We start from the raw sequence: 230,686 nt of genomic DNA, 5'->3' as shown, positions 1-230,686 counted from the left end.
CGGCAAGCACGCCGGAAAGTGGGTGGTCCACAGCGATGGGCGGGACCGCCGGCAGGTTTTCTTCCAGGACCCTGACGATCACGGCACCTGGCACACCCTGCGCTGGACAGGGCTGCCGCCCGAGGGCGAGGTCCCCGCGTTCTCCGACACGAGCGTGACGGACCTGCTCGAAAACGTCCGCCAACACGGTCTCGCGCCGCGTTCGGAGGAAGAGCTGCTGCCGGTCCTGGTCGAACTGCTCACCGCGACCACCCCGGTGAATCAGTGGCCGACCCAGAAGACCAGGAGGGGCAAGGCCCCTGGCGGCAAGCGGGGACGGTCCGCCCGGGCCCGCGAGGACTCGCGCGGCCGCACCGCGGCAGCCGACCGGGCCTCGGGCGGGCCTCCCGCCGCCGAGGAAGCCGCTCCCGCCCCGCTTCCGGGGATCGACCGGACCGTCGACGACTCACGGCGCCGACGCCGGGAAGCGGCCCAGCGTCGTGAACCGGTCGCACCACCGCTCCTGGACGACGTCCTGCGACGGCGGAGCCTGTTCCTGCTGCCAGATGGGCTCGGCGAAGACGCCCCGACAACAGCAGAGGAGGGTGCGTGAGCCAGGACGTTCTGGCAGGGCTGCCCACGCGGGCCCAGATCGCCGAACTGATCATCCGTCCCCGCCACCATCGGGACACCTTCGAGGGCTGGCAGCACTTCCGCACCACCCGGGGCATGCCGACTCCACCGCCCATGCTCACTGCGGCCCAGCGGGGATTGCTCCCGCCGGACCGCCGGGCGGACTACGACCTGTTGCGCCGGCTGACGAACGTGAACCTGCCGATCCAGCAGACCCCGATGTCCGTGAAGGTCGCCCGCCTGATCAACCGACGGCTGAACGGCAACGTCCTCAAACAGGACGACCCGACACTCTCGGGAATCATGGTCAGCGGCTCCGGCAACCATGGCAAGACCGCCACGGTCTGCGCCGTCACAGCGGCGTTCGAGGACACCTGGCTCGACCTGCACCACTCCCTCAATCCGAACGCGATCGAGGGCACCTTGGACCTCCACGCGCCGGTCGTCTATGTCCAGACCCCGGTGACGGCCAGCCCGAAGAGCCTGTGCCAGGCGGTCTTGAACTTCTTCGGCCCGCAGCCCCGGCAGCTCACGCTCCCCCAGCTGATCCGACAGGTCGCCGCCTCTCTGCGCGACCATGGCGTCCGCGCGCTGATCCTGGACGACATCAACCGGCTGCGCATGCACCGCGCCGACGACCAGGACGTCCTGGACCTGATCCGAACGCTGATGAGCTTCCAGGTCACACTGATCCTGACCGGCGTCAATATCCCCGGCATGGGCCTGCTGCGCGAGGCGAAGTGGGACGCCGGGAAACGCCACTGGATCCTGCCCCCGCTGGAAACCACACGCGTCCACGGCCTGGAGGTCACCCAGACCGAGCGCCGCTTCGAGATGGTCGAGCTGGACCGCTTCCGCTACGGCACCAGCAGGGAAATCGAGGCGTTCACCGACCACTTGCACGGGATCGAAGTCCACCTGCGGCTCCTGAACGCCAACCCGGGCATGCTCACCACAGGGACCATGCCCGAGTACCTGTTCCGGCGATGCGAGGGCGTCGTCGGCATCCTCGGCCGGCTCATCGCCGACGGCGCGCAGGAGGCCATGGACAGTGGGCGGGAAATCCTCGACGAGACCTTGCTCGACGACATCGTGATCGGCAGGGAGGACCGTACCGACGGCCATGCCGAGGACCAGTCCGAAGCCGTCGTCTCGCAGCCTCGCTCCCGGCGGCGCCCTCGCCGCAACACTGTTTTCGACGACCGCGGTCCCAGGCCGGAGACAGCAACCGCGTGAACACCCTGCCCGACGACCGGCCGCTGCCCCGCAGTCTGGTCCCGCTACCCGGAGAGAGCCTGTTTGGCTTCATTCTCCGTCTCAGCCACCGCCTCGACGAAAGCCCACTTCAACTGGGAAAACGTACAGGCGTGAGCCGCATGGTCAGCCGGCAAGGCGCTCACTCCATCCCGAGCCGACTCCTGCTACGGCTGGAGACCTCCCAGCTGGGATCTTTCGCGAAGGCGACCAGGCTCGACGAGGAGGCCGTCGACGAACTCACCCTGCGGCCGCTCAGCAACCGCTACCCGCCGCTCGCCGAAGCACTGCCCCTGCTCAGCAAAAAGACGGCCCTCCCGCCTTGGCTCCGCTTCGAAACCACCCGCTACTGCCCCAGCTGCCTGGCCGGCGACGGGTCGACGATCCAAAACCGCCACGGCGGCCCGTGGAAGAGACAGTGGCACCTACCGATCCTCTTCGCCTGTCTTGATCACAACGTCTTCCTCCGAGACATCTGTCCCGCCTGCCAACAGCAGCCCCTGCAAAGGACGCCGGGCACCAACTCGGCAATCCCCACCCACGGACTCGGCAGCCTCCACCCAGCGCAATGCCGCCGGACCGTCGCCCTCGCAACAAAGCAGCCCTGCGGAGCCCGCCTCGATCGACCCGCCCATCACTCCGGTCAGGACCTGCCCCTGCTGACCCCCGACATCGCCACCATCCAGCAAGAACTGCTCGACCTACTGAAAGGCACCGCCCCGGCCGATGCTCAGACGTTCTTTGCCGACCTGAACCTCGTGGCCACCGTCATCTCGGCAGCATGGCCGCACCACCCCGAAGCGTCCGCGCCTACCGAACTGCTCGACGCCTTCAGCAGCCACCACGACGCGCAACAAGATCTCATCGAGAGCCGAGAGCCCCAGATCAAGGGCCCGCCTCGGCTCGACACGTCCTGGAGGATCACCCCGCAGTCTGCGCCGGCCACGGCCGCCCTGCTGACCATGGCCAGACACTCCATGTACCTGCCTGCCGGTCACCTCAGAGAACAACTCACCGAACTGCTGGCGCACGCCCCAGGCCGGAACCACCCACGCTGGGGCGGCACCTGGAAAGCGACCGCAGTCCAACGCTGCTCGATACAACTTCGCCTGGCTTTACACGACCCTCTGGCCGAACGCCCCACCGAGCCACCCAGCGCTCTGTCCGCAGAGGTTCGCTGGGTTGGCCGTCGGGGGAGGGCTGGGGCCTCGGGCGGGGTGCCCCAGCCGCCGCCCCCATCGCCGCCTATACCCACGTCGGGCGTATCAGGGCGCGAGTGAGCGTCCTCACGACGATGCTTCGTCTTCGACGCCTTCTGCTTCCTCGACAATGTCCGCCGTCGGCGTACCCATCCGTGCGCGCACCAGGTCTGCACGAGCCCGCAGCATCAGCGCATAGGACCGTACCACGCCGGCGATCGCCGCACCGGTCACGCCCGCCAACACACCCACTGCGGCGAGAAACTGAGCTCCCTCAGAGAAGGGCTCTCCTGCCTCTGCTGCGGCCTGGATCAACAATCCGATCATTCCTGGCTCCTGATGCCGTTTGGACTGATACCAGGAAGCGTCCGCCTAAATCTGTGCAGTGCTGTGCAAAGTGCACACCCATATGTCAAGCTGCTGATGTCAATCGTGGAAGTACAGGGGGAACACGAATGACGGAAGCTCAACGTGCACTGATCGCTTTGATCGAGACGCACATCAAGAACCAAAAGAAGCCCAAGACGCAGATCGCGAGCCAAGTCGGTATCTCGCGGAGCGCGCTGTACAACCTGCTCAGGGGCGACAGCCTGCCGCAGGAGGAGATCATCAATGGGCTGATCAGGGTCCTAAACATTGGCTCGGATGACAAGCAACGAATACGGCGGCTCCTCGACGAGATACAGGACGGCGCAGTCAGCACGCGAGACCGTGACGTCCGGAAGTTCCTGACCCAGCAGGCCAGCGCCCTATTGGCGGGCGCATACAGCCTTCCCATGGGCCGCACAGGTCACCGGGAGCCGTATGTAGAGGCCCAGTTGGAGAAAGTGGCGACCGAGCAAGGCCCCGTCTCCTCCTCCGTCGAAGGCTTGTTCCCCGTTCTTTCCCGTCAGCGTCACGCGATCATTGAGGGTGTCGCCGGCTCTGGGAAGACGTCTGCCCTGCGGCACATCATGATCGCGTACACCGAGGTTCTGACTGGAGCGAGCACCCAATCAGCTACTGAAGCCAAGCGGCTTGCGGACTCAGGTCAAGCACGTATCCCCCTATGGCTGTCGGCTCGTGACATCGCAGGCCGCGGCCTGCTGACCGAACGCATCCTGGCCGGGCTCCAGGCCAACCTCAAAACACAGTCGCCACCACTCAAGCAGGGCTTTTGGAAGTCACCCGCCCTCGATGCCCGATGGCTGCTCCTGGTCGACGGCCTGGATGAGATCGTCGACTCCCAGGACCGAACGGATCTCATCAAAGACCTGGCGGTGCTGGCCGACGGTCAGACAGTCGACCTGGACATCGTCATCACCACGCGACCCGCCGCCGGATCGGACCTGCAGGATTTATGCAAGGCCGGCTTCGCGCACTACCGGATCAGCCGCTTCGCCCCCGATGACACCCGCAAACTGGCCAAAGCCTTCCTTGCCGATACTCCGCTTCTGGACGGCTTTCTCGCGGACATCCTGCAGCCCGCGAACGCGTGGATCGCTCAATCACCCCTCTACTTGCGCTGCACGCTCGGCATGATCGTGGCTGAGGACGAATCCGCTGTCTTTCCGACAAGCAAAGTGCACCTGTTGGCCCGGTTTTTGGGCCTGTGTATCGGTGAACGGCACGATAACCATGAGGTGGAGGAGAAGCTCACCACAACAATCACCAACGCCGGAGTCACCTTCAATGTGGCCCGCACCCTGGTCGAGCTGCGTCAGACGCTGCTGCTGGAAACCGCCCGCGCACTGGTGTTGTTCGGCCAGGACCCCCTGCAGGCCGCAGTCGACCAGGCCAAGGCACTTCTGTCCGCCGATGCGCTGACCTTCGTACGCGACCCGGACAGCCTGATCATCACCGTCCTCAAGAGCACCGGCCTGGTCACCGAGCACGCCGGAACCCTGCAATGGGCGCACCGCGTCCTGGCCGAGTTCATGGTCGGTCAGGCCTACGCCAACGATCTCGACAAGGCCCTTCGGATCGAGGGAACCCACCGCCAGAGGCCGTGGCCGCCAAGCGATCTAGAGTCAGACCGCCTCATCGGCTGGGCCCTGCGCTATCTGCACACCGATGTCTTTGTCATGGCGATCGTCACCTTTATCGAGCGTCACGGCGGGGACTTCGAGCCGCTGTTGCACGTTCTGTTGGCGCGCAGCGACAGCAACGACATGGCGCCCCACCACTACGGTCACAGCCTCGTCACCGTCAATGGAGACAGCAGCCAACCCGACTACCCCGCGGTCCTGGCCGGCCGACTCGTCGCCTTCGGGGCTCGGGCCTCGGCCCCCACCTACAACGCCCTCGTGGAGCGTCTGTGCCAGCGCTCGGGGACGATCCACAACGCCGACCTGTACACCGACGTCATTCTTGCCCTGCCCGACCGCACCACCGTTCCCGGACATCTGGCCAGCCTGCTTGCAGACCCCAAAACCGCCTACGGGGTCGCCTTGCGTGTGGCCGTGCGTACGATGGCCTCCATCGACACCGTCGAGGCCACCGTGCAACTGGCCCTCGACGCTCTCGACGCAGCATCGCCCCGAGAACGCACCGTGACGACGTGGCCCGGCAGATCGAGCACGTGCGACCAGAACAGTGCGGTGATCACGGCGCAGGCTCTGACCTTCCTCGGCCCTGACGCTCACGAGCACGTCAACCGGCTCCTCGCCCCGTTCGACCAGGACCAGCTCGAAGACCCGGACCGACTCGACGACTTGGACCGTGTCATCATCGCCGACGCCTGCCGAGCTATGGGCGACCCGGAGGGCAGTATCCGGCACCTTCGACTGTGCGAGAACCCCTACGCCGGCGTGGTAGTCGACCGATTCCTTCTGGCGGAGCGTACGGATCTGGCACTGGCCAGCGCGCAGGCAGTGGTCCAATACATGTGGCTGGAGGGAGCAGTGCGAGAGATCACCGCCCTCTGCGGCCGCCTGCCATCCGCCGACTTCGCCGGCCTGACACGCCATCTGCTCGGTCGTGTCATCGCCGAACAGGATGAACTCGACGCCGATTCACCGCATGTCATTCGCGTCGGCAGCGGTCCGTCCACCGAGGCAGCGCATGTCACGGCACAGATCCTCGCTCTCATAGTCCAGGGCGCCGGTCCCGGTGCAGCGGCTTTCGTCAGCAGCACGATCCTGGAGCCACGGCCCCCCGGAGCTGCCGGTGCCACGTGGGACATCCTCCACCGGGATGAAGAGACCCTGGGCCGCGCCCTTGACCCGGTGCGACACCTCGCCGCGGCAGACGACCCAGAGGCCGCGGTGGCATGCCTGTGGTACCTCGTGGAAAACGTCCCGCTCGAGGACTACGCACACATCGAGTCACTCAACATCCTGGTCCGGCTTGGGGAACGCCGAGCCGAAGAGCGCGTGACCACCTTGATGAGGAGTTCCCGTGTGGATACCGGATCGCGGCTGCACCTCATCAAGTGCCACCTCAACGGCAAGCTCGACCACGTCGCTTACGAGGCCCTCACGGACCTGACAACCAGCGCCGACGGCAAGGACATCGTTGAGGTGGCCCGCCTCGTGCGACACGACAGCAATCTGATCAACCTCGCTGCACAGCGCATGGCCCATGAACTCCGCGCAGGCCACATCTTCTGGCCGCCCGACTTCCACGACGCCCTGCGCATGCTCACCGACCTCGCCCCGCCGGACGAAAGCCTGGGCTTCTTCGACGAGTGCTTGTCAGATCGTGACCTGTCCGTGGCGGCACGCTGGGGCATACTCCAATACCTTCGCCACGAGGACATGCTCCAGGCGACGATGAAGCCGGCCGTACGCCAGATCCTGGCCGACCTCAACAACGGAACCACCTTCCGCGAAGGGCTCGAGCAGTTCGGCGACTTCCTCGAGCACGGCGAAACCAACATGCTGGTCCTGCAGCGCATCCTGCGTGGTGCGGACTCACTCACGGAACTCTTGGCCGACGCCGACATCCTGCCCGCATTGCTTGACCGGACTGAGGGCCACTGGCCCTCAGACCCACGCGTCCTTAGCCTCCTGCGGAGGCTGTGCTCTTACGACCCCGTCATCGAGGAAGACGAGTTCGAGCAGTACCGCGACCCGAGCCGCCTGACGGACGACGCGCTGGCCTACGGTATCCGCATGGCGGACGGCTGGCCCGATGGAGCCGCCGACGCTGGCGAGTCAAGATCCCTTGTACACCACCTCAACGGGCACTACGAACTAGACCTGACAGCCTTCGCCATGGCGCTGCCAGAAGCTGGCGATGCTACTTACGCTCGAAACTGCCTCCTGCGATGGTCGGCCGACGACCGCCTCAGCCAGGCACTCCGTGACAAAGCTCAGGAATTGCACGCCAGGCTGGAAAGGTGAGTGGCCGCCGGATCCCCAGCGGCCCCAACCCGTTGAAGGCGCATCCCCGGTCAGGGAGGCACTGAAGAACCTCCTCGATCCCGGTCCGCTTCTCCTGGTGGTCCGGGTTCAGTGGTTTCCTTGCATGGCTTGGTGTGCTGAAAGGTGACACCGCTGCGGGCAACCTATGCGGTCAGAGCACTCGCCGTCACGGCGGGTGACCAACACGACCGCAGACTCGCGAACTTCGGCCCGCCAAACTCGCAGACAATCGCACGCCACCGGGCCCGCCGAGCAGGTCTTCCCTCCCCTTCCACTCGCAAGCAACGATGCTCCGTCACAGGAAGGTGATGGACGAGCAGAAGATGAACAAGGAACTCGGCCAGGGCAAGCTGTTCGGCGCGCTGGTCGTTCCCGGCGACTTCTCCTCCTCCACCACCACGCTGATCAGCACCGCGGCCGACAAGAAGCCGGTTCGCCCGACGCTGACGGTGGTGACCAACCAGTCCGCCGGAAGTCTTGGCTCCAGCCTGGCGCGGTCGGCCACGACGGAAGCGGCCAAGAACGCCTCAAGTCAGGTGGGCAGGGAGCTGAGTGCGCAGGCCGGAGCCGAGCAGACGAAGCTGCCTCCGGCGGAGCGCCTCCTACTGGCCGACCCGGCAGTCGTCACCGTGAAGGACGGGCACCCGCTTCACTCGCACAGTGGTCTCGGCATGACCGCCTTTTACTACGCGTTGGTCCTCGTGGTCTGCGGCATGCTTGCCGCCAATGTCATCAGCGGCCAGGTGGACCACGTCCTCGGCTACACCCACAACGACATGGGGCCGCTTCGCAAGCACCGCCCGCTGATCCGTGCGAGCCGGGTACAGACCCTCGCCATCAGCAGCACCCTCATGGCCGGCCTCTCTGTGCTCATGGGCAGCCTGGTGCTGGCGGGAGCGGTCGGCATGGGGATGGATGTCTCCCACCTGCCCCTGCTGTGGCTGTACTCGGTGTGCGCGATCGCGGTCGCCGGGATCGGCGGGCTGGCCCTGCTCGCTGTCTTCGGCACGCCCGGCATGCTGCTCGTTGCGCTGATCTTCGTCGCGATGGCCGTGCCGACGGCCGGTGCCACCATGCCCATAGAGGCGCTGCCCGGATTCTACCGCTTCCTCGCGGAGTTCGAGCCGCTGCGGCAGATCACCGACGGTGTCCGTTCGATCCTCTACTACGACGCCCAGGGCGACGCGGGCCTGACCCGGGGCTGGGCCATGCTGGCGATCGGCCTCGTTGCAGCTTCCCTCTTCGGCTTCGGCGTGACCCGGCTGTACGACCGGAAGGGGCTGCACCGCATTCCCTCCGAGGTGGAGAAGCCGACGCCGGCGGGGGTTCCGGCGTAGCCGAACGGGTCGGACGCGGCTGCGGACAGCCGGCACCGTCTGCACCCCGCCGAGCCTGGACATGGACCGGATCAGCTTCCGCAGTCGGCGCCGTCGAGGGAGACCGCTCAGGTCGCCTGGATGAGCTGTTCGGCCCAGATGGTCTTTCCCGTAGGCCGAACGATGGAATACCGTCGGCTCGGCAACACCGGCACGGTCGTGTCGAACCTCGCGCTCGGCACGATGACCTTCGGCGACGAGACTCCCCAGGAGGAGGCATCCGCCCAGATGGACGCCTTCCTGGAGGCGGGCGGGAACCTTCTGGACACCGCCGATCTCTACAACCGCGGTGTGACGGAGGAGATCATCGGCCGGTGGCTTGCGAGCCGCCCGAGCGACGTCACCGACCGGGTCGTCCTGGCCACCAAGGGCCGCTTCCCCTTCACCGACGACGTCAACGACATCGGCCTGTCCCGGCGCCATCTCTCCCGGGCGCTGGAAGGATCGCTTCGTCGACTGGGCGTGGACTGCGTCGATCTGTACCAGGTGCACGCCTGGGACCCGCTGACCCCGATCGAGGAGACCTTGTCGTTCTTCGACTCGGCCGTCACGGCGGGCAAGATCCGCTACGCGGGCCTGTCGAACTTCACCGGCTGGCAGCTTCAGCTCGCCGTCTCCACCGCCCGTGCAAACGGATGGCCGGTCCCGGTCACCCTCCAGGAGCAGTACAACCTCGCCGTCCGCGAGGTGGAGTGGGAGGTGCTGCCGGCGGCGGCGCACAACGGACTCGGTGTGCTGCCCTGGTCGCCCCTGGCGAGCGGCTTCCTCACGGGGAAGTACACGCGCGGGGCCCAGCCCGCACCCGACACCCGGGCCGGGGGAGGCAATCCGCTGTACGAGTACACGTCGGCCAACTACGCCAATGCCGACCAAACCTGGGCCGCGGCCGACGCCGTCGTCCAGGTCGCCGAGAACACCGGGGTCTCGCCCGCCCAGGTGGCGCTCGCTTGGGTCGCCGCACGTGAGGGCGTCACCTCGGTCATCATCGGTGCCCGTGACATGAAGCAGCTGACCGACAACCTCGGCGCTGCCGACCTGCATCTCGACGCGGACGCCATGGACCTGCTCGACAAGGCCAGCGATCCGAACCCGCCGCCTTACCCGTACGGCCCGTTCGGGCTCGCCCAGAGCGCCCGGACCGTCAGCGGTGGGCCTCAGCTGGGCTGACGCCGACCAGGTCTGGAGCGAATCGCCGACCAACCGTACGGAGCGGCAACCGTGCACCACATCCCGCGGCACCTGGGCGAGGTCTCCAGGCCAACAGCCCATGGTGGACCGCCAGCCGAAGGCAGCCGGTTCACCTTCGACGCCATCGGCACCGGATGGCAGATCGACACCGACGATCCACTGAGCGGAAGCCTGCGCCACCGGATCCTTGACCGCATCCGACGGTTCGACGCCACCTACTCCCGCTTCCGTCCCGACTCACTCGTGTCCCGGATCGCGGCCGCGCGCGTCGGCGGCCGGTTCGAGTTCCCGGAGGACTCACTCGCCCTGTTCGACCTCTACGACCGCCTCGTCACCGTGACGGGCGGTGCGGTCGACCCGCTCGTCGGCCGTGATCTCGAACTCCTCGGGTACGACGCCTCGTACTCCCTCACACCGGTCCCGGAGACGGTCCGGGCCGAGGAGGTTGCCCGGGGCCGGGCGACCTGGGCGGCGGACATCGTGCGGAACGGCAGAGAGCTCCTCACCCGGCGGCCGGTCGTGATCGACGTGGGCGGCGGTCGGCAAGGGATACCTGGTGGACATCGTCTCGGCGATCCTCCGGGAGGCCGGGCTCGCCCGCTTCGTCATCGACGCGAGCGGGGATCTGCGTCATGCGGGCGAACGCGCCATCCAAGTCGGCCTGGAGCATCCGTTCGACCCACAGCTCGTCATCGGTGTGGCCAGCTTGCGGGAACGTGCGCTGTGCGCGTCCGGGATCGGCGCACGCGCCTGGGGCGACGGGCTGCACCATCTGCTCGACGGGCGCACCGGTCGCCCGGCCCGCAAGGTGGTCGCCACCTGGGTCGTGGCCGACAGTGCCGCTCTCGCCGACGGGCTGGCGACGGCGCTGTTCTTCACCGACGCGCGCCGACTCTCACAGACCTTCGACTTCGACTACGTGCGCATGTACGCCAGCGGTCACGCGGAGATCTCGCGGGACTTCGACGGCGAGCTGTTCAGGTGAGCGATGCCACCAGACGTCGTGCCGAAGACCACGACAAGGAGGAACATGACGGCTCTGAGTAAGAAGATCACGACCGCGATAGGGGTATCTCTCTCCGCGGCCATCACGACGGGATGCGCCTCCACGGACGCGGACGGCGCGAGTGCACCGTCCGCTTCGGACAACGGCGCCGGGCAAGGTTCTCCAACTTACGCGGACGGCCAGTTCGAGGCCGAGGGCTGGTACGGGAACCTTCCCTCGAGCATCGGGGTGACCGTAACCCTCGCAGACGGCACGATCACCGCCGTCAAGGTGACGCCCCACGCGACGGACGAGACTTCGCTCGCCCTGCAGAAGCGCTTCGCCGCCGCGGTGCCACGACTCGTCGTCGGCAAGGACATCGACAGCGTGCGCCTGGACCGGGTGGCCGGGAACAGCGGTACCCCGAAGGGTTTCAACGACGCTCTGGCACGGATCAAGGTTGAAGCGTCCAGGTGACTGTCGGCCGCAGCCCACACTTGCACACGCTGCTGGCTCCGCCGGCCGCGGGCACGAAGGTGCTCAGGCCACGTCCCCGACCACCCTCGGCAGAGCCTGCCCGCCTCCTCGTCCAGTCCTAGAGCGTCGCGCGGGCGTCGCCGGCGGAGCGTCGGACGGCCGTGTCGGTCAGTTCCCGCACCTTGTCGGCAGGTACCGGGATGCTGGGGGCCTCGGAGAACCAGCGCCACTTCTCCTCGTCGGTCAGCCCCTCGGGCTGCGCCGGCAAGTACGGCTGGACGTAGACGGGAGTGCCCGGCTCGCTGCGCCAGCTGTCGGCCAGCGTGCCGATGTCGACTGCGTCGTAGCCCAGCGCGTCCAGCAGTTCCGTCACCTGGGCCTTGGCGGCCGTGTCGTCACCGGCGATGGGCAGGGCGCTGCGGTCGTCGGCGCCGGCGGTCCGGGCGGCGGTGAAGAGGCGCACGAAGTCGATGTTGTTGAAGGCCTTCACCACCTGGGCGTCGGCAAGGTGCCGCTGCACCAGGGAGCTGGAGGTCTGCGCACCCGCGTCCAGCTCGGCAATCCGGTTGTCGCGCTCGGGGTAGTAGTTCATGGTGTCGATGACGGTCTTGCCCGCCAGCGCGGCGGCGGGGAGCTGCTGAAAGCTGCTCAGCGGGACCGTCGCCACCACCAGATCACCGGCCTGCGCGGCCTCGGAGGGTGTGGCCGCACGCGCGCGCTCACCAAGTTCGGTGACGAGGTCGGTGAGGGTCTCGGGGCCGCGCGAGTTGCTCAGTACGACGTCCAGTCCGGCGGCGACGGCGAGACGGGCAAGCGCGCTGCCGATGTTGCCGGCGCCGATGAGTCCGAGGGTTTTGGTCATGTCGTCATGTCTCCATTGCAAAAGGTGAATTGGTGGGAAAACGGTGGGGTCGGTCTCAGCCGCGCAGGCTCATGCCGCCGTCGATCGACCAGGCCTGGCCGCTGATCCAGGCCGCGTCATCGGAGAAGAGGAAGGCGACGGCGGCGGCCAAGTCGGCGGGCTCGCCGAGGCGCGGGCTGCGGGCGTACTGCAACGCCATGGCCTGCAGCTGCTGGTCGTCCTGTCCCTTCTGGGTCTCGCCCATGACCAGGCCGGGGGCGACCGCGTTGCAGCGAATGCCCTCCTTGCCCCAGCGGGAGGCGATGTGGCGGGTCAGTGCGTTGATCCCCGCCTTGGACGCGGCGTACGCGGGTCGAGTGGGTTCGCCGCCCCATGCGGCTCCGGAGGAGGTGTTGACGATGACGCCGCCCCCTTGGGCGAGCAGGTACGGCAGGACCGCCCGGCAGGTGAGGGCGTAGCCGAGCAGGTTCACGTCGTGGGTGCGCCGCCACACCGCCGGGTCCATCTCCAGCAGGTCGCCGTCACGACCCAGAGTGTCGCTGGACAGGTCGGCGCCGACGTTGAAGAGGCCGTCGACCCCGCCGAAATCGGTGACTGTCCGATCGACCAGCGCCTGTACGGAGGCCTCGTTGGCGAGGTCGAACTCGACGGCGATCGCTGTGCCGCCCGCCTCGGTTATGCCCTTGGCGGTCGCCTCCGCTCCCGACAGGTTGATGTCGCCCACGACGACCGAGGCACCCTCCTCGGCGAGCCGCTCAGCGGTGGCGGCGCCGATCCCGGTCGCGCCGCCGGCGACCACGATTCTCCTGCCTTGTAGACCTCTCATGGTTCTCTCCTTCAACTTGTAATTCATGGTCCAGTCGCGAGCGCGCGACTCTAATCTGAAACTCAGTGTCACACTAGCGCCTGTAATCTGGAAGTGCGAGTCGTGACCGAGCGGAAGGTAGGATCGCGGAGTGAACGGAGCGACACGTACGAACACGAGAGACATCGCGCGGGCGGCCATCCAGTCCGAGCTCGCCAAGGTGGCCTTCGACCTGTTTCGCCGCGAAGGCTTCGGGAACGTCACCGTCAACGACCTGGCCGCGGCTGCCGGCGTGTCCCGCAGCACCTTCCTGCGCTATTTCGACACCAAGGAGGACGCCGTCCTGGGCGCCGTCGACGGGCAGGGCCAGCAGGTCGCCGACGCGGTACGCGCCCGGCCCGCCGACGAGGACGACTGGACGGCGCTGCGGCGGGCACTGGGCACCGTCATCGAGGAGCACCGCAAGGACCCGGACGGCGCCCTCGCGATGTCCCAGCTGATCATGCGGACACCCGCGCTGTGCGCGCGCAGTCAGGAGAAGCAGAACGGCTGGCGTCCGGCCATCGCCCAGGCACTTGCCGAACGCGGCGATTCCTCGGGGCCGACGGGCTTGGGTCCGCTGGTACGTGCTGCCGCCGCAGTGGACTGTCTGAACATCGCCGTCAACGAGTGGACCGCTTCCGACGGTCGCCTGGACCTCGATGACCTCCTCGATGAGGCCTTCGCAGCAGTCGCACCGCGATAGGTGCGACACCGGCGAGCCCGCCCTGGACCCGGCGATCTGCCTCGGTCCCGCAAGGTTGTGTGACAGAGGTCCGCAGCAGGTTCTGCTGCGGACCCCTGCTTGCGGCAGGTTCAGGAGGTCGGGCCGCAGTTCAGTGCGGCGGGGTCGATCGTTCCGCGCTGCACCTTCGCGTCGTGGGGCTCGTTGAGACCGGCGTCGGTGATGTAGAGCCGGTTTCCGCGTATCGCGGTGGAGGTGGGGGAAGCGAGGCCGTCCTTGGACGTCAGGACGGTCTCGGTGGTCCCGTCGGGGTGGACGACCGCGACCTGGCTGGGGCCGTTCTGCGCGGCGAACACCACGTCGGAGCGGTCGTTGAGGAAGTTGAAGTCGTCGACGCCGGTGAGGCTGCTGGTCACCGTGTGGATCCGGCCGGGTGCGCCGGCGGCGGTCACCGGGATCCGTAGAAGCGTTCCCTTCGCGAGGTTGGAGACCCAGACGGCGCCCTTGTGGAAGCGGAGCCCGTTCGCACCGAGGGGTACGGACGGGTCGCCTTCGAGGGCGGGGTCGGTCAGCCAGGCGGTTGCCCTTCCGCCAGCGACCGGGACGGTCCAGACGGTGGCCTTGTTGCTGTCGGCCGCGTACAGGGTGCGTCCGGACGGGTCGAGGGCCAGGCCGTTGGGGAGGCCGTCGGTGGGCAGGGCGGCGATGCGGCGCGGGGTGCCGTCGAGGGGCAGCTTCCATACGCCGGCCCGGGCGGCGTCGCCAGAGGCCACGTTGTAGTAGATGGTGCCATCGCGGTCGCGCGTGTTACCGGTGAACGTGTCGCCCGGCTGCCCGGCGACGATCACCTGGCTGCGCCCGGAGGGGCCGATCCGTACCAGCGCCGGACGCTTGCCCGCCACGCTGCCCAGCAGGGAGACGGTCAGCGAGTTGTCGGGGTTGACGGTGATGTTCTCCGGGGCGTCGCCGGCGGCGAAGTCGAAGGAGGCGAGGGTCTTCACGTCGGTGACGACCGGCCTAGGGGACGCCTGTTGGGACGTCTGTTCCGTCGCCGCCGACGCGTAGGGCGCCGAGACAAGGACGGTCGCCGTGGCCCCGATCGCCGCCGCGAGCCTGAACCGCTTCTTCAGGGGGGTTGCGGTGGGGACTGCTGTGGAGGTTTCCATGGGGTGCATCGCACTTTTCTTGAAGGGCGCAACCGTGGTCGCGCGTGGGGTGGGACAGGAAAGGTCAGGGGCGCGTCAGTCGCTCAACTTGGCCCCGGACAGGCGTACGTCCTCGATGTCGAGGTAGGCCTGCACCTGGCGCAGCACGGTGTCGTCGATGTGGTTCTCGTCGCGGAGTCTGACGACGGTGGCGCGTTTGCGGGCGAGGAGGGCGAGGCGCAGCGCGGTGTAGTCCTCCTTGTTGCGGAGGACCACGTCGTCGGTCTCGTCGTCGGCGGCGCGTACGACGCGCAGGTGGGTCTCGTATTCATGGCGCGTCCATTCGGCGACCTCCGGAGCGGTGCCGAGGTCGGCGGCCACTTCCGGCAGTGCCTTGAGGGCTTCCTCGGCGGCGGTGGTCTCGGCGAGGGAGCGTTCCTCCTCGGCAGAGGCGTCGTGGGGAAGTTGAGCCCAGCGGACGACGCGCGGCAGGAGCAGGCCCTGCACCACCAGGGTCAGCATGATGACCCCTGAGGTGACGAAGACGATCACGTCGCGGTCGGGGAAGGGCGCGCCCGAGTCGAGCGTCTCCGGTACCGACAGCGCCACGGCCAGCGACACCGCGCCCCGGAATCCGGTGACGCCGCCGACCACCCGGGCCCGGTGGCTCATCCGGCGCAGCCGTTGCTGCGGACGGCGGTCCAGCAGCCGGATCAGATACACGGCGCCGAACTGGAAGGCGAAGCGCACGGCGACGAGCACGACGGACACGAGCCCGACGGTGATCAGGGCATGGGTGAGGTCGTCGCTGGTCAGGTCGCGGGCGGCGGACTGAGCCTCCAGCCCGACGAGGACGAACAGGGAGGCGTTGAGCAGGAACGTGGACAGCGACCAGAACGCCTGCGCCTGCCGCCGCGCCGCCGCCCCGATCAGACGCGGGCCGACCTGGCTCATGATCAGTCCGGCCACCACGACGGCCAGGACACCGGAGGCCTCGATATCCTCGGCGAGGAGGAACGCGGTGAAGGGCGTACCGATCGTGACCACGTTCCCCAGCAGGGGGTCGTCCAGGCGGCGGCGCAGCTGAATGCCGAGCCAGGCGGTCACGGCTCCGGCCACGGCCCCGCCCGCGTAGGCCAGGAGGAAGAGCCAGCCGACGTGCGGCACGCTGAAATGCTCCTCGCCGACGGTGATGCCGACGGCGAGCCCGTAGACGACCAGGGCCGTGCCGTCGTTGATCAGGCTTTCGGCGCGCAGCAGGGTGATGCTGCGGCGGGGCAGCATGCGGGCGAAGACTCCGACCGTCGTCGCGTCAGTGGGCGCGACGGCGGCGCCGAGTACCCACGCCGGTCCCCAGGGCAGCCCCAGCGCGTGCGCGACGGCTGCCACGGCCCAGGCGGTGAGGATGACCAGGGCCGTGCTCATCAGCATGATGCCGCGCAGGTCCTGCCGGATCCCGCGCAGGGAGGTCGTCAGGCTCTCCCAGTAGAGCAGTGCCGGGAGGAACAGCAGCAGCATCGCCTCCGGGGGCAGATGCACCTCACGCAGTGCCGGGACGAACCCCAGGAGTGCTCCCGCCGCCAGCAGCAGGATGGGCGGGGCGATACGGAGCCGGTCTCCCGCGACCTGGCACACGAGCACGGTCGCGCACAGGACCACGACGAGTTCGAGACCGAGCACGTTTCATCTCCTGGACAGTGGTGCGAGTGCGGCGGGAGGCCGCAGAAGGCCCAGTGCGGTGCGCGGGACGGTTCTCAGGTCGGGGGTCGGGGTGCGGGACGGTTTTTGGGTCGGGGCTCGGGGTGCGGCTCTTTTCGGAAGCCGGGCTCAGCGCGGGACCAGCTGCATCGTCGTGGTGGACGCCTTCCGGCTCGTGATGGCCTCGATGATCTCCGCGGCGTAGTGCCCGTACTTGCTGCGGTAGGCGGCGTCCACCTGACCATTGATGTCGCGGTCGGCGTCGAGGAAAGAGACGTCCTTGTCCACGCCGCCTGCCCGGATGTGGCCCTCCTGACGCGAACGCGTGGCGCGGAACCAGCCGGAGGTGGGGCCGTACACCGAACGGACGTAGATTCCGTCACCCACGCGCACGACCCAGATCGTCCGCGGCTTGCTCAGCGCACCGTCTTGGCGCACGGACGCGATCGCCAGTTCCTCCGCCGACCCGACCCTGTCGAGCTCGTCGTTCGTCCATGCCGATGCCATCAGGGTCTCCTTCGTACGTACGGATGTGGTCCCCGCCGCAGGTGGGCGGCTGCCGAGGTCACGATGGGCAGCGACGTCACGATCGGCAAGCGGACGCGCAGGCCCTCGGGGATCGTCACCCCGTTCGCCACCGGCCACGCCCACACGCCGCGGACCTGGGAACATCCGCGTGCCCTCAGCTTGCCGCCCGCAGGCGCCGGATGGCAGGCCGGGTTGTGCCAGGCAGCCGTGTTCAGTGCTGTGACAGGGCACCCCTCGACGTCGTGTGCATCGCCACTGGGGTCACGGGACTGCCACACTGGAAGACATGGCACGTGAGCAGCAGAGTGGCGGTAGTGGCGGCACCGAGCTGGGACGGTTCCTGCGAGCCCGCCGCAGCCGGGTGGCGCCCGGCGATGTCGGCCTGCCGACTTCCTCCGGATTGCGCCGCACCCCAGGGCTGCGCCGCGAGGAGCTTGCCACCCTCGCCGGCATCAGCATCGACTACTACGCACGCCTGGAGCGTGGGACCGAGACACGTCCCAGCCCGTCCGTGATCGATGCCATCGCCCGAGCCCTGCGCCTGGGGGAGGCCGAGCACAAGCACCTGCGAGAGCTTGCCGCGGGCGCCGACGGGAACGCGGCCGCGCCGACGACGTTGCCCAGCCGGTCTGTACCTCCGGGCACCGAGCTGATCCTGGAGAGCCTGCGGCCCAATCCCGCGTACGTCGTCGGCCGCACCTTCGAACTGCTCGCCGCCAACCCCGGCGGACTGCACCTGTTCACCGGGATCGAGGACTGGCAGGGGGAGCAGCGCAACATCGCGCGCTACGTCTTCCTCCACCCCGCCGCCCGCGACCTGTTCGACGACTGGGACGACGCGGTCCGCAGCGCCGTCGCATGGCTGCGCGGCCTGGCCGGCATCGAGCCGGACGCCCCCGACCTCGCAGTCATCGTCGACGAACTCCTGAGCAAGAGCCCCGAGTTCGCACGCATGTGGGACCGGTACGACGTGCAGGGAAACACCAGCGGACGCCACACGTACCACCACCCCGACGTCGGTGAACTCGCTCTGGGCTACCAGGGAATGACGCTGAACGGCACCAACAGTCAGCATCTGGTGGTCTTCTACGCCGAGCCGGACACCCCCGCGTACGACGCGATGGTCCTCCTTGACAAGGCCGCGCAGGTGCGGGCCTCGAAATCGTCGACGACGCCCGCGCCTTAGCGAACCGGTGAACCCTTCAAATACGCCATTGCCTCACGTTGGCTTGAACTGGCTGCTACTGCCGGGCGTCGGCACGGAAGTCGTACGCGAAGTACTCCCTGGCGGCCATCCGTCATCCGGCACAGGCCGGACGCGCCGATTTCACAGCTGTCACCGCGGCCCCGTCCCGCATCCCGGCTTGGGCCTTCCTCGGCTACCGGGTCACCGTATGTGAGGCCCGGCCCGCCTTAGCCACCGCCTTCCCTTACGCCGACCAGGTGGCCGTCGACTGGCTCCACCGCTACCTGGCAGGCACTGACGTGGACGCCCGTACCGCCGTATGCGTGCTCACCCACGACGTCAAGTTCGGCATCCCGCTTCTGCGTCTGGCACTGAGCCTGCCCGCGGGTTACGTGGGCTCTCTCCCAGGCACGGGGCCGGTCCATGAGCCATTGCCGCGAGGGGTGCCCTGGCAGGTCAATGAACACCGCTCCAGGGCACAGCCCGGTCTGCCACATCGCGGCGCCGCGAAGCATTCTGAATGCTCGTAGGAGCTCTCTTCCTCGGCAAAGCACCCTCTTTTGGATCACAGGAGACATGACGATGGACAAGGACGTAGCGGTCATCATCGGCGCGGGCGGCATCGGCCTGGCGATCGCCCGGCGTGTGGGCATCGGCCGCATCGTGCTGCTCGCCGACTACAGCGAGAAGGCTCTGGGCGTTGCCGCCGAGCAGTTCCGCGGCGCGGGCTACGACGTGACCACGCACATCGTTGACGTGTCCGACCCCGACGCGGTGGCCCGGCTCGCCGACGCCGCCGCAGAACTGGGCCCCGTCACGCAGGTCGTGCACAGCGCCGGAGTCTCGCCTGTACAGGGCACGACGGAGCAGGTCCTGCACGTCGACCTGCTCGGCACCGCGCTGGTCCTCGACGAGTTCGCCCGCGTTATCGCGCCCGGCGGCGCCGGTGTCGTCATCTCCAGCATGGCCGGCCACATGGCGGGCGCCTACCCGTACGACACCGAGCACGCGCTGGCGAGCACCCCCGTCTCCGAACTGCTCGCCCTGCCGTTCCTGGCCCCCGAGGAGGTGGGCAACTCCGGCGCCGCCTACGCCCTGTCCAAGCGGGGCAACGCGCTGCGCGTGCAGGCCGCCGCCGTCGAGTGGGGCAGGCATGGCGCCCGCATCAACTGCATCAGCCCCGGCATCATCTCCACGCCGCTGGCTCAGGACGAGATGTCCGGCCCCGGCGCCGAGGGGTACCGCCAGATGATCGAGACGTCGGCCGCCGGACGCATCGGCACCCCCGACGACGTCGCCGAGGCAGCGGCCTTCCTGCTCGGACACCAGGCCGGCTTCATCACCGGGTCTGACCTGCTGGCCGACGGCGGCGTGATCGCCGCGCTGCGGGCCGCGCAGGCGTGGCCCGTGGGCCGGGCGCAGGGCTGACTCCAAGCGCTCCGCCGGAACTGCGTGGCGTGAGGGGGCCGTCGATCGTCTGCGGCGCCGTCGTGGCTGGTCGCTCCCCCACTTCCGGCTTCGCTCGAGCGGGGGACCCCCATCGCAGCGGAGCCGCATGTTGATACAGCCCCGAGCCCCTGAGCCCTGCCACCTTCCGCGCCATCGAGAGGAACCGCGCCGTGTCCCGTCCCACCCCGAAGACGCCCTGGGTCGCGGCCTGCGCCGCCACCGTACTGATGCTCGCGGGCTGCACGTCGGGCGGCGAGGAGGACTCCGCGTCGTCCGCCCGGACGGACAACGCGGGTGCGGGTTCCTCGCGCGTGCGAGTCCTGCGGACCGTGACGCAGGGACTGAACACCCCGTGGGGTATGGCCGCGCTGCCGGACGGCGACCTGCTGGTCTCCTCCCGAGACGACGGCACGATCACCCGTGTCGACGCGGACAACGACCGGAAGACCGAGGCCGGCACCGTGCAGGGAGCGCAGGACCTGCCGGGCGAGGGCGGCCTGCTCGGGCTTGCCGTCTCCCCGGACTTCGCCTCCGACCGCCTGGTGTACGCCTACTTCACGACCGCCTCGGACAACCGCATCGTCCGCATGCGGTACGACACCTCGCGCCCACAAGGCAAGCAACTGGGCCGTCCGGAGACGGTGTTGGAGGGTATCCCCACCGGGACGTACCACAACGGCGGTCGGATCGCCTTCGGCCCGGATGGCATGCTCTACGCAGGCACCGGCGAGACCTGGGACAAGCCGATCGCCCAGGACAGGGACTCGCTCGGGGGCAAGATCCTGCGCATGACCCCCGAGGGCCGGCCTGCCCCCGGCAACCCCGAGCCCGACTCGCCGGTGTACTCCTCCGGCCACCGCAACCCGCAGGGCCTGGCCTTCGATGACGACGGGCGGCTGTGGGCCTCGGAGTTCGGCCAGGACACCTGGGACGAACTGAACCTGATCCGGCCCGGCCGCAACTACGGCTGGCCAGAGGCCGAGGGCAGGAGCGACCGGGCGGGCTTCACCGACCCGGTGGCGCAGTGGCGTCCCGCCGACGCCTCACCCAGCGGCATCTCCTACGCCGAGGGCGCGATCTGGATGGCGAGTCTGCGGGGCGAACGCCTGTGGCGCATCCCGCTGGACGGCTCAAGGGTCGTGGGCGAGCCGTCAGCCTCACTTGAGGGCTCGTACGGCAGGCTGCGGACGGTGGTCGCGGCGGGCGGCGACAGGCTGTGGCTGGTCACCAGCAACACGGACGGCAAGGGCTCGCCGGAGGACGGTGATGACCGGATCCTGCTTCTGCGGGTGTCCTGAAGGCACACCAGGACGGCACATCGGGCTTGCGCGGTCCGGTCCACCACTGCGCGTTGCGGCCCGCGAGCGGCTGTCGAGGCCGTCGGTGTCGGCAGCGGACTCGGCATCTTTCCGAAGTCTGGCAGGCGCCACCCGTCCCCGGCCGAACATCCCGTGGCTGTAGGGGGGTTCGTCCGGGGACGAGAGGACGCTGTACTGCGCTGTTCGGGTTGTGTGGCGCCGGTCAGCGGTTCGGTGCTTCGACACCCGTCAGCGCGAGGGATGCGGCCGGAAGCCTGGCACCATGGATGGTGATCTGCGCGACGGCGGCGTTGAGCTCCTGGAGTTCGTCGGGGCTGAACCTGACCTCTTCCGCGCCGATGTTCTCCAGGAGGTGGGACAGCCTGGTGGCGCTGGGAATCGGCACGATCCACGGCTTCTGGGCCTGCAGCCAGGCGAGGTCGATCTGAGCGGGCGTGGCGCCCTTACGTACGGCCCAGTCCTGGAGCAGCTGTACCAGTGGCATGTTGGCGGCCATGTTGTCCCGGCTGTTGCGGGGTGCCGCGGTCCGGCGGTCTCCCTCCGCGAACCGGGTGTACGGATTGATCGTGCCGGTCGTGAAGCCCGTGCCCAGAGGCGAAAAGCACACGAATCCGATGCCGAGTTCCTCGCAGAGTGGCAGGACCTGCTCCTCCGGTCCACGCCACAGCGTGGAGTACTCGTTCTGGATCGCGGTGAGCGGCAGGACCGCGTGGGCCCGGCGGATGGTCTGCAGACCGGGCTCGGAAAGGCCCCAGTGCAGCACCTTGCCCTGGCCCATGAGGTCCTTCACCGTGTCCGCGACGTCCTCGATCGGGACGGTGGGATCGACCCGGTGCTGGTAGAGCAGGTCGATGTGGTCCGTCCGCAGGCGCTTCAACATGCCGTCGACCACTTGACGGATATGGTCCGGACGGCTGTTCAGACCGGTGTTTGCTCCGGTGTCCGGGTCGATGTTCCAGCCGAACTTGGACGCGATCACCACGTCGTCGCGGACGGCCCGGAGGGCTTCGCCGAGGATCCGTTCCGACTCGAACGGCCCGTACGCCTCGGCCGTGTCGAAGAGCGTCACCCCCTGATCGACGGCTGTCCGGACGAGGGCGACCATGTCCTTGCGGCTGGTGACCGGACCGTAAAGGTTGCCCGGCATGGTCTGGGTGCCGAGGCCGATGCTGGAGACCTTCAGGGACCCGAGCCGGCGGTGACCGGTCTGCGTGATGGCTGCGGTCACCTGGTCGCGACGGCCGGCGGTGCCCCTGGCACCCGAGGCAGGCGATGCCGCGTGCGCCTGCGTGGTCGGCGCGGCCACCACGGAGGTGGCCGCCAGACCGGCCGCGCCCATCAGGAAGCCGCGACGGCCGCGGTCGGTCGAGGTCGGAGTGCTGTCCTGTTCGTGCATGAGTTACATCCCTCATGGTCGTCGGTTGAGAGCACCCTCGGTGCGTCACCGCATCACAGTCGGCGGCGAAGAAGCAGAGCGCGCCAGAGGTGAGCACCTGGGCACGTCGGCCGGCGGCATCGGCACATGTCCGTGACTTCGCATGATGGTGAAGCCCGTCCGTTGACGGGCGTCCCATGGCGCTGATGGTGCCGGGCGGTAAGGCTGATTCAATCAGCGTGCCCGCCGGGGTGGGAGGCCGTGCTGTTCCACGTCCTGGCAGTGCCCCCCAACACCCGGGTATGACTGCCTCGTTGAGGCAGTCAGTGCGGTACGCCGATCGATCAGGAGAAGAAGATGGGCAGGCGCGGAACATAGGGCGCTTCGAGGGCGTCGACCTCGTCGTCGGTGAGCTTGATGTCGAGCGCCGCGACGGCGTCGGCCAGGTGGTGCGGCTTGGTGGCGCCCACGATCGGGGAAGAGACCACCGGGTTGTTGAGCACCCAGGCCAGCGCGATCTGTGCCATGGACACACCGCGTCCCTCGGCGATCTTCTGCACGGCGTCGACGATGGCCTTGTCGCTGTCGAGGAAGAGCGGCCGGCCGTTCATGTCGACCTGGCGGTCCTCCTCCGACCTGCGTGTCGTGCCCTGCTCGCCCCAGGGGCGGGTCACCCTTCCCCCGCCGAGCGGGCTCCACGGGATGCTGCCCACGCCTTGGTCCGCGAGCAGGCCGAACATCTCCCGCTCCTCCTCGCGGTGGATCACGCTGTAGTGGTCCTGCATGGACACGAACTTCGTCCAGCCGTTCGCCTCCGCGGCGTGCTGCATCTTGGCGAACTGCCACGCCCACATCGACGAGGCACCGATGTAGCGGGCCTTGCCCGCCTTGACCACGTCGTGCAGTGCCTCCGTCGTCTCCTCGACCGGTGTCTCGGGGTCGAAGCGATGGATCTGGTACAGGTCGACATAGTCGGTATTCAGGCGCCGCAGCGAGGCGTCGATCTGTTCCATGACGGCCTTGCGTGAGAGCCCCGCGCCGCCCGGGCCCTGATGCATGGGCTGGAACAGTTTCGTCGCGAGGACGATGTCGTCGCGCTGGGTGTACTTGCGTAGCGCGCGCCCGACGATCTCCTCCGAGGTGCCCAGGCCGTAAATGTTGGCGGTGTCCCAGAAGGTGATGCCGAGTTCGACGGTCTGCCGGAAGATCGGCTCGGCCGCCGTGTCGTCGAGCACCCATGGCATGCGCTTCGCGGGGTCGCCGAAGCTCATGCAGCCGAGGGCGATGCGGCTGACCTTCAGGCCCGAGGTTCCCAGGCGCGTGTACTCCATGAACAACTACCTCTGTCTGATCTGTTGGGCTGATGTGTTTGTGTGCGTGGCGCGGCGAACGTTCAGTAGTAGCGGCCGCCTTGTGGGGTGGGCAGGGCGTCGAGTTCGGCGAGGTCCTCGGCGCTGAGCTGAGCATCGGCAGCGCCGGCGTTGTCCAGCAGGTACTTCGGGGTTTTGGTGCCGGGGATCGGGACGACGTACTCACCCTGGGCCAGCACCCACGCCAGCGCCACCTGAGCGGGAGTGGCCCCGAGGCGGTCGGCGATCTCGCGAACCTTGTCGGTGATGGCGCGGTTGATCGCCAGCGCGTCGTCCTGGAAGCGGGCCAGACCGCGCCGGAAATCCTCCTGCGGCAGATCGTCGTTCGAGGAGAAGCGGCCGGTGAGGAAGCCCTTGCCCAGCGGTGAGTACGGCACGAAGGCGATGCCCTGCTCCGCGCAGTACGGCAACACCTCCGTCATCCAGTCCCGCGTCCACAGCGACAGTTCGGACTGCACCGCCGCGATCGGGTGGACGGACTGCGCCCGCTTGATCTGCTCGACGCTCACCTCGGACAGACCGATCGCGCGGGCCTTGCCCGTCTCCACCGCCTCGGCCAGCGCGCCCACGCTCTCCTCGATCGGCACACTCGGATCGACACGGTGCAGGTAGTACAGGTCGACATGGTCGGTGCCCAGACGTGCGAGGCTCTCGTCGATCGAGCGACGGATGTGCTCCGGCCGGCCGTCGAGACCGGTGACCGCACCGTCCCGGGCCCGCACACCGACTTTGGTGGCCAGTACGGCGCGTTCGCGGTGGCCGTCCGCCAGGGCTCGCCCGACCAACTGCTCGTTCGTGTAGGGGCCGTACACGTCGGAGGTGTCCAGCAGGGTCATCCCTAGGTCCAGGGCCTGGCGTATCACCGAGACCATCTCGCCCTCGTCGCGCGGGGTGGCCTGGTCGTAGCTGAAGCTCATGCCCATGCAGCCCAGGCCGACGACGCCGACCTCGGGTCCCTTGCTGCCGAGCGTGGTGATGCGCATGCCGTTCGTCCTTTCGATCTTCGGTGGTTCGGACAGGCGTCCGGTGTGGCGGTCGACGGCCGGCCCGAAGAATTGCTGCGTCAGTCTGCGAACCTGGCCCGCGAAGCTCCGATCCTCGATGCGTGCGCCGAGTCGGACGCCGCCAGGTCGAGCAGGACCATCGCGTCGTACTCGGTGCTGCCGGGCTCGGCGTGGTACGCGACCAGCCGGTGGCCGGGGGTGCCCTCCAGCTGCATGGACTGGTAGCCGAGGGTGAGGTCGCCGACGTCCGGGTGGTGGAACGTCTTGCGGCCATAGGAGTGGCCGCGGACGTCGTAGCGTTCCCACAGTCGAGCGAACTCCGGGCTCTTGAGCAGGAGTTCACCGGCGAGCTGGGTGAGGTCAGGGGCGTCCGGGTCGGTGCCGGCCAGAGCCCGCAGGCGTGCTACGCAGCCGCGGACCTGGTTGCCCCAGTCGTCGAAGAGGTCGCGGGCGGCAGGGTGGAGAAAGACGTAGCGCGCGATGTTGCGCTGTCTCGCGGGCCAGTCCTCCATCCCGGTGAGCAGTCGTAGTCCGCCCGGGTTCCAGGCCAGCAGATCGCCAGAGCGGCTGACCACGTGCGCGGGATGGGGCCGCATGACCTCCAGCAGCAGCTTGACGCCGGGCCGCACGGAGCGGCTGGGCGCGGTGGGAGGTTCCGGAGCGGTACGAGAGGCATGCGCGACCAGACTGCGCAGGTGGTCGTGCTCGGCGTCCTCCAGCCTGAGGGCGCGGGCGAGGGAGTCGACGACGGACGGGCTGGGGTGGGTCTCCTTGCCGCGCTCCAGCCGGGTGAAGTAGTCGATGCTGATCCCGGCCAGGGTGGCCAGTTCCTCACGACGCAGTCCAGGTGTACGACGGGCCCCGGTACCGGGTGGTAGGCCGGCCTCCTCGGGGGTCACCTGGGCCCGACGGGCGCGCAGGTAGCGCCCCAGCTCGGTGCCGCTGCTGTGCTGCTCACGATCCATGTCTTCCGAGTGTGGGGGCGCCACGACCGGGGCGGAAGGCGGATGGGGTGCCCTGTCACGGCACTGAACAGCACTCCGGGCTGCAACGCGGTCTGCCACATGGCGAGCCGGAGGCGCAGGCTTGATGCTCGTAGAACATCTCCGTTCCCGGCAGCCGCGCACCGCGACGATCCAGTTCGTGGCCGTACTCGGAAGGCCACGGGGGACGGACTCGGCGGCCACCCGGTTGCCCGGCACCTCCCCGCCCCTTTGGAGAAACCGTGCTCACCGTCAATGCCTATGCCGCGACCTCCGCGACCGAACCGCTCGCCCCGACCACCATCGAGCGCCGCGACGTCGGCCCGCACGACGTCCTCATCGAGATCAAGTACTGCGGCATCTGTCACTCCGACATCCACTTCGTCCGCGGCGAGTGGGGCCCGCAGACCTACCCGGTCGTCCCGGGCCACGAGTTCGCCGGCATCGTCACCGAGGTCGGCTCCGAGGTCACCAAGCACGCGGTCGGTGACCGGGTCGGCGTCGGTTGCATGGTCAACTCCTGCTGTGAGTGCGCGAATTGCCTCAAAGGCGAGGAGCAGTACTGCCTCAAGGGCAACACCCTCACCTACGGCGCCGTCGACAAGGACGGCACGCGCACCCAGGGCGGCTACTCCACCCACGTCGTGGTGACCGAGGACTTCGTCGTCCGGATTCCCGACGGGCTGGAGCTGGACGAAGCGGCCCCGCTGCTGTGCGCGGGCGCCACGACGTACTCCCCGCTGCGGCACTGGGGCGCGGACCCCGGCAAGAAGGTCGCCGTCATCGGCCTGGGCGGCCTCGGCCACCTGGGCGTCAAGCTCGCGCACGCGATGGGCGCCGAGGTCACCGTCCTGTCGCAGTCGCTGAAGAAGATGGACGACGGCCTGCGTCTGGGCGCGGACCACTACTACGCCACCAGCGACCCGGCCACCTTCGACGTCATCCTGAACACCGTGAGCGGGAACCTCGACCGGGGCGCCTACATGAACCTGCTCGCCCTGGACGGTGCTTTCGTCACCCTGGGCGCCTCCTCGGAACCGGAGATCTCGTTCCCCACGTTCGCCGTGGCGGCCAACCGCCGTGTGTTCACGTACTCGCTGATCGCTGGCATCCGCGAGACCCAGGAGATGCTCGACTTCTGTGCCGAGCACGGCATTGGTGCGGAGATCGAGGTCATCCCGGCCGAGAAGATCAACGAGGCGTACGAGCGTGTTCTCGCTTCTGACGTGCGCTACCGCTTTGTGATCGACATCGCGTCGCTGGCCTGATCAGCACGCTCTCACCGCCCGCCCGCTCTCCCTCCGGTATCGGTGCCGGAGGGCGGGCGGGCTTCGGCATGCCGGGTGTCAGGGGACGGTGAGAGTGATTTTTCCCTGGGCCTGGTGGGAGCGGAGCCGTTCGGCGGCCTGGGCGGCGGTGTCGAAGGACAGGGTGGTGTCGATCAGGGGCCGTACCCGTCCGTCGGCGACCGCGGGCAGCAGTTTCTGGCCGGCCGTAGCGATGACGGTGCCTAGTTCGGCGGGCAGGGTGAAGCCGAAGGAGACTCCCTGGACGTGCAGGTGGCGGTAGGAGAGGGCGTCCAGGTCGATGGTGGAGGCAGTGTGGTCCAGGCGGCCGATGTTGATCACGGCGCCGTCGGTGCAGGTGGCGGGCAGGCAGGCGGCGAAGGTCTGGCCGCCGACGTGGTCCAGGGCCACGTCCACGCCCTCTCCGCCGGTGGCGTCCAGCACCGCGTGGGCCAGATCCTGCTCACCGGTGATGACGACGGTGTCGGCTCCGGCCCTCTCCAGCAGCTCCCGCTTGGCGGACGACCAGGTGGTGGCGATGATCCGGCTCGCGTTCAGGGCGCGGGAGATCTGCACGCCGATCAGGCCGATGCTGGAGGTGGCGCCGGTGATGCACGGAAGAGCAAGCAGCGCCGAGTGTCCGGAACGACGTCACGACATAACTGCCTACTGTCTGCACAGTTGTTGAAGTTCCCGGCCGAGTACCGATGCCCAGCAGCAGAAACGGCCAGGGGCATCCTTGACCTGAAGTGTGATTGAGCTTCTACCGTTTCCTCTAGTTGATCATCTGACGACGGGAGAGCCCTCTCTGTCAGCCTTGGGTGAGACATCCCGTTCTGCGGGGTTAGCCTGAGAGGGCACGACAGGAGAACCGTCCCTTATGCCCAGCACAGAGCCCGTCGGGTCCGACCCGGCGCCGAGGCCGAAGCGCCGCACTTTCACCTCGGAGTACAAACTGCGGATCGTCGCCGAGTACGACGCCGCGCCCAGGAACGAGAAGGGTGCGGTCCTGCGCCGGGAACGGCTCTACCACTCGCATGTCAAGGAGTGGCGGACCGCCCGGGATGCCGGGGCCATGGAAAACCTGGTCGACCGCCGGACCAGCCCGGCCCGCGCGAAGAAGTCTGCCGCGGAGGTGGAGAACGAGAAGCTGCGGCAGCAGGTGGAGCGGTTGCAGAAGGACCTGGCCCGGAACAAGGCCGCGCTCGAGGTGATGGGAAAAGCTTCCGCGCTCTTGGACATGATCTCCGAGAGCGCGGACTGAAGCCTGCCGCCGCCCCTGTCGTGGACGAAGCGTTCACCAGCGTCGAGGCTCAGCTGGGCGTCACAGCCGCCTGCCGGCTGACCGGCCGCTCCCGCGCCACGCACTACCGCCGGCTCCGGCCCCCGCCGCCACGCAGAGCACGTGCCCCGCAGGTGCAGCCGTCGGCCCTGACGGCCGAAGAGCGGGCTGCGGTCCTGGAGTTGATGAACGGCGACGAGTACGCCGAGCTGGCGCCCGCACAGATCTGGGCCCGCGAGCTGGATGCCGGGCGCTATCACTGCTCCGTCTCGACGATGTACCGGATCCTGCGCGAGCAGGATCAGTCCGGGGAGCGCCGACGGCAGGCCACCCATCCCGCCAAGGCGGTGCCCGAGCTGGTCGCCACAGGGCCCTCGCAGGTGTTCACCTGGGACATCACCAAGGCAGCCGGACCGGTCAAGGGCGTCTGGTATCACGCCTACGTGATCATCGACATCTTCAGTCGATACATCGTCGGGCACACCGTCGAGCGGGCCGAATCGGCGGTGCGGGCCGAGGAGTTGATCCGCGAGACCATCGCCCGCAACGGCATCGTGCCTCAGACCGTGCACGCCGACCGCGGCACCTCGATGACGTCGAAGAAGGTCTCCCAGCTGCTGATCGATCTGGGCGTGACGCGGTCGCACTCGCGGCCGAAGGTCTCCAACGACAACCCCTACAGCGAGGCCCAGTTCAAGACCACGAAGTACATGTCGGACTACCCCGAACGGTTCGATTCGCTGGCCCACGCCCGCGAGTGGTTCGACGCGTTCATCGCGTATTACAACCACGAGCACCGGCACTCGGGCATCGGCTGGCACACCCCCGCCTCCGTCCACTTCGGAACCGCCGAGGAGGTCCGCGACCAGCGCGCGGTCACCCTCGCCGAGGCATACACCCACCACCCCGAACGCTTCGGCCGCCGCCCCCGACCACCCGAGATACCCCAGACGGCCTGGATCAACGACCCGGCCAAGCGCAGGAAACCCGCACCACAAACCTCATAGCGTCACGACCGTCTCACTGGACTTGAAATCTTCCGGAGCGCGCTCATGATCCTCGTGACCGGAGCCACCGGAAACATAGGCCGTGCACTGCTGAAGGAACTGCACGCATGCGGTGCCGGGCCGTTGAGAGGGCTCACTCGTGATGCCGCACAGGCCACCTTCCCCGAAGGGGTCGAGGCCGTGGAGGGCGACTTTGCGGAGCCTGCGTCGTTGAAGCCCGCACTGGAGGGGGTGCGTTCGCTGTTCCTTGTGTGGCGTCTGGGTTCGGACGCCGACATCCTCGAAGCCGCCCGGCAGGCGGGTGTGGAACACGTGGTGCTGGTGTCGTCGATTACCGCCCAGACCCATCCGCGCCTGGGCCCCGCCGCCGAGAACCTGGCGGTGGAACAGCTGCTCAAGGAAAGCGGTATGGCATGGACGATCTTGCGGCCAACGCAGTTCGCCTCGAACGCCCTGATGTGGGCGGCTTCCGTCCGTGAGCACGAGGCCGTCCGCGCGCCGTATGCGGACACAGCACTGCCAACCATCCATCCCGCGGACATCGCGTCGGTGGCACGGGTGGCGTTGACCGAGCCCGGCCACCAGGGGCGCACGTATGCCTTGACCGGTCCAGAGCCGGTGACAGCCCGCCAGCAGGTCGAGGCCATCGCGGCAGCACTGGGTCGGGAGGTGCCCTTCGCCGAGGTCAGCCGGCAGCAGGCCCACGCACAGATGGCCGCGGTCTTCGGAGCCGAGGCCGCAGACGCGGTGCTCGACGTCATGGGCGGAGACGTCAACGACGAACTGCTGGCGGTGCGCGACACGGTTTCACAGGTCACCGGAACCCCGGCCCGGCCGTTCCAGCAGTGGGCTACAGAGAACGCCGTCGCCTTCCGCTGAATCGCCTGGGCCTGAGCACGTTCATCCGTACGTGGTGGGCACTTACTTTCAGAAGTACACCGACACCTCCTGTTGAGTGGGACGAGAGCGGCCCTCTCGTCGCACTCAACAGGAGGCACCGCAGGTCAGATCCTCGTCCTGCCCACAGTTGTCTGGGACAGGACAGCTGTGGGCATCTGCATTGGGGTATATGCGTCATCTGCGGCGGCGGAACCAGCGACGGCGGTTTGTCGATGTGTCCGTCAGTCCGAGCGCAGCGCCGTAGAACGCGATGCTGTCCTCGGGACCATTGCGGAACCGTTTGATCACGCGCTGGACGGGCCGGATGATCGAACCGTCCGGCAGGTGGAGGGCGATGTTCATCTCGGCAGTCGGGCCGTCGCCGTCCGCGGCCCATGCACCGCCGAGGGCTTGCCGGACGGTCTCGCCGACGTGGGTGCCCAGGGCGAACAGTCTTGGCCCCAGACTTGTTGCGAGGAGTCCGCTGGCCACGGCAACTCCGTGGTCGCTGTGCTCGTTCATGAACCGCTCGACGTCTCGGAGACTTCCGGGGTGAAGTCGGCTTTGTAGCCGGAGGTGTCGAGGGCGCGGGCGATCCACTGGGCGCTCGTGTGGAAGTCGTCGAGGAGGGAGGTCATCACACGCTCACCTGATCTCCGCGCTTCCGCAGACGAAGTTGGTGTCCTGCAGGAGTTCCGGCGTGATGCGCCCGCCCGTCAGGTGCTCGGCGAGGGCGAATGCTGCTTCCGTGGCCAGGGGTTCTGCGGTGTCGGAGGTCTCGTCGCAGAACTGGAAGCCGCTGTGGTGCATGGCGTCCAGGAGTTCGTCAGGGGTTGTTCGCCACCGATGGTCGGGGAGCCCGGGCTCGAACGTCAGGCGCTTCGCTGTGTCCTCGGCCCAGAGGAAGGAATCCAGGCTGTTGATGTTGACGAAGTGCGAGACCCAGCGTGTTCCCGCCGATGTCGAGAGGGCTTTCTCCTCGGTGACGCCGAGATAGCCGTTGGGCTCGATCAGCAGGGTCCGGTCGCCGACGGTGGTCATGGCGATGAACTGCCGAGCGTTGTCCGAACGACCGAGGACGGTCGAAGGCCACGTCTACTATCGCCGCCGTGCCGGTCTGGGAGGGCTCGGTCTGACCTCCGCGGCGGGCAAGTAGGTCTGAAGGTGGCAGGTTGTGCACCAGCGTGAAGCAATACGCTTCCGCGAGGGCAGGGTAGCGCTCATCGAGCCACACGTAGTTGGCAGCAGTCGCAGTCATGGCCGAGATCCTCGCTCACGCCTCTGACATCGGCCGGAGCCAAGCCGCCAAAGCTGTCCGCGGAGCGGCGCTCGGCGCTGGCAGCAGGACCGGGCGCCTGCATGACCAAGGCGGTGAGGGACTGGAAGACCCCGGAACTTGCCCACAGAACAGCGGGACTGCCTACACATCGCTGGGACCGGACAGCGTCGAACTCGACGCTGGCGGATTCTCCCCACGGGAGCCTGTCCGATTGGCAGGATCGGCGCGATAGCGTGCGTGAACGGCACCTCAGCAGCGGCACGCACTTCCTGACCGTGCGCATCGCGGCGCCGTCGGTGGCCGACGAGAACGAGACGTCGCTCACCTCGGACCTCGTCATCCCGGCGCACGCGTACACAACCGGCCGTGCCCCGTTCGTACTTATGGACCCTCTGGCCGAAAACGCTTTGTCGAAGGCGGTATTTGAAACGGCGCTCGGCCGTGGCTGCGCGCAAGCCGGGCAACCAGCCCTGCGTACAAGGGATTTGCAGCCCCGCATTTCTCATCTGTCCTTTCCCGCCCCATTGTGTTGAGCCTTGTGCGGCCCTACTGTTCGACTTTGCCTGAGTCTGTTTGGTGCTGATCGTTCGGGCCGTATGGAGGGCCGCAGTGCGGGGTAATCGGATCAGTTCAGAAGTTATGAGGCCCGGTCGGGGGAGACGGTGGAGGGCGGTCCTCGCAACCGCCGCGACCATCGCCCTGGCCGCGGGCATGAGCGCGCCTGCCGCGGCGGCGCGGGACGTCGGCGCACAGGCGCCCGCCGCCGCGCCCGCCGTCAGTCCGCGGGCGCACACGGTGAGTATCGACGGCTACTCGTTCCTCGTCGACGGCAAGCGGACCTACCTGTGGTCCGGCGAGTTCCACTACTTCCGGCTCCCGAGCCCGGACCTGTGGCGCGACATCTTCCAGAAGATGAAGGCCGCAGGCTTCAACTCCACGTCGCTGTACTTCGACTGGGGATACCACTCGCCGAAGCCGGGTGTGTACGACTTCAGCGGGGTGCGTGACGTCGACAAGCTGCTCGACATGGCCGAGGAGGCCGGGCTCTACGTCATCGCCCGCCCGGCGCCGTACATCAACGCGGAGGTCGACAGCGGGGGCCTGCCCGGCTGGCTGACCACCAAGGCGGGGAACAACCGCAGTGACGATCCGCGGTTCCTGAAGTACGCGGACGAATGGCTGACCCAGATCGACCGGATCATCGCCCGACACCAACTGACCAACGGGACCGGCTCCGTCATCGCCTACCAGGTCGAGAACGAGTACTACAACGGCTCGGCCGCCGGCCACTCCTACATGAAGCACCTGGAGGACAAGGCCCGCGCCGACGGTATCACCGTGCCGCTGACCGGCAACAACAACGGCACCTTCAACTCCGGTACCGGCGCCCTGGACGTCGACGGCCCCGACTCCTACCCGCAGGGCTTCGACTGCTCGAACCCCTCGAAGTGGAACGGCGTTCCAGACATCAGCTACGACCACCCCGCCGGCAGGCCGCTGTACTCGCCGGAGTTCCAGGGCGGCGCCTTCGACCCCTGGGGCGGGCCGGGCTACGACAAGTGCGCCCAGCTGATCAACGACCAGTTCGCCAACGTGTTCTACAAGCAGAACATAGCCGTCGGCGCCACCGCGCAGAGCTTCTACATGACCTACGGCGGCACCAACTGGGGCTGGCTGGGCATGCCGCAGAATTACACGTCCTACGACTACGGCGCCGCGATCCGCGAGAACCGCCAGTTCGACCCGAAGTACGACGAGGACAAGCTGATCGGGTACTTCACACAGTCGGTCGCACCGCTGACCAAGACCGAGACGATCAGGGCCACACCGCCCGACGACTCCGTGGTCGTCGACACCGCCCGGATGAACCCCGACACAAAGACGCAGTTCCACGTCTTGCGGCACGGCAACTCCACGTCCACCGCGGTCGACAAGACCCACATCGCGGTGGACTTCAACGCCCAGCCCTCCGCCGACACCACCTACACCTGGGACGACCCCGACTCCGCGCTGCAGTACACCGGTTCGTGGTCGCACGTGGCCGACCAGAGCTACACCGGCGGCGACTACAAGCACACCGAGTCCTTCTCCAACAAGGCCGGTGACTCGGTCACCGTACCCTTCGACGGCACCGCGATCCGCTGGATCGGCTCGAAGACCAACAACCACGGCAATGCCGACGTCTACCTCGACGGCACCAAGGTCGCGACGGTCGACGACTCCGGCAGCGAGAACCAGGCAGTGGTCTTCCAGAAGACCGGCCTGCCGGACGGAGCGCACACCCTGAAGATTGTCGTCGACGGCAGTCACAGCTCGGGCTCCACCGATGACTACGTGGCCATCGACGCCATCGACGTGCCGACGGGTACCGCCGCCGCGGAGCCGACCTACCCGGTCGTGCCCCAGCAGCCGGGCACCGCGATCACGCTCGACGGACGCGACTCACACGTGATCGTGGCCAACTACCGGCTCGGCGACTCGCAGTTGCAGTACTCGACCTCGGAGATCATGACCAGCGCGACCATCGGTGACCGGGACGTCGCCGTGCTCTACGGCGATGCGGGCAGCGACGGCGAGACCGTGCTGCGCTACGCCTCCAAGCCGACGGTGACCTCCAGCGGCGGCCCGGTCACGACAACCTGGGACGCGACCACCGGCGACCTTCGGCTGAACTACACGCACAAGGACCTGATCCGCGTCAGCATCACGGGCGGCGGACAGCGCCTGCTCGAACTGCTCGTCGGCGACAAGGCCACGGCCAAGACCTTCTGGCGTCAGGACACAGCGGCCGGCCCTGTCCTCGTGCGCGGCAGCCACCTGCTGCGGACGGCGACCAGCCTGCATGGCGGCCGCACCCTGGCACTCACCGGCGACAACGCCGACGACAAGAACATCGAGGTGTTCACCTCCGCCGACCGCATCACCTGGAACGGCCGGATCGTCGACACCGGGGCCGGCGGCACGGGGAGCCTCACCGGGAAGATCCCGACGGCAGCCCCGGTACACCTGCCGGCACTCACCAACTGGAAGCACAGCGAGGAGTCGCCCGAAGCGGCCCCCGGTTTCGACGACACCAGCTGGCAGGTGGCCGACAAGACGACCACCAACAGCGTCTCCGGCGTCAACGCGCCGCCGGTGCTCTACGCGGACGACTACGGCTTCCACACCGGCAACACGTGGTATCGCGGCCGCTTCCACGCCACCGGCAAGGAGACCGGCGTCCGCCTGGTCTCGGACTCCGGCGGAGGGGCGCAGGCGTTCTCCGCCTGGCTCAACGGCACCTTCCTGGGCAGCTCGACAACCGGCAGCGCCGACTTCACTTTCCCGGCCGGTGTGCTCAAGTCCAAGGGTGACAACGTCATTTCCGTGCTCACCGTGAACATGGGTCACGAGGAGGACTACAACTCGACCAACAGCAACAAGACAGCCCGAGGACTGACGAGCGCCTCCGTCATTGGGGCACCGCTGACCGCCGTCACCTGGCGGCTGCAGGGCGTACGCGGCGGCGAGGACCTGCAGGACACGGTGCGCGGGCCGCTCTCGACGGGCGGTCTGTACGGCGAGCGGGCCGGCTGGTCCCTGCCCGGTTACCCGGACGGCAAGTGGAAGAAGACGTCCCTTCCGACGACCGACACCCGTCCCGGGGTCTCCTGGTACCGCTCCGACGTCGCCCTGGACCTGCCGCACGGCCAGGACACGTCGCTCGGGCTGACGTTCACCGACGACCCGTCACGCAAGTACCGGGCCACGATCTTCGTGAACGGCTGGCAGGTTGGCAACTACGTCAACTACCTCGGGCCGCAGCACACGTTCCCGGTGCCGAACGGGATCCTGAACCCGAACGGCCGCAACAGCATCGCCATTGCCGTATGGAACCTGGACGGCAGCACCGGCGGCCTCGGCAAGGTGTCGCTCACCAACTACGGCAGCTACGCCTCGTCCCTGCACGTCGCGCAGAACGACAGCCCCCGCTACGACGCCCACACGTACGCGATGCCGAAGCGGCCGGGGGCGGACGTCACCCTGGACGTGCCCGACACCGCCCAGTCGGGACGGACTTTCGCGGCCTCGGCGACGGTGCGGGTGCCGAAGGACAAACCGTCCGCTGCCCGGCTGACGGCCTCGCTCTCCGCGCCCGACGGCTGGGACGTGAGCGCCGCGAGCCCCGCGTCGGTCGAGCGCCTGCAACCCGGCCAGTCGGCCACCTTCACCTGGAAGGTCCAACCGCAGACGGGGAAGCTGCCGTCCGCCTCGGCACTCACCGCGACAGTCCACTACCTGCAGAACGGACGGCAGGCCACTGGCACGGACGAGCGCATCGTCGGCGCGATACCGCCTGCTCCACCGGCCGGGAAGAACGCAGTGAGCGACCTGCCGTTCTTCTCGTCCACCAACGGGTGGGGTCCGGTCGAGCGTGACACCAGCGTCGGCGAGCAGGCAGCCGACGACGGCCGTCCGATCAGCATCGCCGGTGCGAGCTACGCCAAGGGCCTGGGCACCAACGCGGACAGCGACATCGAGCTCTATCTCGCAGGGAACTGCTCGCGGTTGACGGCCGAGGTCGGTGTGGACGACGAGACCAGCGGCGCGGGAACAGTGACGTTCTCCGTGACGGCCGACGGCAAGACATTGGTGACCACGCCGACGATCCACGGCAAACAAGTTGTCGTGCCGATCGACGTGGACGTCAGTGGCGCCCAGGTGATCGACCTCAAGGTCGGCGACGGCGGCGACGGCAACGGCAGCGATCATGGTGACTGGGGGCTGCCCACGCTGACGTGTGGGTAGTGCCTGTCGCGCAAGACCGGCTTCGACGGCGAGGAACCAACCACGATGACCGCTCCGTGGGAGCGGTCATCGTGGTTCCTCGCCGTCGCTGTCAGCCGGCGCAACAGAATCAAGCAGATCCTGAGCGCCGATCGCGGGAGGTGAGTGATCCGGGCGGGCGTGCTCAGGGCGCGGAAAGCCGCTCCTGCGATCTGTTCGTGCGTGAGCACCTCGGGCCGCCGAGTTCAATGACCCGGTCGTCGGTGTTGACGGCATCAGCGAGGATGGCCGCGACGTCTTCACCCGCGATGGGATTGATGCGGAAGCCGCCCTTACGTCGCCGTCCAGCTTGTCCGGGACGTCCGTCCGGATCTCCCGGACGGTACCCGAACCGCCCGTCAGCTGCTGCTCAAGGACCCCGGCCGGATCAACGAGACCGACCGGGACGCCCTGCACGCCTTCTTCCGCGCCCGTATCGAGGAGGCCAAGGGCAGCGACACGGCCGCGAGCTGGGAGGAGCAGCTTGGCGAGGTGCTCGACTACACGGTCCGGCACCGCTTCACCGTGCGCCTCGACCGGGCGAACGGAACCGGTTGGCAGCCGCTGAGCAAGAAGTTGCGTGGCGCCCTCCCCGGCGGGGAGAAGGCCATCGCACTGTACCTGCCGCTGTTCGCCGCCGTCGCCGCCCACTACGAGGCCGTGCCCCTGGCACCCCGAGGACTCATAATCCGGCGGCCGTGGGTTCGAGTCCCACCCGCCTCACCTGTGCAGGTCTCTGACCTGCGGAAACGTTCTTTTTTGGGTGTTGGGGCGTCAACTTTGCCTGAACGGACTGAATCCGCTGCTCGTGAGTTCAACGGCACCTGCAACGGCCGCAGCTCATGCAGCCCTGACCTGCACGAATGGGTCGAATCTTGGTGCGCGTGAGCCACAATAGCGGTCCGGACAAGGGGCCGGCGGCGAAATTGAGGCCGCTTGAGGCCGGAGGTATCGGGAAGGACTGCCTATGAGGCCACGTCCTGTGAGCAGTGGGACGACGCTGATGCCACCTTGCACGGGGATGGCGGGGAGGCCACGAGCCCGAACCAGGCTCTACGAGGAAGGTAGTGGGCGGCTCCGAGGCCCGTTCGCAGTGTGGGGAAACGGTCCGCACTGGAAACGGCCCAGAGCGGACCGCCTGCACCCTCTACCAGTCGGCCTGCGCGACGCTTGACCGCGCCCGTCCAAGCGGCCCTCCTGATGTAGCACCCGCCGCAGCTCACGGCCCCTTCCTCCCCCGGCAGCCAGGGGAGGAACTATCTGTGCGAGACTCGCCCGTCTCACCAGAGTCGTGCCTTGACCTCTGCGAACGTCTTGGATTCAGTGCTGGGGGCCGAACATGTAGGCGTCGCCGTCGTCTCCGAGCAGTTCGCGGCCGGCGTTGACGTAGTCGGTGAGCTCGGCCCAGATGGCAGGGGTGGTCGGTTCGCCGTGGCCGGGGAGGATGGTGTCGCACTCGGTCTCGGCTGCGAAGCGGTCGATGTTGGTCTGCCAGCCGTCGAAGTCCTTGTCCAGGAACCACAGGTGGGTGCGGTGGTAGACGACGTCCTGGGCGACCAGGACGCCCTGCTCGGGCAGCTTGATCACGAGGGTGGTGTGGATCTCGCCGCCGGTGACCTTCTCGAACTCGAAGGGGATTCCGTCGATGACTTCGGTGCCGGGGGTGATCTCCACGGTCGGGGTCATGTGGGCGAGCGGGATCGGGGCGCCGGTGGGCAGGTCGGTCTTGTCGCCCATGGCGACGATCTCCGCGGTGGTCTCTGGCAGGGCGTGCACGGGGGCGCCGAAGCGGGCCGCGCCCTGGTAGTGGTCGGGGTGCGCGTGGCTGATGGCGAGGCGGTCGATCGGCTTGCCGAGCTGCTTGGCGTAGGCGACGACCTCGTCGGCGTAAGCGAGGGCGAACTGGGCGTCGACGGCGATGATCCGCGACGGCGTCTCGATCAGCTGGGTGTTGACGTTCAGGCCGTCCTCGGGCGCGGTGTAGCTGTGAATGCGGACCGGGCCCTTGTCGATGACCGTGATGGTGCCGTGCATGGCTGCTCCTGACGAAGGTCGGGGAAGGGGACTGCGGAGAAGGGGCGGAGCGGTGTTCACCTGGGCTCGGACAGCGGGTCACGCTGCGGTTCGAGCTGCCTTTGAAGGCGCTGGGCTCGCAGGGCCGGAGCGGTGGATGGGGCCGGTGCCGTGGGACAGGGGCAGGCCGGGGGCCCGGTGGCTGTGGGCGATGATCTCCGCGGTGATGGAGACGGCTGTTTCCTCGGGGGTGTGGGCGCCGAGGTCGAGGCCGATCGGGGAGTTGAGGTGGTGAGTTGCGCCGTTGTGGAGGGGGCGGTGGTCTCACTCATCGACGTGCCGGACGACTGTCGGTCAGGGCAGCTGCGGGTACAGCGCGGCGACGCCTCCGGACAGACCGGACAGCGCCTGACGGCTGACGTCGTCCACGACGATCTCGTAGGCGCCCTCGGCAAGGCCGTCGGCGGCGAGCCGGGCGACGTCGGCGGGGGCGGTCTTGGGCCCGTCGAGATCCCGGGACATGTCGGTGTCCATGCCGCCGACGTGCAGTCCGGCCACCCGGATGCCCTGGTCGGCGAGCTGGACGCGCAGGGAGTTGGTGAGCGACCACTGGGCGGACTTGGCGGCGCAGTAGGCGCCGACGTCCGGGAAGCTGAACCAGGACAGGGCGGACAGGATGTTCAGGATGGCACCGCCGCCGCCCGCCGCGATCTGGGGTGCGAAGGCCCGGACCACCGAGAGGGTGCCGTAGAAGTTGGTGTCCATGTCCCGGCGGATGTTGTCCGGGTCGCCGGTGAGCAGGTTGCCGCCGGTGGATATGCCGGCGTTGTTGATCAGGACCGTCACGTCACCCGTGGCCTTGGCGGCGGCGGCGACCGAGTCGGGATCGGTGATGTCGAGCGCGATCGGCTTCACGCCCGGCAGGTCCACCTGGTCGGGGTTGCGGGCGCCTGCGTAGACGGTGGCGCCGCGGCTGAGCAGTTCGGCGGCGAGTGCGCGGCCGAGGCCGCGGTTGGCTCCGGTGACGAGGACGGTGCTGGTGGAGAGGTCCATGAGAATGCTCCTGGCGCTTCGGTGCAGGTGATGAATGGGGGAGGAAGGACTGCCGGTCGAATCGGGGGCCGGTGTCCCCGGCCTGATTGCTGATCGGTTGCAGGTCAGTCGGTCGGGCCGGTGACCTGGGCAGCGTGGTGATCCGTGCGCAGGGGCTGCCGGCCGCCTGCGGGAAAGATCAGACAGGTGGTCGTGGCGTGGGCGAGCAGCCGACCGGTCAGGTCGGTGATGCCGCCGGTGGCGTAGGCAGTGCGCCGGCCGACGTGCACAGCGGTGCCTTCGCAGCGGATGCGGCCGGTGTCGATGGTGACCGGCCGCAGGAAAGTGATGGTGAGGCCCTGCGTGGTGTAGCCGGTTTGGGCGGGGAGGCGGCTGTAGACGGCGGCGCCCAGTGCGTTGTCGGCGAGGGTGGCGAGGACGCCGCCGTGGACGGTGCCGAGCGCGTTGTAGTGCCATCCCGCGGGGATCAGCTCGAACACGGTGCGGCCCGGTTCGACTTCGATGGGTTCGATGGGTTCGATGGCGAGAGTGTCCATGGCCGGAGGCGCCGGCAGCGTTCCCTTGCCGATTCCCTGCAGCACCTCCAGGCCGCTCAGCTGCCCGATGGCCTCGGCGGTCGGGCGGGGATCCTGCCAGGTGTAGGCGCGGTGCTGGGGGGTGGATTGCGTGCTCATGAGGCCGTGGGGGCGGGCATGCGCGTTCCGTTCTGGTGGGGGCGGTTGTGTACGGCGGTCAGAGCGAGCACAGCGGTGGCGAAGAAGACCGCGGCGACGACGACCAGACCCGCGATCACGGCGGAGGTGAAGGCGTCCTCGATCGCCGCGCGCACAGCGTCGGGCGGCGCAGTGGTGCTGGTCGTCCGGGAGGCGACGGCCTGTTCGACGGATGCGCGGGCGGTGGCGGGGATGCCGTGCGCGGCGAGCTGGTGGGGCAGGTCCGCGGTGACGCGGCCGGTGAACAGCGAGCCGAGCAGCGCGGTGCCCATGACCGCGCCGACCTGCCGGGCGGTGTTGACGGCGCCGGAGGCCATGCCCGCGCGTTCGGGGGCGACGCTGACCAGCGCGGCGGCCGTGCTGGGCGCGATGACCAGGCCGCAGGCGCCGCCGAACAGGACGAACAGTGGCCAGACCCGGCTGTAGGGGGTGGCCGGGCCGACCGTGGTCAGGCCGAGGACGGCGAGCGCGCCGAGCAGCAGGCCGACCGTCAGGGGCGCCTTGAAGCCGGTACGCCGGATCACCCTGCCGGTGAGGAACGCCGTGACGACGTAGACGCCGAACAGGGGCAGCATGCGCCAGCTGGTGTCCAGCGCGTTCAGGTGCTGGACGTTGTTGTAGAACATCACGACGAGCACGGCCATACCGGTGAAGCCGAACAGCGCCACCGTGGCGATGACCATCACGGCGCTGAACGAGCGTGAGGCGAACAGTCGTACGTCGAGCATCGGCGCCGCGACACGTAGTTCGACGACGAAGAACGCCACCGCGCCGACCACCGCCACGATCCACGAGGCGAGGACGGGGGCCGCCGTGTATCCGTCCCGGCCGCCCTGGATGAGCGCGTAGACCAGACTCGCGATCGTCACCGTGCCCAGCAACGCACCAGGCACGTCCAGACGTTCGCCGCGGGCCAGGGACTCCGCGGCGAACGGGACCGCGACCAGCAGCGTGATCACCCCCAGGACGGCGGTCGACACGAACACCGCGTGCCAGCTGGAGTGGTCGAGCAGGACACCGGCGAGCAGTGGGCCGATGCCCGACGACGCCGCCCAGGCGGTGATCACCTCGGTACGCCGGTGCGGGTCGGTGAAGGTCGCACCGAGGATGGCCAGGCTGTTGGGCAGGATCAGCGCGCCGCCGAGGCCGGCGACCAGCTGTGCGGCGATCACCATGGCGGTGGTGCCGGCGGTCGCGGCCAGCAGCCCGCCTGCGATCATGATCACTACGCCGACGCAGAACATCCGCTTGCGGCCGAGGAGATTGCCCAGCGTGCCGACCGACAGCACCAGACTGGCCACGACCAGCGTGTACGCGCTGGGGATCCAGATCAGCGCGCTCGGACTGACGTGCAGGTCGGCCTGGATCGCCGACAGCGCCGAGATGGTGGCGGTGATGAGGAGGAACGTCATCATCACGCCCAGGCACATCGCCACCAGCGTCAGAAGTTCCCTGCGCTGTGCGGCGGTTCGTCCGCCGTTTCCTGCCTGAGGACTGCCTCTGCCACCGCCCGGCAGGCGGTCGGCTGCCGACCCGGTGACGCCGGTCGAGGGGACACGGTCCCTGGTCATGGAGGTCCTTCCTCGTTCCCCGAGGATGTGGTGAGAGTCAGTTGCGGGACACGCGGCCGCAGGTCCGCAGTGGCGAACGCCGGCGCTTGCCGTGCGGCACCACCTGGCGCAGCCAGGCATGGGCTGTGGGTCAGCCGGCGGCCACGCGCTCGGCAGCTTCCCCGGTGCTTATCCCTGCTGGTTGATGAGGGCTGCGTAGTGGCCGAGATTGCGCTCGATCTCGTCGAGACCGATCTCGGCGATGGCCTTCCCGAGCTGCGGCACGCGCGCCTGGAATCCTGGCCAGTTGACGGACTCCGCGAACTCCGCCCAGGACGCGCGCAGGTCAGCCACCGGCGGCAGGGTCGACCGGTTGATCTGTGCCCTGGCGCCCAGCACGGACGTCTTGTCGAAGGACGCGATGCGCGCTGCGACGGCGCCCACGAAGTCGTCGAGTTCGGCGTCGGGCACGGCCCGGGTCACCCAGCCGTACTGTTCGGCGCGCTCGGCGTCGTAGTCCTCGCTGGTGAGGATCGCTTCGAGCGCGTGGTCCCGTCCCAGCAGCCGGGCCAGACGGTCGCTGCCGCCACCGCCCGGGACGATGCCGATCGCGACCTCGGGCTGACAGAAGAAGGCTTCCTCGCGGCTGGCGTAGCGCAGGTCGAAGGCCAGGGTGATCTCGTCGCCTCCGCCTCGCGTGCGTCCACGGATGGAGGCGATGCTGATGAACGGGGCACTGGTCAGGTGGGTGACGAGTTCGACCCACGTCGGAGTCCCGTCCGCGCTGTTCAGCGCCAGGAGTTCGGGCACCTGGCCGAGATCGGCGTGGTTGAAGAAGTATCCGGGCGTACCGCTGTCGAAGACGACGACCTGGACCTCCTCGTCCCGGCTCAACTCGTCCACGACATCGAGTAGTTGGACGACGGTGTCCGCGCCGACGACGTTCACCGGCGGATTCGAGAAGGTGACCCTGCGGATCTTCGGCGCCACGGTCTCGATCTTGAACATGCTGTGCTGGGTCATGCTGTGCTCCAGTGCTGAGGGGATGCGTGCGGGGTCTGGTTCCGGTCGACGTTCGTCAGCCGGTGAGGATGTTGGTCCCCTGGATGGGTGCAGTCCTTGGCGTTTGGGAAGAGCCAGGTGAGCGGTCACGAGCGTCGCTGTGGGTCATGCCGCCGACGTAGAGAACGGGCTGCTCATCGGCCGTCAGGCGCTACCTTCCGCGTGCCGGCTCCGCTGACTTCCTGTGCACCGGCGAGAGCGCGCGGTGCACGTACGCCGGCGGCTGCGCCGAGGATCCGGCGCTGCCGCTCGTGCGTCATGACGGTCCACGGCAGTCCGGAGACGATGACGTCGTGGGTACGGCCGCCGGTCACCGTGCTCTCAGTGCCGGCGACCGTCTCGCGGCGGAGGTGCTGTCAGCGGTCGAGGAAGGTGTTCACCTCGGTGCCGAACTTGACGGCGTACCGGTAGAGGAAGCCGTGGCCGGCGTCCGGGTAGATGTGCAGCTGGGCGTCGGGGAGGTACTTGGCCAACAGGCGGGAGTTCTCGGCGGGCATGAGGATGTCGCTCTCGCCGTCAGCCACCAGGGTTGGCTGGAAGAGGGCGTTCAGGCGCACCAGCTTGGACTTGTCGGGGATACCCCACTCGGACCAAGCGGTGAGCTGGCGGTCGCGGGTGGCGAGGCTGGAGGGGGCGTCGTGGTCGGTCGTGCGCTGCCCGAGGCGCTGCAGGAACTCGCCTCCCGCGGCCTGGCTGGAGGCGGTGTTCTTGAAGAACAGGAAGAGGTAGTCCTCGGGGCCGGGGTTGTCCTTCAGGGTTCGCTGCAGGATGTTGGGGTCGGATGCGCGCTGGTCCACTCCGCCCTGGGGGCCGGTGGCGGCCAGGACGACGCGGCGGACCTGCCAGGGGCGGCGCAGGGCGACCTCCTGGGCGACCTCGCCGCCCAGGGAGAAGCCGAGCACGTCGTAGCGGGGCAGCTTGAGGGCGTCGATGAAGTCGATGGCGTCCAGGGCCATCTGCTGGACGGTGCTGGCGGTGGTGCCGGTGGAGCCGCCGACGCCGACATTGTCCACGAGGATGACCTCGCGCTCGGCGGCGATGGTATCGATGAGCTTGGGGTCCCAGCTGTCGAGGGTGCCGCGGAAGTGCTGCAGGAAGACCAGGGGCACACTGCCGGCGCTGGGGTGGCCGAAGCGGCGGTACTGGTAGGTGACGCCGTTGGCGGCCTTGACCCGCAGGTTGGGGGCAGTGCTCGCGCTCTCCGCGCTCTGCGTCTGGGCGACCGAGTGCTGCGTGCCACTGGAGCTGGAGTTCACGGCATTGGCCATGCTCGGTGCCGTGGCCACGACAGCCGCGACGACCGACACGCTGGCCAGCGCCATCGCAGTCCGCCGGGAGATACGGGTACGTCGATTGATTGAAGACATGCCAATTCCTTGAGTCGGGCCGGAGGTTTCCCCGGCGCGTTGAACCTGCCGTGCGCTCCGCGTACGGATGTTCTGCGGGGCGCGCGGGAGTGGAGCTATTCCTGACCCGGCGACGTCGTCGAGCCGGGCCGGCCGCCGTACGGATCTGAAGGCCCAGATGGGTCCGGTGACCTTCCGATCGGATCCGGACCGGAGGTCATGGCCTGCGCGAGTGTGGGGGAGCTGGGAGCGACGACGCCGGTGAGCCGGGGGCGGCGAAGGAACTCCCGCATGATCGACATGTCCAGAACCTAGGTATCGGTTGTGTCGTCGGAAACCATCCCGAGCGCCCGACGGGGTCATCCGCCAGGACGAACCAGTCCGCTCTCGTAGGCCACGACGACGGCCTCTATCCGGTCGCGGACGCGGAGTTTGGCGAGGATGCGGGCCACGTGGGTCTTGACCGTGGTCTCGCCGAGGAACAGCTTCCCGGCGATCTCCGCGTTGTTCAGCCCGCGGGCGACCAGGCCCAGCACCTCACGCTCCCGGTCGGAGAGCACGTCGAGGCGTTTGCCGGCGAGGGGAGCGGCGGCGCCCGTGACATACCGGTCGATCAGCCGCCGTGTCACCGAGGGGGCGATCACCGCGTCGCCGCGCAGCACACCGCGGACGGCGACGAGCAGCTCGGCGGTCGGTGTGTCCTTGACGAGGAAGCCGCTCGCTCCCGCACACAGCGCCGCGTAGGCGTACTCGTCCCGGTCGCAGGTGGTGAGGACAAGCACTCGCGTGTCGGGCAGGGCGGCGCGCAATTGTGCGGTGGCCGAGATGCCGTCCAGGCGCGGCAGCCGCACGTCCATGAGGACGAGGTCCGGGCGCAGCGTGAGTGCCTGCGCCACAGCAGTCTCGCCGTCCCCGGCTTCGCCGACGACCGTGAGATCCGACTGGCTGTCCACCACCATGCGCAGTCCGGCCCGCATCAACTGCTGGGCGTCACAGACCAATACGCCGACCTCCGTCATGGCGTCCCGCCCCCGGACCGGGCCACCCGTTCCCGCACGCCGGTCGACCCGTGCCCGAACACTGCCCGGTCGACGTTGCGGGCACCTGCGTGGACGGAGGCGCCACGGCTTGACGGCTCAGCGGTGAGCGCCAGGCGAAGGCCCCGGTCGGCTCCGCTGACGATGACGGTACTGACGTACATGCCCATGAAATCCTCCCGGCGAATGGGGTGAACAGGGTGGATGAGGAAGGCGCGCTGGTCTCACCGAACGGCCTGCCACTGCCGACGGGCAGGCCCGCCGCGGGCGCCGTAGGTCAGGTGTTCCCGTCAGCGACCTGGGGGCCTGATGGGATCGGCCTCGCACGCGCGTCACCCGCTGGACGGCGCTCTTCGAACATGGCCAGGGAGACGACGATCGCGGCGGCGATGACGGCCGCCAGGTATGCCGGGGCTGTCGTCGTGACGGCGCAGCCGATGACCAGAGCGGACAGCGCGAGCAGCCGTGACCAGAGCAGGTCGTCGAACAGGGTTGCCCCGTGCCAGGTCTGCGCGCCGATGTAGAGGGCCGGCCCGCCGAACAACAGCAGGTTCGTGGTGATGCCGGCGTGCTCCGTCGGATGTGCGATGACGCGTTCATCGGCCACGGCGACGGCGATCAACCCGGCGACAGAGGCCATGAGGCTGATGACGCCGCTGCGTCCGGCCCGCATCGGGTCCTCGGTCCTCTGGTAGTGCCGTACGACGCGCTCGGAGTGGCTGAAGAAGAGCCAGAACAGCGCGACCGTGCCGGTGAGCGCGACACTGCTGGTCAGCAGGGTCATCGGTTGGTACGGCGCGGTGGTGAGTGCGGTGCCGGTGGTCATGACCGTCTCGCCGAACGCGATGATCACGAACAGGCGTCCGCGCTCCAGCAGGTGGCCCCCGGCGAAGGTGACCTCGCGGGAGTCCAGTCTGCGGCCGGGCAGTGGATGCGCCGCCCAGGTGCCCACCAGCTCGACCAGGATCGCGGCCGCCCACCACGCCGGCCGCGCGCCGCCGTCGACCGCAGCCCCGGTCACCCACAAGGGGGCGGGGGCGACGAACCAGACCAGGACGCGGCGGAAATGCTCCTGGTTGACAGGGTCGAGGCCGACCGTGAGCAGCCATACCGTCCGGCCGATGTGAATCAGCAGGAAGGTGGCGACGAAGAGCCACCCGGCGTCGCCGAAGGCCCGCGGGATCGCGGCGTTCATGAACAGCCCCGCGAACATGACCGCCAGCAGCATCCGCCGGGTCCGTGGATCCTCGGCCGGGACGAGGGTGACCGCCCAGGTGGTGTACGCCCACGCCGCGTAGACGGCGAGGTAGAGGACGAGCGTCTGAGCGGCGCCGGTCCACGTCGGGTGGGCCAGCAGCTGATGCGACAGCTGACCGATGGCGAAGACGTAGACCAGGTCGAAGAACAACTCCAGCGGGGTGACCTCCCGGCGCGCCGGAACGCTGGTCAACTCCACGACGAATCTCCTAGTTGGACGGTTTCACGGCGTTGCTCAGTCGGCGAGGAAGGCCGTCACCTGGGCGGCGAAGTCCTTGGCGTGCTGGAAGAGGAAGGCGTGGCCGGCGTCGCTGTAGGCGACGAGGGTGGCGTCGGTGACGTGCTGGACGGCGGTGTACGAGGCCAGGGCGGGGATCATCGCGTCCCGCATGCCGGTGGCGTACAGGACGGGTTGCCGGATGCTCGCCAGGTCCGCTCGCACCTGCTCGAAGGGGATCGACGCGTCCTTCGCGATCGCGGCGATCTGCCCCATGGCCGCCGCCTCGGACACGTCGGCGAGCCCGGTGGCCAGCCGTGTGGCCACCCTGGCGAGGTGGGCGTACCCGGCGGCGCGCCCGGTGTCCGTCTCGGGAAAGAACAGGTACACCAGGTCGTCCCCGGTGATCTCGGGCTTGGTCATGGTGGCCCGCACCTTGTCGTTCGGTGCGGGAGCGCCGGGCACCGTGCCGCCGGGGTTGGCGGCCGCCACGACCAGCTTGCGCACCAGGTCGGGCCGCCGGCGGGTGATGTCCTGGGCGACGGTGCCGCCCAGCGTCCAGCCGAGCAGGTCGACCTGCGTGAGGCCGAGAGCCTCGATGAACTCGACGGTGCCGTCGGCGAGTCCCTCGACGGAGTCGCGCGGGGTGCCGTTGGTGTAGCCGGTGCCGACGTTGTCGAACACGATCACGTCGTGCTCGGCGGCCAGGTGGTCCAGGAGCTCCGGGTCCCACCAGTCGAGGGTTCCCCGGACCCGGTTCAGCAGGACCAGCGGGGTGCCGCCGGTCGGGCCGAGGCGCCGGTAGGTGAACGTCGCGGAGGGACCGTCGAGGGTGAGGTCCTCGGCCGCGTCTGCCAGATATGTGCTCATGGCGAGCTTCGCTTTCCTGTCGCTGTTGTCTGGTGGCGGGGGTCTGGGTGTCAGGCGGCGGGCAGGCGATTGAGCTTGCGCAGCTGCTGGTCGAACATGCGGGAGGGGACCATGCGGCGCATCGTGCGAACGCGTCCGGTGATGGCGCCGGCGGTGTAGCGCAGCCTGGGCTTGGCGTCGGTCGCGGCGGCGACGATCTCCTTGGCGACGACGGCGGGGTCGTCGCCGTCCTTGACCGCGCCGGCCATGTACTCCTCGAAGACGTGGCGCTGCCTGGCATAGACGTCCAGGGGCCGGTCGGGACGCACGCTGGCCGCGTCGAACGCGGTACTGGTCCAGGCGGGTTCGACGAGCAGGACCCGCACGCCGTACTCGCGGACCTCATGGTCGACAGACTCCGAGTAGCCCTCGACGGCGTGCTTGGAGGCCGCGTAGACCGCCATGTAGGGCTGCGGCATGAACCCGACGATGGACGAGATGTTGACGATGCGTCCGCTGCGCTGGGCGCGCATGTACGGCAGCACGACGTTCGTCATGCGGATGACACCGAAGACGTTGATGTCGAAGAGGCCCTGCGCCTGCGCAGCGGAACTTTCCTCGGCGGCGCCCGCCGAGCCGATGCCTGCGTTGTTGACCAGGACGTCGATCCGTCCGAACCGGTCGATCACCTCTCCCACCGCGGCCGCCACCGACGCGTCGCTCGTCACGTCGAGGTCGAGAAAGGTCACGCCCTTGAGCGGGGTGACGTGCGCGGTGCTGCGGCTGGTGCCGACCACCTCGTAGCCCGCCGCGGCCAGCGCGAGGGCGGCCGCCTTTCCGATGCCGGAGGACGCACCCGTCACGAGGGCTACCGGCCGTGTTGTCGTCATCTTGGACTCCTGGTTCCGGGACCGGGGCGACCCCCAATCGGTTTCACCAATGTATCAGTTCCCGCGATAGAGGCAACACTGGCGAATCATTTGATGGGGGACCTGTAGCGTTCACGTATCCTCTACAGAGGGTCAAGACGTGAGCCGACGAGACAGGAGACAGACATGGGCCGAGCACTGCGGGCAGATGCCGAGCGCAGTGTGCGCGCGATTCTGGAGGCGGCCGAGCGGGTCCTCGCCCAGGATGCGGGTGCTTCGATGGAGCAGATCGCCGAGGCCGCGGGGCTGACCAGGATCACGGTGCACCGGCGATTCGCGAACAGGCAGGCACTCCTGGAGGCGCTCGCCGTATCCGCGAAGCAGCAGCTCATCGACGCCATCGAAGAGGCCCGCCCCGACGCCGCTCCCGCGCTCGTCGCCCTGTATCGGGTGACCGCGAACGTGCTACGGGTCAAGAGCGCCTGGCGCTTCACCCTCAGCCACGCCAACGCACACACCGAAGCCGCCGCCGCCCTCTGGGACGAGATCGACGCCCACACCCTCAAACTCCTGACCCGCGCCAAACGCGAGGGACTCCTCGCCCCAGACGCGGACCTGGAATGGACGCGGCAGGTGTACTACGCCCTCCTCGGCGAAGCTCTCAACAGGCCCGGCGCCGAAGAGGATCCGGCCGCACAGGATCCGGACGCGCTGGCCAGACTCGTCATCGACACGCTGCTGCACGGCGCAGGGGCGCACGACTGAGCCACGGCTCCCGACCGGGCGGCCGCACGATGCCACAGCGCGCCGCGCCCGTCGGCTATCGCAGTCGGCCTCGACGGAACGCCGTGCAGTGAACCGGAAAGCGGCTGTCGATCGCTGGATCCGAACGCGCTGGTGCTTGGCTGGCCGCCCCGCGTGCCTCGTGTCCTACGGTCGGCCGTGTCCTGGGCATCTCGGAGCGCACCGGTCGTGCGCGGTGCGGCACCGCTGTTCGGCGACGGCACGCTGCGTGCCACGGTCGTGCGCAAGCCCGTGCACTTCCCCGATCTGATTCCGCTGGCCCTGCGCATCCGCTGTCGACCTGACCGGATCAGTGCCATCACCGCCACCCTGGTCCGGCCGCCCCGATGTCATCTGGGTCGACGTCCTCGGCGGCGGCGAGATCTGCACCATCCTGCACCTGGACGGACCGGACGCCCGTAACAAACTGCTGGTAGTGACCTGATTCTGAGAGTCCTTGCCTGTTTCGGTGAACATAGGCCCCATGGACCGTCTGCTGTACCTCGACCGCACGCTCGATGAGCTGGACCCACCCCGGTGGGCGCCTCCTGCCGCTGACGCGACCCTGTTGGTGCGCACAGTGCATGAGTGCGCGTGCCCCTGGGCGAACTCAGTGCGGCGGATCTGCGCACTCTCCTTTCACGGCAGGTGGCCCTGCCCTACGTCCTTCCACTCGCCGTGCGCTTGCTGATCGAGGAGCCGCTGCTCGACGCCTGCTTCTACGAGGGCGACCTGCTGCTCGCTGCCGTCAATGCCCCTGCTTCGGCCTGGGCCTTGCTGCCAGAGCCCGGCGCGCGGCTGCGGGCCGTGATCACGACTTTGCCGGAGGCGATGGTCGCCGGCCTGACCCGCGGTGCTGCCGAGGATCTTGCCCGCTTCGTCGCGCGGCCCGAGATGCTTCGCTGACCTGATAGCTGACCGTGGCGCTACACGTCGCCCGGTGCCGAGCGCTGTGCTCAGCCGGGTCGTGACCTGTGCCGTTTCGGCCCTCGTGGCACGATGTGGTCCGCCTTCATGCAGGCCCCCGCTATAGAGAGACCGTGAGAGACCCGTGAGAGACCGTGAGAGACGCGGAAGCCCCGCCGTCTCACGCCGGCCTCGGAGCAAGCCACGGCCGCCACTCGTGTCCTGGTGTATCGGTTGTCCTGCTTTGCAGTGCCAGGCGGTGTGCCCCTCTCCCTGCCTCCACCTGCCCCCACGCCCAACTCCCACACCTCCCGGTACAGCTTTCTGGCATGCCTGGACGACAGAACACCGCCATTGCAGCATGCAGAAAATCTGTCATGGCGAGAGTAGACATTCAGGATCACGGGGGTTAATGTCTTGCCCGTAGCCAGGAAGTCAGGAAGGCGCGGCAGACACGAAACTGCCGCGCACCAGCAGGTAGTGGCACGGCAGTAGAGCGGCGGGGCCGGCGGAATCTTTGGGTCCTCTCGCTGACTGCCGGGCTGGGCGGCTCACAGGGGCCGCCAGCAGTACGCAGGTGCAAGGAGATGGATCAGGAAGAGGAGAAGGAGGCAGACGCCATCAGGATCGCCCGGGCAAGGACGTAGTCGGCCCGGGTACGGCAGGCCCCGGAACGGAAGGTGGTCCCACGGTCACGCATACGCGATCCCCGCACGTATTTCCCTCTCCCGGGAGAGCGGGCGGAAACAGAAGGCCGGCACCGCAGTAGGCCGGCAGATGGTGTTCAAATCCCTCGGGGCCCTGGTGCCGTACGGCACCAGGGCCCCCCGATGCGTTCCCACGACAGAGGTGCGAATGACCGCAGAAAACTCTCTGAGTCGTCTCGATGACGACGACTACCCCGCCTACACCATGGGTCGGGCCGCCGAAATGCTCGGCACCACACCCGCCTTCCTGCGGGCGATCGGTGAAGCCCGCCTGATCACGCCCCTGCGCTCGGAGGGCGGCCACCGCCGTTACTCCCGCTACCAGTTGAAGATCGCCGCTCGCGCTCGCGAACTCGTCGACCAGGGCACGCCGGTCGAGGCTGCCTGCCGCATTGTCATCCTCGAAGACCAGCTCGAAGAGGCCCGGCGCATCAACGAGGAACACCGGGCCGGTGTCGAACCGCGCCGCACGGCGGATGCCTGACCCGCAGGCCATGGCAGCTGGCGACAGGATTCCCAGTTCGCTTCACACGGCTGTTGGCGCCCGCACAGGGCTCCGGCGGCGACATCGCCGGAGCCCCTTCACCGTAAGCCGCGTCCTCAGCCACGGCTGCTGTCCCCGCCTGTTCCCACCCGGAACGGTCAGGCGGCCTGGGTGAGTTCGGCGCGGCCGAACAGCAGCGCGTATCCGGACGGGAGCTGGGTGAGGATGCGGTCCAGGAGACCGGGCCCCGCCATGCGGCCGACGATGGCGAGGACAGCTCCGGTGTCCCAGCGCGCGACCGCGGGGGTGGTACCCGTGCGGGTGGCCAGGTCCTTGACGAAGCCCCAGCCGGTGAGCGGTTGGAGGTCGGGGATCTGGCTGGTGAACACGAGGGCGGCCTCGGAGGGGAGACAAGCGGCGAGTTCGACGCGTTCGTCGCCGGTGAGCTGACGGCCCAGGGCCCCCAGCACGGCACGCGTGACGTCCTCGGCCCGCTCCCGGGTCGGATACGCGCCTTCGTACCGGATTCTTTCCAGCATCTGGTGAAACGTCATGCCGGGTCGGGCAGTAGCCGGTTCACGCAGCGGAAGCATCGGGGAGTGGTTGCCTTTCTCGTGCAAGGGCGTTTTCGCCTGTGGGAAGGGCCGGCGGGGGTGAGCGTCGGCCGGCTCTGCTGAATTGATGAGGGGGTCACGCGTTCCTGGGCTCAGGCGCGCTCGGGACGGCCGAAGAGGAGGTCGTAGCCCGGGGGGAGCTGGAGCAGGATGCGGCGGGTGAGTTCCTCGCCCGCCGCATCGGCGGTCACGCTCAGTACGGCGCTGGCGTCCCAGGCCGCGGTCTGTTCGGTGGCTCCCTCGATCCACGCCGCGGTGGCCCGCAGGAACCGCTCCGGCGGGAGCGGCTCGGTGGCCTGCTGCGGGTTGAGAAGAACCAGGGAGAAGGTCTCCGGGAGCCGGGCGGCCAGCTCTGCCCGGACCTCACCCACCAGATGCGCGCCCAGCAGGGCCAGAACGGTGCGCGCGGCCCGCTCGGCTTCCTGGGGTGTGGTGTACTCGCCGCGTTCCTGAACGTGGTCGAGGAATGCTTCCCATCGCATGGCCACCACTGCCCCTTTACGTCGTTGTGTGATGGACGTAGGGCGGAGGACGGGACCAGAGGGGGAGATCGATGCCCGTCCTCCGCCGTCGGCGCGGTCGGGGAGCTGGCTCCTCAGCCGCTGATCTGCTTGTGCTCGGACTGCCCGCCGATCGCGATCTTGCGGGGCCTGGCGCGCTCGGCGATCGGGATCCGCAGGGTCAGCACCCCTGCTTCGTAGTCGGCCGTGATGCGTTCGGTGTCCAGGGTGTCGGCCAGCACCAGTTGGCGGGAGAAGACACCCAGGGGCCGCTCGGAGAGCTCCATCTGTACGTCGTCGGTCTTCACGACCGGGCGGCGCTCGGCCTTGACGGTGAGCATGTTGCGCTCGACGTCGATGTCGATCGCGTCCTTCGCGACACCGGGCAGGTCGAGGGCGATCACGTACTCCTCGCCCTCTCGGTAGGCGTCCATCGGCATCGCCGAGGGCCTGGACCAGGTACCGGTCACACCCGTCAGCTGCTGGGCGAGCCGGTCGAGTTCGCGGAACGGGTCGGTGCGCATCAACATCGCGAATACACCTCCACAGGTCTGGCAGGAACTGCCAATGCGCTTCGTCTGACACCGTTGTAACATGTCATCCAAACGATGACAAGTGAAGTGTCGTCCAAAGGATGACAATCCGAGAGGATCTCCGTGAACGCCTCCCCCGAGCCCCGTGACCCCACCTCGTTCTACGCCGCCGCGGCAGTGCTGAACACGATCAACGAAGCCGTCCGCACCGCCCAGACCCCCCAGACCGGAGCGCACCCGCAGGACGGACAAGCCAGTGCGGACCAGGCCCTGGCCGCACTCCTCCTGCTGCGTGAACTGCGCGACCAACTCGCCGGATGGGAACCTGGACTGATCGAGGCAGCCCGGGCAGCAGGCTCCAGCTGGGCGGACCTCGCCCACCCCCTGGGCGTCGCCAGCCGCCAGGCCGCCGAACGCCGCTACCTGCGCGTACGCCCCGGCACACCCGGCACCACCGGCGAACAGCGCGTACAAGCCACCCGCAACCGCCGCGCCGCCGACCGCACCATCACCGCCTGGGCCCGGACCAACGCCGCCGAACTACGCCAACTCGCCGGCCAGATCACCGCCCTCACCGACCTCCCCACTCGTGCCCGCACGCCCCTGGCCCGGCTCGCCGAAGCCCTCGCCGACAACGACGCCGCCAACCTCATCGCCCCACTTGTTGACACCCACACACACCTCAAGGCCAACTACCCCGACCTTGCAACCCGCATCGACACCATCAGCCGCCACGCCGACCGACTCCGCCAAGCCGGCAGCGATCACCGCTGAAGCACCGCCTGACGTCCCGGAGTCGAGACGCGAGGCAGCCGCAATCGCCCGACAGACCTCTCAGCCGGACCTCTCACAGCCCGTGTATCCAAGCCTTGCTGCGCCAGGCCGCAGACGGCGACGTGGACACATTCAACGAACTCACGAAGATCGCCCACTCAGGAGAACCCGATAGGTGAGGGCGGCTACGCCGAGCTCACGGATCCGGACGGCGGCAACGCCGACACGGTGCGCCACCCCCTGCTGTGTGTCCTCGCTGCCGGGGCGGCCCTGTTGCCCGCCGCCCCCGCGCAGGCCACCGCCCCCGAACCGCAGGCCCTCCACTTCGACGCCTGGCCCGACGCCATGCCGAGGCCCGCGGCCCCGGACCGCGTCGAGTGCGGGCGGATCAGCATCCCTTTCGACTGGAACCGCCCTCGGCGCGCATCGAGGTGGCGGTCTCGCGTGTACCCGCCTCCGGCACGCCTGCAGAGCGCCGCGGCATCCTGCTGGTCAACCCCGGCGGCCCTGGCGGATCCGGTCTACCTCACGCGGTCACCAAACGCGCCAACTCCCCGAGGGCGTGCGGCGTTCGTACGACGTGATCGGCTTTGACCCGCGTGGAGTCGGCCAAAGCGCACCGGCCGACTGCGGCGCGATGGGCGGTGTCTTTCGGCAGCCCGGGCGCCGACCCCATACCCGCCGGACCGGCGGGCGGAACGCGCCTACCTGGCGTCACTGCGGACACATGTTGGTCCGGCCTTCCAGGTCACGGGCGACTGCGCCACTGTCGCGGCGGGCCCTTGCTTGGCCACCGCGGCACTGTGGCGCCACACGTGGGAGGTGAGGAGGTAGTTGAGGGACGGGACGGGGGCCCGCCAGGGCAGCTGGCGGGACGTCTTGAGCCATTTGATGTGCTGGTTGGCCATGGAGTCGATGATGTGGACGAACGCCTCGTAGGAGGAGAACAGGCCGTGGCGGCCGGTGAGGGTGTAGCCCTCCAGCCAGCCCTGGCAGAGGTGTTCGGAGAGGATCTCTATCACCCGTCCGTCGCGGGCGAGGTGTTCGTCGGTGGGCAGGGTCTGGGCCTGCCATGCTTTGCCTGTGGCCTCGTAGAGGGCGTCGAGCCGGTTGGAGGCGGTCTCGTCCGGGCCCATGACCCGGAAGTCCCGGCGATCGGCGGTGTCCTTCATGATCTGGGCGAGCAGGCCGCCCAGGAGGCGGGTGGGCTCGTGGAGCGTCGTGCCGGGTTTGTCGACGGGGACGGCGAAGTGCTCCAGGGGAGGGATGGGCAGGTCGCGGGTGAGCAGGCCGCCGTTGGCGTGTGGGCTGGCGCCGAGGCGGCGGGTGCCAACGGGGATGCAGGCCAGGACCTGCTCGGTGGGGTGGCCGTCGGTGTCGAAGAGTTCCTCGGGACGGTAGGAGCGCAGCCATGCCTCCAACTGGGCCAGGTGATCAGGGTTTTCGCGTACGGCGGCGAGGGGGACCTGGTGGGATCGCCACGTTCCCTCGACCGGTTGGCCATCCACGCTCGCGGGGCCGGTCCAGCCCTTGGGCGTACGGAGCACGATCATCGGCCAGCGGGCGCGGGCGCGGGCGCGGGTGCCGGAGCCACCGGCGCGGGCGGTGTCCTGGATGGCCGCGATGCGTTCCAGGGCCTGGTCCATGGCGGCGGCCATCGCCTCGTGGACGGAGTGCGGGTCGTCGCCGGTGACGTGCAGCGGTTCGTGGCCGTATCCGGTGAGAAGGGCGTCGAGTTCGGCCTCGGGGATGCGGGAGAGCACCGTGGGGTTGGCGATCTTGTAGCCGTTGAGGTGGAGGATCGGCAGGGCGGCGCCGTCGTGGACGGGGTCGAGGAACTTGTTGGAGTGCCAGGAGGCGGCGAGCGGCCCTGTCTCGGCCTCGCCGTCGCCGATCACGCAGGCGACCAGCAGGTCCGGGTTGTCGAGCGCGGCGCCGTAGGCGTGGGCGAGGGAGTAGCCGAGTTCGCCGCCCTCGTGGATCGAGTCGGGCGTCTCGGGGGCGACGTGGCTGGGGACGCCGCCGGGGAAGGAGAACTGGCGGAACAGCTTCTCCATGCCTGCCGCATCCCGGCCGATGTCCGGATAGGTCTCGCTGTAGGTGCCCTCCAGCCAGGAGTTGGCCAGGACAGCTGGGCCGCCGTGGCCGGGGCACCACACGCAGAGCGCGTCCATGCCGCGCTCCTGGATGACGCGGTTGAGGTGGGTGTGGACGAGGTTCAGGCCGGGTGAGGTGCCCCAGTGGCCCAGCAGGCGCGGCTTGATGTGTTCGGGCCGCAGCGGCTCGGCCAGCAAGGGGTTGCTCATCAGGTAGATCTGGCCGACGGCCGGGTAGTTCGCGGCGCGCCAGTGAGTGTCCACGGCTGCCAGCCGGTCCTTGTCCACGGTGCCTCCTCGATCCGAAGCGCCCTGCGCGGGACGCTACTTTGGACCGTTTCACCTCCAGGACGTTCGAGCCAGGTGCGTACTGGCCTCGGTCGGGTCCGTCCTGCCCACAGCGCTCCCGTAGGGGTCGGGCCCTGGCAGGAAGCAGCCGGTGAACGAGGCCGATGCGATGCCCCTTCTGGGGCCGGGCCCACGGGCTGGCGCCCACTGGGCCGCGAGGAGGCCGAGACGAGGCACAGCAAGACCGGTCCGGTGATGACGGCGGACGCCGTACGGGCGGGCCCGACAACCAGGACGTGGCCCAGCTCCTCGCTACGCACCAGATCAGTGGACGGCCGTGGTCGACGGCGACGAGAAGGTGACCGGGGTGATCTCCGAAACCGGCCTTCTGGCCCGCCAGGCCGAGGCTCCCGATCCGTACGAACCCGGCGCCCGCGTCTTTCCCGGCTCACGTCAGGGGCCTGCAGGCAGGGGCCAAGGCCACAGCCCCGCTACCCCTCCGACATGACCGACGCCGAATGGCACCTGATCGAGCCGCTGTTCACCCGCCGCACGGCCCATCCGCCGTACGGCGCGACATCATCCCGTGCTACCTGACACCTGCCGCCTGAGTCGCCGCAGGAACATGGCCGGCGGTTCACGGAGCGGATGGTCGTGACACGGACGCACAACGTGTCCATCAGCTTCACCCTCCACACCCGGTCCCGCCTGTTTATCCGCCCCGCGCCCGCCCCCTTGACTCGCCAGGGCTCGATTACCTCTCCGCCGCACACACGGAAATCTGTGTCGGCTGGAGTAGACATTGAGTGGTGGTGTGGTTATGGTTTCTCTCGTAGCCGAGATCGAGCAGGGCCCGGCAGGCACGAACTGGCGGGCAGCAGTAACCGCAGTGCACAGGACGGTGCGGTGGTGGAGTTCCGAAGCCAGGGCTGTTGCAGGACGGCGGCGGGGCTGACGACCGGACCGGGCGGCCCGCAGTGATCAGGGGCCGCCGAGAGCAGTACCGGAGTACCCGCAAGTGCAGTACCCAGCAGTGAAGTTGAGTGAGCAGCACCTCGGTGAAGGCATCGGCTGCGGGCGCGCGCACCGGGAAGTTCGGCAGTGGGGTTCCAAGCCAGAGCAGATGAAGGACGGGCGACGGGGCTGACTGTCGAAGAGTGGCGCTACCGCAGGCCACTGAGCAGTACGCAGTCCCCTGCGGTAAGTAGTTGATCAAGAGGGAAGAACGGAGGAGCCGAGCGCCATCAGGATCGCCCGGGCGGAATCGCTGAGCCCGGGTACCGCAGGACATCGATAGTGAGGTGGTCTCCGGTCAAGCAATCGCGATCCCCGCGGCCCCGACATCTTCCAGGTCGGGTCAGCGGAAACAGAAGGCCGGCGCAGTACCAGGGTCGGCAGATGGTGTAGCAGTTCCTTCGGGGCCCTGGTGCCATATGGCACCAGGGCCCCTCAAGCGCGTTCCACAGAGAGGTGCAATGACAGCAGACGACTCGTTCAACCGGCTCGATGACGACGACTATCCCGCCTACACCATGGGCCGGGCCGCCGAGATGCTCGGCACCACCCAGGGCTTCCTCCGCGCGATCGGCGAGGCCCGCCTGATCACTCCGTTGCGCTCCGAGGGCGGGCATCGCCGCTACTCCCGCTACCAGTTGCGCATCGCGGCCCGCGCGCGGGAGCTCGTCGATCAGGGCACTCCCATCGAGGCCGCCTGCCGCATCGTCATCCTCGAAGACCAGCTAGAGGAAGCGCAGCGCATCAACGCCGAATACCGCCGCGCCGCCGAATCGGCCAATCCGACGGCTGCGACCTGAGGCGGCTGGGCAGCGTCCGCCTCCCCGGCAGCCTCTTCACTGATCACATAGTGGTTGACTCCCGCTTCGGCGGGATCAGTCAGTGAAACGAGGTCTGCTGAACCATGGATCGCCCAGGCACCGCTGCTGCGAGGTGCGCATGGACGGGAACGGCCCTTCTGTGGGAACGGGCCGAGGCTGCTCAGGACTGCGCTCGGCAGTTGGTCGCGGAGAGCCTCCCGCTCCGGGAAGAGAATCAAAGACTCCGGCAGCGGTTTGAACAGGTGTGCGGCGAGCTTGGTGCTATCCGGTCCCTGTCAGATGATCACCGCATCTGAGTCGGCGGAGTCCGGGCTTTCGGGAGAGCCGTCGCTGCCGGCGGTGATGCTCCGCTGGATGGGCACCGCGCATGCCACTGTGGTGCGATCAGGGATTAGCCGGTCCCAGCCCAGGCGGTGAACTCGGGCGCGATACGCCAAGGCCCACGGCAGCGGCGAGTGAGCCCACGGTCGGGGCCCAGGCCGCCAGAAGCCTCTTGGGAACCTCTGCTGGTAGTCGGCTGCAGATGCGGGAGCCCCGAGTGCGCCGGTCGTGTGCCCTTCACAGCTCACGGCTCCCGCCCTACGCTGCCCGAGGGGCAGATGGGCCGGACGGTGATGTATGCATCACCGCCATCCACCGGTCCCCAGGCTCCCAGCCCATGAGCCGGCGCACACCGTCGAAGCCCGGCCGGAGCCGTATCGCCGACGACACGGCTCCAGCCTCCGTCCTCCCCGCAGGGACCGCGGCGGGATCTTCCCGGGTCCCCGCTGCCGTGGAGGACCGCGTGAGGACGCGGCGAGGGGGCCTCGCATCCTCGCGCCCACGGCCGTCGCCCAGGGGGAGCGGCGGCCGTCCGGCCCGATCGTCCCGGGCCGGAACTCCCGTGCGGCCAGCCTCCCACCAAAGGAGCGCGATGCCCCCGTGCTTCCGGTCATGTGACGCCAGGGACGAGTCGTGACACGCACCCCAGGAGCGGAGGCATGCGAACTCGGCTGCTTCGCACGGTCCGTTGCGCCTGACCGGGGAGTAACCTGGAGATACCGAGAGCATGTCGCACACCGGCCATCGCGCCCTAGTCGTTCTCGGTGAGCAAATACACCAGCCAACTGCCCTCGGACAGCTGCCTGGAGACGGGTTCGCGCCATGTCCGCGACCATCAGCCTGCTCCCACGGACCCCGCCGTACCGGCCGCCCGCCTCTCGCTGAAAGCCCCGGGCACCCCCCGTGGCCTGCTGGACGGCGCGTGGTGGCCCCGCTCCCGCGACCTGCTGCGTGAACTGCCCGATCTGACCGACGTGCTGGACCCGCACTGGGGGCGCATCACCCGCATCGCCGTCAATCCCGCCCACTGGCCCGTGATCCCGCGCAAGGTGCCCGTCCACGGGCACGTGGTGAAGGTCGGCTGGTTCACCCCGGAGCTCGACCCGCACAAGGTCCTGCTGCTCTCCTACAGCGTCGGACGCTGGGACCTCCTGGTGATCCCACCTGAGACCCGCCCTGCCGCCGCCGCCCGGCTGATGGCCGCCGCCAGCGACCCCACGGGGGCGCCGCTGACCGCGAGCGCGCTGATGGCCGTGGAAGAAGCCCGCCACGGCGACTCGTCCGCCGGCCGGGTACAGAACCCCGAGGAGGCGTGGGAGTACGAGGGCGGCGCGTCCTCGACCCACGCGGCCGCCGTGGCCCTGGCCGGCCGTCCGAAAGCAGGGGTGTGATCGTCATGGACACGTCCCTGACCGTCGGCGGCCTGCTGATCCTGATCGTTGGAGCGGCGTACGTGATCCAGCGGCTCAACGCCCAGCGTGCCGACAGGATCGCACTGCACCACTACAGCCACTCTCAGCCCGGCGGCCGAGGCGCTCGCGGCAGCACCGCACGACCGCTCCCGGCCCCGCCCCGGCCGTCCTCCGCTCCCGAGCGCCGCGATCACCGGGACGGGGGCCGAGGGCGCCTGCGCCCACGGCGCCGCATCCGCCGGGCACACGGACAGCGCTGACCCGAGGCACTTCCCTCCTGGGGCGTGCAGTTGACCGCACGGCCTCCGCCGAATAGAGGCGCACATGCAGCTCCTGATCATCCTCATCGTCGTCATCGGCCTGCTCGCCCTACTGGGGCTCGCGATGGCCCTCAAGATCGTCAAGCAGTACGAGGAAGGGGTCCTCTTCCGGCTCGGACGCCTGGCCGGAACGCGAACTCCCGGGCTGCGCACCATCGTTCCGATCGTCGACGTCCTGCACCGGGTGTCGCTGCGCATCGTCACGATGCCGATCCAGTCGCAGGGCATCATCACCCGCGACAACGTCAGCGTCGACGTCTCGGCCGTCGCGTACTTCCGCGTCGTGGACGCCGTGAAGTCGGTCGTCGCCATCGAGAACGTCCACGCCGCGACCAACCAGATCGCCCAGACCACCCTGCGCAAGGTCGTCGGCCGCCACACGCTGGACGAGACCCTGTCGGAGACCGACCGCATCAACCTCGACATCCGCGCGATCCTCGACGTCGCCACCGCCGAGTGGGGCGTGGAGGTCACCCTGGTCGAACTCAAGGACATCCAGCTGCCCGACAGCATGAAGCGCGCGATGGCCCGGCAGGCCGAGGCGGAGCGGGAGAAGAGGGCGAAGATCATCAACGCGGAAGGCGAATCGCTCGCTGCCGCGGCACTCGGAGACGCCTCGGACACGATGATGGCGCACCCCCTGGCACTCCAACTCCGCAACCTGCAAAGCCTCGTGGAGATCGGCGTCGACAAGAACACCACCGTCGTCTTCCCCGCCCCGCTGATGAGCACCATCGGCGAACTGGGTGCCTTCCTCAGCAGGGAATCCGCAGCCGCCACGGCGGTGCCGGCACCGTTCCTACCCACGCCTCCGGACCCGGCGGGCCTCACCAAGCCGGGTCACGATCCCGGACCGAACCACAGGCCCGGCCCGGTCCCACAACAGGTCTGACCCCGCACCCTCGGCCCTGGCCGCACCTCGACCAGGGCCACCTCTCGCCTGCTGCAAGGGCATCGGCGTACCGGTCGGCTTCCACCCCGACCGGTACGCCGCTCCATCCGGCTCCCAGGGCACTCGCCCCCTTACAGACCAGACACCGCTTTCCCGTACTGGAGGACCTGCACCCATGGCCACGACACCTCGGCCCTTGAGATCTCTTCGCCCGCTCCGTCTGCGCCTGGCACCGTCAGGAAACGGTCCACGGCACATCGACGGCGCCTGGTGGCCCCGATCCGACGACCTGACCGCTGAACTGCCGCGCTTGATCCGCGCGTTGCCGCACAGCTGGCCACAGATCGCCCACGTGACCGTGAACGCCGCCATGTGGTCCGCCTTCCCCGGCCGGATCCTCATCGCCAATCACGTGATCCAGCTGCACCGGGCCGCCGGTCTGCACACCCCGGACACCCTCTGCCTGCTCGCACCCGGCAGGGGCAGATGGGACCTCCTGGTCATCCCGCCCCACACAGCCAAAGCCGAGGCCACGCGCCTGATGGCCACCGCCGAGAGCCCCGAAGGCCCCTCCTGGCCGGACCTCTTCCCGCGACACTCCCTCCCTGCCTGATCAAGCTGCTGCAGGGAGGCCCTCGAGGACATCGAAGCCGAATCCCAGCCCAGGATGAAGCAAGATCCACAGCGTGATGGGGTGCGTACAGATCAAACGAAGGCGCCCGTCGTGCGCGGTAGCGGCATCGCGAGCAACCGCGAGGACCGCGATGCCCGTTCCGTCGATGAAGGCGACCTGCCGGAGGTCGACCAGCACATCCGGCCGAGCGCACACGGTCAGTGGCGCCAACAGGGCACTGAGCACCGGCGCCGTCAGCAGATCAATCTCGCCGTGCAGTGTGGCAAGGACGCTGAGTCCATGACTTTGGGTATCGAGCAGTGATGTTGGCGGAGGGTTGGGCATGACGCCCTCGATCCCTGGTGAGGTGCACGAATGGATGGGCTGCGAAAGCCCTCACCAGGGACCGGGGCCCGAGCCAACCATCCGAAGCTACGCCGCCGGGCACTGAGACGAAGTGGCTTGTGGGATCTCAGACTCGAACGAGTGATGAGCCACGCGTATCCCCGCTCGGGAGCCATGCGGGAGCCGACTTGCTCCCGAAGCCCCTCCCACACCACCCAAGACCACGCCTGTGACCGGCACGAATGCCGAAGCTGAGCAGGGCGGAGGTGGCTGTGGCACTCCCGCCACCCTCCAGGTCGGCTGACAGAGGCATGGGAGCGTGACAGCGGCGTGGGGCACGGTTTTGAGACGGTCCGAGCCGGGATCGTTGAGGCCGTCGCGATCACCTCCAATCACGGCAGGTGGGGTGAGGGGCGAGGCAGGGTGCGGACCTTGGTCGCTTCCGCGTCTTGTCCGCAGAGCGCGGCATTCTCCAGGGAGAGCAGGTTGAGGGCCGTCGCGTAGGTGTGGAGCCGGGCTTCGAGGAATCTGCAGTGTGCCTGGAGCTCGGCGTGTTTCTGCTGGAGCTCGGTGAGGGCGTCCGCGTCCTGAAGGTGTGTCGCCTTCTGCGATTCTGTCTGGGCGACGTGGGCCTGGAAGCGCTCTTTGAGATCGAGGTGTTGATGGGTCAGGTGCCATCGCTTGACGTCGGCTTCGATGGCGAGTTGGCAGACGTTGAGCCGCCCGCTGGATCGTTGGACCTTCCCGGTGAACAGCCGGTTCATGGCGGCAACGATCGCTCTCCGGACCGGATCGGTCTCGTCGTCGATCGAGAACGTGGTCATTGCTGCCCTCGTCCCTTCTCGTGCGCCTCGATGATCTGCTTGAGGCGGGTCAGTTCATGCTGTTCACGGGCGTGACGAATCGGCGGGGCGAGGGGATCGGCCACGATCTCGGCGAGGTGACGCGCTTGCTGTTCGACGTGTGCGATGTCGCGGTCGGTCCGGGCCAGGTTGACGCACTGGGGGCGGCAGTCGTCCGTGTCCGGGGTGACCGTTGGGTCGTCGACCGCTCCACGGAGTTGGCAGGCCGCGGTCTGCGGGTTGAGGACACACGTCATCCCCATGCCGTGATGGATCTGCAGGAGTTGGTTGCCCAGCAGGTCGCGGGCCTGACGATCGCTGGTCAGGACGCGGCCGGCGAACTCCCGGCCGGCTGCGGTGACCCGGTAGCGGTAGGCGTCGGCGGCGGGACCGCTGACATGCTCTCCCTGGGAGAGTGCCTGTTCGTCTTCCGCCAGGTTCTCCAGGCGGTAGAGCCAGTCCTCGAAGGCGTATTCGTCGGGGAAACCCGACTCGTAGGTGCCTGCGTAGCCTTGCAGCATGCGGGTGTGGAGATGGGCGTACTGAATCGAGGCCGCGATCAGGCCCCGCGGTCGGCGCCGGATGAACCAGGCGAGGGTGCGCCGGAAGCGGCTTGTCGTGAGGTGGCCGCGCCCGTCGTCGGGGATGAGGTCGGTGCGTCCGCGGTGTTGGCACTCGGTGTTGACCCACTCCACGAACGCCGCCAGATCCTTGGCGACGGAGCTGGTCGTGCGGGCCTGCCCGCGGCGCTGACTACGTTGGCTGCGGTTTGCCGAGAACTTCGCCGAGGACATCCTGGCGGCCCACGCCGAGCGAGGCACCGCAGCTGGCACGCCTGCTGAGTACCCAGGGCGGTGCCTCAGGAAGGCGCATACTCGCCCCGCGCCGCGCATCGCGGGCGGCTTGGTGTGGTTGAGCAGCTGCCAGATGTTGTGCTTCGCCGCCAGCCTCAACGGGGCTGGGACCACGGCGAAGTTGAGGGCGCGTAGGAGCTGGAGTGGTCCGCAAAGACCGCAGGGTTGAGGTCCCACCGGTCGTGACGGAACTTCGACAGCTGGGAGAGGTCGGTCTCCGGTCGCAGGTCACGGTTCAGCAGCACCGGGGTGTCCGGGTCGGGCCACTGCGTCCCGGGCGGGATCTCGTCCACTGTCGGTTGCCGCGCGAGTTTGGTCATCGCAGGTCGAGCTCCCGGTTCAAAAACCGTTCGGCCAGGGAACGCTCCGCATCCGTAGCGCCCCGCCGGGCGTCCGCGACGGCTGCCTCGTCCTGCTGATCGAGCAGGTCGGCGAGCTGCGCGTGGGGAGCGGCGAACCGCTCGGCCCACTGCAGCGGATCCATCTGCCCGCGCCGCTCGGCCAGCCGGTTGTGAACCAGTACCTGGACGGGGAGGTGGTGCGGCAAGGCGCGGGCGCACTCACAGCCCAGGCACAGCATGAACGAGGCCGGGCACGGCGCTCCCGGCGGGCCATGCGGACCGTGGCGGTTGTCGGTGCAGGCCGCCAGGACCGTGTCCAGTTCCTTCGCAAGCACCTGCTGGAGGACGGTGACGTCAAGCTGCTGCTCGGCGGCCACCGCCTCCGGATCCGTACGGGCCCGCTGAACGTCCCTGGCGGACATCACCGCCAGTGCGCCGCGGGTACGGGCCTTGGTTACCTCGTCGGCCAAGGTGGCAGCGACGACCTTCCGGTACTCGGTGATGTTGCCCCGATTACGGGCCAGGTAGGACGTCACAGCGGTCTGCTCCGTGTGCGCGACGGGCATCTGGTGCAGCTCGACGAACGTCAACCGCAGCAAGTCCAACCGCAGGGGGAGAGGGACCCGGGCCCTGAACCAGAAAGGAGCCACGGACCGATAGGTGAGGCTGCTGGGGCGGCAGTCGAGGGATGCGTGCGGCTGTGGCGCGCTCCGTCAGCGTGTGGCAGGCCCAACTGTGACCGGCTCGGGGCCGGGACGGCCGCCGGGGTGTCCCGGCTGCCCAGCCGCAGGTTGGGAGAACGACTTCGACATCGAACAGGCCCGCAAGGTCCTGCACTCCCGCACCACCACGCCGCCGCAGGACGAGTTGGACACCGCCAAGGTCGGCGCCGGCAAGTAGCCGTGCCCGTCGAGTGCAGTCACCCCTCGACGGCATGTACGTCACCCACCGGCGGCATCCTCCAGGCCGCCGTGCACCGGGACAGATGAGGACCCTTCCCGTAAGCACGCCCAGCGTCTCCTACTCGGTGACCATCCGGCTCGAAGTCTCGCGGCAGGCAACGCGGTCTCCCAGCTGACAGCCACCATGGAGGCGCTGGGCGGTTCAGTCACCGCCCTCGCCGTCGTCAGCCGACGCCGACCGCCTCGGCATCGACGTCACCACCGCCGCCACCTCCACCGCCCACGACACCGGATCCGCTGCGCGGGGCCGCTTCACGAGGCAGAGACCGCCGATCCATGGATAAACCCTCCTCTCCCGGCCCTGCGCGGGCGCCCCTACGGTCGAGGCTGCGGGCGCTCACCGCCCCACCGCTACGAAGGAGCGAGACCCCCATGAAGATGACCGGCAACACGATCCTGATCACCGGCGGCACCTCGGGCATCGGCCTCGGCCTGGCCCTGCGCCTGCACGAGGCCGGCAACAAAGTGATCGTCGCCGGCCGGCGCAAGGAACTCCTCGACGAGATCACGGCCGAGCACCCGGGCATCGACGCGCTCGTCCTCGATGTCGCGGACCCCGACTCGATTGCCCGGGCCCGTGAGACCGTGGCGGCGAGCCACCCGGGGCTGAACGTCCTGGTCAATAACGCCGGCATCATGCTGCTGGAGAACCTCCTCGACCCGGCCGGACTCCAGGTCGCTGAGGATCACGTCGCGACCAATCTGCTCGGCACGATCCGGATGACGTATGCCTTCCTGCCGCTGCTGGTGGGCAAGGACGACGCGGTCATCATGAATGTCACCTCCGCGCTGGCGTTCGTACCGTTCCCGATCACCCCGACCTACAGCGCGACCAAGGCCGCGCTGCACTCCTTCTCCGAGAGCCTGCGCCTCCAGCTCGCCGGTGCTGACGCCGGCGTCCAGGTGATCGAGGTGGTCCCGCCGGGCGTGCGCACGACGCTGCTGGGCCAGCAGGACAGCGACCAGTCCATGCCGTTGGACGACTTCCTCACCGAGACCCTCGACCTGCTGCGTGAGAAGCCCGACGTGAAGGAGATCGTCGTCGAGCGCGCCAGGTTCATCCGCGACGCGGTGGCCACCGGCTCCTACGACGACGTCCTCGCCATGATGACCGGCAGCTGACCGACCTGTAGCGACCGACGCGGAACAACAGCACGCGGGCAGGTCCTGGTGGGCCACATCATGGACGAACGCGAGCTGGACCCGCCTTGGGGAGGTCCTCACTGAAGACGAGGAACGGTAAGGAAGCGCCTTCGGCTTCGCCCCGGTCGTCGCACTGGAGGCGACCGGCTCCGTCCTGAGCGCCGAGGGGCATGCGGGCGCCCGTCTGACACGGCGGACATCGTCGTGTCGGCCGGGCCGGGCGACGAGGCCCGGGGCCCGGGGCCGGTCAAAGTGTTGGGTCCAAAGCGTTGGGTGTCCTCGACGGGGGCCGTCGCGGCGGGCCGTCTTCCAGGCCGACGGCCTGCGCCGCACCGCCGACAGCCGGCGAATTTCCCAGCGGGTCAGACAGGCCAGGTGATCATCGGGTCGTCTCGCCGCGAGCGCCCTCGGCGTCGGCCGTACGCGCCGCTTCGCGCGGGCAGAAGAGGAGAGCTCAGCCATGGATCGGCGGTCTCTGGATAGCCGGGCGGGATGCGGCGAGGATGGACGGCATGGACAAGAAGGAACTGGCGGAATTCCTGCGTTACCGGCGTGAGATGTTGCGCCCCCGCGACGTCGGGCTGGTCGAGGGGCCGCGCAGGCGTACGCAGGGGCTGCGCCGCGAGGAGGTCGCGCAGCTCGCCGGCATGTCCACCGACTACTACGCCCGGCTGGAACAGCAGCGTGCTCCGCAGCCCTCCGTCCAGATCACCGCGGCTCTCGCCCGGGCGCTGCGGCTGTCCCTGGACGAGCGCGACCATCTCTTCGTGCTCATCGGCCACAACGCCCCGGCCCGCTTCCACCGCTCCGAACATGTCAGCCCGACCCTGATGCGAGTCCTGGACCGTCTGGACGACTCCCCGGCCATGGTGCAGACCGACCTGTTCGACACCCTCGCCATGAACCCCGTGGCCGTCGCGCTGCTCGGCGACCAGACCCGCCACACCGGTCTGGCCCGCAGCGGCTACTACCGCTGGTTCATGGACCCGGCCGAGCGTCTGATGGTTCCCGAGGAGACCCACGAACGCCACGGCCGTGCCCAGGCAGCGCGCCTGCGGGCCGCGCTGACGGCCGGCAGCGACACCCCCCGAGCCGCCCGGATCCTCGCCGAACTCCAGGAACACAGCCCCGAGTTCGTCCGCATGTGGGAACTTCAGGAGGTCGCGCAACGCTACGACGACTGCAAGACCATCCTCCACGCCGAACTCGGCCGCATCGACGTCGACGCCCAGCTCCTGTACACCGAGAACCGCGCCCAGACCCTGGTGGTGCTGACCACTCGCCCCGGCACGGAGAGCCACAGCAAACTCGAACTGCTCTCCGTCATCGGACACCAACAGCTCACCCCCTGACGTCCTGGACCGGGGGAGAGGGCCGGGCTCGGCCCGGGAGGGGTTGGGCAAGGGAACCCTGGAATGGTGCAGCCCGCATTTGCCCTGCGCTCTGCGGCCAGACATGTCGGCTCCCTGCGCTGTCCGGGCTCCTGATCGGGCCGCCGGTTTGACCGGATGCTGCCTCCGTTTTACTCTCGAATATGTACGGAGGCGGCATCCGTTTTGATGCGGCCGCAGGATCACGGCAGGGCAGGAGGGCGCATGAGCGCCGGTGAACAGCGAGGACGCAGGCCCCGCGCGGACGTCCAGCGCAACCGCGCTGCCCTCCTGGAGACCGCGCAGCGTCACTTCCTGCAGCACGGGGTCGGCACCTCTCTTGAGGCGGTGGCCAAGGAGGCGGGAGTCGGGCCCGCCACCCTGTACCGGCACTTCCCCACCCGTGAAGCGCTGCTGGCGGCGGTGCTGCAGACGCGCTCCCAAGAACTGGTGGCCCGCCAGGCGGACATCGATCAGCTCGGCGACCCCGCCGAGGCGCTGGAGCAGTGGCTGCGGGCGATGGAGGAGTACTTCAGCGCCTTCAGCGGGCTGCCGGACCCGCTCATGGCCGCGGCCCGGGCGCAGGAGCCGGACAACCCGCTCACGATTCCCTGCGACATCCTCATCTCCGCCACCGATCAGTACGTGCGAGCCGCGCAGCTCGCGGGTCGCGTGCGCGCGTCGGTGCGGGGGCACGACCTGTTCCTCGCAGCCTGTTCCGTTGCCTGGATCAAGGGCACTGGCACCGAGGAGGAGCCGCTCGACCGGCTCCGCACGCTCATCGCAAGCGGCTACCGCCAGAGGGACACCCAGGCGTAAACCGCCAGGCACCCCGCCCCAACTCGCGCAACGCCAGGCGGCACCACCACCCGGCCATCACATCGCGCTGCCCTCAGGAGCGGCACAACCTCCGAAGGAACAAATCATGAAAATTACTGTCATAGGAGCCGGTGTCATCGGCGGGAACCTTGCCGCCAAGCTCAGCACGGCGGGTCACGACGTCCAGGTGGCCGACGCCCGCGGCCCCGAGGCCGTCCGGGCGGAGGTGCTGGAGTCCGGGGCCCGCGCGGCGGACCTCGCCGACGCCGTCCAGGGCCGGGACGTCATCGTCCTGGCCATCCCCTTCGGGGTGGCGGGCCAGCTGGCGGACCTGTTCGCGTCGGTGCCCGACGAGACGGTGGTCATCGACACCTCGAACTACTACCCCGGCATGCTTAGCGAACCGATCGAGGCGGTGGACAACGGCCAGGTGGAGAGCGTGTACACCGCCGAACTACTCGGCCGCCCCGTGGTCAAGGCGTGGAACGCCGCGCTGGCCGAATCCCAGCGGACCAAGAGCGTCCCGGCCGGAACACCCGGCCGCCTCGCCATCCCCGTCGCCGGCGACGCCGAGGAGGCGCGGAAGGTCGCCATGAGCCTGGTGAACGACACCGGCTTCGACCCCTACGACGCCGGCACACTGGCCGACTCCTGGCGCCAGCAGCCGAACAGCCCTGCCTACTGCACCGAACTGACCCTCGACGAGCTGCCGGCGGCTCTGGCCGCGGCCGACCGCGTGAAGGACGCGCGCGTCCGCGACAGCCTCCCGGAACGCTTCGCCGCCCTCGGTGCCAATCCCACCGTCGACGACGTCGTCGAGATGAACCGCGCCGCCCACCGCTGAGACGCCCGACGCGGCTCTCGCGCACGCAACGGGCACGAGAGCGGCAGCGCTGGCACGCCACGAACGAAGACGAACACGAAGAGCGCACAGTCCCCCGCGCTGCGACCCGCAGTCTCGGCACGCCGCTGCCTGCGAGCATCCGCATGCCTGCCGGCACCCGCAGGGTGCGTCCGCAGCCGCGGCGGCCTCCGCGCAGCGCAGCATGGCAGATGACTGCGCGCCACGGAGAGGAACCGCCTTGCCCGGCACCGCATCACCCTTCACCGACATCGCACCCTCCCGACGCTCCCCCCGGCAGTTCCTGCCCACCCACCTGTCCCCTGCGGACATCCGCGGCGTGCTGGAAGACGCACAGACTGCCCCCTCGAACAGCAACACCCAGCCGTGGACGGTGCACGTCGTCTCGGGTGCGGCGCGGGACGCCCTGACAAAAGAGCTGCTCCTGGCCGAGGAGGAGGGACGGACCTCCCCGGATTTCACCGATGGCTACGGCGAGGGCCTCTACCTCGAGCGGTCGCAGGCCCTGGGCGCGAGTGACTACCAGGCCCGGGGCGTCGAGCGCTCGGACCGGGCAGGAGGGCGGCGGTCCGCGAGAACCTGGAGTTCTACGGCGCTCCCCATGCCGCGTTCCTGTTCATGCCGGCGCTCGGCGACGGGGTACGGACGGCCGGCGACATCGGCATGTATGCGCAGAACTTCCTGCTCTCGCTGGCGGCCCGGGGGCTGGCCGGCATCCCGCAGACCGTACTCGGCGTCTACGCCGACACCGTCCGAGAGTTCCTGGATGTCTCCGCGGAGCTCAAGCTGCTGTTCGGCATCTCCTTCGGCATGGCTGACCCGGCGGCACCGGTGAACACGCTCCGCACGGAGCGGGTTCCGCTGCAGCGGAGCGTGGTCCTGCATGACACCCCGGGAGTCCTCGACAGGCCGTAGTGACGCGGCGGTACGCCTCGTCGTCGGTTCCGGTGGCCTTGCAGGATGGTGCCGTCCAGGGTTGTCAGGGCGACGTAGAGCTGGTCGTCGTTGCGGCCGCCGGAAACCAGAACGCTGACCATTCCCGTGCCGGTCAGGGTGAACGGCTCGGAGGTGACGGTACCCGTGGGGGCGTCGCCGCCGCCCGCGAATCCCCACAGGTGGTAGGTGCCCTGCTGGTTGAAGCAGCAGCCCCACCCCCAGCCCGGCGGGTCGGTGACGGATCCGTTGAAGGCCGTGCCTGTGGCGGTCCAACGGCTCAGGTCGCCTGTCTCGAAGCCGGGGTTGGACAGGGTGCTCTCACTCGCGCTGGCCGGCTGCGACATGAGGGGCGTTGTCAGGCCGAGACAGGCCACGAGCGCGAGCAGTATGCGTAGCAGGCTGCCCGGGGATCCTGTCCCGGGTATCGCTTGAGCGCGTTCGCATGCAGACCTCCGATGGGCGTTGAGGTTTGTTGAGCAGGCTGGTTCGCGTGGTTGAGTGCGGGCCCACGACACGGCCTCGAGAGCGTGGAACAGGGTGTGCCGGTGGTCAGGGGCGTTGGACGGGCACGTTGACGTCGTCGACGTTGATGTGGCCCCAGCCGCCCGTCGCCTTGTCGACGACCTCGACGTAGATCCGCTCACCGATGTGGGCGGACAGGTCGAAGGCGACTCGGCGGTACTGCTCGCCACCACGACCGGTGGCCTTGGCCAGCACCTTGCCGTCGTCGGCTCGGACGACGGCCGCGTAGAGCCGGTCGAGGTCGTTGCCGCCGGATACGAGCAGATCGACGACGCCGTCTCCGCCGAGGGTGACGGTGGCGGAGCGGAGGACGCCGACCGCGTCGTCGCCGCCCGCGTCCGGGTTGTAGCCCCACAGGTGGTGGCCGGTCGCGTCGTCTTCGGTCTCGGCCTGGTAGAAGGGTCCGCCCCAGCCCCAGTCAGTGCGGGTGGTCACGCTGGCGTCGCTGAAGGTGGTGCCCGAGACGACGGTCCATCCGGTGAGGTCCCCGGTGGCGAAGTCGTGGTTGGGGAGGGCGTCGACGTCCGTCGGACGCGGCGGGTCGTAGGCAGCGGGAGCGACAGACGTGTCGTAGGCGCCGTTCATGCGCCAGACGTCCAGGGAGACGACCCGGGCGGCGCTGCCCTCACTGGTCAGCCGCAAGCCGGTGGCGTCCTTTTGCGTCGGGTAGACGCGGCTGGTGAGGCTGTTGGTGCCGTTGATGTACGCCTCCAGCATGGAGCGGTCGAGCAGGACCCTCAGCGTCAGTCGGCTGCCGTCGAGTTCCACGGTCCCTCCGTGGGCACTCTTGCGTACGTCCGGGTCGAGGCTGGAGCGGCTGCGGTCGATGGAGAAGCGCCACTTGGTTGTGTCGTAGGAGAGCAGTGTCTGCTCGCTGCCGTCGTCGCTGGCCCGAACGGTCAGGGTGATGGTTGTGGCGTCGCGCGGCTCGATGACGGCTTCGATGTTCAGCAGGTCGCCGGAGACGTCGGCGAGTTGGCGGTTCGCGTCCGACACCGAGGTCTGGCGAATCTTGGCGAGTCGTCGGCCCCGCAGGGTGGCCGCTTCGCTGATCGGTTCGACGCCGAGGGTGCCGTCCTGGCGGAGCGAGACGCTGACGGGCATTCCGGCGTTGTGCGCCCAGCCGGCCTGGGCGTGCTGCTGTTCGCTGCCGCGGTCCTGGGTGATGCTGAAGAGCACGGACCGGCCGTCGGGGGTGACGAAGCCGGACGGGCCGGTGAAGTGCTCGCCGAAATCGAACTCGCGGGGCTTTTCGTGGTCGGGCACGAAGCGGCACGCGTCCTTGTCGAAGGTGCCGATCCAGTAGTACGTGTGCTTGACGGCGTTGGAGTTGAACGTCTCCCACCAGGGGCTGACCAGTAGGATGTGCTTGCTGGTGCGCTTGCCCGTGGGTCCGGGTAGCGGGAGGAGGACCGGCAGTTCCCACACCTCGCCGGGCTCGGGCACCTTGGTGAGATCGTTCCAGTGCAGGGGGCCTTGGTACGTCCAGGGGCCCTCGGGTCGGCGGGCGGTGTGGACGAGCGCGGTGCCGCCGTACTTCTTGGTGACCTGTGTGCCGTCGTAGTCGACGATTCCGCTGCCCGTCAGCTGGTACCAGACGCCGTCCTCCTCCCAGACGAACGGGTCGCGGAAGTTCTCCGCCCACGCGGTGCCGGGGCCGGCCGGGAGGGCGGCCGGGGCTTCGGTGACCGGCTCGGACTTCATGGTCCAGGTGGGCAGGTCCGTGTCGCCGTCGGTCGGGTAGGAGGACACGGCGAGCCCGGTGCGCTGGCGGTAGGGCAGCCGGTCGTCGCCGCCGGTGAAGAAGAGCACGGGGCCGCGGTCACCGTCGACGTGGGCCGAGCCCGACCAGCAGCCGTCCGGTGCGACCGAGTCCGCGGCGGGGGCGAGGGCTATGGGCTGGTCTCGCCAGTGCACCATGTCGGTGCTGACCGCGTGCCCCCAGTGGATCTGGCCCCAGTACGGGCCGAACGGATCGTGCTGGTAGAAGATGTGGTACTTGCCCTTGAAGTACACGGGCGCGTGCGGCTCGTTCATCCAGTGCCAGGGCGGCAGCATGTGGAACTGGGGGCGGTGGCGGTCGCCGTCGTAGCAGGCCCGCTGCTGGGCCAGGTCCGGCCGGGGCACGCGATGGTCGGGGAGAGCCGCGATGGTGTCGGCGTGCTCATTGTGCGCCGCCGTATCGTCCAGGGTGCCCGGGCGGATTGCGAGGCTGTCCATCAGGCCGATGTACATGTTGGCGTGGAACTCGCCGTTGAGCAGCGTGGGTGTGTTGTGCCGCCCGATGAGCAGCGGCTCGCCCGAGGCCAGTACGGGGGCCTTGTCCGGGGTGGTGGCGGTGCCGATCAGCCGGCCGTCGCGGTAGAGGCGCAGTTGCCTGGCGGCCGGGTCGTAGGTGGCCGCCACGTGTGTCCACCGGCCCTTGACGGCAGGCTGGTCCGAGGCTCCCTTGACCTCGATCAGGTCGGTTCCGAAGCCGAGTTGGAAGACGATCTGACCGAAGCGGCGCAGGCCGAGCAGGAATCCGGTCTTCGCGTCCGGGTTGTGCTGGTTGACCAGGGCCTGGGGTTTGCCGTCGATGCCTTGCTCGTAGGCGTAGGGGGCGATCCACGCTTCGAGCGTGAAGCCCCCGGCGGGGTCGAGCTTGCCGGGGCCGTCGGCGGTGACGACGGTCGAGTAGCCGTCGAAGTACAGTGCCCGGCCGCGCACTCCGCGGCGCCGTACGGGATCGCTGTCGGGCTTGTAGCGGGCGTCGTTGAAGACGTAGCCGATGGGGTCGGCGGTGCCGGAGACCGCCTCGTGGGTGACCGTGCCGGTGCGCTCGTCGAAGTCCCAGCGAGCGGAGGGGCTTTGAGGGCTGCGCCGCTCCTGGGCGGCTGCCGGTGCGGGAGCGAACGCGAGGGGAACGATGGCGCCGCCGACGGCAGCCGATACGACACTGAGGGCTGTTCTTCTCCTCATGGCTGACTCCTGAGGGTGCGCGACAGGTCTGACGCCCTGCCAAATCGGTTTAACCGGTGGCTCGGCATCGTTCGCGCGCTGCTCCTGCTAAAGCAAGAGCTAACGCATGCCGATTTACCTGGGCGTTACCTGAAGGCCGCGCAAAACGTCACATAAGGTCGGCATATCTCTACTTGATATGTCCGAGGTGTTGACACCGGGCGAAGAGCGCATCAGTCTCGTCGCAACTTGCTAATCCGATTTATCAACGGAGCTGAGCCGCTGATGCCTGAACGTCGTGTGACCATGGCCGACGTCGCCCGCAAGGCAGGCGTCTCGCCGACGACCGCGTCGTTCGCCCTGTCCGGCCGCACCGACATGCGCATCTCCGACGCCTCCCGCGCACGTGTCCTGGAGGCCGCCCGGGAGCTGGACTATCGCCCCAACGTCACCGCGCGCAGCCTGCGGACGAAGTCGACCCAGACCGTCGGGTTCGTGTCGGACCAGATCACCACGACACCGTTCGCGGGCGATGTGATCCGCGGGGCGCTGGAGGCTGCCCGGGAGCGAGACCACCTGCTGTTCATCACGGAGGCGGGCGGCGACCGCGCCGCCGAGTCGTCACTGGTCCACGCGCTGCTGGACCGCCAGGTCGACGCGGTGATCTACGCGTCCATGTTCACTCGGTATGTGACTCCGCCCAAGGAGTTGTTCGGTCGCCGGGTGGTCCTGTTGAACTGCCTGGCGCCCGGCTTCGACGCGCCGTCCGTCGTCCCGGACGAGCTCGAGGCCGGCCGGGACGCGGCCCGTGCCCTGCTCGCGGCTGGTCATACCGAGGGCATCTGGGCGATCGGCGGCCACCAGGCCATCCCGGCCACGCCCGAGGGGATCATCGCCGGCAACGAGCGCATGCGCGGCCTGGAGGAGGTCCTGCGGGCGGGCGGCGCCCGCCTGGACGGTGTCGTCGAGTGCGACTGGGACACGCGGGACGGGCACCGGGAGGTCTCCGCCCTGCTCGCGGCAGGCCACCGCCCCCGGGCGCTGGTGTGCCTGACCGACCGCGTCTCCTTCGGCGCCTACCAGGCGCTCGGCGAGGCGGGCCTGTCGGTGCCCGGCGACGCATCGGTGGTCTCCTTCGACGATCAGGACATCGCGTCCGTACTGCGCCCGGCGCTCACCACGCTGAAACTGCCGCACTACCAACTCGGCCGCCTTGCCGTGGAGTTGATCCTCGGCGAGGGACCGCTCGAAGCAGTCGTACACCGTGTGCCCATGCCGCTGCAGGAACGTGCCTCCATCGGCACCCCCGCAGCGGGCTGACATCGGGCACCCGAAAAACGGCTGTCCCGCCGCCCGGAGCGAAGATCCCCGGGTGGCGGGACAACCACCAAGAACAGCGACCGTCGCAACCGGTCGCATGGGCGGGTCCGGCAAGACCCGTCTCAGTGAGATGGAGGAACCTCGTGGTGTTCAGAACCAGGCGCCTCGCAGTGGCGAGTGTAGCCCTCGCGGCGGCGACCGCGCTGGTCGCCGGATGCGCGACCGGCAGCGGCGGCAGCGCGTCCGGAGCCAGCGGCAACACGCTGACGCTGTGGACGCACAACGCCGGCAACTCGGCGGAGCTCGACGTCGTCAAGAAGATCATCAAGGAGTTCAACGGCTCCCAGAGCAAATACAAGGTCAAGCTCCAGGCGTTCCCGCAGAGCGACTACAACAACTCCGTCGTGGCGGCCGCCTCGGCCCATAAGCTGCCCTGCCTGCTGGATGTGGACGGCCCCAACGTGCCGAACTGGGCCTGGGGCGGCTATCTGTCCCCGATCGACGTCTCCGGCAGCCAGGTGCCTCTGTCCGACCAGCTGCCCAGCACCGTCGGCCGCTACAAGAACAAGGTCTACGGGTTCGGCTTCTACGACGTCGCCCTGACCAACTTCGCCCGCAAGTCGGTACTGAACAAGTACGACATCCGCATCCCGACCACCGACAAGCCCTGGACGAAGGACGAGTTCAACTCCGCGCTGACCAAGCTGAAGAAGAGCGGAAAGTTCGCGTACCCGCTGGAGATGGGCACCGGCGGCAGCGGCGAGTGGTGGCCCTACGCATACTCCCCGCAGCTGGAGAGCTTCGGCGGCGACCTGATCGACCGCGACGGCTACAAGACCGCCTCGGGCACCCTCGACAGCAAGAACTCCCAGGAATGGGCGAGCTGGTTCCGCTCGCTTGTGACCAAGGGCTACATCGCGAAGAAGTCCGGAGCCGACCCGAACAAGGACTTCCTGGCCGGCAAGAGCGCCATCCAGTGGGACGGCAGCTGGAACGCGGCCAAGAACGCCGACAAGCTCGGCGACGACCTGGCGATCATCCCGCCGGTCGACTTCGGCAACGGACCCAAGATCGGCGGCGCCTCCTGGCAGTGGGCGATGAGTGCCAGCTGCTCCAACAAGGCCGGCGCGCAGGCGTGGCTGAAGTTCTCCCGCCAGACCAAGTACTTCGTCGACTACGCCAAGGCCACCGGCACCCTCCCCGGCACCGACGCCGCCGCGAAGCAGGTCGAGGGCTACCAGCCGGGCGGGAAGTTCAATGTGCTCGTCCAGTACGCGCGCAAGTACGCGGTGGTGCGCCCGGTCACCCCGGCCTACCCGTACATCTCCACCGAGTTCCAGAAGGCGGCCCAGGACATCCTGGCCGGCGCCGATCCCAAGAACGCTCTCGGCCAGGCCGCGAAGGACATCGACAACAACCTGAAGACGAACAACAACTACGCCGGCTGACCCGCCCGCCCCGGTCCGGTTCGGGCCCCGACCTCGCCTCGCTGCGCCGCCTGAACCGGACCGGCTCCCTCTGGAGCTACCGTGACCACCATGATCGCAGCCCTTGAACGGCTGCGTCCGGTCCGGCGAACCCGAACGACCAACGCCCGTCGCCGTGAGAGCCTCACCGCCCTCGGCATGGCCACACCGGCCGTCGTGCTGCTGATCGTCTTCCTCGTCGTACCGGTCGCCCTCGCCTTCGCCCTGGCGTTCACCGACGCGAGGCTCATCTCGCCCACCCCCGCCCGCTTCGTGGGCCTGAGGAACTTCACCCTGCTCTTCCAGGACCCGGTTTTCTACAAGTCCCTGCGCAACACGGCGTACTTCGCCGCCGTCGTCGTCCCGCTCCAGGCCGGGCTCGCCCTGGTGCTGGCGCTGCTGGTCAACGCGAAGGTGCGCGGCGTCAACTTCTTCCGCACCGTCTACTTCCTGCCGGTCGTCACCTCGATGGTCGTCGTGTCCCTCCTGTGGACCTTCCTCTACCGGCAGGACGGCCTGGTCAACCACGTGATCTCGGCGCTCACCCTGGGGCACGTGCACGGCCCGGACTGGCTGGGCGACCCGGCCACCGCCATGCCCGCCATCATCCTGATGTCGGTGTGGCAGGGCGTCGGATTCCACATGATCATCTGGCTGGCCGGCCTGCAGACCATCCCCGCCGAGCTGTACGAGGCCGCCGACCTGGACGGGGCCACCCGCTGGGACCGCTTCCGCCACGTCACATGGCCCGGGCTGCGTGCCACCCGCACCTTCGTGCTGGTCACCATCACCATCGCGGCGTTCAGCCTCTTCACCCAGATCAGGGTGATGACGCAAGGAGGCCCGCTCGACTCCACCACCACCGTCGTCTACCAGGCGGTGCACACCGGCTACGACCAGCAGCAGACCGCGTACGCTGCGGCGATCTCGCTGGTCTTCTTCGTGCTCGTGCTGAGCGTGTCCCTTGTCCAGCGATTCCTGACCCGGGAGAAGGACTGACATGACCTCCTTCCTCAAGCATCTCGGCGGTCATGCCGGCCGTGTCGTCCTGGCGCTGGTCTTTGCGCTGCCGCTCGTCTTCATGCTGGTCTCGTCCTTCAAGCCTGACGACCAGATCTTCGGCGACCTGGGCTCCCTGCGCGCTTTCCTGCCGGTCGGCGCCCTGTCACTGGACAACTACACCGCCGTGTTCCAGCGCGTCCCGGCGGCACGGTTCCTGCTGAACTCCGTGCTGATCTCGTCGATCACCGTGGTACTCGGCATCATCGTCAACAGCTTGGCCGCCTTCGCGCTGTCACGGATGCGCTGGCCCGGCAGGAAGCTCGTCCTGACCGCGATCATCGCCACCCTTATCGTGCCGTTCGAGACCTTCGCCCTGCCGCTGGTGTGGTGGGTCAACCAACTGCCGCTGCTCCGCGTCAACGGCTTCCACCTGGAGTGGACCACCGGCTGGCTGGACACCTACCAGGTGCAGATCGTGCCGTTCGTCGCCAACGCATTCTCGATCTTCTTCTTCCACCAGTACTTCCAGAGCATCCCCAAGGAACTGGACGAGGCGGCAATCGTGGACGGAGCCGGCTGGTTCACCATCTACCGCCGCATCGTCATGCCACTGTCCGGACCGGCCGTCGCCACCGTCGCCATCCTCACCTTCCTGCCCGCCTGGAACTCCTACCTGTGGCCGCTGATGGTCGTGCAGAGCGAGAATCTGCGGCCGGTGATGGTGGGCATCTCCTACTTCTTCCAGCTGAATGTGGGCTGGGGCCAGATCATGGCCTACTCCTCCATGATCACCGTGCCGATCCTGGCCCTCTTCGTGGCCTTCCAACGGTCGTTCGTCAACAGCATCGCCTCCACCGGCGTCAAGGGCTGACCACGCTCCGTCGACCTCCACACCGAAAGGACCCCTGCGTGTCCGTCATGCCCGCAGACCCCCACCTGCCCGTCGCGCACCTGCGCCCGTCCCGCAACTGGATCAACGACCCCAACGGGCTCGCCTTCCACGACGGCCACTACCACGTGTGCTTCCAGCACAACCCATACGGACCCGAGCACGCGAACATGCACTGGGGCCACTTCCGCAGCCCGGACCTGATCACCTGGGAAGAACTTCCCCTCGCTTTGACCCCCACGCCGGGCGGCGAGGACGCCGACGGCTGCTTCTCCGGCAACGCGATCTCCGACGGCGACCGCATGGTCGCCTTCTACTCCGCCTTCCGCACCGACCGCTGGGCACAGCCGGTCACCACCGCCGAGTCCCGGGACAACGGTGTCACCTGGACACCGCGCGGCAGCCTGCTCATCCCCGAACTGCCCGCGGGCGCCACCATGTACCGCGACCCTTACGTGTGGCGGGAAGCCGGCCGTTGGCGCATGCTGGTCGGCTCCGCCCAGGCGGGCGGCCGGGCGGCGGCACTGCTCTACGAGTCCAGGGACCTGGAACAGTGGAAGTACAGGGGGCTCTTCCTGGACCGGGCCCCGCAGCCGGTGGCGCCGGGCGCCGACACGGGGCTGGGCTGGGAGTGCCCCCAGTACCTGCACGCGGACGGACGCGGCGCGCTGCTCCTCGGCGCCTGGGACCCGGAGCTCGGACCGCGCCGCACCGTGGTCTACCCAGGGCGCGAACAGGCCGGTCGCTTCCTCGCCGGCGATCCCGTTCTGCTCGACCACGGGCCCGACTTCTACGCCCCGGCGCTGCTGCCCGCCCCCGACGGCCGATGGCTGCTGTGGGGCTGGTCGTGGGAGGCCCGCGACCCGAAGTGGGTACGGGAGAGCGGCTGGGCCGGGCTGCTGACAATGCCACGCGAGGTGACACTCGCCGAGGACGGCTCCGTACGACAGCGACCGGCCGCGGAACTCCTCGCGCTGCGCGACGAGCGCGCGGTGACCGCTACCGGCGAGACCGCCGGAACGGCCGTACTGGGAACGGTGGGCCCGAGCTTCGACCTGACGGCCCGTCTGGAACCCCGCAGTGCCGGGACGGCGGGCAGACTGCGGCTGGTGACCTCCGCCGACGGCACCGAGTACCTCGACATCAGGATCGACACTGCCGCCGGCGAGCTCGTCGTGGACCGCGACCACGCCTCCCTCGACCCGCGCGCACACGGCGGAACCTACCGCGTCCCCTGCCCCGAGGCGAGGGCGGTGTCCGGCGCCCCGGTCGAACTGCGCCTGGTGGTGGACCGCTCCGTCGCCGAGCTCTACCTGCCGTCGGGCCGGGCGTTGACACTGCGGTTCTACCCAACCGGCGGCGCTCCCTGGCGGATCGAGGCCCATGCCGGAGGCGAGGGCAGCCTCGGTTACACGGTCGGAGCCTGGAACCTGCGGCCGTACACCATGCGGTACACGGCCGACTCCAACGCCCAGCCCGCGCTCCCGGACGCTGGCCTCGTCCGCCCCTGATTCTGTTACCGCCTCCACGGCCCTCGGGCGCGGGCTCCCGGCATCCAGTGCACGATCACTCCGGTGCACTGGGCGCTCGGCGAGATCGGGCGCCGGGGCGATTGCAGAGGGACGTTAGCTGCGCCAGCCAGCCGGGAACCCGCGGAGTTGGCTCGCACGACTCCGCCGCTGCTGGACAGGCATGGGACCTACTGTAACCGGCTGCTGTAGGCCGACCGGAAGTAGACGCTTGGGCGTCAGTGACTGGTGACGACCTTGCCGAAGTGACCGCCTTGCTCCATGTAGGACGCTGCGGTGGGGGTTTCCTCGTAGGGGAAGACGCGGTCGCAGCCCCGACTACATCGACATCTATGCGCGCAGTGAACCGTTCCGGGTTCGGTAGAGACTCTAGATTGTGGCTGTGACCTGCTGTTTTTGCGTGTTCTGGTAGTGGGTGGTTTCGTATTCGGCGGGTGGGACGTGGCCGATCTCACCGTGGAGTCGACGGTGGTTGTACCAATCGACGTACTCAGCGGTGGCCAACTCGACGTTGCTCAGGGCTTTCCAGGGCCGCTGCGGCTTGATGAGCTCGGTTTTGTAGAGCCCGATGGTCGATTCCATCAGGGCGTTGTCGAGGGCGTCCCCGACGGTGCCGATGGACGCGGCGATCTGTTCGGCGGCCAGGTGGGTGGCGAGCCGGAAGCTGGTGTACTGCGATCCGGCATCGGAGTGGTGGATCAACTCCCTTGCGGTGACGGGGTTTCCGGCCCGGTCACGCTGCCACAGCCCCATTTCCAGTGCGGACAGCACCAGCGGGGTCTGCTTGTTCGTCGCTGCGGACCAGCCGACGATCCGGCGGGAGAAGGTGTCGACGACGAAGGCGACGTAGACAGTGCCGGACCAGGTGGCCACGTAGGTGAAGTCCGCGACCCATACCCGGTTCGGAGCACTGGCCACGAACTGCCTGCTGAGCCGGTCCGGAGCCCGCTCGGCGTCCCTGTCCGCCACTTGGGTGGTGACGACCTTCTTGCCGCGCACCGCCCCGACCAGGCCCTCGGCCTTCATCAGCCGCTCGACGGTGCACCGGGCCACCTGATGGCCCTGGCGCTTGAGCTCGGCCCAGATCTTGCGGGCTCCGTAGACGCTGTAGTTGTCCTGGTAGATGCTGACGATCAGCGGCGCCAGTTCCGCGTCTCGCAGGGCACGGGCCGACGTGGGACGTTTCTTGTACGCGTAATAGGTGGACGGGTGGATGCTGCAGTCGTGCTCGGTGAGCGTCCTGCAGATCGGCTCGACTCCGCCGAAGCGGTCCCGGTGCTCGTCGATGAACGCTACGAGCGTGTGTGTGGCCGGTCGAGCTCGGCCGCGAAGAAACTCGCTGCGGCCTTCAGGATCTCGTTCGCCCGCTTCAGCTCGGCGACCTCTTTCTTGAGCGCTTTGAGCTGGGCGGATTCCTCGGTCGTGGTCCCGGTCCGGGCACCGGCGTCGACCTCGGCCTGACGCACCCAGTTCCGCAGGGACTCCGGCCCGATGTCGAGCTTCGCTCCGATCGACCGGATCGCCGCGGACTCCGTCTTGTACTGATCACGCGTATCCAGGACCAGACGCACGGCCCGCTCCTTGAGCTCCTTCGGGTATTGCTTCGCCATAACGGACTCGATCCTTCCAAAAGATCGAGCCTCGATCAAACCCGGAACGGTTCAACCTGCGCTGTACGAAAGTGCCAACCATCTCTCTGATTCCGTACCTCCAGTCGCTGAACCTAGTTGGCATCGGTGCAGGTCACGAATGTTGCCTGGTGCCAACTAGCAATCCTGGTCACACTGACGGAGTGGACCCTCTGCGAACAGGTGACCAGGGACTCTTCGGTCCCGCCTCCGTGACCTGGCAGATGCACGGCGACCCCATGATGTGGGTCGCCGGGATCCGCGCGCTCTACCTCCAGGCCCTGCACCCGCGCACGGTGCGGGGCGTCATGCAGAACTCGGACTTCCGGCGCGACGCCTGGGGCCGGCTGATGCGCACCGCGAACTTCGTGGGGACGACGACGTACGGCACCACCGAGGCCGCCGAGAAGGCGGGCGCCCGGGTCCGGAAGATCCACACCCTCCTCAAAGCCACCGACCCGGACACGGGTCAGCGGTACCGGATCGACGAACCCGAACTGCTGCTGTGGGTGCACTGTGCCGAGATCGACTCCTATCTGCTCTGCACGTCCTGCGCCGCTCGGGATTCCGGCTCACGGACGCACAGGCGGACCGTTACATCGGCGAACACCGGGTCGGCGCACGCCTGGTGGGCCTCGACCCCGCCGACGTACCGGGGGATCGGGCGGAGCTGGCCGCCTACTTCGAGAAGGTGCTGCCGGAGCTGGCCGCCGGGCCCGAGGCACGGGACGTGGACGACTTCCTGACGCGTCCACCGATCCACCCGCTGCTCCGCCCGGCGCGCGCCCTGCTGTGGCGGCGCGTGGCACATCTGGCGTACGCCGCTCTGCCGCCGTACGCCCATGAGCTGTACGGCAGGCCCGCGCCGGCCCCCGTGGTGGTGACCCGGCGCCTGCGTGTCATGGGCACCTTGCTGCGCTGCGTTCCCGCACGTCTTCGCTGGCAACTCCCGCCCAAACACATTCTGCGGGCCATGGCACGGCTCGGACCCGGCTCCCGCCCGGCGCCGTACAAAGTCGGCAGATAACTCGCCATACTGGACGAGCCAGGGGAGGGCGCGGCGAGCAGCGACGGGGGCGATCGCACGAGATGGCGGAAAGCAGGCTGATCCAGAGCCGGTACCGACTGCTCGATCTGATCGGGCGGGGAGGTATGGGTGAGGTGTGGCGCGCCCGCGACGAGTCGCTGGGGCGACAGGTCGCCGTGAAGTGTCTGAAGCCGCTCGGCCCGCACCACGACCAGTCCTTCACCGGTGTCCTGCGGGAGAGATTCCGGCGCGAGGCCCGGGTGGCCGCCGCGCTGCAGCACCGCGGGGTGACGGTGGTGCACGACTTCGGCGAGTCCGAGGGCCTGCTGTACCTGGTCATGGAACTGCTGGAGGGGCGCAACCTCAGCCAGCTGCTGGAGGACAACAAACAGCATCCGTTGCCGGTCGCCGTTGTCGTCGACATCGCCGACCAGGTGGCCGGCGCCCTCGCGTACACCCACCAACAGGGCATCGTGCACCGCGACTTGAAACCCGCCAACATCATGCGGCTCGGCGACGGCACGGTGAAGATCTGCGACTTCGGCATCGCGCGCCTCGGCCACGACATCGGCTTCACCGCCCGGCTGACCGGTACCGGCATCGCGATGGGCACCCCGCACTACATGTCGCCCGAGCAGATCGGAGGCTCCGAGGTCGACCGGCGCAGCGATCTGTACTCCTTCGGATGCGTGCTCTACGAAATCGCCACCGGGGCGCCGCCGTTCGACCTCGACGACGCGTGGGCGATCCTCGTCGGACACCGCGACACCCCGCCGGAACCGCCGCGCCGGCATCGCGCCGAACTCCCCGAGTACTTCGAGCGGATCATCCTGGATCTGCTGGCCAAGGAGCCGGAGCAGCGTCCGCAGGACGCGCGCGAGCTCGGCCGCCGACTCGGCGCGGGCCGCACGGCTCCGGTGTACGTGCAGACCGTGGTGTCCCCCGCGGTGGGCGGGCACGCCCCTGCGCAGGGGTGGCCGGAGCCCTCGGCACCGGCGCCCTCGCTGCAGGCACCGTCGCCCCCGCTCACAGGTGAACCCCGGCTGCCCGCCTGGACCCGGGGCATGACCACCGGCCACAAGGCGACCGGAGCCGGACTGCGCGCCACACCGCCGGACGCGGCGGCCGGCCTGACCGGCGACTGGACGGCGCGCCCGGTCATGGCGGTCCCCGAGGCGCCGGAGTACATCGAACGCCCCACCCCGTCACCGGAGTTGCTCACCACCCTGGCGGGGCGGCACAACGCGGGTCTGAGCCTCGGGCGGCTCGGCCGGTGGGCGGAGGCGGGCGAGGTGCACCGCGCGGTGACCGCCGAGCGCGAGCACGCCCTCGGACCCGACCACCCCGACACACTCGCCAGCCGCTACGAGGTCGGCTTCACCCTCAGCCGCACCGGACGCCCCGCCGAGGCGCTGCGCGAGTACGCGCAGGTCGCCCAGGGCAGGGAGCGGGTGCTGGGCCCCGACCACCCCGACACGCTGGCCGCGCGCCAGGAAATGGCCTATGTGCTGGGCCAGTTGGGCCGCCACTTCGAGGCGCACCAGGCGTATGCCGGGGTGCTCGCCGCCCGGGAGCGCGCCATGGGCCCCGACCACCCCGACACCCTGCGCTGCCGCCACAACCTCGCCTTCAATCTGAGCCGGCTGGGACGACTGGAGGACTCGTACCGGATGGCGAGCGAGGTCGCGGCCGCGCGTACCCGGGTGCTTGGCGCGACCCACCCCGACACACTCGTCACCCGGTACGAAGTCGCCTACGCGCTCGGTCAGCTGGGGCACTGGCCGGAGGCGCTGCGCACCTACCAGGAGGTGGCCGAGGCACGCGCCCAGGCCCTCGGACCCGACCACCCGGACACGCTCTCCGCCCGCTACGAGGTCGGCATCAGCCTCGGCCGGCTGGGCCGCAGCGCACAGGCCCTGGAGCTCTACCGGGACCTGATCGACGACCGCACCCGGGTGCACGGCCCCGCCCACCCCGAGACGCTGCGCGCCCGGCACGGCCTCGGTGTGAACCTCGGCCGGATGGGGCGCTGGGAGGAGGCGCTGGCCGAGTCCCGGGACGTGTGCGCGATCCGTGAGCGGGTCCTCGGCCCGGACCACCCGGACACCCTCGTCAGCCGTCGCGAGGTCGCCGTCGGCCTCGGCTGGCTGGGCCGCTGGGCGGACGCCCTCACCGAGTACCGCCGTGTCGCCGCGGCCCGCGAGCGCGTCTTCGGCGCGGACCACCCCGACGCCCTGGCCAGCCGCAACGACGAGGCCCACTGCCTGGAACAGCTCGGACGGGGCCAGGAAGCGGTGGAGCTGTACCGGAGGGTGGCGGCGTTGCAGCAACAGCGGGCGACGCAGAGGCACTGAGCTGCTGAGCCGCTGAGGTCCTGGGGTGCTGGGGCGCGGCTCGGCGGCCTGGGCGGTCAGCCGCCGCCCGACCCGTTCGGGGGACCGCTGGCTGCGCGCAGCTCTGGCCGTCCTAGATCATCGCGTGCTACGAAGAAGGCATGCCTGCACACGAGGGATACGACGCCGTGATCGTCGGCGGGGGCCACAACGGCCTCGTCGCCGCCGCCTACCTGGCCCGGGCCGGCCAGTCCGTGCTGGTGTTGGAGCGCCTGGGGAACACCGGCGGCGCCGCCGTGTCCACCCGGCCGTTCGCCGGGGTCGACGCGCGGCTGTCGCGCTACTCGTACCTGGTCAGCCTGCTGCCCCGGAAGATCGTGCGGGATCTGGGCCTCGACTTCCGGGTGCGCGGCCGCACCGTGTCCTCGTACACCCCTGTCGAACGTGACGGACGGCCCACCGGACTGCTCGTCGGCGGCGGCGAGCGTCGCACCCGCGAGGCCTTCGCGCGGCTGACCGGCTCGGAGCGCGAGTACGAGGCCTGGCAGCGCTTCTACGGCATGACCGGCCGTGTCGCCCAGCAGGTCTTCCCGACGCTCACCGAACCGCTCCCCACCCGCGAGGAACTCCGCGCCCGCGTCGACGACGAAGAAGCCTGGCGGGCGCTCTTCGAGGAGCCGGTCGGCGTCGCCGTGGAGGAGTACTTCGCCGACGACCTCGTCCGCGGTGTCGTCCTCACCGACGCCCTCATCGGGACCTTCGCGGACGCCCACGACCCCTCCCTGCGGCAGAACCGCTGCTTCCTCTACCACGTCATCGGCGGTGGCACCGGCGCCTGGGACGTGCCGGTCGGCGGCATGGGCGCCCTCACCGACGCGATCGCGTCGGCGGCGCGCACCGCGGGCGCGGCGATCGCGACCGGCCATGAGGCGGTGCGGATCGAGACCGACGGCCGGGCCGCCGAGGTCACCTACCGGACCGCGGACGGCGAGGGCGTGGTCGCGGCCCGGCACGTCCTGGTGAACGCCTCGCCGCAGGAGCTCGCGCGCCTCACCGGCGACGAGCCGCCGACCCCGGCCGAGGGCGCCCAGCTCAAGGTGAACATGCTGCTCAAGCGGCTGCCGAGGCTGCGCGACACCTCCGTCGACCCGCGCGAGGCGTTCTCCGGCACCTTCCACGTCGCCGAGGGCTACGAGCAACTGGCGACCGCCCACGCGCAGGCGGCGTCCGGCGAGCTGCCCACCGTGCCGCCCTCCGAGATCTACTGCCACTCGCTCACCGACCCGAGCATCCTCGGCCAGGACCTCGTCGACCGGGGCTATCAGACCCTCACCCTCTTCGGCCTCCACACGCCGGCCCGGCTGTTCGAGCGGGACAACGACGCCGTACGGGCGGAGCTGCTGAAGTCGACCCTGGCGCAGTTGGACGCCCACCTCGCCGAACCGCTCGCCGACTGCCTGGCCACCGACGCGGACGGCCGCCCCTGCATCGAGGCGAAGACCCCGCTCGACCTGGAGCGCGATCTGCGGCTGCCCGGCGGCAACATCTTCCACCGCGACCTCGCCTTCCCCTACGCGCAAGAGGGCACGGGCCGCTGGGGCGTCGAGACCCGGCACCCGAACGTCCTGCTGTGCGGGGCGGGCGCCGTACGCGGCGGCGGCGTGAGCGGGGTGCCCGGGCACAACGCGGCCATGGCCGTACTCCAGGAGGACCTGGGACGCTGCTAGGCCGCGCCGGGAGTCCGTCGGCGCCAACGGTCGGCGCCAACGGTCGGCGCCAACGGTCGGCGCCAACGGTCGGCGCCAACGGTTGACGTGAACCGTTGACGTGAACCGTTGACGTGAACCGTCGACGTGAACGGCCGGCACGAACGGCCGGCACGAACGGCCGGCGCGAACGGTCGACCAGAAAACTGACGGAGCATCAGAAAAGGTCTTCCCTCGTCCGGAGGACTGCGGCATCCTGCGGCCATGCAGACGGAGCTGAGCAAGGAACTGGGAGTCGAGCACGCCATTTTCGGCTTCACGCCGTTTCCCGCCGTCGCAGCGGCCATCAGCCGTGCGGGCGGTCTCGGTGTGCTCGGCGCGGTCCGCTACACCGCCCCCGACGACCTCAAGCGCGACCTCGACTGGATCGAGGCGAACATCGACGGCAGGCCGTACGGCCTGGACGTCGTGATGCCCGCCAAGAAGGTGGAAGGGGTCACGGAGGCCGATGTCGAGGCGATGATCCCCGAAGGGCACCGGCAGTACGTCAAGGACACCCTCGCCAAGTACGGTGTGCCCGAACTCGCCGAGGGAGAGGCGTCCGGGTGGCGCATCACCGGCTGGATGGAACAGGTCGCCCGCACCCAGCTCGACGTCGCCTTCGACTATCCGATCAAGCTGCTCGCCAACGCGCTGGGCTCACCGCCCGCCGACGTCGTCGAGCGCGCCCATGAACGCGGAGTGCTGGTCGCGGCCCTCGCGGGCAGCGCCCGGCACGCGCGCAAGCATGCCGAGGCGGGCATCGACATCGTCGTCGCGCAGGGGTACGAGGCGGGCGGCCACACCGGCGAGATCGCCTCGATGGTCCTCACGCCCGAAGTCGTCGACGCCGTCGACCCCTTGCCCGTACTGGCGGCGGGCGGCATCGGCAGCGGACAGCAGGTGGCCGCCGCGCTCAGCCTCGGCGCGCAGGGCGTATGGCTCGGCTCCCTGTGGCTGACCGTCCGGGAAGCGGACATGCACGCGCCCGGCGTGACCCGGAAGCTGCTCGCCGCCGGGTCCGGCGACACCGTGCGCTCGCGCGCGCTGACCGGAAAGCCGGCGCGCCAGCTGCGCACCGAGTGGACCGACGCCTGGGACGACCCGAACGGTCCCGGCACGCTCCCCATGCCGCTCCAGGGACTGCTGGTGGCCGAGGCGGTCTCCCGCATCCAGAAGTACGAGGTGGAGCCGCTGCTCGGCACCCCCGTCGGGCAGATCGTGGGCCGGATGAACAGCGAGCGCAGTGTGCAGGAAGTCTTCGACGACCTCACGCGCGGTTTCGAGCGCGCGGTCGACCGCATCAACCGGATCGCCGGAAGGAGCGCCTCGTGACGAGCACCTCGCCGAACGGCTTCTGGGCCCAGGCCGCCGCCGACCCCGGCCGGACGGTCCTCATCACCCCGGACGGGGACGAGTGGACCGCCGCCCGGCTGCACGCCGCGGCCAACCAACTCGTGCACGGGCTGCGCGCGGCAGGGCTGGAGCGCGGCGACTCCTTCGCGATCGTCCTGCCCAACAGCGTCGAGTTCTTCGTCGCCTACCTCGCCGCCACGCAGGCGGGCCTGTATCTCGTGCCGGTCAACCACCACCTGGTCGGCCCCGAGATCGCCTGGATCGTCTCGGACTCGGGGGCGAAGGTGCTCATCGCCCACGAACGGTTCGCCGACGCCGCCCGGCACGCCGCCGACGAGGCGAAACTCCCCGCGGCGCAGCGATACGCGGTCGGCACGGTGGAGGGCTTCCGGCCGTACGCCGAACTCCTCGACGGACAGCCCGAGTCGGCGCCCGACGGCCGCACCCTCGGCTGGGTCATGAACTACACCTCGGGCACCACGGGCCGCCCACGCGGCATCCGGCGCCCGCTGCCCGGCAAGCTCCCCGAGGAGACGTACCTCGGCGGCTTCCTCGCCATCTTCGGCATCAAGCCCCACGACGACAACGTCCACCTGGTGTGCTCGCCGCTCTACCACACCGCCGTACTCCAATTCGCGGGCGCCTCACTGCACATCGGCCACAGCCTGGTGCTGATGGACAAGTGGACGCCCGAGGAGATGCTCCGCGTCATCGACGCCCACGCCTGCACGCACACCCATATGGTCCCGACGCAGTTCCACCGACTGCTGGCGCTGCCCGGCGAAGTGAAGGAACGCTACGACGTCTCGTCGATGCGGCACGCCATCCACGGCGCCGCCCCGTGCCCGGACCATGTGAAACGGGCCATGATCGAGTGGTGGGGCCACAGCGTCGAGGAGTACTACGCGGCCAGCGAGGGCGGTGGCGCCTTCGCGACCACCGAGGACTGGCTCAAGAAGCCCGGCACGGTCGGCAAGGCGTGGCCCATCAGCGAACTCGCCGTCTTCGACGACGACGGCAACCGGCTGCCGCCCGGTGAACTCGGCACCGTCTACATGAAGATGAGCACCGGCGGATTCTCGTACCACAAGGACGAGAACAAGACGAAGAAGAACCGCATCGGCGACTTCTTCACCGTGGGCGACCTCGGCTGTCTGGACGAGGACGGCTATCTCTTCCTCCGCGACCGCAAGATCGACATGATCATCTCGGGCGGCGTCAACATCTACCCGGCCGAGATCGAGGCCGCGCTGCTCACCCACCCCGCCGTCGCCGACGCGGCCGCCTTCGGCATCCCGCACGACGACTGGGGCGAGGAGGTCAAGGCCGTCGTCGAGCCCGCCCCGGGCCATGAGCCCGGCCCGGCGCTCGCCGCCGACATCCTCGGCCACTGCGAGCGGCAGCTCGCCGGATACAAGCGCCCCAAGACCGTCGACTTCATCGAGTCGATGCCGCGCGACCCGAACGGGAAGCTGTACAAGCGGCGGCTGCGGGATCCGTACTGGGAGGGCCGTACGCGAGCGGTGTGATCGCCGGCGATGCGGTACGGGTCATGCCGGTGGCCCGTCGCGCGCAGCCGCACTCGCCCGTCCTGATGCCGAAACGCCGGCCGTCGGAGCCGTCGGAGCCGCCGGAGTCGCCGGCTCCGACGGAGTCGCCGGACGGGCGATGGGCGCTCGTCCCGCTGCTCACCTCGGTCGGCCACGAGTCGGTCGGCCTCGCGCGCCCCGGGCGCGGTACCGTCGCCGCCGACGCTCTTGTCCGGACCCGCACTGCGCCGGGCGGTCCGCGCGAGGCGGCATTCCTGGCGCGTGGCGTACGCGGGGATGAACGTGTGAGCGCCGTCGATCATGGGCGATGCGTTCCGCCAGGGAATCCTCCGCGGCCGCCGTGGCGAGATCGTCCTCGGTCGTCGGCGTCTGCGGGCGCTGCCAGGCGGCGAGGGCGAACGCGGCGGCGTAGTCGGCGGAGTCGACGATCGACGTGCCGAGGCCGACCGCCGACGCCGCGAGTGCCTGCTCCAGTTGCGGCACGAGGCGCGTAACGGCGAACTTCCGTTGAGTGGAACCCACGGGTCTTTCCACATGTGGCGGGGATCACGTCGGGGGGAAAACCCGCGGCCCGGCTCGGGCGTCTAGAGGGTGTGAAATCAGTCAGGGCAGCACGGCACGAGCTGGACGAGGAGCGTCTCGTCCGGCTGGTGGCACAAGGCGACCGTGCCGCGTTCGAGGAGTTGTACCGGCGCACGTCGCCGTGGCTGGCGGTGCGGCTGCGCCGCCGGTGCGTGGACGAGCAGATCGTCGCGGAGGTCATGCAGGAGACCTACTTGGCGGTGTGGCGCGCGGCGGGTGCGTTCGCCGGGGCCTCGGTCGGAGGGACGGCCACCGGTTGGCTGTGGACGATCGCGGCGCGCCGCCTGGTCGACGCGTTCCGGCGCAGGGCGCACCACGCGGAGCCGCCGCCGGCCGCCGCTGTGCCCGACGCGGTGCCCGCCGCCGAGGAGGAGGCGCTCGCGGCGACCGTCGGCGGTGATGTCGGGGACGCGCTGCGGTGCCTCGCGCCGGAACTGAGACAGGTACTGCAGGCCATGGTGCTCGACGGGTTGTCCGTCCGGGAGACCGCGGTCCTGCTCGGGCTGCCCGAGGGTACGGTCAAGACGCGTGCCCGCCGGGCCCGGATCGCCATGCGGAGGGCGCTGGCATGAGTGTGGAACATGCGTCGATGCGGATCATCGAGGGTTACGCGCGCGGCGGCACGGACCTCGCCGCCGACGAGGTGTGGGCCGTGGAGGCCCATCTGGAGGCATGCCGGGTGTGCCGTGACCGGCTGTCTGCCGCTGTCGGTGCCGAGGTGCCCGCCGTGGTGTCGCTGGTCGACGCGGTGTGGTCCGGCCTCGAACCCCAGTTGGCGGTCACCGCCACGATGCCGCGCGGACGGCGCTGGTCGGCGCGGCTGTCGAGGTGGATGACGCCCACGATGGTGCCGTGGCTGGCCATGGTCGTGGGCGTGACGCTGCTGGCCCTGCTGCTCGACCTGGTCGACACCGGTTCCGGCGAGGTGTCGCTGGTGCTGCTGCTCGCGCCGGTCCTGCCCGTGCTCGGCGTCGCGGCGTCCTGGTCGCGCGGTCTGGACCCGGCCTACGAACTGACGGCCTCGGTGCCCAGGGCCGGGCTGTATCTGGTGCTGCGGCGCACCGCGTCCGTGCTCGGCGTGGTCGTCCCCGCGCTGCTGGTGGGCGGATGGGTGACGGGGGTGATGGTGGCTCAGTGGCTGCTGCCCTGTCTGGCCTTCACGGCGACGACGCTGGCGCTCGGCGGTGTTGTCGGTGTGACCCGCGCCGCCGTAGTGCTGGCCGCCGTGTGGGCCGCCGTGGTCGTGGCGCCGACCCTGGCCACCAGTCGTACGACCTTCGCCCTGCAGACGGGCGGTCTGCCCGCGTGGGGGCTGATCCTCGCACTCGGCATCGGTGTCGTGATCGCCCGCAGAGGCGCGTACTCCGTGCTGGGAGCCCATCGATGACCATCGCAAAGAACACCGCAAAGAACATCGCAAAGAACACCGCAAAGAACACCGGAAGGGAACACACATGACGTCCGCCGTGAGCGCGGCCGACATCGCACCGACGGCCTACGCCTGGGAGATCCAGGCCACCGGACTGAAGGTCAGGGTCGGCAGGAAACGGATGGCCGTCGACGGCCTCGACCTGTCGCTGGGCACCGGCGTACACGGACTCCTCGGCCCCAACGGGGCGGGCAAGACCACCCTCATCCGGACGCTGGCCACCGTACTGCGCCCCACGGAGGGCACCCTGGAGCTGCTCGGCGAGTCCGCGGGCGGCATGGGCGAGCACCGTGCGCTGCGCCGCCGGATCGGCTATCTGCCGCAGGAGTTCGGCTACTACAAGCGCTTCACGGTGCGCGAGTTCGTCGAGTACATGGCGTGGCTGAAGGAGGTGCCCAAGGCGGACATCCCCGCGGCGGTGCAGCGCGCCGTGGAGCGGGTGGGCCTGGCGGACCGCGCCGACGAGAAGATGAAGGCCCTGTCGGGCGGCATGGTGCGCAGGGTCGGCATCGCCCAGGCCATCGTCAACGACCCGACGATCCTGCTGCTGGACGAGCCGACGGCCGGCCTGGACCCGGCGCAGCGGCTGCGCTTCCGCGAGCTGCTGCAGGAGTTGGGTACGGACACCTGCGTGCTCGTCTCGACCCATCTGGTGGAGGACGTCGCCGCCGCCTGCACCGATGTGGTGCTCTTCGCCGAGGGTCGGCTGGTCTTCCAGGGCACCCCGGACGAACTGGCAGCGGCGGGCGGCCCCGACCACGCGGGTGACAGCCCGCTGGAGCGCGGCTACTCGGCACTGCTCTCCAACACCGAGCAGGGAAGGGGCGCCTGGTGAGCATCCGCGTCCTGCGTATCGAGCTGAGGCGTTCCGTCGCCCCCTGGGCCGGCGCCGTGGTCCTGGCGACCGCGCTGGCGTACCTGTACCTGCTTTCCGGACCGTGGTGGAAGGGCACCGCGTTGTGGACGGCCCAGTGGACGTCCATGGCCCTGTGGACCCGCGCCCTGCTGTTCTACCTGTGGCCGCTCGCCGTGGGGCTCGGGGCGCTGCAGGGTCTGCGCGACCACCGCTCGAAGATGTCCGAGCTGCTGACGAGCACGCCGCGGCCCGCCCGGCACCGCGCGGCCACGCTCGCGGGCGCTACGGCGATCACGCTGGCCTCGGCCTTCGCGCTCCTCGTCCTCGTGGGCGCGGTCCAGGTGGTGGCCAACACCGAGTACACGCACCTGGGGTGGCTGCCGATCTCGCTGGTGGGGGCACTCTCTCTCGTCGCGGGGGCCGTGCTGGGCATGGGGGCCGGCCGGGCCCTGCCGTCCGCGCTCACCCCGCCCGCGCTGGCCATGGGCGCCTTCGTGTTCACGGCCCTCATGTACATGTCGTTGGGCCGGACGGAGACGGAGACGGCGTCGGGGATCCCGGGCACGGAGCCGAACCGGGTCTCGCTGCTGTCACCGGCGGTGGAGGAGGTGCGCGATGTGTTCGTCACGCTCTCCGCCTCCGTGCACGTCGGGCAGACGATCTGGCTGCTCGGCATGGCCGCGACCGGCTTCGCGCTGCTGGTCGCCGCGACCCCGCGCGCCCGGCTGATCGCCCTGACGCCCGTCCTGGCGGGCGCGGCGCTCGCCCTGCTCGTCCTGCCCTCCGACCCGCGCCGGATCTATGTCGTCGACGAGGCCGCCGCGGCGCTGGTGTGCGACGGCCCGGTGTGCGTGACGAAGATGCACCAGGCACGACTCGCCGACCTGGCGGGTCCCGGTAAGGAGGCGCTGCGCCTGCTGCACGGCGCCCTGGGCGGCCAGGCGCCGGTCTCGCTCCGTGAGAACACCGCCGTACTGCCGGAAGGCTCCACACCGAAGTGGTCCCGCAAGACCGTGCTCTTCGACTTCGACGACGACACCGTCGCCGCCGCGAAGGGCCAGGAGCTGACCCGGGCCCTGATCGCCAAAGGCATGGTGCCAGGGTGCTCCCCCGTCGGCTGGAGCAGCTTTGGGGGAGATGAATTCGCGCAGACCGTCGCGGTGGGCTGGGTCCTCGGGGACCTCAGGCCGCTTCCCGGCACCATGCCGGCACGTTTGCGCCGCGAGGCCGACGCCGAGACCCGCCCGGTGTGGAAGGAACTCAAGGCGCTGCCGCGGGCCGAGCAGCTCTCGCGGATCACCGCGATGCGCGCCGCCGCGCTCTCCTGCAAGGGCGACGCGTTCGACGTCCTGTCCGGCGGTGCGTCCCGGTGAGATGGCTGACGCTGTACGCGCGCTCGCGTCAGGTACCCGCGTCGCTCGCCGCGGTGGTGATCAGCGCGGTGGCGGTGTGGGCACTCGCCCGGGACGGCAGCGGGGGACCCGGCGATCCGCGGCTGCCCGTGCTCGTCCTCGCCACGGGGGCGATGGCAGCCTCGATCGGGCTCGGCGGGCAGGACCTCGCGCTGGACCGGACGGCCGCGATCCGCTGGGTGCCCCGCAGAGCGGCACACGTGCTGCTCGCCGGCGTGGTCGTCGGCACCGTGCTGCTGACCGTGCAGACAATGGGCGAGTCCATGGCCACCACCGCGTTCGTCGTCCGGGACAGCGCGGGCCTGACGGGACTGGTCGCCCTGGGCGCGGCGCTCTCGGGCGGCCAGTACGCATGGACGCTGCCGTTCGCCTGGCTCTCGTTCTCGTTCTTCGCCCCGCCCCCGACGAGTACGCCGATGCAGGTGGCGACCTGGATGCTGCTGCCACCCGGCACGGCGGCGGGCACCTGGACGGCCCTGGTCCTCACGGTCGTCGGCACCGGGGCCTACGCCGTCGCAGGACCGAGACGGTAACCGGACCGGGACACGGCCGTGGCAGCCTGGTTTCGGCGTGCGCCCTGTCCGGGCCGGTCAGGGCGCCGTCCTTGCCGTGGCCCAGCTCGGTGTTCGCGCTGTTCCAGTTCTCCACGACCAAGAGCCCGCCATTGAGCGCAACGACCGGCACAGACGTTTGACCGGGTGTCGGTATGTCCCGCCGCGGGGCCGACCAGCTTCGCGTGAAGGGCGCGGGACGCTTGACCCCGCTCGCGGGCCGGAACGAGTATCACGCCAGAGCGGACGGACGAAGGAGCAGGTCATGACGGCGGGTCACAGCCCCACTGCGGCGGGACGGAGTCCCATGGCGGCGGGCCGGAGCGCCACGGTCGACGGGGTGCTGCGGCGCAGCGCCCGGCGGATCCCGGAGCGCGTCGCGGTCCACTACCGCGACCGGTCCTGGACCTACGCCGAACTCGACGAGGCCGTCTCCCGCGCGGCCCAGGTGCTGCGCTCCTCGGGACTGGCACCGGGCGACCGCGTCGGCGCCTACGGCCACAACTCGGACGCGTACCTGATCGGCTTCCTCGCCTGCGCGCGCGGCGGGCTGGTGCACGTGCCGGTCAACCAGAACCTGACCGGTGACGATCTGGCGTACATCGTCGACCAGGCCGGCTGCGGACTCGTCCTGGCCGATCCGGACCTCACCGGGAACCTGCCCGGGGCGACGAACGTACTGCCCCTGCGCGACGCCGACGACTCGCTGCTCGCCCGACTCCCCACGACCACGCCGTACGACGGTCCCGAGCCGGGTGGCGACGATCTGACCCAGCTGCTGTACACGTCGGGCACCACCGCGCTGCCCAAGGGCGCGATGATGACGCACCGGGCGCTGGTGCACGAGTACCTGAGCGCGATCGCCGCCCTCGATCTGCAGGCCGGCGATCTGCCCGTGCACTCGCTGCCGCTCTACCACTCGGCGCAGATGCATGTGTTCCTGCTGCCCTACCTCGCGGTCGGCGCCGTGAACGTCATCCTCGACGCGCCCGACGCGGAGCAGATCTTCGACCTGGTGGAGGCGGGCCGCGCGGACAGCGTGTTCGCCCCGCCCACCGTGTGGATCGGGCTGTCCAACCGCCCCGACTTCGCGACCCGCGACCTGAGCGGGCTGCGCAAGGCGTACTACGGGGCGTCGATCATGCCGGTGCCCGTCCTGGAGCGACTGCGGGAGAGGCTGCCGACGCTGGCGTTCTACAACTGCTTCGGACAGAGCGAGATCGGCCCGTTGTCCATGGTCCTCGGCCCCCACGAGCACAAGGGGCGGATGGACTCCTGCGGGCGGCCCGTGCTCTTCGTCGAGGCTCGGCTCGTCGACGGCTCCGGCACGGAGGTGTCCGACGGCGAGCAGGGCGAAATCGTCTACCGCTCACCGCAGTTGTGCGAAGGCTACTGGGACAAACCGGAGGAGACGGCCGAGGCCTTCCGTGACGGCTGGTTCCACTCCGGGGACCTGGCCGTGCGCGACGAGGACGGGTACTTCACCGTCGTGGACCGGGTGAAGGACGTCATCAACTCCGGTGGCGTCCTGGTCGCCTCACGTCAGGTGGAGGACGCGCTCTACACGCATCAGGCGGTCGCCGAGGTGGCGGTGATCGGGCTTCCCGACGAGCGGTGGATCGAGGCGGTCACGGCGGTCGTGGTCGCCCGCGGCGAGGTCACCGAGGCCGAACTCCTCGCGCACGCACGCGAGAAGCTCGCCCGCTTCAAGGCACCCAAGAAGGTGCTGTTCGTGGACGAGCTGCCGCGCAACGCCAGTGGGAAGATCCTCAAACGCGAGCTGAGGGACCGCTTCGGCGAGGCTTAGGAGCGCGCGACGTACCCGTGACCCGGGAGGCTGGTGGCGGCGCGGGAGAGGGGCTAGTGGGCCTCGGGGGCCTCGTGGCCGCGCAGGTCCACGATCCGCCTGATCTTCCCCACCGACCGCTCCAGTGACTCCGGCTCGACGATCTCGACCGTGACCGAGACACCGATCCCGTCCTTGACCGCCGCCGTGATGGCGCGGGCGGCGGCATCGCGGATGTCGGGCGTGGCGGAGGGCCGGGCCTCGGCCCGTACGGTGAGCGCGTCGAGGCGGCCCTCACGGGTCAGCCGCAGCTGGAAGTGCGGGGCTACGCCCGGGGTGCGCAGCACGATCTCCTCGATCTGGGTCGGGAAGAGATTGACACCGCGCAGGATGACCATGTCGTCGCTGCGGCCGGTGATCTTCTCCATCCGGCGGAAGACACGCGCGGTGCCGGGCAGCAGCCGGGTCAGATCCCGGGTCCGGTAGCGGACGACGGGCATGGCCTCCTTGGTCAGCGAGGTGAACACCAACTCACCCTCTTCGCCGTCCGGCAGCACTTCCCCCGTGATCGGGTCGACGATCTCCGGATAGAAGTGGTCCTCCCAGATGTGCAGCCCGTCCTTGGTCTCCACGCACTCCTGGGCGACGCCCGGGCCGATCACCTCGGACAGGCCGTAGATGTCGACCGCGTCGATCGCGAACCGCTCCTCGATCTCGCTGCGCATCTCCTCCGTCCACGGCTCCGCGCCGAAGATCCCCACGCGGAGCGAGGTGCCCCGCGGGTCGACGCCCTGCCGCTCGAACTCGTCGAGGAGCGTCAGCATGTAGGAGGGGGTCACCATGATGATCTCGGGTTTGAGGTCCTGGATCAGCTGGACCTGGCGTGCCGTCATACCCCCGGACGCGGGGATCACCGTACAGCCGAGACGTTCGGCGCCGTAGTGCGCGCCGAGGCCGCCGGTGAACAGGCCGTAGCCGTACGCCACGTGCACCTTGTCGCCGGGGCGGCCGCCCGCCGCCCGGATCGAGCGGGCCACCATGTCCGCCCACATGGACAGGTCGTTCTCCGTGTAACCGACGACGGTGGGGCGCCCGGTGGTCCCGCTCGACGCGTGGATGCGGCGGATCTGATCCTGGGGCACGGCGAACATCCCGTACGGGTAGTTCTCGCGCAGGTCCGCCTTCGCCGTGAACGGGAAGCGGGCCAGATCGGAGAGGGAGCGGCAGCCGTCCGGATGCACACCGGCCTTGTCGAAGGAGTCCCGGTAGAAGGGCACGTTCTCGTACGCGCGCCGCAACGACACCCGCAGTCGCTCCAGCTGCAGCGCCCGCAGCGCCTCGGCGTCGAGCCGCTCACCCGCGTCCAGCAGGCCCTTTCCGGCATCCGACCACGTGGAATCCGCCATGGGGACTTCTCCCTCGCCAACCGCACCAATCCGGACGACCGATCATTCGGTCGATGTGTTCGGGATCAGTAATCCAGGCGAGCCCCACTCGTGCAAGGGGTGAGTCTCACTTTCTTCGCGGTCCGGCGTGTGCGGGGCAGGAGACGGTCCGCGGGCCGCTGCCCGAGGGGCTCAGCGGCTCGCCTCCGCCGCCACCGACCGCGCCCACCGGTAGTCAGCCTTGCCGCTCGGTGACCGCTGGATGGCGTCCGTGACGACGAGCTGGCGGGGAATCTTGTACCCGGCGAGATGGCTCCGGCAGTGGGTCTGGATGTCCTCCAGGGAAGGCCGGCCCGCGCCCTCGCGGAGCTGGACGACCGCCGCCACGTGGTTGCCCCACTTCTCGTCCGGCACCCCGGCGACCAGCGCGTCGTACACGTCAGGATGGGACTTGAGGGCCTGCTCGACCTCCTCCGGATAGACCTTCTCGCCGCCGGTGTTGATGCACTGGGAGCCGCGGCCCAGGACGGTGACGATGCCGTCCTCGTCGACCGTCGCCATGTCGCCGAGCAGTACCCACCGCTCGCCGTCCTTCTGGAAGAAGGTCTCGGCGGTCTTCCCCGGGTCGTTGTAGTAGCCGAGGGGCACATGGCCGCGTTGCGCGATGCGTCCCGGCTCGCCGACGGCGATCGGCTCGTGGGTCGCCGGATCCACCACCTGTGTACGGGAGTTGACGCGCAGCCGGAATCCCTGGCCGGCGCCCGAGTCCGCGGTCGCCGTGCCGTTGAAGCCGGACTCCGACGAGCCGAAGTTGTTCAGCAGCATCACGTTCGGCACCAGCGCCTGGAACTGTTCACGCACCGTCTCGGACATGATCGCGCCGGACGAGGACACGCTGAACATCGAGGAGCAGTCCGTGCCCTTCATGGGCCCCTTCAGCGCGTCGATCAGTGGCCGCAGCATCGCGTCGCCGACCAGCGACATGCTGGTGACCTTCTCCTTGGCGACCGTCCGCAGCACCTCCTCGGGCACGAACTTGCGGTGGATCACGATCCGTTGGCCGAAGTTGAACCCGATGAAGGCGGTCAGCGTCGAGGTGCCGTGCATCAGCGGGGGAGTGGGGAAGAAGGTGATGCCCTCACCGCCGGCCGCCACCCGCTCGGACAGTTCCTCCGGCTTCTTGACCGGCTCGCCCGTCGGGGCGCCACCGCCGAGACCCGAGAAGAACAGGTCCTCCTGCCGCCACATCACCCCCTTGGGCATCCCGGTGGTGCCGCCGGTGTAGATGATGAACTGGTCGTCCGCCGAGCGCGCCGGGAACCCCCGCTCGGGCGACCCGGCGGCCTCGGCCTCCGCGAAGTCCACGGCGGGCAGGTCGGGCGCGTCCGGCGCCGCGGGGCCCACCCGTACGAGGTGCCGCAGCGCCGAGGCGCTCGGCCGCGCCGCCGCCACCCGGTCCGTGAACTCCGCGTCGAAGACCAGCGCCACCAGATCCGCGTCCCGGTAGAGGTAGGCCAACTCCTCCTCCACATAGCGGTAGTTGACGTTGACCGGCACGACCCGCGCCTTCAGGCAGCCCAGCACGGTCTGCAGGTACTCGATGCCGTTGTAGAGGTGCAGCCCGAGGTGTTCGCCGGGGCGGATGCCGCTGTCGATCAGATGGTGGGCGACGCGGTTCGCCGCCGCGTCCAGTTGCGCGTAGGTCAGGCGGCGCTCCGCGCCCGTGCCGGGATGGTCGACGTAGACGAGCGCCTCACGGCCCGGTACCACGTCGACGACCGACTCGAACAGGTCGGCAAGGTTGTACTCCACCGCTCCTCCTGACGACGAACGACCGGGTCCACCCATCGGCTCGACGGTCATCAGAGCAAAGCCCGCCACAACTGGGAAGGGCCCGCGCAGAAGAAATCTGACTGTCTGTCAGAAAACCCTTGTACTGGCTCGACGCCTCCTGCAACCTGTTCTCGTTCCTGAGACGGGAGGACGGCACATGGGTGGGATGGAACACCTCACCGTGCGGCGCGAAGGCGCCACACTGGTGCTCACACTCAACAGGCCCGAGGCCAAGAACGCGCTCTCGCTGTCGATGCTGGTCGGGCTGTACGACGGCTGGATCGAGGCCGACGAGGACGACACGGTCCGCTCGATCGTGCTCACCGGCGCGGGGGGTGTCTTCTGCGCCGGTATGGACCTCAAGGCGCTGGCCGGCCGGGGTATGGAGGGCGAGCAGTACCGGGACCGGCTGAAGGCCGACCCCGATCTGCACTGGAAGGCGATGCTGCGCCACCACCGTCCCCGCAAGCCGGTGATCGCCGCCGTCGAGGGGCACTGTGTCGCGGGCGGTACCGAGATCCTCCAGGGCACCGACATCCGGGTGGCGGGCGAGTCGGCGACGTTCGGACTCTTCGAGGTGAAGCGGGGGCTGTTCCCCATCGGCGGCTCGACCGTCCGCCTGCAACGCCAGATCCCGCGCACGCACGCCCTCGAAATGCTCCTCACGGGACGTCCGTACGCGGCTCGGGAGGCCGCCGCCATCGGTCTGGTCGGACATGTCGTGCCCGACGGGACGGCACAGGAGAAGGCCCTCGCGATCGCCGAACAGATCAACGCCTGCGGGCCGCTGGCCGTCGAGGCCGTCAAGGCGTCCGTGTACGAGACCGCGGAGATGACCGAGACCGACGGCCTCGCCGCCGAACTCAAGCGCGGCTGGCCGATCTTCGACACCGCCGATGCCAAGGAGGGCGCCCGCGCCTTCGCCGAGAAACGCCCGCCCGTCTACCGTCGAGGGTGACCTCCGGGGGAGGGACGGGATGCGGGGCGACTGTCGTCGGGGGAGGGATGGGATGCGGGGCGACTGTCGTCGGGGGAGGGACGGGACGCCGGCTGATCGCCGCTGGGCGGAGGGTGCGATGCCGGCCGATCGTCGCGCCGGGGAGAACCGTGAGGAGCCGGGGCTCTGCCCCCAGGGGGGTGAGGGGACGTCTGCCGCCTCCCTCCGGGGGAGCGGGGGATGTCTGGCTTCAGTCCCCTTCGGCGGAGTTGCGGTGCCGTCCTTGTTCCGGTCCGGGTGGGGTTGCGCGGGGTTTGGGTGTGTGTTGCCGGGGAGTCCCGGCCGTCCTGGCTCCGGCGCAGGTGGAGTTGCGTCGCGTTCGGGTTTTGGCCCCGGGGGAGTGGGGGTGCTGCCGCCTTCGGCGCCGCGGGAGGTGCGGTGCCGCCCCGGCTCCCGTGCGGGTGGGGTTGCGGCGCGTCCGGGCGTCCGCCCCCGAGGCGTTGTGGCGCGTCCGGGGGTCCGCCCCCAGACGAGGCGGTGCCGCCCGGCCGCCGGCTCCGGACGCGGCCGCCGCGGCGGCCCCGGTCTTCCGCCCACCCCCGGAAGCAGCTACGGCGTACACCACCCTCCTCCGTCCCCGGGGCGGGGTCATGACGTGCACGATCCTCCCCCTCCCTCCTGCCCCTGCCCCTCCCTCCGAAGGAGACACCGGGATGCCCGAAGTCCTCAAAGCCCCCCTCGTCGTCGAGTTCCCCTTCACCCGTTCGCTCGGGCCCGTCCAGAGCGCGTTTCTCACCGGTCTGCGTGAGCGTGTCGTCCTCGGGGTGAAGACTGCCGACGGGCGGACGCTCGTCCCGCCCGTCGAGTACGACCCCGTCACCGCCGAGGACCTGGGCGACCTCGTCGAGGTCGCCCCCACCGGCACCGTCACCACCTGGGCCTGGAACCACGAGCCCCGCCGCGGCCAGCCCCTGGCCACCCCCTTCGCCTGGGTCCTGGTCAGGCTCGACGGCGCCGACACCGCCCTCCTGCACGCCCTCGACGCGCCCGCCCCCGACGCCGTACACACCGGTATGCGGGTCCGGGTCCGATGGGCGGAGGAACGTTCCGGCGCCATCACGGACATCGCCTGTTTCGAGCCGTACGAGGGAGACCCGCCGGAGCCCGGCCGCCGCGACGGCCAGGACGGCCACGACGGCAGGTTCGAGGACATGGTGACGGGCATCGTCGCCCCCGCCCGGCTCGACTACGTCTACTCACCCGGCCGCGCCCAGTCCGCCTACATCAACAGCCTCTCCGAACGGCGCACCGTCGGCGAGCGCTGCCCGTCCTGCCGCAAGGTGTACGTCCCGCCCAGGGGCGCGTGCCCCACCTGCGGTGTCGCCACGTCCGAACCGGTCGAGGTGGGCCCGCGCGGCACGGTCACCACGTACTGCATCGTCAACATCAAGGCCAGGAACCTCGACATCGAAGTGCCGTACGTCTACGGGCACATCGCCCTCGACGGCGCCGACCTCGCCCTGCACGGCCGGATCGGCGGCATCCCCTACGACCAGGTGCGCATGGGCCTGCGGGTGGAGCCGGTGTGGACGGAGGGCGGCCGCCATCCCGACCACTACCGGCCCACCGGCGAACCGGACGCGGAGTACGACACGTACAAGGAGCTGTTGTAGATGCCGCCCATCAGGGACATCGCCGTCGTCGCCTTCGCGCAGACCGACCATCTGCGCACCACGGACGAGCTCTCCGAGGTGGAGATGCTCATCCCGATCCTGCACGACGTCCTCGACCAGACCGGTCTCAGGACCAGCGACATCGGTTTCACCTGTTCCGGTTCGACCGACTACCTCGCGGGCCGTGCCTTCTCCTTCACCATGGCGCTCGACGGGGTGGGCGCCTGGCCTCCGATCTCCGAGTCGCACGTGGAGATGGACGGGGCGTGGGCGCTGTACGAGGCATGGACGAAGCTGCTGACCGGTGACGCCGACACCGCGCTGGTGTACGCGTACGGCAAGTCGTCACCCGGCTCCGTACGGGACGTCCTGACCCGGCAGCTCGACCCGTACTACGTGGCCCCCCTGTGGCCGGACTCGGTCGCGCTCGCCGCGCTCCAGGCGCAGGCGCTCATCGACGCGGACGAGACCGACGAGCCCGCGCTCGCCGCGGTCGCCGCCCGCAGTCGCGCGTCGGCGGCCGCCAACTCCCATGCCCAGCTGCGGGGTTCGGTGGCGCAGGGCGACTATCTCGTACGGCCCTTGCGGACCGGCGACTGCCCGCCCATCGGCGACGGTGCCGCCGCCGTGATCCTCGCAGCGGGGGAGCGGGCCCGTGAGCTGTGCGAGCGACCGGCCTGGATCCGCGGTATCGACCACCGCATCGAGGCACACGGCCTCGGAGTGCGTGATCTGACCGACTCGCCGTCGACCCGCCTCGCCGCCGAGCGGGCCGGAGCCTTCGAACGGCCCGCCGACACCGCCGAGTTGCACGCGCCCTTCACCTCCCAGGAGGTGATCCTGCGCAAGGCGCTCCGGCTCGACGACAGCGTGCGCGTCAACCCGTCCGGAGGCGCGCTCGCCGCCAATCCGGTCATGGCCGCCGGGCTCATCCGGATCGGCGAGGCCGCCGCCCGCATCCACCGGAGCGAGTCCGACCGGGCGCTCGCCCACGCCACCTCCGGGCCCTGCCTCCAGCAGAACCTGGTCGCCGTACTCGAAGGGGATCTCCGATGAGCAAGGAGCCCGTGGCCGTCGTAGGCATCGGCCAGACCAAGCACGTGGCGGCGCGGCGGGACGTGTCCATCGCGGGGCTCGTCCGCGAGGCCGCCGGCCGGGCACTCGCCGACGCCGAGTTGACGTGGGCCGACATCGACGCCGTGGTCATCGGCAAGGCGCCCGACTTCTTCGAGGGCGTCATGATGCCGGAGCTGTACCTCGCGGACGCGCTCGGCGCGGTCGGCAAGCCGATGCTGCGGGTGCACACGGCGGGCTCCGTCGGCGGATCCACGGCCCTGGTCGCCACCAACCTGATCGCGGGCCGCGTCCACGGCACCGTCCTGACCCTGGCCTACGAGAAACAGTCCGAGTCGAACGCGATGTGGGGCCTGTCCCTGCCGATCCCCTTCCAGCAGCCGCTGCTGGCCGGGGCGGGCGGCTTCTTCGCGCCGCACGTACGGGCGTACATGCGGCGCACCGGCGCGCCCGACACGGTCGGCTCGCTGGTCGCGTACAAGGACCGGCGCAACGCGCTGAAGAACCCGTACGCGCATCTCCATGAGCACGACATCACGCTGGAGAAGGTGCAGGCCTCGCCCATGCTGTGGGACCCGATCCGCTATTCGGAGACCTGTCCGTCCTCGGACGGGGCCTGCGCGATGATCCTCACCGACCGCGCCGGGGCGGCCCGCTCGCCACGGCCCCCCGCGTGGCTGCACGGCGGCGCGATGCGCAGCGAACCGACCCTCTTCGCGGGCAAGGACTGCGTGTCGCCGCAGGCGGGCAAGGACTGCGCGGCCGATGTGTACCGGCAGGCGGGCATCGCGGACCCGCGCCGTGACATCGACGCCGTGGAGATGTACGTGCCCTTCTCCTGGTACGAACCCATGTGGCTGGAGAACCTCGGCTTCGCCGAGGAGGGCGAGGGCTGGAAACTCACCGAATCCGGGGTGACCGAGCTCGACGGGGACCTGCCCGTCAACATGTCGGGTGGGGTCCTCTCGACCAATCCGATCGGCGCCTCGGGCATGATCCGCTTCGCGGAAGCGGCCCTTCAGGTGCGCGGGCAGGCGGGAGAACACCAGGTGGACGGGGCCCGCAGGGTGCTGGGGCACGCCTATGGGGGCGGATCCCAGTTCTTCTCGATGTGGCTGGTAGGCGCCGTGCCGCCCGCGTCCTGAAACCGTCCCCCTCACGTGGCCTGTCCGCCGCCGGAACCGATCGCTAGGCTGGCGGCGGACGACGAACCGGGAGGAGCACGGACGTGGCCGAGAGCACCATCCAGCAGCACCCGCTCGCGGGCTGGAACAAGCCTGAGCTGGACCTCAGCAACGCCGAATGGCAGTCCAGCAGCCGAGGGCGAGGAGACGTCCAGATCGCTTTTGTCGAGGGCTTCATCGCGATGCGCAACAGTGGCCGCCCCGAGGGCCCTTCCTTGGTCTTCACACCGGCCGAGTGGGGCGCGTTCGTGTCGGGCGCGCGCGAGGGGGAGTTCGACCTGACCTGATGTGAAGCCGACGCCTCTCACGAGGAGGGATGCGCGACCCGGGCCCCGCCCTGGGGCCGGTGCCCGATCCGGGTTCCGGTGCCGGGCGGCGGTCGGCCGAAGGCTCGGCCGGTAGCCGCCGGGCGGCGGTCGGCCGAAGGCTCGGCCGGTAGCGACGGAAGGGCTGCCCGCAAGCTGCCACGAGCGTACGCTGAGCTTCCTGAAGGTCACGGTACGCATCCGCTCCCCGCGCGGAGCGCACCACCGGGGCCAGGGGGTGGACAATGGGACAGCGCGGTGTACGCAGCAGAAGGACACTCTTCGAACGGGAGGGTGAACTCGCCGCCGCCGAAGAGGCGTTGGTCGAACTCACCGGTCTGCGCGGCGACGGAACCGAGTCGCCCGAGCGGCCCCGCGGTGCGCTGCTCGCCTTCGCCGGACGTGCCGGAATCGGCAAGACGACGCTCCTCACCGAGGTACGGCGGCGCGCCGCCGCCAAAGGCTGCACCGTTCTGTCCGCCCGTGGCGGCGACCAGGAACAGCGCGTCGCCTTCCACGTCGCCCGCCAGCTCCTGCAACCGCAGCTCGCCGGGTTCCAGGAAGCGGAACTCCGTGCCTCGCTGGGGAGTTGGTACGCGATCGTCGGCCCCGCGCTCGGCCTGTGCGCCGCCTCGGAGGGCGCCCCGCCCGACCAGCAGGGCCTGCGCGACGGCCTCGACTGGGTGCTCACCCACCTCGCCGTGCAGCGCGCCCCGATGGTGCTCGTCCTCGACGACGCGCACTGGGCCGACCCCGAGTCACTGAGCTGGCTCGCCGCCTTCGCGCCCCGTGCCGAGGAACTCCCGCTGCTGCTCGTCGTCGCCTACCGGCCCGACGAACTCCCCGACCACGCCGAGTCGTTCAGGGGACTGCCCGGACGCGCCGGCCAGCGCCCGATCGGCCTCGAACCGCTCAGCGCCGCCGCCGTCGCGCGTCTTGTGCGCGAGGACCTCGGCACCCAGGCCGACGACGCGTTCTGCCGGGAGTGCTGGGCGGTCACGGCGGGCAACCCCTTCGAAGCGGTGGAACTGACGGCGAAGGTCCGCGACCGCGGACTGGTCCCGACCGAAGCCGGGGCACACCTGCTGCGCGACCTCGCCGCCGCCGTCAAGGGCAGCGGTCTGATCGCCCGCCTCGAACGCCTGAGCACCTCGACCGTCCGTTTCGCCTGGGCCTGCGCGGTCCTCGGCACGGAGATCCCGCCGACCCTGGCCGCCGCCGTCGCCGGCCTCGGCTCCGAGGAGGCCGCCGACGCGGCGGACGCCCTGCGCGGCGCCCGCATTCTCACCGGCGCCGTACCCGCCGCGGGCACTCTGGAGTTCGTCCACCCGCTGATCGCCACCGCCGTCTACCGCGCCATCCCCGGCGGCGTCCGCGTCGCCCTGCACGGCCAGGCCGCCTGGTGCGTCATCAACGAGGGACTGGGCCCCTCCGCCGCCGCCCGCCACCTCATGGAGACCCACCCCGACGGCGACAACTGGGTCGTCCAGCAACTCCGCGCCGCCGCCCGCGAGACTCAGCGCGCCGGAGCCCCCGACGCCGCCCGCCGCTGTCTCGCCCGCGCCCTGCGCGAACCGCCGCCCGTCAAGGAGCGCGCCGCGGTCCTCCACGAACTGGGCTGCGCCTCCCTGCTCACCGAACCGGCGACCACCGTCAACCATCTCCGGGCCGCCCTCGAAGAACCCATCACCGACCCGGAACTGCGCCACAACATCGTCTACCGCCTCTCCCAGGTCCTCGCCCACAGCGACCGTCTCGCCGAGGCCTCCGAGACACTCGCCCGCGAGGTCCGTGTGACCGGCGACGCCCGGGTGCGGCTGCGCATGCAGTCCGAGCAGTTCATGTGGGACGCCTTCCGCGCCGACGAACCCGACTCGCCCGCCCGCTCCCGCCGGCTGACCCGCCTCGCCGACCGGCTCACCGGCCGCGACCTCACCGAGCGCTATGTCATCGGCCTGCGCGCCTGGGACGCCACACTGCGTGGCGAACCCGCCCACGTCGCGCTGCACCACGCCGAACGCGCCCTCGCCGGAGGGTTCCGCTGGGCCGAGGCCGACCGCGGCTTCGAGGTCCCCGTCCTGGTCGCCCTCACCTTCATGTACGCGGACCGCCCGGGCCGCACCGAGGAACTCTTCGCCGCCGGGATCGCCGACTTCGAGTCGCAGGGCTGGCACGGCGCCCACCTCTCCTTCGGCTACACCCTCCTCGGGTACGTCCGCTACCGCCGCGGGCGGCTCGCCGAGGCCGAGGACTTCGCCCGCGCGGGCCTGCGACTGGCCGAGCGTGTCGGTGCCCGCACCCCCGTGCACTGGTACGCCGTCGGTGTCCTCATCGAGGTCCTGATCGCCCGCGGCCGTGTCACCGAGGCCGCGCAGATCGGCGAGGACCACGGATTCGGCGCGCCCTTCCCGGCCGCGGTCACCTTCCCCGACGTCCAGACCGTGTACGGCGAACTGCTGCTCGCCCGCGGCCTCACCAAGGACGCCGCCGCCGAGCTCGAAGCGGCCGGGCGCCGCCTCGACCCGCGCGGCATGCGCAACCCCTCCTGGTGTCCCTGGCAGCTCCACCTCGCCCGCGCCGAACGACACGACGCGCCCGAACGCGCCGTCGCCACGGCACTCGAAGCGGTCGAGCGCGCCCGCCAGTTCGGCGCCCCCTCGGCGATCGGACAGGCCCTGCGAGCCGCCGCCGAGGTGTCCTCCGGCTCTACCCGCGTCAAGCTCCTCGAAGAGTCCGTCAGCCATCTGGAGGGTTCCCCGGCCGCGTACGAACTCGCCTGCGCGCTGGTCGCCCTGGGCACCGAACTGCGCCGCTCGGGCCGCCCGAAGGAGGCCGCCGAACATCTCTACCGGGGACTGGACGCGGCCGTGCACTGCGGTGCGGACGGACTCGGTGACGAGGCCCGCGCCGAGCTGGCCGCCGCCGGACTGCGCCCACGCCGTCTGCACAGCACCGAGACGGACACCCTCACCGCCCGCGAACGCACGGCCGCCGCGCTCACCGCCCGCGGCCGCACCACGACCGAGGTCGCCAAGGAGCTGGAGACCGACGAACCGGCCGTGGTCCGGCTGCTCTCCGCGGTCTACCGGAAGGTGGGCACGGACCGTACGGGACTGGCGTCGGCGCTCGGGGAACAACCGGTCCGGTAGGCACGCGCGAGGGACGCCCCCAAGGCCCGGTTCACGCCCGGGCACGTACCATTGCGGCATGTCCTTCCTCCGCCGCCGCAGCGCCACGCCCGCAGGGCCCGACTTCGACGTTCTGGCCATGGATCCGGGTGACTGGCCGGGCAATCTCGGCGCGGGCCTGCTGCCCGCCCCCGACGGCAGCTGCCAGGGTGTCTTCCTGCGCTACGACCTGTTCGGCGGCCGCGGCCCCGCGATGATCATCGGCAATCTGCCGGAGGGCTCCCCGGCCCGCGACGTCGCCGAGGACGAGGTCCCCTTCGAGGTGGCCCAGCTGCTGCTGGCGCTGGAGAACGACGAGGAGGTCACCGTCACCGGCACCGAGGACATGCCGGTGATGCAGGGTGACGGTCTCCTCATCGTGCGCCGTCTCAAGCTCTCCGAGACCCGTATCTCCTGCGTGCAGTTCGACCGCGACGACAACGTCCTGGTGACCATCGCCGCCTGGGACCGCCCCATCACCGACGACCTGTACGCCCTGCTCAAGCCGCTGCCCCCGGAGCTCTTCCAGCAGGGCTGAGCCCCGGGCGCCGCGCGCGTTCAGGCGGCCGGCCGCCACCCCAGTGCCGGGCCGAGCCCGGTGGCGATGTCGGTGAGGATCTGTACGTAGTCCTCGTGCTCGAAGGTGAACGGCAGCGCGAACGCCACCTCGTCGACCTCGCGGAACGCGACATGGGCGTAGAGCCGTTCGGCGATCTCGTCCGAGCTGCCGACCAGGTCGGGCGCGAACATCAGCCGGGCCGGTCCCTGCGGAGTCGTCGTACGCGGGGTGCGCTTGAGGGCGTACTCCTCGTACTTCTTCCGCTGCTCGGGTGAGGCGCTGTCGGTGGGGATGACGACGAGGCCCTGGGAGACGCGGGCCCGGTCGCCGTCGGGGTGGTGGGCGCGGAAGGTGCGGATCTGCGACAACTGGATCTCGGCGAAGTCCTCCGACTCCTCCGCCCTGACGACACTGCTGGTCAGCAGGTTCATCCCGTGCTCACCCGCCCACTGCGCGGAGCGCAGGCTGCCGCCGCCGTACCACATGCGCCGGCCCAGACCGGCGGCGTGCGGCTGGACCCGGTCGGAGAAGACCTCGAAGCCCTCGACGCCGCTGAAGTCGGTCGCCGGCTCGCCGCGCACGAAGTCCAGCAGCCGCTGCACGCGGGTGTAGCCGAAGTCCTCGATGTCGGCGGTGTCGGGATAGAGCGCCGTCCTGACCTGGTCGTAGTGCATCGGCGGTCCGACGCTGACACCCGGATTGAGGCGGCCCCCGGACAGGATGTCGACGGTCGCCAGATCCTCGGCCAGCCGCAGCGGGTTCTCCCACCCCACCGGGATGACCGCCGTCCCCAGCTCGATCCGGCTGGTGCGCTGCGAGGCCGCGGCCAGGACGGCGACGGGGGAGGAGATGCCGTACTGCAGATGACGGTGCCGCACCCACGCGCTGTCGAATCCCAGCCGCTCACCGAGCTCGACGATCTCCAACGTCGACTCGTGGCCCCGCCGGGGGTCGGCCTCGTCGAACAGCCCGATGGTCAGGAAGCCCAGCTTCCGCAAGGGGTTTGGGGGCAGTGGCACGGGGCTCCTCCATCATGCGCGGCGATCTCTGTCGAGCGGATGATCTCCATTGAACAGAGATCATCCGCTGAACACTCGAACGTCGGCGCCGCGCCGGCTATGCCCGTGGTGGCGGACGGTCACCCCGTGCCGCTGCGGAGGCCGACCGAGCCCGCGTGATGGCGCGGTTGCGACATGTCTCATCCGCGCCATGGGGAAACGGTGACATCACGTTCGGCGGCGGCGGATTCTGTGCAGCACCCGCATGAACATCTTCCTTCACGCACACCCCCTCTGCATGGAAAGGTGCTGACCAGATGAGACGGATCCGCCTCGCGACGGTGATATCGGCCGGCCTGGCGCTGACCGCCGCCGGTATGCCATCGGCGGCCGGCCTGGCCGGTACGGCTGGTGCGGCCGGGACGACCACGGCTGTCATGGCCGCATCGGCCGCCACCGCTGCCCCGACCGCCACGGCGAAGACCTCGTCCAGCGGCAACAGCGCCACCGTGCGGCTGATCACGGGCGACCGTGTGACCGTCACGACGGACACCGACGGGAAGCGGATCGCCGCCGTCGAGCCCGGCAGCGGCCGGAGCGGCATTCTGTTCCGGACCGTGGAGCAGGACGGCGACCTGACGGTTCTGCCCTCCGACGCCCAGGACCTGGTCTCCTCAGGGCGCCTGGACCGGCAGCTGTTCGATGTCAGCGCGCTGATCGCACAGAAGTACGACGAAGCGCACACCGACGCGCTGCCCCTGATCATCGGGCAGCCGAACGGAGTCCCGTCCGCCGCGGTGCGGGAGCTCACCACGCTGACCGAGGCGGACGCGCCCGCCCGCCTGCTGGACAGCATCGACGCCCAGGCGGTCCGGATCTCCGGCGACGACCTGGGCCGGTTCTGGAATCAACTCGCCCCCGCCCGCGACGCGGTGAGCGCCGCGGGCACGGCCGCCACGCCCAAGGTATGGCTGGACGGCCGGGTGGACGCCGCCCTCGACCGCAGCACCGCGCAGATCAACGCCCCGGCGGTCTGGAAGGCCGGGTACGACGGCAGGTCCGTCAAGGTGGCGGTCCTCGACACCGGTGTCGACCAGACCCACCCGGACCTGGCCGGACGCATCAGCGAGGCGAAGGACTTCTCCGGCAGTTCCGGCACCGGCGACGTCTTCGGCCACGGCACCCACGTCGCCTCCACGGTGGGCGGAACCGGCGCCGCGTCCGGCGGCCTCCGCAAGGGGGTGGCCCCGGGCGCCGACCTGCTGATCGGCAAGGTCCTGGGAGACGACGGCTACGGAACCGAGTCCCAGGTCATCGACGGCATGGAGTGGGCCGCCTCCGAGGGCGCCAAGGTCGTCAACATGAGCCTGGGATCGGACGAGGTGAGCGATGGCACCGACCCGATGAGCCTCGCCGTCGACGAACTCAGCAGCTCCAGCGGCGCCCTGTTCGTGGTGGCGGCCGGCAACAGCGGAGAGCAGGGCCAGGAAACCATCGGATCGCCCGGCGCCGCGGACGCCGCACTGACCGTGGGCGCGGTGGACCGGGACGACTCACTCGCCGCGTTCTCCAGCCGCGGTCCGCGCCACGGCGACCGCGCGGTCAAGCCCGACGTCACCGCGCCGGGCGTGGGCATCGTGGCGGCACGCGCCGCGGGCACCACCATGGGCGACCCGGTGGACCAGTACTACGTGGCGGCCTCCGGTACGTCGATGGCCACCCCGCATGTGACGGGCGCCGCCGCGCTGCTCGCCCAGGCGCATCCCACCTGGAGCGGACAGCAGCTCAAGGACGCGCTCATCAGCACGGCGCACACCGTCGAGGGACAGCAGGTGACCGAGGAGGGCGGCGGCCGCGTCGACGTGGCCGCGGCGGCTCTCGGACCGGTCACCGCCACCGGGAGTGTGGCCCTCGGGCCCTACGGGACCGGCGGCGACGACAGCGCCCCGCGCACGGTCACCGTCCGCTACACCAACACCTCGGACAAGGAAGTCACCCTCGCCCTCGCCGCGCACCTGGCGACCAGCGGCGGCCGGGACCTCGCGGCCGGTGCGCTGCGACTCGGCTCCGACACGGTGCGGATCACCGCCGGCGCCACGGTGGACGTGCCGCTGACGGTGGACCCCTCCCTGGCCGGCCGGGGCGACTACTACGGCTATGTCACCGCCGCGACGAGCGACGGCGCGGTCAAGGTCCACACCACGGTCAGCATCGTGGTGCACGGCCCCGTCCACAAGCTCACCGTCACCACCTACGACCACACCGGCAAGCGCGTCCAGGCGCTGCCCACCATCTGGGGCCCGGACGGATTCGTCGGCTACGTCAGCACCGAGCCGGCCGTCGCCGAAGTCGAGGAAGGGACCTATCAACTCGACTACTCCAGCCTGGACACGGCCGACGACGGACAGGAACTGCGCCACGTCGTCCTGCCGGAGGTCAAGGTCACCAAGGACATGGCCGTCACCCTGGACGCCCGCAGGACCACCCGGGTCGACATCCGCACGCCACGGCCCGCCGAACAGCGCGGCATCCTCAACTACCAGACCTACCGGCAGATCGACGGACACAGCCTGCTCCAGGGCACGATGTACTTCGATCTCGCCAAGCGGCTCTACGTCAGCCCCACCGCGGCCGTCACCGACGGCACCTTCGAGTTCGCCTCGCGCTGGCAGCTGGTCGCCCCGCTGATCGAGGCGAAGGTGTCCGGCGGCGATCTCGCCCTGAACCCGTACTACATGCCGAGTTCACCACTGTTCGACGCGGGCGGCACCACCCTGACCGCCGTGGACGCGGGCACCTTCGCCAAGCCGGACTTCGGCCGGGCCCGGGGCAAACTCGCGATCGTCCGCAACGAAGAGGGCACGGACGAGCGGGAGTTGACCAGGAAGGCCGCCGCCGCGGGCGTGCGCGGACTGCTGATGACCCACTTCGACGACATCGGCTGGACGCGCTGGAGCCCCGACGGCGAACGCACCGCCGTGCCGACCGTCCGCATCGGCAAGGCGGCGGGCGCCGCGCTGCTCGACCGGCTGCGCAAACACCCGGCCACCACCGTCAGGTTCACCGGAACGGCGAAGAGCCCGTACCTCTACGACGTCATGCAGACGTCGTCCCAACAGATACCGCGACAGGTGGTGTACACGGTGTCCGAGCGCGACAGCGCGGTACTGCGGACCACCTACGCCGACAACGGAGGAGCGCCCTGGGCCAGTGAGCAGCGGTTCGCCTGGCGCCCCTACCAGGACACCGCCTGGCTGCAGTACACCCGCTACGTGCCGACGGGCTTCGTGCGCACCGAGTACGTCAGCGCGAACGACACGACCTGGCAGCACCTGGTGCATCACACCACCACGTTCGACGTCGACATGCCGCTGGCCGTCGGCATGAAAGACAGGCCCCGCACCTACCGGGCAGGCCACCAGCCGGCAGAGCGCTGGCAGGGGGCCGTGGTGCGCCCCTCGATCCCCAAGGGCACCGCGACACCCTCCGTACGGACCGGAGACGTACTGGCCCTGCGCATCCCGGAGTTCACCGACTCCACGGCGGGCCACTGGTCACGGCTCCTCGCGGGTGACGGCGGCGGTGTGGGCGGATTCGGCACGCGGGACAAGGCGCAGGCCGACACGCCGGGCGGTGACACGGCCGCCGCGGTGCTCTACCGCGACGGGGTGAAGGTCGCCGACGCGGACAGCGCCTGGACCGACTTCGAAGTGGCCCCGGGCAGCGCCGACTACCGGCTGGACCTGACGACCTCACGCGTGGACGACGAGTGGGCGTTCGGCACCCGTACCGACACCTCCTGGTCCTTCCGGTCCGCGACCACGGACACCGCGACACCGCTGTCCCTGCTGCAACTCGACTACGACGTACCGGTCGACGCGCACAACGCGGTGGCAGCCGGGCGGACGCACACCATCGGCCTCGCCGTCCGCGCCCAGGACGGGCGGCCCGCCCCGCGCGGAGTGTCCCTGCGGGTGGAGGTGTCCTACGACGACGGCAGGCACTGGGGGGCTGCGACGGTGAAGGGCCGCGGAGACAACGCGTTCCGGGCCACCGTCACCAGGCCGTCCGGCCACGGCGAGGCGTATGTGACCCTGCGCGTCACGGCACGGGACCACCTCGGCAACAGCGTCCGGCAGACCGTGCGGCGCGCCTACCTGCAACGGGGATAGCCACGGCTGAAGGGCCCGCACACACACGGCGGGTGCACGGGAAGGCGCAGGCCACCGTGCACCCGCCGCCCCACCCCCACCCATGCAGTACGGTGTTCAACCATTGGACGGGGAGGGATCAAGGAGAACACCGTGACACTGGAGGCAGCCGGGGTCACCGATACCGAGGAGTCCGCCTACCGGATTCTGGTGACGATGAGCAGCGCCTCGGCGCGCGACTTCGCGATCCGGTCGGGTGACACCACCGTGGAAGCCGAACAGACCCTGGAGACGCTCACGGCCAAGGGGCTGGCCAGTCACACCGACGGATCACCGAGGATCTACCGGGCCACACCTCCCGATGTGGCGCTGATGCCCCGGCTCAAACGGAACGCCGACGCCCTCGACCTCGCCCGCGCCACGGCCACCGACCTGCTGGCGAGGTACCGGGACACCATGCGCCGCGGCGACGCCGGCGAACTCATCGAGGTGATCACCGGGGCGGACGCGCTGCGCCAGCACCTCCGCCGCATCCAGGCGGACACCCAGGACGAGATGCTGTGGTTCTGCAAGGCCCAGTACGTGGCCATGCCTTCGGGCAGCAACCAGGCGGAGTTCGACGCCCTGGCCCGCGGGGTCCGCTATCGCGTCCTCTACGAGAAGGCGTTCTTCGACGACGACGGAGCCGTCGACAACGTTATCGAGGGCGTACGGGCAGGTGAAGTCGCCCGTGCGGTACCCCATTTGCCGCTGCGGCTCGCCGTGTCCGATCGCGCCATCGCCATCTTTCCGCTCGTGCCGGGTGGCCCGTACGGCAGCCCCGAGGAACCCACCACGGCCCTGGTGCGCGACAGCAGCCTTCTCGCCGCGCTCATCGCGCTCTTCGAACGCTACTGGGACGACGCCGTCCCGCTGCACGTCGACGACTCCGGAACGGTCAGCGGCACCGACGGGGTGGCCGGGGCCGACTCCCTCTCCACCACGGACCGACGGCTGCTCTCCCTGCTCGTCGCGGGCGTCACGGACAAGGCGATCGCTTCGCAATTGGGCCTGAGCAGGCGTACGGTCCAACGCCATATCCAGCAGTTGATGACGTTCGCCGGCGCGGCCACCCGTATGCAACTGGCCTGGCAGGCCGCTCGCCGGGACTGGGTGTGACACAGACGCGGGCCCGGCCGGAGGGACGACTCGGGGCCGGGTCCACCACCGCGGACCCGGCCCCCACGCCCCGCCCGGGCGCTGTCTCTCAGACCTCCGAGCAGGTCACGTCCGCGGCCCGTACGAACGCCACCCGGTGGCCGAACTGGATCTCGTAGTACAGGTCCGTGCCGATCACGACCTTGTGCGGAGCCGTGTCGAAGGTCGGCGCGTAGAAGTACTCGCCCGGCACCTTTTCGCCGGCCGCGTACTTCTGGCCCGCGAGGATCTTGTACGGCAGCGGTGAGACGGCCTGGACGGGCACGCCCGCCGGGTACGCCGCCGCCTCGGGATAGGCCCTCCCGTACACGGGGATCTCCGTGCGGCCGGCCTTGGGCGTCACGACCGATCCCGACGCGTTCACCGCGGTCGGCCGGCTCTTCGGGTTCTTGAACCAGGCCTTCTGGCCCAGGTACCAGATCGCCGTCCAGTCGCCGTCACGGCCGGCGACCGCGTACCGCTGCCCGGTGGAGACCCGCGAACCCACGTCGTTCACATCGATCGTCGAGTCGCCGCCGCCCGGCCGCAGCCCGATGTCCTTGATGAGCGGCGAGGTCTCGTCCGGCCGGGAGTGGAGCCGCACCTCGCTGGAGCCGTGCGCCGTGCACGGCTCGTCCTTGGTGACGCAGCCCGTGTACGTGGGCTGGTTCCCGTCGAAGGCGGGCAGCACGGTCACCAGGTCGTCGCCCTTCTGCGTGCCCTGGAAGGGATGGCCGAGCAGGGTGAAGTAGTGCTGCCAGTCCCAGTACGGGCCCGGGTCCGTGTGCATGCCGGGGATGGTCGACGTGGTCGGGCCCGGCACATTGTCGTGGCCCAGGATGTGCTGCCGGTCCAGCGGAATGCGGTACTTCTCGGCGAGGTACTTCACCAGCCGCGCCGAGGCCCGGTACATCTCCTCCGTGTACCAGGCGTCCGGCGAGGCGAGGAAGCCCTCGTGCTCCAGACCGATCGACTTGGCGTTGACGTACCAGTTGCCCGCGTGCCAGGCCACGTCCTTCGCCTTCACGTGCTGGGCGATATGACCGTCGGTCGAGCGCAGGGTGTAGTTCCACGACACATAGGTCGGGTCCTGGACCAGCTTCAGAACGCCGTCCCAACTGCCCTCCGTGTCATGGATGACGAGGTACTTGATGCTCTGCGAGGTGGGCCGGTTCCCGAGGTCGTGGTTTCCGTAGTCGCCGTCGCCGAACTCCTGGTACGGGGCCGGGATCCACTCGCAGGCCACGGTCGTCGGGCACTCCGTGCCCTCGGTGGAGACGGTACGCAGCCCCGCGCGCCGGAGTTGCGCGGTGTCGGGACTCAGCCCGGGCTGGGCGGCGAGCGCGACCCGTTGACCGGCGTCCGTGAAGCGTTCCTCGCCCTCGCGGATCACCTCGTACACGTCGTGGGCGTACGTCGCCGCGGTCGAGGTGTCGTCCGCGCCGGAGAAGCGTGCCACCGCGCCGTACCAGTCGGCCGCGTCGTCGCTCAGCGGCTCGCCGAGGTCCTGCTGCGCGGCGGCCAGGAGCGCGGCGCCGCCCGCCAGGTTCGCGGCGGCGTCGGTACGGAGTTGCCCCGCCGGGAGGCCGGTGAGCCGGGCCGCCTTCGTCAACGTCTTGAGCCGGTCGGGTAGTTGGGCGTTCTCCGGCACCTTCGTGTCGGGCAGCAGGGCCGCGCGGGAGCTGTCGCCGCGAGCGTCCTCCGTGCCCTCACTGTGGTGCGGGGCCTCCGCGATCGCGGTGCGCGCGTCGGTGAGGTGCATCGGACCGTAGCCGCCGCTGACGCTCGGCGCGCCGGCGTGCGTGTCCCAGCGGGACTGCAGATAGGAGACGCCGAGCAGGACGCTCAGCGGGACGTGGTACTCGGCGGCCGCAGCGGCGAAGGCCCGCTGGAGCCCCGCGGAGGACGCCTGCGTACCGCTGCCCGCCGGGGCCGCGCCGAGCAGTGGCAGCAGCAGTGCCGCCGAGGCCACGGCGCCCGCGGCTCGGCGCGCGCGTCTGTGCCCGGCGGTGGCATCGGGGGCGGGGTCGGGGGCGGTGAAGGATCCTCGCAATGCAGCCTCCTGGGACGGTCGAGCGCGGTGGGGCGTGCGGGAACCGAACGTGGTCAGTGGTATCGGCTCTCCGACGATCCGTCAATCATGCGCAGGGGCAGGCCATTTCCCATGTCAGCTAGAGGTGCGAGGGTTTTCGTGGCGGCGGTGGGGCGGCCTGCGAGGCGTCAGTGGAGTGGACCGGTGGTGCGAACGGGTGAAGATCGTCACCGGAGGGATTTCCACGGGGGGTGTGCCGGCTGCGCGCCGCTACGGCCGTACAACGGATGCCCGGCGCACGCCATCACCATGGCCACCGCTACCGCCACCGGCGGGACCGGGGCGCAGCCCCGGGCACGGACACCGGCACCGGACCCCGTGTGCCGGGCCGTCGACAGCGGGACTCCACGCCGGGCCCCACGTACCGGGCGGCAGGTGCTCCCCCGTGGCACCTGCCGCCCGCCCGGCCAAGGCCACCGCACGGCGGCGGCCCCGGCCGGCCGGACACCAGTCGTACGGTCGGTGACCGCACGCCGGTGCCCGCACGAGACGAAGGCCCGCGATGCGCCCCTGTTCAGGCGCAGCACGGACCGCCGTCTCCGTCAGCGAGTGCCGACCGCCGCACGGACGGCCCGGCGGGCCATCTGGCAGTCGTCGTGCAGCCGCCTGAGCAGCAGCCGCTGTTCCTCGCCGGACGGCGCAGCACCCGGGTGGGCCGGTCCCGGAGCCGCCGGGGTCGCGTCGTGCATCGAACGCTGCACCGCCGTCTCGTACGTACGGATCTCCCGGGTCAGTACGAGCATCAGGTTCACCAGGAAGGCGTCGCGCGCCGCGGGACCGGCCGACTGTGCGAGCTGACTGATCTGGCGGCGCGCCACCGGAGCGTCACCGAGGACCGCCCACAGGGTCGCCAGGTCGTAGCCCGGCAGATACCAGCCCGCGTGCTCCCAGTCCACCAGCACTGGACCGGCCGGTGAGAGCAGGATGTTCGACAGCAACGCGTCCCCGTGACAGAACTGGCCCATGCCCTGACGGCCCGCCGAGTGGGCGATGCCGTGCAGCAGCTTCTGCAGATCGCCCATGTCCCGGTCCGTGAGCAGACCCAGCTCATGGAAACGGGAGATCCGCTCCGCGTAGTCCAGCGGGGCGTCGAACGTCCCCGCCGGCGGCCGCCACGCGTTCAGCCGACAGATCGCACCCAGTGCCGCCCGGATGTCCGCGCGGGGCGGCGCCTCGGCGGGATGCCGCTGCAGCGCGGCCACCCGCCCCGGCATCCGCTCGATCACGAGGGTGCAGTTGTCCGGGTCCGCAGCGATCAGCCGGGGCACCCGGACCGGCGGCCGATGCCGCACGAAGGTTCGGTATGCCGCTATTTCGTGCCGGATCCGCTCCGCCCAGATCGGCGAGTGGTCCAGTAAACACTTGGCGACCGCCGTGCTGCGCCCCGTCGTGCCGACGAGGAGCACCGAGCGCCCGCTGCGGCGCAGCACCTGGACCGGAGCGAACTCCGGACAGATCCGGTGCACCGACGCGATCGCCGTACGCAACTGCGCGCCCTGGGGGCCGGACAAGTCGAGTCTCCCGCTGAGCGGTTGGGTGCCGAGCCCCGGACGCCGCGACCTGCCGGCGCCGAGCACGGGGGCCGCCGGTCGCGCGGGGGCGAGGTAAGGGCCGCTGCCCGCCATGGGGGTCTCCCCTGCTCGGGCGGAGCCGAGAGCCTGGGGATGGGGGTGCAGCGACCGGGGCGGAGCGGACACGGAGGACGATGCTGTGTACATGGGCGGTACAGATCCCTTCGTGTGCCTGCAAGTTGCCGCGCTACCCGCCCCGGTCGCCCTGGTACACCCTGGGGGAATGTCCCTCGGCAACCGGGTCGGGGTGGCGCTTTCCTACCTGACACCCGGTGCCCGGTGGCAGACCATCTGGCGCACCCTGGCGAACCCTGGCGAATAGTCGCTCAGCAACTGACAGAGGGTTACTGTCAACTCAGCCGAGAACCTGGGGGCTTGACGTGAACGGACAACCCAACACTCGTCTGTCGGACCTGTTCGGCCTGGCCGGCTGGTCCAAGGGCGAACTCGCGAGGATGGTCAACAAGCAGGCGGCGGCCATGGGCCACCCCCAATTGGCGACCGACACCTCACGGGTGCGGCGTTGGATCGACATGGGAGAGATCCCGCGCGATCCGGTTCCGCGGGTGTTGGCGGCTCTCTTCACCGAGCGTCTCGGCCGTGTCGTGACCATCGAGGACCTCGGTCTGGTGCGGCACGGGCGTGTGGGGAAACGGCCGGGCGGCGGGAATGTGGAACATCCCGACGGAGTGCCGTGGGCGCCCGAGCGAACCGCTGCGGTCCTCACCGAATTCACGGGAATGGACCTCATGCTCAACCGACGCGGCTTGGTGGGCGCGGGTGCCGCGCTCGCCGCTGGATCCGCACTCAGCAGTGCCATGCACGATTGGCTGCACACCGATCCGGCCCTGGCGGCCGACGCCCCTGACATCGACAATCCCCTGCACGCCGACCCCGCTGGGTTCGACCGCTACGAGGCCGTCCCCATCGGGTCGCAGGAGATCGAGGAACTGGAACGCTCGGTCGAGGTGTTCCGGGCCTGGGACGCGGCCCGCGGCGGCGGGCTGCAACGCAAGGCTGTCGTGGGACAGCTCAACGAAGTGGGAGGCATGCTCTCCTACCGACACCCCGACCATCTGCAGCGGCGCCTGTGGGGCGTCGCCGCCAATCTCGCCGTCCTCGCGGGCTGGATGTCGCACGACGTCGGCCTGGAGCCCACGGCCCAGAAGTACTTCGTCATCGCCGCGCACGCGGCCCGAGAGGGCGGTGACCGGCCCCGTGCCGGGGAGGCGCTCTCCCGCGCCGCCCGTCAGATGGTGCACCTGGGCCGGCCCGACGACGCCCTGGACCTGATGAAGCTCGCCAAGTCGGGCTCGGGCTCCGAGACGCTGCCGCGCACCCAGGCCATGCTCTACACCATCGAGGCCTGGGCACAGGCGTCGATGGGCAAGGGCCAGGCGATGCGGCGCACCCTGGGCGAGGCGGAGGACCTCTTCGTCTCCGACAAGGGCGATGTGCCCCCGCCGAGCTGGATGCAGATGTTCGACGAGGCGGACATGCACGGCATGCAGGCCCTGGCCTACCGGACGCTCGCGGAGCACGACCCGGCCGCGGCGACCACGGCACAGCGCCATGCCAAGGAGGCGCTGCACCTGCGCGACAACGGCCGGCAGCGGTCGCAGATCTTCGACTGGCTGTCGCTGGCCTCGGCGTGCTTCATCGCGGACGACCCCGAGCAGGCGGACCGCTACGCCCGGCTGGCCCTGGTGTCGATGGGGGCGAACTCCTCCCACCGCACCTGGGACCGGCTGCGTGAGATGTACCGGCTCACCGCCCAGTACTCCGGCTACCCGAAGATCCACGAACTGCGTGAGGAGATCGAACTCGCCCTGCCGAAGGGTGCGTTGCGGCCGAGAAACGGAGGCGGGGGCAGCACCCGGGTGTGAGCGGGCCCTTTGTGGAGTCCTCTAGGGACACCTACCTATGGAGCCCTCCATGGATAACGGATTCAGATCGGGCAACCGGCGCAGATCAGATGGCCGACCCAGATCGGACAACCGATCCAGGTCTCCGTCGGCCTAGCAGCCGATCCTGGCGATGAGCACGCAGGCGTCGTCCTCGCGCTCGGTCTCGCCGAACTCCTCCACAACCGTCCGTACGCAGTCCTGGGCCGTGCGGGCTCCGCCGAAGCGCGGGGCCAGGTCGAGCAGCCGCTGGACGGCTTCCGCTTCTCCCCCACTCTCGGCTTCTCCCCCACTCTCGGCTTCTCCCCCACTCTCGGCTTCGCTCGAGCGGGGGGACCCCCATGAGCGGGGGGACCCCCATCGCCGGGGGACCAGTCCGTCGGTGTGCAGGAGCAGCAGGTCGCCGTCTTCGAGGGTCTCTTCGGCCTGCCCGTAGGCGGCACCCGTGGTCGCCCCGAGCAGCACGCCGTCCGGTGCTGCCAGCATGCGCCCCGTCCCGTCGCGGAACAGCAGCGGGGCGGGGTGTCCTGCCTGCGCCCAGGTGAGGGTGCGGGTCTCGGGCCGGTAGCGGCAACAGACGGCGCTGCCGAGAGCCGGTTGCACCGAGGCGTCGAGCAGCTGGTTCAGCCAGGACATGAGCTGACCGGGCTGGGTGCCCGCCACGGCCATGCCGCGCAGGGCACCGAGCAGCATCGCCATGCCCGAGGCCACGGTGACGCCGTGGCCGGTGAGGTCACCGACACTCAGCAGCGTTTCCCCGCCGGGCAGTTCCATCGCGTCGTACCAGTCACCGCCGATCAGCGCGCCGGTCGACGAGGGCAGATGGCGGGCGGCGAGGTCCAGCGCCTCGGGACCTCGCCGCGGGAGCCGCAGGGATCCGCGCCAGGGCGGCAGTACGGCCTCCTGCAGCTCGACCGCGAGCCGGCGCTCGCTCTGTGCGTGGTGCCGGTGGAGCTGCAGCGAGTCATGGGTCTCGCTCACCGTCCGCTGGCTGCGGCGCAGTTCGCTGACGTCACGCAGCACGGCCCACATCGCGGCGGTGCTGCCGTCGGCGGCGAGCACGGGTTCGCCCATCATGTGCACGGTCCGCACCCCGTCGTCGGGGTGCACTATGCGGAACTCGCCGTCGATGGGCTTGGCGTCGATGAGACAGTCCGTGACCATCGCCGTCAGCATCGGACGGTCCTCGTCGAGCACCAGCGAGGGCAGTTCGTCGAGGGTGAGCGGGGGAGCCGCGGGGTCACGGCCGAGGATCTCGTACAACTCGCCGGACCAACTGGCCTCGTCCGTCAGCAGGTTCCACTCGGCGCTGCCCACTCGGCTGAGCAGCGAGCCGCTCGGGGGCGCGGCCGGCACGGTGTGCCCGGCGGGCGCGATGACAGGTTCGGCGACGGGTGCCACGGGCACGGGCGGCGGTCCGTCCCGCAACTGTGCCAAGTGGGCGTCGAGGTCGCTGAGTTGATGCATCGCCAGGTCGCACAGCGCGCGCTGCCAGCGTCCCTGGGGGTCCGTGCCGTCGACGGGAGCGTCCCGCCGTACGGCGTCCACCTCGCCGCGCAGCCGCCGCGTCTGCGAAATGAGCGCGTCGACCGTGCCGCGCCGGGGCGGCTGGGCCGCGGGGCGGTCCGCGGAGAGATGGGACGGCATGACGCACTCCGATGAGGGGACGGTACGACCAAGACGGGGTGGAAGGACCGTTACGACTGTTGCACAGCCCGCGACGCCCTGTAAGGGATTTGGCAACACACGATCCGGTGGTGCTTCTGGCATATGCCGCAGTCCAGACGGGCGGGCTGACCGGGATGAATTCGGTACGCGGATCACGCGCCCAAGTCGTAGAAAAGGTACGCGACTTGAGGGGCTGTCGGGGTGGCCGGACGCCTTCTTCAATCCTCTGTTCGAGGGTCATATGTACGGGGCATGCCCATGTCGGCCGGTCGGTGTGTGGTGCCGCCGGGCGGCCGCGGTGGTGTCCGAACCGCGGCCGCCCGGCGGCGCACTTCCGGTCACCGGGCGAAGGCGTTCCTCTCGTCCGGTTCATCCGGTTCATTCGGTTCATTCGACTCGTCCGGCCTGTCGGCCGGGGAGTTGGTCAGCGGCCGGCAGGCCGTGCCGGCCCCTGGCGGACCGGGCAGGAACAGATCGGTGAACACGGTGTCCGTGGACTCCCCACCGGGGACGAAGAGCACATCCAGCCGCTCGTCGTGGCCGCCCGACCAGGTGGCAGCCGTCCAGTGGCCCAGGCGGGCGCCGAGTGCGTACAACTCCTCCGGGTCCGGGTGCGGGTGCGCCGGGGTGGCGTCGGCAGGGCCGGGTGCCGTCGCGGACATCGCCCGCACCGGGGGCAGGTCGGCCGACAGACGCCCGTTGGGGATCCCGGACACCCGGAGGCCGACCGGCCCACCGGGTGCCGCCAGCAGGTCGGCGAGCCCGTCGAGGGCGGTGATGTCGGTGCCCCAGTCGAGCGTGGGCACCCCGGCCAGGGACACGGCCTGCGCGGGCGTCTTCGTGAGGAGGACGTCGTAGCGGTACCGGGTGAGCTCGTTGTGCCCGTGGCCGCGCTTGATCCGCAGATCGACCGAGGCGGCTTCGGCGGAACGCGCCGCGAAGCCGGTGAAGAACTCCGGGTCCACGAGCAGTTCGTTCTCCGCTGCCACCGCGCGGTCGACGGCGGCCCGCAGATGCTCCGGGTCCGCCCCCTCCGCGAGGCGCAGCCGCTGCACGGCGCTGCTGAAGCGGCGCTGCAGCCGCAGGTTGCGCACGTCGCCGACGAAGATCCGCCCGCCGGGTGCCAGGAGTCGCAGCACCTTCGACAGGACGCTTTCGAGGTAGTCGGCGCTCGGGAAGTACTGCACCACCGAGTTGATGACCACGGTGTCGAAGTAGCCCACCGGGAGGCCGTCGGTCTCGTGCGCCCGCCTCGCCTCCAGCGCCACCCGGTCGCGCAGTGCCGGGTGCGCCTTGAGCTGGTCCTTCAGGGTGGCCACCGCCACCGGTGACAGGTCCGTACCCAGGTAGCTCTCGCAGTGCGGGGCGATCTGCGCGAGGAACACTCCGCTGCCGACACCGATCTCCAGGACCCTGCGCGGCCGCAGCTCAAGGATGCGGTCGACTGTGGCGGCCCGCCATTCCCGCATCTGGGCCACCGGGATCGGGGCGCCGTCATAGCTGCTGTCCCACCCGGTGAAGTCCTCGCCCATGGCGTCCCACGAACCGGAGTAGGAAGCGTCGTACACGCTCTGCCAGGTGTCGATCCAATCCTGCTCGGAAACTGGCTCGGAAACGTGCTCGGAAGCTTGCTCGGAAACCTTTTCGGACTTCTGCTCGGACTTCTGCTCGGACTTCAGCTCGGCCGGTCCGTCGCGGCCGGGGAGCGGGCCGGCGGAGGTGTCCGTGCCCAGGAACCGCTCGTCCGCCCGGCGCTGCTCGGCGTCCCGGTCCTCGGTCTCGGGATCGGGAACCGCGTCCGGCAGGACGTCTTCCAGCAGGCGCAGCCGCGGATTGAGCCATGCGCGAGCGGTCCAGGCGGTCAGCAACAGCCCGCTGGCGACCACGACCAGCGCCAGACCGCGGCCGGGCCCGGTGCCCAGCACCGCTCCGACCGAGCCCGCCAGCGGTTGCCCGGGGAGCAGCATCCGACGGAACACATGGTCGGCGAGCGGACCGATCACCAGGTGGCTGATCGGGATGGCGACCGTGACCACCGTGATGAAGATGGCGAGGACCCGGCCCTGCAGCTCCAGTCCGACCTTCGTCTGAACGAGTGCGATCCAGTGGCCGTCGATCAGCGACTCCGTGAAGCCCATGCCGAACATGCCGGCGGCCATCAGCCACGGGTTGCCAGTGAGACCGAGAAGCAGGAGTCCGAGGTTGTTGGCCGCCATGAAGAGGATCATTCCGTCGGTACGGCGCCGGGTGCCGCCCCAGATGCTCATGGTGAGCGCGCCGAGCAGGGTACCCAGTCCGCCCGCGCTGAGCACCGCGCCGAGCGTGGCCATGCCGTGCTCGATCACCACCAGCGGGACGATGAGCGCGAATCCCACCGCGTAGAGGAAGTGGTCGACGACGAAGAACCACAGCATCGCGACCAGCCCGGGCCGCTTGGTGACATACCGCCAGCCGCCCGCGATCTGCTCCCGTGCGCTTTCCTCGCGGCGGCGGAACAGCCGGTCGGGGAAGCGGACCAGCAGCAGTGTCACCACGGCCACCAGGAAGGTCGCGGCGTCGATCGCCAGGATCGACGGCAGGGACAGCACGCTCAGCAGTCCGGCTCCGAGCATGGGCGCGAAGAGCGCGCCCGCGCCGGTGCCCAGTTGGGTGATGCCGCCGGCGTGTCCGAGGAAGGGCTTGGGTATGAGCTGCGCCACGGCCGCAAGGTAAGCGGGCCGTTGGAAGGCGGCGGTGAGCGAGGTCAGCCCGCAGAGCAGGTAGACGTACGGCATGCTCAGGCGATCGGCCGTGATCAGACCGATCATCGCCACGGTGGCGAGCCCGGCGGCGAGGTCACTGATGAGCATGACCTTGCGGCGGTCGTAGCGGTCGGCGACGGCACCGGCGATCGGCCCGGCGAGGATGCCGGGGAGCAGTGAGACGGCCATGACCAGAGAGAAGGCGGTGATCCGGCCCGTCTCCTGATAGACCCACAGGCTCATCACCAGCTGGCTGAGGGCGCTGCCGACCGAGGAGACGAACTGGCCCGCGGCGACCGCGGCGAAGCGTCCCAGTCCCGGCCGGGGCTCCTTGCGGCCGGCTGCCCGGCCTCCGGACGAGGGCGCCGGGACCGGGGCCGGGGCCGGGGCCGCTGTCACCCCCTCGTCGGGCGGAGGTGCGGTCCGGTCGGGCCGGACCCCGCGGCCGGCCCAGTCCACCAGCAGTGTCGCCAACTGCCCCGACTGGTGTCTGAGGAAACCGTGGCCGGCCTTGGGGATGACCTCCAGGTCGACCTGGTCGGCGTAGTGCTCCCACTCGTGGTAGCGCTCGGAGTAGAGCTCGGTGACGCGGTCCTTGGAGCCGACGACGCTGAGCACGGGAGCGCGCAGCACCTGGTCGCGAGGGCGGCTGAGGGTACGGGCGTAGAAGTCCTCGGAGCCCCGTTCGTCGTGCCGTACGGCCCGCATCGTGAAGGTCAGCTCGTCGGAGTCGGCGAGGTCGGCCAGGCCGCCGCCCAGGGCGCGTATCTCCTCCAGGATCGCGCGGTCGGAGACGATGCGGTCCACCGGGAAGTGCCGGTAGAGCCAGTCGAAGAACCGTCCGGGGAGCCGCGCCATGGGGAACATCGCGCCGATCGCCACTCCGGCCAGCGGCAGTTCGGCGGTCTCGGCCTGCCGTGCCAGCTCCACCGTGACGGCCGAGCCGTGGCAGTGCCCGTAGAGGTACAGCGGCCCCGGCAGGTCGCGGAGTTCGGCCAGGCATCGCTGGACGAGTTCATGGAAGGGGAGTGCCTCCTCCTCCGGTCTGCTCCAGTCGCGCCCCGGGGGCTGCAGGGCGTAGAGCTCCCAGTCCTTCGGCAGCGCGCCGGCCATCGGCTCGAAGGAGACGGCATGGCCGCCGGAGAAGGGTATGCAGACCAGCGTGCCGGTGACCGGCCCAGTGCGGTCGGGGGTGAGCCGGTGCAGGAGCGGCTGGGTGGCCTGCTCGGCATTCCCCGCCTCCGTGCCTGCGCGGGTCAGGGTGTCGATGTGCTCGGCGAGGCGGGCGACCGTGGGGTTGCGATACAGGTCCAGCAGCGCGACCCGGACACCCAGTCGCTGCTCGACGGCGCGTACCAGCCGCAGGGCGGTGAAGGAGTCACCGCCCAACTCGAAGAACCCGTCGTCCGGCCCCACCCGGGTCTGCCCCAGGACCTCGGCCCACAGTGCTGTGAGCGTCCGCCCGGTCGCCGTGGCGGCCTCGGCCGCCGGGCTGTCCGCGCTCTGCTCCGGTGGCTCGGGCAGTGCCTTGCGGTCGATCTTTCCGTTGGGGCTGAGCGGCATCTCCGCCACGGTCACGATCTGGGCCGGTATCGCGTGGTGCGGAAGCAGCTCCTGCAACCCCCGGCGCAGGTCGGCCGCGGTCGGTGGCGCGGCGGGGTCGGCCGGGACGGCGTAGCCGACGAGCCGGGGCAGCCCGCGACCGCCGTGGCGGACGGCGACCGCGGAGGCGTGCACCCCGGGCTGAGCGGCCAGGGCGGCTTCGACCTCGTCGAGTTCGATCCGGTGGCCGTTGAGCTTCACCTGGTCGTCGAGTCGGCCCAGGAACTCCACCATCCCGTCGGGGCGCATCCGGGCTCCGTCGCCCGTGCGGTACATCCGGGCGCCGGACGTACCGCTGAAGGGGTCGGAACGGAATCGCTCAGCGGTCAGTTCCGGGCGCTCGTGGTAGCCGAGGGCGACCCCGGGGCCGCCGATCCACAGCTCGCCGGGTACGCCGAAGGGTACGGGCCGGCCGTGTACGTCCAGTACATACAGCCGGTTGCCGGGGTAGGGCCGGCCGATCGGCAGCGGCGCCTGCGCGGGCAGCGTACCGACGTCGCCTTCGAAGTAGGCGTTGTCGATCGTGGCCTCGGTGACGCCGTAGGAGTTGACGACCCGTCCGTCGGATCCGACCAGGCCCAGCGCACGCCGGTACTCGTGGACGTACCACTTGTCGGCCCCACCGGCCAGCACGCGCAAGGAGAGCAGCGGACCGCCGCCGCTCTCCGCGTGATCGAGGAGTCCGCGCAGTACGGCCGGCACGAGTTCGGCGACCGCGACCCGCTCCTCGCGCAGCAGGGTGTGCAGGGCGGCGGGGTCGAGGAGGGTCTCATGGGGGCAGGCGACCACGGTTCCGCCGGTGCACAGGGCCCGGAGGGTCTCTCCCGCGAACACGTCGAAGGAGGAGTTGGCCGCCTGCAGGTGCGCCCAGCCCGGCTCCAGGCCGTACGCGGTCCGCCACATGGCGACCGCGTGGCGGAGGTTGCCGTGCGAGACGGTCACCCCCTTGGGCCGCCCGGTGGTGCCGGAGGTGTACAGCACGTACGCCGGATCCTCGGCGCCGACCTCGACAGCGGGCGTTCGGGCCAAGGGCGTTCGTGCCACGGGCCGTTCGGCGTCCGCGGTTGCCTCGCAGTGGACCACCGCCGTGCCCTGGGCCGGTACGAACCCTTTCTGCCCGTCGGTGATCAGGGCCCGGGCGCCGCTGTCGGTGAACATGTACCGCAGCCGCTCCCGCGGGTACTGCGGGTCCAGCGGCACATACGCCGCCCCGGCCTTCCAGACGGCGAGTACGGCCGCGTACACCAGCGGGCCGCGCGGCAGGCAGATGCCCACCCGGTCCCCGGGCAGCACCCCGCGGGCGTGCAGCGCGGCGGCCAGCCGAGCGGCTTCCCGGTCCAGCCTGGCGTAGCTCCACTGCTCACCGCGATGGCGCACCGCGGGCGCGTCCGGCGTACGGCGGGCGTGCTCCTCGAACAGCGCGTGCACCCCGGCGCGCCCGGGGTGGGGACGGCCGTCCGCGCCGGGCTCCTCGGATGCGCCCGGCTCCTCGGACGCGCCGGGGTTCTCGGCGACGCCCGCCTCCAGGACGGCCAGCCGTTGGTCGGGCGTCAGCAGTGAGAGCGTGCTGATCGCCTGGCCCGGCCGGCCGAGTGCCGCTTCCAGCAGCGCGAGCAGATGGTGCAGCAGCCGCCGCGCGGTGGCCTCGTCGAACAGCTCGGTGGCGTATTCGAGGGAGAGCACCGGGCCGGCGACCGGGAGGTCCAGGGTCAGCGTGAGGTCGAGTTTGGTCGTGCCGGGGAAGGTGTCGCCGAGGTGCTCGACCCTCGCCTCGCCGTAGCCGGCCGCGGCGGCCGGGGTGTTGACGACGATCAGCATCACCTGGGTGAGCGGACTGCGGTCGGGCCGGTGCTGTACCGGTAGGGCGCGCAGCAGTTCGTCCAGGGGCTGGTCCTGGTGGCCGAGCGCGTCCACCACCGTCTCGGTCGCGCGCCGCAGCACCGTGTGGAAGTCGGGGTCGCCGGAGAGGTCGGTGCGCAGCGGCAGAATGTTGATGAAGGCGCCGAGGCTGTGCTCGCTGAGCGGGTCGTCGCGGTGCGCCACGGGGGCGAGGACGGTGATGTCGGTGTGGCCGCTCAGCCTGCTCATCAGGATCTGCAGGGCGGCCAGCACATAGGTGTGCAGGGTGGTGCCCGCCTGCCGGGCGGCCTGCTCGATACGGGCGAGCAGCGCGGGGTCGAGGGGGTGCTCGAACTTGGCACCGGTGAAGGAGCGCACCGCCGGGCGGGGGCGGTCGACCGGCAGCTCGACCTCGGTGTCGACACCGTCCAGTCGGGTGGTCCAGTGGGCGAGCAGCGCCGCCCCGGAGCCGCCGAGGGCGCGGTGCTCCTGCTGCCGGAGATGGTCGGCGAATCCTCCGGCCGGGCCGGGTTGCACGCCGCCGAGCAGGGCGGCGAGGTCCTCGGCGAGCACGGATGTGGACCATCCGTCGAAGACCAGGTGGTGCACGGCCACCACAAGCTCCCACTCGGCGGTGTCCAGGCGGATCAGGGTCGCGGCGAGCAGCGGGCCGGTCTCGATGTCCAGCACCGTGCGGCCCCGGGCCAGCGCCAGCTCGGCCCGCCGGGCCTCGCGGTCGTCGGGGGCGAGAGGGGTGAGGTCGTGGGTGTCCGGTTCGACGTCCGGCGCCGCGGCGCCGAACACCATCAGCGGCTTCTCGTCCCGCTGCCGGAAGACCGCGCGCAGGGCCTCGTGCCGCCGGGTGAAGCGGCGCAGGGCCCGCACGATGTCGCCGGGATCCGTGGGGCCGGTGATGCGGTAGCGCAGTCCGAGCGTGTGCATGGGGGTGCCTGGCTGGAGTTGCTCGGCGAGCCAGGCGTCGCGCTGGAAGGCGGTGAGCGGCAGCCCTTGGGCCGCCTCACGAGGCGGTGCCTGGGGGAGCGCGGCGGCAGCGGTACCGGGCGGCGGTGGTGCGGTGCCGTCCATCGGTTCGGCACCGTCCAGCAGTTTGGACAGCCCCTCGGCGGTGGGGTTCGCATAGAGGTCCGCGAGGGTGAGCCGGACTCCGAACTCGCGGGTGATCCTGGTGATGATCCGGATCGCGGTGAGCGAGTGCGCGCCCAGGGCGAAGACGGAGTCGTCGAGCGCGACCGCGTCCAGCCCGAGGACGTCCGCGATCAGGTCGGCCGTCCTGCGCTGGGTGCCGGTGGCGTCCGCCGACGGGGCCGGCCGGGTCCGGTGGTCGGCCTCCGCGGTCACGGGGAGGGCCGCGAGGGCCGCGGCGTCGACCTTGCCGCGGGAGTTGAGGGGGAATGCGTCGACCGGTACGAGCAGCGAGGGCACCGCGAACTCGGGCAGTTCGCCGCCGAGTTGCCGACGCAGTTCGCGCAGGTCCCGGTCCGTGATGTGCCGGGCCGCGCGGCCGTCCGGCAGGAGGTAGCCGACCAGCGCCGCGCGCGCCGCGTCGTACCGTACGACCGCGTCGCGGATCCAGGGCTGACCGATCAGGGCCCGCTCGACCTCGGCGGGCTCCACCCGGAACCCCCGGACCTTGATCTGGCGGTCCATCCGGCCCAGATACACCAGTCGGCCGTCAGGGCGCTCCCTGACCCGGTCACCGGTGTGGTAGTAGCGGGTCCCGTCGGTGCCGGTACTGAAGCGCTGGGCGGTCAGCTCCGGCAGATTGAGGTAGCCGAGGCCGACGGTGGGGCCACCGATCAGCAGCTCGCCCTCGTCCCCGGGCGGCAGGCTCCGCCCGTCCGCGGCGACCACCCGCGCCCGCACCCCGGGCAGCGGACGGCCGATGGTCGGTGCCTCGTCCCGCGCTTCGGGCGCGGCGAGCGGGCCGGCCAGGTCGTCCCAGGTGGCCACCACCGTGGTCTCGGTGGGCCCGTAGACATTGACCAGCCGTACCCGGGGGTCCAGCGGCAGTCCGCGCCAGGCCGCGAGCCGGTCGCGGCGCATCTCCTCGCCGCCGACGCTCACCACGCGGACGGGTTCCGGCAGCCGCAGCCCGTCCTGGGCCATGGCGTCCACCAGTTCGTGCCAGTACGCGGTCGGTACGTGCAGCACGGTGAGACCCAGTTCGCCGCACCGTTCCAGGAACTGCTGCGGCGACGAGATCATCTCCTCGTCGCGGGCGACGACAGTCGCTCCCGCGTAGAGCGGTGGGAATATCTCCTCGATGCAGCCGTCGAAGGAGATCGAGGAGAACAGGAGCACCCGGTCCCCGGTCGCCAGGCCGTAACCGCCGGCGATGGCGGGGCAGAAGTGCTCCAGAGCGCGGCGGGGGATGCCGACGCCCTTGGGCAGGCCGGTGCTGCCGGAGGTGTGGATGACGTAGGCGAGATCCTCCGGCGTCGCCGCCCGCGGTCCGGGGGCGTGTTCGGCGTTCGGTGCGTGTGCGGCGTCCGGCGTGTGTGCGGCCGCTCGGGCGGAGGGCACGGGCGGCAGCAGGCAGCGCAGGCCGACGGCCTCGAACTGCTGATGCCAGCGCGGTGGCGACACGACCACCCCGAGACCGGCCCCGTCGGCGAACGCGCGCAGCCGCTCCGGCGGATCGGCCGGGTCCAGCGGTACGAAGGCCGCTTCGGCCAGGAGCACGCCGAGCATCGCCGCCACTGTCCACGTGCCACGTCGGGCGCACAGTCCGACGGCCGAGCCCGGGCCGAACCCGGACCGCCTGAGCTGCTGTGCGTATGCCGTCGCCTGGGCGTGCAGTTGCGCGTAGGTGAGCGTGGTGTCGGAATCCATGACAGCGATGTCGTCCGGACGGGTGGCCGCGTGCCGGGCGATCGCCGCTGCCAGTGGGGATATGAGCGGCTCGGGGTCACCGGACCGGTCGCCGCGCTCGGTGGGAGGGGGAAGCCGCACAGCGTCTGCTGATGGGTTGGGCACGTGAGTCCTCACGATCGTGTGGTGGCGGGGGCGGCGCAGGAGCGGGCGGGGATCAGCAGGGCCGCCGCCCGGGTCGGCAGGTCAGGCCGGGGTCGACCGGTGCAGCGGGCAGGCCGGTGGGAGCGCGGTGCAGTCGACGTCCTCGTCGGGGTGGTCGCAGGCGGCCGCTTCCAGGCATGCCCGGTCGGAGACCTCGTCCCGGAACTGCCGCAGATCGAGCCGCTGCTCGGTGATGGCGTACAGCGGGAAGTACGGGTCGCAGTACGCAGGGCCCGGCGCATGGGCGATGGTGCGCCGGTCGTCCATGGGGTGGTCGGCCTCGGTCACCGGCCAGGGGGCGTGCGGGCAGCTCGCCATGGTCGTACCGAGCAGGTCCTCCACCGCGACGTCGGCCGGCTCGGTGAGGAAGGCGGTGTCCCCACATCCCAGGTCGACGACGGTGAGCCCTTGGTCGGGCACGGTGTCCAGCAGCCGGTCGGTCAGCGGTAGGGGCCGGAAGGGACTTGAGTTCCCGGCCCTGGACGGTCAGCCGCCGGCCGTGGTCCGCTTCCTGGAGCCTCCCGGGCTCCTGCATGACACAGCCCTCTTCCGCCGGATAACGGCACAGCGCGGTGAACCGCTCAAGGCCGAGGTCGAGGGCGTGGCGTTCGGCGATGGCCGCGGCGCTCAGGCCCGGCTCCGCCGCGAGGGTGTCGTAGACATCGTTGTCCAAGAGGGCGTAGAGGGCATGGGCGAGTGCGAGTGCGAGGTGCCGGATCGGCTGGATCGCAGGGACGAGGCGGTGCTCGAAGTCCGGTAAGGCGGGAGTGAGCCGGGTCACGCCATGCCCTTCGGGTCAGGGTCTGTCGGCCGAGGCCGGGACGGGGTCGATGTCGGTGAGCGCGCCGGTGAGCCGGCGCAGGTCTTCGGCCGTTCCGACGGTGATCCGCAGCCATCCGGGAAGTCCGGGGTGGCCGCAGTCCCGCCCCCGAACGCCCTGCACCGCCGACCGTTCGACGGCCTCGGCCGAGGACAGATCCTCGCGGCATGGCGCGACGACGAAGCCGGCGTGGCTGTCGCGGGCCTCCGTCGGCAGCGGGTGGGCGGCGAGTGCGGCGACGTGGCGGGGCCGTTCGGTGAGCAGGTGCGATCGCGGCGCGGCGCGATGGCCGGGGTCTTCCAGAGCGCCCGCGGGAGCGTGCAGGGCAACCGAGTTGACGGAGTGGAAGCGTTGCCGGTCCCGCAGGTGCGCGATGGGCCGGGGAGTGCCGATGAGTGCTCCCAGCCGGATTCCGGCGAGGCCGTGGCTCTCGGAGAAGCTGCGGAACACCAGGAGGCGCCGCTCTCCCGCGGTGGCGTACGGTTCCGGCCGTGCGGGCCGGGGCCGCGAAGCTCGCGTACGTCGTGTCGAGGAACACCGACTCGGCACGGATGACGATGTCGTCGACCCGGCCGGAGCCGAAGAACCGCCCCGTCGGGTTGTGCGGCCGGGTGAGGAATACGGCGCCGCGACCGGTGAGTTCGGCCGGGGCACGGCCGGCTTCCACTCCGCGTCGAGCGGGATCGGTCGGGCGGCGCGGCTCAGCGCCCGGGCACGGTCCGAGTGGGCGTCGAATCCCGGCGTGACGAACCAGGCCGTGTCCACCTGGGAACTGGCGAGATCCATCGCCTCGGTGACCGATCCGAGCGGGCCGCGGTAACAACGGTGCAACCTTGCGGCGTTGGCCACCACCCGGGCGACCGCCCGGGGAGACAGGCCCAGCGGGCTCTCGTTCCGGTCCGGACGTAAGCCGTCCGTGCAGCCGTTCGCACTGCTCAGCATGGGGGACCTCCTCGACGGTTCAGCGGGCCGCGCTAAACGATCAACTCGACAGGTGAATCCCCACGCTCTTCCACATGAACGGCGGCACCCCGAGCCAAAGAGCTTTGTGGCCAACATGGGTGACGTTCCGTCAGGTCAGTTTCTCGTCAGGCCAGTTCGCCCCAGGCCAGTTCTCCCCGGGACGGTCTCCCCAGGCCGGTCGACCCCCGCCCGCGGCTCCGCCGTCAGACAGCGGCGGAAGGTTCGAGTTCATCGGCGGCGCGAGCCTCCCGCGTGCGGGACACCGCGAGGACGAGTGCCTGAACGACCGCTCCGGACAGGCCCACCCACAAGGCGAACCGATAGCTGACCCGGTCGGCGAGCAAGCCGCCGACCGGCGCCCCCACCGCCACCATCCCCCAGTTGAACGAGCGGATCGTGGCGTTCATCCGTCCCCGCAGCCGGTCCGGCGTCACGGACTGGCGATAACTCATCTCCACCGGGCTCTCGATCGAGATCGCCAAGGACACCACGAAGAAGGCCGACGACACCGACACGAGCCCCCACGGTCCGTGCCCGGCAAGGACCAGCGGCAGCCAGCCGACGGCGGCAAGGACGCGGAACACGATCAAGGTGGCACCGACGTCCAGCCGTTGCGCCACCCGCCCCGAGAGCGCACCACCGAGCACCGCGCCGAGCCCCGCGCAGGCGTAGGTCACTCCCAGGCCGAATTCCCCGATCCTGAGCTCACGCAGCGCGTAGACCACGAAGACCGTACTCACGATGGTGTTGAACAGGAGCATCGCGTGCGAGGTCAGCGCGATGGACGCCAGCGTCCGATGGCGGTAGACCCAGGCCACTCCCTCGCGCAGTTCGTGACCGAGGCTGCGCCGCGCCCCCCGGTCGGGAACGGGATCGTGGGCCCGTACCGAGGTGAGCAGCAGGGCGGACATCAGATAGGTGATCGCGTCCACCAGCACCGCGAGCGGCGCACCGACGAACCTGATCAGTACTCCGGCGATCAGCGGCCCGGTCGAACCGGCCACCGCGCCGGCCTGCTCCACGCGGGCGTACCCCGCGTTGAGGAGTTCCTTGGGGACGAGACGCGGGACGTAGGACTGACTGGCTGCCTCGAAGAACAGGCAGAGCACGCCGAAGGCGAAGACGCACCAGCACAGCGCGGCGATGCTGAGCCGGTCCAGCGCGTACAGCAGGGGGATCGCGCCGAGCACGGCGGCCCTGCCGAGATCCATGGCCATCATCATCGGCTTCCGCCTGCAACGGTCCACCAGCACCCCGGCCACGAGGCCGAAGAGCAGGTAGGGAGCCCAGCGGGCCGCGTTCACCAAACCTGCCTCCGTGGCCGACGCACCCAGCGTGACGACCGTGAGGATCTGCAGCGCGAGCCCTGTGACCTGCGAACCGAAGGCCGAGACCGCGGAGGCGGTCCAAAAGCGCAGATACCCAGGGACGTCCACCAGGCGCGACATGATCGAACCGTACCAACGGAGCGCCCCCGCACCGCGGTTGTCCAGCGGGACGGCACGCTTTCCCCGAACGCCACCGCGAGGCCCGATCCCCTCCGGGACCCGATCCCCTTCGGGACCCGGGCCTCGCGGTGGCGTTCGGCCGCTGTTCACCCGTCCCTCACCGCACCGGTATGGACCTCGGCGATCACCGCGAGCACGCTTGCGCGCGGTGTGCCGCAGGGGCACTCCGGTGACGAGGGGGCGGGCGAATGACACAGATCAGCCGAAGAGGCTTCGTGGGGCTCGGCGCATCCGTGGCGGCCGGCGCCGCGCTGGGTGCCGGTGCGCGTCCGGCGGTGGCCGCCGCCCAAGCGGCGACCGGCACCATCTCGGACGTACGGCACGTCGTCGTCCTCATGCAGGAGAACCGCAGCTTCGACCACTACTTCGGCCGCCTCAAGGGCGTCCGCGGCTTCGGTGACCGCAGCGGCATCACGCTGTCCGGCGGCCACCCGGTCTTCAACCAGCCGAACGGCGGCGGACGGCAGTACCCGTGGAAGCTGAGCTCCACGCCCGCCGCGGGCGGCAAGGACGGTGAAACCCTCGCGCAGTGCAACGGCGACCTCCCGCACTCCTGGTCATCGCAGCACTCCGCCTGGAACAAGGGGCGCCTGGACAACTGGGTCTCGGGCGTCGGCAACGTCCGCTCGCTCGGCTACCTCGACCGGACGGACATCCCCTTCCACTACGCGCTCGCCGACGCCTACACCCTCTGCGACGCCTACTTCTGTTCCACGCTCAGCGCGACCGGACCCAACCGCACGTACCTGTGGAGCGGCAAGGTCGACGGCTCCAGCTACGACGGCGGCGACGAGTCCGGACTGACCTGGCAGAACTACGCCGAGGCGCTCCAGACCGCCGGAGTGACCTGGAAGGTCTACCAGAACGCCCAGGACAACTACGGCGACAACGGCTGTGCCTACTTCAAGAAGTTCACCTCCGCCAAGGCGGGCGACCCGCTGTACGACCGCGGCATGGCCTCCGTCCCGAAGGTCACCGGATCCACGCCCGACGACATCGCCGCCGCCATCAAGGCCGACGTCCTCGCCGGCACCCTGCCCCAGGTCTCCTGGGTGGTCGCCAACCAGGGCTTCTCCGAGCACCCGTACGCCCCGCCCGGCGACGGCGCCCACTTCGTCGACCTGGTGTACAAGGCCCTGGCCGCCGACCCGGACGTCTTCGACTCCACCGTCCTGTTCCTCAACTACGACGAGAACGACGGCTTCTTCGACCATGTGCCGCCCCCGGCCCCGCCCGCGAACACGGCCGGGGAGTTCCTGAACGGCACCCCGTACGGTCTTGGCTTCCGCGTCCCGATGCTCGTCATCTCGCCCTGGACACGCGGTGGTTGGGTCTCCTCGGAGGTCTTCGACCACACCTCCGTGCTGCGCTTCCTGGAGACCTGGACGACGGCGCTCGGCAAGCCCGCCGCCTGCCCCGACATCAGTGCCTGGCGCCGCAGGGTCACCGGCGACCTCACCGGAGTCTTCGACTTCGGCAACCCGGCCCACGGGACGGTCCCGCTGCCCGCCACGAGCGTCATCGGGATCTCCACCTGCGGCCCGCTGCCCAACCCGGTGCCGACCACCAACGCCCTGCCCGCCCAGGAGCCCGGCACCCGGCCCGCCCGCGCCCTGCCCTACCAGCCGAACGGCTGTCTGGACCACCTGGAGTTCGGGTCGAGCGGCAAGATCCTCGCCTGGTTCGCGATGGCCAACCAGGGCACCCCGGCCAGCAGCGCGGCGCACTTCTCGATCCACCCGAACGCCTACCGCGACACGACGCCCTGGCAGTACACCGTCGACGCGGGCGGCACCGCCTCCGACTACTTCAACATCGGCTCGGGGTACGGAGACGGCAAGTACGACCTCACCATGGTCGGCCCCAACCGCTTCCTGCGCCGCTTCAAGGGCGACGCGACGCAGGCGGGCAAGTCGGCCGAGGTGAGCACCCGTTACGCCGTCGAGCCCGGCACCGGGAAGACCGCGGTCTACTTCACGATGGCCAACTCCTCGGCCGTCCCGGTGAAGTTCACCATCACCTCGAACCAGTACCGCGGCGACGGGCCGTGGACGTACACCGTCGCCGCGGGCGCTTCGGCCGAGGACTACTTCAACGCCGTGGCCCACCAGAACGGCTGGTACGACTTCACGATCACCATCGACTCGGACGCGGGCTGGTCGCGCCGGTTCACCGGGCACATCGAGACAGGCGCGGCGAGCGTCAGCGGCTGATGGCGGGTCTCAGCGGTCGATCACGTGACTCGGTGGTCGATCACGCGTAGAGGTCCGGGCGCGGGGCGAGCTCGACGGTCACCCGGCCGCCGCTCTCCAGCGCCCGGACCCCCGCCTCGGCGACCGCCGCCGACGCGTACCCGTCCCAGGCGCCGGGCCCGGTGACCCGACCCTCCCGGGTGGCGTCCACCCAGGCCTGCAACTCGCGGTCGTAGGCGTCCGCGAACCGTACGAGATAGTCCTGCGCCACCTCCTCGCGGGCGCCGTCCGCCGTGGTCACGACCATCGTGTGCGCGTCGCCGATCCGTGCGCTCCCGGACTCGCAGACTGCCTCGCACCGCACCTGGTAGCCGAACCCGGAGTTGACGAAGACCTCGACGTCGACGAGGGCGCCCTCCGCGGTCTCGAAGACCACGAACTGGGGGTCGAGAAGACCCTCCGGGGCGTGCGCGGACGGCCGCGGACGCAGCACGGTCACGGCCGTGAGCTCCTGGCCGAGCAGCCAGCGCGCCGCGTCGATCTCGTGCGAGACGGAGCTGTCGATCAGCATCGCGGAGGTGAAACCCGGCGGGGAGGAGACATTGCGGTGCGTGCAGTGGAGCATCAGCGGACGGCCCAGCCGCCCGCTGTCCAGCAGGGACTTCAGGCGCACGTACTCGGCGTCGTACCGGCGCATGAACCCGACCTGCACCAGCCTCCGGCCGAGCCGTGCCTCCGCCTCCACCACGCGCAGCGCCCCGGCCGACTCCGGCACCATCGGCTTCTCGCACAGCACCGGCAGCCCACGCTCGAAGGCCGCGAGCAGCGCCTCCTCGTGCGCGGGCCCGGGGGAGGCGATCAACACCGCCTGTACGCCGGGTGCGTCGAGGGCGGCGGCCACCTCCGTGTGCACCGTGACGCCGTCGATCCCGGCCGAGGCCTCCTTGGCGCGTCCGGTGTCGGGATCGGCCACCGCCGCGACGCGGGCGCCGTTCACCACCCGGTCGATCCGCCGTACGTGGTCGGCGCCCATGTGACCCGCGCCCAGGACCGCGACACCCAACAGCTTGCTCACGTTCTCACCTCTCCGACCGAATGTTCCAGAGGTGATTGTCGGCCGGAAAGATCAGTAGCGCAGCACTCCGGCGATGCCTTTCGCGTCACCGAGACTGCCGTCGGGGACGAAACGGACCTCGGCGCCGGTCTCCAGACACTGTTCGACGATCTCGTCGACGATGTCCTCGCGGGCGTCCAGATCACCGCTCTCGGCCGGGACGAGATGGTCGCCGCCGTCGTCGCGGACCGTCACGCGGTAGTTCTCCTCGACGGCCAGCAGCCGGATCCGGGCCTGGGACGCGTTCTGCCAGACCTCGTCCACTCCGGCGGCGAACGCCCTGCGGCCACGTGCCGATTCGAGTTCGCGGGCCACCTCGGCGGTGTTCCTCCGCTCCTCGGCGCTGATCCGCGGGTGCACCGCCTGCCACACGGCGTCGGGGGTACCGTGTGCGAGCCCGCCGTGCGGGATGCGTGAGGCGTCCTTCGTGACCGTGCCGACCTCGTCGAGGCACGAGAGGGCGGCGGTCTCGCCGGTGACGTACAGCGGGCGCGGATCCCCGCGCAGGACGGGGCCCATCGCGGTGTCCGCCTCGCGCAGGAAGTGCCGGGTGCGCTCGTCGCGGAAGGTGCTGGGCAGGTCGCCGATGCGTTCCTGGCGCTCGGCGTCCGGGTCCTCCAGGCTGCGGGTCAGCGGGAGGTCGGCGGTGACCTCCTCGGTGACGCGGTCGGCGCCGCCGTTCCACAGCGTCACCCGGTCGGCCGATACGGCGAGCACCCAGAACGGGTGCTCCGAGACCTGCGCGGCGACGAGGTTGCGGGTCAGGAAGGTGTCCGAGAGCACCACGCGTTCGGGCACGGTACGGGCCAGCGACCACACCTGGTGCTCGCCGGGTGCCGCGAAGATCGCCAGGCCCTCCTCGGTGTGCGCCAGATCGACCTCCGCCAGCGCCTGGTCGAGCTGCTGGACGAGGTCGGTACGGCGTTCGCGGGTGACCGCGGGATCGGACTCGATCTGTTTCTTGGCCTCGGCCACGACATTGCGCAACCGGACCGGATCCTGGGCGTTGTCGGGCTCGCGGCGGTGGGTGGGCGTCAGGACCGACACCGCCGGGTAGGGCCGCGGCCTGCGTAGCTCGGAAAGGGTTGCGGTACTCAGGGCGTGCTCCATAACAGCACGATAGAGCCGATTTACTTATCGGGCATTTGGGGCAGTCGATCGCTGGTGTCGCTCGGGCTGGGCCGGACCGGCCCCCGAGCCGGAGAATGGCATAGAAAGTCATATAAATGCATGAAAAGGCATAGAAGGGCACAGAAAGGCGCACCGTGACCAGTCAAGACGCCACCGGCCACCCGGCGTACGGCGTCCACTCCGAGGTCGGCAGACTGCGCAAGGTGCTCGTCTGCGCTCCCGGTCTGGCACACCACCGCTCACCCCCACCAACTCCGACGACCTGCTCTTCGACGACGTCATGTGGGTGGAGAACGCCCAGCGCGACCACGCCGACTTCGTCGACAAGCTGCGTGAGCGCGGTGTCGACGTCGTCGAGCTGCACGATCTGCTCGCGCGGACCATGGCGCTTCCGGTGGCCAGGGACTGGCTGCTGGACCGGAAGATCACCCCGAACGAGGTCGGGCTCGGGCTCGTCGACGACACCCGCGCCTTCCTGGAGACGCTCGGACCGGACCGGCTCGCCGAGTTCCTGATCGGCGGTCTGGCCACCGCCGATCTGCCGGACGACTTCCGCTCCGGCTACCTCGCCCTGGCCCGCGAGTCCACGGGCGTGGGCGAGTATCTGATGCCACCGCTGCCCAACACCCTCTACACCCGCGACACGACCTGCTGGCTCTACGGCGGCCTCACGTTCAACCCGCTGTACTGGCCCGCCCGGCACGACGAGACACTCCTGATGAAGGCGATCTACACCTTCCACCCCGACTTCGCGGGCTCCACGGTGTGGTGGGGCGACCCCGAACTGGACTGGCGGCAGGCCACGTTCGAGGGCGGCGACATCATGCCGGTCGGCGGCGGCGTCGTCCTCATGGGCATGAGCGAGCGCACCTCCAGACAGGCCATCACCCAGGTCGCGGCCGCGCTGTTCCGCAACGGGGCGGCCGAGCACATCATCGTCGCCGGTCTGCCGAGGCTGCGCTCCGCGATGCACCTCGACACCGTGTTCACCTTCGCCGACCGCGACCTGGTGACCCTGTACCCGGCGATCATGCACGCGGTCCACACCTTCTCCCTCCGTCCGAGCGACAAGGCCCCCGGCATCGAACTCACCGACGAGGGATCACGCCCCTTCACCGAAGTCGTGGCCAAAGCCCTCGGGTTGTCCGCACTGCGGGTCGTCGAGACGGGCGGAGACGTGTACGCCTCCGAGCGGCAGCAGTGGGACAGCGGCAACAACGCCGTCGCCCTGGAACCGGGCGTGGTCGTCACCTACGACCGCAACACCCAGACCAACACCCTGCTGCGCGAGGCCGGGATCGAGGTCATCACCATCGTCGGTGCCGAACTCGGGCGGGGGAGGGGCGGCGGGCACTGTATGACGTGCCCGATCGTGCGCGACCCCGTGGAGTTCTGACCAACCCGGCCCGGAAGGTGTCCCGATCGGCTCAGAAGGTGTCCGGATCGGCCGCCGCCCAGTCCGCCTCCCAGGAAGCGGGCACGTCGGCGAGCAGCACACCGGGCTCCAGCCACTCGTACAGCTCCGCGTACGACCGTACGGTCGTCGGGTCCGTACGCCGCAGCAGACGACGGGGCGTGAGATCGCCCGGCTCCCGTACCCCCATCGCGGCCATGATCCGGCTCGCGCTGCGGACGGTGGCCCGCTGGTAGCGGTGCACGCGCGCGGACTTGTCGGCCACGTCCAGGGCGCGCACCCGGCGCGGGTCCTGGGACGCGACGCCGGTCGGGCAGGTGTTGGTGTGGCAGCGCCGTGCCTGGAGGCAGCCGATCGCCAACATCATCGCGCGGGCCGCGTTCGTGTAGTCGGCCCCCTGCGCCAGTCGTTTGACGATGTCCGAACCGGTGGCGACCCTGCCGCTCGCGCCGATCCGCACCCGGTCGCGCAGACCCGTGCCGACCAGCGCGTTGTGCACCGTGATCAGCCCCTCGGTCAGCGGCGTCCCGAGGGCGTCGGCGAACTCCGGCGGCGCGGCCCCCGTACCGCCCTCGGCGCCGTCGACCACGATGAAGTCGGGCGTGACCCCTTCGGCGAGCATCGCCCTGCACACGGCGAGGAACTGACGGCGCGAGCCGACACAGAGCTTGAGCCCGGTCGGCTTGCCGCCCGCCAGCTCCCGTATCCGGGCGATGAACCGCACCATTTCGCGGGGCGTCGAGAACACCTGGTGGTACGGCGGTGAGGTCACCGTCTCCCCCGCCGGGACATCGCGGGCCCGGGCGATCTCGCCGCTCACCTTGGCGCCGGGCAGGACCCCGCCGATGCCCGGCCCCGCGCCCTGGGAGAGCTTCAGCGACACACACTTGACCTCCGGCAGCGCGGCCTTGTCCGCGAACAGCCGGGCCTCGAAGCCCCCTGCGGCGGTCCGGCAGCCGAAGTACCCGGTGCCGATCTCCCAGATCAGGTCGCCGCCGCCCCGCAGGTGGTACTCCGACAGACCGCCCTCGCCCGTGTCGTGCGCGAAACCGCCCAGTGCCGCGCCCCTGTTCAGCGCCAGGATCGCGTGCGAGGACAGCGCCCCGAAGCTCATCGCGGAGATGTTCAGCAGGGCCATGTCGTACGGCTGGGTGCAGTCCGGGCCCCCGACGCGCACCACGGGCACCTCGTCCGGCACGTCGAGCGGGCGCATCGACGGTTCCAGGAACTCGTGGCCGGCCCCGTACACGTCCAGTGCGGTGCCGAACGGCACCTCGGCCTCGACGCCCTCGGCCCGCTCGTACACGATCCTGCGCACCTCACGGTCGTACGGACGTCCGTCGCCGCTGTTCCGCTCGGCGAAGTACCGCCGCTGCTCGGGGCGCGGGGCCCGCACGAGGAAGGGGAGACGGCCGAGCAGGGGATAGTTCCGCAGCACCGAGTGGCGGCGCTGTGCCAGGTCCCGGACGCCGAGCGCGGTCAGGGCCAGCAGCGGGGCCGCCGCGCACCACCACCAGGGCGAGACGGCCCACACCAGGATCAGCGCCCCGGCCGCTCCGAGGGCGACGAACTGCGGCAAGAGCATCCGGCGCACACCCCGAGTGAAACGCACGAGAAGGAAACAGGCGAAAGCGGGCATGCGGCTCGGGGCCCCGGAAGGCCGGCTCGGGCTCTCTCCGGGGGCGCTCGGGGCGCACCGGCGGATGTTGGGGAAGTCTTTACCCATGGCCGATTACGGATAGCGGTCGCCCGGCGGTGGGCCGATCCGTCGGTCCCGAGGGCGCAAAGTGCGGCCAGAACCGCGGGGGCGGCTGGGCCGATCAGATTACGTACGTGTTGACGACCCTCCGCGCACGGCGCAGCCTCGTTGTATAGCTGCTGAATACAACTGGTTTTTCGGAAGCGCTCGTACGTTCCTGAAAGCGCAGGTGGGCGCGGTGCTCCCGGCGGACCGGACGCAGGAGGTAACACATGTGCGGCATCACCGGCTGGGTCTCCTTCGACCGTGACCTGCGCGCCGAGGGCGAGACATTGGATGCGATGACGGAGACGATGGCCTGTCGGGGCCCCGACGACCGCGGCACCTGGGCCGAGGGCCCCGCGGCCCTGGGACACCGCCGGCTCGCGATCATCGACCTGCCCGGCGGACGTCAGCCCATGACCGCCCGGACGCCGGACGGCACGGTCGCGCTGGTCTATTCGGGGGAGGCCTACAACTTCACCGAGCTCCGCCGCGAGCTGACCGGCCACGGTCACCGCTTCTCGACCGACTCCGACACCGAGGTCGTCCTGCGCGGCTACCTCGAATGGGGCGAGGGGCTCGCCGAGCGCCTCAACGGCATGTACGCCTTCGCCGTCTGGGACGGCCGCCACGACGAGCTCGTGATGATCCGCGACCGCATGGGCATCAAGCCCCTCTACTACTACCCGACCCCCGACGGCGTCCTCTTCGGCTCCGAGCCCAAGGCGATCCTCGCCAACCCGCTCGCCCGCGCCCGGGTCGGCGTCGACGGTCTGCGGGAACTCTTCACCCTCGTCAAGACGCCCGGGCACGCGGTCTGGGACGGCATGCACGAGGTCGAACCCGGCACCGTCGTCACCGTCGACCGCGCCGGTCCGCGCCGCCACGTCTACTGGCAGCTGGAGACCCGGGCGCACACCGACGACCGCGACACCGCCATCGCCACCGTCCGCTCGCTCCTCGACGACATCGTGCGCCGCCAGCTCGTCGCCGACGTGCCGCGCTGCACCCTGCTCTCCGGCGGTCTGGACTCCTCCGCCATGACGGCGCTGGCCGCCCGGCAGCTCGGCAAGCACGGGGAGAAGGTCCGCAGCTTCGCCGTCGACTTCGTCGGCCGGAGCGACCACTTCGTCGCCGACGAACTGCGGGGCACCCCGGACACTCCCTTCGTGCACGACGTGGCCCGCGCCGCGGGCACCGACCACCAGGACATCGTGCTCGACACACACGCCCTGGCCGACCTCGACATCCGCGCGAAGGTGCTCAGGGCCCGCGACCTCCCCTTGAGCCTCGGCGACATGGACGCCTCCCTGTACCTGCTGTTCCGGGCCATCCGCGAGCACTCGACCGTCGCGCTCTCCGGGGAGTCCGCCGACGAGGTCTTCGGCGGGTATCTGCAGTTCTTCGACGAGGAGGCCCGTAACGCCGACACCTTCCCCTGGCTCGTCCGGGCCGGCCGGGACTTCGGCGACGACGCCGGCGTACTGCGCCCGGACCTCACCGAGGCGCTGGACCTGGAGTCGTACATCGCCGAGGGCTACCGAACGGCCGTCGCCGGCGTCAGGCGCCTCGACGGCGAGAGCGACTTCGAGTACCGGATGCGGCGGATCTGCCATCTCCATCTGACCCGGTTCGTCCGCGTCCTGCTCGACCGCAAGGACCGTATGAGCATGGCGGTCGGCCTGGAGGTGCGGGTGCCGTACTGCGACCACCGGCTCGTCGAGTACGTCTACAACACGCCGTGGTCCCTGAAGTCCTTCGACGGGCGCGAGAAGAGCCTGCTGCGGGAGGCGACCGCGGACCTGATCCCGAAGTCCGTGTACGACAGGGTCAAGAGCCCCTATCCGTCCACCCAGGACCCCAAGTACGCGATCGCCCTCCAGGACCAGGTCAAGGACCTGCTGGCCCGGCCCGCGCACCCGGTCTTCGATCTCGTCGACCGCGAACGGGTCCACCGGGCCGCCCACCGCGACACCCCGCAGATCACGCAGGCGTCGCGGCGCGGCCTGGAACGGGCCCTGGACCTGGCGCTGTGGCTCGATCTCTACAAGCCGGAGGTGTCGCTCACCTGAGCGACCGCCGACCGTCCGGGGACCGCCGACTGTCCGAGCACCCGGTCGGCGGCGGCCCGCGACGACTTCCACCACGTCGTCACCGGCTCCCACACGAGCACGACGTCCCCGAAGCCCAGCTCGCGCGCGGTGAACGAACGTCCGAAGAGGTACGGGTTCGCCGAGACGGCGATCCCCGGCACCCGGCGGGCCTCCGGGTCCGCCGGGTCGGCGATCGTCCGCACCGCCGCGTACGCCCTGGCCCCCGGACCGATCGGGTACGGCCCGCTCCGGCCGGCGGGCACCGGCAGGGCCGCACCGTCGAGGTTCCCGAAGGTGACCGTGGGGATGCGGTCGACGGTGCACGTCCTGGCGGAGCGGTTGGTGACGTCGACACGCACCACGGTGGGGTCGGTGGCGGACCGGTGGGCCCGCACGACGACGGACTTCTCGGCGCACTTGGCGGGCCGCGCGGCGGCCGAGCCGCTCTGGGGCACGGCGAGGAGCAGTGCCGCGGCGGCGGCCGGGAGGGCGAGGACGGGTCGGATGCGCATCGGCAGGTTCCCCCAGTTTCGGTCGGTACGTGGGTCACGGGACTCGGTCGGGTACGTGGGTCACGGACGGATACGGCGTGCGCGGGGCGACGCCTCCTAGGTGTGGATGTCCGCTCAGTGGCCCGCCGAGTCCTCCGGGCCGCAGGAACTGCCGTTGTCCGGCAGCGAGCCGTACAGCAGGAAGTCGTTTACCTTCTGGCGCACGCACTTGGAGGAGGCGTACCCGGTGTGGCCCTCGCCCTTGTTGTCGAGCACGACGGCCGAGGAACCGAGCCGCTTCGCGGTCTCCTCGGTCCAGCGGTACGGGGTCGCGGGGTCGCCCCGGGTGCCGACGAGGAGCATCTTCGGGCCGCTCAGGTCGCGCACCTCGTCACGAATGTAGTCCGTGCCCTTGGGCCGTCCGTAGCACAGCAGCACCTGGGCGAGCCGGTAGCGGCCGAACACCGGCGACGCCTCCTCGTACGTGGTGCGCAGCCGGTCGATGTCCTTGATGATCCGGGCGTCGGTGGGCCGGTCGGGGTCGTCCGCGCAGTTGATCGCCACCAGCGCGGCGGCCAGGTTGTCGGAGGGGATGTCCGCGGGGGCGACGAGTCCGCCGTGCGGGGGACCGGCGCTCAGGGCGGCGGGCAGCTGGGAGCCCGGTGCCGAGATCTGCTGGAGCCCACTGGGGTCGCCGTCCTGGACGAGCGCGGCGAGGGCCCGTTCGAGCATCGGCCACATCGGGCGGTTGAAGAGGGCCCTGCCGATGGCGCTGGTGAAGTCCATACCGGAGAACGGCTCCCCGAGGCCCGTCGGCACCGGATCCCGCTCCAGCGAGTCGACGAGCTTGACGACCCGCTGCCGGGCTTTGCGCGGGTCCCGCCCGAACGGGCAGGCCACGTCCCGGGTGCACCAGGTGAGGAAGTCGTCCAGGGCGGTCTGCTGCCCCTCTACGGTCACCAGGCCCTGTTCGGACATCGGCTCGGTGAGCGTGTCCACGCCGTCGAACGCCAGCCGGCCCACCTTGTCGGGGAACTGGGCCGCGTACACCGCGCCGAGGCGTGTCCCGTACGAGAAGCCGAGGTAGTTGAGCTTGTTGTCGCCGAGCGCCTGGCGGATCACGTCCATGTCCCGGGAGGCGTTGACCGTGCCGATGTGGGCCAGTACGGGGCCGGAGTGCTTGACGCAGTCGGCGACTTCCTTCCGCAGCGCTTCGAGGGTGGCCCGCGTATCGGTGCTGTCGGACTCGGGATCCGTCGTGGCGGACACCCCGGCGGTGCCCTCGCCGCAGCTGACCGGGGAGGACCGGCCGACGCCGCGGGGGTCGAAGGACACCACGTCGTAGCCGTTGGTGAGCGGCATGACGGTCTTGCGGGCCGAGGCGAGCACCGAAACACCCGCACCGCCGGGGCCGCCGAAGTTCAGCAGCACGGAACCTCTGGAGCTGCCGGTCGCCCGGTAGCGGGCGAGCGCGAGGTCGAGCGTCCCGGCACCCGGGTTCGCGTAGTCCAGCGGGACGGTCACCTTCCCGCACCGGAGATCCGCGGGCATGTCGTCGCCCTTGCAGGCGCCCCACGTGATCCGCTGCCGGTAGAACCGGGTCAGGTCGGGATGGTCGGCGGCCGTCGCCGCCGCGGGCAGCCCCGCCGCCAGCAGGGCCAGCGTCGCGGCGCCGGCTCCGGCGCACGCCCAGCGTTGGTGCACGGACAGCATGCCTGCCTCCAGGGACGCCCGACGTCGGCCCGGGCGCCGGGGTTACCCCTACGATCACGATAGGCGGGTGCCCGCGAGGCCGCCTCCGGGCCGGTACGGGTAGTTCGATAAACGTGACGCTCGATGGAGTGAAAGCCCGATAAGCCATAACTCGGATGGTCCTCCGGCGTTTTACGCGGTGCGGGCGAGTGCCCGCGACCATGTCTGGAAGGCAGGGAACCTATGAAACGGGTTACCCGAAATGGTTTGATCGCCGCGGCCGCCGCCTCGGGCGCGCTGGCCGTGACGATGCCGGCGTACGCCGATTCCACGGCGGACGGTGACACGGCGGGCTCGCCCGGGCTGATCTCCGGCAATACCATCCAGCTCCCGGTGCACGTCCCCGTGAACGTGTGCGGGAATACCGTGAACGTGGCCGGTCTCCTCAACCCCGCCGCGGGCAACGGCTGCGCGAACGTGAGCGACGGCAGGGGCCCCGGTGCCGGCGGGAGGATCCCCGGCGGGGGCGGCGAGGGTGCCGGCGGCACGGCCCCGAGCGGGGTGCGCGGAGGTGCGGTCATGCACGGCGGTGCTGTCGCGGCAGGGAGCGGAAAGGATTCTCCGGGCCTGCTCTCGGGCAACGACCTGCAGCTCCCGGTCCACCTCCCCGTGAACGTCAGCGGCAACTCGGTGACCGTGGTCGGCCTCGGCAACGCGTCCGTGGGCAACACGTCCACGAACACCTCCGGCGGCCGCCCCCAGCACCCCGTCGGGCCCGCCCCGAGGCCGCACACCCCGCCCCGGGCGGCCGCGCCCGGGAGGCCGTACCACGCCCCACCACTGCCCGCGGCGTCCCTCGCCCATACGGGTGCGGACCAGACGCTGCCCGGGATCGCCGCGAGCGCGGGGCTGGTCCTGGGCGGGGCCCTGCTGTACCAGCGGTTCCGGCCCGCGGCGGCCCGCTGACCGGAGGGGCGAGACCCCAGCGGGCCGGTGACCGGTGGGGTCTCACCCGTAGTGACGGTCCCGGTCGGGTGACAGCCGCTGAATTCCCCGCGGAGATCGGGAAGGATGCTGCGGGTGCGCCCGACCACCGCGCACTCCCGCCCCCCCAGTGATCGGAGCGCACAGATGGCCTCTCCGGGTCCCGAAGGCCTCGTCGTCGGCCGGGCCTCGCTCGACGACTGGTCGGTGATCAGCGGGTGGGCGGCGGACGAGGGGTGGAATCCGGGGCTGTCCGACGCCCCGAGCTTCTTCGCCCAGGATCCCGAGGGTTTCTTCATCGGCAGGATCGACGGGCAGCCGGTCTCGGCCGTCTCGGTCGTCACCTACGGCGCCGACTACGCCTTCCTGGGCTTCTATCTCGTACGACCGGATCAGCGCGGCCGTGGACACGGCCTCACCACCTGGCAGACGGCCCTGGCCCACGCCGGCGGCCGGACGGTCGGCCTGGACGGAGTGGTCGCGCAGCAGGACAACTACCGCAGGTCCGGTTTCGAACTCGCCCACCGCACCGTCCGTTTCACCGGAACCGTCCCGGCGGCGCGGACGGCACCGGGGGTCCGGCCCGCCGAAGCGGCCGACTTCGCGTCCATCGCGGCGTACGACAGCGCCTGCTGCCCGGCCGACCGCCCCCGGTTCCTGGACCGGTGGCTCACCGACCCCGGTCACCGCACCTTCGTCCGCGTCGCCGACGGCCGCCTCACCGGGTACGCGGTGATCCGGCCCGCCCGCGACTGCCCGCGCGTCGGCCCGCTCTTCGCCGACACCCCCGAGGACGCCCGCGCCCTCCTGCTGGCCCTGGCCGCGGACGCTTCGGAGACCGGCGTCGCCGTCGACATCCCCGAGACGAACGCCCCGGCCGTCGCGCTGGCGGAGGAGTTCGGTCTCACTCCGTCCTTCGAGACGGCCCGCATGTACACCGGCCCGGTCAGGCCGTTCGCCGGAGAGCGGGTCTACGGGGTCACCACGCTCGAACTCGGCTAGCCGCCGCGCGACACCTCGGGCGCGGCCGTCAGCCGGCGAGCTGCTGGGCGCGCCCCGCCGCCTCGCTCACGGATCCGCGGTGCACCGGACCGTGCCCCGGCAGCAGGACGTCCGCCGAGAGCGTCCCGATGAGCGACAGCGACGCGACGGCGTGCGCGCGCTCGGCGTGGAACATGTTCGGCAGCAGCTGCGGACCCCGTATCCGCGAGGTGGGATGGCCGCTGACCAGCGCGTCGCCGGAGATCACGATGCCGGCGTCCGGCAGATGGTAGACGCAGTGACCGGCGGTGTGGCCCGGGGTGTGCACCGGCACCGGACGGCCGGGCAGATCGAGTGCCCCCTTGTCGGGGAACGGCTCGGGCCGGGTCATCCGGACGTCCGCCGTGCCGCCGGAGCGGATGGCGTGCACCGCCCAGGGCAGTACGCCGGGGCGCCACGCCTGACGCATCACCTCCCCCACGCTGACCTGCTGGAGGAACTCGCGGCGCGCGTGCGGCAGCTCCTCCTCGTGCAGATGGACCGGGACGCCGTAGGTACTGCTGAGGTACTCGGCCGACCCGAGGTGGTCGTTGTGCGCGTGGGTGATGAGTACGGCGCTGATGGCCTCGGGGGAGTGGCCGAGCGCGGCGAGCGAGGCGAGGACGTCCGGACGGTCGCCGGGATACCCCGTGTCGATCAGCGTGACGGCGTCTCCGTCGGCCAGGATCACCCAGTTCGTGTTGCTGCCGTGAACCAGATGAACTCCGGCCGCCGCCTCAACGATCGCGTCCTCGCGCATGACCATCCCGATGCTTGAGATCTTTCCCCGGCCGGGCGGGGCCGGGCCGGGTCGTGTCAGACCGAAGGTATCGCGTGCACACGACGGTGCGACCGACGGCCACCACCCGGTCCCGAGGGGCGTTCACGTACGGGTGGCCGAACGTGAACGGGCGCTGTCGGCAAGGGACTTGACGCACCTCAGAGATGGCGGCTCCCATATGGCGAGTCTCGTTGACTTTTGTTCGAGTCTGCGAACAAATCTCTCAAGGGAGAGCCGCATGTCCCCCCATTCACACACCAAACGCCTCAGAGGTCTCCTGAGGCGCGCGGCCGTCCACGGTGCCGTTCTGGGTCTCGCCGTCGTCGGACTGGCCGGAGTCGGACGCTCCGCCGCACCGCTCACGGCCGAGCCCACCGCCGTCAGCACCAGCCAGATCGGGGTCGCCCCCGCCCCGATGGGCTGGGCGTCCTGGAACAGCTTCGCCAGTGTCATCGACTACAACACCATCAAGGCCCAGGCCGACGCCCTGGTGTCGTCCGGCATGGCCGCCGCGGGCTACAAGTACGTCAACATCGACGAGGGCTGGTGGCTGGGCACCCGCGACAGCAACGGCAACATCACCGTCGACACCGCCAAGTGGCCCGGCGGCATGAAGGCCATCGTCGACTACATCCACAGCAAGGGCCTCAAGGCCGGGATCTACACCGACGCGGGCAAGAACGGCTGTGGCTACTACTACCCGACCCCGGACACCACGCCCGCCGCGCCCAACACCGGGATGGAGGGTCACAACCAGCAGGACCTGGAGACCTTCCAGAACTGGGGCTTCGACTTCCTGAAGATCGACTGGTGCGGCGGTGACGCCGAGGGCCTCGACCAGGAGACGACGTACAAGGCGATCCGCGACGCGAACACCGCCGCGACCGCCGTCACCGGGCGTCCGCTCGTCCTGTCGCTGTGCGAGTGGGGCACGGGCAACCCCTGGAACTGGGCCGCGGGCACGGGCGCGATGTGGCGCACCAGCACCGACATCGTCTACTACCCGAACAACCCGACGATGTCGAACATCCTCGCCAACTTCGACAAGTCGCTGCACCCCGGCGCCCAGCACACCGGCTTCTACAACGACCCGGACATGATGACGGTCGGCATGAACGGCCTGAGCGCCGCCCAGAACCGCACCCACATGGGTCTGTGGGCGATCTCCGGCGCACCCCTGCTCGCGGGCAACAACCTGGCCACGATGAGCTCGACGACCGCCTCGATCCTCACCAACTCCGAGGTCATCGCGATCGACCAGGACTCCCGCGGGCTGCAGGGCGTCGAGGTCGCCGAGGACAGCACCGGGCTGCAGGTCTACAGCAAGATCCTCTCCGGCACCGGCAAGCGCGCGGTCCTGCTGCTGAACCGTACGTCCGCCGCGGCGAACATCACCGCCCGCTGGCAGGACATGGGCCTGACCACCGCCTCCGCCGCCGTGCGCAATGTCTGGTCCGCCTCCAACGTCGGCTCGTACGCGACGAGTTACACCGCCAGTGTCCCGGCGGGCGAGGGTGTGCTGCTCACCGTCTCCGGCACCGAGGCGTCCGGGACGACCTACGAGGACACCACGACCGCGACGACCCCGACCTTCACCGGGGTCACGGCGGCCGCCGCGGGCACCAAGCTGATCGACATCACGTACGCCAACGGTGGCACCACCGACCGCAGGGCGACCCTCCAGGTGGGCGGCCAGTACGCGCAGATGCTGGCGTTCCCGCCCACCGGCTCGGCGACCACGTACCGGACCGTCTCCGTTCTCGCCTCCCTGGCGAAGGGTTCGAACACGCTGGTCTTCGGGGCGTCGGGCATCGCGCCCGACATCGACGCCGTGGCCGTGCGTTCCGTCCCGGGCACCAACGGGACGGCGGTCGTCGGCACCGGGTCCGGGCGCTGCCTGGACTTCTTCAAGAGCACCATCACCAACAACAGCCAGGCCGAGCTGTGGGACTGCGGCGGCGGCCAGAACCAGACCTTCACCTCGACCTCGCGCGGTGAACTGGTCGTCTACGGCAACAAGTGCCTCGACGCCTACAACAGCGGCACCGCCAACGGCACCCGTGTCGTCATCTGGGACTGCAACGGTGGCACCAACCAGAAGTGGACCATCAACGCCAACGGCACCATCACCAACAACGTCTCGGGCCTGTGCCTCGACGCCCTGGGTGCCGCCACGGCCAACGGAACGCTGATCGACCTCTGGTCGTGCAACGGTGGATCCAACCAGCAGTGGACCCGCAACTGAACCGCGTCTGACCTCGGACGATGCCCCGGGGCGGGGCGCCCGACCGACTCCGCCCCGGGCAAAGGCGTTGCCCTATGGGCGTCGGGGTGCTGGAGTGACCTCATGGATCACGTTGCGGTACTGGCCCTGTTCGACCGGGACATGCGGGAGGACGCGCGGCCCGACGGCCCGGGAGCCCGGGTCGAGCGCGTCGACAAGGTGGTGCGCCAGGTCGGCACCGAGCAGGGCTGGAACGGGGTGATCTGGTCGGACCTGGACGAGTCGACCGCCGATGCCGCCATCGCCGAACAGATGCGCTACTTCGGCGAGCTCGGCCGCGAGTTCGAGTGGAAGCTGTACGGGCACGACAAGCCGGAGGACCTCGGGAAGCGGCTGCGGGAGGCGGGGTTCGTCGCGCAGCCCGAGGAGACCCTGATGATCGCCGAACTGGGCGATCTCGCACTCGACGCCCAGCCGCCCGAGGGTGTACGGCTGTTGCCCGTCACCGACCGCGCGGGCGTCGACCTGGTCGCGGACGTCCACGAACAGGCCTTCGGCACGGACAGCACCCGGATGCGCCACCAGCTCCTCGCCCAGCTCACCGGCGACGGGGACAACGTCGTCGCGGTGGTGGCCCTCGCCGGTGAGGTACCGGTCAGCGCCGCCCGCATGGAGATGGTGCCCGGCACCCGGTTCGCCGGACTGTGGGGCGGCGGCACCGTCGAGTCCTGGCGCGGCCGCGGCATCTACCGCGCTCTCGTCGCCCACCGCGCCCGCGTCGCCGCGGAACGCGGTTACCGCTACGTCCAGGTCGACGCCTCCAGCCAGAGCCGCCCGGTCCTCGCCCGCCTGGGCTTCGCACCCCTGACCACGACGACGCCGTACGTGTACGGATGACACCTCACGACGGTCTCACCGCTCCGGAGCCGGCCCGCTGAGGCGCAGAACCGGGTCACCGCCTGCGCCGCCCCGCAAGGGAGTTGCGGGGGGCGCGGGTTCAGCGGCGCACCTTCGTCCGGTCCAGCGCCGCGACGCCCACCGCCGCGAGACCGATCTGGATGAGCCACTCGATCCAGTCGACGCCCTTGGTGTCGGCCACGCCGAACGCGGCGGCGATCCCCGAGCCGATGAACGCCGCCACGATGCCGACGGCGATCGTCCACAGAATGCCGATGCGCTGGCGTCCGGGCACGACGAGCCGGGCCAGTACACCGATGATGATGCCGATGACAATGGCACTGATGACGCCAGAAATCTCCATGTCCGCCCCTTTTCGTCTTGACCCCCGCACTTAGGTGTGTTCCCCCTGCGGGCGGAGACAGTCCGTTCCATTTTTCGGTCGTCCCCCGGCCGGTCCCGCGGCCTCCTGTTCAGTCGCGTTCCTGCCATGTACCGTTCAAGAATCTGCCGTGCGGTAGACGGCCAACTACCGTTCTACGCGCGCAGACTTGGCGCCCGCACCGCCTCTCCCCACCCCTCATGGAGGTTTGCAGGATGCTCGGATTCAGAAGATCCCGCCACCGACTCACCACGGCCACGGCCGTGTTCGGACTGCTCGTCGCGGGTGCGGCCGTCCAGGCGTCCGCCGCCGCTCCGGCCGCCGCGGCGACCCCGCACCGCATCCTGTTCGACAACGCCCACGCCGAGACGGCGGGCAACGCCGACTGGATCATCTCCACCAGTCAGCCCGACCCGCTGAGCCAGGACTCCTCGCCGTCCTCCGAGACCGACTGGACCGGTGCCCTCTCCTCCTGGGGTGTGGCCCTGCAGGAGACCGGCGACTACAGCCTGAAGACGCTGCCTTCGGGCTCCAGCCTGGCCTACGGCGGCTCGGCGGCCACCGACCTGTCGAACTTCGACACGCTGGTCCTGCCCGAGCCCAACACGCTCTTCACGACCGCGGAGAAGACCGCGATCATGACGTTCGTGAACAACGGCGGCGGTCTGTTCATGGTCTCCGACCACACCGGCGCCGACCGCAACAACGACGGTGAGGACGCGGTCGAGATCTTCAACGATCTGATGACCAACAACAGCGTCGACTCCACCGATCCGTTCGGCTTCTCCATCGACTCGCTGAGCATCACCTCCGACTACCCGAGCGCCATCAGCGACAGCAGCAACGCGGTCCTGCACGGCTCGTTCGGCACGGTCACCAAGAGCCTCATCGCCAGCGGTACGACGGCCACGCTCAAGCCCGCCGACAACTCCGCCGTCAAGGGCCTGCTCTACCGCACCGGTTACTCCGGCAACACCGGCGCCTTCTTCGCCACCAGCACCTTCGGCAGTGGCCGTGTGGCGTTCTGGGGCGACAGCTCGCCGATCGACGACGGCACCGGCCAGTCCGGCAACACGCTGTACGACGGCTGGAACGACACCGGCGCCACCAACGCGGCCCTCGCCCTCAACGCCACCGAATGGCTCGCGGGCGGCAGCGGCAGCGGTGGCGGTGGCGGAGGGGGCGACGGCACCTGCACGGCCGCCCAACTGCTCGCCAACCCCGGCTTCGAGTCCGGCAGCACCTCGTGGACCGCGACCAGCGGCGTCATCACCAACAGCTCCAGCGAGGCCGCGCGCACCGGCTCGTACAAGGCATGGCTGAACGGCTACGGTTCGGCCAACACCGACACGCTCTCCCAGTCGGTCACGATCGCGTCCGGCTGCGCGGCCACCCTGAACTTCTATCTCCATGTGGACACGGCCGAGACGACCACCAGCACGGCGTACGACACCCTGAAGGCCCAGGTCCTCAACAGCAGTGGCACGGTCCTGTCGACACTCGCCACCTACTCGAACCTGAACGCCGCGTCCGGGTACACCCTGCGCAGCTTCGACCTCTCCGGCTACGCCGGGCAGACGGTCACGATCAAGTTCACCGGCACCGAGGGCTCCACCCTGCAGACGTCGTTCGTCGTCGACGACACGGCACTCAACGTGAGCTGAGTACGGGAGATGAGCTGAGTACGAGCCGGGCGAACGGGCGGGCGGGCCCAGGATCGGGCCCGCCCGTGGTGCGCCGGCGGTGTGGGGCCGCCTCGGGCGGCGACTGTGGGCCGGTGGATTCAGATGCGGCCGACCGGGTCAGTGGGCGCGAAGAGTCCTGACGCCGTTGGCCTCGAAGTCGTAGATGTTCTGATTGATCCGGAGACCGTCGACAGCGCCGGTCCACAGGAAGTCGGGGCCCTTGCCCACCGCGGCGGAGTAGATGGTCGGCACCGCGCCACCGTCGTTGAGTGAGGCCTTGAGCTGTGTGAAGGTGCACTGGGCGGCCTGGGTGCAGAATGTCTCGTTGCCCGTGAGGTACCAGTAGCCGGTCGTGGTGGCGTCGAGGTAGGGGCTCCAACGGTTCGTCACCGGGGCCGCGTCGGGCACCCAGACCAGCGTGGAGTATGTGTCGCCCGGATGCGCGGCCACGTTCGGATTGATCTCGAACTTGATGTTCGGCAGGTTCCGCGGGCCCCCGTAGCCGACGTTCTCGCCGGTCTGGAAGACGTGGAACCCGACCTTGTTCAGGCTCAGCACCCGGTCACCGTAGAAGTCGATCTCGTTGCCGAAGTCCACCTTCTCGCTGCGCGGATTGAGCGAGGTGGACTGGTCCGCCACTTCGATTCCCAGACTGCCTTGTCCGTAGGGCGGCCGGTTGTAGGGGGCCGGTACGCCGAACGAGCCGTACGGGCCGTACCTGAGTGCGGCGACGGGAGAGCCGATCGTGTTGCGGGTGATCACGCCCCAGTGTTCTGAGCGTGACTGGTTTCCCTCAGCGAGAGCAGGAACCGTTCCCGGGACGGTCGAGGCGAAGATCGCGGCCAGTGCGGTGACCGCAAGCGCCTTTCCTCGGCTCAGGCCAAAACGAGCGTTCACACTCACTCCTTGCAGGTAGTCGAAGGGCCGGACGTGCGCCGGTGTTCGGCCGGCGCGACGCCCGCCACGGTATTCGACTCTCCGTAGCGGAAATGGTGGCGACATGCTGTTGATATATGATTATTTTGGTCATAAGCCATGAAAAGCATGTACTACTATTACTTTCCGTGACTGATGGACTCGGTGTCGGCTGCCGGGGAGGTCGTCTCCGGCGTGTTCCAGCCCGAGACCCGTACCCGGGGAGCGGAGCCGTGCAGATCGGCCGTCCGGTAGGTGGCGGTGAGCGTCGTCGCCTCGCCCGGCCACAGACTGATCTGGTTGTCGGACCACTGAACCGGCAGTACGGGCCTGCCCGCGGAGTCCACGACGTGCGCATCGGTCAGCAGCGACGGCGTCTTCCCGGTCCCGGTGTTCCGTAGCGTGACCGTCGTCGTGGACGTGCCGTCCGGCCCGGGCTTCGTCGAAGCCGTCGCCGAGACCGGCACCTGCGCCATGGAGCCGAGCCCCTTCAGATCCGCGTAGCTCGTCGTCGGCGTGTAGTACCAGTCGGTGTTGGCCCAGTCGAGGGTGTCGGCCCTGGAGGAGAGCCAGTAGACGTTGCGGCTGACCTCCCTGCCGGTGGCGTCGGTCAGGAGCAGGCGTGCCAGGTAGGTCGTCGACAGGCCGCTCACCGAGGACGGCACGGTGAGCGGAGCGCTGTGGGCGCCGTCCCCGCCCGCACTCACCCCGGCCGCCGTCCTGTCGTACTTCTGCGTACCGTCGGTGTTGAAGAGCGTGACCCGGGCCGTGAGTCCGGACGCCGGGGCGTGCCGGTTGTTCACGACCACGACCGAGCGGTCGTCGTAGGAGTACTGGATGTGCAGCGGCTCGTTCGCCTTCCGGGCGCCGAAGTAGGCACCGCCCTGGTCGAGGTAACGGTCCATCAACTGCCAGTGCAGCGAAGTCCATCCGCTGTTGAACATCCAGTAGACGACACCGGTCGAGGGCTTCGAGGAGTCGGTGGCGTTGCGCCCGTACGCCTCGAACTGCGCGCGTACGTTCTCGTACTGGGCGAGCTGCGCCTTGCGTACGTAGTCGGTGAGGCCGCTCGGTGCGCCGTACCGGCCGGCGAGCGCGGCGTCGTAGAGCTTGAGCGTGCCGAAGGTCGACGACGGCGAGCGGTGGTACTGCTTGGCGTCCGGGTTCTTCCAGAGGGTGTCCAGCTCGGTGGGGGACATCATGCGGCGCAGGGTGTCGAGGGTGGGGATGTCGGGGCCCGCGCTGGTCTCGGAATTGAAGCCGGTCGCGCCGCCCTCGCGCTTGGCGTACCAGTAGTTCGGCGGCACCCAGTCGTAGGGCCCGGTCATCTTCATGCCCGAACTGCCGCTGATCGGTGAGGCCTTGTCGGAGGCGGCGGCGACCACGGGGTTCGGCCAGTCGGCGGCCTTCAACGCGTCGAGGTAGTTCTTCTCGATCGTCGCGTCCGGCGCGAAGTCACTGCCGATGAGGAAGGAGATGACGCTCGGGTGGTCGCGCAGACGGGCGGCCTCGGCGGCCATCGACGCCTTGGCGATCGGATGGTCGGCGGCGGTCCACTTGTCGCCGGCCTCGCTGCCGTTGACGTTCCCCTCCCACTTGTCGCAGCACTCCCAGCCCGGCAGGGTGAGGACGCCGTACCGGTCGGCGAGGTCGAAGAACTCGTCGGGCTCGATGTGCCCTTCGAGACGGATGGTGTTGAGGCCGAGGTCGAGCGCGTACTTCAGCCGGTCCTCGACATACGTCCGGTCCCAGCGCAGGAACTCGTCCGGTGACCAGCCGCCGCCCTTGATGAGGAGTTTGCGGCCGTTGATGCTGTACTGCCGGGCGCCGTCGGAGTTGAGCGGGGCCCGCACCTCACGGATGCCGAAGTCCTTGTGCGCGGTGTCCGAGGCGGTGCCGGCGACGGAGGCGGTCAGGTCGAGCCCGTAGAGCGGCTGTGCGCCCATGCCCGCCGGCCACCACACCTCGGGCGCGGTCAGATGGAGCCCGGGGGAGTCGGCGGGGGTGAAGGTCACGGTCCTGGTCTCGTGCGCGGCGAGCGAGACGGTCCTGGCGAAGGAGACGCCCGAGCCGATGCTGCCGGAGACCGTGGCGGTGACGGCGGCGGCCGAGTCGTTGCGGGCCTGCGCCTTGACCGTCAGGTCCGCGGAGGCGAGCGAGGGGACGGCCAGTTCGGTGACGACATGCGCGTCGCGCAGCGCGACCGGGCCGCCGCGGCGGACGAGGACGTCACGGACGATGCCCATGTTCTGGTCGGGCGGCGGCTGGAGCCAGTCCAACCAGCCCATGGTGAGGTTCTGGTTGGGCTGGTTGGGCCGGATCCGGAAGGCGACCGTGTTCGTGCCCGCCCGCACCAGCGAGGTGATGTCGAGTTCGTGGTGGGTGTAGGTGCCCGTGACGTCGGCGGCCGTGGCGACCTGCTTGCCGTTGACGTAGACGTCGGCCGCCGAGATCACTCCGCTGAAGTCCAGGTAGCTGCGCTCGGTGGTGTCGGTGACCGCGAAGTCCGAGCGGTACCACCAGGGGACGGTGAAGTCGGCCTTCGGGATCCGCTGTTGGTTGGTCGAGTAGAACGGGTCGGCGTACTTCCCGTCCGCGAGCAGCGCCGCGAGGACCGTGGACCGGGAGCCCGCCGGGTACCACCCGCTCGCCGGATAGCCCGGGCGTGAGATGTCGGCCGCCGCGTCCGTGACCTTGGCCGTCGACTGGATCGCGTACCCGGAGAGCGCGGTGGCGCTGCCCGGGGCGGAGGCCACTGGGGTGACGTGGGCCCGGGTGGCCGGTCCGGGGCCGCCGCGGGACCCGGCCCACGCCCCCGTCGAGAGGGTGCACAGGAGGCCCAGGGCGACGGCGGTCGTGGCGGGGCGCCGTCTTGCGGCAGGACGGTGGAACACGGTGGTCTCCTTGGGGGGTGGGGAGCATCCGCGCTACGACACTGCGAGCTGGCACTTCAAGTTAGTAAACTTTACTAACTGGGCCCACAAGCTAGGGGGCCGGGAAAGCCGTGTCAATCACCGGTGGTGAGCGCGTCGTCGGCCACCGTCGGGGCGCGCGCGTCCCCCTCAGGAGGCCGAGCGCCGCTCGAACACCACGTCCCTCGCGGTCCCCAGCGCCGTCGCCACCGCGCCGAGGAGCACGGCGTCCTCACCCAGCCGGCCGGGCACGATCTTGGGCCGCAGCGGTGTGAGCGTGCGCAGGGTCTCGCGCACGGGCCGCAGCAGCAGGTCGATGCTGTGCCCCACGCCGCCCCCCAGCACCACCAGATCGGGGTCGAGGACCGCGGCGGCCGCGGCCACCGTGTAGGCGATCCGCTCACCCTCCAGCCGCACCGCCCGCACAGCGGCGGGACTCCCCTCGCGCGCCGCGTCGAACACGGCCTTGGCCGTGAGCTGCCCGGTCATCCCGAACTGCCGCGCGGCCTCGACGACGGCCACCCCCGACACCGCGTCCTCCAGCGTCTCCGGCTCCCGCTGCCCCGGCCACGGCAGGAACCCGATCTCCCCGGCCCCGCCGCGCGCCCCTGTGAACAGCCGCCCCTCGCTGACCACGCCCATGCCCAGACCGGTGCCGATCATGATGTACGTGAAGAGCCGGCTGCCCGCGCCGACGCCGAAGGTGTACTCGCCGAGCGCCGCGAGGTTGGCGTCGTTGTGCACCTCCAGCGGGATGCCCAGCTCCTCGCGCATCCGGTCGAACAGCCCCGCGCGACCCCACCCGGGCAGATGCATCGCATACCGCACCCGACGCCGCTCCTCGTCGTACACGCCCGGCGTGCCCACCACGGCATGCGCCACCTCGTGCGCGCTCACGCCGGAGTCGGCGACCACCTGGTGCGCCGTGGAAACGACCAGGTCGGCCATGGCGCCCGAACTGCGCGCCCGATTGCGCACATCGGCCCGCGCGACCACGGTACCGTCCAGATCGGCGACCGCCACGCGCAGCCAACCACGGCCTATGTCTATGCCGAGCGCGTACCCGGCCGCGGGATCGGGGGCGTACAGCACGGCCACCCGGCCGCGCTCCGGCGCATGAGTGCCCACCTCGTGCACCAGCCCCGCCTCCTCCAGCGCCGCGAGCGCGCTGGAGACGGTCGGTTTCGACAGCCCCGTCTCCCGCGCGAGCTGAGCCCGCGAGGCGGCCCCACCCGTGCGCAGCCGATCCAGCAGCAGCCGCTCATTGGTGCTGCGCAGCCGCTGCCGGTTCCAGGGCTGTTCAGGCTGCGCTACGGCGTCGCTGGCGGGCATCGCACCATTCTCACGCATGCGGAACACCCTCTTGACGCATCTAGTAAGGCTCCTTAACTTTATCGCCCAGTCAGCCTCGCCGGGCGAGCCCGGTGCCGGCCGGACACCCGCCGCCCTTGAACCGTCGGCCGCCCAGTGACTCGGCCGGCACGTCGTACACCTCCCCGCGTCCCGATCTCAGGAGGCCCCATGTCCGGTAGTCCGCCACCCACCGGCGGTTTCGTCCGCCGCGTCGGCCTGTTCCAGGCCACCGCCATCAACATGAGCCAGATGTGCGGCATCGGCCCGTTCGTGACGATCCCGCTGATGGTCGCCGCGTTCGGCGGCCCGCAGGCGATCATCGGCTTTGTCGCGGGCGCGCTTCTGGCCCTCGCGGACGGCCTGATCTGGGCGGAGCTGGGCGCTTCGATGCCCGGCTCCGGCGGCAGTTACGTCTACCTCCGCCAGGCCTTCCAGTACCGCACCGGACGCCTCATGCCGTTCCTGTTCGTCTGGACGGCCATGCTCTTCATCCCGCTGATCATGTCCACCGGCGTGGTCGGTTTCGTCCAGTACCTCGGCTACCTGGCCCCCGACATGGGCAGGACGACGGGTGACCTCATCGGCCTGGGCATGATCGCACTGGTGATCGTTCTCCTCTGGCGAGGCATCGAACACATCGCCCGCATCACGGCCGTCATGTGGGCGGTCATGATCACCTCGGTGCTCCTGGTGATCGTCGCCGCCGCCACCGACTTCAGCGCCCATCTGGCCTTCACCTACCCGGCGCACGCCTTCGAGCTGACCAACGGTCACTTCTGGGTCGGCTTCGCCGCCGGCCTGACCATCGGCATCTACGACTACCTGGGCTACAACACCACGGCGTACATGGGTGCCGAGATCAAGGACCCGGGCCGCACCCTGCCCCGCTCCATCGTCTTCTCCATCCTCGGCATCATGGCGATCTACCTCCTCCTCCAGATCGGCACCCTCGGCGTCATCGACTGGCACCGCATGACCGATCCCGGAGACATCGCCTCCACCTCCGTGGCCTCCGCGGTCCTGGAGAAGACCTGGGGCAAGGGCGCCGCCGACACGGTCACGGTCCTGATCCTCATCACGGCCTTCGCCTCGGTCTTCACCGGCCTGCTGGGCGGCTCACGCGTCCCCTACGACGCCGCCCGCGACCGCGTCTTCTTCCGCCCGTACGCCAGACTGCACCCCAAGCACCGCTTTCCGATGCTGGGCCTGGCGACCATGGGCGTCATCACGGGGATCGGCTTCCTCATCGGCCGCCACACCGACCTCGCCACGCTCATCCAACTCCTCACCACGGTCATGGTGATCGTCCAGGCGCTGGCCCAGATCGTCGCCCTCTCGGTCCTCCGCAAGCGCCAACCGACCCTGACCCGCCCGTACAAGATGTGGCTCTACCCCGTCCCCAGCCTCCTCGCCCTCATCGGCTGGCTCACCATCTACGGCTACGCCGACAAGAACTCCCCGGGCCGCCACCCCATCGAATGGTCCCTGGCCTGGGTGGCTCTCGGCTGCGTCGCCTACGTCGTCTGGGCCCGCCTGGAGAGGGTATGGCCGTTCGGCCCGAGGGAGATCACAGAGGAGTACCTGACCCCGACGCCCCCGGAACCCGAACCCGCCGGAACGTAACTTCCCCCGACCCGCCCCGATACGCCGCAAGCCCGCCCACCGACGTGAGGGAGGTTCTTCGCACGACCCGCAGTCGCCTCGCCCACCGGCGTGAGGGAGGCTCCTCCTACGGCCCGCAGTCGCCCACCGGCGGGAGGGGCCGTGCCGGTACGTCGCAAGCCCGTCGCGTACGTTCGGATCTGGCAGCGGCTCCTTATAGGGCAACGTCTGATCCACCGGCGACGGGCTCGACGTACCGGCACGGCCCCGACCCCACCACCACCCCCGGCACAGGGCGACACCGCACCCCTACGAGCCACCCACCCGTCCACCCCCGTCCTCGCCGAGGCACCACGTCCGCAGCACGACCGCGCGGCCCTTCGCCGTACGGACCACCGGCTCGTCGTCGGTGAGCACGAACCCCGTGGCCTTGGCCACCGCCTCGCTCGCCGTGTTGCCGTCCTCGATGCGCAACAGCACCCGCCGCGCCCCGATGCGCCGCATGGCGTGCTCCACAACGAGCCGCACCGCCCCGGCAGCCAGCCCCCGCCCCCGGTGGGCGGCCCCCACCCCGTACGCGAGTTCGAGGTCCCGTTCATCGGCGGCACTGCGGAACAGCAGGACCTCGCCCAGCGCCGGACCACCGTCCGAGGTGATGGCGAGCTGCACCGCGTGCCCCTCCGCGCGCTTCGCCCGCGCCGCCGCGAGATACGCCCGCGCGGCCTCGACGTCGAACGGCGACACCACCGGAGTCCACCGGTCGATCTCGGGATCGTCGTACAGCGCGACCAGGTCCGGCACGTCCTCGTCGGTCCACTCACGCAGCCGGATCCCCGCCCCCTCCAGCCGCGCCGGGACCGGGAGGGCAACCCCCGACCGGAACCCCGCGGACGCCAAGTACGGGCTCGGCTCCCGCGCGCACCGCAGGGCCGCGCGGATCGCGGCCGTCGGATCCCCCTCGTGGTACGGGCGCTCCGACGGCTCGATGCCGTCCAGGAACTCCTGGTAACGGACGGCGTACGTCAGATGGGCCAGCGGCTCGGCGAGGGCGAGGGCGCGCGCCGGATCACTGCCGGGCACCCGGATCCGCCACGCGTCGGCCCAGGCACGGGCGGCCGCCGCACGGCCCGACTCCGGGAGGAAGTCCTGGACGCGCAGACCGTCCAGGACGGGATGGCCCCAGTAGGCGTCGGCGAAGTCCACGACGACGGGCGGCCCGCCGTCACTGCGCCAGTTGCCGGGGTGGAAGTCACCGTGCACGAGGGTGTCGGGCAGACCGCACGCGGACAACAGATCCCAGCGGTCCACCAACTCCTCCGCCGCGAGCACCTCTTGTCCGGTCAGCTCGCGCGCGACGGGCCCGCCGAGCAGCTCACGCACCCGCGCCGCGAGAACCGGCGCGCTCCAGTCCCGTACCCCGACCCCGAACGAACCCGCGTCCCGTACCTCGGACGAACCCGCGTCCCGTACCTCGGACGAACCCGCGTCCCGTACCTCGGACGAACCCGCGTCCCGTACCTCGGACGAACCCGCGTCCCGTACCTCGGACGAACCCGCGCCCTGTACCCCCGAAGGACCCACGCCCGCGAGAGCCGCCTGCGCCGCCACGAAGCGGTCCATCACGGAGTCGACCATCTCCGGCGAAGCCCCCCAACAGTCCTCACCGGGGATGTGCTCCATCAGGATGCGCCGCTCGCCGGAGCCGAGCAGCGTCGGGACCAGTCCCGGGTCGACCCGCGCGAGGGCGGAGATGACGGTGGCTTCGTCCGTGGCGAAATGGGGTGTCGCCTTGAGCCAGACCGGCCCGCGCGCGGTGGGCAGACGGAAGAGCCCGGCCAGATTCCACGTACGCCGCTGCCGCACCGGCCCGGTCACCGGCCGTCCCGCCGCGGCCAGCGTCCCGGCGGCCCAGTCGAGCAGCTCACGCAGCCCTTCCGCCCGCGCCCAGGGCGACCTGAACACCTCGTCTCCGGCCAACAGCCCTTGATCGAGGGGCCGTTGCTCCAGGAGACCCGGCGCCGGACGCTCCAAGGCCTCGACGTGATACGTCACATGACCGTCCCGGCCGCCCTCGCCTCCGTCGACACTCAGGAGCCGCAGTACGAGGACGGGTACGCCGAGCACCTCCTCCAGCCGCTCCACGACCGGTTCCACCTCGGACCACCAGGGGACGTCCACGGGGAACGGACCACTGACCCCCAGGACGTCGTCCCCCGAGGTCACCCACGCGCTCACAGTTCTCGTCACCGAGAGAGTGTGAGCGACCTGCCCCGTCCCCGGCGAGCGATTATCGCCAGGGCAACAGAAGGGGAGCGGAGCCGATGGCGGCTTGGCGCCGCAGGTCCGAAAAGTTCCCCCCTCGGACCGTCATCGGACTCTGCTCCCCTCCTTCCCCCCTCTTTCCCCGCCCCCCCCGGGCTCGGTGGACCAAATGGACCAGTGGACCAAGCGGACCAGTGGACCAAGCGGACCAGTGGACCAAGCGGACCAGTGGATCAGTGGACCAAGTGGCCCGTGCGACCCACCGACGTTCGTACGGCGTTCCGGGCCGGAGCGCCCCCCGCGCGCCCCGGACCGAAAACCTCCTGTGCCGACTCGCACCTCGGGTCGGACAGGACGTCAGCGGCGAACCTCCCCCGTCGGGAGCGCCCGCCGGTGACGAACTCGTGCGGCGACGTCCGGCGGCGCGCTCAGCCCGCCGCGCCGGACTCGGTGAAGACGATGGGTTCCAGGAGCCGGCGGTCCGCCGCCCGGTATCCCGGACACACCACGAAGGCGATGGGCCGACCGGCCTCGCACGAGAGCCAGAGGGCGTACTGCTGGGGGTCCGCCGGGGTGCCGGGCTCCGCCGTGAAGTCGAAGCGGCTGACGTAGTCGCTCTCCGTCATGGCCCGGAACAGGTTGGCCGCCTCGGAGCCGACCCGCTCCAGCAGCCTCTGGTGATGCGGGTCGAGCCCCACCAGCCCCGAGTCGGTGGTGATACGGGTCAGCTCGTCGAGATCCGGTTCCCCGACCTCGCCGTGTTCGTCGGGGCCGAAGAGCACCAGGCACAACCGGCTGATCAACTCCGCCTGTCGCCGTACGACGTCACGGGGCCGCTCCGTCGCGAGCCGCGGCTGGACCAGGTCGGGCATCCGCTGGGTGTACAACGCCTTGAGCCGCTCGGCGAGTTCGTAGTGGACGAGGAAGTCCTCCCGGGTCAGATCGGCCCGCTCCTCCACCCTGGCCCCGCGCACCAGGTCCAGCACCTCGCCCTGCTCGTCGAGCAACCGGCGGGAGTCCGCGACGGCCGCTTCGGCCGCCTCCATCCGTTCGTCCGTACGGTCGTGACGCAACGTCATGTCAACCAGCCGATCCCTGAGCGGGTCGAGCGCGTCCAGCGCCACCCGCAGCCGTGTGTCGAAGCCCTGCGTCTGGCGGTCCACCCGGTCGGCCCACCCCATCAGTTCGGACCGCATCTCCGAACGCACCTCGGCCCGGTGGGCGGCCGCGTCCGACTCCAGCTTCCGTATCCGCCCCTCCAGGGCCTCCAAGTCATCCAGCCGGATGAGCAGTTGCTTCCATTCGGTCTGCGGGATCAGGAACGCCGTTTCCTGTTCCCGCTCCGGCGGCCGCCGCTCGTGGCCCCCGGGCCGGTCGGCGGACTCGCCGCGACCGTGCGGCCGTTGACCCTTGTCGCGGTTGAAAAACATGTCTCCTCCTTCGGGGCGGCCGTCCATGGCTACATGCGGTCGAAGTCGACGGAGACACGGCTGGTCTCCCCGGAAGCGGGGTCGAAGACCTCGACCCGGAGTTCACAGGCCCCGAAGTAGAACAGCAGCATGACGGGACGCTCCCGCAGCGGTTTGCCGACGGTGCCGCTCAGATCGACGGTCATCCGGCCTATCTCCTCGCATCCGTCCTCGTCGACATACCGCGGATCGGCGGCGGTGGACCGGTACAGGAGCACGTCGAGCTGCTCCTGTACCTCGCGGACCGGCACGATCCGGAAGGGGTACGCGTCGTTCACCCCCACGCTGTCCATGCGCCGGACCGCGATCCCGAACCGGCCGACGCACAGGAGGTCGTCCTCGTCGTCGCGGTACATGAGCATCGTGGGGTCGATGCCCTCCTCGAAGGGCTTGGCCGTCTCGAACCCGTACGTGTACTTCGCCTGCCGGGAGACGAACACGCCCGGGTGGTACGCGAAGTGGACCGCGCCCTCCAGGACCGCGAGGGCCGGGTCCGGCGGGACGAGAATGCGGTGCCGATCGCCGAAGCGGGTGCGCATCCGCTCGCGCAGCCACTCGCACCGGGCGAAACCGCCGACCAGGACCAGGGTCTCGGCCTCGGGTCCCGGGCCGCTGGTCCGCCCGATGTTGGCCAGCTGTTCCGCGACCTTCTCCAGGATGCCGTCCACCATCTCGTCGAGCAGCCCCTCCACCTCGGCGGGAGGCAGGACGAGCTGGCGCGGCACCCCGCCGGCGTCCCGCGTCAGCCGGGCCCGCACCGGCTCGTCCAGGAGGTTCCACACGGTGACCGGAACCTCGATCCGCACCGGATCCATCACACGGGCGACCGAGTCCGCGCCCCGCTCCAGTTCCACCGTCGTCCTGGCCCGCTCCCACTGCCGCGACAGCTTCAGCAGCTCACCGGGGTGGTCCCGCGCGATCCGCTTCAGCACCGCCGGACCGAAGCGCCCGCCGAGCGTCCGGTCACGGAAGGCCTGGTCGACGTACTCCGACCCCAGCCGGCCCCCGGTGGCGAGACCGATCTCGCGCAGCGCGATCGGGCGACCGGCGTCGCTGTCCGACTCGTACGCCGTGATGTCGGCCGTACCGCCGCCGCAGTCGACCACCACGAACCGGAATCCGTCGAGGTGCAGGGGCAGCCGGGCCCGCTCGTCCCGGTCCGCGGCCGCACCGGTCATCCGCAGATGGCAGTAGAGCGCCGCGGCCTCCGGCTCGATGGCCAGCAGCAATCGCTCCGGATCGCCGGGGAACCCCGCGTCGACCGCAGCCTGCCGCATCAACGCCCTGTCCGCGTCGTCCCAGAGCGCGGGGACGGTGATGCACCAGCGGACCTCTCGTTCGGTGTACTTCATCCCCTTGATCTCCGCCACGGCCAGCTCGCGGATCTCCCTGAGGTAGGCGGTGATCAGTTCCCGCACCCGGCCACGGTCGCCGAGGTCGACGAAGCCGCCCGTGGCCGGCATGTCCACCACCGAGCCACCGCTCTTGAGCGCCATCTTGAAGCCGTAGGCGTAGCGGAGCCCGTCGGACTGCCCCTTCGCCAGGGCATCGGCCCACAGGGCCCGGGCCCGGTGGCCCCAGGCGACGGTGTCCCCCTGGTCCGCCACCAGGATCGCGGTGAGGTTCTTGGGGCAGTCCAGCTGCCGACCGGGGAACCGGGTGAAGAACTGCACCCGCCTGGTCCGCGGATCGTCGTTGAGCGGCGACTTCACCGCCCAGGCGAAGCCGGTGCCGTGCGTGCCGAAGTCGACCGCGGCCACCACCTTCGGATCCGCCGAACCCATGACCAGTGCTCCTTTCTGCCGGTGCCCGAGCCCTTGCTCGCTGTAAGCTCGCTCACAGACAGATTGGTGGGTTTCCGCGGCGAAGCGGAGCGGTCGGCTGTTGCCAACGCTTTCTGGCAACAAGGTCCAGAAAGCGGGCCGTTGGGGGGATGGCGATCGAAGACAACGCGTTCGGCGCGGAGCTGCGCCGACGTCGGACCGAGGCCGGAAAGTCGCTCAGCGACCTGGCCGAAGAGGTGCACTGCAGCCGCAGCTATCTGAGCCGGATCGAGACGGGTCAGCGGCGCGTCACGCACGAGCTCGCCCAGTTGTGCGACGAGCGGCTGGAGGCGAAGGGCGCGCTGATCGCCCTGGTTCCCGATCCGTCCGCCGAGCGGATCTCGAAGACGATCGGGACGGGCCCGGGGGAGCGGACCGGCAAACTGCTGAAGTCCGGTACCGGCGCGGGGGGTTCGGCCGCCGCCCGGCAGCGGGACGAGTTCGACCGGCTGCTCCGGCGCGGCGACATCAGCCATGCCACCGGGGACATGCGCGAGGCGGACCGTCTCTACCGGGCGGCGCACGCGACTGCCCAGGGGGACCCGTCGGCCCGGGCGGAGGCCGTGATCAGGATGGCCCGCCGCTGGTCGGACCCCGGGCAGGTCGACCACGAACTCCTGCAACGGATCCGGGAGAGCCTGGCCGCACTGGGCGACGACGGGAGCGTGGAAGCGGCCGCACTGCGCCTCAGGCTCAACGCGCATCTGGCGAAGAAGCTGGCCATGGCCGTCAGCCAGGACACCGCGGCCGGCCAGGTCGGCCCCGAACAGGGCGCGCGACTCGCACGCAGCACCCTGCGACGCCTTCCCGTGGACAGCAAGGACGACGAGACGCGCTGCGAGGTCCTCACCGAATGCCGGTGGGGCCTGTACGATTTCGTGCCCGCCGCCGAATCCCTGACGCTCTCCGAACGACTGCGCGACGCGGCGGCCCGGCACGGCTCGGCCTACTTCCGCGGCGAGGCACTCATGGCCCTCGCCATCGACCAGCTGCGGGCCGGCAAGGTGTACAGCGCGCTGGCCACGGCGAACCAGTACCGCAAGCACGCCGCGGACACCCGCGGTGTGCTGACCGTCTGGCAGCAGCACACCCTGGACGCCCTGCTCGACCTGTGGCACGGCCGGTTCGACCGGGCGGCGGGCTGGATCTTCGGTGAGGCGCTCACGTTCGTCGAGCGATTACCCGCAGATCTCGCCGTCCCCGCCGACAATCTGCAGCAGACCCGCCTCGGCCAGGCCTACTGGCTGCTGCGCGAACAGGGCCGGATGGCCGATCTGTTCGCCTCGGGCCTCGCCGACACCGTCGAACGGCACGGCTACTTCCCGGTTTGGCGGGCCGGCCTGGCCCTCGCGCTCTGCGAGACGGGCCAGTACGCCGAAGGCGCCGACCGACTCGTGGGCTTCGCGCACGACACCGCCGACTTCACCCGGTTCCCGCCGTCAGGATGGGCGGTGCCCACACTCGTCCTGCTCGCCGAGGTGAGCGCCGCGCTCGACGCCCGCGGCGGCTACGAGGCCGAGCTGCGCGAGGTCCTGCCGGCACTGCGCGCACGGCTCGCCGCCCACGACGGGGAGCAGATCGCCCTCGCGGGCTGGCCCACCGTACTGATCGGCCCGACCGCCCGGGCCCGTGGCCTGCTCGCCCTGGCCGCCGGGGAACCGGACGTCGCCCTCGCGCACTTCCGCACCGCGACCGAGCCGGTTCGCTCCTCCCAGCCCCAGTTGGCGCGGTTGCGACTGGCCCGCGCCCGCGCTCTGCGCAGGTCCGGGCGCCCAGGAGCCGCCGCGCATGCCTCCCGGCTCCTGAGGGAGGCGCTGCGCGTGGCCCAGTCCTACGGCATGGCGGGCCTCGCGGCGGAGTGCGGGGCCCTGCTCGACTCGACGGCGGACGCCTGAGGGGTTCGACTCCCTGGCGGACGCCCGAGGACCCCGGATCGAGATGTTCGCCCGCCGGGCCCGTGAGCGGGCGGGCCCGGCGGGCGGGTGGTACGGGGCGGCCGGCTACGGCTTGCGGGCCACTGCCCCGTACATGGCGATGTCCTCGTCGCGGATCGTCTCCGTCTCCGTGCCGTCCGGGTGCCACTTGTGGACCTGGACGATGCCGGGCTCGACGAGTTCGAGGCCCTCGAAGAACTCCTCGGCCTCCGTGTGGGTGCGCAGGCGCATCGGCATGTTGCGCGCCGCGTACTCACGGGCGACGCGGCCCACCTCCTCCGGGGCGAACTCGGCGGTGCCGATGGACATCGCCAGATAGCTGCCCGAGGGAAGGGGTTCCAACAGACGGCGGACGATGCCGACCGCGTCGTCCTCGTCCAGGACGAAGTGGACGATCGCGATCACCGTGAGGGCGACCGGCTGGGTGAGATCGAGGGTGTCGCGCAGCTCCGACGCGCCCAGGATCGTCGCCGGGTCGAGCATGTCCGCCTCGACGTACGCCGTCTTGCCCTCGGGGGTGCTGGCCAGCAGGCCCTGGGAGAGGGTCAGGACGATGGGGTCGTTGTCCACGTAGACGACCCGGGAGTCGGGGGCCACCGACTGGGCGATCTCATGGAGGTTGGGCGAGGTGGGGATGCCGGTGCCGATGTCCAGGAACTGGCGTATCCCTACTTCCTTGGCGAGATAGGCCACCGCACGGTTCATCCAGTCGCGGTTGGCCTTCATGTGGATCGGCAGCGCGGGCCATTCCCGCGCCATCGCGTCGCCCGCCTCCTTGTCGGCGGGGTAGTAGTCCTTACCGCCAAGGATGTAGTCGTAGATACGCGCGGAGTGTGCGCTCTCGGTGTCGATACGGTCGGCAGGCCATCCGTTGTCGGGCAACGCCGCTCTCCCTCAAGGTCGTTGATTCACAGGTGTCGTCTCAAGGTCAACGCTCAAGCAGAACCAGGAGTTTCAGAGCAGGAAGTCGGCGTCCCCCGCCTTCACGCCCGTCAGGAAGCTCGTCATCTCACGAGGAGTGAAAACCAGCGCGGGGCCGTCGGGATCGGTGGACTGGCGCAGGGCGACCCGCCCGTCGCCGAGCTTCTTCGCCTCGACGCAGGCGCCGCCCGCGTCGTCGCTCCACGGCTTGTGCCAGCCCCACGAGCCGAGTTCCCGGGCGGGCATGCCGTTGCGTATGTGGTGGTGCACGTCAGAGCTCCTTGCGAATCGCACCGAGGAGGTCCTCGGTCTTCCGGGCGGGCGCCGACTGCGCGCCCAGCCGGTCCAGAGCCTCGCGATAGACGACGACGTCGTCGTCCTTGTCGAGATACACGGCGCCCACCAGACCGTTGAGGTAGACGATGTCCGGCAGCTCGGGTGCCCTGAACCGGAAGAGATGGAACGCGCCCGCCCGCATGGCCGGATGCGGGCCGTTCTCGAACGGCATGATCTGCAGCGTCACATGGGGGAGCGCGTTGACCTCGATCAGATGGTCGATCTGCGCCCGCATCACCTCGGGCCCGCCGACCGGCCATCTGAGCACGGTCTCGTCCATCACCACCCAGACGCGCGGTGGTTCCGGCCGTGTCAGCAGCTCCTGGCGGCGCATGCGCAGTGCGACCCGGCGCTCGGTGGCCTCCGGCGAGGCGTGCGGATTGCCGGCGCCGAGCAGGGCGTGCGCGTACGCCTCCGTCTGCAGCAGTCCGTGCACGAACTCCGCCTCGTACGCACGGATCTGCAGGGCGGCCTGCTCCAGGCTCAGATAGGCGGCGAACCAGTCCGGCAGAACATCGCGGTACGTGTGCCACCAGCCGCGCTTGTTGGCCTCGCGGACCGACTTCAGGAAGGTGTCGATCTCCTGCTGGTCCGTCACGCCGTAGGTCTGCAGGAGCTTCTCGGCATCCGTGAGCCGGAGCCGGGCCACCTTGGCGGCCTCCATCCGGCGGATGGTGGAGTGGCTGACCCCGATCGCCTGCCCCGCCTGCTCGTACGTCAGTCCCGCCTGGACACGCAGCTCCTCAAGCTGTCTGCCGAGGATCATGCGCAGGACGGAAGGCGCGCCGCCCCAGTCGGTCTCCGCGGACACGGCTTACCCCCTCGCACCGGGCTTCGTAGTCGCAGTCTGTCACGATCATCCGTCGACGGGGGAAGCATGCACCTGGCACATTGCAATTTTCAACTTGTCGGTTGCGAGGTGTTGTTCGCAGATGCCAGAGTGGACCTATCGTCCCTGGCCCGGTGAATGGAGAGGTCGTGCAGCCCAGTTGGGGGAGACGGGGCTGCAACGTGATGCCTTGTGCGGTGAGTTGTGCGCATCTCGCGGCAGTACGGGGCCACGTGGGACAGCACTGGCACCGCACGTGGTGCGAAGGCAGACGAAAGGCGAACGGCGATGACCCCGCCCTCCCTCCCCCAGCCTTTGGGCCGACTACCAGGGGACGAACATCCCCGCCGACCAGGGGTGTTCGCGCTGCCCGCGGCGCCCGCCTCGGTGGGAGTGGCCCGCAGAAACGTTCGTGAACTGCTGACCGACTGGCGCACGGACGAGGAGACGCTGGACAACGCGCTCCTGGTGACCTCCGAACTCGTCACCAACGCCCTGACGCACACCGCGAGCGAGTGGATCGTGTGCAGACTCCACATCGCCGAAGCGCGGCTCCACATCGAGGTCGAGGACCAGCACCGCGGCTGGACCCTGCCGACGCAGCGCCGGGCGGAGCCCGACGAGCAAGGCGGTCGCGGGCTCCTGCTGGTCGACGTGCTGAGCAGCGACTGGGGCGTCAGAGACACCACCGACGGCTCCGGACGCGTCGTGTGGGCCGTACTGCCACTGGAGGGAGGAGAACCCGCCTCGACCGTCCCGGCGCCGACTGCGAACAGCGCCCGGCCCATCCCCCACTCGGCCGAAGGACCCTTACATGATGGAACGACAGCACATTCCTGACCTCTGCGAGCACCTGTCCGCGGGTGATCCGAGCGACCGCCTCGCCACCGTCGACAGCCGTGGCCCCGTTGACCACGCCGGCCGCGGAGCCGCCGTGGGCCCGCACGCGTCCCCCTCCGGCTCCGGCCCGCGCGCGTACATCCCCGCCGCGCCGCCGTACGAGCATCCGGCACGACTGGTGATACCCGCCGAGTTGTCCGCCGGCCTCGGATACGACGCCGTGGGCACCTCCCGGGAGCACGGGGAGCGGATCATGGACTGTCTGCCCCGCGTCGGCTGTGTCTTCGCCGATGCCGACCGATGGTGGTGGATCGTTCCCTCCGGGTCCCACATAGGCGTCACCTGGCCGCACACCACCAGCTACGCGGTCGGTGCCCGGCTGGCCGAACCGTCCTGGACACGAGCCTTTCGGCGGTCGCGAACCGATCGCCCGCGGCTGATCCACAGCCCCGAGGGCGACTCGCCCTACACGCCGCCGATTCCGCTGTACTTCATCACCTGCCGTCTCGCCGGGAGTACCCCGAGCTGGTCGCTCGGCGCGGCTATCTGAGTCGTAGCTTTTCGGACATCTTCGTCACCGCCCTTCGAGCCGCAGGTCCTCCCGGACCTGCGGCTCTTCGGTTCGGCTTGACGTGCAGGTAATTGCCTGCATAACGTTGAGTGTGCGATTGGACAGCGACGACCCCGGAATGGACCAGGTCTTCAAGGCCCTGGCCGACCAGACACGCAGACGGCTGCTGGACCGGCTGCACGAGCACAGCGGTCAGACGCTGGGCGAACTGTGCGAGCACATCGCCATGACGCGTCAGTCGGTGACCCAGCATCTGGCCGTCCTGGAGGCCGCCAACCTGGTCAGCACCGTGCGCCGGGGACGGGAGAAGCTGCACTACCTCAATCCGGTGCCGCTCCACGAGATCCAGGAGCGATGGATCGACAAGTTCGAGCGCCCGCGGCTGCGCGCGCTCGGCGCACTCAAACGACGAGCCGAGGAAGCCATGACCGACAAACCGAGCTTCGTGTACGTCATCTACATCCGGAGCACGCCCGAGAAGGTCTGGGACGCGCTCACCGACGCCGATCTCACCGCCGCCTACTGGGGCCACAGCAATGTCTCGGACTGGCAGCCGGGCTCCCGCTGGGAACACCGGCGTACGGACGGCTCCGGCATCGCCGATGTGATCGGCACCGTCGTGGAGAGCGAGCGTCCGACCCGCCTCGTCGCCACCTGGGCCGCGCCCGAGGACGAGGGGCGGGAGGACAGGTACTCCCGGGTCACCTTCGACATCCGGCCGCACGCCGACATCGTGCGGCTCACGGTGACCCATGAGGACCTGGTCGACGAGGGCATGCTGAACGAGGTGTCCGGTGGCTGGGCGGCGGTGCTCTCCAACCTGAAGTCCTTCATCGAGACCGGCAGCCCGCTGCCGCAGGAGCCGTGGCTGGTGCCCGGCCGCTGAACGCGCGACGCGCGTGGTCACCCGTCGCGCCGAGCGCGATGGGTCGGCTACCCGGCTTCCGGGCTTTCCGGCGTCCGGGGTTTCCTGGCTCCAGGGGCTCCAGGGGCTCCAGGGGCTCCAGGGGCTCCCAGGCGCACAGGGCGCCGGCCCGGGTGGGTGGGAATGGTGAGGCCGGCCCGTGGGGTGGGGGCCGGCCTGTGGTGTTTCTCCGGATTCCTTTCGTGGTGCCGGGCTCAGCGCGGGCATCGACTTCGGGGCTGAGCCCGGGTGGGGCCTTCGGGGCCGTGCCCGCGGAATGTCCGCCGGGCCCGCACCGAAGGATGGTTCGCCGGGGCTACGCCCGGGTGTTGCTCTTCGTCGCCGTGACCGCGCACAGCGCCCCCAGCACCACGGCCAGTACGCCGATGATGATGTTGTTGAGCACGACGCCGGTGTCCGGGCTGGTTCCGACCACCCACGGCGAGATGATCATCCACGCGCCCATCGCGCAGATGGCCCAGCTCAGGCCGTACATCCTCTCCGGCGTGACAGTGAATCCGAGAGCCAGGACAGCTATCGCGACGCCCATGACGAAGTTGTGGGCCATCAGGGCGGGCTGACTCGTCGTGTAGTGGAGTATCCACGGGGACACGGCGCAGTACAGACCGAGCAGGAACACCGGTCCGTCGACGAGCGCCACATCGCGACCACCGAGCATGCGGGCATACCGGTCCCGCATTTCGGAAACATCGGGGTGGGCCGTGATGTCATTTCTGGGGTGCGAGACGTTGGCCATGAGTCGTCTCCTTCGGTCTCTGCAGGCCTGACCGCGGCTGGTGCGGTATGCGGTTGGCGCCGCTTATGTTCATTGTGCTCTTATTTCATCTTTATGTGTAGAGGTTGCCTCTTTGTGTACAGAGGTCGGCCTCTGTTCAGGGGGCGATCAGAAGGCGGGCGACGGCGCGGCGGGCCCGTGTGGGGGCCTGTGGGTCGCGGTGCAGCTGGATGGACTGATTCGCGGCCAGGGCCACGCCGTTGAGCTCGAAGACGAGCTGATCCACATCGGTGCGCGGCGGGAGCTCGCGGGCCTCGACCGCCGTGCCCAGTTCCGCCGCGACATACGCCGACCACGAGGCCAGCGCCTCCAGCACCGCGTCGCGGACCGGGCCGGGCCGACCGTCGAACTCGCTCGCCACCGAGGTGAGGAAACAGCCCCCGTGCCCCTCGCCCTCGGCCATGTAGTCGATCCACTCGTCGAAGGTGCGTGCCAGCCGCTCCGTCCCGGGCCTGGCGCCGACGGCGCGCCCCGGCACCCGTAGCCGGAACCGCTCGACCGCCGCGTCCAGAACGGCGAGTTGAAGCGCTTCCTTGCTGCCGAAGTGGCCGATCACGCCGGCCTTGCTCATCTCCAGATCGATGGCGAGGCGGCCGATGGTGAGGCCTTCCAGGCCCTCGGCGGAGGCCAGCGTGAGGGCGCTCTCGATGATCCGGCCGCGGGTGGCGGCGGTTTCGGCGACGGACTTGCGCGGGCTCATACGACCACTTTAACCTAACGGTCGTTCGCAATTAGCATACGATCGTTCGTTAGATAAATGCCGTCGGGCCGCCGATCGACGCCGAGCGCGTGAAGGGACTCACCGTGAAGATCCACCACCTGAACTGCGGTTCCATGCGGACCATCGACACCGAGGAGGGAAGCCTGCCCGCGGTCTGCCACTGTCTGCTCGTGGAGACCGACCGCGACGGACTCGTCCTCGTGGAGAGCGGTATCGGTACGGCCGATGTGGCGCGGCCCGAGGAGCACCTCGGTGCGGACTTCCTCGGCCGGGCCCAGCCCGTCCTGGACCTCGCGGAGACCGCACTGCACCAGGTCATCGGACTCGGCCACCGCCCGGAGGACGTCCGGCATGTCGTGCTCAGCCACCTCGATCTCGACCACGCGGGCGGCCTGCCCGACTTCCCCTGGGCCAAGGTCCATGTGAGCGAGGCCGAACACCGCGCGGCGATGGCGGCCCCCGGGGCCCACCCCGAGGACCGCGTCCGCTACCGCCCGGCCCAGTGGGCGCACCGGCCGCACTGGGTGACGTACGCAGAGCCGTACGGGGAGGCCTGGTTCGGATTCGACGCGGTGCGCCCACTGGAGGGACTCGACGCCGAGATCCTGCTCGTCCCGCTCGGCGGCCACACCCGTGGTCACAGCGCGACAGCCGTGGCCGCCGAGGGCCGCTGGCTGCTGCACTGCGGGGACGCGTACTACTTCCACCGCGAGATCGACCCCGACCACCCCCGGGGGCACCCCGGCTTGGACGTCCTCCAGGAGATCGCCGAGGTGGACAGGCCGCTGCGCCTCGGCAACCATGCCCGTCTGCGGGAACTGGCGCGCCTGCACGGCGACGACGTCGACCTCTTCAGCGCCCACGACCCCTGGGAACTGGCGCGGTACACGGGTGGAGGCGGAGTTGTCGGAACCGAGTGTTGACGAGGTGTCGGCGCGGTTGCCCGCGGAGTTCTGGGCGACGCCGTACGTGGGGCGGCGCTTTCCCGGCTCGCGGTCCGTGGCCGGGAGACCGGGCCTCGCCGAGGGCGCCAACTGCCAGTACTTCGCCTACGAGGTGCTCCGGCACTTCGGCGTGGACGTCCCCGCCTGGCGTTCGAGCGAGCTGTGGAACGACACCGGAAGCACCGAGCGGGCGTCCGTTCCCCGACCGCTGGACCTGGCTCTCTTCAACGGCGACGACAACGCCTGGGGCGCCCACGTCGGTGTGGTCGTGGGTGAGGGCCGGATCCTCCACCTCTGCGCCGAGGCGGGCAGACCGGCCGTCTGGGCCCTGGGGGAGTTCGCCGTACGGGAGCGGTATCGCACCCTGCTGGGTTTCAAACGCCCACGTCCCAGAGGTGCATGACAGTCCGTCGGTCCCTCCTCCCTGCTCCCGCGTCCACCGGCCGAGTCGTTCAGTCCACTGCCTTGGCGCTCGGCGGGTCGACCAGGCGCGGGTTTTCGGCCACGTACGGGAGCTCCTGGACGAGGGTCTCCTCGCGGACGTCTGATGTCATGCCCGGGTTGTACTCAATTCTGGGGATTGACCCCGTGCATGGTGGTGAGCTTGCCTCGAAGCGAGCCCTCGGCGCGGGGCCGGGGGAGATGCGTCAACGGGGAAACACAGGGGGAATCGTGTTCAGAACCATGCGTGGGGTGTCCGTCGCGGTGCTGGCGGGGGCGATGGTCGCGCTGTCGGCGACGTCGGCCGCGCCGGCGCCGAAGCCGGAGACCGAGCGGATCACAATGTCGGCGACGGGGGAGCAGGGCAACGACGACTCGTACGGACCGCGGTTCAGCGCCGACGGTCGCTTCGCGGCCTTCTCGGCGTACGCGTCCAACCTGGTGCCCGGCGACACCAACGGCTTCCTCGACGTCTTCGTGCGCGATCTGCGCAAGGGGACCGTCGAGCGGGTCAGCGTCCGTTCGGACGGCGCGCAGGCCGACAGCGAGTCGTCCGCGCAGGCCGTCAGTGCCGACGGGCGGTACGTCCTGTTCCGTTCCAACGCCAGGAACCTGGTCCGCTGGGACAACCCGCCCACGAACGCCGCGGCCGACGACATCTACCTGCACGACCGGCGCACCGGCAGCACGGAGCGGATCAGCGTCGCCCTCGATGGAGGTTCCGCCTTCGCGGCCGGCGCCACCATGTCGGCGGACGCCCGCTACATCGCCTTCAACGCCAAGGCCGACCGGATGGAGACCGACCCCGGCGACCTCTTCGGAGTCGTGTACGTCCTCGACCGCCGCACCGGCGTCGTGGAGCGGATCACCAACCGGAACCGCCCGGACAACCCCGCGCTCCTGCAGGGTCTGAGCGCCGACGGCCACTACGTGGCGTACACGCAGCTGGTGCCGCGCAGCTCGTACGGTCGCACATGGGTGCACGACCGCCGCACCGGCACCGAGGAACAGGTCAACGTCAAGCCGGACGGCACCCCGGCACAGCGGTACGCGACGTCCGCCTCGATCTCAGCGGACGGCCGGACCATCGCATTCGACTACTGGGGTGATGAGGAGCTGGTCCCGGGTGAAACCCCCCAGTGCCGCCTCCACCGTCTACGTCCGCGACCTGCGCAAGAACGTCACCCGGCGCGTCCACGCGGGTCCCGCCGGTGAGGACCGGGTGCGTGAGCCACTGCTCAGCCCGGACGGCCGGTACCTGGCCTATCAGGCGGATCCGCGTCTGGCGGACGGGCGGCTCGGGCCGGCCAACGTCTACCTCCGCGACCTGCGCACCGGTACCACCCGGCTGGTCAGCGAGTCCGCCGCCGGTGGGCCCGTCACGGACAGCTCCGTGGCGGTCGACTCGATGAGCGCGGGGGCCCGGCGCATCGGCCTCGACAGCGCATCGACCCAGCTCGTCCTCGACGACACCAACGGCCACTACGACGGCTTCGTGCGCCGCCTCCGCTGAACTCCCGCGCCTTTCGCGGAAGTTGCAGGCGGTGGCCGCACCGATTCCGCTGCCGGGCCTCTGCTGCTCCACGTACCGGCCCAGTGTCGCCCGGCCCCGTCCGCGCCCGCATGCTCTGCCCGGCCCGGTACCGGGCCGGCTCAGCTGAGGGCGAACGGGTCCTGGGACGGCGGCCACCTTTCTTCCCTGAACAGTCCTTCCGGTGCCGGCGCGAGTGGCAGCGGCTCGTCGTTCCGGTGGCCGTGGGCGCACTGGGCGAACGGTCCTGTGACGGGGTCCAACAGGGCACGCAGATGCGGGTCGAAGTGGTGGGTCCACCAGCTCGACAATCCCAAGCCGGCGTCCCAGCGCAACGCCTCCCAGGCACGCCACAGGGAGTCCAGCCGGGTGAGCGCCACCGGGTGACGAAACCACTGCGGGCACCACACCTGCCCGGAATCGGCGCTGGGACGGGGGACGAAATAGGCCAACCGGTCGGTGACGAATTCACCGACGTTCGCGTACCAGAGCTCTGCCGGGCGGGCGGCGCTCTCCTCGTCCCGCCGGATGTCCTCGGCCGACTCGTCCGGCTCCTCGTCGGGCAGGGGTGATGTCATGGCGTCATGCTCCTCTTCGCAGCTGTACGTCAGCGGCCTCGGCGTGCCGGCCGAGGCGTTCCAGAACCGTCGCGAGCCTGGTGACGGCCCATCTCAGGTCGGCCTGTCTGCTCGGGTCCTGGTCCACCAGGCCCCGGTAGAGGCGAACGGCCCGCCGCGCCGGTTCCACCGCGCGCAGGGCCCGGCGCCCGTCGTGCCGTCCACACAGGCTCAGCGTCCCGGCCAGTCGGCCGAGGAGCCACGCGATCCGGGCCGGCCGTTCGCCGGGGCGACCGGTCAGCGCCTGGCAGGCCTCCTCCGCCTGGAGGGCGGTGCGCCAGGCCGCCGCCTCGTCCCCCGCCATCGCCCGCGCGTCGGCCAGCCGCAGGAGAGCGAGGCAGAGGCGCCACTCCTGGTCGGGCAGGTCCGCGATGATCAACCGGCGCCGAAGACGCACCTCGTGCTGCGCGATACGGACGGCGTCGCCGAAGCGGCTCGTCATCAGCAGTGCACGGCCCAGCTCCGCGCAGGTATGGGCCAGGTCCACCTCGTATTCCGCGTCGTCGGCCGACAGCTCCACGCGCAGCTCGTACGCCTCCCGCAGTGCGGGCACCGCGCGGTCGGCCGTCGCCCAGGACGTCGCGTAGCTGGTGCCGAGGTCGTGCAGGAAGATGGCCAGCCATGGGCGCTCTTCCTCGTTGACGTGGGACCGCCGGCGGTAGAGCGACAGCGCTTGACGCAGCAGGATGCGCACCGCGACATGCCGGTCGCGCCCCCAGTACAGGTCGGAGGCGTCGTGGAGGCTGGTGGCATACCCCTTCGTGTAGAGGCTGGGGGCGTACTCACTGAGGCGGCGCCAGATGGCAAGGGCCTGGTTCTGGGCGGCGAGCGCGTCCGTCGGGCGATCCAGGACGTCGTAGGAGTGGGCGAGTTTGAGAGCGGTTCCGGACTGAGTCTCCAGGTTGCTCGCGCTGAGTGGCAGTTTGGCCTGCGCGTAGATCTGGAGGGCCGCCTCGAAATGCTCCACCGCCGCCTGGTGGTCGCCGGTATCCGCATGGCAGGTGGCGAGCATGCTCACCGAATGGGCCAGGCCGGGCTCGGCGATCCCGTACGGATCGCGCGCCAGAGCCCGGCGATGCTCGACGGCCTCTTCGATGGACTCCCGCGCCGCGGCGTGATCACCCTCGCTGAAGTGCTCACAGCCAAGATTGTGCAGCAGTTGCGCCAGCGTGGAGCCGTGGACCCCGGGAAGGTCCTCGGCCAGCGGGCGCAGCAGTTCGATCGCCTCACGTTCCAGTGCCATGGACTCGCCGCGTGGTCGTGAGGCGGTGTTGTAGTCGACCGCCAGACCCATCAGAGCGCGTGCGAGGTCGGCGGCATAGGCGTCGGGGTTCTCTCTCGCCAGCTGGCGAGAGGTCTCGACCGCCTCCTCGCTCAGCGACAGCGCCTCCGAATTCCGTTGGAGGCGCCAGAGGTTCGTGCCTCGTGCCACCAGCGCCTTGGGGAGCAGGAGCGGGTCCAGATCGGGGTGTCGAGCCGCCAGCTCGCGGGCGCGCCGGACGGCCTCGCCCGTGTGGTCGTCGGACCTGGCGACCTGGTCGAAGGGAATCGCGCTCGGGTCGAGCTGCCAGACCACGTGCGACTGGTTGATGAGGGCCCGCACCAGGCGGCTCTCGCGTTCCTCCCCCTCCTCGCCGCCCTCCGCCGTCAGCGCGCGGAAGAGGTCCAGCGCCTGATCGCCGACGCGATGTGCCTCCATCAGGCGCCCGGTCATGCGCAAGGCGTGCGACAGCACCAGCAGCGAGTCGGCCCATTCCGTGCGGTGCGTCATCGCCCCGTCCGCCGCCAGCCCCTCGCGTATCGCCGCCGCGTCGGCCGCCGCGTCCCGGGCGGCTTCCCAGTCGCCGATCGCCAGGTGCCGCTCGGTCAGGTTGTTCAGCGCCCACGCGCGGTCGCGGAGCGCCTGGGGGTCGTCGCCCGTGGTACGGCAGAGCCGGCTCAGTTCGCGGGCGACGTCGAGCGCGTACTCGCGCAGCACATGGGACTGTTCCGGCAGCGTGTCGGAGTGCGCGCGCAGCACGGTGGCGGTCAGTGGCGCGTCGGCGGGCACGGAGAACAGCGCCTCGCGCAGCCGGTCGACGACGATGTGCGCCCATTGCGTGCGGCCCTCGTTGGCGTGGGCCACGGCAGACCGGGCCAGTACGGTGAGGGTCTGCACCCGCGGGCGGTCCGGGGCTCGGGCGAACAGCCGCCCGAGCAGTCCCGCGTCGCCGATGACCTGCTCGGAGGCCTGGTACTCCGCAAGCCGGTCCGGTTCCAGCCGGCCCCAGTAGTGGTCGTGGGGAGGCGGATACAGGTCGCGTAGCCAGGCGGCGAGGTCCGAGATCAGCCACGGCGGCTCGTCGGGCAGCAGCCGGGCGAGGGTTTCCCGTGCCTCCCGCTCCTCCTGCGCGGGACACAGCACGGCCGCCGCGACCGCCCGCGCGAGCAGGTTCTTCTCCCGCGGTCCCATGCCCCGCCCGTCGGCGGTGTCCAGCCAGTACTTCTTCTCGTGCTCCAGGACTTCGGCCTCCAGCGTGCCTGCGTCCCGCTGGGGAATCCGGACGCGGCGCAGCAGCGCGGCCAGGGCCGCCATCTGCACGGTCAGCGCCGTCTCAGCCGCCGGGCCCCCTGCGGGGCGGGCGGCCGGGAGGGTGTCCGTGAGCCCGGGCCAGTCGACGTCCGTCTCGCCGGTCACCTCCGCCATACGGCGGGAGAGGTCCCGGGCCGCCCTCCGGAACGCGTGCTCCCGGTCGGCGGCGCCGGGGCTGAGCGCGTGCAGCCTGATCTCGCGGAGGGCGCCGGTCGCCCTGGTCTGCCAGGAGCCGAGCGAGCGGGCGAGGAGCAACAGGCGCGCCGGATGTCCGGCCTCCTCGGTCCGCTCCCGCAGTTCCCTGACCAACTCGGGCCGGGTCTCGGCGTAGTCGACGACCAGCAGCAGCGGGTGCTGGACGGTGCGCAGCGCCTGCAGGTCGAGCGGCTCGCGGCGTACCTGACCGGCCACCCAGCCGCGGTCCCGCAGCCGCGCCATCAGCTGTCGCGCCAGCCGGGTCTTGCCCTGTCCGCCCGGTGCGGTGAGCACGGGGACGGCGGGGAGGCCGTCCGGATCCGTCAGGCACCACCGCTCCAGGTCGGCGAGCGTGTCCTCCCTGCCGTGGAACGACACCACCTCGGCGTCGGCCCGCAGCAGCATGGTGGGGGAGGTCACCTCCCGTTTGGGCGGTGTCGGCTCCAACAGGCGGGCGAGCTCGGCCGGTTCGGGCTGCGGGTCGACGGAGGTCGCCTCGCGGACCACCGCGCGGAAGTCGTCACAGGCCAGCAGGTCCTCGCTGCGGGTGTACGTCAGCCGCGTGCCCTGGTTCGGCCGGCGGTCCGCCCGCACCACGCCGAGCAGCAGGTTCTCGCCCACCGGGAAGACGGCCGCGCCCGACATCCCGGACCACGGGGTGGTCCTCGCGGCGGTTTCGTCGTCGAGCCCCGCGATGTCGATCTTCAGCAGGCCGGCGTCGTCGAGAATCTCGAAGGTCGCGCCACGATGTGGCCTGACCCGGCCGATCAGTGTCTCCCAGCCCCGGCCGTCCACGGTCCGCTGCTGCCGGGGGAATCCCGTGGCGGCGACCCGCAGTTCGGTGCCGCCCGTCACGCACCAGCCCCAGCGCTGCGGGCGGCGGCCGCGGGTGCCGCGCAGCGTGTCGGGTGCCGACCATTCCCGGTCATCGGCCGGGATCTCCAACAGGGCGGCGTCCACGGTGTTGTCGTACCGTCGCCAGCGCACCACCGCGGAGGACCGCGCGGCCGTCTGCGGGAGAGTGATCTCTGCTCGCTCGTGGGGCGCCGGTACCAGATGCGCGGCGGTCAGGACGAGCCGCGGCGCGATCAGATAGCCGCTGCCGAAGCCCGCGGCGCGGACCTGGACGACCTGCTTTGTCTGCATGAGCCCGCCCCCGGATCGCTCGACCTATTCGACGTCGCCCACGGCCACGTCCCCGCCGCCGCGGCGCTCCGGGTTCAGGCGCAGGGTCACGCGCTGGGTGGACCGTGCCGAGCGCTCCCGGCGGGCGTCGGCCTCCACGACGCCGAACCGCAGCGCTCCGCCGCCGTTCCTCGTCCGCACCAGCTCGATCTCGAACTCCGCGGTGATCTCGCCCAGCACAAAGCGCAGTGGGGAGTCCTGGCCGCGGCGCTGTGCCTCCGACAGCTGGGATCGCAGCACCTCGATGGCGTCAGCCAGGTCCAACCAGTCCTCGTCGTCCGCGCCGCGCGTCATGCCGTACCTTCCGTTTTCGGCCACCACGTCATCGTGCGTAGACATCGTAGTGTCCCGAGGTCGTCAGGAATGTGTGGAACTGGCGTACGTCGCCCTGGTAGTTGCGCCGGGTGGACTGGACGGGAGGCTCAGTGGAGGGACTCCGTGCGCAGACAGCGGCGCAGTTGGCGCAGGCCTCGCCGACAGTGGCTCTTGACGGTACCGAGCGGCCAGCCGGTGCGCTGTGCGATCTGCGTCTGGGCCAGGTCCTCGTAGAACGCGAGATGGAGCACCTTCCGCTGTGGCGCGGGGAGTCTGGCGAGCTCGTGCCCGAGGAGGACTCGGTCGAGCGCGGCCTCCGGCCGGGTGCGGGTGTCGTCCGCCAGTCCGAGGAGGGCTCCGGCCACGGCGACCAGATCGGTGCGGCGGGTCCGGGCGGCCAGCGCGTCGGCGATCTTGCGGCGGGTGATGCCGACGAGCCATCCGACGAACGGGCCGCGCTCGGGGCGATAGCCCTGCCGGCCCTGCCACGCGGCCAGGAACACCTGCTGGGTGACGTCCTCGGCCTCCCGCGCGTCACCCAGCGAACGCCGGGCCAGTGTGTGCACCAGCTTTCCCCAGCGGCGGTAGGCGGCGGTGAGACAGGCTTCGTCGCCGTCCACGAGGCCATGGGCCATGTCCGCGTCGGTGAGCGGCTCGCGCGGTCCGAGGGCGCGCTGCTCGGGCATCGGATCTGCGGTCATGGCCACGGCTCCTCGGTTCGGGCGGGCTCCCGGTCAGCGGGCGCTCCCGCGACGCGCCCGGTGATCCCCATCGTGTGAACCGCGGGACAAGACGGACAACTCGCATCGTTTGTGCGTCGTATAATCGCGGCATGGGTGAGGACGAACCGGCGGAGCGGCTGGAACCGGTCGTGGGGTCCGCCGAGGCGGGGCTCACCACGGGTGCGCTGGCCCGCCGTCTGGGGGTGTCTCCCACCACCCTGCGCTCCTGGGACCGGCGCTACGGCGTGGGGCCCGCGGTCCGCTCCGACGGACGCCACCGCCGCTGGACGCCGCGGGACGTGGCGATGCTGGAGGAGATGTGCCGGCTGACCTCGGCCGGGGTGCCGCCCGCCGAAGCGGCGCGGACGGCCCGGCGGAGTGTCGACCGGACGGCGCCCGGAGCTCCGGTCCTGCCTGCCGGCCCGGTTCCGGCCGCCGGAGGCGCTCATCGTTCGAGGGCGGCGGGCGCGCTGCCGCTCGGTGACGCCCGGCAGGAGTGCCGGGGGCTCGCACGCGCCGCGGTCCGCCTCGACGCGCCCGCCGTGGACGACCGGCTGACCGCGCTCGTGACGCGGCACGGCCTGGTCGTCGCCTGGGACGAGGTGATGGTGCCGACCCTGCACGCGGTGGGCCGCAAGTGGGAGTCCTCCGGCGACCGCTATGTGGAGGTGGAGCACCTGCTGTCCTGGCACATCTCGCGGGCGCTGCACCGCGCCACCGAACCGCCCCGGCCCGCGGAGGCCCCGGTCGTGGGTCCGGGGCCGGTGGTGCTGGCGTGCGTCCCGGGGGAACAGCACAGCCTGCCGCTGGAGGCGCTCCATGCGGGTCTGGTCGAACACGGCCTGCCCACGCGGATGTTCGGTGCGGCCGTCCCGACGGAGGCGCTGACCGCGGCCGTACGGCGACTGGGCCCGACAGCCGTCGTGCTGTGGGCCCAGACGCGTTCGACCGCCGACCTTCCGCTGGCCCGGCACGTGGCCGGCACCCACTGGGGCGTCAAGGGGGCCCGCGGTCACCCCGTCGTACTGCTCGGCGGCCCGGGCTGGGCGGGCCGCCCGGTGCGGGGGATGCTCCGCCCGCCCGGGCTGCGGGATGCCCTCGGGACGCTCACGGACCTGTACGGCGGAGGTGTCCCGGTCCCGCGGGGCTGATCACCGGCGGCGGTGGTGGTGCGCCGGGCCGGGGATGCCGGATCCGTTCCGGCTCAGCCCACCGTCCCCGTGGGCGACGCGGAGCTGTTCGCGGGCGGGGTGAGCACGACGGTCGGCTCGCCCGGCACGGGCGGGGGCGGCGTGAGATCGGAGGAGGGCAGCTTCGGCGGGGTGGTCTCCTGGAACAGCACCTGATCGAAGTTGACCAGTCCGGTCTTCTCCATCACCGTGATGTGGTCCAGCACGGTGTCGTTGGCCTGGTCGGCCAGTTGGCGTACCAACGTGTTCTCGGTGGTGGACCGGATCTTCGCGACGGTGTTGAAGATCGAACCGTGGGTCACCCGCAGGATGTTGGCGAAGTCGGTGTCGAACTGCTTGCCGGTGTCCCCGGTCAGGGTCGTGATGAAGCCCTGCTGCTGCGGAGACGGCCTGTTGGGGATGGTGATGCCGAGCGCGGCGGCGACCTTGCGGTCGGTGTCGTCCAGCGCGGCATGGCCCTTGACGAGGTGGTCGCCGGCGGTCCTGACCGCCGGAATGGTGCCCTTCTGCAGACCCAGCATCCCGACGGGGTACTCCCACAGCCCGGCCGCCCGCACCTTGACGACGAAGTCGCGGTCGGCCTCGGTCAGCGGACCCGACGCGGTGTTGGCGATCACGCGGTTCGGGGAACTGGACGTGGTCTGCACGCCGAGCATCGCGGGGTACGCGAGTGCGGCGAGGGTCATGGTCAACGCACCTGCCACGAAGAGCGTTCCTGCGTTCCGTGCAATGCGCATTGAGCCTCCTGGCGGGGCGGCGGTCGGGAGCGGGACGCTCCGTCGAGCCGCTCGGTGGATCCTGTGCTGGTGGATCCCGTACGGGTTGTTCGGACGTCCATCAGTACGGCTGCGGAGGCGGGAGAAATCTCTACGGCAGGTAAAATCCGTGGTGGCGCGTGCTCAGTCACGGCCCCGGTCCCGAGCGGCCCTGAACCGGGCCGGCCCCGCGGAGAGTTCGACGATCGGATCGGGGTAGTCGTATCCGGCGCGCTCCGGGCCCCGGAGTCTCCAGGGTTCGTGCACGGCGGCACCCGCGAGCCCGGCGAGCTCGGGCACCCAGCGCCGTACGTACTCCCCGTCCGGGTCGTGACGCCTGGCCTGGGTCACCGGATTGAGGATGCGGTTGGGCCGTGAGTCCGTGCCGGTTCCGGCCATCCACTGCCAGTTCAGCTGATTGTTGGCGATATCGCCATCCACCAGCAGGTCCAGGAAGTGCCGGGCCCCGATCCGCCAGTCCACGTACAGCGTCTTGGTGAGGAAACTCGCGGCCAGCAGACGTCCTCTGTTGTGCATCCAGCCCTCGTACGACAGTTGGCGCATCGCCGCGTCGATCACCGGATAGCCGGTGCGCCCCTCCTTCCACGCGTCGATGTCCTCCCGCGCACGGTTCTGCGAGCGCCAGCGGTCGTGCCGGGTGCGGTAGTCGGCGGTGGCCGCGTCCGGCCGGGCGGCCAGCACCTGGTGGTGGAAGTCCCGCCAGGCCAGCTGCCGTACGAAGGCGGTGGCGCCCGGTCCGCCCACCGCGCGCGCCCGGTGGACGAGTTCGACCGGGGAGAGCGTGCCGAAGTGCAGATGGGGGGAGAGCCGGGAGGTGGCGTCGCCGGACAGGTCGTCGTGGCGGTCCTCGTACGCCGTGATCCGGTCGCTTCCGTCGCGCAGCCAGGCCGTGAGCCGCCTGCGGCCTGCTGTCTCACCGCCCCGCGCGAGCCCCCGCGACACCCCGGCCAGGGCGGTGCGGGAGGGGACCTCCTCCGAGCCGACGCCGTCCGGCACCCGGATCGACCGGGGCGCGGCGACCACGTCCCGCGGCTGCTGCTGCGACCAGTGCCGGAAGTACGGCGTGAAGACGGCGAAATGGTCCGAGGAGGCCGGGGTGACGGTGCCGGGCGCGAGCGCGGTGATCACGGTGTCGTGGACGTGCAGACGACATCCCTCGGACTCCAGCGCCGCGCGCAGCCGATCCTCGCGGCGGCGCGCGTAGGCACTGACCCCCGCCGCCATGTGCACCTCGTCGGCGTCGGCCTCGGCGACCACCTTGCACACCTGGGCGACAGCGTCGCCGGAGCGCACCACCAGACGGCCGCCGCGCTCACGCAGTCCGGCGTCGAGGTCCGCCAGACAGTCCGCGAGGAACGCCATCCGGTTGGGAGCGGCGAACCCGGCTTCGGCGATGGCGTCGTCCCGGACGAACAGCGGCACCAGCGCGGCCGAACCGTCGTGCGCCGCGCGCAGCGCCGGATGGTCGTGCAGACGCAGGTCGGAGGTGAACAGGACGACCGAGACGTTCATGGTGTGGCTCCGGGACGAGAGGACGTGGGAAGGGGAGACGTGGGAGGGGAGATGGGGGAGGGGCAGGTCCAAGCGGCGACGAGGACGGTCGTGCGAGGGGCATGGCTGCTTCGGGCCCGCGGCCCCGCGCGGATGCGGGGATCAGCGAGAAGGCAGGGCGGGTTCCCGCGTCCTGGGCGTGACGTCCTTGGCCGCGGCCTTGGCGATGTTGCGGGCCATGCCGCCGAACACCACCGCGTGGAACGGCGAGACACTCCACCAGTACGCGTGACCCAGCAGCCCGTGCGGATGGAACAGCGCCCGCTGCCGGTAGCGGGACCGGCCGTCCTCGCCGGCCTCGGCGTACATCTCCAGCCAGGCAAGGCCCGGCAGCCGCATCTCGGCGCGCAGCCGCAGCAGCCGACCGGGCTCGATCTCCTCGACCCGCCAGAAGTCGAGCGAATCGCCCGCGCGCAGCCGGGCGGCGTCGCGACGCCCGCGCCGCAGGCCGACGCCGCCCACCAGCCGGTCCAGCCAGCCGCGGACCGCCCAGGCGAGCGGGAAGGAGTACCAGCCGTGGTCGCCGCCGATGCCCTCGATCACCCGCCACAGCGCCTCGGGCGGCGCGTCCACGGTCCGTACGCGGCGGTCGGTGTAGAGGCTGCCGCCCGCCCAGCCGGGGTCGGTGGGGAGCGGATCGCTGGGGGCGCCGGGCACGGAAGCCGATGACCACCGGGTGCTGACCTGGGCGTCCCGGACGCGTCGCAGCGCCAGCGACACCGCCTCGTCGAAGCCGATCGGATGCCCCGGGGGATCGGGCACGTACGTCACGATGTCGTGTTCGCGGCACACGACCTCGTGGCGCAGCGACTCGGTGAGCGGGCGGGCGATGGACGCGGGCACCGGGGTGACCAGACCGACCCAGTGGCTGGAGAGTCGGGGGGTCAGCACCGGCACGGGAAGGATCAGTCTGCGCGGCAGTCCGGCCACGACGGCGTACCGCTGCATCATCTCCAGATACGTCAGGATCTCGGGGCCGCCGAGGTCGAACGCGCGGTTGACCTCGGCGGGCATCCGCGCGCTGCCGACCAGGGTGCGCAGCACGTCCCGCACGCCGATGGGCTGGATCCGGGTGTGCACCCAGCTGGGCGTGACCATGACCGGCAGCCGTTCGGTGAGGTAGCGCAGCATCTCGAACGAGGCCGAGCCGGAGCCGATGATCATGGCGGCGCGCAGGACCGTGGTCGGCACACCCGAGTCGAGCAGGATGCGTCCGACCTCGGCGCGCGATCTGAGGTGCGGCGACAGACGTTCCTCGGGGACGCCCGCCGGGGTGAGGCCGCCCAGGTAGACGATGCGGCGGACCCCGGCGGCGCGGGCCTGCTCGGCGAAGGTCCGGGCCGCCCTCCGGTCGGTCTCCTCGAAGTCGTGGCCCGTGCCGAGGGCGTGCACCAGGTAGTACGCGACGTCCGTGCCGCGCAGCGCCTCGGCGAGCGAGCGGGGGTCCGTGACATCGCCCCGCACCACCTCGGTGTCGCCCGCCCACGGGTGGTCGCGCAGTTTGGCGGGGGAGCGGGCCAGACAGCGCACCTCGTGCCCCGCGTCCAGCAGCTCGGGCACCAGCCGCCCGCCGATGTACCCCGTGGCACCGGTCACCAGACATCGCGGGCCGGGGCGGGCGTCGTCCTCGTTCATGGGTCTCTCCGTGGTTCGCCGGGCGCCCCCCTTCCATGTTCCCTCCCTCATCTCTTCCACGCGAACACCGCGCACGGATGCGCGGCGCGGAATCTTCATGGGCATGTCCGGGTGAACGGGCATGTTCAGGTGAACGGACATGTCCGGGTGAATCGCGGGCAAGCGGGAGAGAGCGAGGGTCCGAGGTCACGGCCGGAGGTGTCTGCCGCTATGGGTACGAAGGTGTTGAAGCGGTTTCCCGCGGGAGGACCGCGTGGATCGTGGACGGCGGAGGAGTACGCGGCCCTGCGCCGCACCGAGGGTCAGCCCGCGACGGTGGTGATGGACCTGAAGTCGGACGCCTTCCTCGTGGTGGTACCGGTCGGCGACGAGGACTGAACCACCCCGGTCAGGGCCGATCGGGCCGGCCGCCGAGCTCCCCGGCCCTGCGCACGAACGCCTCGTGCAGGTCGTGGGCGGCGCGCGGCACCGAGTCGGCCCGGCGGCGCTGCAGCATCAGCAGGACCCGTGTCGTGTCGTCGGTGAGCGGCCGGTGGGTGATCACGCCGCAGCGCTCCAGAGGGTCGCCGATGACGCTGAAGTCGGGCAGGACCGTGACGCCCAGCCCCTCGGCGACCATGAGCTTGCCCATTTCGGCGCCGTCGGTCGAGTACGAGAAGGACGGGCCGTGGCCCTCCAGGAGCCGGTGCAGATAGCGGTGCATGACGTAACCGGACCGCATGGCGATCAGTGGTTCGCGCCCCTCCAGAAGGTCGGCCGCGGACACCGCGTCGAGTGGGGCGAGCGGACTGTCCGGGCGCAGGCACAGCACCGGGCGGCCGCGCAGCAGTTCGGTGGTCTCGAAGTCGGCGGGCAGGTCGTCGCCGTCGAGATGGTTCACCAGGCCCAGGTCGAAGCCGCCCTCCGCCAGGGCCCGGTGGATCTCCGACTGCTGGGCGCCGACCATCTCCACCTGGGTCAGCGGGTGCGTCGCGCGAAAGTCCTGGACCGCCGGGATGAGCAGTGGCACCGTCGCCGCGTTCACCGTGCCGACACGGACCATCCGGCTGATGCGGTGCTGCTCGTCCGCCGCGCTCCGCAGCCGGTCCACCGCGTCCAGCACATTGATGATGTGCGGCAGCAGCTCCCGCCCCTCGGCGCTCATCCGTGCGCCGGACCGTTTGCGCTCCAGCAGATCGACGCCGAGTTCGCGCTCCAGGTTGCGTACGGTCTCGCTCAACGCGGGCTGGGAGAGGTGGAGTTCCTCGGCGGCCCGGCGCAATGAGCCGAGCCGGGTGACGGCCGTGATGTATTCCAGTTGTTCTGTCCGCACGGCAGCAGAATGCGGTTGATTTCACGGGCGGTTCAAGGGTTTCCCTGTCACACGTTCGTGAAATTCGGTGGTCCGCGATACGAGACCGGTCGGGTTTTCCTTGACTGCCGTCGCGACCGGCTGCCACGATCGAGGGCATGAAGATGCGACTGGACCTCACGCGGCGACGCCACGTCGACCTCGCGCGCGTCTCCAGCGCCTCCTGTCGCACCGCGGCCTGAATCCCCGGATCCCGGATCCGCCGCACCTCATCGGCCCCGCCGCTGTCGTAGGACAGCCGTGTGCGGCGTTCTCGGCGCACTGCCAGAATTCCGCGATCCCCGGCCCTCCGTGAATTCGGCGTTCCCGAAATTCCGCAACAGGAGTTCCGCATGCCCGCAGAACCCGTGAAATTCGGCTACTGGGTCCCCGACGTCGGTGGCGGTCCGGTCACCGGCAAGAGCGAGCAGCGCACCGACCGGAGTGACGACCACAACCGTGAACCGGCCCGTCCGTACCGACTCGAACGGGAAGCCGGGTCGGCGGACACCGCGCCCGAGTCCGTCCCCGCGCACGCCTGAAAACCATCGCGAACCTCGCTCCCGTTCACGCTCCCGCTCACGAAAGAGGGCTCATGGCCACCGTCCTGTCCGTCTCCGGCAGTCCGTCCGTCTCCTCCCGCACCGCGAGGCTTCTGCGTCACCTGGACACCCGGCTGACCGCACAGGGGCACGAGGTGATCCCGCTCGACGTCCGTACGATCCCCGCCGAGGCCCTGCTCGGCGCCGACTTCAGGCACCCCGCCATCGTCGAGGCGACGGAACTCTTCGCCCGTGCCGACGGCGTGGTCATCGCCACCCCCGTCTACAAGGCCGCCTACTCCGGCGTGCTCAAGGCGCTGCTCGACCTGCTTCCGCAGTACGCCCTCACCGGAAAGACCGTGCTGCCGCTCGTCACCGGGGGCAGCACCGCCCATGTCCTCGCCCTCGACTACGCCCTCCGCCCGGTCCTCAACTCCATGGGCGCCGCACACATCGTGCAGGGCTGGTTCACCCTCGACAAGGACATCAGCACGGGCGAGGACGGCAGCGTCACCGTGGCACCGGCCACCGCCGAGGCGCTCACCCAGGTGGTCGACCAGTTCTCGGTGGCCCTCGGCCGTACGCCCCTGCTGGCCGCGGCGGGCTGACACCGTGTCCGCCGAAGTGATCGCCGACGACGCCGGGGCCCTGGCCGTCACCGCCGCGCTCGCCGAGGAGTTCCGTGCCGGTGCCGCCGCGCGGGACTCCGAACGGCGGCTCCCGCGCGCGGAGTTGGACCGCCTCTCCGCCTCCGGACTGCTCGCCGTCACCGTGCCCGCCGAACACGGTGGGGCGGACGTCCGGCAGGAGACCCTCGCGGAGATCTTCCGGCTGCTGGCCTCGGCCGACGCCAGCCTCGCCCAGATCCCGCAGAACCACTTCGTGTACGTGAACGTGATACGCCGTCAGGGAAGCACGGAACAGCGGAAGTTCTTCTTCGGCGAGGTGCTGGCCGGGCGCCGCTTCGGCAACGCCCAGTCGGAGGCCGGCACGAAACACGTCCAGGACATCCGCACCCGCCTCGAACCCCGGCCCGACGGCTCGTACGTCCTCACCGGCGTCAAGCACTACTCCACCGGCGCGCTCTTCGCCGACTGGATCCCCGTCCTGGCCCGCGCCGAGGACGACAACCTGCACGTCGCCTACGTTCCCCGGGACGCCGGAGGGGTCACGGTCGTCGACGACTGGGACGGCATGGGACAGCGTACGACGGCCAGTGGCACCGTCCGCCTCGACGCCGTACCCGTCCCTGCCGACCGCGTCGTCCCGCACCACCTCACCTTCCGGGGACCCCAACTCCACGGTGCGATCGCCCAGTTGCTGCACGCCGCGATCGACGCCGGGATCGCGGCGGGCGCGCTCGCCGAGGCCGCCGAGTTCGTCCGCACCAAGAGCCGGCCCTGGTTCGAGAGCGAGGTCGACACGGCGGCCGAGGACCCGCTGCTCATCCAGCGCTTCGGTGAACTCGCCGTACAGCTGAGGGCGTCCGAGGCGCTGCTCGGAGCGGCGGCCCGCGCGGTCGACGCGGCCCGCGAGAACCTGACCGAGGATTCCGCGGCCGAGGCGTCCATCGCCGTGGCCGCCGCGAAGGTGCACACCTCCGCCACCGCCGTGGAGGTGGCGGGCGCCCTCTTCGAGCTGTCCGGCACCCGCTCGGCCCTCAACTCGCTCAACCTGCACCGGCATTGGCGTGACGCCCGCACCCACACCCTGCACGACCCGGCCCGCTGGAAGATCCAGCACATCGGCCGCTACGTACTCAACGGCACCAAACCGCCCCGCCACGGCCTGCTGTGACCGTACGGCTGCGGTGACCCCCCTCGCCCACTCACCGGCCCCCACGATCGGAGAAACGCCGCCGTGTCCCTCACCTTCCACTGGTTCCTGCCCACCAACGGCGACAGCCGCCATGTCGTCGGCGGTGGTCACGGCACCCCCGCCACCGCCTCCGGCCGGGACCGGCCGCCGACGGTCTCCTATCTGAGCCAGATCGCCCGAGCCGCCGAGGACCTGGGCTTCGTCGGCGCGCTCACCCCCACCGGCGCCTGGTGCGAGGACGCCTGGCTGACCACCGCGATGGTCAGCCGGCACACCGAACGGCTGAAGTTCCTGGTCGCCTTCCGCCCCGGCTTCGTCTCGCCCACGCTCGCCGCACAGATGGCGTCCACCTTCCAGCGGCAGTCCGGCGGCCGGCTGCTGCTCAACGTGGTCACCGGCGGCGAGAGCCACGAACAGCGCGCCTACGGCGACTTCCTCGACAAGGACGCCCGCTACCGCCGTACCGGCGAATTCCTGCAGATCGTGCGGGACCTGTGGGAGGGCAAGACCGTCGACCTGTCCGGCGAACACCTCCAGGTCGAGGACGCCAAGCTGGCGAGGGTGCCCGACCCGGTCCCGGAGGTGTACTTCGGCGGCTCCTCGCCCATCGCCGGCCGGATCGCCGCCCGGCACGTCGACGTCTACCTCACCTGGGGTGAGCCGCCCGCCCAGGTCGCCGAGAAGATCGCCTGGGTACGCGGCCTCGCGGCGAAGGAGGGCCGCACGCTCCGCTTCGGCATCCGGCTGCACGTCATCACCCGCGACACCTCCGAGCAGGCCTGGGCCGAGGCCCACAGGCTCCTGGACGGCTTCGACCCGCAGACCGTGAAGTCCGTCCAGGCGGGCCTGGCCCGCAGCGAGTCGGAGGGCCAGCAGCGGATGCTGGCCCTGCACGGCGGCGGCCGGGACGGCCTGGAGATCCACCCCAACCTGTGGGCCGGGATCGGCCTGGTCCGCGGCGGCGCGGGCACCGCCCTGGTCGGCAGCCACGACGAGGTCGCCGAACGGATCAAGGAGTACCACGCCCTCGGCATCGACGAGTTCGTGCTCTCCGGCTACCCGCACCTGGAGGAGGCGTACTGGTTCGGCGAGGGCGTCCTGCCGCGCCTCGCCGCGCAGGGCCTGTGGCAGCACCCGTTCGCGCCGACGCCCGCGCCCACCGCCCAGGTGCCGTTCACAAGCTGAGCGAGCCGGGCGGACTGAGCGAACTGAGCGAGCCGAGGTGGGCGGCGCGTACTTCGGCCGTCTGCCCCTGCACCAACAGGAACATCCCCTCCCGCGCGAGCCGCTGTGCCGGGCTGCGCAGGTCCATCGCCCGCCCGCCACCGGCCACGACCGCCGAGGTCGTGGCCGCGCGCATGAGGTCGTACGCCCGCGTCTTGCAGGCCAGCCGCTCCCCGATGCGCTCGGTCGGCACCGGGTGGTCGGCCAGCTCGTACGCCTGCCGTCGGACCTCGTCGAGACGTGTGCGCAGGACACGCGCCGTCTCCTTCGCCTCGGGATCGGCATCGAGCAGGTCGAGCGCCGACGCCGTGATCCCGAAGACGGCCGGTGAGGCGTTGGTGTTCTTCGGACGATCGGTGACCGCCCAGGTCTCGTACGGTGTGCGCAGGGCCACGGCCTCGTCCGGCAGCCACAGTCCGTCCAGTCGCAGCGACACCGTGCGCGAGGCGGTGAGCGCAGCCAGCCGCATCGGCGGCGAAGGGCGCAGCCCCGGCTGTTCGCACGCCTCGGTGAACGCGAACAGCGCCTCGTCCGCGTCCGTCACCCCGGCCAGCAGCATCACGTCGTTCAGCCCCCAGCCCGTGTACCAGGGCACCGTCCCGTCGAAGCGCCAGCCGCCACGCGCGCGGCTGACCCGGACCGGGACGCGCGGATACGCCCGCAGCTGCGCGTACGCGACGCCGGACAGCAGCTCCCCGCTCGCCAGCGGACGCAGCAACCGTTCCCGCACCGGGAGTTCGCCCTTCGCCAGAGTCAGCACCGGCGTGTGGTGCTGGGTCTGCACGAACCAGGTCGAGCAGCAGGCGCCGGCCAGGATCTCGGCGGTCTCCCGGACCACCGAGGCGGGCGCGGCCGACCCGCCGTACGCCACCGGCGCGCTCACCCCGAGCAGCCCCGACCGCTTCAGCGCCGCGATGCTGCTCGCCGGCACGCCCTCCTGGTCCACGCGCTCCGCCCGCGGCGCGAGCACCTCGGCCGCCAGCCGCCGGGCTTCGGTGACGAGCGGATGCGGTGGGGTGGTCATCGAAGAAATCTCCCGCTGTCGTCGTGGCGCCTTGTCGATCCGGCGCTCTCCCGTTCGTGCAGTCAGTGAAAGACCACCGAGGGCGAGCCGCAAGGCACCCGGGTCCGACGACAGGTGGTCGCCTGATTGCGCACAGTAATGTCCGTGTATTTGGAATGTATTCACGCGCATGAAAGGTTGGCATCTACATCGAGCTTCTCCGCCCGATGAAGACCAGCCCGCGCGCCGAGAGGCCGCGCGACCAGAGTGCGCGGATCATCCGGTCCGCTCCGACCAGCGAGGCACCGTGACCCACCCCGACCCCGAGCAGCCCGCCGACATCGTGGCCCGGCTGCGCGCCACCTTCCGCTCCGGCCGCACCAGGCCCGTCGCGTGGCGCGCCGGCCAGCTGCGCCGGCTGCGGGAGCTGCTCACCGCGCACGGTGCCGACCTCGCGGAAGCGCTCCACGCCGATCTCGGCAAGAGCTCCCCCGAGGCCTTCCGTACCGAGATCGACTTCACGGTGCGCGAGATCGACCACACCCTGGAGCACCTCGACGAGTGGCTGCGGCCCGAGTCCGCCCCGGTCCCGGCGTACCTCGGCGCCGACGCCACGGCCTGGACGCAGTACGACCCGCTGGGTGTCGTCCTGGTCATCGCCCCCTGGAACTACCCGGTGCAGCTGCTGCTGACGCCGATGCTCGGCGCGCTGGCCGCGGGCAACACGGTCGTCGTCAAGCCCAGCGAGCTCGCCCCCGCGACCTCCGCCGCCCTCGCCCGGCTGCTGCCGCGCTACCTCGACACCGACGCGGTCGCCGTCGTCGAGGGTGCCGTTCCGGAGACCACCGCGCTGCTGGCGGAGCGCTTCGACCACATCTTCTACACCGGCAACGGCGCGGTCGGCCGCATCGTGATGCGGGCCGCCGCGGAGCACCTCACTCCCGTCGCCCTCGAACTGGGCGGCAAGTCACCGGCGTTCGTCGACCGCGACGCGGATCCGGCCGTCGTCGCCGACCGGCTCGCCCGCGGCAAGTTCCTCAACGCCGGGCAGACCTGCGTCGCGCCCGACTACGTCCTCACCGACCCGGCGACCGCCCGCGCCCTGGAACCCGAACTCGCCCGCGCCGTCGAGGCCCTCTTCGGTGCCGAGCCGCAGCGCTCCACCGAGTACGGCCGCATCGTCAACGAGCGGCACTTCGACCGGCTCAGCTCGCTGCTCGACTCCGGCCGCACCGTCACGGGCGGTACCGGCGACCGCGCCGACAAGTACATCGCGCCGACCGTCCTCGCCGATGTCGACCCCAAGTCGCCGGTCATGCGCGAGGAGATCTTCGGCCCGATCCTGCCGATCGTCACGGTGGCGGGGCTGGACGAGGCCATCGACTTCATCAACGACCGCGACAAGCCCCTGGCCCTGTACGTCTTCACCGAGTCGGACAGCACCCGCGAGCGGCTGGCCGCCGAGACCTCCTCGGGCGGCCTCGGCCTCGGACTGCCGCTCGCCCATCTGACCGTCTCCGACCTGCCGTTCGGCGGGGTCGGCGAGAGCGGCATGGGCAGCTACCACGGCCGCTATTCCATCGAGACGTTCAGCCACCGCAAGGCCGTGCTGGAGAAGCCGCTCGGCTGACGCGGACCGACTTACGCGGACCGACTGGCGCGGACCGGTCGGTATGGACCCGGTCGGTACGGTGCCCCGGCAGGGCGAGGCGACGGCCTGCCGGGGCACCGGTGTGTCGCCCAACCGTGGTCGCTGTCGCGCCACTTGTCCGCCACCGTTGCCGGATGCGACTGGTCTACACCCTTGACTGGTACAGACCAAAGCGGTTGCGTGTGCCTCCACACCCCCCACCACGGCCGCCCCCGACGCCGTGGCCGGCCCCGCCGGCACGTGCGCACAAGGCTCCGCCCCGCGCTGCCCTTGGCCGGGAGCGGCCGTGCTCCGCAAAGGAGTTGACCTGTGCCGAGGCGCCATATCTCCGCCGTCCTGACCGCACTCGCCCTCGCATCCGCCACCCCCGTGCTGCTGCCCGCCTCCGGCGCGGTCGCCGCGGCCTGTTCGAGCTATCCGAGCTGGGTCGCGGGAAGGTCGTACGTCACCGGCGACGTCGTCCGCTACACGGACGGCAAGACCTACGTCGCCGAGCACGACAACCCGGGCTACGATCCCACCATCAGCACCTGGTACTGGGACCCCTACGCCTGCGACGGAGGATCCACGACTCCCTCCGACGGCTTCGTGGTGAGCGAGGCGCAGTTCAACCAGATGTTCCCGAACCGGAACTCCTTCTACACCTACAGCGGGCTGAGGGCGGCGATGAGCGCCTTCCCGGCCTTCGCGAACACCGGCAGCGACACCGTGCGCAAGCAGGAGGCCGCGGCCTTCCTCGCCAACGTCAGCCACGAGACCGGCGGCCTGGTGTACGTGGTGGAGCAGAACACCGCCAACTACCCCCACTACTGCGACTGGAGCCAGCCCTACGGCTGCCCGGCCGGACAGTCGGCCTACTACGGCCGCGGTCCGATCCAGCTCAGCTGGAACTTCAACTACGTGCGCCACGAGGCGCTGCATAACCGAGTGGGGGTGTAAGACCCCCACCTTCCGGCGGTCGCAGCCGACCGGAAGAAGCTGAGGACAGCCTGAGCCCGGATCCACCGGCTTGATGCCTGTGGATAGTTTCTCCGGAAACGAAGAAGTGCCTTGTGACCTGCGATGATGGGGTTTCTCTAGGACCACATCAGGCACGATCGGCAAGGCACTTCCGAGATGCAATCCTCCCATGCCGCGGCGGCGGTCTCTTCCACGTTCGATGATCCGAACCTGGTCGCGTACGGCGGGCTGGAGCCGGTGGTGCGGCTGGCCGAGCGGTGCGGTCTGCCGGCGTTGGCCGGGGAGCACATCAGGCTGCCGGTCTCGAAGGACGGCACCGGCGCCTTCCCCGCCGCGAAGCTGATGTCGCTGGTGGGCGGCATGGCCGCGGGCGCCGACAGCATCGAGGACATGGACCGGCTGCGGCATGGCGCGATGGGCCGCCTGTTCTCCGGGGTGCGGGCCCCGTCCACGCTGGGGTCGTTCCTGCGCTCCTTCACGCACGGGCATGTGAAGCAACTGCATGCCGTGGCCCGCCGGTTCCTGCCCGAACTGGCCCGTCACACCCCGTTGCTGACCGGCGCGGACCAGGTCGCCTACGTGGACATCGACGACACCATCCGCCGCACCTACGGCTACGCCAAACAGGGTGCAGGCTACGGATACAGCAAGGTCAAGGGCCTGAACGCGTTGCTCGGCATCGTCTCCACACCCCTGTCCGCCCCCGTGATCGCCGCCACCAGGCTGCGTAAAGGGCCCTCGAACTCAGCGCGCGGGGCGGCAGCGTTCGTGGCCGAGACCATCCGCACCGCCCGTGCCTGCGGCGCGAGCGGCCTGCTGGTACTGCGGGCGGACTCCGCGTTCTACGGCGCCGACGTCATCAACGCCTGCCGCGCTCTGGGTGCCCGCTTCTCCGTCACCGTGCGGATGAACGCCTCCGTCAAGGCCGCCATCGCCCACATCGACGAGACCGCCTGGACGCCGATCAAGTACCCCAAGGCTGTCTGGGACGAGGAGGGCCAGTGCTGGATCTCCGACGCAGAGATAGCCGAGGTCCCCTACACCGCGTTCACTTCCAAGCCGAAGAAGCAGCAGGTCACCGCCCGTCTGATCGTGCGCCGCGTCAAGCGCCTGAACCCTGACGCCGTCCCCGTCGGGCAGGGCACCCTGTTCAACACCTGGCGCTACCACGCCGCGTTCACCGACTCCCCGCTCGCCTTGAGGGATGCCGAGCGTGATCACCGTCGGCACGCTGTCGTCGAGCAGGTGATCGCCGATGTCAAGAACAGCGCCTTCGCCCACGCGCCGTCCGGGCATTTCCAGGCCAATGCCGCGTGGCTCGCCCTGGCGGCCCTGGCACACAATCTGACCCGCGCCGCCGGCGCCCTGGCCGGAACATTCCATGCCAGGGCGACCACCGCCACCATCCGTGACCACCTGATCAACGTGCCCGCCCGTCTGGCCCGATCCGCCCGCCGCCTCACCCTGCACCTGCCCGAACGCTGGCCCTGGGGCGAGGACTTCGCCCAGCTGTTCAGCACGGTGCATGCACCACCCGTCCTCTGACTCCCTGACCGACCTGCCCGAAAGGGCCCGAGACCTGTGGAAAAAGTGGAAGAGCTGGGTAGACCAGCGGCCACCCCATGCCCGAATCCGCAACTCAGCCCCGACACGGCCTGCGCGACCCCGAAACGATCAACCGGGAATCAAGCCGGTGGATCCGGGCTGAGCCGGGGAACGCCGGCAAAGGCAGGAGCAGTCCTGACAAAGCCCGGACGCGCCAGAACTACCAGATGGTGCGGGTCGGGCAAGCGAGGTCAGAAGGTGTAACGAGAGTGAACCGGCATTCGAAGCCCCGTAACAGTTCCAGCGGCTCAAATCTGGTGGATATGGGCCGTGATGCAGTGCGTGCCACCTCTTTGTTTTCGGAGGGGGCAACTCTGAAGCCGACTGTGTTTATCGGTGAGGAGGCCGTGCCGAATGTCTGCGGCGTAGGTACGGAGATGCTGCCGGGGTATAGCCGGACGCCTCACTGGCCAATCGGTTATGTGGTGAACGTGGGAACCACCTGCGGCTCCCCTCTGATCCGGACATCCAGTCCGGAAAGCGGGAAGGTCCGTTGCCGACTGACGGCCGCAGTGTGGGACGGAGGCCCCGTAGTAGTCCGAGCGTGCGAGAGGCACGTACATGGCGAAGGGGGCCAGCAAGTCGGCAGTAAGGATGCTGGAATGCCAGGAGGACGACGGTGAATACCGACGAACTGGAATGGGCGGTCACCAAGGCCGAACGCCGGGTACTGGAGATCCAGGCCAAGCTGCACCGTTGGGCAAATGACGATCAAAATCGCAGGTTCGACGACCTGTTCAACCTCGTGGCCGATCCCGCCTTCCTTCTGGTGGCGTGGTACCGGGTACGAGGGAACAAGGGGGCGCGCACGGCCGGAGTGGACGGCAAGACGGTCCGCTCCATCGAGGCCGGACAGGGCGTCGAGGGATTCCTCGACAAACTGCGCTCTCAACTCAGAGAGCTGACGTTCCGGCCGGTACCGGTGCGGGAAAGGATGATCCCCAAGGCGGGTGGAAAGCTGCGCCGCCTGGGCATCCCTACTGTGGCGGACCGGGTGGTCCAGGCTTCTCTGAAGCTGGTGCTGGAGCCGATCTTCGAGGCGGATTTCCTCCCGTGTTCCTACGGGTTCCGCCCCAATCGCCGGGCTCACGATGCAATCGCCGAGACTCGCCTGATGACATCCAAGAGCTACGAGTGGGTGGTAGAGGGCGACATCAAGGCGTGCTTTGACGAGATCTCGCACCCGGCACTGATGGGCCGAGTGCGGGGCAGGATCAAGGACAGGCGCGTCCTGGACCTGGTGAAGGCATTCCTCAAGTCAGGCATCTTGTCCAAGGACGGCCAGGCACGGGAAACCCACACCGGCACCCCGCAAGGAGGCATCCTTTCACCGTTGTTGGCGAACATCGCCCTCTCCGTGCTGGACGAGTACGTGGCCAGTATGGACGGGGGCCGAACTCGACCTCCTACGAGCGCAGAAAGCGCAGGCGCCAGGGACTCGGAAACTACCGGCTCGTCCGGTACGCGGACGATTTCCTGATTCTTGTGTGGGGCACCCGCGAGGACGCGGAGGCCGTGCGCGACGAGGTCGCCTCGGTGCTCGCACCGATGGGGCTCACCCTGTCGGAGGAGAAGACGTTCATCACGCACATCGATGAAGGGTTTGACTTCCTCGGGTGGCACATCCAGCGCCATCTCAAGCGGGGCACGGACAGGCGGTATGTCTACAACTACCCCTCCAAGAAGGCGCTCAACGCCGTCAAGGAGAAGGTGAAGAAGATCTGCCGGAGCAGTACGAACCTTCCCTTCACCGCCCTGTTGCACCAGCTCAACCCGGTGCTCTTCGGGTGGTGCAACTACTTCCGCCCCGGAGTGTCCAAGGTGACGTTCCAGTACCTCAACCACTACACGTGGAAGAGGGTGTTCATCTGGGCGTGCCGTAAGCACAAAGGCATGCGGCTGAGTGGATTCCGCCGAGTTTATTGTGACGGCGGATGGGAGCCCGTCACGGAAAACGGAAAGCTGTTCCAGCCGGGTCGGATGACTACTACCCGATACCGGTTCCGTGGATACAGCATCCCTACACCGTGGACGGTGACTGCATGAGATCACAGAATGCCCGAACGGGACTTGTGGAGAGCCCGGTGCTCGGAGACGGGCACGCCGGGTTCGGAAGGCGGTCCGGGGAAACCCACCAGCGGCAACGCTGGCAGGGCGCCCCGGGCCGACCTTACAAAGCCGCGGGCGACGCATTGGGCATCGACCTGCTGCACAACCCCTACCTGGTCCAGAACGACGCCTCGGTGGCCTGGAAGACCGGGCTCTGGTACTGGAACACCCAGTCGGGTCCCGGCACCATGACCGGCCACAACGCGATGGTCAACGGCGCGGGATTCGGCCAGACCATCCGCAGCATCAACGGCTCCCTGGAATGCGACGGCAGGAATCCCGCGCAGGTCCAGAGCCGGGTCGACGCCTACCAGCGGTTCGTACAGATCCTCGGGACCAGCGCGGGCGGCAACCTCTACTGCTGACGAAAGCCCCGGCCCCGGCCCCGGAAATGGTGTGCGAAACTGCCGCGATGACCTCAGAGACGATCACCGCGGCTGCCGCCGGGGCCTGGAAAATCGGAGATCTCACCGTCAACCGCATCGGCTTCGGCGCGATGCGGCTGACGGGCAGCGCGGCCTTCCATCTGGGTACGCCGAGCGACCGCGACCGGTCGATCGCCGTGTTGCGGCGCGCGATCGAGCTGGGCGTCGACCACATCGACACCGCCGCCTTCTACTTCTCTTCGCTGCGCTCCGCGAACGAGCTGATCAACAGCGCGCTGGCGCCGTACGCGGACGACTTGGTGATCGTCACCAAGGTCGGCCCGTACCGGGACTACGCGGGGGAGTGGGGGACGTCCGCCCGGCCCGACCAACTGCGCTCCCACGTGGAGGAGAACCTCCGTCAGCTCGGCCGCGACCACCTGGACGTGGTGAACCTGCGCCGCATGCGGCAGGATTCGATCGCCGAGCACTTCGGCGCGCTCGCCGAACTGCGCGAGGCGGGCCTGATCCGGCACCTGGGCCTCTCCGCCGTCGAACCCAGACACCTGGCGGAGGCCCAGGCCATCGCGCCCGTGGTGTGCGTGCAGAACCCGTACGGGCTCGACTCCCCCGATCCCGAGGCCGACGAGCTGCTGCGGATGTGCGGCGACCAGGGCATCGCGTTCGTGCCGTTCTTCGCGATCGCGGGCAAGGGGCGTGAGCGGGGCGCGAGCGGCGCGGAGGGCGACGAGGTGCTCGCCGTCGCCCGTGCGCACGGGGCCACGCCCGCGCAGATCCGCCTGGCGTGGACGCTGGCGCAGGGTCCGCACGTGCTCGCCATCCCCGGCACCGGCAACCCGGACCACCTCGCCGAGAACGTCGCCGCGGGCGCTCTCCGGCTCACCGACGACGAGCTGACCCGACTCGACGCGCTCCACCGGCGAGGCGAGTGACGGACGGGTCCCCCCCCGCCCCGGGAGGGGGGACCCGCCGACCTGCTCGTTCACCGCCGTCACCCGGCGTCGTTCCCGACCCCCTGCGGGAACCCCGTTCGGCCGCGGTGCCGCAGCGTCAGCCCAGCTGCTCGTGCAGGAACGCCACCGTGCTCTCCCAGGCCAGGGCGGCCGACTCGGGGTGATACGTCTCCGGGCGGCCGTCGTTGAAGAAGGCGTGGTGGGCGGGGTACAGGCGGAGGTCCGGGGTGATGCCGGACTGTTGGTGGACCGCCTTGCTCAGCTGCTCCAGGCTCTCCTTCGGGATGCTTGTGTCGAGCTCTCCGTAGTGGCCCTGGATCTGCGCCTTGAGGTGCGAGAAGTCGGGCATCTCGCCCTGGATCACGCCGTAGAACGGCACCGCGGCGCTGACCCGCGCATCGGCCGCGGCCAGGTAGATGACGAAGCCCCCGCCCATGCAGAAGCCGACCGCGCCCACGGTGTCCGAGGTGACCTCGGGCAGGCCGAGCAGATGGTCGACCGCGCCGGAGAGCAGCTCGACGCCGCGCGAGACCGGCAGCTCCTTCATCATCCGGAACGCCTCCTCGCTCTCGTGGGCGACATTGCCGCCGTACAGGTCGGGCGCGAGGGCCACGAAGCCCTCCGCGGCCAGCCGGTCCGCGACATTCGCGATGTGGTCGGTCAGGCCCCACCACTCCTGGATGACGATCACACCGGGTCCCCGCCCGGACGGCGGCAGCGCCAGATAGCCGTGCGCGGTGGTCCCGGTGCTGGGGAACGTCACGTTCTGGTGGGCCGGGGCTCCGGTCGACTTCGGCAGCTCGGACATGGCACTCAACTCCTGTGGGGACAACACGTGGTGGCGGGCGGGCCGGGCGACCCGGCCCCGAGTCGATCTCCACGATGTCATGCGCGTGCACCGTGTCCGGTCCCGGCCCGTACGACACGGCCCGCGGCCACCTTCTGCAGCAGGCCGTACCCCAGGAACGCCAGCACGAACGCCAGCACGAACGGCAGCAGGGCCGGCGGCAGGACATGCGGTCGGTCGGGCGGGGCCGTCGTGATGAGGGCCGCGCTCGCGCTGTTGTCGTTCACCCCGACCGAGGGGGGACTTCGGGGTGGGGATGGGACTCGTCGCGGAGCTCTTGCGTCGTCGTGGGACCGGGGTGGAGAGGGGGCGCCGATCTGGAGGAGACGGAGGAGTACGTGTGCGGAGCGAGGCGGGCGACGGCGTAGATGCCGAGACTCAGCCAGCACAGACTGAACAGCCAGCCGCCGAGGACGTCGGAGAACCAGTGAACGCCCAGGTAGACCCGGGTCAGTCCGACCAGGACGGCCCAGCAGCCGATGAGCGCGGCGAGGGATTTCCTGCCGTGCGTGACCCGGGCGAGCACGGCGAGAATCAGCAGTCCGCCGGTGACGGCGGACGTGGTGGCGTGGCCCGAGGGGAACGACCAGCCGGAGGCGTGCGTGGCCCACTCGGCCGCGGCGGGGCGGGGCCGGGCGACCAGGGACAACACGCCGTACCGCACGGCCTGGGCGGCGGCGAGGCAGCCGAGACAGCCGACGGCGAAGACGATCCGCTGCCGTGTCGTACGCCCGAGGAGGACTCCCGCCAGCGCGACCAGGACGTACGGCACGATGCCCGTGCCCGTGTAGGTCAGCCCGCGGGCGAAGGCCAGGGCGACGGGCGGGCGGTGGTGCGCCGACCAGGTGTGGAGATCCGCGTCGCCGAAGAGCGTGCCGCCGTCCCGGCCGGTCACGATCAGTGTCAGCAGCACGAAGGCGACCAGGCTGCCCACCGCGGTCGACCCCGCGAGGTCGGTCGCGTCCGCGCGCTTCACGACAGGGCCCGGGAAACGTCGAGCGCGTACGCCGGAGCGGTGCGCAGTGCTGCGGACATCGACCAAGGCCCCTTCCATGACCGGGCGTGCGGGCGCATCCGAGGAGGTGGTGCCCGCACGGCGACTACAATTCCATAGATGGTCTACAGGAGTGTAGACGATCGGGGAGCGGAGATCGTTCCCGCGGTGGACGCGAAAGATGAACGCCGACCCGGCTCGCGGGTCCGCGCTGGCGCCCGCCCCGTCGCCCGGCCAGGTCAGGGGCGGGGCGACCTGGGGGCGGGGCCTGCGTCACTCCGCGCGCTCCGCCTCTTCGGCTCCCTCCGCCTCTTCCGCTCGCGCTGCCTCCTCGGCTCGCTCCGGCGGTTCCCGTCGCGCTGCCTCTTCGCCTCGCTCCGCCGCGTCCCATCGGCATGGCCAGGATCCCCCGCCGTGCCGTGCCCGGCGACTTCGGCAGGCGCGGACCTGACCACCCGGCGGGATGCCGTACCCTAGCGTGTTACGTATAACTCCTGAAGGGGTCCTGATGAGACGCATCGCCCTGGTCACCCTCGTCGTCGCCGACTACGACGAGGCGATCCGCTTCTACACCGAGGCACTCGGGTTCCGGCTGGTCGAGGACGAGCCGCGGCCCGACGGGTCGCGGTGGGTCGTCGTCGAGCCGGGTGCGGAGGGCCAGGGCGGCGGACTGCTGCTGGCCCGGGCCAAGGACGAGGCGCAGCGCGGCCGGATCGGCGACCAGACCGGCGGCCGTGTGGGCTTCTTCCTGCACACCGACGACTTCGCCCGCGACCACGCGCGGATGCGCGCCGCGGGCGTGACCTTCCTGGAGGAACCGCGTCACGAGCCCTACGGCTCGGTCGTCGTCTTCCAGGACCTGTACGGAAACCGCTGGGACCTGCTCCAGCCCGCCCAGTAGCCGTACCCGAACCAGACCTCACCCCCCAGACCTCACCCCCCAGACCTCACCCCCCAGACCTCACCCCCCAGACCTCACCCCCCAGACCTCACCCCTCAGACCTGCCCGCGAACCGACCTGCCGAGGAAAGACACGCATGACCGTGCCCCGCACCGACACCATCCGCCGGCTCCCCAAGGCCGTGCTGCACGACCACCTCGACGGCGGTCTGCGCCCCACCACCCTGGTGGAGCTGGCGGAGACGGTCGGCCACACACTGCCCACCACCGACCCGGAGGCGCTGGCCGCCTGGTACTACGAGGCCGCCAACTCCGGTGACCTGGTGCGTTACATAGCCACCTTCGAGCACACCCTCGCCGTGATGCAGACCCGGGAGGGCCTGCTGCGCACGGCCGAGGAGTACGTCCTCGACCTGGCCGAGGACGGCGTCGTCTACGGCGAGGTGCGGTACGCGCCCGAGCTGATGGTGAACGGCGGGCTGACCCTGCCCGAGGTCGTCGAGACCGTGCAGGAGGGCCTGGCGGCCGGCATGGCGAGGGCGGCGGCCGCGGGCACCCCGGTCCGGGTCGGCACCCTGCTCTGCGGGATGCGCATGTTCGACCGCACCCGTGAGATCGCCGACCTCGCGGTGGCGTTCCGCGACAGCGGCGTCGTCGGCTTCGACATCGCGGGCGCCGAGGACGGTTTCCCGCCCGCCGACCACCTGGCCGCCTTCGAGTACCTGCGCCGCGAGAGCGTCCCCTTCACCATCCACGCCGGTGAGGCACACGGTCTGCCCAGCATCCACCAGGCCCTCCAGGTCTGCGGCGCCCAGCGCATCGGCCACGGCGTCCGCATCACCGAGGACATCGTCGACGGCAAGCTCGGCCGACTCGCGGGCTGGGTGCGCGACCGTCGTATCGCCCTGGAGATGTGCCCGACGTCCAACCTCCAGACGGGCGCGGCCACCTCCATCGCCGAGCACCCCATCACCGCCCTGCGCGACCTGGGCTTCCGGGTCACCCTCAACACCGACAACCGGCTGGTGTCGGGTACGACGATGACCCGCGAGATGTCACTGCTGGTCGAGGAGGCGGGCTGGAGCGTCGAGGACCTGCGCACGGTCACGGTGAACGCGGTCAAGAGCGCGTTCATCCCGTTCGACGAGCGCACGGCCCTCATCCGGGACGTCGTCCTGCCCGGTTACGAAGCCGCGCTCTGAAGCAGCCCGCGGACATACGCGGCCTGGCCGACATGCTGCAGATCGTCGGCCAGGACGCTCACCAGCCGTACGCCCAGGGTGACCGCCGGGGTCCAGCGCTCGTCCACGACGCGCTCCAGGTCCTTGGCGGTCAGCCCCCGCACGAACTCCAGGGTCTGTTCGTGCACGTCGTCGTAGTACCCGACCAGCAGCTCGCCCGACTCCACCCGGATCTTGGCGACCTGCCGGGGACTGTGGCCGAATCCCGTGGCCCCGTGCGGCAGGCCGAGTCCGAACCGCTTCTCCCAGCCCCGCGTCGGCCAGACCTGCTCAAGCCCGGCGGCCTCGGCGACATGGTCGTCCTGGACGCGGGTGAGATGCCAGATCAGCCATGAGACGGAGTTGGCGGATTCGGCAGGACGCGCGTTGAGGTCGTCCGGGGGCAGACCCTCGACGGCGGCGTGGACTTCTTCCTGGATGCGGCCGAACGCGTCGATGAGGATGTCTTTCGCATGCATGCGTCCACCATCGCCCATGGCGCTTTCCCACGCGTCTTCTTACCGGTCTTCTCACGCGTCCGCAATCCAGCTTCCGTGGAAGCCCAGCGGCACGCGCCCCGGCAGATGCACCCGGGCGACCGGCTCGGCCGTGAAGTCCTGGGCGGCCAGGATCACCAGGTCGGCGGCCCCGCGGTCGGGGTTGTGGACGTACGCGATCGCGTACCCGTCGTCCTCGGCGCCCGCGCCCTCCGAGGGGACGAAAACGGCTTCGCCGGCGGCGGCGCCCCGCGGCAGCCGGTGGACCTGTGTGCTCCCGCGGAACAGGTCGTGCTTGATCAGCGCGTTGCCGAAGGCCCGGTCGGGCGGGTTCCCGCCCGGGGTCAGATACGCCAGCGTCATCTCGGCGGCCGCCGCCGTGTAGGCGTACCGGTGCCGTCGGGACACCAGGGCCTCGTGGACGCGCGGGAACTCCTGCGGGCGGTCGTCGAGCGTCCGGGTCCGTACACGGCCGTGGGCGAGGTCGACGGTCCAGCGTTCGAGCGAGGCGGTGCCCGCCCCGTAGGGTCCGTCGGAGCCGCGGCCCGCGACGTAGAAGGGCGCCGGGTAGGTCGTCATGTCGACGACCACCGACGAGCCTTCGTCGTACGCGTTCAGGGTGTGCGAGTAGTAGACGGGATCCACCTCGAACCAGCGGACCTCGCCACCTGCCCTGGGGAGCAGACCGACACGGGTCGGGTGCTTCTCGTTCCAGACGTACGGCACGATGTCGCCGCGCTCGGCGCCCACGGGGTCGAAGGTGATGGGCAGGTCGAAGATCACGACGTATTTCTCGGTGAGCGCGAAGTCGTGCATCATCGGCGCGTCGGCGACCGGGATCCTGGTGGTCCGTACGATCCGGCCGGTGTGATCGACGACCTGGTGCCGGACGTGGTCCCAGGTCGGGTAGTAGGCGATCGCGTGCAGCTCGCCGGCCGCCGCGTCGAACTTGGTGTGCGCGGTGAACGCTCCCTGGAGAGTGCCGCGGAAGTCGTACGTCCCCACCGTGTTGAGCTCGTGGTCGAGTTCGTACGGCAGCGGGCCGCTCTCCTGGAGCGCCAGGATCCGTCCCCTGTGCCCGATCACATGGGTGTTGCAGGGGAAGTCGTCCGGCGGCACGGGACCGGGGTGGGGTTCGCCGAGCTTCTGTGCCACGGAGGCCGAGCGGACCCAGCGGTTGCGGTACCACTCGGCGCGGCCGTCCCGCAGGCGTACCCCGTGCACCATGCCCTCGCCGAGCATCCAGTGGTGGGCGCGTGGGTCCTCCAGCCCCAGGACGTTGGGGCCGTTGCGCAGGAAGCGGCCGTTCAGTTCGCGGGGGATCCGTCCGGTGACCGGCAGGTCGAAGGCGGTCAGCTCCTCGGTGACGGGCTTGAACGCGCCCTCCAGGAACGGGAACCGGTGCTCGCCCTGTGCCACCGGCGTCGCCGCCGCCACTCGGCCTCCGGTTCCCCCGACGAGCCCTGCCGCCGCCGTGACCGCCGCCCCGCGCAGGACCGTCCGCCGTGTGTGATCCGTCATCTCCGTGCTCCAGCCTCGCAGTCGCCGTCGTGGACATCCATGAGTCTGCGGCGGCCGACCGGGGCGGGTCAGGAGTGCTGGAGCCCCTCCGGGGGTGGTGTCAGGCCCCCTCTTCGAAGGGGTTCGGCGGGTTCGGGTTCGACGGGTTCGACGGGTTCGACGGGTTCGACGGGTTCGGAGGCATCCGAGGCGTCGGAGGTGTCGAGGAGCACCATCAGTGCCCGTGCCGCGGGACTGGTGGCCCCTGGCGGCGGCAGCATCGCGACGGTCTCGTACACCGCTTCGGAAGTGCCCTTGAGGGGGAGCGCGGTGAGATCGCCGGCCTCGCGCTTGAGGCCGAAATGCCGGGGCACGACGGCGATGCCGAGCCCCTCGTTGACGAGCTCCAGGAGGCTGTGCACATCACTGACCTCCAGCGTCACGGTCCGGTGCACGCCCGCCGCCGCGAAGGCCGCGTCGGTGGTACGGCGCGGTCCCCAGTCGGGAGGGAAGTCCACGAAGGCCTCGCCGCCCAGCTCCTCGGGCGTCACCACCGCGGCCGTCGCCAGATGGTGCGTCGGATGGCAGAGCACGGTCATCGGCTCGCTGGTCAGCGGGACCGAGCGCAGCTGATCGGTGTCCGGCCGCGTCCGCACGGCGAAGGCCAGGTCGAGACGGCCCGCGGCGACCTCTTCGGCCAGCGCTTCGGAACCCGCCTGCCGCAGCCCGATCTCCACATCGGGATGGCGCCGCCGGAACGCCGCGAGGAGCTTGGCCACATGCACTCCGGCGATGCACTGTTCGGTCCCGAGGGAGAAGGTGCCGCGCAGCACGCCCTGCACGGCGGCCACCGCGTCGTGCGCCGAGCGCACCTGGGCCAGGATCCGCTCCGCCTCGCCGAGCAGGGCCCGGCCGGCCTCCGTGAGCGTGACCCGACGGGTGGTGCGGACGAACAGCGGGGCCTGGAGCTCCCGCTCCAGTGCGCGGATCGAGGACGACAGGCCCGACTGCGACACCATCAGCCGCTCCGCCGCCCGGGTGAAGTGCTGGTCCTCGGCGACGGCGACGAAATGCTGTAGATGGCGCAGTTCCATGGGGGCCAAGAGTAATCCCCGATGGGGAGCCGATTGAGAAGTGCCGTCGCTCAATCCCATCCGATTCTCCCGTTGGACCGCTGCCCGGGGTGCGCGCGAGAGTGGAGACCTGTTTTCCCGGCCTCCCAGGAGTACGCGTTGTACACCGCACACACCGACCGTTACGCGGACATGCCCTACCGGCGCACCGGACGCAGCGGCCTGCAGCTGCCCGCGCTGTCGCTCGGCCTGTGGCACAACTTCGGCCCCGACCGGCCGGTGGACACGCAGCGCGCGATCCTGCGCCGCGCCTTCGACCTGGGCGTCACCCACTTCGACCTGGCCAACAACTACGGCCCGCCGCCCGGCGCCGCCGAGTCGGCCCTCGGCGAGGCCCTGAAGGCGGACTTCGGGCCCTACCGCGACGAGCTGGTGATCTCCACCAAGGCCGGATACCTGATGTGGCCGGGCCCCTACGGCGAATGGGGCTCGCGCAAGTACCTGCTGTCCTCGCTCGACCAGAGCCTGGCCCGGATGGGTCTGGACTACGTCGACATCTTCTACTCGCACCGCCCCGACCCGGAGACTCCCCTCGAAGAGACGATGGGCGCCCTGCACTCGGCGGTCCAGCAGGGCAAGGCGCTGTACGTCGGCGTCTCCAACTACTCGCCGGAGCAGACCCGCGAGGCCGCCCGCATCCTGGCCGAGCTGGGCACCCCGCTGCTGATCCACCAGCCGCGCTACTCGATGCTCGACCGCCGCCCCGAGGAAGGGCTCCTGGACACGCTGGACGAGCTGCGGGTCGGTTCCATCGCCTACTCCCCGCTGGAGCAGGGCCTGCTCACCAGCCGCTATCTGGACGGCATCCCGGAGGGTTCGCGGGCCGCGAGCGACAGCCCCTTCCTGAGCGCCGACACCGTCACCGAGGATCTCGTACGGCAGTTGCGTGCCCTCGACGAGATCGCCAAGTCCCGGGGGCAGTCGCTGGCGCAGCTGGCGCTCGCCTGGGTGCTGCGCGGCGGCCGGGTGACCTCCGCCCTCATCGGCGCGAGCAGCCCCCAGCAGCTGGAGGACAGCGTCACGGCCATCCGCGCCCTGGACTTCGACCCGGAGGAGCTGGCCCGGATCGACGCGATCATCAAGCCGTAGGGCTCGATGATCGGACGAAAGGGGCGGGAAGGCCCGCGGACCAGACTGTGCGGCCGTGCGGCCGGACGGCCGCACGGGCCGGGGAGCCGCCGGGAGGCCTCGCCGATCAGGCGGTGAGCCGCTCGCTGAGCTCCCAGAGGCGATCGGCCGACGCCGGGTCGACGGCGTAGGGCAGTACGCCTGGCTTCTGCGTCCTGTTCGTGAGGCTCCACTCGCGCGCCTCCTCCTCGGACAACAGGGGCGCGATGTCGCTGTTCTCGCAGTAGACGCCGCCGCGCCCCTCCAGCAGGGGGCTGGTCGCGCACCACACGCTGGTGGCCGCCCCCTGCTCCACCGTCTTCAGCTGCCGCTCCGGGTCGAGGATCGGCCTGCCGTCCGCGTCGAGCACACCTGCGGCCTTCAGGTCCTCCTCGGCGAGGTACTTCTTCAGGCCGGTGTCCACGATGCTCCCGGGGTGGAGGGTGAAGGCCCGGATCCCGTCCGCCTTCCCCCGCTGGTCGAGCCCGAGCGCGAAGAGGATGTTCGCCGTCTTCGACTGTCCGTAGGCGACCCAGCGGTCGTATGCGTGCTGCTCGAAGTGCGGGTCGTCGAAGAGGACGGGCGAGAACCGGTGCCCCCAGGAGGACACCGAGACGACCCGGGCCCCGTGCGCCCGGCGCAGCGCCGGCCACAGACGTGCGACCAGCTGGAAGTGGCCGAGGTGGTTCGTGGCGAACTGCACCTCGTAGCCCCGGGCGTCGCGCGTCAGCGGGGTCGCCATGACGCCCGCGCTGTTGACGAGGATGTGCAGCGGCCGGCCGGAGGCGAGGAAACGCTCGGCGAAGGCGTCGATCGAGGCGGGATCCAGCAGATCCATGGTCTCGATCTCGACGCCGTCGATCCCCTTGAGCGCCTCCCGCGCCCTTTCGATGTCGCGTACCGGTACGACGACCTCGGCGCCCGCGGCCCGCAGGACGCGGGCGGTCTCCAGGCCGATACCGGAATAGCCTCCGGTGACGACGGCGACCTTGCCGGTCAGATCGGTGCCCTTGATGACGTCCTCGGCGGTGGACGCGGCGTCGAAGCCGGAGTGGAGGGTCTGCTGCTGTTGCTCGGTGGTCATGGCTCGGATCTCCTCATGTGTGCCTTGCAGACCACCGTAGGACCGCCCATCCGTACGATGAATACTTGAGAGTCCGGCTTACTTGCGCGATAGTACGGATATGCCTGCTGATCCCCTCTCCGACACCCTCGGTCTCATGGACTCCCGGTGTGTCGTCTCCGGCGGCTTCACCGCCGGCGGCGACTGGGCGCTGCGCTTCCCCCGGCCGGAGATGCTCAAGATCACCGTGGTGGTGAAGGGCGGCATGTACGTGGCCCTGGAGGGCGCGGCGGAGGCCGTACGGCTGGAGCCGGGCGATGCGGCCGTGTTCGACGGCAGCCGGGGGTTCGTGGTCGCGAGCGATCCGGCGGTGGAGCCGGCGGACGCGACGAGGCTCTTCGCGGACACGCCGGGCTCCATGATCCATTACGGCGGGGGAGAGGAGGTCGCCTTCATCGGCGGCCACATCGAACTGGGCCGGGCGGGCGAGGAGCTCATCCTGCACGCCCTGCCGCCGCTGCTGCACGTCCGTGCCGGGGCGGAGGAGGCGCCCGTGCTGCGCTGGCTGCTCGACCAGCTCGTGCACGAACTGACCACCGAGCGGGCCGGAGCCGACTTCGCGGCCGATCAGCTCGCCCAGCTCATGTTCGTCCAGGTCCTGCGCGCCTACCTCGCGGACGCCGACGCCCTCCCGGCCGGACGGCTGCGGGCCCTCGCCGACGAGCGCATCGCCCCGGCGCTGCGGCTCATGCACGCCGACCCGGCCCGCCCCTGGCAGCTCGGGGAACTCGCCAGGGCGGCGGCCATGTCCCGGACCACCTTCGCCGAGCGCTTCCGGACCGTGGCCGGCGTCCCGCCCCTGACCTATCTGCTGGACTGGCGCATGAGCCTCGCCCGGCGCGCCCTGCGGGACGGCGAAACATCCGTCTCGGACCTCGCGCAGAAGGTCGGATACACCTCCGAGAGCGCGTTCAGCAATGCCTTCAAGCGGACGACCGGCATCGCTCCGCGGCGCTACCGGGACGCCGCGCGGGCGGCGCTCACGAGCTGAGACGCTCCTCCAGAAGAACCGTCACGGTGTCCCCCGCCCCCTTCCCGATCGCCTTGCGCACCTCGGCCTTCACCGGCAGTTTGTGTGTGCCGTCGCCCAGGGCCATGAAGGAACTGCGGAAGGGGTGCCCGTCGATCGTTCCGCTGACCTTGACGAGCCCTCGGGTTCCGAAGAAGGCGACGGGCTCCGGCCACACGACATAGGTCCAGCCGCCCTTCTCGGGGCTCTTGCGCAGCACCGCGCTGAACCGCTGGTCGAGCTTGCTCGCCCAGCGCTCCCTTTACTCCCCGCTTTCCGCGCTGTCCCTGCTGTCCCCTCCGTCCCTGCTTTCCTTGCTTTCCTTGCTTTCCTTGCTTTCTGTGCTGTCTTTGCCGACGGTGCTCATGCGATCCTCCGCTTCCGGTGGGTGTTCTCTCCGAGAGGCCACCGGAAGCGGAGAAACGCGTCGCGCCTAGGCCGGTACGCGGTCCAGGAATCCGTGCACACTTTGGATCCGGTCCTCGCCGTCCAGGGTGATCACGTCGAATCCGGCGACGGGTGCCGTGCCGTCCGCCTCGTTGACCAGTTCCCAGCCGAAGCGGGCGATGTCGTGGTGCCCGTCGACCGCCCCCGCGAGCCGGAAGGAGAAACCCGGGAACTGCTCGTGCGCCGCGGTGATCACGGCCACGATCCCGTCGTGCCCGCGGACCTCGGCCAGCGGGTCGGTATAACTGCCGTCCGCGTTCCAGGCGACGGCGACGGCCTTGATGAGCGCTTCCCGGTCACCTGCGTTCCAGGCCTCGAAATAGCGTGCGACGGCGGTCCGGTAACGGTCGTCGGCCTCGGACATGGTTGATCAACCTCCGTTGAAAAGTGGGGTATCCGCTGGTCGGAGAACGGATTCCGCGGTGTGTCGCCCCGCTGGGATCCGGTACCGCAACCATGCCCGGAGGCGCACGACGGCGTCGATTACCTCAGGAGTAAGGACATCGGGTCGCGTTTCGGCCAAAGCGAACCGTGAATATGCCAGGAGACTGGCTGGAATGGCGTGGTGACAGAGCGTCAGGAGTGGCGATACTCGATTGACAGGGCGATTCAGCCATGCCCGCGCGCACAACGATCAGGCAGGGCGCGCACAGCACCACCGTGCACCACGAACGAGCCGCACGCAGTGAATGAGCCGCAGGGAAAGCGAGGCAGGGCCGGCGGAGAGCGTTGCAATGGGGGAGCGATCGTGCACGACGAATTCCTGTGCCATGTAACCGCATACGGAATATGCGGAGGTAGACGCATCGGCGTCCCGCTGGGGACGTATCGCGCGCCCACCCTGGCGCTGGCCCTGTGGTGGATGCGGGACCGCGCCTCGTGGATGGCATCGCGGCTCGATCCGCAACCCGACGACCCCACCTTCCCGCCGAACTCGATCGCGCCGGTGTCGGACACCGTCCCGGACGTACCGAGCATGCTACGCGCCTGGTGCGGTGACGCCATCCAACAGGAACTGATCGCCGAGGAGTTGGCCGCGGGAAAGCTCGTCCGCATCGCCACCAGCGACGACACCACCGAGTACGAACTGCTCGCCGAATCCGTGGACGCGCTGCGCATGCAGCGGACCGCCGCCGCGCTCGGCAGCTCCGCGGCCTGACCGCCGCCCCGCTACAGAGTCTCGCCGATCAGGAGTGCCAGGTCGATCAGGCGGTTGGAGTAGCCCCACTCGTTGTCGTACCGGCCGACGACCTTGACCTGCGGGCCGGTCACACGGGCCAGTTCGGCGTCGAAGACGCAGGAGGCGGGGTCGCCCACGATGTCGCCGCTCACGAGGGGGGCGCGGGGCCTCGGTGTAGGACAGCAGACCCTTCTACGGTCCGGCAGCGGCCTCGGCGTACGCCTCCTTGACCTCTTCGACGGTCGTACGACGGCTGGTGGTGACGGTCAGGCCGGTAACCGAGCCGGTGGGTACGGGCACCCGCAGGGCGAACGCGTCGAGCCGGCCCCGGAGTTCGGGCAGGACCAGACCGATCGCCCGCGCGGCTCCGCTGGAGGTGGGCACGACGTTGAGGGCCGCCGCGCGGGCACGCCGCAGATCCTCGTGCGGCGCGTCCTGGAGGTTCTGGTCCTGGGTGTAGGCGTGGACGGTGGTCATCGTCCCGGAGTCGATGCCGACCGCGTCGTGCAGCACCTTGGCCGGGACGCCGAGGCAGTTGGTGGTGCACGAGGCGTTGGAGACGGTCGATGTGCGCGCGGGCCCTGGCCGTGTCGGTGAAGACGCCGGTGGACTCGATGACCACGTCCACGCCCAGATCCCCCCACGGCAGGGCGGCCGGGGCGTGCTCGGTCAGGGCCTCGACGATGCGGTCCCCGATCCGGATCGCGCCGGGCTCGGCCGTGATCTCGCCGGGGAATCGGCTGCATAAGCAGCTTACGTAAGATCGAGCACTTCAACCGCTTCTGCATCCCGGCTCCCCGTGCTGGAGCAGCTGCCGTTCACCACGCTGTCGGTGCTGGACACCCTCGCGTTCCGCGACGGCCCGATGCGGCTGAGCGACCTGACCCGGACCGGGCAGATCAGCCGGCCCGGCGTCACCCAGCTGATCACCCGGCTCGAACGGGACGGACTGGTCGAACGCCGCCCCGACCCGAGCGACGGACGCGCCGTCCTCGTCCACATCACCGAGGCCGGCCTGCGGATCGGTCGCTCCCGCCACGACGACCGCACCCGCCGTCTGGTGCCGCTCCTCGCCCGATTGGCCCCCGAACAGCGCCGGGCGATCGCGGACGCGCTGCCCGCCCGACCCGGCTCGCGGAACTGGGGCAAGCCCTCCCATAAGTGAACGATCAGGCGCGGATATGGGCGGATAGCTAGAATTCTCGGCATGGGAGAGCGGCCGGTCGCGCCGACTGCACCCGAACTCGTGCTCGAAACCGAGGCGGGCTCCACGGTGCTGAGTCCGAGCCGCGACTACCACGTCGGGCGTGACCCGCTGAGCGAGATCGTCATCGACGACGTCCGGGTCTCATGGCACCACGCGGTGCTGCGCCCCAGGTCCGACCACTGGACACTTGAGGACGAGAACAGCACGAACGGCACGTACGCCGACGGTCACCGCATCCACGAAGGGGACGTCGGGCCGGGCAGCGTGATCCACTTCGGCAACCCCGCCGACGGAGCCCGGGCGGTCCTCGTCGACATGCCCCCCGAGCGTCCGTCGGCGGGCTCACTGCCCTCGACCACCGGCACCTTCCGGCAGCCGACCGCCGTGTGGCCGCTGCCCACCCGCACCGTCAGCATCGGCCGCGGCGGCGACAACGACCTGGTCGTCGACGACCTCCTCGTCTCCCGTCGGCACGCCGAGCTGCTGGTCCACCAGGACGGGACGTACGAGATCGTCGACCTGGGCAGCCACAACGGCACATTTCGCAACGGGCAGCCCGTGGCACGCGCCCCGGTCACGCCCGGTGACGTCATCGGCATCGGCCACGCCGTGTTCTGCCTCGTCGACGACCGGTTGCAGGAGTACGTGGACACCGGCGAGGTCTCCCTCGATGTCCGAGATCTGACCGTCGCCATCGACCACGGCCGCAGAACCCTCCTCGACCAGGTGTCCTTTCCCGTCGGCGAGAAATGTCTGCTGGCCGTGGTCGGCCCCAGCGGCGCCGGAAAGTCCACACTTCTCAACGCCCTGACCGGACAGTGCCCCGCCGACCGCGGCGCGGTCCTGTACGACGGCCGCGACCTCTACCGCGGCTACGCCGAGCTGCGCCAGCGCATCGGCCTGGTACCGCAGGACGACATCCTGCACATCCAGCTGACGGTCCGTCGCGCCCTCTTGTACGCCGCCGAGCTGCGCTTCCCGCAGGACACCGCGAAGGCGGAGCGCCGTGCGCGGGTCGACGAGGTGATCCAGGAACTGGGGCTGGAACAGCGCGCCGACCAGCCCATCCACAGCCTCTCGGGCGGTCAGCGCAAGCGGGTCAGCGTGGCCATGGAACTGCTGACCAAGCCGTCGCTGCTGTTCCTCGACGAGCCCACCTCGGGCCTCGACCCCGGCATGGACCGCTCCGTGATGCACATGCTGCGCGGCCTCGCCGACGACGGTCACACGGTCGTCGTGGTCACCCACAGCGTGCTCAGCCTCGACGTCTGCGACCGGCTCCTCGTGCTCGCCCCCGGCGGCAGGGTCGCCTACTACGGACCGCCCGAGGAGACCCTGCCCTTCTTCGGCCACCGGCACTGGCCCGAGGCGTTCGAGGCCTTCGAGCGGGACCAGGACCGGGACTGGGCGCAGGAGTACCGGGACTCGCTCCTGCACAGCCAGTACATCGGTGCCCCCGCCGCGCGGACCTGGCTGCCGCGCGCCGACCCGGCCGTCCTCGCCGGACCTCCGCCCAAGGCCCAGAGCTGGTGTTCCCAACTCGGGACCCTGGTGCGACGCTACGCCGCCGTGCTCGGCGCGGACCGGACCTTCCTCGCGATCATGATCGCGCTGCCCTGCGTGATGGGCGCGATGGCCCGCGCACTGGCCGGTGGCCGACTCACCCAGGAGACGGCGATGAACGCGCTGCTCATCCTGTCCGTCGGCGGAGTCCTCACGGGCGCGGCCAACGCCGTGCGCGAGCTGGTCAAGGAGCGTGTCGTCTACCAGCGCGAGCGGGCGGTCGGCCTGTCCCGGTCGGCGTACCTGATGTCGAAGGTCGTGGTCCTCGGCAGCGTCACCGTGCTCCAGGCCGTCGTCCTGACCCTCGTCGCGCTGTACGGCGTCGACCTCAACGCGCCCCGCGGCAAAGGGGTCCTCCTGCCGCCGCTCGTCGAGATCACGCTGGCCGTCGCCCTGCTCTCCTTCACCGCGATGATGCTCGGCCTCCTCGTCTCCGCCCTGGTGCGCAAGGAAGAGGTCACCATGCCCCTGCTGGTACTGCTCGCCATCGTCCAAGTGGTCTTCTGCGGCGCCCTGTTGAAACTGAACGGGGTGCCCGGCATCGACCAGCTGTCCTGGCTCGTCCCCTCGCGCTGGGCCCTGGGCGCGATGGCGGGGACCATCGGCCTGGCCCGGATCGTTCCCGGGGACCTGACTGCGGACCCGCTGTTCCGGCACTCGACCGGCGTGTGGCTGCTCGATCTGGGCATGCTGGTCGTGCTCTCGGCCGTCTTCGGGTACGCGGTGGCCGCGCTGCTGCGGCGGCACGAACCCGCGGTCATGCGGAAGTAGGCGCGATGACGACTCCCGACCCCGACCCGGTGACGAGGGACGACTTCCGCCCGACGCATGTCGTGCCGCCGGAGGGCCTGCCCGCCTGGGAGGCCCCGGACGCGTCCCGGCCCACCGTGCCGCTCGACGCGCTGCTCCCGGTCCAGGTCGTCGAGCGGCTGGGCGACTGGGGCCGGATCGTCTGCGCCAACGGCTGGTCGGCCTGGGTCGACGGGCGGTTGCTGGTCGCCGTGCCGCAGGAGCCGCCCGTCGCGGGCCGCTCCCCCACCCGGACGGCCGACCCGCGCCCGCTTCTCGCCCGCACCGAGGAAGCGCTCACCCGCTACCGGAGCGCGGCCGAGGACCTCGCGGCGGGGCGGATCGACGGGGCGTCCTTCCGCGGGCTCACCCACGGTCAGCGGATCGGGGTGGTCGTCGACGGCGAGTCCCTCTGGCTGTACGACGCCGAGCACGAGCACTGGGTGTACTGCGACGGAACGCGGCTGATCACGTACGCGGTCGCGGGGGCCCCGGAACCCCCCGGCGTCGCCCGCGAACCCGACGACCGTGAACCGACCCGCCTGGTGCCGCGGACGACGGACGAACTCGACGATCACTGACGGACGACGTGCGGCTCGACGCCGGACGTACGGCGTCGGGCCCCTGATGTGTGCGCATGCCGCGCCAGCCGGCCGTGTCCTGCCCGATCTCCCCCCTCCGGTGGACGCTTTCGGCGAGCAGTCCGCCGAGGGGCCCCGTGACCAGGCCCCACACGACGGCGAGGCCGAGCGCGGTCCAGAGCTCGGGCCTGAGGAACAACTCCCCCTTCAGACCGCCTCCCACATCACCGATGCCGAGGAGCGACAGCCCGTAGTGCGCCGAGATCGTGCCGACCAGACAGACCATGAGCACGGTGAGCGTCAGTGCGACCGCCATCCGCACGGCGTGCTGCCAGGCCCGCGTCCGGGCCGGTGAGCGGGCCGCCATCAGGAACGCGGCGCCCAGGACCAGCAGGGCGTCGACGACCAGCAGCCACCACACCTTGGCGTCGTACTCGGCGAGCGTGCGCAGATTGAGCGTGGAGACGTCCTGGGCGCGCAGCGCCTCGTCGAGGACGTGCGGCATGGGCAGCCCGAAGGGCCCGGACACCTTGCCGGTCCAGGTGGCGCCCAGCCCGAGCGTGAAGGCGAGCCAGACGAGGTTGGGGAGCCCCAGGAAGATCACCGCGAAGGTCTCGGGGACGTGACCGCGCGTCGCGGCCACCACCAGCCCGACGACCACGCCCGCGGCGACGTACGCGAGCAGCAGCACCACCATGGCGTACGCGGCCGGACGCACCGACTCCTGGAAGCGCAGCAGCCGGGCCGGCAGCGGGGCCCCGCGCGACACCAGCAGGGCGAGGACGAGCACCCCAGCGAGCCACAGCACCCCGACGGCCAGCGTCGCCGGCACATCGGTCCTGAAACCCACCTTCGGCGCGACGCCGAGCAGGTCCCCGATGTCACCGATCGTTCCGGTCCCGAGGGAGACCGTGAAGTTCTGGCGGGAGCAGAGCGCCAGCCCCAGGAGGCCCAGCAGCCACAGAACCGCCATTCTGGCCGCCCACCCGGCCAACTCGGGGGCGCCCGCGACGGCCCGGTGCCGCAGTGGCCGCAAGAACCCGGCGGCGATCACCAGCGCCCCGGCGAGCGTGACGGACAGCGGAATCACGGTCAGCCCCGCCTGGGTGTCGGCGATCACTCCGGCGTCGCCCGCGAACTCGATGGTGCCGCCGACCGCGGTCACCACGGAGGCCGCGACGACCCGCGGGAAGGCGTTGTCCGGCAGGTCCGTGCCACCCGCGCCCCACAACCCGAGGGCGGCGACCACGAGCATGACGACAAGCCCGGTCAGTACCGCGACGAGGGCCTGGCCCCAGCCGTGACGTGCGGCCGTTCGCCCGGCTCGCGGGGCAATGGCCTGGGCGGACGATGTCTGCGGGCTCACTCTGCCACGCTAAGCAGCGCGTGGCCCCGCCGCGCGTCGGGAGGGCCGACCGCGTCGGCTTGCGAGAGGCACAGCACCAGAGCACACAATGGGCTGGATGCGGTAAAAAGCGGCGCAAAGCAGGTGAAGTGCCGCAGGATCCCTACGCTCGGAAGAAGAACTCGTGAGCGTCGAACAGCCGTCCTCCGACCGCCCCACCGGACCGCCTTCGGGGCCTCTGGCGGGTTCGTCCTCTCCGAGTGGCGCAGGGCGCGATCGGACCCAGCCGAGTGTCCATCCGCCCGCGGCGCCGCCGGGCGACGGGCCCGGTGAAGGAGGCGGTGGCGGCGGAGCGGGGGGACCCTCGGGGCCCGGCGGCACGGGCGACTCCGGCGACGGCCCGGGCCGCCCCTGGTGGAGGTCGGCGCAGCGGATGGCGCTGATATCCGGGGTCGCGATAGCCGGGGTGGTGCTCGGACTCGTTCTCACCCGCCCCAACGGCACGTCTTCGACCGGCAGCGAGGTGTTCCTGCAGTCCGCGGCGAGCGCGGGCCCCTACCCCTTCACGGAGTCCACGGCGAGAGCCGGCTCCACCGCACCGGAGACACCCGCGGCGAATGCGTCGGCGTCCGCGAACGTGACGCGCGGCGTGGAGGGTTCCGCGCCGGGTCTCTACGGCGGCACCCGCAACAGGGCCAGTTGCGATGTGGAGAAGCAGATCAAGGTACTCCAGGCGGATCCGGCCAGGAACAAGGCCTTCGCCGAGGTACAGGGCATCAGGCCCGCCGCCGTCCCCGCCTATCTGCGGGCGCTCACACCCGTACAACTGCGCATGGACACCCGGGTCACCAACCACGGCTACCGCAACGGGGCTCCCACTGCCTACCAGGCGGTCCTGCAGACGGGCACCGCCGTGCTCGTCGACGAGAACGGGGTGCCGCGGGTGCGCTGCGCGTGCGGAAACCCGCTGGTCCCGCCGGTCGCGCAGAAGTCCGTGCCGAAGCGGACGGGCGACGGCTGGCCCTCGTACCGGCCGCAGAACGTCGTCGTCGTGTCGGCCGCCCCCAAGCCCATCAACACCTTCGTCATCTACGACCCCCACCGCGGCGAATGGATCGCCCGCCACAGGGGCGACAGCGGAGGTCGTCGCGACAAGAAGACGCACCCTCCGGCGCAGCGGCCGTCCCCCTCGGCGAGCACCCTGTCCCCGACACCGGGCTCCCGGACGCCGAACTCGCCGACGCCGAACTCGCCGACACCGAACTCGCCGACACCGGGCTCCCGGACGCCGGGCTCTGCGACACCGGGCTCCTCTTCTCCGAAGTCGTCTTCTCCGAAGCTGTCGTCGAGGGAGCCGTCGGGTCAGTCGCCTTCTTCGAAGTCGCCGTCGGGTGAGTCGTCTTCTCCGAAGTCGTCGTCGAGGGAGCCGTCGCGTGAGTCGCCTTCTTCGAAGTCGTCGTCGAGGGAGCCGTCGGGTCAGTCGCCTTCTTCGAAGTCGCCGTCGGGTGAGTCGTCTTCTCCGAAGTCGTCGTCCAGGGAGCCGTCGGGCGAGTCGCCCGCTTCTCAGCCGCCCTCCTCTCAGTCGCCGTCCGGCGAGTCGCCGTATTCGGAGTCACCGTCTTCGAAGTCACCGTCTTCGAAGTCACCGTCTTCGGAATCGCCTTCCCCCTATCCGACGTCGTCCGCCTCGTCGTCGGCGCGCTCCACGTCGCCCCGCTCTTCATCGGCTTCGGCTCCCCCGTCGTCGACCCGGCCCGAGGCGTCGTCCGCCTTGTCGCCATCGGGATCGAGGCCTCGGTCCACCGAGCCGCGGACGACGGTGCCGACGAGGTCGAGCGCGTTGCCGAACTACCCGACCGCCGAAAGGACCACCGTGCCCGCGACGACCACCGCCGCGACAGTCGTGCCTCCTCCGTCCGCCAGTGCTCCGGGGTCGGCCGCGACGCCTCCGGAGGGTTCGGCTGCGACTCCCCCCGAGTACTGAGACGGCCCGCGAACCGTGCCGTGGCGTCAGCCGGACTGTCTGCCGGACCAGTCGAGGCAGACGATCAGGGCGTCGTCCAGGGTCTCGGTGACGCGATAGCGGGCCAGCTCGTCCAGGACGGCTCGCGGTACGTCGGCCGCCGGCAGCAGGGCGGTGGCCGCCACGGCACGGGCCAGCGCCCGCTCCCCGAAGACCTCTCCGAGCGGGGACAGGGCGTCGTAGACACCGTCGCTCACCACCAGGAGGCGGTCGCCGGGCAGGGCGGTGAACTCCTGCGCCACGTAGTCGGACTCCTTGAACATGCCGAGCGGCAGCTGCGCCTCCAGTTCGATCCGTTCCACGGCCGTGCCCCGTCTGCGCCACAGCCGGGGCGAACCCGCGTCCACGGCGAGCACGCTGCCCGTGGCGAGGTCGAAGGAGAGCAGCAGCGCGGACACGTGCTGGTCGCCGTGGTGTTGCGCGTAGAGAGCCTGGTCGGCGAGCCTGGCCTGATCGGCGACCGGGAGACCGGCGCGGCGGGCGTTGCGCAGGGCACCGACGGTCAGATGCGTCAGCAGGGACGCGTGGATGCCGTCCCCCATCCCGTTGATGATCGACAAAGTGAGCCGGTGCGCGTCCGAGGACCAGTCGAAATTGTCCCCGCGGACCGCGTAAGCGGGCTCCAGCTGCGCGCCGACGGCGAACTCCTCGCGTGAGCAGGAGCGTCCCGGGAGCAGCTCCCACTGCATTTCGGCGGCCAGGGTCAGACGGCCGATCCGCCGTGCCTGCCGGTAGACGTCGGTGTCCCGCTCGGCCACGACGATCGCGTGGCCCAGCAGATCGGCGACCTGCACCAGCTCGTCGGCCGCTTCGGGGGCCACATTCCCCGGGGGCAGCAGGACGGTGAGGACGCCGAGGCGCTCACCCCGGGCGGTGACCGGTAGATGAAGACGTACGTGCTCCTTGTGTCGGGGGTGCTCCTCGCGCGGCTCCTGGCTGCCGAACGCCCGGCCCTCGGGGCTGTTGTGCAGGGAGACGGCATGCGCGGGGTCGCCGGGTGTCGCGATCGGCTGGAGCACGGTCAGTCCGTAGTCCGCCAGGAGCAGGTCGGCGCCGATCGCCCCCCAGACGTCCGCCAGGAGAGGGCGCAGGGTTTCGAGCAGCGCGTGCGGAGGGGCCCCGCGCAGGGCTCTGTCGACGTCGTTCACAGAGGTCACGGTCGTGATGGCTTTCTCGTGCGGTGGTCGGGCGTGCGGCTGTCGTGCGGTTCGTGTGCGAGGTATCCACCACATTCCGAAGGATCGCTGTGCATTCAGGCCGGAGTCCAGGTCAGGCGGCCATGTCGCTGTCCACGCGCGAAACCGGTCGCTCGACCGTGATCACGGTCCGCGGCGAGGTGGATCTCGACAACGCGAGCGAGCTCGACGAGGCCCTCGCCGCGGCGGCCCGGGTCTCGCCGGCTCCGGTGGTCCTCGATCTGGCCGCGGTGACCTTCGCGGACTCGACCACGATCAACGTCATCCTGCGCGCCCACGGCGTACTCGGCCCGCGGCTGAGACTTGCCGCGCTCTCACCGTTCCTCGACCGGGTCCTGAGTATCACCGGTGTCTCGGACGTCCTGCGGGTGTTCCGCACGGTGGAGGAAGCGTCGCAGGCCGATGCGGTCTGAGAGTGGGTCGGGCGCGGTGGTCGGGTGCCGCGGGCCCTCACCCGTCGTGCTCCGGGTCCCCGTGGGCCAGGGACGGCCCGAGCGACCGCAGCGCGGCCGGCAGACCGTGCCGGTCGGCATCCGGCATGCGAAGCAGTGCGCCCTTGATCCAGGCGGTGCGCCGCTCCCGCACCCGGTCGAGGGCGGAGTGGCCGTGGCGCGTCAGGCTCAGGCCGACGCCCCTGCGGTCCTCGGCGCGGGGCGAACGGACCAGCAGTCCGGCTCCCTCAAGCGTGTCGCACACGCGGCTCGCCCGGGAGCGGCTGATCTGCGCCCGGTCGGCGAGCGCCGCGAGGGTCAGCCCGGGATCCGCGCCGACCAGGGTCAGGGCACGCAGCGGCGGCGGCGACAGCCGGCTGTCGACCGTGACCGCCGTACGAGCCGACACGGCGAGCAGGATCTCCGCCGCGGCCGCGAGCCGGTCGGCCGCCTGGAGCAGGACGTCGTCCCGTGCCCTGGGCGGTCGGTCCGCCCGTGTTCCGGGCAGTTCGTCGTCGCGTGTCCCGGGTGGTCCGTCGTCCCATGCCTCGGGAGGTCCGCCGTCCTGTTCCCCGGGAGGTACCTCGTTCCCTGCTCCGGGGCTCTGTCCATCCATCCGTCCGCACCCCTCGCTCGCACCGGAGATTCGGTGACCGGTCGGGCACCTCGACTGGTGGCCCTGCCCGGCCGTGTCGGGATGACACCGGTCCCGTGTGGGGATCGTGTGCCGAAGCCACCGGGGCGAGGGGAGATCGGGGTGACTGCGGAGGGCTTCACGGGGTATCAGCACCGGTGCAGCAGCATCCGGACGCGCACTGTCCGGACGTACCGGCATTCGAGAGAGACCCATATGACCGAGCGCTTGGACGGAGCGGTGATACCTACTGGCTTCGACGTGCCCGTGGAACCGCTTCGGCGGGCGGCGCACTACACCGGCGAGCCGGGGTGCATCGCCGAGGCACGCTTCTTCGCCCATCTGTTCCTCGAACAGCTCAGGTCGGAGTGGTGTGCCGAGATCGACGAACGGGCCGCCGGCGACCTCCTTCTGGTCGTGAGCGAGCTGGTCACCAACGCGGACCGGCACAGCCACGGACCGTACATTCTCGAACTGGAGGGAACCGACACATCCGTCACCGTCACCGTCTACGACAGCAGCGCCACCCTGCCCCGGAACTACCCGCAGGATCCCGGACGGGTGGGACGGCACGGTCTGGAGATCGTCCACGCGCTCGCGACGGAGGTGACCGTCGGGCGCGTGCCGGTCGGAAAGTGCGTCAAGGCCCAGCTCGGCCTTCGCCGTTGACCCGGGGCGATGTGCCGGTCGGCTCACCGCGGACCACGGTCGGCCAGGGTCACTCAAGGCGCGCGGACGTGGCGGGCCGCCTGCCGGTGACCGACGAGCTCGCTGCGGTGCCCCGGCAGGGGAGCTCCGATCCCCGCTGGGGCCTGGACGCCACCGCGGTACTGCTGCTGGTCGAGGACGACGCCGGAGACGCGCTGCTGGTGCGGGAAGTGCTCACCGACAGCGGGCTTCCGATGGCCGTCACCTGGTGCAAGTCCCTCGCCGAGGCACGGGTGTTCCTGCGGGCCTCGACGCACGCCGTCTGCGTCCTGCTGGACCTGCATCTGCCCGACACCCACGGACTGGGCGCGGTCCGGCTGGTACGGGAGGCCTCGCCCGACGCCGCCGTCGTGGTGCTCACCGGAGTCGCCGAGAACGAGGCGGGGCTCGCCGCGGTCGCCGAGGGGGCACAGGACTTCCTCTCCAAGGACGGCCTGGACGCGGAGGCGCTCAGCCGGACGGTCCGGTACGCCCTCCAGCGCAAACAGGTGGAGCGCTCGAACGCGGAACTCCAGGCGAGCAGGCTGCTGGCCCGGGAGAACGCACGCCTGGAGCGCGGGCTGCTCCCGAGACCCCTGCTGCGGGGTGGGGGATGTCAGGTGGCCTCGCGCTACAGCCCGGGACGGGACCACGCCCTGCTGGGCGGCGACTTCTTCGACGTCGTCGAGGGCGGGGACGGCACCGTGCACGCGGTGATCGGCGACGTCTCCGGCCACGGACCCGCGGAGGCCGCTCTCGGTGTCTGTCTGAGGGTGGCCTGGCGGGCCGCCGTGCTCTCCGGATGCGTCGGTACACAGCAGGTCCGGCTCCTGGAGGAGATCCTGGAAGCCGAACGCGCCGAGGACTACATCTTCGCCACCCTCACCATCCTGCGGATGGCCAAGGACCGCGGCCGCATGAGCGTGATCCGCGCCGGACATCCGGGACTGCTCGTCCGCACCCCGCAGGGCATCGAACTGTTCGAGCCGCCCCCCGGACCCGCGCTCGGGCTGCTCTCGGGCCGGGCCCGCTGGCCGGAGACCGAGCTGCCCGCGCACGACATCGGCGCCGTGACGCTGTTCACCGACGGACTCTTCGAGGGTGTCGTGGCCCCGGACCGGCGGCTCGGGGAGGAGGGACTGCTCGCGCTCGCGCGGGGGCACCTGGCCCTGCGCGGACGGCCGTTCGTCGACGCCCTGGTCGAGGACGTGGCCGCGCTGACCGCCGCCCACGGCGGCCTCGCCGACGACGTGGCCGTCCTGCACCTGGCGATGGACGGCATGTCATGACCCGTGCCACCAGGGCCCCGGGCCCCTCCGGCGACACCGAGGACGGGAAGCCCAGGCGTGTCGCCCGGCTGACCGTGCAGGGCTGGATCCATGTGGTGCTGGCCGCCAACGTGCTGCTGGTGATCGTCTTCGCCGTGTCCGGCGGCATGCTGCAGGCCCGTGCCGACGACCGCACCGACCTGCTCACCGACCGCATCCAGCCCGCGCGCTCCACCGCCTACCAGCTGGAGACCTCGCTGGTGGACCAGGAGACGGGCGTACGCGGTTACGTGCTGAGCAAGGATCCCAGCTTCCTGGAGCCGTACGAGTCCGGAGTGCGGGAGGAGAGCACGCTGCACGCCCGGCTGCTCGCGGAACTCGCCGGCGACGTCCGGATCGCGGCGGACCTGCGGGCGGTCCACAGCGCTTCCGACGCCTGGCGCCGCGAGTACGCCCGCCCGCTGATCGAGTCGGCGCGCACGCCCGGCAGCGGCACGCCGCCCGCGCTGGACGCGAGCAAGACCAGGTTCGACCGGGTCCGGACCCTGCTCGGCACGCTGGAGAAGGACATCCAGCGGCTGCGCGACCGGACTCGCGCCTCGGCCGACGACAGCCGTCGCTCCCGCGATCTCCTCTTCCTCGGCATGCTCGCGGTCTTCCTGGCGAGCGGTGGCGCGCTGGCCCTGCTGCTGCGCCGGATCGTGGGGCGCCCGCTGCGGGTCCTCGAAGCGGCCTCGGTGGACGTCAGCGGCGGCGCGTTCGAGCGCCGGATCCGGCTCGGCGGGCCGCGCGACCTGGAGGCGGTGGCCCGGGCCGTCGAGGAGATGCGCCGCCGCATCGTCGAGGAGCTCTCCGCCTCCAAGGCCCGTGAGGTCCTCCTGGAGCGGCAGGCCGAGGAACTCGACGCCCAGACCCTGGAGCTGAAGCGCTCCAACGCGGAGCTGGAGCAGTTCGCCTACGTCGCCTCGCACGATCTGCAGGAACCCCTGCGCAAGGTCGCGTCGTTCTGCCAGCTGCTGGAGAAACGCTACGGCGACCAACTGGACGACCGGGCCAAGCAGTACATCGACTTCGCCGTCGACGGCGCCAAACGCATGCAGATCCTCATCAACGACCTGCTGACCTTCTCCCGCGTCGGCCGCGTGGGCCAGGAACAGACCCCGGTCGCGCTCGACGACGCACTGGACCGGGCCCTCGCGAACCTCAGCGTGGTCCTGGAGGAGACCGGGGCCCGCGTCGTGCGCGAGGGACCGCTGCCCACCGTGACGGGCGACGCCACCACCCTGACCATGCTCTGGCAGAACCTGATCGGCAACGCCGTGAAGTTCCGCCACGCCGAGCGGTCGCCGGAGATCGTCGTCCGCTGCGAGGCGGAGCCGGACGAGGGGCAGTGGCGCGTGTGCGTGAGGGACAACGGCATAGGGATCGAACCCGAGTTCCGGGAGAAGGTCTTCGTCATCTTCCAGCGGCTGCACGGCCGCGACGAGTACGAGGGCACGGGGATCGGCCTGGCCGTGTGCCGCAAGATCGTCGAGCATCTCGGCGGTGCCATCACCCTGGACGGCACCGCCGGTGAGGGCACGCGCGTATCCTTCACCCTCCCCATGGCGCGACCGGAACCCGGCCTCGGAGCCGAGGAGTCGGCGCGTCCACCCGAAGGAGCACGTAGGTGACCACCCCCGTCGAACCCATCCAGGTCCTGCTCGTCGAGGACGACCCCGGCGACGAGCTGATGACCCGCGAGGCGTTCGAGGACAACAAGATCCGCAACAAGCTGCACGTCGTACGGGACGGCGAGGAGGCCCTCGACTTCCTCTACCGCACCAACCAGCACACCGGGGCACCGCGGCCCGACCTGATCCTGCTCGACCTCAACCTGCCCAAGTACGACGGGCGTCAGGTACTGGAGCGGATCAAGTCGGACGAGGAACTGGCACACATCCCCGTCGTCGTCCTCACCACCTCCTCCGCCGAGGAGGACATCCTGCGCAGTTACAAGCTGCACGCCAACGCATATGTGACCAAGCCGGTCGACTTCCACAAGTTCATCGCCGCGGTCCGCCAGATCGACGACTTCTTCGTGACCGTGGTGAAGCTGCCGAAGAGCTCCTGACCGCCCGCCCAGGGCCGGGACGTCCATGATTGCGCGAAGTCGGGGAACAGGGACTGAGGCGGCACGACCTTGCCGACCAGGAGATCTGTTGTCGAGACGCGAGGGCGGGCCTCTCATGAGAAGGCGCGGGACAGGACGACGAACAGGACGACGAACAGGCGGCGGGACGGCGGGGAGTCCGCCGGGCGTGGCGGCCTTCGGGTGGGCAGGACCGTCCGGCGGGCGGCGGACCGTCGTGGGCGGTCTGCTGTGGGCCGGCGCGGCCGCGGCCCTCGGCGCGGCCGGTAACCGGACCGCGCGCCGTGCCGCGCTGCGGGGCGTCGGCACCGTCGCCATCGCCTCGGCCGTGACCCGCGTCCTGCGACACCCGGCGGCATACAGGACACGGGCGCCGAACGGGGCCGGACGGGTCGCGTCGGCCGCCGCCTTCGCCGCGGGCGTCCTGCTCGAAGCACCCCGGTACGGCCTGTTCGCGGTACCCGGCGCAGCCGCGCTGACCGTGGCCCGTACGCGCGCCGGGGAGCGTCGTCCGGGCGATGTGGCCGTGGGCGTGGCCATCGGGGTCGGCGCCGCCGGGCTGACCGCCCGCTGGTGGCCGGTCAAGCCGGAGGCGGCCGCCGCGGCCGCACCACCGCGTCGCCCCGCGCCCGCCCTGCCCGGGGGCGCCGGACTGCACATCGTGGTCAACCCGTCTTCCGGCCTCTCGTGGAGCGCCGACGCCCCCGACGCGAGTGAGTATCTGCGCGGCGCGCTGCCCAAGGCCGAGATCACGGTGCCTCAGGAGGGGCAGGATCTGGGCGAACTCCTGGAGCGGGCGGCCCTGCGGGCGAAGGAGCAGGGCGGTGCCCTCGGCGCCTGCGGGGGTGACGGGACGATCAACGCCGCGACGGAGATCGCCGCCCGGCTCGGTCTGCCGCTCGCGGTGTTCCCCGGCGGCACCTTCAACCACTTCGCCGTGGACCTGGGAAACCAGTCCCTCGCGGATGTCGTACGGGCCGTGCAGGCGGGCGACGCGGTCGTCGCGGACCTCGGGCGGGCCCGCGCACCGGGCGGACCGGAGCAGGTGTTCCTCAACACCTTCAGCCTCGGCGTCTACTCGGAGCTGGTCGGCGCCCGGGAGAAGCTGGAGAACCGGATCGGGAAGTGGCCCGCGCTCGTGGTCGGTCTGGCCAAGGTCCTCGCCAAGGGCAGCCCCCTGAACGTCTCGGTGAACGGCCGCCCCAAGCGGCTGTGGCTCCTCTTCGCGGGCAACGGCATCTACCACCCGGCCGGATTCGCGCCCACGTACCGGACCCAGCTGGACGACGGACTGCTCGACGTCCGCGCGGTCGACGCCGGCACTCCGCTGGCCAGGACCCGGCTGCTGCTGGCCGTACTGACCGGCACCCTGCACAACAGCCGGGTCCTCACCACGGCGCAGGTGCGCAGCCTCCGGCTCGAAGTGCTGCAGGGCGACCCGCAGTTCTCCTACGACGGCGAAGTGACCCGGGTCGCGGCGCCGCGGTTGGTGCTCGACAAGCGGACCCGGGCCGTGACGCTGTACCGGCCCGCGGAGAAGGACCAGTGGCTGCGCTGAGCCCGACCGACCGGTGGCCGCGCCGAGAGCTCGGCCGACGCGACCGGTGACCGGCGGCTGCCGCGCCGCGGGTCGTGCGGTGCGGCAGCCGCCGGAAGGCCGGTTGCGGTGCGCCGAAGCCGGAAACGCCGGTTGCGGCGCGCTGGAACAGGCAGGGCGGTTGCGGGGCGCGGCGAGACGCAGAGGTCGGTTGCGGCGCGCTGAAGGAGGAAGGCCGTTGCGCGCTGGGACGGAAAGGCAGGTGGGGGCGCGCTGAAGCAGGAAGGCCGGTGCGCGCTGAAAAGGAAAGGCCGGTGGGGCGCGCTGAAACAGGAGGGCCGGTGCGAGCCTGAACCGGAGAAAGTGGTGGGGCGCGCCGAGACAGAAAAGCCGGTGGGGCGCGCCGAGACAGACAGGCCGGTGGGGCGCGCCGAGGCAGAAAGGCCGGTGGGGCCGTCCCGGATCTCCGGGGCGGCCCCACCGGCCTCAGGGCCGCGGGCGGGCGGGACGGACCTCAGGCCCGCTCGACCCGGTTCACATCGCTGAGCATGCCGCGGCGCAACTGCTCGATGATCCGCTTGATCAGCCGGGAGACATGCATCTGCGAGCAGCCCAGACGCTCACCGATCTCGGCCTGCGTGGCTTCCTCCACGAACCTCAGGTGGATGATCTGCCGGTCGCGTTCACTGAGCTCCGACACCAGGGGAGCGAGCGTGTGGAAGTCCTCGACGAGCCGCATCCCGTCGTCCTCCACCCCGATGAAGTCGGCGAGGACCGCCTCGCCGTCCTGGCCGCCGTCTCCGGTGAGCGCGGCGTCCAGGGAGGAGGAGTTGTAGCCGTTGGCGGCGATCTGGGCCTCGATCACCTGGTTCTCGGACAGGTTCATCAGCGTGGCCAGTTCGGCCACGGCCGGCTCCCGGTCGAGGCGACTGGCGAGCTCCTCCCGTGCCTTGGCCAGCTCCACGCGCAGCTCCTGGAGCCTGCGCGGCACATGCACGGCCCAGGTCGTGTCACGGAAGAACCGCTTGATCTCGCCGACGATGTACGGCAGCGCGAAGGAGGTGAACTCGACCTCGCGCGATATCTCGAACCTGTCGATCGCTTTGATCAGACCGATCATCCCGACCTGGGCGATGTCCTCCAGTTCGTCGCCCCGGTGGCGGAAGCGGCCCGCCGCGAAGCGGACCAGCGACATGTTCATCTCGATCAGGGTGTTGCGCGCGTACTGGTACTCCTGCGTGCCTTCTTCGAGTTCCGTCAGACGCCGGAAGAACTGACGGGACAACTCCCGCGCGTCACGAGGAGCCACGGCGCGTGGGTCCTGGACGTTCGGCAGTGGCGCCTCACCAGTCCTGGTCCTGGTCGACTGCTGAGTGACCTTCGACCGGCTCACGGTGGTCTCCATTACCTCTCCCACGAAACTCACTGTCCCGCCCCTTCAAGCATCGTGCTTCCGCGCCTACCCCGGACACGGGAAGTCATGTGTCCGTTCTTCCGTGCAACAGGTCGGCGCGCCGGTCAGGTTGTGAGCAGGGAGTCGTCGGTCGTCCGAGCCCCGGGCAGCCGGTGGCGGGCCGCGATGAGTGCCGCGTCCACATCGCTCGTACCGGTCGAGACGCAGAGTGTGTAGGCCATGTCGTCCATACGGCGCCGGACTTCCGTACGGCCGCGTTCGGCGTGGAGTGTGCGCAGGATGACGTACCGCTCGACGAGATCGCGCAGAATCGCGGGGTGGGCCATCAGCACGGTGTCCTCCGGTGGGTGGGCCGAGTCGTCGATGATGTCGGTGACCGTTCCCGACCCCGGCTACCCGGTCCTTGGCGATGTACTCATGCCGATGTCGTGCGGCGGTCCCGGGAAACGCGGGGCAGTTGGCGACGCCGGTCCGATGCGCCGGAAAAACGGTGGCGGATTCCGGGCGGGGTGCCGATGCTCGTGTACATGGCCGACATCGCGCCTTCGCAGTCCGGGCAGGCGTCATGCGGAGTGCGCCGATGCCGGC

At 70.2% G+C, this 230,686-nt stretch carries 191 protein-coding genes and 12 pseudogenes (2 of these 203 running past the window's edge); 111 read left to right on the top strand and 92 right to left on the bottom strand.

Annotated features, from left to right (window positions below; genetic code table 11):
• The 3 genes in view from RV986_RS05120 to RV986_RS05110 are tightly spaced (each overlapping or abutting the next) and all read left to right on the top strand, a layout consistent with a single transcriptional unit that may run on beyond the window.
• Positions 1-592, top strand: partial view of a transposase gene (locus RV986_RS05120; protein WP_475916231.1) — the 3' portion only. The gene continues 1,682 nt to the left of window position 1, outside the view; 592 of the gene's 2,274 nt are visible here — the last part of the coding sequence; the start codon falls outside the window, past its left edge; the stop codon is at positions 590-592.
• Entirely contained in the window at positions 589-1,848 is a 1,260-nt protein-coding gene (locus tag RV986_RS05115; RefSeq protein WP_475916230.1) for an AAA family ATPase, read from the top strand. Before RV986_RS05120 ends, RV986_RS05115 begins: the two co-directional genes overlap by 4 nt.
• Positions 1,845-3,146 (top strand): TniQ family protein, encoded by a 1,302-nt coding sequence (locus RV986_RS05110; RefSeq protein WP_475916229.1) that lies wholly within the window; start codon positions 1,845-1,847, stop codon positions 3,144-3,146. Before RV986_RS05115 ends, RV986_RS05110 begins: the two co-directional genes overlap by 4 nt.
• Positions 3,147-3,152: 6 nt before the next feature.
• Here the strand turns inward: RV986_RS05110 and RV986_RS05105 are convergent, their stop codons facing one another.
• Entirely contained in the window at positions 3,153-3,392 is a 240-nt protein-coding gene (locus tag RV986_RS05105; protein ID WP_475916228.1) for a hypothetical protein, read from the bottom strand.
• A gap of 128 nt (positions 3,393-3,520) precedes the next feature.
• On the opposite strand from RV986_RS05105, the gene RV986_RS05100 reads away from it, so the two are divergent.
• The 6 genes and pseudogenes from RV986_RS05100 (at position 3,521) to RV986_RS05075 (ending at position 11,437) form a co-directional block, all read left to right on the top strand.
• On the top strand, positions 3,521-7,390 hold the full coding sequence (locus RV986_RS05100) for an NACHT domain-containing protein (RefSeq protein ID WP_475916227.1): 3,870 nt from the start codon (positions 3,521-3,523) through the stop codon (positions 7,388-7,390).
• A gap of 323 nt (positions 7,391-7,713) precedes the next feature.
• Positions 7,714-8,748, top strand: a pseudogene (locus RV986_RS05095) (DUF3533 domain-containing protein); the annotation flags it as partial.
• A 162-nt stretch (positions 8,749-8,910) separates the two neighbouring features.
• Positions 8,911-9,954, top strand: coding sequence for an aldo/keto reductase (locus tag RV986_RS05090; protein ID WP_475916226.1), 1,044 nt, complete (start codon positions 8,911-8,913; stop codon positions 9,952-9,954).
• A gap of 51 nt (positions 9,955-10,005) precedes the next feature.
• Positions 10,006-10,464: pseudogene (locus RV986_RS05085) on the top strand (FAD:protein FMN transferase); the annotation flags it as partial.
• A gap of 67 nt (positions 10,465-10,531) precedes the next feature.
• Positions 10,532-10,960, top strand: coding sequence for an FAD:protein FMN transferase (locus RV986_RS05080; protein ID WP_475916225.1), 429 nt, complete (start codon positions 10,532-10,534; stop codon positions 10,958-10,960).
• Between the two features lie 45 nt (positions 10,961-11,005).
• Positions 11,006-11,437 carry a hypothetical protein gene (locus RV986_RS05075; protein WP_475916224.1) on the top strand — a complete coding sequence of 144 codons (432 nt, stop codon included), beginning with the start codon at positions 11,006-11,008 and terminating at the stop codon, positions 11,435-11,437.
• 118 nt (positions 11,438-11,555) lie between these two features.
• On the opposite strand, the gene RV986_RS05070 is transcribed toward RV986_RS05075, so the two are convergent.
• Together RV986_RS05070 and RV986_RS05065 are read right to left on the bottom strand one after the other, a co-directional pair.
• Positions 11,556-12,299 (bottom strand): NADPH-dependent F420 reductase, encoded by a 744-nt coding sequence (locus tag RV986_RS05070; protein ID WP_475916223.1) that lies wholly within the window; start codon positions 12,297-12,299, stop codon positions 11,556-11,558.
• A gap of 55 nt (positions 12,300-12,354) precedes the next feature.
• Positions 12,355-13,125 (bottom strand): SDR family NAD(P)-dependent oxidoreductase, encoded by a 771-nt coding sequence (locus tag RV986_RS05065; protein ID WP_475916222.1) that lies wholly within the window; start codon positions 13,123-13,125, stop codon positions 12,355-12,357.
• Between the two features lie 130 nt (positions 13,126-13,255).
• On the opposite strand from RV986_RS05065, the gene RV986_RS05060 reads away from it, so the two are divergent.
• The gene (locus RV986_RS05060; protein WP_475916221.1) at positions 13,256-13,849 is read left to right on the top strand and encodes a TetR/AcrR family transcriptional regulator; all 594 of its coding nucleotides are present in this window, start codon (positions 13,256-13,258) and stop codon (positions 13,847-13,849) included.
• A gap of 110 nt (positions 13,850-13,959) precedes the next feature.
• On the opposite strand, the gene RV986_RS05055 is transcribed toward RV986_RS05060, so the two are convergent.
• The 3 genes from RV986_RS05055 to RV986_RS05045 form a co-directional block, all read right to left on the bottom strand.
• Complete coding sequence (locus tag RV986_RS05055; protein WP_475916220.1) at positions 13,960-14,994, bottom strand: SMP-30/gluconolactonase/LRE family protein; 1,035 nt, start codon at positions 14,992-14,994, stop codon at positions 13,960-13,962.
• 75 nt (positions 14,995-15,069) lie between these two features.
• Positions 15,070-16,653: a Na+/H+ antiporter gene (locus tag RV986_RS05050; RefSeq protein WP_475916219.1), complete on the bottom strand. Its 1,584-nt coding sequence runs from the start codon at positions 16,651-16,653 to the stop codon at positions 15,070-15,072.
• 147 nt (positions 16,654-16,800) lie between these two features.
• Complete coding sequence (locus tag RV986_RS05045; RefSeq protein ID WP_475916218.1) at positions 16,801-17,178, bottom strand: DUF2255 family protein; 378 nt, start codon at positions 17,176-17,178, stop codon at positions 16,801-16,803.
• A gap of 307 nt (positions 17,179-17,485) precedes the next feature.
• Here RV986_RS05045 and RV986_RS05040 point away from each other — a divergent pair, with 307 nt between their 5' ends.
• The 4 genes and pseudogenes from RV986_RS05040 to RV986_RS05025 all read left to right on the top strand — a co-directional run bounded on the left by RV986_RS05040 (position 17,486) and on the right by RV986_RS05025 (position 21,132).
• Entirely contained in the window at positions 17,486-18,385 is a 900-nt protein-coding gene (locus RV986_RS05040) for a helix-turn-helix transcriptional regulator (RefSeq protein WP_475916217.1), read from the top strand.
• A 140-nt stretch (positions 18,386-18,525) separates the two neighbouring features.
• A pseudogene (locus tag RV986_RS05035) lies at positions 18,526-18,813 on the top strand (XdhC family protein); the annotation flags it as partial.
• Positions 18,814-18,967: 154 nt separating this feature from the next.
• Positions 18,968-19,813, top strand: a complete 846-nt coding sequence (locus RV986_RS05030) for an SDR family oxidoreductase (protein ID WP_475916216.1) — start codon at positions 18,968-18,970, stop codon at positions 19,811-19,813.
• Between the two features lie 191 nt (positions 19,814-20,004).
• The gene (locus RV986_RS05025) at positions 20,005-21,132 is read left to right on the top strand and encodes a PQQ-dependent sugar dehydrogenase (protein ID WP_475916215.1); all 1,128 of its coding nucleotides are present in this window, start codon (positions 20,005-20,007) and stop codon (positions 21,130-21,132) included.
• 223 nt (positions 21,133-21,355) lie between these two features.
• On the opposite strand, the gene RV986_RS05020 is transcribed toward RV986_RS05025, so the two are convergent.
• The 4 genes from RV986_RS05020 to RV986_RS05005 form a co-directional block, all read right to left on the bottom strand.
• Positions 21,356-22,549, bottom strand: coding sequence for an aldo/keto reductase (locus RV986_RS05020; protein ID WP_475916214.1), 1,194 nt, complete (start codon positions 22,547-22,549; stop codon positions 21,356-21,358).
• 323 nt (positions 22,550-22,872) lie between these two features.
• Positions 22,873-23,859 (bottom strand): aldo/keto reductase, encoded by a 987-nt coding sequence (locus RV986_RS05015; protein WP_475916213.1) that lies wholly within the window; start codon positions 23,857-23,859, stop codon positions 22,873-22,875.
• A 62-nt stretch (positions 23,860-23,921) separates the two neighbouring features.
• Positions 23,922-24,881: an aldo/keto reductase gene (locus RV986_RS05010; protein ID WP_475916212.1), complete on the bottom strand. Its 960-nt coding sequence runs from the start codon at positions 24,879-24,881 to the stop codon at positions 23,922-23,924.
• Between the two features lie 80 nt (positions 24,882-24,961).
• Positions 24,962-25,867: a helix-turn-helix transcriptional regulator gene (locus tag RV986_RS05005; RefSeq protein ID WP_475916211.1), complete on the bottom strand. Its 906-nt coding sequence runs from the start codon at positions 25,865-25,867 to the stop codon at positions 24,962-24,964.
• Between the two features lie 260 nt (positions 25,868-26,127).
• Between RV986_RS05005 and RV986_RS05000 the strand changes: the two genes are divergently transcribed.
• Positions 26,128-27,153 (top strand): NAD(P)-dependent alcohol dehydrogenase, encoded by a 1,026-nt coding sequence (locus tag RV986_RS05000; protein ID WP_475916210.1) that lies wholly within the window; start codon positions 26,128-26,130, stop codon positions 27,151-27,153.
• Between the two features lie 78 nt (positions 27,154-27,231).
• On the opposite strand, the gene RV986_RS04995 is transcribed toward RV986_RS05000, so the two are convergent.
• Entirely contained in the window at positions 27,232-27,753 is a 522-nt protein-coding gene (locus RV986_RS04995) for a quinone oxidoreductase family protein (RefSeq protein ID WP_475924181.1), read from the bottom strand.
• Between the two features lie 298 nt (positions 27,754-28,051).
• Here RV986_RS04995 and RV986_RS04990 point away from each other — a divergent pair, with 298 nt between their 5' ends.
• From RV986_RS04990 to RV986_RS04980, 3 genes are read left to right on the top strand one after another with little or no spacing between them, the layout of a single operon-like run.
• The gene (locus RV986_RS04990; protein ID WP_475916209.1) at positions 28,052-28,435 is read left to right on the top strand and encodes a transposase; all 384 of its coding nucleotides are present in this window, start codon (positions 28,052-28,054) and stop codon (positions 28,433-28,435) included.
• Between the two features lie 20 nt (positions 28,436-28,455).
• A complete protein-coding gene (locus tag RV986_RS04985) occupies positions 28,456-29,460 on the top strand; it encodes an IS3 family transposase (protein WP_475916208.1) in 1,005 nt (334 codons plus the stop codon).
• A 45-nt stretch (positions 29,461-29,505) separates the two neighbouring features.
• Positions 29,506-30,339 carry an NAD(P)H-binding protein gene (locus tag RV986_RS04980; protein ID WP_475916207.1) on the top strand — a complete coding sequence of 278 codons (834 nt, stop codon included), beginning with the start codon at positions 29,506-29,508 and terminating at the stop codon, positions 30,337-30,339.
• Positions 30,340-30,534: 195 nt separating this feature from the next.
• On the opposite strand, the gene RV986_RS04975 is transcribed toward RV986_RS04980, so the two are convergent.
• The 3 genes and pseudogenes from RV986_RS04975 to RV986_RS04965 all read right to left on the bottom strand — a co-directional run.
• On the bottom strand, positions 30,535-30,861 hold the full coding sequence (locus RV986_RS04975) for a hypothetical protein (protein WP_475916206.1): 327 nt from the start codon (positions 30,859-30,861) through the stop codon (positions 30,535-30,537).
• A 123-nt stretch (positions 30,862-30,984) separates the two neighbouring features.
• A complete protein-coding gene (locus RV986_RS04970; RefSeq protein ID WP_475916205.1) occupies positions 30,985-31,380 on the bottom strand; it encodes a DUF6461 domain-containing protein in 396 nt (131 codons plus the stop codon).
• A gap of 100 nt (positions 31,381-31,480) precedes the next feature.
• Positions 31,481-31,597, bottom strand: a pseudogene (locus RV986_RS04965) (DUF6461 domain-containing protein); the annotation flags it as partial.
• A gap of 101 nt (positions 31,598-31,698) precedes the next feature.
• Between RV986_RS04965 and RV986_RS04960 the strand changes: the two are divergent.
• The 3 genes from RV986_RS04960 to RV986_RS04950 all read left to right on the top strand — a co-directional run bounded on the left by RV986_RS04960 (position 31,699) and on the right by RV986_RS04950 (position 37,312).
• Complete coding sequence (locus tag RV986_RS04960) at positions 31,699-32,151, top strand: hypothetical protein (RefSeq protein ID WP_475916204.1); 453 nt, start codon at positions 31,699-31,701, stop codon at positions 32,149-32,151.
• Between the two features lie 178 nt (positions 32,152-32,329).
• Entirely contained in the window at positions 32,330-36,406 is a 4,077-nt protein-coding gene (locus RV986_RS04955; RefSeq protein ID WP_475916203.1) for a beta-galactosidase, read from the top strand.
• Positions 36,407-36,916: 510 nt separating this feature from the next.
• Entirely contained in the window at positions 36,917-37,312 is a 396-nt protein-coding gene (locus RV986_RS04950) for an SbcC/MukB-like Walker B domain-containing protein (protein ID WP_475916202.1), read from the top strand.
• Between the two features lie 432 nt (positions 37,313-37,744).
• Here RV986_RS04950 and RV986_RS04945 read toward each other — a convergent pair whose 3' ends face one another.
• The 11 genes and pseudogenes from RV986_RS04945 to RV986_RS04895 form a co-directional block, all read right to left on the bottom strand.
• Complete coding sequence (locus tag RV986_RS04945; RefSeq protein WP_475916201.1) at positions 37,745-38,458, bottom strand: MBL fold metallo-hydrolase; 714 nt, start codon at positions 38,456-38,458, stop codon at positions 37,745-37,747.
• Positions 38,459-38,536: 78 nt separating this feature from the next.
• Positions 38,537-38,725, bottom strand: a pseudogene (locus tag RV986_RS04940) (XdhC family protein); the annotation flags it as partial.
• 66 nt (positions 38,726-38,791) lie between these two features.
• The gene (locus tag RV986_RS04935) at positions 38,792-39,490 is read right to left on the bottom strand and encodes an SDR family oxidoreductase (RefSeq protein ID WP_475916200.1); all 699 of its coding nucleotides are present in this window, start codon (positions 39,488-39,490) and stop codon (positions 38,792-38,794) included.
• Between the two features lie 104 nt (positions 39,491-39,594).
• Positions 39,595-40,164 (bottom strand): PaaI family thioesterase, encoded by a 570-nt coding sequence (locus RV986_RS04930; RefSeq protein ID WP_475916199.1) that lies wholly within the window; start codon positions 40,162-40,164, stop codon positions 39,595-39,597.
• Positions 40,161-41,774: an MFS transporter gene (locus tag RV986_RS04925; RefSeq protein ID WP_475916198.1), complete on the bottom strand. Its 1,614-nt coding sequence runs from the start codon at positions 41,772-41,774 to the stop codon at positions 40,161-40,163. Before RV986_RS04925 ends, RV986_RS04930 begins: the two co-directional genes overlap by 4 nt.
• A gap of 168 nt (positions 41,775-41,942) precedes the next feature.
• A complete protein-coding gene (locus tag RV986_RS04920; RefSeq protein WP_475916197.1) occupies positions 41,943-42,776 on the bottom strand; it encodes an enoyl-CoA hydratase/isomerase family protein in 834 nt (277 codons plus the stop codon).
• A gap of 395 nt (positions 42,777-43,171) precedes the next feature.
• The gene (locus RV986_RS04915; protein WP_475916196.1) at positions 43,172-44,182 is read right to left on the bottom strand and encodes an alpha/beta fold hydrolase; all 1,011 of its coding nucleotides are present in this window, start codon (positions 44,180-44,182) and stop codon (positions 43,172-43,174) included.
• Positions 44,183-44,520: 338 nt separating this feature from the next.
• Positions 44,521-45,180: a response regulator gene (locus RV986_RS04910; RefSeq protein WP_475916195.1), complete on the bottom strand. Its 660-nt coding sequence runs from the start codon at positions 45,178-45,180 to the stop codon at positions 44,521-44,523.
• A 295-nt stretch (positions 45,181-45,475) separates the two neighbouring features.
• The gene (locus RV986_RS04905) at positions 45,476-46,654 is read right to left on the bottom strand and encodes a low temperature requirement protein A (protein WP_475916194.1); all 1,179 of its coding nucleotides are present in this window, start codon (positions 46,652-46,654) and stop codon (positions 45,476-45,478) included.
• 36 nt (positions 46,655-46,690) lie between these two features.
• Positions 46,691-47,542, bottom strand: a complete 852-nt coding sequence (locus tag RV986_RS04900) for an alpha/beta fold hydrolase (RefSeq protein ID WP_329361054.1) — start codon at positions 47,540-47,542, stop codon at positions 46,691-46,693.
• A gap of 50 nt (positions 47,543-47,592) precedes the next feature.
• Positions 47,593-48,411 (bottom strand): oxidoreductase, encoded by an 819-nt coding sequence (locus tag RV986_RS04895; RefSeq protein ID WP_475916193.1) that lies wholly within the window; start codon positions 48,409-48,411, stop codon positions 47,593-47,595.
• A gap of 165 nt (positions 48,412-48,576) precedes the next feature.
• Here RV986_RS04895 and RV986_RS04890 point away from each other — a divergent pair, with 165 nt between their 5' ends.
• The 4 genes from RV986_RS04890 to RV986_RS04875 all read left to right on the top strand — a co-directional run bounded on the left by RV986_RS04890 (position 48,577) and on the right by RV986_RS04875 (position 51,270).
• A complete protein-coding gene (locus tag RV986_RS04890; RefSeq protein ID WP_329361052.1) occupies positions 48,577-49,155 on the top strand; it encodes a TetR/AcrR family transcriptional regulator in 579 nt (192 codons plus the stop codon).
• 331 nt (positions 49,156-49,486) lie between these two features.
• Entirely contained in the window at positions 49,487-49,618 is a 132-nt protein-coding gene (locus RV986_RS04885) for a hypothetical protein (protein ID WP_329361051.1), read from the top strand.
• Positions 49,619-49,761: 143 nt separating this feature from the next.
• Entirely contained in the window at positions 49,762-50,079 is a 318-nt protein-coding gene (locus tag RV986_RS04880) for a contact-dependent growth inhibition system immunity protein (protein ID WP_475916192.1), read from the top strand.
• Positions 50,080-50,934: 855 nt separating this feature from the next.
• Positions 50,935-51,270 carry a MerR family transcriptional regulator gene (locus tag RV986_RS04875; protein WP_067385931.1) on the top strand — a complete coding sequence of 112 codons (336 nt, stop codon included), beginning with the start codon at positions 50,935-50,937 and terminating at the stop codon, positions 51,268-51,270.
• Between the two features lie 158 nt (positions 51,271-51,428).
• Here RV986_RS04875 and RV986_RS04870 read toward each other — a convergent pair whose 3' ends face one another.
• The 3 genes from RV986_RS04870 to RV986_RS04860 all read right to left on the bottom strand — a co-directional run bounded on the left by RV986_RS04870 (position 51,429) and on the right by RV986_RS04860 (position 52,914).
• Positions 51,429-51,863 (bottom strand): DUF2267 domain-containing protein, encoded by a 435-nt coding sequence (locus tag RV986_RS04870; protein WP_475916191.1) that lies wholly within the window; start codon positions 51,861-51,863, stop codon positions 51,429-51,431.
• Between the two features lie 113 nt (positions 51,864-51,976).
• On the bottom strand, positions 51,977-52,372 hold the full coding sequence (locus RV986_RS04865; RefSeq protein ID WP_475916190.1) for a DUF2267 domain-containing protein: 396 nt from the start codon (positions 52,370-52,372) through the stop codon (positions 51,977-51,979).
• Positions 52,373-52,479: 107 nt separating this feature from the next.
• Entirely contained in the window at positions 52,480-52,914 is a 435-nt protein-coding gene (locus tag RV986_RS04860) for an Hsp20/alpha crystallin family protein (RefSeq protein WP_475916189.1), read from the bottom strand.
• Between the two features lie 126 nt (positions 52,915-53,040).
• Here RV986_RS04860 and RV986_RS04855 point away from each other — a divergent pair, with 126 nt between their 5' ends.
• Positions 53,041-53,691 (top strand): type III effector protein, encoded by a 651-nt coding sequence (locus RV986_RS04855; RefSeq protein WP_475916188.1) that lies wholly within the window; start codon positions 53,041-53,043, stop codon positions 53,689-53,691.
• An 806-nt stretch (positions 53,692-54,497) separates the two neighbouring features.
• Here the strand turns inward: RV986_RS04855 and RV986_RS04850 are convergent.
• Positions 54,498-56,075 (bottom strand): annotated as a pseudogene (locus RV986_RS04850) (phosphoketolase family protein); the annotation flags it as partial.
• Positions 56,076-57,550: 1,475 nt separating this feature from the next.
• Between RV986_RS04850 and RV986_RS04845 the strand changes: the two are divergent.
• The 5 genes from RV986_RS04845 to RV986_RS04825 all read left to right on the top strand — a co-directional run bounded on the left by RV986_RS04845 (position 57,551) and on the right by RV986_RS04825 (position 61,468).
• On the top strand, positions 57,551-57,889 hold the full coding sequence (locus RV986_RS04845; RefSeq protein WP_329361045.1) for a MerR family transcriptional regulator: 339 nt from the start codon (positions 57,551-57,553) through the stop codon (positions 57,887-57,889).
• A 1,106-nt stretch (positions 57,890-58,995) separates the two neighbouring features.
• Complete coding sequence (locus tag RV986_RS04840; RefSeq protein ID WP_475916187.1) at positions 58,996-59,622, top strand: DUF5994 family protein; 627 nt, start codon at positions 58,996-58,998, stop codon at positions 59,620-59,622.
• 5 nt (positions 59,623-59,627) lie between these two features.
• On the top strand, positions 59,628-59,903 hold the full coding sequence (locus RV986_RS04835) for a hypothetical protein (protein ID WP_099925294.1): 276 nt from the start codon (positions 59,628-59,630) through the stop codon (positions 59,901-59,903).
• 64 nt (positions 59,904-59,967) lie between these two features.
• Positions 59,968-60,855, top strand: coding sequence for a slipin family protein (locus tag RV986_RS04830; protein ID WP_099919928.1), 888 nt, complete (start codon positions 59,968-59,970; stop codon positions 60,853-60,855).
• Between the two features lie 175 nt (positions 60,856-61,030).
• The gene (locus RV986_RS04825; RefSeq protein WP_099944120.1) at positions 61,031-61,468 is read left to right on the top strand and encodes a DUF5994 family protein; all 438 of its coding nucleotides are present in this window, start codon (positions 61,031-61,033) and stop codon (positions 61,466-61,468) included.
• Here RV986_RS04825 and RV986_RS04820 read toward each other — a convergent pair whose 3' ends face one another.
• From RV986_RS04820 to RV986_RS04800, 5 genes are all read right to left on the bottom strand, one after another.
• Positions 61,469-61,813: an STAS domain-containing protein gene (locus RV986_RS04820; protein ID WP_099944121.1), complete on the bottom strand. Its 345-nt coding sequence runs from the start codon at positions 61,811-61,813 to the stop codon at positions 61,469-61,471.
• Positions 61,814-62,205: 392 nt separating this feature from the next.
• Positions 62,206-62,637 (bottom strand): hypothetical protein, encoded by a 432-nt coding sequence (locus tag RV986_RS04815; protein ID WP_099944122.1) that lies wholly within the window; start codon positions 62,635-62,637, stop codon positions 62,206-62,208.
• Positions 62,634-63,488 carry a hypothetical protein gene (locus tag RV986_RS04810; RefSeq protein WP_475916186.1) on the bottom strand — a complete coding sequence of 285 codons (855 nt, stop codon included), beginning with the start codon at positions 63,486-63,488 and terminating at the stop codon, positions 62,634-62,636. Before RV986_RS04810 ends, RV986_RS04815 begins: the two co-directional genes overlap by 4 nt.
• Before the next feature lie 116 nt (positions 63,489-63,604).
• A complete protein-coding gene (locus RV986_RS04805; RefSeq protein ID WP_144315907.1) occupies positions 63,605-63,829 on the bottom strand; it encodes a hypothetical protein in 225 nt (74 codons plus the stop codon).
• Positions 63,826-64,440 (bottom strand): hypothetical protein, encoded by a 615-nt coding sequence (locus RV986_RS04800; RefSeq protein ID WP_099944124.1) that lies wholly within the window; start codon positions 64,438-64,440, stop codon positions 63,826-63,828. Before RV986_RS04800 ends, RV986_RS04805 begins: the two co-directional genes overlap by 4 nt.
• A gap of 130 nt (positions 64,441-64,570) precedes the next feature.
• Here RV986_RS04800 and RV986_RS04795 point away from each other — a divergent pair, with 130 nt between their 5' ends.
• From RV986_RS04795 to RV986_RS04765, 7 genes and pseudogenes are all read left to right on the top strand, one after another.
• The gene (locus RV986_RS04795) at positions 64,571-64,750 is read left to right on the top strand and encodes a hypothetical protein (protein WP_475916185.1); all 180 of its coding nucleotides are present in this window, start codon (positions 64,571-64,573) and stop codon (positions 64,748-64,750) included.
• Positions 64,751-65,184: 434 nt separating this feature from the next.
• On the top strand, positions 65,185-65,934 hold the full coding sequence (locus RV986_RS04790; RefSeq protein ID WP_475916184.1) for an SDR family oxidoreductase: 750 nt from the start codon (positions 65,185-65,187) through the stop codon (positions 65,932-65,934).
• 533 nt (positions 65,935-66,467) lie between these two features.
• Positions 66,468-67,307: a helix-turn-helix transcriptional regulator gene (locus RV986_RS04785; protein ID WP_095857573.1), complete on the top strand. Its 840-nt coding sequence runs from the start codon at positions 66,468-66,470 to the stop codon at positions 67,305-67,307.
• 243 nt (positions 67,308-67,550) lie between these two features.
• Entirely contained in the window at positions 67,551-68,144 is a 594-nt protein-coding gene (locus tag RV986_RS04780) for a TetR/AcrR family transcriptional regulator (RefSeq protein WP_475916183.1), read from the top strand.
• A 106-nt stretch (positions 68,145-68,250) separates the two neighbouring features.
• A complete protein-coding gene (locus RV986_RS04775; RefSeq protein ID WP_475916182.1) occupies positions 68,251-68,988 on the top strand; it encodes an NADPH-dependent F420 reductase in 738 nt (245 codons plus the stop codon).
• A gap of 202 nt (positions 68,989-69,190) precedes the next feature.
• Positions 69,191-69,370, top strand: a pseudogene (locus RV986_RS04770) (nitroreductase family protein); the annotation flags it as partial.
• Between the two features lie 254 nt (positions 69,371-69,624).
• Entirely contained in the window at positions 69,625-69,921 is a 297-nt protein-coding gene (locus RV986_RS04765) for a nitroreductase family protein (protein ID WP_260691560.1), read from the top strand.
• A gap of 570 nt (positions 69,922-70,491) precedes the next feature.
• Here RV986_RS04765 and RV986_RS04760 read toward each other — a convergent pair.
• On the bottom strand, positions 70,492-73,425 hold the full coding sequence (locus tag RV986_RS04760) for a GH32 C-terminal domain-containing protein (RefSeq protein WP_475916181.1): 2,934 nt from the start codon (positions 73,423-73,425) through the stop codon (positions 70,492-70,494).
• Between the two features lie 264 nt (positions 73,426-73,689).
• Between RV986_RS04760 and RV986_RS04755 the strand changes: the two genes are divergently transcribed.
• The 5 genes from RV986_RS04755 (at position 73,690) to RV986_RS04735 (ending at position 79,592) form a co-directional block, all read left to right on the top strand.
• Positions 73,690-74,724: a LacI family DNA-binding transcriptional regulator gene (locus RV986_RS04755; protein ID WP_475916180.1), complete on the top strand. Its 1,035-nt coding sequence runs from the start codon at positions 73,690-73,692 to the stop codon at positions 74,722-74,724.
• A 170-nt stretch (positions 74,725-74,894) separates the two neighbouring features.
• Positions 74,895-76,172, top strand: coding sequence for an extracellular solute-binding protein (locus RV986_RS04750; RefSeq protein WP_475916179.1), 1,278 nt, complete (start codon positions 74,895-74,897; stop codon positions 76,170-76,172).
• A 90-nt stretch (positions 76,173-76,262) separates the two neighbouring features.
• A complete protein-coding gene (locus tag RV986_RS04745) occupies positions 76,263-77,189 on the top strand; it encodes a carbohydrate ABC transporter permease (RefSeq protein WP_240361358.1) in 927 nt (308 codons plus the stop codon).
• A gap of 1 nt (position 77,190) precedes the next feature.
• Complete coding sequence (locus RV986_RS04740) at positions 77,191-78,063, top strand: carbohydrate ABC transporter permease (RefSeq protein WP_095851101.1); 873 nt, start codon at positions 77,191-77,193, stop codon at positions 78,061-78,063.
• Positions 78,064-78,110: 47 nt separating this feature from the next.
• Complete coding sequence (locus tag RV986_RS04735; RefSeq protein WP_475924180.1) at positions 78,111-79,592, top strand: glycoside hydrolase family 32 protein; 1,482 nt, start codon at positions 78,111-78,113, stop codon at positions 79,590-79,592.
• Between the two features lie 387 nt (positions 79,593-79,979).
• Here the strand turns inward: RV986_RS04735 and RV986_RS04730 are convergent.
• A protein-coding gene (locus tag RV986_RS04730; RefSeq protein ID WP_475916178.1) for an IS3 family transposase occupies positions 79,980-81,220 on the bottom strand; the annotation gives its coding sequence in 2 pieces (ribosomal slippage) (positions 79,980-80,947 and positions 80,947-81,220; 1,242 coding nt in all).
• Positions 81,221-81,462: 242 nt separating this feature from the next.
• Here RV986_RS04730 and RV986_RS04725 point away from each other — a divergent pair.
• The 5 genes and pseudogenes from RV986_RS04725 (at position 81,463) to RV986_RS04705 (ending at position 89,228) form a co-directional block, all read left to right on the top strand.
• Positions 81,463-82,265: pseudogene (locus RV986_RS04725) on the top strand (oxygenase MpaB family protein).
• A 62-nt stretch (positions 82,266-82,327) separates the two neighbouring features.
• Positions 82,328-84,619 carry a serine/threonine-protein kinase gene (locus RV986_RS04720; protein ID WP_475916177.1) on the top strand — a complete coding sequence of 764 codons (2,292 nt, stop codon included), beginning with the start codon at positions 82,328-82,330 and terminating at the stop codon, positions 84,617-84,619.
• Positions 84,620-84,759: 140 nt separating this feature from the next.
• Positions 84,760-86,325 carry a phytoene desaturase family protein gene (locus tag RV986_RS04715; protein WP_475916176.1) on the top strand — a complete coding sequence of 522 codons (1,566 nt, stop codon included), beginning with the start codon at positions 84,760-84,762 and terminating at the stop codon, positions 86,323-86,325.
• Positions 86,326-86,568: 243 nt separating this feature from the next.
• Positions 86,569-87,678 carry an NAD(P)H-dependent flavin oxidoreductase gene (locus RV986_RS04710; protein ID WP_475916175.1) on the top strand — a complete coding sequence of 370 codons (1,110 nt, stop codon included), beginning with the start codon at positions 86,569-86,571 and terminating at the stop codon, positions 87,676-87,678.
• The gene (locus RV986_RS04705) at positions 87,675-89,228 is read left to right on the top strand and encodes an acyl-CoA synthetase (RefSeq protein ID WP_475916174.1); all 1,554 of its coding nucleotides are present in this window, start codon (positions 87,675-87,677) and stop codon (positions 89,226-89,228) included. Before RV986_RS04710 ends, RV986_RS04705 begins: the two co-directional genes overlap by 4 nt.
• A gap of 159 nt (positions 89,229-89,387) precedes the next feature.
• On the opposite strand, the gene RV986_RS04700 is transcribed toward RV986_RS04705, so the two are convergent.
• The gene (locus RV986_RS04700) at positions 89,388-89,771 is read right to left on the bottom strand and encodes a hypothetical protein (protein ID WP_475916173.1); all 384 of its coding nucleotides are present in this window, start codon (positions 89,769-89,771) and stop codon (positions 89,388-89,390) included.
• 71 nt (positions 89,772-89,842) lie between these two features.
• On the opposite strand from RV986_RS04700, the gene RV986_RS04695 reads away from it, so the two are divergent.
• The 6 genes from RV986_RS04695 (at position 89,843) to RV986_RS04670 (ending at position 95,886) form a co-directional block, all read left to right on the top strand.
• The gene (locus tag RV986_RS04695) at positions 89,843-90,403 is read left to right on the top strand and encodes an RNA polymerase sigma factor (RefSeq protein ID WP_475916172.1); all 561 of its coding nucleotides are present in this window, start codon (positions 89,843-89,845) and stop codon (positions 90,401-90,403) included.
• A complete protein-coding gene (locus RV986_RS04690) occupies positions 90,400-91,218 on the top strand; it encodes a zf-HC2 domain-containing protein (RefSeq protein WP_475916171.1) in 819 nt (272 codons plus the stop codon). Before RV986_RS04695 ends, RV986_RS04690 begins: the two co-directional genes overlap by 4 nt.
• A gap of 67 nt (positions 91,219-91,285) precedes the next feature.
• Positions 91,286-92,095, top strand: coding sequence for an ABC transporter ATP-binding protein (locus RV986_RS04685; RefSeq protein ID WP_475916170.1), 810 nt, complete (start codon positions 91,286-91,288; stop codon positions 92,093-92,095).
• A complete protein-coding gene (locus RV986_RS04680; RefSeq protein ID WP_475916169.1) occupies positions 92,092-93,489 on the top strand; it encodes a hypothetical protein in 1,398 nt (465 codons plus the stop codon). Before RV986_RS04685 ends, RV986_RS04680 begins: the two co-directional genes overlap by 4 nt.
• Entirely contained in the window at positions 93,486-94,061 is a 576-nt protein-coding gene (locus RV986_RS04675) for a hypothetical protein (RefSeq protein WP_475916168.1), read from the top strand. The genes RV986_RS04680 and RV986_RS04675 overlap by 4 nt, the downstream gene beginning before the upstream one ends.
• Positions 94,062-94,344: 283 nt before the next feature.
• Positions 94,345-95,886, top strand: a complete 1,542-nt coding sequence (locus RV986_RS04670; protein WP_475916167.1) for an acyl-CoA synthetase — start codon at positions 94,345-94,347, stop codon at positions 95,884-95,886.
• Positions 95,887-95,939: 53 nt separating this feature from the next.
• Here the strand turns inward: RV986_RS04670 and paaK are convergent, their stop codons facing one another.
• Both paaK and RV986_RS04660 read right to left on the bottom strand, forming a co-directional pair.
• Entirely contained in the window at positions 95,940-97,271 is a 1,332-nt protein-coding gene (gene paaK, locus RV986_RS04665; protein WP_475916166.1) for a phenylacetate--CoA ligase PaaK, read from the bottom strand.
• Between the two features lie 171 nt (positions 97,272-97,442).
• Positions 97,443-99,062 (bottom strand): acyl-CoA synthetase, encoded by a 1,620-nt coding sequence (locus tag RV986_RS04660; protein ID WP_475916165.1) that lies wholly within the window; start codon positions 99,060-99,062, stop codon positions 97,443-97,445.
• Between the two features lie 178 nt (positions 99,063-99,240).
• On the opposite strand from RV986_RS04660, the gene RV986_RS04655 reads away from it, so the two are divergent.
• The 7 genes from RV986_RS04655 (at position 99,241) to RV986_RS04625 (ending at position 107,961) form a co-directional block, all read left to right on the top strand.
• A complete protein-coding gene (locus tag RV986_RS04655) occupies positions 99,241-100,041 on the top strand; it encodes a crotonase/enoyl-CoA hydratase family protein (protein ID WP_475916164.1) in 801 nt (266 codons plus the stop codon).
• 692 nt (positions 100,042-100,733) lie between these two features.
• A complete protein-coding gene (locus tag RV986_RS04650; protein ID WP_475916163.1) occupies positions 100,734-101,693 on the top strand; it encodes a Zn-ribbon domain-containing OB-fold protein in 960 nt (319 codons plus the stop codon).
• Positions 101,694-102,749, top strand: coding sequence for a thiolase domain-containing protein (locus tag RV986_RS04645; protein WP_475916162.1), 1,056 nt, complete (start codon positions 101,694-101,696; stop codon positions 102,747-102,749). It abuts the gene before it with no gap.
• The gene (locus tag RV986_RS04640; protein WP_475916161.1) at positions 102,746-103,912 is read left to right on the top strand and encodes a thiolase domain-containing protein; all 1,167 of its coding nucleotides are present in this window, start codon (positions 102,746-102,748) and stop codon (positions 103,910-103,912) included. Before RV986_RS04645 ends, RV986_RS04640 begins: the two co-directional genes overlap by 4 nt.
• Before the next feature lie 83 nt (positions 103,913-103,995).
• Complete coding sequence (locus RV986_RS04635; RefSeq protein WP_475916160.1) at positions 103,996-104,238, top strand: DUF397 domain-containing protein; 243 nt, start codon at positions 103,996-103,998, stop codon at positions 104,236-104,238.
• 263 nt (positions 104,239-104,501) lie between these two features.
• The gene (locus RV986_RS04630; protein WP_475916159.1) at positions 104,502-107,405 is read left to right on the top strand and encodes an ATP-binding protein; all 2,904 of its coding nucleotides are present in this window, start codon (positions 104,502-104,504) and stop codon (positions 107,403-107,405) included.
• 58 nt (positions 107,406-107,463) lie between these two features.
• Complete coding sequence (locus tag RV986_RS04625) at positions 107,464-107,961, top strand: hypothetical protein (protein WP_475916158.1); 498 nt, start codon at positions 107,464-107,466, stop codon at positions 107,959-107,961.
• Between the two features lie 20 nt (positions 107,962-107,981).
• Here RV986_RS04625 and RV986_RS04620 read toward each other — a convergent pair whose 3' ends face one another.
• Positions 107,982-109,001, bottom strand: coding sequence for an LLM class flavin-dependent oxidoreductase (locus RV986_RS04620; protein ID WP_475916157.1), 1,020 nt, complete (start codon positions 108,999-109,001; stop codon positions 107,982-107,984).
• A 296-nt stretch (positions 109,002-109,297) separates the two neighbouring features.
• Here RV986_RS04620 and RV986_RS04615 point away from each other — a divergent pair, with 296 nt between their 5' ends.
• Together RV986_RS04615 and RV986_RS04610 are read left to right on the top strand one after the other, a co-directional pair.
• Entirely contained in the window at positions 109,298-113,152 is a 3,855-nt protein-coding gene (locus RV986_RS04615; protein ID WP_475916156.1) for a S8 family peptidase, read from the top strand.
• Between the two features lie 132 nt (positions 113,153-113,284).
• Positions 113,285-114,289 carry a helix-turn-helix domain-containing protein gene (locus RV986_RS04610; RefSeq protein ID WP_475916155.1) on the top strand — a complete coding sequence of 335 codons (1,005 nt, stop codon included), beginning with the start codon at positions 113,285-113,287 and terminating at the stop codon, positions 114,287-114,289.
• Between the two features lie 88 nt (positions 114,290-114,377).
• Here the strand turns inward: RV986_RS04610 and RV986_RS04605 are convergent, their stop codons facing one another.
• Positions 114,378-116,360 carry an N-acetylmuramoyl-L-alanine amidase gene (locus RV986_RS04605; RefSeq protein WP_475916154.1) on the bottom strand — a complete coding sequence of 661 codons (1,983 nt, stop codon included), beginning with the start codon at positions 116,358-116,360 and terminating at the stop codon, positions 114,378-114,380.
• Between the two features lie 581 nt (positions 116,361-116,941).
• Positions 116,942-118,117, bottom strand: coding sequence for an aminoglycoside phosphotransferase family protein (locus tag RV986_RS04600; RefSeq protein WP_475916153.1), 1,176 nt, complete (start codon positions 118,115-118,117; stop codon positions 116,942-116,944).
• A 233-nt stretch (positions 118,118-118,350) separates the two neighbouring features.
• Between RV986_RS04600 and RV986_RS04595 the strand changes: the two genes are divergently transcribed.
• On the top strand, positions 118,351-119,856 hold the full coding sequence (locus RV986_RS04595; protein WP_475916152.1) for a DNA-binding protein NsdB: 1,506 nt from the start codon (positions 118,351-118,353) through the stop codon (positions 119,854-119,856).
• A 132-nt stretch (positions 119,857-119,988) separates the two neighbouring features.
• Here the strand turns inward: RV986_RS04595 and RV986_RS04590 are convergent, their stop codons facing one another.
• From RV986_RS04590 to RV986_RS04580, 3 genes are all read right to left on the bottom strand, one after another.
• Positions 119,989-121,521: a PP2C family protein-serine/threonine phosphatase gene (locus RV986_RS04590; protein WP_475916151.1), complete on the bottom strand. Its 1,533-nt coding sequence runs from the start codon at positions 121,519-121,521 to the stop codon at positions 119,989-119,991.
• A 359-nt stretch (positions 121,522-121,880) separates the two neighbouring features.
• A complete protein-coding gene (locus RV986_RS04585) occupies positions 121,881-130,697 on the bottom strand; it encodes an amino acid adenylation domain-containing protein (RefSeq protein WP_475916150.1) in 8,817 nt (2,938 codons plus the stop codon).
• 105 nt (positions 130,698-130,802) lie between these two features.
• Positions 130,803-131,180 (bottom strand): hypothetical protein, encoded by a 378-nt coding sequence (locus tag RV986_RS04580; RefSeq protein WP_475916149.1) that lies wholly within the window; start codon positions 131,178-131,180, stop codon positions 130,803-130,805.
• 79 nt (positions 131,181-131,259) lie between these two features.
• On the opposite strand from RV986_RS04580, the gene RV986_RS04575 reads away from it, so the two are divergent.
• Entirely contained in the window at positions 131,260-131,520 is a 261-nt protein-coding gene (locus RV986_RS04575) for a hypothetical protein (protein ID WP_475916148.1), read from the top strand.
• Between the two features lie 36 nt (positions 131,521-131,556).
• On the opposite strand, the gene RV986_RS04570 is transcribed toward RV986_RS04575, so the two are convergent.
• Together RV986_RS04570 and RV986_RS04565 are read right to left on the bottom strand one after the other, a co-directional pair.
• The gene (locus RV986_RS04570) at positions 131,557-132,522 is read right to left on the bottom strand and encodes an aminotransferase class I/II-fold pyridoxal phosphate-dependent enzyme (protein WP_475916147.1); all 966 of its coding nucleotides are present in this window, start codon (positions 132,520-132,522) and stop codon (positions 131,557-131,559) included.
• A 224-nt stretch (positions 132,523-132,746) separates the two neighbouring features.
• The gene (locus tag RV986_RS04565) at positions 132,747-133,991 is read right to left on the bottom strand and encodes an MFS transporter (RefSeq protein ID WP_475916146.1); all 1,245 of its coding nucleotides are present in this window, start codon (positions 133,989-133,991) and stop codon (positions 132,747-132,749) included.
• Between the two features lie 248 nt (positions 133,992-134,239).
• On the opposite strand from RV986_RS04565, the gene RV986_RS04560 reads away from it, so the two are divergent.
• On the top strand, positions 134,240-136,264 hold the full coding sequence (locus RV986_RS04560; protein ID WP_475916145.1) for a phosphocholine-specific phospholipase C: 2,025 nt from the start codon (positions 134,240-134,242) through the stop codon (positions 136,262-136,264).
• Positions 136,265-136,304: 40 nt separating this feature from the next.
• Here the strand turns inward: RV986_RS04560 and RV986_RS04555 are convergent, their stop codons facing one another.
• Both RV986_RS04555 and RV986_RS04550 read right to left on the bottom strand, forming a co-directional pair.
• On the bottom strand, positions 136,305-137,318 hold the full coding sequence (locus tag RV986_RS04555; RefSeq protein WP_475916144.1) for a Gfo/Idh/MocA family protein: 1,014 nt from the start codon (positions 137,316-137,318) through the stop codon (positions 136,305-136,307).
• 51 nt (positions 137,319-137,369) lie between these two features.
• Entirely contained in the window at positions 137,370-138,467 is a 1,098-nt protein-coding gene (locus RV986_RS04550) for a baeRF3 domain-containing protein (protein WP_475916143.1), read from the bottom strand.
• 155 nt (positions 138,468-138,622) lie between these two features.
• Between RV986_RS04550 and RV986_RS04545 the strand changes: the two are divergent.
• Positions 138,623-139,884 (top strand): annotated as a pseudogene (locus tag RV986_RS04545) (arginine deiminase).
• A gap of 31 nt (positions 139,885-139,915) precedes the next feature.
• On the opposite strand, the gene RV986_RS04540 reads toward RV986_RS04545, so the two are convergent.
• Positions 139,916-141,487 (bottom strand): FMN-binding glutamate synthase family protein, encoded by a 1,572-nt coding sequence (locus RV986_RS04540; protein WP_475916142.1) that lies wholly within the window; start codon positions 141,485-141,487, stop codon positions 139,916-139,918.
• A 386-nt stretch (positions 141,488-141,873) separates the two neighbouring features.
• Between RV986_RS04540 and asnB the strand changes: the two genes are divergently transcribed.
• The gene (asnB, locus tag RV986_RS04535; protein WP_475916141.1) at positions 141,874-143,715 is read left to right on the top strand and encodes an asparagine synthase (glutamine-hydrolyzing); all 1,842 of its coding nucleotides are present in this window, start codon (positions 141,874-141,876) and stop codon (positions 143,713-143,715) included.
• Here asnB and RV986_RS04530 read toward each other — a convergent pair.
• Positions 143,688-144,248, bottom strand: a complete 561-nt coding sequence (locus RV986_RS04530; protein WP_475916140.1) for a DUF4232 domain-containing protein — start codon at positions 144,246-144,248, stop codon at positions 143,688-143,690. The two genes, asnB and RV986_RS04530, sit on opposite strands and share 28 nt — an antisense overlap.
• Positions 144,249-144,362: 114 nt before the next feature.
• The gene (locus RV986_RS04525; RefSeq protein ID WP_475916139.1) at positions 144,363-145,940 is read right to left on the bottom strand and encodes an alpha/beta hydrolase; all 1,578 of its coding nucleotides are present in this window, start codon (positions 145,938-145,940) and stop codon (positions 144,363-144,365) included.
• Between the two features lie 222 nt (positions 145,941-146,162).
• On the opposite strand from RV986_RS04525, the gene RV986_RS04520 reads away from it, so the two are divergent.
• Together RV986_RS04520 and RV986_RS04515 are read left to right on the top strand one after the other, a co-directional pair.
• Positions 146,163-146,885, top strand: a complete 723-nt coding sequence (locus RV986_RS04520; protein WP_475916138.1) for a chaplin — start codon at positions 146,163-146,165, stop codon at positions 146,883-146,885.
• A gap of 165 nt (positions 146,886-147,050) precedes the next feature.
• Entirely contained in the window at positions 147,051-147,905 is an 855-nt protein-coding gene (locus RV986_RS04515; RefSeq protein WP_475916137.1) for a GNAT family N-acetyltransferase, read from the top strand.
• Positions 147,906-147,933: 28 nt separating this feature from the next.
• Here RV986_RS04515 and RV986_RS04510 read toward each other — a convergent pair whose 3' ends face one another.
• Complete coding sequence (locus RV986_RS04510; protein WP_475916136.1) at positions 147,934-148,683, bottom strand: MBL fold metallo-hydrolase; 750 nt, start codon at positions 148,681-148,683, stop codon at positions 147,934-147,936.
• A gap of 259 nt (positions 148,684-148,942) precedes the next feature.
• Here RV986_RS04510 and RV986_RS04505 point away from each other — a divergent pair, with 259 nt between their 5' ends.
• Positions 148,943-150,949 (top strand): RICIN domain-containing protein, encoded by a 2,007-nt coding sequence (locus tag RV986_RS04505; RefSeq protein WP_475916135.1) that lies wholly within the window; start codon positions 148,943-148,945, stop codon positions 150,947-150,949.
• Between the two features lie 102 nt (positions 150,950-151,051).
• Positions 151,052-151,825 (top strand): GNAT family N-acetyltransferase, encoded by a 774-nt coding sequence (locus tag RV986_RS04500; protein WP_475916134.1) that lies wholly within the window; start codon positions 151,052-151,054, stop codon positions 151,823-151,825.
• Positions 151,826-151,925: 100 nt separating this feature from the next.
• Here the strand turns inward: RV986_RS04500 and RV986_RS04495 are convergent, their stop codons facing one another.
• Positions 151,926-152,189 carry a GlsB/YeaQ/YmgE family stress response membrane protein gene (locus RV986_RS04495; RefSeq protein WP_475916133.1) on the bottom strand — a complete coding sequence of 88 codons (264 nt, stop codon included), beginning with the start codon at positions 152,187-152,189 and terminating at the stop codon, positions 151,926-151,928.
• Between the two features lie 233 nt (positions 152,190-152,422).
• Between RV986_RS04495 and RV986_RS04490 the strand changes: the two genes are divergently transcribed.
• Positions 152,423-153,871 carry a hydrolase gene (locus tag RV986_RS04490; protein ID WP_475916132.1) on the top strand — a complete coding sequence of 483 codons (1,449 nt, stop codon included), beginning with the start codon at positions 152,423-152,425 and terminating at the stop codon, positions 153,869-153,871.
• 138 nt (positions 153,872-154,009) lie between these two features.
• Here RV986_RS04490 and RV986_RS04485 read toward each other — a convergent pair whose 3' ends face one another.
• From RV986_RS04485 to RV986_RS04475, 3 genes are all read right to left on the bottom strand, one after another.
• Positions 154,010-154,789, bottom strand: coding sequence for a hypothetical protein (locus tag RV986_RS04485; RefSeq protein WP_475916131.1), 780 nt, complete (start codon positions 154,787-154,789; stop codon positions 154,010-154,012).
• Positions 154,790-154,947: 158 nt separating this feature from the next.
• The gene (locus RV986_RS04480) at positions 154,948-157,701 is read right to left on the bottom strand and encodes a glycoside hydrolase family 2 protein (protein WP_475916130.1); all 2,754 of its coding nucleotides are present in this window, start codon (positions 157,699-157,701) and stop codon (positions 154,948-154,950) included.
• A 168-nt stretch (positions 157,702-157,869) separates the two neighbouring features.
• A complete protein-coding gene (locus RV986_RS04475; protein WP_475924179.1) occupies positions 157,870-159,051 on the bottom strand; it encodes an ROK family transcriptional regulator in 1,182 nt (393 codons plus the stop codon).
• A gap of 189 nt (positions 159,052-159,240) precedes the next feature.
• On the opposite strand from RV986_RS04475, the gene RV986_RS04470 reads away from it, so the two are divergent.
• The gene (locus RV986_RS04470) at positions 159,241-160,695 is read left to right on the top strand and encodes an APC family permease (protein WP_475916129.1); all 1,455 of its coding nucleotides are present in this window, start codon (positions 159,241-159,243) and stop codon (positions 160,693-160,695) included.
• A 288-nt stretch (positions 160,696-160,983) separates the two neighbouring features.
• Here RV986_RS04470 and RV986_RS04465 read toward each other — a convergent pair whose 3' ends face one another.
• From RV986_RS04465 to RV986_RS04455, 3 genes are all read right to left on the bottom strand, one after another.
• Positions 160,984-162,921, bottom strand: a complete 1,938-nt coding sequence (locus tag RV986_RS04465) for a GNAT family N-acetyltransferase (RefSeq protein WP_475916128.1) — start codon at positions 162,919-162,921, stop codon at positions 160,984-160,986.
• A gap of 443 nt (positions 162,922-163,364) precedes the next feature.
• Positions 163,365-164,366: a hypothetical protein gene (locus RV986_RS04460; protein ID WP_475916127.1), complete on the bottom strand. Its 1,002-nt coding sequence runs from the start codon at positions 164,364-164,366 to the stop codon at positions 163,365-163,367.
• Between the two features lie 29 nt (positions 164,367-164,395).
• Positions 164,396-166,189 carry an Hsp70 family protein gene (locus tag RV986_RS04455; protein WP_475916126.1) on the bottom strand — a complete coding sequence of 598 codons (1,794 nt, stop codon included), beginning with the start codon at positions 166,187-166,189 and terminating at the stop codon, positions 164,396-164,398.
• 149 nt (positions 166,190-166,338) lie between these two features.
• Between RV986_RS04455 and RV986_RS04450 the strand changes: the two genes are divergently transcribed.
• Positions 166,339-168,123 carry a helix-turn-helix domain-containing protein gene (locus RV986_RS04450; protein WP_475916125.1) on the top strand — a complete coding sequence of 595 codons (1,785 nt, stop codon included), beginning with the start codon at positions 166,339-166,341 and terminating at the stop codon, positions 168,121-168,123.
• A 105-nt stretch (positions 168,124-168,228) separates the two neighbouring features.
• Here RV986_RS04450 and RV986_RS04445 read toward each other — a convergent pair whose 3' ends face one another.
• From RV986_RS04445 to RV986_RS04435, 3 genes are all read right to left on the bottom strand, one after another.
• Positions 168,229-169,044 carry an SAM-dependent methyltransferase gene (locus RV986_RS04445; RefSeq protein ID WP_475916124.1) on the bottom strand — a complete coding sequence of 272 codons (816 nt, stop codon included), beginning with the start codon at positions 169,042-169,044 and terminating at the stop codon, positions 168,229-168,231.
• A gap of 72 nt (positions 169,045-169,116) precedes the next feature.
• A complete protein-coding gene (locus RV986_RS04440) occupies positions 169,117-169,329 on the bottom strand; it encodes a DUF397 domain-containing protein (RefSeq protein WP_475924178.1) in 213 nt (70 codons plus the stop codon).
• Positions 169,330-169,354: 25 nt separating this feature from the next.
• Complete coding sequence (locus RV986_RS04435) at positions 169,355-170,230, bottom strand: helix-turn-helix domain-containing protein (protein ID WP_475916123.1); 876 nt, start codon at positions 170,228-170,230, stop codon at positions 169,355-169,357.
• Positions 170,231-170,536: 306 nt separating this feature from the next.
• Between RV986_RS04435 and RV986_RS04430 the strand changes: the two genes are divergently transcribed.
• From RV986_RS04430 to RV986_RS04420, 3 genes are all read left to right on the top strand, one after another.
• The gene (locus RV986_RS04430; RefSeq protein ID WP_475916122.1) at positions 170,537-171,088 is read left to right on the top strand and encodes an ATP-binding protein; all 552 of its coding nucleotides are present in this window, start codon (positions 170,537-170,539) and stop codon (positions 171,086-171,088) included.
• Complete coding sequence (locus RV986_RS04425; RefSeq protein WP_475916121.1) at positions 171,063-171,638, top strand: hypothetical protein; 576 nt, start codon at positions 171,063-171,065, stop codon at positions 171,636-171,638. The genes RV986_RS04430 and RV986_RS04425 overlap by 26 nt, the downstream gene beginning before the upstream one ends.
• Before the next feature lie 139 nt (positions 171,639-171,777).
• Positions 171,778-172,545 carry an ArsR/SmtB family transcription factor gene (locus tag RV986_RS04420; RefSeq protein WP_475924177.1) on the top strand — a complete coding sequence of 256 codons (768 nt, stop codon included), beginning with the start codon at positions 171,778-171,780 and terminating at the stop codon, positions 172,543-172,545.
• A 334-nt stretch (positions 172,546-172,879) separates the two neighbouring features.
• On the opposite strand, the gene RV986_RS04415 is transcribed toward RV986_RS04420, so the two are convergent.
• Positions 172,880-173,320, bottom strand: coding sequence for an SPW repeat protein (locus RV986_RS04415; protein ID WP_475916120.1), 441 nt, complete (start codon positions 173,318-173,320; stop codon positions 172,880-172,882).
• Between the two features lie 136 nt (positions 173,321-173,456).
• On the bottom strand, positions 173,457-174,059 hold the full coding sequence (locus RV986_RS04410) for a TetR/AcrR family transcriptional regulator (RefSeq protein WP_475916119.1): 603 nt from the start codon (positions 174,057-174,059) through the stop codon (positions 173,457-173,459).
• Positions 174,060-174,148: 89 nt separating this feature from the next.
• Between RV986_RS04410 and RV986_RS04405 the strand changes: the two genes are divergently transcribed.
• From RV986_RS04405 to RV986_RS04390, 4 genes are all read left to right on the top strand, one after another.
• Positions 174,149-175,003 (top strand): MBL fold metallo-hydrolase, encoded by an 855-nt coding sequence (locus RV986_RS04405; protein ID WP_475916118.1) that lies wholly within the window; start codon positions 174,149-174,151, stop codon positions 175,001-175,003.
• Complete coding sequence (locus RV986_RS04400) at positions 174,984-175,427, top strand: hydrolase (protein ID WP_475916117.1); 444 nt, start codon at positions 174,984-174,986, stop codon at positions 175,425-175,427. The genes RV986_RS04405 and RV986_RS04400 overlap by 20 nt, the downstream gene beginning before the upstream one ends.
• A gap of 290 nt (positions 175,428-175,717) precedes the next feature.
• Positions 175,718-176,680, top strand: coding sequence for a TolB family protein (locus RV986_RS04395; RefSeq protein WP_475916116.1), 963 nt, complete (start codon positions 175,718-175,720; stop codon positions 176,678-176,680).
• Entirely contained in the window at positions 176,592-176,978 is a 387-nt protein-coding gene (locus tag RV986_RS04390; RefSeq protein WP_475916115.1) for a TolB family protein, read from the top strand. The genes RV986_RS04395 and RV986_RS04390 overlap by 89 nt, the downstream gene beginning before the upstream one ends.
• 140 nt (positions 176,979-177,118) lie before the next feature.
• Here RV986_RS04390 and RV986_RS04385 read toward each other — a convergent pair whose 3' ends face one another.
• The 4 genes from RV986_RS04385 to RV986_RS04370 all read right to left on the bottom strand — a co-directional run bounded on the left by RV986_RS04385 (position 177,119) and on the right by RV986_RS04370 (position 182,581).
• Positions 177,119-177,574 carry a DUF4913 domain-containing protein gene (locus tag RV986_RS04385; RefSeq protein ID WP_475916114.1) on the bottom strand — a complete coding sequence of 152 codons (456 nt, stop codon included), beginning with the start codon at positions 177,572-177,574 and terminating at the stop codon, positions 177,119-177,121.
• Positions 177,575-177,578: 4 nt separating this feature from the next.
• Positions 177,579-181,526 carry a trypsin-like peptidase domain-containing protein gene (locus tag RV986_RS04380; protein ID WP_475916113.1) on the bottom strand — a complete coding sequence of 1,316 codons (3,948 nt, stop codon included), beginning with the start codon at positions 181,524-181,526 and terminating at the stop codon, positions 177,579-177,581.
• A gap of 24 nt (positions 181,527-181,550) precedes the next feature.
• Positions 181,551-181,904 (bottom strand): trypco2 family protein, encoded by a 354-nt coding sequence (locus RV986_RS04375; RefSeq protein ID WP_475916112.1) that lies wholly within the window; start codon positions 181,902-181,904, stop codon positions 181,551-181,553.
• A gap of 83 nt (positions 181,905-181,987) precedes the next feature.
• Entirely contained in the window at positions 181,988-182,581 is a 594-nt protein-coding gene (locus RV986_RS04370) for a sigma-70 family RNA polymerase sigma factor (RefSeq protein WP_475916111.1), read from the bottom strand.
• Positions 182,582-182,712: 131 nt separating this feature from the next.
• Between RV986_RS04370 and RV986_RS04365 the strand changes: the two genes are divergently transcribed.
• Complete coding sequence (locus RV986_RS04365) at positions 182,713-183,753, top strand: MerR family transcriptional regulator (protein WP_475916110.1); 1,041 nt, start codon at positions 182,713-182,715, stop codon at positions 183,751-183,753.
• Between the two features lie 53 nt (positions 183,754-183,806).
• On the opposite strand, the gene RV986_RS04360 is transcribed toward RV986_RS04365, so the two are convergent.
• From RV986_RS04360 to RV986_RS04350, 3 genes are all read right to left on the bottom strand, one after another.
• Positions 183,807-184,529, bottom strand: a complete 723-nt coding sequence (locus RV986_RS04360; protein ID WP_475916109.1) for a DUF4142 domain-containing protein — start codon at positions 184,527-184,529, stop codon at positions 183,807-183,809.
• 162 nt (positions 184,530-184,691) lie between these two features.
• Positions 184,692-186,080: a cryptochrome/photolyase family protein gene (locus tag RV986_RS04355; protein ID WP_475916108.1), complete on the bottom strand. Its 1,389-nt coding sequence runs from the start codon at positions 186,078-186,080 to the stop codon at positions 184,692-184,694.
• Positions 186,081-186,221: 141 nt separating this feature from the next.
• Positions 186,222-187,754: an SDR family oxidoreductase gene (locus RV986_RS04350; RefSeq protein ID WP_475916107.1), complete on the bottom strand. Its 1,533-nt coding sequence runs from the start codon at positions 187,752-187,754 to the stop codon at positions 186,222-186,224.
• A 210-nt stretch (positions 187,755-187,964) separates the two neighbouring features.
• Here RV986_RS04350 and RV986_RS04345 point away from each other — a divergent pair, with 210 nt between their 5' ends.
• On the top strand, positions 187,965-188,132 hold the full coding sequence (locus tag RV986_RS04345) for a hypothetical protein (RefSeq protein ID WP_475916106.1): 168 nt from the start codon (positions 187,965-187,967) through the stop codon (positions 188,130-188,132).
• Between the two features lie 10 nt (positions 188,133-188,142).
• Here RV986_RS04345 and RV986_RS04340 read toward each other — a convergent pair whose 3' ends face one another.
• Complete coding sequence (locus RV986_RS04340; protein WP_475916105.1) at positions 188,143-189,066, bottom strand: LysR family transcriptional regulator; 924 nt, start codon at positions 189,064-189,066, stop codon at positions 188,143-188,145.
• 137 nt (positions 189,067-189,203) lie between these two features.
• Between RV986_RS04340 and RV986_RS04335 the strand changes: the two genes are divergently transcribed.
• The 5 genes from RV986_RS04335 to RV986_RS04315 all read left to right on the top strand — a co-directional run bounded on the left by RV986_RS04335 (position 189,204) and on the right by RV986_RS04315 (position 192,629).
• Positions 189,204-189,287 carry a putative leader peptide gene (locus RV986_RS04335; protein ID WP_409099300.1) on the top strand — a complete coding sequence of 28 codons (84 nt, stop codon included), beginning with the start codon at positions 189,204-189,206 and terminating at the stop codon, positions 189,285-189,287.
• Positions 189,288-189,437: 150 nt separating this feature from the next.
• Positions 189,438-189,626, top strand: a complete 189-nt coding sequence (locus RV986_RS04330; protein ID WP_475916104.1) for a hypothetical protein — start codon at positions 189,438-189,440, stop codon at positions 189,624-189,626.
• 53 nt (positions 189,627-189,679) lie between these two features.
• A complete protein-coding gene (ssuE, locus tag RV986_RS04325; protein ID WP_475916103.1) occupies positions 189,680-190,234 on the top strand; it encodes an NADPH-dependent FMN reductase in 555 nt (184 codons plus the stop codon).
• Positions 190,235-190,238: 4 nt separating this feature from the next.
• Positions 190,239-191,423 (top strand): SfnB family sulfur acquisition oxidoreductase, encoded by a 1,185-nt coding sequence (locus RV986_RS04320; protein WP_475916102.1) that lies wholly within the window; start codon positions 190,239-190,241, stop codon positions 191,421-191,423.
• Between the two features lie 63 nt (positions 191,424-191,486).
• On the top strand, positions 191,487-192,629 hold the full coding sequence (locus RV986_RS04315) for an LLM class flavin-dependent oxidoreductase (protein WP_475916101.1): 1,143 nt from the start codon (positions 191,487-191,489) through the stop codon (positions 192,627-192,629).
• Here RV986_RS04315 and RV986_RS04310 read toward each other — a convergent pair.
• Complete coding sequence (locus tag RV986_RS04310; RefSeq protein ID WP_475916100.1) at positions 192,619-193,692, bottom strand: acyl-CoA dehydrogenase family protein; 1,074 nt, start codon at positions 193,690-193,692, stop codon at positions 192,619-192,621. The genes RV986_RS04315 and RV986_RS04310 overlap by 11 nt on opposite strands.
• Positions 193,693-193,861: 169 nt before the next feature.
• Here RV986_RS04310 and RV986_RS04305 point away from each other — a divergent pair, with 169 nt between their 5' ends.
• From RV986_RS04305 to RV986_RS04275, 7 genes and pseudogenes are all read left to right on the top strand, one after another.
• Positions 193,862-195,301: an aldehyde dehydrogenase family protein gene (locus RV986_RS04305; protein ID WP_475916099.1), complete on the top strand. Its 1,440-nt coding sequence runs from the start codon at positions 193,862-193,864 to the stop codon at positions 195,299-195,301.
• 330 nt (positions 195,302-195,631) lie between these two features.
• Positions 195,632-196,222, top strand: a pseudogene (locus RV986_RS04300) (glycoside hydrolase family 19 protein); the annotation flags it as partial.
• A gap of 216 nt (positions 196,223-196,438) precedes the next feature.
• The gene (locus RV986_RS04295; RefSeq protein ID WP_475916098.1) at positions 196,439-197,827 is read left to right on the top strand and encodes an IS1380 family transposase; all 1,389 of its coding nucleotides are present in this window, start codon (positions 196,439-196,441) and stop codon (positions 197,825-197,827) included.
• A gap of 679 nt (positions 197,828-198,506) precedes the next feature.
• On the top strand, positions 198,507-199,367 hold the full coding sequence (locus RV986_RS04290; RefSeq protein ID WP_475916097.1) for a reverse transcriptase domain-containing protein: 861 nt from the start codon (positions 198,507-198,509) through the stop codon (positions 199,365-199,367).
• A 5-nt stretch (positions 199,368-199,372) separates the two neighbouring features.
• Positions 199,373-199,933: a group II intron maturase-specific domain-containing protein gene (locus RV986_RS04285; RefSeq protein ID WP_475916096.1), complete on the top strand. Its 561-nt coding sequence runs from the start codon at positions 199,373-199,375 to the stop codon at positions 199,931-199,933.
• Between the two features lie 125 nt (positions 199,934-200,058).
• Positions 200,059-200,361, top strand: a pseudogene (locus RV986_RS04280) (chitinase); the annotation flags it as partial.
• Between the two features lie 47 nt (positions 200,362-200,408).
• Positions 200,409-201,314, top strand: a complete 906-nt coding sequence (locus tag RV986_RS04275) for an oxidoreductase (RefSeq protein ID WP_475916095.1) — start codon at positions 200,409-200,411, stop codon at positions 201,312-201,314.
• A 118-nt stretch (positions 201,315-201,432) separates the two neighbouring features.
• Here RV986_RS04275 and RV986_RS04270 read toward each other — a convergent pair whose 3' ends face one another.
• From RV986_RS04270 to RV986_RS04260, 3 genes are all read right to left on the bottom strand, one after another.
• Positions 201,433-202,143, bottom strand: a complete 711-nt coding sequence (locus RV986_RS04270) for a dienelactone hydrolase family protein (RefSeq protein ID WP_475916094.1) — start codon at positions 202,141-202,143, stop codon at positions 201,433-201,435.
• A 77-nt stretch (positions 202,144-202,220) separates the two neighbouring features.
• The gene (locus RV986_RS04265) at positions 202,221-202,409 is read right to left on the bottom strand and encodes a hypothetical protein (protein WP_475916093.1); all 189 of its coding nucleotides are present in this window, start codon (positions 202,407-202,409) and stop codon (positions 202,221-202,223) included.
• Positions 202,406-203,224, bottom strand: a complete 819-nt coding sequence (locus tag RV986_RS04260; RefSeq protein WP_475916092.1) for a phosphatase PAP2 family protein — start codon at positions 203,222-203,224, stop codon at positions 202,406-202,408. Before RV986_RS04260 ends, RV986_RS04265 begins: the two co-directional genes overlap by 4 nt.
• Positions 203,225-203,684: 460 nt before the next feature.
• On the opposite strand from RV986_RS04260, the gene RV986_RS04255 reads away from it, so the two are divergent.
• Positions 203,685-204,077, top strand: a complete 393-nt coding sequence (locus RV986_RS04255; protein WP_475916091.1) for a VOC family protein — start codon at positions 203,685-203,687, stop codon at positions 204,075-204,077.
• 136 nt (positions 204,078-204,213) lie between these two features.
• The gene (locus RV986_RS04250) at positions 204,214-205,278 is read left to right on the top strand and encodes an adenosine deaminase (protein ID WP_475916090.1); all 1,065 of its coding nucleotides are present in this window, start codon (positions 204,214-204,216) and stop codon (positions 205,276-205,278) included.
• Here the strand turns inward: RV986_RS04250 and RV986_RS04245 are convergent.
• The 3 genes from RV986_RS04245 to RV986_RS04235 all read right to left on the bottom strand — a co-directional run bounded on the left by RV986_RS04245 (position 205,260) and on the right by RV986_RS04235 (position 208,387).
• Positions 205,260-205,775: a mycothiol transferase gene (locus RV986_RS04245; RefSeq protein ID WP_475916089.1), complete on the bottom strand. Its 516-nt coding sequence runs from the start codon at positions 205,773-205,775 to the stop codon at positions 205,260-205,262. The genes RV986_RS04250 and RV986_RS04245 overlap by 19 nt on opposite strands.
• A gap of 51 nt (positions 205,776-205,826) precedes the next feature.
• A complete protein-coding gene (locus tag RV986_RS04240) occupies positions 205,827-207,314 on the bottom strand; it encodes a carotenoid oxygenase family protein (RefSeq protein ID WP_475916088.1) in 1,488 nt (495 codons plus the stop codon).
• Positions 207,315-207,382: 68 nt separating this feature from the next.
• Positions 207,383-208,387 carry a LysR family transcriptional regulator gene (locus RV986_RS04235; RefSeq protein ID WP_475916087.1) on the bottom strand — a complete coding sequence of 335 codons (1,005 nt, stop codon included), beginning with the start codon at positions 208,385-208,387 and terminating at the stop codon, positions 207,383-207,385.
• 138 nt (positions 208,388-208,525) lie between these two features.
• On the opposite strand from RV986_RS04235, the gene mgrA reads away from it, so the two are divergent.
• A complete protein-coding gene (gene mgrA / locus RV986_RS04230) occupies positions 208,526-209,515 on the top strand; it encodes an L-glyceraldehyde 3-phosphate reductase (protein ID WP_475916086.1) in 990 nt (329 codons plus the stop codon).
• A 106-nt stretch (positions 209,516-209,621) separates the two neighbouring features.
• On the opposite strand, the gene RV986_RS04225 is transcribed toward mgrA, so the two are convergent.
• Positions 209,622-210,617 carry an oxidoreductase gene (locus RV986_RS04225; protein WP_475916085.1) on the bottom strand — a complete coding sequence of 332 codons (996 nt, stop codon included), beginning with the start codon at positions 210,615-210,617 and terminating at the stop codon, positions 209,622-209,624.
• Positions 210,618-210,717: 100 nt separating this feature from the next.
• On the opposite strand from RV986_RS04225, the gene RV986_RS04220 reads away from it, so the two are divergent.
• On the top strand, positions 210,718-211,647 hold the full coding sequence (locus tag RV986_RS04220; RefSeq protein ID WP_475916084.1) for an AraC family transcriptional regulator: 930 nt from the start codon (positions 210,718-210,720) through the stop codon (positions 211,645-211,647).
• Here RV986_RS04220 and RV986_RS04215 read toward each other — a convergent pair.
• Both RV986_RS04215 and RV986_RS04210 read right to left on the bottom strand, forming a co-directional pair.
• The gene (locus RV986_RS04215; protein ID WP_475916083.1) at positions 211,637-211,885 is read right to left on the bottom strand and encodes a DUF1905 domain-containing protein; all 249 of its coding nucleotides are present in this window, start codon (positions 211,883-211,885) and stop codon (positions 211,637-211,639) included. The two genes, RV986_RS04220 and RV986_RS04215, sit on opposite strands and share 11 nt — an antisense overlap.
• 213 nt (positions 211,886-212,098) lie before the next feature.
• Positions 212,099-212,476: a nuclear transport factor 2 family protein gene (locus tag RV986_RS04210; protein ID WP_475916082.1), complete on the bottom strand. Its 378-nt coding sequence runs from the start codon at positions 212,474-212,476 to the stop codon at positions 212,099-212,101.
• Between the two features lie 384 nt (positions 212,477-212,860).
• Here RV986_RS04210 and RV986_RS04205 point away from each other — a divergent pair, with 384 nt between their 5' ends.
• The gene (locus RV986_RS04205) at positions 212,861-213,271 is read left to right on the top strand and encodes a hypothetical protein (RefSeq protein WP_475916081.1); all 411 of its coding nucleotides are present in this window, start codon (positions 212,861-212,863) and stop codon (positions 213,269-213,271) included.
• An 11-nt stretch (positions 213,272-213,282) separates the two neighbouring features.
• Here the strand turns inward: RV986_RS04205 and RV986_RS04200 are convergent, their stop codons facing one another.
• Positions 213,283-213,444: a hypothetical protein gene (locus RV986_RS04200; RefSeq protein WP_475916080.1), complete on the bottom strand. Its 162-nt coding sequence runs from the start codon at positions 213,442-213,444 to the stop codon at positions 213,283-213,285.
• A gap of 40 nt (positions 213,445-213,484) precedes the next feature.
• Positions 213,485-213,805: a hypothetical protein gene (locus RV986_RS04195; protein ID WP_475916079.1), complete on the bottom strand. Its 321-nt coding sequence runs from the start codon at positions 213,803-213,805 to the stop codon at positions 213,485-213,487.
• Positions 213,806-214,091: 286 nt separating this feature from the next.
• Between RV986_RS04195 and RV986_RS04190 the strand changes: the two genes are divergently transcribed.
• Genes RV986_RS04190 through RV986_RS04180 form a run of 3 tightly spaced genes read left to right on the top strand, consistent with a single transcriptional unit; the run spans position 214,092 to position 217,432 of the window.
• Positions 214,092-214,457 (top strand): MarR family winged helix-turn-helix transcriptional regulator, encoded by a 366-nt coding sequence (locus RV986_RS04190; protein ID WP_475916078.1) that lies wholly within the window; start codon positions 214,092-214,094, stop codon positions 214,455-214,457.
• A gap of 42 nt (positions 214,458-214,499) precedes the next feature.
• On the top strand, positions 214,500-216,833 hold the full coding sequence (locus RV986_RS04185; RefSeq protein ID WP_475916077.1) for an FHA domain-containing protein: 2,334 nt from the start codon (positions 214,500-214,502) through the stop codon (positions 216,831-216,833).
• Between the two features lie 5 nt (positions 216,834-216,838).
• Entirely contained in the window at positions 216,839-217,432 is a 594-nt protein-coding gene (locus tag RV986_RS04180; RefSeq protein WP_475916076.1) for a hypothetical protein, read from the top strand.
• On the opposite strand, the gene RV986_RS04175 is transcribed toward RV986_RS04180, so the two are convergent.
• A complete protein-coding gene (locus RV986_RS04175) occupies positions 217,320-218,798 on the bottom strand; it encodes a streptophobe family protein (protein ID WP_475916075.1) in 1,479 nt (492 codons plus the stop codon). The genes RV986_RS04180 and RV986_RS04175 overlap by 113 nt on opposite strands.
• Before the next feature lie 163 nt (positions 218,799-218,961).
• Here RV986_RS04175 and RV986_RS04170 point away from each other — a divergent pair.
• Positions 218,962-220,269, top strand: a pseudogene (locus tag RV986_RS04170) (DUF6777 domain-containing protein); the annotation flags it as partial.
• Between the two features lie 176 nt (positions 220,270-220,445).
• On the opposite strand, the gene RV986_RS04165 reads toward RV986_RS04170, so the two are convergent.
• Together RV986_RS04165 and RV986_RS04160 are read right to left on the bottom strand one after the other, a co-directional pair.
• Positions 220,446-220,580 carry a hypothetical protein gene (locus RV986_RS04165; RefSeq protein WP_475924724.1) on the bottom strand — a complete coding sequence of 45 codons (135 nt, stop codon included), beginning with the start codon at positions 220,578-220,580 and terminating at the stop codon, positions 220,446-220,448.
• Between the two features lie 207 nt (positions 220,581-220,787).
• Positions 220,788-221,957 carry a PP2C family protein-serine/threonine phosphatase gene (locus tag RV986_RS04160; RefSeq protein WP_475916074.1) on the bottom strand — a complete coding sequence of 390 codons (1,170 nt, stop codon included), beginning with the start codon at positions 221,955-221,957 and terminating at the stop codon, positions 220,788-220,790.
• 122 nt (positions 221,958-222,079) lie between these two features.
• Between RV986_RS04160 and RV986_RS04155 the strand changes: the two genes are divergently transcribed.
• Complete coding sequence (locus tag RV986_RS04155) at positions 222,080-222,409, top strand: STAS domain-containing protein (protein ID WP_475916073.1); 330 nt, start codon at positions 222,080-222,082, stop codon at positions 222,407-222,409.
• A gap of 37 nt (positions 222,410-222,446) precedes the next feature.
• On the opposite strand, the gene RV986_RS04150 is transcribed toward RV986_RS04155, so the two are convergent.
• A complete protein-coding gene (locus RV986_RS04150; RefSeq protein ID WP_475916072.1) occupies positions 222,447-223,043 on the bottom strand; it encodes a MarR family winged helix-turn-helix transcriptional regulator in 597 nt (198 codons plus the stop codon).
• Positions 223,044-223,277: 234 nt separating this feature from the next.
• On the opposite strand from RV986_RS04150, the gene RV986_RS04145 reads away from it, so the two are divergent.
• From RV986_RS04145 to RV986_RS04125, 5 genes are all read left to right on the top strand, one after another.
• A complete protein-coding gene (locus RV986_RS04145) occupies positions 223,278-223,730 on the top strand; it encodes an ATP-binding protein (RefSeq protein ID WP_475916071.1) in 453 nt (150 codons plus the stop codon).
• Positions 223,731-223,798: 68 nt separating this feature from the next.
• Positions 223,799-225,037 (top strand): PP2C family protein-serine/threonine phosphatase, encoded by a 1,239-nt coding sequence (locus tag RV986_RS04140; RefSeq protein ID WP_475916070.1) that lies wholly within the window; start codon positions 223,799-223,801, stop codon positions 225,035-225,037.
• Entirely contained in the window at positions 225,034-226,689 is a 1,656-nt protein-coding gene (locus tag RV986_RS04135; RefSeq protein ID WP_475916069.1) for a sensor histidine kinase, read from the top strand. The genes RV986_RS04140 and RV986_RS04135 overlap by 4 nt, the downstream gene beginning before the upstream one ends.
• A complete protein-coding gene (locus RV986_RS04130; RefSeq protein WP_475916068.1) occupies positions 226,686-227,129 on the top strand; it encodes a response regulator in 444 nt (147 codons plus the stop codon). The genes RV986_RS04135 and RV986_RS04130 overlap by 4 nt, the downstream gene beginning before the upstream one ends.
• 187 nt (positions 227,130-227,316) lie before the next feature.
• On the top strand, positions 227,317-228,705 hold the full coding sequence (locus tag RV986_RS04125) for a diacylglycerol/lipid kinase family protein (RefSeq protein WP_475916067.1): 1,389 nt from the start codon (positions 227,317-227,319) through the stop codon (positions 228,703-228,705).
• Positions 228,706-229,198: 493 nt separating this feature from the next.
• Here the strand turns inward: RV986_RS04125 and RV986_RS04120 are convergent, their stop codons facing one another.
• From RV986_RS04120 to RV986_RS04110, 3 genes are all read right to left on the bottom strand, one after another.
• Positions 229,199-230,089, bottom strand: a complete 891-nt coding sequence (locus RV986_RS04120; protein WP_475916066.1) for a SigB/SigF/SigG family RNA polymerase sigma factor — start codon at positions 230,087-230,089, stop codon at positions 229,199-229,201.
• Positions 230,090-230,202: 113 nt separating this feature from the next.
• Positions 230,203-230,430 carry a DUF5133 domain-containing protein gene (locus RV986_RS04115; RefSeq protein ID WP_475916065.1) on the bottom strand — a complete coding sequence of 76 codons (228 nt, stop codon included), beginning with the start codon at positions 230,428-230,430 and terminating at the stop codon, positions 230,203-230,205.
• A gap of 231 nt (positions 230,431-230,661) precedes the next feature.
• Positions 230,662-230,686, bottom strand: the end of a protein-coding gene (locus tag RV986_RS04110; protein WP_475916064.1) for a class I SAM-dependent methyltransferase. Its footprint extends 755 nt past the window's final position; the window shows 25 of its 780 coding nt (coding positions 756-780); the start codon falls outside the window, past its right edge; its stop codon occupies positions 230,662-230,664.

Source organism: Streptomyces sp. RLA012, from assembly GCF_056270325.1.
This window is presented reverse-complemented; position numbering and strand designations above follow the sequence as displayed.

What these genes read in the sequence shown, in the direction of transcription:
- RV986_RS04375 (WP_475916112.1), bottom strand. Translation starts at nt 181,904, where the DNA reads ATGTCTACGCACGATGACGTGGTGGCCGAAAACGGAAGGTACGGCATG.
- RV986_RS04980 (WP_475916207.1), top strand. Translation starts at nt 29,506, where the DNA reads ATGATCCTCGTGACCGGAGCCACCGGAAACATAGGCCGTGCACTGCTG.
- RV986_RS04825 (WP_099944120.1), top strand. Translation starts at nt 61,031, where the DNA reads ATGGCCACGACACCTCGGCCCTTGAGATCTCTTCGCCCGCTCCGTCTG.
- RV986_RS04875 (WP_067385931.1), top strand. Translation starts at nt 50,935, where the DNA reads ATGACCGCAGAAAACTCTCTGAGTCGTCTCGATGACGACGACTACCCC.
- RV986_RS04890 (WP_329361052.1), top strand. Translation starts at nt 48,577, where the DNA reads ATGGGCCGAGCACTGCGGGCAGATGCCGAGCGCAGTGTGCGCGCGATT.
- RV986_RS04625 (WP_475916158.1), top strand. Translation starts at nt 107,464, where the DNA reads ATGTCCTTCCTCCGCCGCCGCAGCGCCACGCCCGCAGGGCCCGACTTC.
- RV986_RS04135 (WP_475916069.1), top strand. Translation starts at nt 225,034, where the DNA reads ATGACCCGTGCCACCAGGGCCCCGGGCCCCTCCGGCGACACCGAGGAC.
- RV986_RS04530 (WP_475916140.1), bottom strand. Translation starts at nt 144,248, where the DNA reads ATGCGCATCCGACCCGTCCTCGCCCTCCCGGCCGCCGCCGCGGCACTG.
- RV986_RS05030 (WP_475916216.1), top strand. Translation starts at nt 18,968, where the DNA reads ATGGACAAGGACGTAGCGGTCATCATCGGCGCGGGCGGCATCGGCCTG.
- RV986_RS04685 (WP_475916170.1), top strand. Translation starts at nt 91,286, where the DNA reads ATGACGTCCGCCGTGAGCGCGGCCGACATCGCACCGACGGCCTACGCC.
- RV986_RS04155 (WP_475916073.1), top strand. Translation starts at nt 222,080, where the DNA reads ATGTCGCTGTCCACGCGCGAAACCGGTCGCTCGACCGTGATCACGGTC.
- RV986_RS04440 (WP_475924178.1), bottom strand. Translation starts at nt 169,329, where the DNA reads ATGCCCGCCCGGGAACTCGGCTCGTGGGGCTGGCACAAGCCGTGGAGC.
- RV986_RS04450 (WP_475916125.1), top strand. Translation starts at nt 166,339, where the DNA reads ATGGCGATCGAAGACAACGCGTTCGGCGCGGAGCTGCGCCGACGTCGG.
- RV986_RS04360 (WP_475916109.1), bottom strand. Translation starts at nt 184,529, where the DNA reads ATGCGCATTGCACGGAACGCAGGAACGCTCTTCGTGGCAGGTGCGTTG.
- RV986_RS04255 (WP_475916091.1), top strand. Translation starts at nt 203,685, where the DNA reads ATGAGACGCATCGCCCTGGTCACCCTCGTCGTCGCCGACTACGACGAG.
- paaK (WP_475916166.1), bottom strand. Translation starts at nt 97,271, where the DNA reads ATGGCGGATTCCACGTGGTCGGATGCCGGAAAGGGCCTGCTGGACGCG.
- RV986_RS04385 (WP_475916114.1), bottom strand. Translation starts at nt 177,574, where the DNA reads ATGACATCACCCCTGCCCGACGAGGAGCCGGACGAGTCGGCCGAGGAC.
- RV986_RS04935 (WP_475916200.1), bottom strand. Translation starts at nt 39,490, where the DNA reads ATGGACCTCTCCACCAGCACCGTCCTCGTCACCGGAGCCAACCGCGGC.
- RV986_RS04180 (WP_475916076.1), top strand. Translation starts at nt 216,839, where the DNA reads ATGACGACTCCCGACCCCGACCCGGTGACGAGGGACGACTTCCGCCCG.
- RV986_RS04225 (WP_475916085.1), bottom strand. Translation starts at nt 210,617, where the DNA reads ATGACCACCGAGCAACAGCAGCAGACCCTCCACTCCGGCTTCGACGCC.
- RV986_RS04505 (WP_475916135.1), top strand. Translation starts at nt 148,943, where the DNA reads ATGTCCCCCCATTCACACACCAAACGCCTCAGAGGTCTCCTGAGGCGC.
- RV986_RS04640 (WP_475916161.1), top strand. Translation starts at nt 102,746, where the DNA reads ATGAGCAAGGAGCCCGTGGCCGTCGTAGGCATCGGCCAGACCAAGCAC.
- RV986_RS04365 (WP_475916110.1), top strand. Translation starts at nt 182,713, where the DNA reads ATGGGTGAGGACGAACCGGCGGAGCGGCTGGAACCGGTCGTGGGGTCC.
- RV986_RS04760 (WP_475916181.1), bottom strand. Translation starts at nt 73,425, where the DNA reads ATGAGGAGAAGAACAGCCCTCAGTGTCGTATCGGCTGCCGTCGGCGGC.
- RV986_RS04815 (WP_099944122.1), bottom strand. Translation starts at nt 62,637, where the DNA reads ATGACCACGTTCTCGATCGACGACGAGACCGATCCGGTCCGGAGAGCG.
- RV986_RS04600 (WP_475916153.1), bottom strand. Translation starts at nt 118,117, where the DNA reads ATGTACACAGCATCGTCCTCCGTGTCCGCTCCGCCCCGGTCGCTGCAC.
- RV986_RS04460 (WP_475916127.1), bottom strand. Translation starts at nt 164,366, where the DNA reads ATGTTTTTCAACCGCGACAAGGGTCAACGGCCGCACGGTCGCGGCGAG.
- RV986_RS04645 (WP_475916162.1), top strand. Translation starts at nt 101,694, where the DNA reads ATGCCGCCCATCAGGGACATCGCCGTCGTCGCCTTCGCGCAGACCGAC.
- RV986_RS04780 (WP_475916183.1), top strand. Translation starts at nt 67,551, where the DNA reads ATGAGCGCCGGTGAACAGCGAGGACGCAGGCCCCGCGCGGACGTCCAG.
- RV986_RS04470 (WP_475916129.1), top strand. Translation starts at nt 159,241, where the DNA reads ATGTCCGGTAGTCCGCCACCCACCGGCGGTTTCGTCCGCCGCGTCGGC.
- RV986_RS04650 (WP_475916163.1), top strand. Translation starts at nt 100,734, where the DNA reads ATGCCCGAAGTCCTCAAAGCCCCCCTCGTCGTCGAGTTCCCCTTCACC.
- RV986_RS04500 (WP_475916134.1), top strand. Translation starts at nt 151,052, where the DNA reads ATGGATCACGTTGCGGTACTGGCCCTGTTCGACCGGGACATGCGGGAG.
- RV986_RS04540 (WP_475916142.1), bottom strand. Translation starts at nt 141,487, where the DNA reads ATGCTCTTGCCGCAGTTCGTCGCCCTCGGAGCGGCCGGGGCGCTGATC.
- RV986_RS05090 (WP_475916226.1), top strand. Translation starts at nt 8,911, where the DNA reads ATGGAATACCGTCGGCTCGGCAACACCGGCACGGTCGTGTCGAACCTC.
- RV986_RS04830 (WP_099919928.1), top strand. Translation starts at nt 59,968, where the DNA reads ATGCAGCTCCTGATCATCCTCATCGTCGTCATCGGCCTGCTCGCCCTA.
- RV986_RS04920 (WP_475916197.1), bottom strand. Translation starts at nt 42,776, where the DNA reads ATGACCCAGCACAGCATGTTCAAGATCGAGACCGTGGCGCCGAAGATC.
- RV986_RS04295 (WP_475916098.1), top strand. Translation starts at nt 196,439, where the DNA reads ATGCAATCCTCCCATGCCGCGGCGGCGGTCTCTTCCACGTTCGATGAT.
- RV986_RS05055 (WP_475916220.1), bottom strand. Translation starts at nt 14,994, where the DNA reads ATGGAAACCTCCACAGCAGTCCCCACCGCAACCCCCCTGAAGAAGCGG.
- RV986_RS04960 (WP_475916204.1), top strand. Translation starts at nt 31,699, where the DNA reads ATGACCAAGGCGGTGAGGGACTGGAAGACCCCGGAACTTGCCCACAGA.
- RV986_RS04425 (WP_475916121.1), top strand. Translation starts at nt 171,063, where the DNA reads ATGATGGAACGACAGCACATTCCTGACCTCTGCGAGCACCTGTCCGCG.
- RV986_RS04345 (WP_475916106.1), top strand. Translation starts at nt 187,965, where the DNA reads ATGGGTACGAAGGTGTTGAAGCGGTTTCCCGCGGGAGGACCGCGTGGA.
- RV986_RS04235 (WP_475916087.1), bottom strand. Translation starts at nt 208,387, where the DNA reads ATGGAACTGCGCCATCTACAGCATTTCGTCGCCGTCGCCGAGGACCAG.
- RV986_RS04515 (WP_475916137.1), top strand. Translation starts at nt 147,051, where the DNA reads ATGGCCTCTCCGGGTCCCGAAGGCCTCGTCGTCGGCCGGGCCTCGCTC.
- RV986_RS04740 (WP_095851101.1), top strand. Translation starts at nt 77,191, where the DNA reads ATGACCTCCTTCCTCAAGCATCTCGGCGGTCATGCCGGCCGTGTCGTC.
- RV986_RS04900 (WP_329361054.1), bottom strand. Translation starts at nt 47,542, where the DNA reads ATGAGCACATATCTGGCAGACGCGGCCGAGGACCTCACCCTCGACGGT.
- RV986_RS04835 (WP_099925294.1), top strand. Translation starts at nt 59,628, where the DNA reads ATGGACACGTCCCTGACCGTCGGCGGCCTGCTGATCCTGATCGTTGGA.
- RV986_RS04210 (WP_475916082.1), bottom strand. Translation starts at nt 212,476, where the DNA reads ATGTCCGAGGCCGACGACCGTTACCGGACCGCCGTCGCACGCTATTTC.
- RV986_RS05105 (WP_475916228.1), bottom strand. Translation starts at nt 3,392, where the DNA reads ATGATCGGATTGTTGATCCAGGCCGCAGCAGAGGCAGGAGAGCCCTTC.
- RV986_RS04560 (WP_475916145.1), top strand. Translation starts at nt 134,240, where the DNA reads ATGACACAGATCAGCCGAAGAGGCTTCGTGGGGCTCGGCGCATCCGTG.
- RV986_RS04120 (WP_475916066.1), bottom strand. Translation starts at nt 230,089, where the DNA reads ATGGAGACCACCGTGAGCCGGTCGAAGGTCACTCAGCAGTCGACCAGG.
- RV986_RS04820 (WP_099944121.1), bottom strand. Translation starts at nt 61,813, where the DNA reads ATGCCCAACCCTCCGCCAACATCACTGCTCGATACCCAAAGTCATGGA.
- RV986_RS04860 (WP_475916189.1), bottom strand. Translation starts at nt 52,914, where the DNA reads ATGTTGATGCGCACCGACCCGTTCCGCGAACTCGACCGGCTCGCCCAG.
- RV986_RS04330 (WP_475916104.1), top strand. Translation starts at nt 189,438, where the DNA reads ATGCCCGCAGAACCCGTGAAATTCGGCTACTGGGTCCCCGACGTCGGT.
- RV986_RS04745 (WP_240361358.1), top strand. Translation starts at nt 76,263, where the DNA reads ATGATCGCAGCCCTTGAACGGCTGCGTCCGGTCCGGCGAACCCGAACG.
- RV986_RS04895 (WP_475916193.1), bottom strand. Translation starts at nt 48,411, where the DNA reads ATGACGACAACACGGCCGGTAGCCCTCGTGACGGGTGCGTCCTCCGGC.
- RV986_RS04710 (WP_475916175.1), top strand. Translation starts at nt 86,569, where the DNA reads ATGCAGACGGAGCTGAGCAAGGAACTGGGAGTCGAGCACGCCATTTTC.
- ssuE (WP_475916103.1), top strand. Translation starts at nt 189,680, where the DNA reads ATGGCCACCGTCCTGTCCGTCTCCGGCAGTCCGTCCGTCTCCTCCCGC.
- RV986_RS04185 (WP_475916077.1), top strand. Translation starts at nt 214,500, where the DNA reads ATGGGAGAGCGGCCGGTCGCGCCGACTGCACCCGAACTCGTGCTCGAA.
- RV986_RS04420 (WP_475924177.1), top strand. Translation starts at nt 171,778, where the DNA reads ATGGACCAGGTCTTCAAGGCCCTGGCCGACCAGACACGCAGACGGCTG.
- RV986_RS05100 (WP_475916227.1), top strand. Translation starts at nt 3,521, where the DNA reads ATGACGGAAGCTCAACGTGCACTGATCGCTTTGATCGAGACGCACATC.
- RV986_RS04670 (WP_475916167.1), top strand. Translation starts at nt 94,345, where the DNA reads ATGACGGCGGGTCACAGCCCCACTGCGGCGGGACGGAGTCCCATGGCG.
- RV986_RS04970 (WP_475916205.1), bottom strand. Translation starts at nt 31,380, where the DNA reads ATGACCACCGTCGGCGACCGGACCCTGCTGATCGAGCCCAACGGCTAT.
- RV986_RS04590 (WP_475916151.1), bottom strand. Translation starts at nt 121,521, where the DNA reads ATGCCGTCCCATCTCTCCGCGGACCGCCCCGCGGCCCAGCCGCCCCGG.
- RV986_RS04430 (WP_475916122.1), top strand. Translation starts at nt 170,537, where the DNA reads ATGACCCCGCCCTCCCTCCCCCAGCCTTTGGGCCGACTACCAGGGGAC.
- RV986_RS05065 (WP_475916222.1), bottom strand. Translation starts at nt 13,125, where the DNA reads ATGAGAGGTCTACAAGGCAGGAGAATCGTGGTCGCCGGCGGCGCGACC.
- RV986_RS04615 (WP_475916156.1), top strand. Translation starts at nt 109,298, where the DNA reads ATGAGACGGATCCGCCTCGCGACGGTGATATCGGCCGGCCTGGCGCTG.
- RV986_RS04790 (WP_475916184.1), top strand. Translation starts at nt 65,185, where the DNA reads ATGAAGATGACCGGCAACACGATCCTGATCACCGGCGGCACCTCGGGC.
- RV986_RS04715 (WP_475916176.1), top strand. Translation starts at nt 84,760, where the DNA reads ATGCCTGCACACGAGGGATACGACGCCGTGATCGTCGGCGGGGGCCAC.
- RV986_RS04930 (WP_475916199.1), bottom strand. Translation starts at nt 40,164, where the DNA reads ATGAGCACGCAATCCACCCCCCAGCACCGCGCCTACACCTGGCAGGAT.
- RV986_RS04655 (WP_475916164.1), top strand. Translation starts at nt 99,241, where the DNA reads ATGGGTGGGATGGAACACCTCACCGTGCGGCGCGAAGGCGCCACACTG.
- RV986_RS04335 (WP_409099300.1), top strand. Translation starts at nt 189,204, where the DNA reads ATGAAGATGCGACTGGACCTCACGCGGCGACGCCACGTCGACCTCGCG.
- RV986_RS04520 (WP_475916138.1), top strand. Translation starts at nt 146,163, where the DNA reads ATGAAACGGGTTACCCGAAATGGTTTGATCGCCGCGGCCGCCGCCTCG.
- RV986_RS04245 (WP_475916089.1), bottom strand. Translation starts at nt 205,775, where the DNA reads ATGCATGCGAAAGACATCCTCATCGACGCGTTCGGCCGCATCCAGGAA.
- RV986_RS04370 (WP_475916111.1), bottom strand. Translation starts at nt 182,581, where the DNA reads ATGACCGCAGATCCGATGCCCGAGCAGCGCGCCCTCGGACCGCGCGAG.
- RV986_RS04150 (WP_475916072.1), bottom strand. Translation starts at nt 223,043, where the DNA reads ATGGATGGACAGAGCCCCGGAGCAGGGAACGAGGTACCTCCCGGGGAA.
- RV986_RS04630 (WP_475916159.1), top strand. Translation starts at nt 104,502, where the DNA reads ATGGGACAGCGCGGTGTACGCAGCAGAAGGACACTCTTCGAACGGGAG.
- RV986_RS04915 (WP_475916196.1), bottom strand. Translation starts at nt 44,182, where the DNA reads ATGTCTTCAATCAATCGACGTACCCGTATCTCCCGGCGGACTGCGATG.
- RV986_RS04380 (WP_475916113.1), bottom strand. Translation starts at nt 181,526, where the DNA reads ATGCAGACAAAGCAGGTCGTCCAGGTCCGCGCCGCGGGCTTCGGCAGC.
- RV986_RS04565 (WP_475916146.1), bottom strand. Translation starts at nt 133,991, where the DNA reads ATGTCGCGCCTGGTGGACGTCCCTGGGTATCTGCGCTTTTGGACCGCC.
- RV986_RS04355 (WP_475916108.1), bottom strand. Translation starts at nt 186,080, where the DNA reads ATGAACGTCTCGGTCGTCCTGTTCACCTCCGACCTGCGTCTGCACGAC.
- RV986_RS04990 (WP_475916209.1), top strand. Translation starts at nt 28,052, where the DNA reads ATGCCCAGCACAGAGCCCGTCGGGTCCGACCCGGCGCCGAGGCCGAAG.
- RV986_RS04735 (WP_475924180.1), top strand. Translation starts at nt 78,111, where the DNA reads ATGCCCGCAGACCCCCACCTGCCCGTCGCGCACCTGCGCCCGTCCCGC.
- RV986_RS04925 (WP_475916198.1), bottom strand. Translation starts at nt 41,774, where the DNA reads ATGACCAGGGACCGTGTCCCCTCGACCGGCGTCACCGGGTCGGCAGCC.
- RV986_RS04475 (WP_475924179.1), bottom strand. Translation starts at nt 159,051, where the DNA reads ATGCCCGCCAGCGACGCCGTAGCGCAGCCTGAACAGCCCTGGAACCGG.
- RV986_RS05070 (WP_475916223.1), bottom strand. Translation starts at nt 12,299, where the DNA reads ATGACCAAAACCCTCGGACTCATCGGCGCCGGCAACATCGGCAGCGCG.
- RV986_RS04350 (WP_475916107.1), bottom strand. Translation starts at nt 187,754, where the DNA reads ATGAACGAGGACGACGCCCGCCCCGGCCCGCGATGTCTGGTGACCGGT.
- RV986_RS04240 (WP_475916088.1), bottom strand. Translation starts at nt 207,314, where the DNA reads ATGACGGATCACACACGGCGGACGGTCCTGCGCGGGGCGGCGGTCACG.
- RV986_RS04305 (WP_475916099.1), top strand. Translation starts at nt 193,862, where the DNA reads ATGAAAGGTTGGCATCTACATCGAGCTTCTCCGCCCGATGAAGACCAG.
- RV986_RS04550 (WP_475916143.1), bottom strand. Translation starts at nt 138,467, where the DNA reads ATGGAGCACGCCCTGAGTACCGCAACCCTTTCCGAGCTACGCAGGCCG.
- RV986_RS04275 (WP_475916095.1), top strand. Translation starts at nt 200,409, where the DNA reads ATGACCTCAGAGACGATCACCGCGGCTGCCGCCGGGGCCTGGAAAATC.
- RV986_RS04785 (WP_095857573.1), top strand. Translation starts at nt 66,468, where the DNA reads ATGGACAAGAAGGAACTGGCGGAATTCCTGCGTTACCGGCGTGAGATG.
- RV986_RS04495 (WP_475916133.1), bottom strand. Translation starts at nt 152,189, where the DNA reads ATGGAGATTTCTGGCGTCATCAGTGCCATTGTCATCGGCATCATCATC.
- RV986_RS04270 (WP_475916094.1), bottom strand. Translation starts at nt 202,143, where the DNA reads ATGTCCGAGCTGCCGAAGTCGACCGGAGCCCCGGCCCACCAGAACGTG.
- RV986_RS04945 (WP_475916201.1), bottom strand. Translation starts at nt 38,458, where the DNA reads ATGCACGGCACCATCACGGTCATCGACAAGGGCCCGGTCCGCATTCAC.
- RV986_RS04910 (WP_475916195.1), bottom strand. Translation starts at nt 45,180, where the DNA reads ATGACGGAGGTCGGCGTATTGGTCTGTGACGCCCAGCAGTTGATGCGG.
- RV986_RS05040 (WP_475916217.1), top strand. Translation starts at nt 17,486, where the DNA reads ATGGCACGTGAGCAGCAGAGTGGCGGTAGTGGCGGCACCGAGCTGGGA.
- RV986_RS05075 (WP_475916224.1), top strand. Translation starts at nt 11,006, where the DNA reads ATGACGGCTCTGAGTAAGAAGATCACGACCGCGATAGGGGTATCTCTC.
- RV986_RS04525 (WP_475916139.1), bottom strand. Translation starts at nt 145,940, where the DNA reads ATGCTGTCCGTGCACCAACGCTGGGCGTGCGCCGGAGCCGGCGCCGCG.
- RV986_RS04870 (WP_475916191.1), bottom strand. Translation starts at nt 51,863, where the DNA reads ATGCTTCCGCTGCGTGAACCGGCTACTGCCCGACCCGGCATGACGTTT.
- RV986_RS04415 (WP_475916120.1), bottom strand. Translation starts at nt 173,320, where the DNA reads ATGGCCAACGTCTCGCACCCCAGAAATGACATCACGGCCCACCCCGAT.
- RV986_RS04955 (WP_475916203.1), top strand. Translation starts at nt 32,330, where the DNA reads ATGAGCGCGCCTGCCGCGGCGGCGCGGGACGTCGGCGCACAGGCGCCC.
- RV986_RS04310 (WP_475916100.1), bottom strand. Translation starts at nt 193,692, where the DNA reads ATGACCACCCCACCGCATCCGCTCGTCACCGAAGCCCGGCGGCTGGCG.
- RV986_RS04775 (WP_475916182.1), top strand. Translation starts at nt 68,251, where the DNA reads ATGAAAATTACTGTCATAGGAGCCGGTGTCATCGGCGGGAACCTTGCC.
- RV986_RS04250 (WP_475916090.1), top strand. Translation starts at nt 204,214, where the DNA reads ATGACCGTGCCCCGCACCGACACCATCCGCCGGCTCCCCAAGGCCGTG.
- RV986_RS05020 (WP_475916214.1), bottom strand. Translation starts at nt 22,549, where the DNA reads ATGCACGAACAGGACAGCACTCCGACCTCGACCGACCGCGGCCGTCGC.
- RV986_RS04975 (WP_475916206.1), bottom strand. Translation starts at nt 30,861, where the DNA reads ATGAACGAGCACAGCGACCACGGAGTTGCCGTGGCCAGCGGACTCCTC.
- asnB (WP_475916141.1), top strand. Translation starts at nt 141,874, where the DNA reads ATGTGCGGCATCACCGGCTGGGTCTCCTTCGACCGTGACCTGCGCGCC.
- RV986_RS04490 (WP_475916132.1), top strand. Translation starts at nt 152,423, where the DNA reads ATGCTCGGATTCAGAAGATCCCGCCACCGACTCACCACGGCCACGGCC.
- RV986_RS05010 (WP_475916212.1), bottom strand. Translation starts at nt 24,881, where the DNA reads ATGCGCATCACCACGCTCGGCAGCAAGGGACCCGAGGTCGGCGTCGTC.
- RV986_RS04690 (WP_475916171.1), top strand. Translation starts at nt 90,400, where the DNA reads ATGAGTGTGGAACATGCGTCGATGCGGATCATCGAGGGTTACGCGCGC.
- RV986_RS04510 (WP_475916136.1), bottom strand. Translation starts at nt 148,683, where the DNA reads ATGCGCGAGGACGCGATCGTTGAGGCGGCGGCCGGAGTTCATCTGGTT.
- RV986_RS04805 (WP_144315907.1), bottom strand. Translation starts at nt 63,829, where the DNA reads ATGACCAAACTCGCGCGGCAACCGACAGTGGACGAGATCCCGCCCGGG.
- RV986_RS04570 (WP_475916147.1), bottom strand. Translation starts at nt 132,522, where the DNA reads ATGCTGAGCAGTGCGAACGGCTGCACGGACGGCTTACGTCCGGACCGG.
- RV986_RS04755 (WP_475916180.1), top strand. Translation starts at nt 73,690, where the DNA reads ATGCCTGAACGTCGTGTGACCATGGCCGACGTCGCCCGCAAGGCAGGC.
- RV986_RS04220 (WP_475916084.1), top strand. Translation starts at nt 210,718, where the DNA reads ATGCCTGCTGATCCCCTCTCCGACACCCTCGGTCTCATGGACTCCCGG.
- RV986_RS05005 (WP_475916211.1), bottom strand. Translation starts at nt 25,867, where the DNA reads ATGGATCGTGAGCAGCACAGCAGCGGCACCGAGCTGGGGCGCTACCTG.
- RV986_RS04455 (WP_475916126.1), bottom strand. Translation starts at nt 166,189, where the DNA reads ATGGGTTCGGCGGATCCGAAGGTGGTGGCCGCGGTCGACTTCGGCACG.
- RV986_RS04145 (WP_475916071.1), top strand. Translation starts at nt 223,278, where the DNA reads ATGACCGAGCGCTTGGACGGAGCGGTGATACCTACTGGCTTCGACGTG.
- RV986_RS04720 (WP_475916177.1), top strand. Translation starts at nt 82,328, where the DNA reads ATGGCGGAAAGCAGGCTGATCCAGAGCCGGTACCGACTGCTCGATCTG.
- RV986_RS05045 (WP_475916218.1), bottom strand. Translation starts at nt 17,178, where the DNA reads ATGGCATCGGCATGGACGAACGACGAGCTCGACAGGGTCGGGTCGGCG.
- RV986_RS04410 (WP_475916119.1), bottom strand. Translation starts at nt 174,059, where the DNA reads ATGAGCCCGCGCAAGTCCGTCGCCGAAACCGCCGCCACCCGCGGCCGG.
- RV986_RS04765 (WP_260691560.1), top strand. Translation starts at nt 69,625, where the DNA reads ATGCCGGCGCTCGGCGACGGGGTACGGACGGCCGGCGACATCGGCATG.
- RV986_RS04845 (WP_329361045.1), top strand. Translation starts at nt 57,551, where the DNA reads ATGACAGCAGACGACTCGTTCAACCGGCTCGATGACGACGACTATCCC.
- RV986_RS05015 (WP_475916213.1), bottom strand. Translation starts at nt 23,859, where the DNA reads ATGGAGTACACGCGCCTGGGAACCTCGGGCCTGAAGGTCAGCCGCATC.